181 protein-coding genes, 6 pseudogenes and 2 other annotated features are annotated in these 164014 nt (G+C 34.4%); of the genes and pseudogenes, 40 read left to right on the forward strand and 147 right to left on the reverse strand.

Annotated features, from left to right (window positions below; genetic code table 11):
* Positions 1 to 408 precede the first annotated feature (408 nt).
* From BAU27_RS01095 to BAU27_RS01110, 4 genes are all read right to left on the reverse strand, one after another.
* Positions 409 to 1578: a DEAD/DEAH box helicase gene (locus tag BAU27_RS01095; RefSeq protein ID WP_071745457.1), complete on the reverse strand. Its 1170-nt coding sequence runs from the start codon at positions 1576 to 1578 to the stop codon at positions 409 to 411.
* Positions 1579 to 1597: 19 nt separating this feature from the next.
* Positions 1598 to 2125, reverse strand: a complete 528-nt coding sequence (locus BAU27_RS01100) for a hypothetical protein (protein ID WP_071769898.1) — start codon at positions 2123 to 2125, stop codon at positions 1598 to 1600.
* 90 nt (positions 2126 to 2215) lie between these two features.
* Positions 2216 to 3904 carry a formate--tetrahydrofolate ligase gene (locus BAU27_RS01105; RefSeq protein WP_071769983.1) on the reverse strand — a complete coding sequence of 563 codons (1689 nt, stop codon included), beginning with the start codon at positions 3902 to 3904 and terminating at the stop codon, positions 2216 to 2218.
* A 94-nt stretch (positions 3905 to 3998) separates the two neighbouring features.
* Positions 3999 to 4679 carry a class I SAM-dependent methyltransferase gene (locus BAU27_RS01110; protein ID WP_071769899.1) on the reverse strand — a complete coding sequence of 227 codons (681 nt, stop codon included), beginning with the start codon at positions 4677 to 4679 and terminating at the stop codon, positions 3999 to 4001.
* Between the two features lie 351 nt (positions 4680 to 5030).
* Here BAU27_RS01110 and BAU27_RS01115 point away from each other — a divergent pair, with 351 nt between their 5' ends.
* A complete protein-coding gene (locus tag BAU27_RS01115; RefSeq protein ID WP_001253195.1) occupies positions 5031 to 5369 on the forward strand; it encodes a hypothetical protein in 339 nt (112 codons plus the stop codon).
* Between the two features lie 30 nt (positions 5370 to 5399).
* On the opposite strand, the gene BAU27_RS01120 is transcribed toward BAU27_RS01115, so the two are convergent.
* The 4 genes from BAU27_RS01120 to ytfJ all read right to left on the reverse strand — a co-directional run bounded on the left by BAU27_RS01120 (position 5400) and on the right by ytfJ (position 7416).
* Entirely contained in the window at positions 5400 to 5612 is a 213-nt protein-coding gene (locus BAU27_RS01120) for a hypothetical protein (protein ID WP_000711203.1), read from the reverse strand.
* 69 nt (positions 5613 to 5681) lie between these two features.
* Positions 5682 to 6002 (reverse strand): hypothetical protein, encoded by a 321-nt coding sequence (locus BAU27_RS01125; RefSeq protein WP_071769900.1) that lies wholly within the window; start codon positions 6000 to 6002, stop codon positions 5682 to 5684.
* Between the two features lie 51 nt (positions 6003 to 6053).
* Positions 6054 to 6830, reverse strand: a complete 777-nt coding sequence (locus BAU27_RS01130) for an oxalate:formate antiporter (protein WP_071769901.1) — start codon at positions 6828 to 6830, stop codon at positions 6054 to 6056.
* A 160-nt stretch (positions 6831 to 6990) separates the two neighbouring features.
* Positions 6991 to 7416 (reverse strand): GerW family sporulation protein, encoded by a 426-nt coding sequence (gene ytfJ / locus BAU27_RS01135; RefSeq protein WP_071769902.1) that lies wholly within the window; start codon positions 7414 to 7416, stop codon positions 6991 to 6993.
* A 124-nt stretch (positions 7417 to 7540) separates the two neighbouring features.
* On the opposite strand from ytfJ, the pseudogene BAU27_RS01140 reads away from it, so the two are divergent.
* Positions 7541 to 8253: pseudogene (locus tag BAU27_RS01140) on the forward strand (GNAT family N-acetyltransferase).
* Positions 8254 to 8470: 217 nt separating this feature from the next.
* On the opposite strand, the gene BAU27_RS01145 reads toward BAU27_RS01140, so the two are convergent.
* From BAU27_RS01145 to BAU27_RS01225, 17 genes and pseudogenes are all read right to left on the reverse strand, one after another.
* Complete coding sequence (locus tag BAU27_RS01145; protein ID WP_071769903.1) at positions 8471 to 8662, reverse strand: hypothetical protein; 192 nt, start codon at positions 8660 to 8662, stop codon at positions 8471 to 8473.
* A 139-nt stretch (positions 8663 to 8801) separates the two neighbouring features.
* A pseudogene (locus tag BAU27_RS01150) lies at positions 8802 to 8990 on the reverse strand (hypothetical protein).
* A gap of 50 nt (positions 8991 to 9040) precedes the next feature.
* Entirely contained in the window at positions 9041 to 9289 is a 249-nt protein-coding gene (locus BAU27_RS01155) for a DUF4176 domain-containing protein (RefSeq protein WP_071769904.1), read from the reverse strand.
* A gap of 4 nt (positions 9290 to 9293) precedes the next feature.
* Positions 9294 to 9482: a hypothetical protein gene (locus BAU27_RS01160; RefSeq protein ID WP_000589990.1), complete on the reverse strand. Its 189-nt coding sequence runs from the start codon at positions 9480 to 9482 to the stop codon at positions 9294 to 9296.
* Positions 9483 to 9486: 4 nt separating this feature from the next.
* Positions 9487 to 10373, reverse strand: a pseudogene (locus BAU27_RS01165) (WXG100 family type VII secretion target).
* Positions 10374 to 10653: 280 nt separating this feature from the next.
* Positions 10654 to 10845, reverse strand: a complete 192-nt coding sequence (locus BAU27_RS01170) for a hypothetical protein (RefSeq protein WP_071769905.1) — start codon at positions 10843 to 10845, stop codon at positions 10654 to 10656.
* A gap of 126 nt (positions 10846 to 10971) precedes the next feature.
* Positions 10972 to 11160 (reverse strand): hypothetical protein, encoded by a 189-nt coding sequence (locus BAU27_RS01175; RefSeq protein WP_071745521.1) that lies wholly within the window; start codon positions 11158 to 11160, stop codon positions 10972 to 10974.
* 328 nt (positions 11161 to 11488) lie between these two features.
* On the reverse strand, positions 11489 to 11683 hold the full coding sequence (locus BAU27_RS01180) for a hypothetical protein (RefSeq protein WP_071745466.1): 195 nt from the start codon (positions 11681 to 11683) through the stop codon (positions 11489 to 11491).
* 196 nt (positions 11684 to 11879) lie between these two features.
* Positions 11880 to 12059, reverse strand: coding sequence for a hypothetical protein (locus BAU27_RS01185; protein ID WP_071769906.1), 180 nt, complete (start codon positions 12057 to 12059; stop codon positions 11880 to 11882).
* An 89-nt stretch (positions 12060 to 12148) separates the two neighbouring features.
* Positions 12149 to 12343, reverse strand: a complete 195-nt coding sequence (locus tag BAU27_RS01190) for a hypothetical protein (RefSeq protein ID WP_071745468.1) — start codon at positions 12341 to 12343, stop codon at positions 12149 to 12151.
* Positions 12344 to 12538, reverse strand: coding sequence for a hypothetical protein (locus BAU27_RS01195; RefSeq protein WP_071769907.1), 195 nt, complete (start codon positions 12536 to 12538; stop codon positions 12344 to 12346). It abuts the gene before it with no gap.
* 22 nt (positions 12539 to 12560) lie between these two features.
* Positions 12561 to 12929 carry a cupin domain-containing protein gene (locus BAU27_RS01200; RefSeq protein WP_071769908.1) on the reverse strand — a complete coding sequence of 123 codons (369 nt, stop codon included), beginning with the start codon at positions 12927 to 12929 and terminating at the stop codon, positions 12561 to 12563.
* Between the two features lie 12 nt (positions 12930 to 12941).
* Complete coding sequence (locus BAU27_RS01205; protein ID WP_071745471.1) at positions 12942 to 13427, reverse strand: GNAT family N-acetyltransferase; 486 nt, start codon at positions 13425 to 13427, stop codon at positions 12942 to 12944.
* Complete coding sequence (locus BAU27_RS01210) at positions 13424 to 13984, reverse strand: 2'-5' RNA ligase family protein (protein WP_071769909.1); 561 nt, start codon at positions 13982 to 13984, stop codon at positions 13424 to 13426. Before BAU27_RS01210 ends, BAU27_RS01205 begins: the two co-directional genes overlap by 4 nt.
* 6 nt (positions 13985 to 13990) lie before the next feature.
* Complete coding sequence (locus BAU27_RS01215) at positions 13991 to 14557, reverse strand: GNAT family N-acetyltransferase (RefSeq protein WP_071769910.1); 567 nt, start codon at positions 14555 to 14557, stop codon at positions 13991 to 13993.
* A gap of 251 nt (positions 14558 to 14808) precedes the next feature.
* Positions 14809 to 15921, reverse strand: a complete 1113-nt coding sequence (locus BAU27_RS01220) for a metallophosphoesterase (RefSeq protein ID WP_071769911.1) — start codon at positions 15919 to 15921, stop codon at positions 14809 to 14811.
* A gap of 150 nt (positions 15922 to 16071) precedes the next feature.
* A complete protein-coding gene (locus BAU27_RS01225) occupies positions 16072 to 16494 on the reverse strand; it encodes a GNAT family N-acetyltransferase (protein ID WP_071745475.1) in 423 nt (140 codons plus the stop codon).
* A gap of 132 nt (positions 16495 to 16626) precedes the next feature.
* On the opposite strand from BAU27_RS01225, the gene pdxR reads away from it, so the two are divergent.
* On the forward strand, positions 16627 to 18027 hold the full coding sequence (gene pdxR, locus BAU27_RS01230; RefSeq protein WP_071769912.1) for a MocR-like pyridoxine biosynthesis transcription factor PdxR: 1401 nt from the start codon (positions 16627 to 16629) through the stop codon (positions 18025 to 18027).
* Positions 18028 to 18072: 45 nt separating this feature from the next.
* On the opposite strand, the gene BAU27_RS01235 is transcribed toward pdxR, so the two are convergent.
* Positions 18073 to 18930: a YitT family protein gene (locus tag BAU27_RS01235; RefSeq protein WP_070139185.1), complete on the reverse strand. Its 858-nt coding sequence runs from the start codon at positions 18928 to 18930 to the stop codon at positions 18073 to 18075.
* A gap of 232 nt (positions 18931 to 19162) precedes the next feature.
* Between BAU27_RS01235 and BAU27_RS01240 the strand changes: the two genes are divergently transcribed.
* Genes BAU27_RS01240 through BAU27_RS01250 form a run of 3 tightly spaced genes read left to right on the forward strand, consistent with a single transcriptional unit; the run spans position 19163 to position 21658 of the window.
* Positions 19163 to 20041 (forward strand): phosphotransferase, encoded by an 879-nt coding sequence (locus BAU27_RS01240; RefSeq protein ID WP_071769913.1) that lies wholly within the window; start codon positions 19163 to 19165, stop codon positions 20039 to 20041.
* Positions 20042 to 20064: 23 nt separating this feature from the next.
* On the forward strand, positions 20065 to 20952 hold the full coding sequence (locus tag BAU27_RS01245) for a GNAT family N-acetyltransferase (protein ID WP_071769984.1): 888 nt from the start codon (positions 20065 to 20067) through the stop codon (positions 20950 to 20952).
* The gene (locus tag BAU27_RS01250) at positions 20945 to 21658 is read left to right on the forward strand and encodes a class I SAM-dependent methyltransferase (protein ID WP_071769914.1); all 714 of its coding nucleotides are present in this window, start codon (positions 20945 to 20947) and stop codon (positions 21656 to 21658) included. The genes BAU27_RS01245 and BAU27_RS01250 overlap by 8 nt, the downstream gene beginning before the upstream one ends.
* A gap of 20 nt (positions 21659 to 21678) precedes the next feature.
* Here BAU27_RS01250 and alr read toward each other — a convergent pair whose 3' ends face one another.
* Positions 21679 to 22854, reverse strand: a complete 1176-nt coding sequence (gene alr, locus BAU27_RS01255; RefSeq protein ID WP_071769915.1) for an alanine racemase — start codon at positions 22852 to 22854, stop codon at positions 21679 to 21681.
* Positions 22855 to 23025: 171 nt separating this feature from the next.
* Between alr and BAU27_RS01260 the strand changes: the two genes are divergently transcribed.
* Entirely contained in the window at positions 23026 to 23487 is a 462-nt protein-coding gene (locus tag BAU27_RS01260; RefSeq protein WP_071745480.1) for a DinB family protein, read from the forward strand.
* Here the strand turns inward: BAU27_RS01260 and BAU27_RS01265 are convergent.
* From BAU27_RS01265 to BAU27_RS01295, 7 genes are all read right to left on the reverse strand, one after another.
* On the reverse strand, positions 23456 to 24652 hold the full coding sequence (locus tag BAU27_RS01265; RefSeq protein WP_071769916.1) for an MFS transporter: 1197 nt from the start codon (positions 24650 to 24652) through the stop codon (positions 23456 to 23458). The genes BAU27_RS01260 and BAU27_RS01265 overlap by 32 nt on opposite strands.
* 204 nt (positions 24653 to 24856) lie before the next feature.
* On the reverse strand, positions 24857 to 25402 hold the full coding sequence (locus tag BAU27_RS01270) for a MarR family winged helix-turn-helix transcriptional regulator (RefSeq protein WP_071769917.1): 546 nt from the start codon (positions 25400 to 25402) through the stop codon (positions 24857 to 24859).
* A 147-nt stretch (positions 25403 to 25549) separates the two neighbouring features.
* Complete coding sequence (locus BAU27_RS01275) at positions 25550 to 26326, reverse strand: Cof-type HAD-IIB family hydrolase (protein WP_071745483.1); 777 nt, start codon at positions 26324 to 26326, stop codon at positions 25550 to 25552.
* Positions 26327 to 26332: 6 nt separating this feature from the next.
* Positions 26333 to 26923 (reverse strand): histidine phosphatase family protein, encoded by a 591-nt coding sequence (locus BAU27_RS01280; protein WP_071745484.1) that lies wholly within the window; start codon positions 26921 to 26923, stop codon positions 26333 to 26335.
* Positions 26924 to 27014: 91 nt separating this feature from the next.
* The gene (gene spoIIP / locus BAU27_RS01285) at positions 27015 to 28169 is read right to left on the reverse strand and encodes a stage II sporulation protein P (RefSeq protein WP_071769918.1); all 1155 of its coding nucleotides are present in this window, start codon (positions 28167 to 28169) and stop codon (positions 27015 to 27017) included.
* A 71-nt stretch (positions 28170 to 28240) separates the two neighbouring features.
* A complete protein-coding gene (locus BAU27_RS01290) occupies positions 28241 to 29212 on the reverse strand; it encodes an SPFH domain-containing protein (protein ID WP_071769919.1) in 972 nt (323 codons plus the stop codon).
* A 2-nt stretch (positions 29213 to 29214) separates the two neighbouring features.
* Complete coding sequence (locus BAU27_RS01295; protein WP_000929496.1) at positions 29215 to 29643, reverse strand: NfeD family protein; 429 nt, start codon at positions 29641 to 29643, stop codon at positions 29215 to 29217.
* A gap of 274 nt (positions 29644 to 29917) precedes the next feature.
* On the opposite strand from BAU27_RS01295, the gene BAU27_RS01300 reads away from it, so the two are divergent.
* On the forward strand, positions 29918 to 31135 hold the full coding sequence (locus BAU27_RS01300) for an MFS transporter (protein ID WP_071769920.1): 1218 nt from the start codon (positions 29918 to 29920) through the stop codon (positions 31133 to 31135).
* 49 nt (positions 31136 to 31184) lie between these two features.
* On the opposite strand, the gene BAU27_RS01305 is transcribed toward BAU27_RS01300, so the two are convergent.
* The 5 genes from BAU27_RS01305 to spoIIP (BAU27_RS01325) all read right to left on the reverse strand — a co-directional run bounded on the left by BAU27_RS01305 (position 31185) and on the right by spoIIP (BAU27_RS01325) (position 35978).
* On the reverse strand, positions 31185 to 32660 hold the full coding sequence (locus tag BAU27_RS01305; RefSeq protein ID WP_071769921.1) for an amidase family protein: 1476 nt from the start codon (positions 32658 to 32660) through the stop codon (positions 31185 to 31187).
* 185 nt (positions 32661 to 32845) lie between these two features.
* Positions 32846 to 33292: an NUDIX hydrolase gene (locus BAU27_RS01310; RefSeq protein ID WP_071745499.1), complete on the reverse strand. Its 447-nt coding sequence runs from the start codon at positions 33290 to 33292 to the stop codon at positions 32846 to 32848.
* Between the two features lie 23 nt (positions 33293 to 33315).
* Positions 33316 to 34056, reverse strand: a complete 741-nt coding sequence (locus tag BAU27_RS01315) for a M15 family metallopeptidase (RefSeq protein ID WP_071769922.1) — start codon at positions 34054 to 34056, stop codon at positions 33316 to 33318.
* 11 nt (positions 34057 to 34067) lie between these two features.
* Positions 34068 to 34565 (reverse strand): GNAT family N-acetyltransferase, encoded by a 498-nt coding sequence (locus tag BAU27_RS01320; protein ID WP_071769923.1) that lies wholly within the window; start codon positions 34563 to 34565, stop codon positions 34068 to 34070.
* A 258-nt stretch (positions 34566 to 34823) separates the two neighbouring features.
* On the reverse strand, positions 34824 to 35978 hold the full coding sequence (spoIIP, locus tag BAU27_RS01325; RefSeq protein WP_071769924.1) for a stage II sporulation protein SpoIIP: 1155 nt from the start codon (positions 35976 to 35978) through the stop codon (positions 34824 to 34826).
* A gap of 89 nt (positions 35979 to 36067) precedes the next feature.
* On the opposite strand from spoIIP (BAU27_RS01325), the gene BAU27_RS01330 reads away from it, so the two are divergent.
* A complete protein-coding gene (locus BAU27_RS01330; protein WP_071769925.1) occupies positions 36068 to 36373 on the forward strand; it encodes a hypothetical protein in 306 nt (101 codons plus the stop codon).
* Positions 36374 to 36377: 4 nt separating this feature from the next.
* Entirely contained in the window at positions 36378 to 36683 is a 306-nt protein-coding gene (locus BAU27_RS32685) for a permease (protein ID WP_071769926.1), read from the forward strand.
* Here BAU27_RS32685 and BAU27_RS01340 read toward each other — a convergent pair.
* The 4 genes from BAU27_RS01340 to cbpA form a co-directional block, all read right to left on the reverse strand.
* Positions 36656 to 37222, reverse strand: a complete 567-nt coding sequence (locus BAU27_RS01340) for a DUF1572 domain-containing protein (RefSeq protein WP_071769927.1) — start codon at positions 37220 to 37222, stop codon at positions 36656 to 36658. The genes BAU27_RS32685 and BAU27_RS01340 overlap by 28 nt on opposite strands.
* Positions 37203 to 37532, reverse strand: a complete 330-nt coding sequence (gene csaA, locus BAU27_RS01345; protein WP_071745506.1) for a chaperone CsaA — start codon at positions 37530 to 37532, stop codon at positions 37203 to 37205. The genes BAU27_RS01340 and csaA overlap by 20 nt, the downstream gene beginning before the upstream one ends.
* 67 nt (positions 37533 to 37599) lie before the next feature.
* Complete coding sequence (gene brnQ4, locus BAU27_RS01350) at positions 37600 to 38937, reverse strand: branched-chain amino acid transport system II carrier protein BrnQ4 (RefSeq protein ID WP_412676979.1); 1338 nt, start codon at positions 38935 to 38937, stop codon at positions 37600 to 37602.
* A gap of 441 nt (positions 38938 to 39378) precedes the next feature.
* The gene (cbpA, locus tag BAU27_RS01355; protein ID WP_071769928.1) at positions 39379 to 40026 is read right to left on the reverse strand and encodes a cyclic di-AMP binding protein CbpA; all 648 of its coding nucleotides are present in this window, start codon (positions 40024 to 40026) and stop codon (positions 39379 to 39381) included.
* Positions 40027 to 40358: 332 nt separating this feature from the next.
* Between cbpA and BAU27_RS01360 the strand changes: the two genes are divergently transcribed.
* From BAU27_RS01360 to BAU27_RS01370, 3 genes are all read left to right on the forward strand, one after another.
* A complete protein-coding gene (locus BAU27_RS01360) occupies positions 40359 to 41246 on the forward strand; it encodes a hypothetical protein (protein ID WP_071769929.1) in 888 nt (295 codons plus the stop codon).
* 210 nt (positions 41247 to 41456) lie between these two features.
* Positions 41457 to 42764, forward strand: coding sequence for a hemolysin family protein (locus tag BAU27_RS01365; protein ID WP_071745510.1), 1308 nt, complete (start codon positions 41457 to 41459; stop codon positions 42762 to 42764).
* Position 42765: 1 nt separating this feature from the next.
* Positions 42766 to 43248 carry a DUF456 domain-containing protein gene (locus BAU27_RS01370; protein ID WP_071745511.1) on the forward strand — a complete coding sequence of 161 codons (483 nt, stop codon included), beginning with the start codon at positions 42766 to 42768 and terminating at the stop codon, positions 43246 to 43248.
* A 24-nt stretch (positions 43249 to 43272) separates the two neighbouring features.
* On the opposite strand, the gene BAU27_RS01375 is transcribed toward BAU27_RS01370, so the two are convergent.
* The 4 genes from BAU27_RS01375 to cls form a co-directional block, all read right to left on the reverse strand.
* Positions 43273 to 43893 (reverse strand): NAD(P)-dependent oxidoreductase, encoded by a 621-nt coding sequence (locus BAU27_RS01375; protein WP_071745512.1) that lies wholly within the window; start codon positions 43891 to 43893, stop codon positions 43273 to 43275.
* Positions 43894 to 44153: 260 nt separating this feature from the next.
* A complete protein-coding gene (locus tag BAU27_RS01380) occupies positions 44154 to 44333 on the reverse strand; it encodes a hypothetical protein (protein WP_001045959.1) in 180 nt (59 codons plus the stop codon).
* A gap of 187 nt (positions 44334 to 44520) precedes the next feature.
* Positions 44521 to 44979, reverse strand: coding sequence for a spore coat protein (locus BAU27_RS01385; RefSeq protein ID WP_071769930.1), 459 nt, complete (start codon positions 44977 to 44979; stop codon positions 44521 to 44523).
* Positions 44980 to 45011: 32 nt separating this feature from the next.
* Positions 45012 to 46196: a cardiolipin synthase gene (gene cls / locus BAU27_RS01390; protein WP_071769931.1), complete on the reverse strand. Its 1185-nt coding sequence runs from the start codon at positions 46194 to 46196 to the stop codon at positions 45012 to 45014.
* Between the two features lie 158 nt (positions 46197 to 46354).
* Here cls and BAU27_RS01395 point away from each other — a divergent pair, with 158 nt between their 5' ends.
* Positions 46355 to 46441 (forward strand): YjcZ family sporulation protein, encoded by an 87-nt coding sequence (locus tag BAU27_RS01395; RefSeq protein ID WP_000505094.1) that lies wholly within the window; start codon positions 46355 to 46357, stop codon positions 46439 to 46441.
* A gap of 130 nt (positions 46442 to 46571) precedes the next feature.
* On the opposite strand, the gene BAU27_RS01400 is transcribed toward BAU27_RS01395, so the two are convergent.
* The 8 genes from BAU27_RS01400 to cotH all read right to left on the reverse strand — a co-directional run bounded on the left by BAU27_RS01400 (position 46572) and on the right by cotH (position 54376).
* Positions 46572 to 47078: an acyl-CoA thioesterase gene (locus BAU27_RS01400; RefSeq protein WP_000141174.1), complete on the reverse strand. Its 507-nt coding sequence runs from the start codon at positions 47076 to 47078 to the stop codon at positions 46572 to 46574.
* A gap of 119 nt (positions 47079 to 47197) precedes the next feature.
* Entirely contained in the window at positions 47198 to 48067 is an 870-nt protein-coding gene (locus BAU27_RS01405; RefSeq protein ID WP_071745515.1) for a TIGR03943 family putative permease subunit, read from the reverse strand.
* Positions 48068 to 48070: 3 nt separating this feature from the next.
* On the reverse strand, positions 48071 to 48967 hold the full coding sequence (locus tag BAU27_RS01410; protein ID WP_000418719.1) for a permease: 897 nt from the start codon (positions 48965 to 48967) through the stop codon (positions 48071 to 48073).
* Positions 48968 to 49166: 199 nt separating this feature from the next.
* Positions 49167 to 50108: a magnesium transporter CorA family protein gene (locus BAU27_RS01415; RefSeq protein WP_000932386.1), complete on the reverse strand. Its 942-nt coding sequence runs from the start codon at positions 50106 to 50108 to the stop codon at positions 49167 to 49169.
* A 186-nt stretch (positions 50109 to 50294) separates the two neighbouring features.
* Complete coding sequence (locus BAU27_RS01420; protein WP_071769932.1) at positions 50295 to 51674, reverse strand: putative polysaccharide biosynthesis protein; 1380 nt, start codon at positions 51672 to 51674, stop codon at positions 50295 to 50297.
* Between the two features lie 96 nt (positions 51675 to 51770).
* Positions 51771 to 52373, reverse strand: a complete 603-nt coding sequence (gene uptA, locus BAU27_RS01425) for an undecaprenyl phosphate transporter UptA (protein ID WP_000880692.1) — start codon at positions 52371 to 52373, stop codon at positions 51771 to 51773.
* Positions 52374 to 52567: 194 nt separating this feature from the next.
* Positions 52568 to 53185, reverse strand: a complete 618-nt coding sequence (locus BAU27_RS01430) for an NUDIX hydrolase (RefSeq protein ID WP_071769933.1) — start codon at positions 53183 to 53185, stop codon at positions 52568 to 52570.
* A 114-nt stretch (positions 53186 to 53299) separates the two neighbouring features.
* On the reverse strand, positions 53300 to 54376 hold the full coding sequence (gene cotH / locus BAU27_RS01435) for a spore coat protein CotH (RefSeq protein WP_071769934.1): 1077 nt from the start codon (positions 54374 to 54376) through the stop codon (positions 53300 to 53302).
* Positions 54377 to 54557: 181 nt separating this feature from the next.
* On the opposite strand from cotH, the gene exsB reads away from it, so the two are divergent.
* Positions 54558 to 55172, forward strand: a complete 615-nt coding sequence (gene exsB, locus BAU27_RS01440) for an exosporium protein ExsB (protein WP_071769935.1) — start codon at positions 54558 to 54560, stop codon at positions 55170 to 55172.
* Between the two features lie 46 nt (positions 55173 to 55218).
* Here exsB and BAU27_RS01445 read toward each other — a convergent pair whose 3' ends face one another.
* The 6 genes from BAU27_RS01445 to BAU27_RS01470 all read right to left on the reverse strand — a co-directional run bounded on the left by BAU27_RS01445 (position 55219) and on the right by BAU27_RS01470 (position 60088).
* Entirely contained in the window at positions 55219 to 55830 is a 612-nt protein-coding gene (locus BAU27_RS01445) for a phosphoserine phosphatase 1 (protein ID WP_071769936.1), read from the reverse strand.
* A 13-nt stretch (positions 55831 to 55843) separates the two neighbouring features.
* Positions 55844 to 56389, reverse strand: a complete 546-nt coding sequence (locus BAU27_RS01450) for a short-chain dehydrogenase (RefSeq protein ID WP_071769937.1) — start codon at positions 56387 to 56389, stop codon at positions 55844 to 55846.
* Between the two features lie 12 nt (positions 56390 to 56401).
* Positions 56402 to 56818 (reverse strand): FosBx1 family fosfomycin resistance bacillithiol transferase, encoded by a 417-nt coding sequence (gene fosB, locus BAU27_RS01455; RefSeq protein ID WP_071769938.1) that lies wholly within the window; start codon positions 56816 to 56818, stop codon positions 56402 to 56404.
* A 59-nt stretch (positions 56819 to 56877) separates the two neighbouring features.
* Positions 56878 to 58539 carry a peptide ABC transporter substrate-binding protein gene (locus BAU27_RS01460; RefSeq protein ID WP_071769939.1) on the reverse strand — a complete coding sequence of 554 codons (1662 nt, stop codon included), beginning with the start codon at positions 58537 to 58539 and terminating at the stop codon, positions 56878 to 56880.
* Between the two features lie 84 nt (positions 58540 to 58623).
* Positions 58624 to 59610: a DUF2628 domain-containing protein gene (locus BAU27_RS01465; RefSeq protein ID WP_071769940.1), complete on the reverse strand. Its 987-nt coding sequence runs from the start codon at positions 59608 to 59610 to the stop codon at positions 58624 to 58626.
* 25 nt (positions 59611 to 59635) lie between these two features.
* Positions 59636 to 60088, reverse strand: a complete 453-nt coding sequence (locus BAU27_RS01470; protein WP_000283898.1) for a methylated-DNA--[protein]-cysteine S-methyltransferase — start codon at positions 60086 to 60088, stop codon at positions 59636 to 59638.
* 133 nt (positions 60089 to 60221) lie between these two features.
* On the opposite strand from BAU27_RS01470, the gene namA reads away from it, so the two are divergent.
* Positions 60222 to 61259: an NADPH dehydrogenase NamA gene (namA, locus tag BAU27_RS01475; RefSeq protein WP_071769941.1), complete on the forward strand. Its 1038-nt coding sequence runs from the start codon at positions 60222 to 60224 to the stop codon at positions 61257 to 61259.
* 29 nt (positions 61260 to 61288) lie between these two features.
* Here the strand turns inward: namA and BAU27_RS01480 are convergent, their stop codons facing one another.
* Both BAU27_RS01480 and BAU27_RS31565 read right to left on the reverse strand, forming a co-directional pair.
* Positions 61289 to 61948, reverse strand: a complete 660-nt coding sequence (locus BAU27_RS01480; protein ID WP_071745615.1) for an oxidoreductase — start codon at positions 61946 to 61948, stop codon at positions 61289 to 61291.
* Between the two features lie 116 nt (positions 61949 to 62064).
* Positions 62065 to 62220 carry a hypothetical protein gene (locus tag BAU27_RS31565; protein WP_000540342.1) on the reverse strand — a complete coding sequence of 52 codons (156 nt, stop codon included), beginning with the start codon at positions 62218 to 62220 and terminating at the stop codon, positions 62065 to 62067.
* A 266-nt stretch (positions 62221 to 62486) separates the two neighbouring features.
* Between BAU27_RS31565 and BAU27_RS01490 the strand changes: the two genes are divergently transcribed.
* Positions 62487 to 63437, forward strand: a complete 951-nt coding sequence (locus BAU27_RS01490; RefSeq protein ID WP_016094218.1) for a metal ABC transporter substrate-binding protein — start codon at positions 62487 to 62489, stop codon at positions 63435 to 63437.
* A gap of 138 nt (positions 63438 to 63575) precedes the next feature.
* Positions 63576 to 64046, forward strand: coding sequence for a GNAT family N-acetyltransferase (locus tag BAU27_RS01495; RefSeq protein ID WP_071745616.1), 471 nt, complete (start codon positions 63576 to 63578; stop codon positions 64044 to 64046).
* Between the two features lie 14 nt (positions 64047 to 64060).
* Here BAU27_RS01495 and BAU27_RS01500 read toward each other — a convergent pair whose 3' ends face one another.
* From BAU27_RS01500 to BAU27_RS01510, 3 genes are all read right to left on the reverse strand, one after another.
* The gene (locus tag BAU27_RS01500) at positions 64061 to 64807 is read right to left on the reverse strand and encodes a VOC family protein (protein WP_071769942.1); all 747 of its coding nucleotides are present in this window, start codon (positions 64805 to 64807) and stop codon (positions 64061 to 64063) included.
* 18 nt (positions 64808 to 64825) lie between these two features.
* On the reverse strand, positions 64826 to 65350 hold the full coding sequence (locus tag BAU27_RS01505; RefSeq protein ID WP_071745618.1) for a PadR family transcriptional regulator: 525 nt from the start codon (positions 65348 to 65350) through the stop codon (positions 64826 to 64828).
* Positions 65351 to 65457: 107 nt separating this feature from the next.
* Positions 65458 to 66408: a CobW family GTP-binding protein gene (locus BAU27_RS01510; RefSeq protein ID WP_071745619.1), complete on the reverse strand. Its 951-nt coding sequence runs from the start codon at positions 66406 to 66408 to the stop codon at positions 65458 to 65460.
* A gap of 165 nt (positions 66409 to 66573) precedes the next feature.
* On the opposite strand from BAU27_RS01510, the gene BAU27_RS01515 reads away from it, so the two are divergent.
* The gene (locus BAU27_RS01515) at positions 66574 to 67476 is read left to right on the forward strand and encodes an aldo/keto reductase (RefSeq protein WP_071769943.1); all 903 of its coding nucleotides are present in this window, start codon (positions 66574 to 66576) and stop codon (positions 67474 to 67476) included.
* A 24-nt stretch (positions 67477 to 67500) separates the two neighbouring features.
* Here the strand turns inward: BAU27_RS01515 and BAU27_RS01520 are convergent, their stop codons facing one another.
* Together BAU27_RS01520 and BAU27_RS01525 are read right to left on the reverse strand one after the other, a co-directional pair.
* A complete protein-coding gene (locus BAU27_RS01520) occupies positions 67501 to 68085 on the reverse strand; it encodes a GNAT family N-acetyltransferase (protein ID WP_071769944.1) in 585 nt (194 codons plus the stop codon).
* Between the two features lie 84 nt (positions 68086 to 68169).
* A complete protein-coding gene (locus BAU27_RS01525) occupies positions 68170 to 69633 on the reverse strand; it encodes a flavin monoamine oxidase family protein (protein ID WP_071769945.1) in 1464 nt (487 codons plus the stop codon).
* Positions 69634 to 69810: 177 nt separating this feature from the next.
* Between BAU27_RS01525 and BAU27_RS01530 the strand changes: the two genes are divergently transcribed.
* Together BAU27_RS01530 and BAU27_RS01535 are read left to right on the forward strand one after the other, a co-directional pair.
* Positions 69811 to 70002 (forward strand): DUF3896 family protein, encoded by a 192-nt coding sequence (locus BAU27_RS01530; RefSeq protein WP_071769946.1) that lies wholly within the window; start codon positions 69811 to 69813, stop codon positions 70000 to 70002.
* A 104-nt stretch (positions 70003 to 70106) separates the two neighbouring features.
* Positions 70107 to 71108: an LLM class flavin-dependent oxidoreductase gene (locus BAU27_RS01535; RefSeq protein ID WP_071769947.1), complete on the forward strand. Its 1002-nt coding sequence runs from the start codon at positions 70107 to 70109 to the stop codon at positions 71106 to 71108.
* Positions 71109 to 71161: 53 nt separating this feature from the next.
* On the opposite strand, the gene BAU27_RS01540 is transcribed toward BAU27_RS01535, so the two are convergent.
* From BAU27_RS01540 to BAU27_RS01550, 3 genes are all read right to left on the reverse strand, one after another.
* Positions 71162 to 72103, reverse strand: a complete 942-nt coding sequence (locus BAU27_RS01540) for an alpha/beta hydrolase (protein WP_071745625.1) — start codon at positions 72101 to 72103, stop codon at positions 71162 to 71164.
* Positions 72104 to 72365: 262 nt separating this feature from the next.
* Positions 72366 to 72821 carry a DUF3939 domain-containing protein gene (locus BAU27_RS01545; protein ID WP_071769948.1) on the reverse strand — a complete coding sequence of 152 codons (456 nt, stop codon included), beginning with the start codon at positions 72819 to 72821 and terminating at the stop codon, positions 72366 to 72368.
* Between the two features lie 108 nt (positions 72822 to 72929).
* A complete protein-coding gene (locus tag BAU27_RS01550) occupies positions 72930 to 73373 on the reverse strand; it encodes a Dps family protein (RefSeq protein WP_000105200.1) in 444 nt (147 codons plus the stop codon).
* 242 nt (positions 73374 to 73615) lie between these two features.
* On the opposite strand from BAU27_RS01550, the gene BAU27_RS01555 reads away from it, so the two are divergent.
* A complete protein-coding gene (locus tag BAU27_RS01555; RefSeq protein WP_002075563.1) occupies positions 73616 to 74656 on the forward strand; it encodes a YkvI family membrane protein in 1041 nt (346 codons plus the stop codon).
* A gap of 34 nt (positions 74657 to 74690) precedes the next feature.
* On the opposite strand, the gene BAU27_RS01560 is transcribed toward BAU27_RS01555, so the two are convergent.
* The 5 genes and pseudogenes from BAU27_RS01560 to BAU27_RS01580 all read right to left on the reverse strand — a co-directional run bounded on the left by BAU27_RS01560 (position 74691) and on the right by BAU27_RS01580 (position 79736).
* Positions 74691 to 75059 carry a DUF3979 family protein gene (locus tag BAU27_RS01560; RefSeq protein WP_016129214.1) on the reverse strand — a complete coding sequence of 123 codons (369 nt, stop codon included), beginning with the start codon at positions 75057 to 75059 and terminating at the stop codon, positions 74691 to 74693.
* Between the two features lie 266 nt (positions 75060 to 75325).
* Positions 75326 to 75631: a hypothetical protein gene (locus tag BAU27_RS01565; protein WP_071745627.1), complete on the reverse strand. Its 306-nt coding sequence runs from the start codon at positions 75629 to 75631 to the stop codon at positions 75326 to 75328.
* Positions 75632 to 75817: 186 nt separating this feature from the next.
* A pseudogene (locus BAU27_RS01570) lies at positions 75818 to 77766 on the reverse strand (methyl-accepting chemotaxis protein).
* Between the two features lie 210 nt (positions 77767 to 77976).
* Complete coding sequence (gene rsgA / locus BAU27_RS01575) at positions 77977 to 79026, reverse strand: ribosome small subunit-dependent GTPase A (RefSeq protein WP_071745629.1); 1050 nt, start codon at positions 79024 to 79026, stop codon at positions 77977 to 77979.
* A gap of 182 nt (positions 79027 to 79208) precedes the next feature.
* Positions 79209 to 79736, reverse strand: coding sequence for a DinB family protein (locus tag BAU27_RS01580; protein ID WP_071769949.1), 528 nt, complete (start codon positions 79734 to 79736; stop codon positions 79209 to 79211).
* Between the two features lie 196 nt (positions 79737 to 79932).
* Between BAU27_RS01580 and BAU27_RS01585 the strand changes: the two genes are divergently transcribed.
* Both BAU27_RS01585 and BAU27_RS01590 read left to right on the forward strand, forming a co-directional pair.
* Positions 79933 to 80280, forward strand: coding sequence for a DUF4257 domain-containing protein (locus tag BAU27_RS01585; protein WP_070141977.1), 348 nt, complete (start codon positions 79933 to 79935; stop codon positions 80278 to 80280).
* 84 nt (positions 80281 to 80364) lie between these two features.
* A complete protein-coding gene (locus tag BAU27_RS01590; RefSeq protein WP_071745631.1) occupies positions 80365 to 80589 on the forward strand; it encodes a hypothetical protein in 225 nt (74 codons plus the stop codon).
* A 38-nt stretch (positions 80590 to 80627) separates the two neighbouring features.
* Here BAU27_RS01590 and BAU27_RS01595 read toward each other — a convergent pair whose 3' ends face one another.
* The gene (locus BAU27_RS01595; protein WP_071745632.1) at positions 80628 to 81803 is read right to left on the reverse strand and encodes an MFS transporter; all 1176 of its coding nucleotides are present in this window, start codon (positions 81801 to 81803) and stop codon (positions 80628 to 80630) included.
* A 48-nt stretch (positions 81804 to 81851) separates the two neighbouring features.
* Entirely contained in the window at positions 81852 to 82787 is a 936-nt protein-coding gene (locus tag BAU27_RS01600) for an aldo/keto reductase (RefSeq protein ID WP_071769950.1), read from the reverse strand.
* A gap of 107 nt (positions 82788 to 82894) precedes the next feature.
* Here BAU27_RS01600 and BAU27_RS01605 point away from each other — a divergent pair, with 107 nt between their 5' ends.
* Positions 82895 to 83203: an ArsR/SmtB family transcription factor gene (locus BAU27_RS01605; RefSeq protein ID WP_071769951.1), complete on the forward strand. Its 309-nt coding sequence runs from the start codon at positions 82895 to 82897 to the stop codon at positions 83201 to 83203.
* Between the two features lie 41 nt (positions 83204 to 83244).
* On the opposite strand, the gene BAU27_RS01610 is transcribed toward BAU27_RS01605, so the two are convergent.
* The 3 genes from BAU27_RS01610 to BAU27_RS01620 form a co-directional block, all read right to left on the reverse strand.
* The gene (locus tag BAU27_RS01610; RefSeq protein ID WP_071769952.1) at positions 83245 to 84195 is read right to left on the reverse strand and encodes a serine protease; all 951 of its coding nucleotides are present in this window, start codon (positions 84193 to 84195) and stop codon (positions 83245 to 83247) included.
* 335 nt (positions 84196 to 84530) lie between these two features.
* A complete protein-coding gene (locus BAU27_RS01615) occupies positions 84531 to 84818 on the reverse strand; it encodes an AbrB/MazE/SpoVT family DNA-binding domain-containing protein (RefSeq protein ID WP_000648281.1) in 288 nt (95 codons plus the stop codon).
* Between the two features lie 120 nt (positions 84819 to 84938).
* Positions 84939 to 86819: an FtsX-like permease family protein gene (locus tag BAU27_RS01620; RefSeq protein ID WP_071769953.1), complete on the reverse strand. Its 1881-nt coding sequence runs from the start codon at positions 86817 to 86819 to the stop codon at positions 84939 to 84941.
* A 271-nt stretch (positions 86820 to 87090) separates the two neighbouring features.
* Here BAU27_RS01620 and nadE point away from each other — a divergent pair, with 271 nt between their 5' ends.
* A complete protein-coding gene (gene nadE / locus BAU27_RS01625) occupies positions 87091 to 87909 on the forward strand; it encodes an ammonia-dependent NAD(+) synthetase (protein WP_071769954.1) in 819 nt (272 codons plus the stop codon).
* Positions 87910 to 87952: 43 nt separating this feature from the next.
* Here nadE and BAU27_RS01630 read toward each other — a convergent pair whose 3' ends face one another.
* The 4 genes and pseudogenes from BAU27_RS01630 to BAU27_RS01645 all read right to left on the reverse strand — a co-directional run bounded on the left by BAU27_RS01630 (position 87953) and on the right by BAU27_RS01645 (position 90727).
* Positions 87953 to 88414 (reverse strand): NUDIX hydrolase, encoded by a 462-nt coding sequence (locus tag BAU27_RS01630; RefSeq protein ID WP_071745638.1) that lies wholly within the window; start codon positions 88412 to 88414, stop codon positions 87953 to 87955.
* 29 nt (positions 88415 to 88443) lie between these two features.
* Positions 88444 to 88560: pseudogene (locus tag BAU27_RS01635) on the reverse strand (DUF4083 family protein); the annotation flags it as partial.
* Between the two features lie 108 nt (positions 88561 to 88668).
* Positions 88669 to 89829 (reverse strand): transglutaminase domain-containing protein, encoded by a 1161-nt coding sequence (locus tag BAU27_RS01640; protein WP_071769955.1) that lies wholly within the window; start codon positions 89827 to 89829, stop codon positions 88669 to 88671.
* A 145-nt stretch (positions 89830 to 89974) separates the two neighbouring features.
* Complete coding sequence (locus tag BAU27_RS01645) at positions 89975 to 90727, reverse strand: YwqG family protein (RefSeq protein WP_071745641.1); 753 nt, start codon at positions 90725 to 90727, stop codon at positions 89975 to 89977.
* 224 nt (positions 90728 to 90951) lie between these two features.
* Here BAU27_RS01645 and BAU27_RS01650 point away from each other — a divergent pair, with 224 nt between their 5' ends.
* Together BAU27_RS01650 and BAU27_RS01655 are read left to right on the forward strand one after the other, a co-directional pair.
* Positions 90952 to 91110, forward strand: coding sequence for a YjcZ family sporulation protein (locus tag BAU27_RS01650; RefSeq protein WP_002118476.1), 159 nt, complete (start codon positions 90952 to 90954; stop codon positions 91108 to 91110).
* An 87-nt stretch (positions 91111 to 91197) separates the two neighbouring features.
* Positions 91198 to 92163: a patatin-like phospholipase family protein gene (locus BAU27_RS01655; RefSeq protein WP_071745642.1), complete on the forward strand. Its 966-nt coding sequence runs from the start codon at positions 91198 to 91200 to the stop codon at positions 92161 to 92163.
* Between the two features lie 107 nt (positions 92164 to 92270).
* On the opposite strand, the gene BAU27_RS01660 is transcribed toward BAU27_RS01655, so the two are convergent.
* Positions 92271 to 92438, reverse strand: a complete 168-nt coding sequence (locus BAU27_RS01660) for a DUF3933 family protein (protein ID WP_000816371.1) — start codon at positions 92436 to 92438, stop codon at positions 92271 to 92273.
* Between the two features lie 12 nt (positions 92439 to 92450).
* Positions 92451 to 93896 (reverse strand): aminotransferase-like domain-containing protein, encoded by a 1446-nt coding sequence (locus tag BAU27_RS01665; RefSeq protein ID WP_139254597.1) that lies wholly within the window; start codon positions 93894 to 93896, stop codon positions 92451 to 92453.
* Between the two features lie 118 nt (positions 93897 to 94014).
* Between BAU27_RS01665 and BAU27_RS01670 the strand changes: the two genes are divergently transcribed.
* Positions 94015 to 94632: a LysE/ArgO family amino acid transporter gene (locus tag BAU27_RS01670; protein ID WP_071769957.1), complete on the forward strand. Its 618-nt coding sequence runs from the start codon at positions 94015 to 94017 to the stop codon at positions 94630 to 94632.
* Positions 94633 to 94740: 108 nt separating this feature from the next.
* Here the strand turns inward: BAU27_RS01670 and bcbE are convergent, their stop codons facing one another.
* The 22 genes from bcbE to BAU27_RS01780 form a co-directional block, all read right to left on the reverse strand.
* Positions 94741 to 95994, reverse strand: coding sequence for a bacillibactin exporter BcbE (gene bcbE, locus BAU27_RS01675; RefSeq protein ID WP_083595830.1), 1254 nt, complete (start codon positions 95992 to 95994; stop codon positions 94741 to 94743).
* Between the two features lie 218 nt (positions 95995 to 96212).
* Complete coding sequence (locus tag BAU27_RS01680; RefSeq protein WP_000113539.1) at positions 96213 to 96419, reverse strand: alpha/beta-type small acid-soluble spore protein; 207 nt, start codon at positions 96417 to 96419, stop codon at positions 96213 to 96215.
* 124 nt (positions 96420 to 96543) lie between these two features.
* Entirely contained in the window at positions 96544 to 97386 is an 843-nt protein-coding gene (locus BAU27_RS01685; protein ID WP_071745645.1) for a sugar phosphate isomerase/epimerase family protein, read from the reverse strand.
* A 37-nt stretch (positions 97387 to 97423) separates the two neighbouring features.
* Positions 97424 to 98407: a DUF6005 family protein gene (locus BAU27_RS01690; RefSeq protein WP_071745646.1), complete on the reverse strand. Its 984-nt coding sequence runs from the start codon at positions 98405 to 98407 to the stop codon at positions 97424 to 97426.
* Positions 98408 to 98430: 23 nt separating this feature from the next.
* A complete protein-coding gene (asbD, locus tag BAU27_RS01695) occupies positions 98431 to 98706 on the reverse strand; it encodes a petrobactin biosynthesis protein AsbD (RefSeq protein WP_071745647.1) in 276 nt (91 codons plus the stop codon).
* Positions 98703 to 99941, reverse strand: a complete 1239-nt coding sequence (locus BAU27_RS01700) for an AMP-binding protein (protein ID WP_071769958.1) — start codon at positions 99939 to 99941, stop codon at positions 98703 to 98705. Before BAU27_RS01700 ends, asbD begins: the two co-directional genes overlap by 4 nt.
* Positions 99928 to 101766, reverse strand: coding sequence for an IucA/IucC family protein (locus BAU27_RS01705; protein WP_071769959.1), 1839 nt, complete (start codon positions 101764 to 101766; stop codon positions 99928 to 99930). The genes BAU27_RS01700 and BAU27_RS01705 overlap by 14 nt, the downstream gene beginning before the upstream one ends.
* A gap of 60 nt (positions 101767 to 101826) precedes the next feature.
* Entirely contained in the window at positions 101827 to 103635 is a 1809-nt protein-coding gene (locus BAU27_RS01710) for an IucA/IucC family protein (protein ID WP_071769960.1), read from the reverse strand.
* A gap of 314 nt (positions 103636 to 103949) precedes the next feature.
* A complete protein-coding gene (locus BAU27_RS01715; protein WP_071769961.1) occupies positions 103950 to 104492 on the reverse strand; it encodes a GNAT family N-acetyltransferase in 543 nt (180 codons plus the stop codon).
* An 85-nt stretch (positions 104493 to 104577) separates the two neighbouring features.
* The gene (locus tag BAU27_RS01720) at positions 104578 to 105258 is read right to left on the reverse strand and encodes an MgtC/SapB family protein (protein WP_071745652.1); all 681 of its coding nucleotides are present in this window, start codon (positions 105256 to 105258) and stop codon (positions 104578 to 104580) included.
* 172 nt (positions 105259 to 105430) lie between these two features.
* Positions 105431 to 106087: a YkyA family protein gene (locus tag BAU27_RS01725; protein WP_071745653.1), complete on the reverse strand. Its 657-nt coding sequence runs from the start codon at positions 106085 to 106087 to the stop codon at positions 105431 to 105433.
* A 15-nt stretch (positions 106088 to 106102) separates the two neighbouring features.
* Positions 106103 to 106924: a peptidoglycan-N-acetylglucosamine deacetylase gene (locus BAU27_RS01730; RefSeq protein ID WP_071769962.1), complete on the reverse strand. Its 822-nt coding sequence runs from the start codon at positions 106922 to 106924 to the stop codon at positions 106103 to 106105.
* Positions 106925 to 107027: 103 nt separating this feature from the next.
* Positions 107028 to 108389, reverse strand: a complete 1362-nt coding sequence (locus BAU27_RS01735) for a sensor histidine kinase (protein ID WP_071769963.1) — start codon at positions 108387 to 108389, stop codon at positions 107028 to 107030.
* The gene (locus BAU27_RS01740; RefSeq protein ID WP_071745656.1) at positions 108386 to 109075 is read right to left on the reverse strand and encodes a response regulator transcription factor; all 690 of its coding nucleotides are present in this window, start codon (positions 109073 to 109075) and stop codon (positions 108386 to 108388) included. The genes BAU27_RS01735 and BAU27_RS01740 overlap by 4 nt, the downstream gene beginning before the upstream one ends.
* A gap of 13 nt (positions 109076 to 109088) precedes the next feature.
* Positions 109089 to 110336: a hypothetical protein gene (locus tag BAU27_RS01745; protein WP_071769964.1), complete on the reverse strand. Its 1248-nt coding sequence runs from the start codon at positions 110334 to 110336 to the stop codon at positions 109089 to 109091.
* Between the two features lie 165 nt (positions 110337 to 110501).
* Entirely contained in the window at positions 110502 to 111503 is a 1002-nt protein-coding gene (locus tag BAU27_RS01750; protein ID WP_071769965.1) for an LCP family protein, read from the reverse strand.
* A gap of 349 nt (positions 111504 to 111852) precedes the next feature.
* Positions 111853 to 114156, reverse strand: coding sequence for a glycoside hydrolase (locus BAU27_RS01755; protein WP_071769966.1), 2304 nt, complete (start codon positions 114154 to 114156; stop codon positions 111853 to 111855).
* Between the two features lie 212 nt (positions 114157 to 114368).
* Entirely contained in the window at positions 114369 to 114578 is a 210-nt protein-coding gene (locus tag BAU27_RS01760) for a DUF6366 family protein (protein WP_071745659.1), read from the reverse strand.
* Between the two features lie 116 nt (positions 114579 to 114694).
* Complete coding sequence (gene thrB / locus BAU27_RS01765; RefSeq protein ID WP_071745660.1) at positions 114695 to 115588, reverse strand: homoserine kinase; 894 nt, start codon at positions 115586 to 115588, stop codon at positions 114695 to 114697.
* On the reverse strand, positions 115585 to 116643 hold the full coding sequence (gene thrC, locus BAU27_RS01770; protein WP_071745661.1) for a threonine synthase: 1059 nt from the start codon (positions 116641 to 116643) through the stop codon (positions 115585 to 115587). The genes thrB and thrC overlap by 4 nt, the downstream gene beginning before the upstream one ends.
* Positions 116636 to 117931 (reverse strand): homoserine dehydrogenase, encoded by a 1296-nt coding sequence (locus tag BAU27_RS01775; protein ID WP_071769967.1) that lies wholly within the window; start codon positions 117929 to 117931, stop codon positions 116636 to 116638. Before BAU27_RS01775 ends, thrC begins: the two co-directional genes overlap by 8 nt.
* Before the next feature lie 156 nt (positions 117932 to 118087).
* Positions 118088 to 118324: a binding site (T-box leader), on the reverse strand.
* Between the two features lie 115 nt (positions 118325 to 118439).
* Positions 118440 to 118671 (reverse strand) — a binding site (T-box leader).
* A gap of 234 nt (positions 118672 to 118905) precedes the next feature.
* Complete coding sequence (locus BAU27_RS01780) at positions 118906 to 119544, reverse strand: pyridoxamine 5'-phosphate oxidase family protein (RefSeq protein ID WP_071745663.1); 639 nt, start codon at positions 119542 to 119544, stop codon at positions 118906 to 118908.
* Between the two features lie 81 nt (positions 119545 to 119625).
* Here BAU27_RS01780 and BAU27_RS01785 point away from each other — a divergent pair, with 81 nt between their 5' ends.
* Positions 119626 to 120234 carry an NUDIX hydrolase gene (locus BAU27_RS01785; protein ID WP_071745664.1) on the forward strand — a complete coding sequence of 203 codons (609 nt, stop codon included), beginning with the start codon at positions 119626 to 119628 and terminating at the stop codon, positions 120232 to 120234.
* A 52-nt stretch (positions 120235 to 120286) separates the two neighbouring features.
* Here BAU27_RS01785 and BAU27_RS01790 read toward each other — a convergent pair whose 3' ends face one another.
* The 8 genes from BAU27_RS01790 to BAU27_RS01825 form a co-directional block, all read right to left on the reverse strand.
* Positions 120287 to 120625, reverse strand: coding sequence for an SdpI family protein (locus tag BAU27_RS01790; protein ID WP_071745665.1), 339 nt, complete (start codon positions 120623 to 120625; stop codon positions 120287 to 120289).
* Between the two features lie 72 nt (positions 120626 to 120697).
* On the reverse strand, positions 120698 to 121528 hold the full coding sequence (locus BAU27_RS01795; RefSeq protein ID WP_071769968.1) for a peptidoglycan-N-acetylglucosamine deacetylase: 831 nt from the start codon (positions 121526 to 121528) through the stop codon (positions 120698 to 120700).
* 117 nt (positions 121529 to 121645) lie between these two features.
* Positions 121646 to 122518: an aminoglycoside 6-adenylyltransferase gene (locus tag BAU27_RS01800; protein WP_071769969.1), complete on the reverse strand. Its 873-nt coding sequence runs from the start codon at positions 122516 to 122518 to the stop codon at positions 121646 to 121648.
* Positions 122519 to 122650: 132 nt separating this feature from the next.
* Positions 122651 to 123322 carry an O-methyltransferase gene (locus BAU27_RS01805; protein ID WP_071745668.1) on the reverse strand — a complete coding sequence of 224 codons (672 nt, stop codon included), beginning with the start codon at positions 123320 to 123322 and terminating at the stop codon, positions 122651 to 122653.
* A gap of 147 nt (positions 123323 to 123469) precedes the next feature.
* Entirely contained in the window at positions 123470 to 124189 is a 720-nt protein-coding gene (locus BAU27_RS01810; protein ID WP_002012353.1) for a 3-ketoacyl-ACP reductase, read from the reverse strand.
* Positions 124190 to 124359: 170 nt separating this feature from the next.
* Positions 124360 to 125433: an envelope stress sensor histidine kinase HitS gene (hitS, locus tag BAU27_RS01815; RefSeq protein ID WP_071769970.1), complete on the reverse strand. Its 1074-nt coding sequence runs from the start codon at positions 125431 to 125433 to the stop codon at positions 124360 to 124362.
* A complete protein-coding gene (gene hitR / locus BAU27_RS01820) occupies positions 125430 to 126107 on the reverse strand; it encodes an envelope stress response regulator transcription factor HitR (RefSeq protein ID WP_071769971.1) in 678 nt (225 codons plus the stop codon). The genes hitS and hitR overlap by 4 nt, the downstream gene beginning before the upstream one ends.
* 86 nt (positions 126108 to 126193) lie before the next feature.
* Complete coding sequence (locus BAU27_RS01825; RefSeq protein WP_071745672.1) at positions 126194 to 127954, reverse strand: ABC transporter ATP-binding protein; 1761 nt, start codon at positions 127952 to 127954, stop codon at positions 126194 to 126196.
* Positions 127955 to 128228: 274 nt separating this feature from the next.
* Here BAU27_RS01825 and BAU27_RS01830 point away from each other — a divergent pair, with 274 nt between their 5' ends.
* A complete protein-coding gene (locus BAU27_RS01830; RefSeq protein ID WP_071769972.1) occupies positions 128229 to 128993 on the forward strand; it encodes an alpha/beta fold hydrolase in 765 nt (254 codons plus the stop codon).
* Between the two features lie 101 nt (positions 128994 to 129094).
* Here BAU27_RS01830 and entFM read toward each other — a convergent pair whose 3' ends face one another.
* Positions 129095 to 130390, reverse strand: a complete 1296-nt coding sequence (entFM, locus tag BAU27_RS01835; RefSeq protein WP_071745674.1) for an enterotoxin EntFM — start codon at positions 130388 to 130390, stop codon at positions 129095 to 129097.
* 609 nt (positions 130391 to 130999) lie between these two features.
* On the opposite strand from entFM, the gene BAU27_RS32180 reads away from it, so the two are divergent.
* Positions 131000 to 131170 carry a hypothetical protein gene (locus BAU27_RS32180; protein WP_083595834.1) on the forward strand — a complete coding sequence of 57 codons (171 nt, stop codon included), beginning with the start codon at positions 131000 to 131002 and terminating at the stop codon, positions 131168 to 131170.
* 44 nt (positions 131171 to 131214) lie between these two features.
* Here the strand turns inward: BAU27_RS32180 and BAU27_RS01840 are convergent, their stop codons facing one another.
* Positions 131215 to 131814, reverse strand: coding sequence for a nitroreductase family protein (locus BAU27_RS01840; protein WP_071745675.1), 600 nt, complete (start codon positions 131812 to 131814; stop codon positions 131215 to 131217).
* Between the two features lie 247 nt (positions 131815 to 132061).
* A complete protein-coding gene (locus tag BAU27_RS01845) occupies positions 132062 to 133015 on the reverse strand; it encodes a D-alanyl-D-alanine carboxypeptidase family protein (RefSeq protein WP_071769973.1) in 954 nt (317 codons plus the stop codon).
* A gap of 218 nt (positions 133016 to 133233) precedes the next feature.
* Here BAU27_RS01845 and BAU27_RS01850 point away from each other — a divergent pair, with 218 nt between their 5' ends.
* From BAU27_RS01850 to BAU27_RS01860, 3 genes are all read left to right on the forward strand, one after another.
* The gene (locus tag BAU27_RS01850; RefSeq protein WP_071745677.1) at positions 133234 to 134235 is read left to right on the forward strand and encodes a S66 family peptidase; all 1002 of its coding nucleotides are present in this window, start codon (positions 133234 to 133236) and stop codon (positions 134233 to 134235) included.
* 199 nt (positions 134236 to 134434) lie between these two features.
* Positions 134435 to 134776 (forward strand): EamA family transporter, encoded by a 342-nt coding sequence (locus BAU27_RS01855; RefSeq protein WP_000805129.1) that lies wholly within the window; start codon positions 134435 to 134437, stop codon positions 134774 to 134776.
* Positions 134769 to 135107 (forward strand): EamA family transporter, encoded by a 339-nt coding sequence (locus BAU27_RS01860; protein ID WP_071769974.1) that lies wholly within the window; start codon positions 134769 to 134771, stop codon positions 135105 to 135107. Before BAU27_RS01855 ends, BAU27_RS01860 begins: the two co-directional genes overlap by 8 nt.
* A 35-nt stretch (positions 135108 to 135142) precedes the next feature.
* On the opposite strand, the gene BAU27_RS01865 is transcribed toward BAU27_RS01860, so the two are convergent.
* From BAU27_RS01865 to BAU27_RS01920, 12 genes are all read right to left on the reverse strand, one after another.
* Positions 135143 to 135592 carry a DUF6376 family protein gene (locus BAU27_RS01865; protein WP_071745678.1) on the reverse strand — a complete coding sequence of 150 codons (450 nt, stop codon included), beginning with the start codon at positions 135590 to 135592 and terminating at the stop codon, positions 135143 to 135145.
* A gap of 278 nt (positions 135593 to 135870) precedes the next feature.
* Complete coding sequence (locus tag BAU27_RS01870; RefSeq protein ID WP_071745679.1) at positions 135871 to 136092, reverse strand: hypothetical protein; 222 nt, start codon at positions 136090 to 136092, stop codon at positions 135871 to 135873.
* Positions 136093 to 136279: 187 nt separating this feature from the next.
* Entirely contained in the window at positions 136280 to 138007 is a 1728-nt protein-coding gene (gene cydC, locus BAU27_RS01875; protein WP_071745680.1) for a thiol reductant ABC exporter subunit CydC, read from the reverse strand.
* A complete protein-coding gene (cydD, locus tag BAU27_RS01880; protein WP_071769975.1) occupies positions 138004 to 139725 on the reverse strand; it encodes a thiol reductant ABC exporter subunit CydD in 1722 nt (573 codons plus the stop codon). Before cydD ends, cydC begins: the two co-directional genes overlap by 4 nt.
* The gene (gene cydB / locus BAU27_RS01885; RefSeq protein WP_071745682.1) at positions 139725 to 140741 is read right to left on the reverse strand and encodes a cytochrome d ubiquinol oxidase subunit II; all 1017 of its coding nucleotides are present in this window, start codon (positions 140739 to 140741) and stop codon (positions 139725 to 139727) included. The genes cydD and cydB overlap by 1 nt, the downstream gene beginning before the upstream one ends.
* The gene (gene cydA / locus BAU27_RS01890; protein WP_071745683.1) at positions 140728 to 142131 is read right to left on the reverse strand and encodes a cytochrome ubiquinol oxidase subunit I; all 1404 of its coding nucleotides are present in this window, start codon (positions 142129 to 142131) and stop codon (positions 140728 to 140730) included. The genes cydB and cydA overlap by 14 nt, the downstream gene beginning before the upstream one ends.
* 615 nt (positions 142132 to 142746) lie before the next feature.
* Positions 142747 to 143802, reverse strand: coding sequence for an LLM class flavin-dependent oxidoreductase (locus tag BAU27_RS01895; protein ID WP_071769976.1), 1056 nt, complete (start codon positions 143800 to 143802; stop codon positions 142747 to 142749).
* A 16-nt stretch (positions 143803 to 143818) separates the two neighbouring features.
* Positions 143819 to 144760, reverse strand: a complete 942-nt coding sequence (locus tag BAU27_RS01900; RefSeq protein WP_071769977.1) for a VOC family protein — start codon at positions 144758 to 144760, stop codon at positions 143819 to 143821.
* Positions 144761 to 144812: 52 nt separating this feature from the next.
* Positions 144813 to 145256, reverse strand: coding sequence for a MarR family winged helix-turn-helix transcriptional regulator (locus tag BAU27_RS01905; protein ID WP_001208967.1), 444 nt, complete (start codon positions 145254 to 145256; stop codon positions 144813 to 144815).
* A gap of 101 nt (positions 145257 to 145357) precedes the next feature.
* Entirely contained in the window at positions 145358 to 145681 is a 324-nt protein-coding gene (locus tag BAU27_RS01910) for a carboxymuconolactone decarboxylase family protein (protein ID WP_071745686.1), read from the reverse strand.
* Complete coding sequence (locus BAU27_RS01915; RefSeq protein ID WP_071745687.1) at positions 145678 to 146088, reverse strand: tautomerase family protein; 411 nt, start codon at positions 146086 to 146088, stop codon at positions 145678 to 145680. The genes BAU27_RS01910 and BAU27_RS01915 overlap by 4 nt, the downstream gene beginning before the upstream one ends.
* A 42-nt stretch (positions 146089 to 146130) precedes the next feature.
* A complete protein-coding gene (locus tag BAU27_RS01920) occupies positions 146131 to 146679 on the reverse strand; it encodes a DUF4865 family protein (protein ID WP_071745688.1) in 549 nt (182 codons plus the stop codon).
* A gap of 120 nt (positions 146680 to 146799) precedes the next feature.
* On the opposite strand from BAU27_RS01920, the gene BAU27_RS01925 reads away from it, so the two are divergent.
* Positions 146800 to 147588, forward strand: coding sequence for a LysR family transcriptional regulator (locus BAU27_RS01925; RefSeq protein WP_071769978.1), 789 nt, complete (start codon positions 146800 to 146802; stop codon positions 147586 to 147588).
* Positions 147589 to 147682: 94 nt separating this feature from the next.
* Here BAU27_RS01925 and BAU27_RS01930 read toward each other — a convergent pair whose 3' ends face one another.
* The 7 genes and pseudogenes from BAU27_RS01930 to BAU27_RS01960 all read right to left on the reverse strand — a co-directional run bounded on the left by BAU27_RS01930 (position 147683) and on the right by BAU27_RS01960 (position 155084).
* The gene (locus BAU27_RS01930; protein WP_071769986.1) at positions 147683 to 148636 is read right to left on the reverse strand and encodes a branched-chain amino acid ABC transporter permease; all 954 of its coding nucleotides are present in this window, start codon (positions 148634 to 148636) and stop codon (positions 147683 to 147685) included.
* A 49-nt stretch (positions 148637 to 148685) separates the two neighbouring features.
* On the reverse strand, positions 148686 to 149546 hold the full coding sequence (locus BAU27_RS01935) for a branched-chain amino acid ABC transporter permease (RefSeq protein ID WP_071745690.1): 861 nt from the start codon (positions 149544 to 149546) through the stop codon (positions 148686 to 148688).
* Between the two features lie 22 nt (positions 149547 to 149568).
* Positions 149569 to 150270 carry a branched-chain amino acid ABC transporter ATP-binding protein gene (locus tag BAU27_RS01940; RefSeq protein ID WP_071745691.1) on the reverse strand — a complete coding sequence of 234 codons (702 nt, stop codon included), beginning with the start codon at positions 150268 to 150270 and terminating at the stop codon, positions 149569 to 149571.
* Positions 150248 to 151021, reverse strand: a complete 774-nt coding sequence (locus tag BAU27_RS01945; RefSeq protein ID WP_071745692.1) for an ABC transporter ATP-binding protein — start codon at positions 151019 to 151021, stop codon at positions 150248 to 150250. Before BAU27_RS01945 ends, BAU27_RS01940 begins: the two co-directional genes overlap by 23 nt.
* 89 nt (positions 151022 to 151110) lie before the next feature.
* On the reverse strand, positions 151111 to 152328 hold the full coding sequence (locus BAU27_RS01950; RefSeq protein ID WP_071745693.1) for a substrate-binding domain-containing protein: 1218 nt from the start codon (positions 152326 to 152328) through the stop codon (positions 151111 to 151113).
* 291 nt (positions 152329 to 152619) lie between these two features.
* Positions 152620 to 153537 (reverse strand): CobW family GTP-binding protein, encoded by a 918-nt coding sequence (locus BAU27_RS01955; RefSeq protein WP_071745730.1) that lies wholly within the window; start codon positions 153535 to 153537, stop codon positions 152620 to 152622.
* Positions 153538 to 153647: 110 nt separating this feature from the next.
* A pseudogene (locus tag BAU27_RS01960) lies at positions 153648 to 155084 on the reverse strand (flavin monoamine oxidase family protein).
* Positions 155085 to 155284: 200 nt separating this feature from the next.
* Here BAU27_RS01960 and BAU27_RS01965 point away from each other — a divergent pair.
* On the forward strand, positions 155285 to 156229 hold the full coding sequence (locus BAU27_RS01965; protein WP_000715317.1) for an L-lactate dehydrogenase: 945 nt from the start codon (positions 155285 to 155287) through the stop codon (positions 156227 to 156229).
* 115 nt (positions 156230 to 156344) lie between these two features.
* On the forward strand, positions 156345 to 156629 hold the full coding sequence (locus BAU27_RS01970; RefSeq protein WP_071769979.1) for a YesK family protein: 285 nt from the start codon (positions 156345 to 156347) through the stop codon (positions 156627 to 156629).
* 45 nt (positions 156630 to 156674) lie between these two features.
* On the opposite strand, the gene BAU27_RS01975 is transcribed toward BAU27_RS01970, so the two are convergent.
* From BAU27_RS01975 to BAU27_RS33185, 3 genes are all read right to left on the reverse strand, one after another.
* A complete protein-coding gene (locus BAU27_RS01975) occupies positions 156675 to 157694 on the reverse strand; it encodes an AI-2E family transporter (protein ID WP_071745696.1) in 1020 nt (339 codons plus the stop codon).
* Between the two features lie 49 nt (positions 157695 to 157743).
* Entirely contained in the window at positions 157744 to 157890 is a 147-nt protein-coding gene (locus BAU27_RS32185) for a hypothetical protein (RefSeq protein WP_165616044.1), read from the reverse strand.
* Positions 157891 to 158009: 119 nt separating this feature from the next.
* The gene (locus BAU27_RS33185; RefSeq protein ID WP_071745697.1) at positions 158010 to 158144 is read right to left on the reverse strand and encodes a hypothetical protein; all 135 of its coding nucleotides are present in this window, start codon (positions 158142 to 158144) and stop codon (positions 158010 to 158012) included.
* Positions 158145 to 158328: 184 nt separating this feature from the next.
* Between BAU27_RS33185 and BAU27_RS01985 the strand changes: the two genes are divergently transcribed.
* Positions 158329 to 158748 carry a GNAT family N-acetyltransferase gene (locus BAU27_RS01985; protein ID WP_071745698.1) on the forward strand — a complete coding sequence of 140 codons (420 nt, stop codon included), beginning with the start codon at positions 158329 to 158331 and terminating at the stop codon, positions 158746 to 158748.
* 204 nt (positions 158749 to 158952) lie between these two features.
* Here the strand turns inward: BAU27_RS01985 and BAU27_RS01990 are convergent, their stop codons facing one another.
* From BAU27_RS01990 to BAU27_RS02005, 4 genes are all read right to left on the reverse strand, one after another.
* Positions 158953 to 159555 (reverse strand): nitroreductase family protein, encoded by a 603-nt coding sequence (locus BAU27_RS01990; protein WP_071769980.1) that lies wholly within the window; start codon positions 159553 to 159555, stop codon positions 158953 to 158955.
* Positions 159556 to 159622: 67 nt separating this feature from the next.
* Complete coding sequence (locus BAU27_RS01995; RefSeq protein ID WP_071769981.1) at positions 159623 to 160273, reverse strand: DsbA family oxidoreductase; 651 nt, start codon at positions 160271 to 160273, stop codon at positions 159623 to 159625.
* Between the two features lie 72 nt (positions 160274 to 160345).
* On the reverse strand, positions 160346 to 160777 hold the full coding sequence (locus tag BAU27_RS02000) for an Rrf2 family transcriptional regulator (RefSeq protein ID WP_000704078.1): 432 nt from the start codon (positions 160775 to 160777) through the stop codon (positions 160346 to 160348).
* A 120-nt stretch (positions 160778 to 160897) separates the two neighbouring features.
* Entirely contained in the window at positions 160898 to 161767 is an 870-nt protein-coding gene (locus tag BAU27_RS02005) for a LysR family transcriptional regulator (protein ID WP_071769982.1), read from the reverse strand.
* Between the two features lie 97 nt (positions 161768 to 161864).
* Between BAU27_RS02005 and BAU27_RS02010 the strand changes: the two genes are divergently transcribed.
* On the forward strand, positions 161865 to 162770 hold the full coding sequence (locus BAU27_RS02010; RefSeq protein WP_071745702.1) for a DMT family transporter: 906 nt from the start codon (positions 161865 to 161867) through the stop codon (positions 162768 to 162770).
* 115 nt (positions 162771 to 162885) lie between these two features.
* Here the strand turns inward: BAU27_RS02010 and BAU27_RS02015 are convergent.
* Positions 162886 to 164014 (reverse strand): FAD-dependent monooxygenase (locus BAU27_RS02015; protein WP_071769987.1); only part of this gene is annotated, 1129 nt, incomplete at its 5' end.

The raw sequence follows: 164014 nt of genomic DNA on the forward strand, positions 1-164014 counted from the left end.
TAACATAAGAGAATAGTAACGTGCTTTCACCTTCAAGAATAGTCTAAATCCTTAAGTTGATGGATGTGTGGTGCTACCCCATCGCTATCAAGCTAAGAAAAGCAAATACCCCAAAACATAGACCCTATATCAATAAGTTAATCCACAAAATGGAATACACCATTAATTATACTAATAAATCCTTGCATTGACTTAGATAAAATTTAAGTTAGTAAATAATCTATTTGTATATTTTTAAGTGGAAATATTCAGTTACCTAAAATGAGCATATTAACTCAAATAAAAAAGACGTAACTACAAATAGTTACGTCTTCCCTATTATTTATCTCGTATTAACTGTCCGAAAACGCCAGATTGGTGAGGGCTAATAATCAGTGGGGACCAGCCACCACTGATTAAAGTTTCACATTATCTTGGTTTTTTCTTCCCAGTAAATGCTGGTTTCTTTTTCTTTGGTTCTTGTGGTTTCGATTCTACAAATGTTCCTTTGAACATTTCTTGTTTCGTAAACACGATACCTAATTTTTTCGCAAATTGCAGTAATTTACGTTCTTCTTGTTGTGTTACAAGAGAAACTACTGTTCCTTCTTTACCCATACGTCCAGTACGTCCTGAACGGTGAATATATTGGTCTACAGTGTCAGGTAACTCTAAGTGAATTACATGTGTTAAATCATCAATATCTATTCCACGTGCTGCAATATCAGTAGCAAGTAGAATTTCTAATTTCCCACCGCGGAATGCACGCATCGTTGCTTCACGCTCTTGCTTACTTGCCTCTGCATGAAGAGCTGCTGCTTTCATTTTACGGAATTTCAATTTCTGAGTAATTTCATCTAAACGGAATGGGTCATTTAAGAAAGCAACTGCTTTTACATCGCCCATATGCATAATTCTTCTTACGTAATCATTTTTTTCGCGTCGCTCACAAATGATATACGTATGCTCAACTAAGCTTTTTGACTCTGCACGTGTTACACGTACTAATTGTGGTTCAACTGCTAAATCACGTGCTGCATCTTCTGCCGCTTTTGTCATTGTCGCTGAGAAGAATACTAATTGACGATCGCGCATCGTTGATTTAATTACATCCTGTGCAGCACCCATCATTTTTTGCTTTACAATTTGATCAAACTCATCAAATACAATTGTTTTCACTTCATGCATCTTTAGCTTTTTCATACGAATTAGTTCTAAAATACGTCCTGGTGAACCGACAATTACTCTCGGGTGTTTCTTTAATTTTTCAACTTGGCGCTTAATATCTGCACCACCAATTAAAGATGCACCTGAAATATCAGTTCCTGCTGTAAATTTTTGAACCTCTTCATGAATTTGCATTACCAGTTCACGAGTTGGCGCTAAAATTACAACTTGAGGTTGTTTAATTTCAGGATTAATTTTATGTAAAAGTGGTAATAAGTACGCTAATGTTTTTCCTGTTCCAGTTGGAGATTCAGCAATAACGTCTTGTCCTTCTAAAATAGTTGGAATCGCTTGTTTTTGAATTTCAGTTAATTCTTTAAAACCAGCCTTCTCCCAAGCTTGTTGTAAAAATGGTTGCATATCTTTTATCATTTGTTTTTCTCCTTTATCTCTATTTTTGAAGAAAATGTTGTATTGTTCGCACCGTTTCTATCATGTGTGAAATAACAGCTATTAAATCATCAACATGGTCTTCTGTAATTGCTTTTTGAAATAGAACCTCTACCTTATTATGATATAAAATCGCTTGCTTATTATATTCGTATGAAATTTTCTGCGTAATCATTCGCTCTTTTCCCCATATAGAATGCAATAAGGTTTCAATTTCTTCGCATCCTACCTCTGGTTGTTCCATTTCGAACGAGAATTCAAGCTTCATTTCACAACCTGGTATAAACTGAGGTACTTCTAATATTTCACCTGATAAATTCTTTGCATCAACAGATAGTGAAAATGTCGCCTCTACCATCGTTTTAAATGGTTCTGTTAGTTGAAATGAAATACTATACATACGACTTAATGAAGCAAGGTCCATCACATCTTTTCGATCTGTTACGAGAATATCACCGTGTAAATCGAAATCATAGACAGCTCCTTCCACAATTACCTTTAAATTTTCAAAAGCAGTTGGATCAAACATAATTTCCTCCAAAAAACAGGCGCCTTTCGATGGAAAGGCGCCACTTGATGTATATATAGTTTACAGATAAACGAGATGAATTACAACCTTTTAGAATAAACCTACTGCTTTTCCATCTTCATTTACATCCATTTGCAGCGCAGCTGGCTGTTTCGGAAGACCTGGCATTGTTAACATTGTTCCTGTTAACGCAACAATAAACCCTGCACCGATAGATGGTTTTAATTCACGAATTGTAACGATAAAGTCAGATGGGCGACCTAATTTCGTTGCATCATCAGAAAGAGAGTATTGTGTTTTCGCCATACAAACTGGTAGGTTACTCCAACCTTCTCCTTCATATTGAGCTAATTGCTTACGTGCTTTCGGAGCAAATTCGATATCTTTTGCACCATACACTTTTTGAGCAATTGTACGAATTTTTTCTTCCAATGGTAATTCTAATTCGTAAAGTGGTGCGTAGTTGTTCTCACCTTTTTCGATTTCTTTTAGTACTTTTTCAGCAAGATCAACTCCGCCTTGGCCACCCTTCTCCCAAACTTCTGTTAAGGATACTGCATAGCCACGCTCATTGCACCATTCTTGTAAATATGTAACTTCTGCATCTGTATCTGTAATGAACTTATTAATTGCAATTACGAAAGGCACACCGAAGCTTTGAATTGTTTCAACATGCTTCTGTAAGTTTTCCATACCTTTTGCTAATGCATCTACATTTTCTTCTTTTAATTGATCTTTCGCTACGCCACCATGCATTTTAAGCGCGCGAATAGTCGCAACAATAACAACTGCTTCTGGTTTAATGCCAGCTGCACGAGCTTTAATATCTAAAAACTTCTCTGCGCCTAAATCTGCACCGAATCCAGCTTCTGTAATAACATAATCACCTAATTTTGCTGCCATTGTCGTAGCGATAACACTGTTACAACCGTGAGCGATATTCGCAAATGGTCCGCCATGAATGATAGCTGGTGTATTTTCTAATGTTTGTACTAAGTTCGGTTTTAATGCGTCTTTTAATAATAATGTTAACGCACCTTCTACACCTAAATCTTTAACCGTTACAGGTTGATTTGCAAAATTATAAGCGACAACAATGCGGGATAGACGCGCTTTCAAATCTTGAATATCTGTTGCAAGGCAGAATACGGCCATAATTTCAGATGCTACTGTAATATCAAAACCGTCTTCACGTGGTACACCTTGAACCGGTCCACCAAGGCCAATTACTACATTACGAAGGGCACGATCATTTAAGTCAACACAGCGTTTCCAAATGATTTTACGCGTATCAATTCCAAGTGTGTTTCCTTGTTGGATATGATTATCAATAAACGCCGCTAACGCGTTATTGGCAGTTGTGATCGCATGGATATCTCCAGTAAAGTGAAGGTTAATGTCTTCCATTGGTACAACCTGTGAAAAACCACCACCTGCTGCTCCGCCTTTTAGTCCCATCGTTGGTCCAAGAGATGGTTCGCGAAGTGCAATTACTGTTTTCTTACCAATTTTATTAAAAGCTTGACCTAAACCAACTGTTACTGTTGATTTACCTTCTCCAGCTGGAGTTGGGTTAATCGCTGTTACTAAAACAACTTTACCGTCTTTTTCATCCTGTAAGCGCTTAAAAATATCAAGAGATAACTTACCTTTATAATGCCCGTATGGCTCTAATTCATCTTCTAAAATATTTAAATCAGCTGCAATTTCTTGAATCTTCTTCATACTCGCTTCTTGTGCGATTTCAATATCCGATTTAACTGTTGTAGTAGTTGTCATATACCCTAGTCCCCCTTTAATTGGTTCTGATGATATTGTATCAGTTTTTTGTATTTTCTGCACTTATTTACCTCCTAAAAATTCTTTCGTTTCTTTATACGTTTTTTAACATAAATACCCATAAGAATGTTAATGATTGTTGTAACTCTGTAGGTAGTTGACCTAACATCTTCTCATTTACTCCGCGCTTATACACACCGATGCCATCTACAACTTCAAAACCTTGTTCTTTCGCTAACTGTTCAAATTCCCAAGGCATCATCGTATTACAAACAACGTCTTTGCCGTATAAACGGGGATAACTGTTCTCACGAGGCTTTGCTGTCGGTCCTAAAATCGCAATACATGCATGACCATCTTTCTTTAAAACACGCTTTATTTCATTTAATGCTAATAATGGATTCTCGGTCCATTCTAATGAATTAATTGCCACAATCGCTTCAAATTGTTCATTTTCAAAAGGTAAGGAAGAAAGATCCCCCTTCACAAAAGATAAATTTGGCCCTTCTCCGCGTTCTTTACCTTTTTGAATCATAACTTCCGATAAATCTACTCCAACTGCTTTATAGTTCGCGCGACTTAATTTATATGTACCGTATCCATCACCACAACCAACATCGAGCACTTGAGCTTCTTGCTCCACGTACTGCTCAAAAAATGGAATGATTGTGCTCCTGCTCCCGCTATCCCACATTTCTTGACTATTTTGATTCCAAAACTCTGCATTGTTATCCCATTTTTTCTCTGCCGATTCATGCCAATTAAACTTCGCCATACATTCCCCTACCTTCAGTTATTATCATTCATTTCATTCTACATCATTTTCCAAAATTCCTGTTTTATCTTCATAAGGAGATAAAGTGAAACTTTAATCAGTGGGGGATTTTGTTCGTCCCCCACTGATTATTAGCCCTCACCAATCGGGCTTTTACGGGTAACCCGGCTCTCTTTGCTCCACCCGAATTTTGAGGTGAGAGCCTTACTGCACGGCAAATAGCGGGATGTACAGGATAACAACAGAATCTATTTTCTCCAATTTTTGCTTTACTTGGGTTTAACTCATACTCATGTTCTTTTCCTTATGAAAGATACTATAGATACACCCAATTGAAAGAGAGGGATGTACATGCGAAGAAAGAGAAATCATCATTTTAAAAGTGGTGAAAAAAACGAAGAGTATGCAGCTGAAATATCACCAGCTGGTATTCCGATAAGACATGAGCGCAAAGAAATTGCAAATGAAATAGAAGGTACAAATACCGGGGCAATGATAGGCTATGTCGCATTATTTCTTTCGTTATTCTCCATTGCTTTTTATCCTGTTACACTCGGCTCCCTTGCGATTTTAGTTGGCTTATTAGCTGTCAACTTTGGAGCGAGAACACTTGGATATACCGCAATTGGTTTTGGCAGTTTTTCTGTTTTATTCACTTTACTATATCCGCTTGCTTTATCAGCGTTTTAAAAAAAACACACCAAGTTATACTTGGTGTGTTCATTCATGATATAACATGATATGACCGCATCCACAACAATGCTTGGCTGTAATTTCTTGAAAGACTGGATAATTTTCTTCGTCCCTTTGTTCAATAAACACCTTTTCAAATCGGTACATGTTTGGTGCATATGCCCAATCTTGTTTCGTACGTGCATATAACGTTGAAGAAAAAAACTCCTCACCACCACAAACGATACATTCCTTCTTCATCAATACCCCTCCTATGCTTGTCTTACTTCATCTATATGAACATAAGCATAAAAAAAAGACCTTCTATTACTAGAAAGTCTTCTCTGAAACAAAAAGAAATGTACCAAACATCCCTACTCCGCTATATTCTTTTGTAACACCAGCTTCTGTTTTATACGTTTGCTTTACAGTCATAAAGAAAACACCATTTCGCGCATCAATACTTTCAAACTGTAATTTCTCTTTTTTTCCATCTACATTTTGCGTGCATTCAAAGCTACTCTCGTCGCATTTCAATGCATACTTATCCCCTAAATACAACTTGAAATCTGATTCTTTCGGACAAGTTATAAGTAATATCGCCACGAGAATAATACTTACCATACCCACAATTGTATAATATTTCTTCATTTGTTCTCCTTTCAAAAGACAAGAAAACTTGACTTCATGCGCCAAGTTTTCTTAGTCTACTATCCATTGCCACTCTTGTTCTTTCTTATCAAAAATGAGCCAACCTGTTTCTGTTGCGTCCGCTTTCAATTCATTGATATTATCTAGTACCTCATCCGTACTTTCGAATGATCCTACTACATATACTGGAATTTCAAGACCTCTTCTTGACTCAATTTTCCCCGCTAAATCAATGTATAACCCATCTTCCATTAACGGAACAAGCCCAAGGATAACTTCCTTTGAAATTGCTGGGAAAATTTTTGATTTTTGGAAGAAAGTAAAACGTTTCTTTCCAAACGAACCGAGTTTATATGGAATTACCTTACTTAGCATTCCTACAAAATCACCGATTCTACGGTAGTACACTTTGTTGTACCAACCGTCATCATGTGAAAAATAAACGAATCTATTTTTCAGTAACGGGAAGAACGTTCTTCCAAGTGGTTCTTTTTTGTGAGCCAAATATAATAATTCTGCAATTTCTTTTGGCTCTAACTCATCTAAATCGCTTGCATCATCAAAATCTACCCAACAAAATTCATCAAATTCATCAATCTCTGCTTGAATGAGTTTATGTATGTTTTCTTCCTCGACATATTCAAATAAAGTATGATAATGAAAATCTGTCCACTCAAAATTATGCTTTAAAAGTAATACTTGATGAAGCGGTGAAGGGATGTTACTTGCAAACTCTTTAAACGTAATTCCAGATGTAATAAAACAATGACCCCGACGATTACCATTAATATATATCATATTGTTTACTTGGTCAGATCCTCCAGACAAAGCACCCAGCCACCTTCGTTTTATATGTTTCAATTCTATAGCATATTTTAACATGAAAAATTTTAGAAACATAGAAAAAACTTCAAAAACTATTTACAATTTCATGTGTTTTATTACATACTGATTACAAGAAAAAACGCCTGCTCATAAGCAGGCGTTTTTAAAGGATATCATCTGGGTTTTGAGGGTGATGATTTTCCTCTTTCTTTTCTTCTTTTTGGAACATCGATTGGATTTTATCAATTGTTTGTGGAGCTAATTCAATCATTTTTTCCGCTAAATGTGTCGCATTTTGTAAATGAAGAATATTTACCCCGTCTTTATTCACAACTAGAAATGCTACCGGTGTAATTGAAACTCCACCCGCGCTACCGCCACCAAATGCAGGGTTACTATTCGCTCTTTGTCCATCATTCGTCTGGAAATCAGAACCTCCTGCTCCAAAACCGAACGCTACTTTAGAAACCGTTAACACTACACCACCGTCAGCCGTTTGAACAGGCTCTCCAACAATCGTATTTACATCGACCATTTCCTTCAAATTTTCCATTGCTGCTTTCATTAATCCTTGAATTGGATGATCCACCGTTCATAACCTCCTTTGTCATATCTTTCCTAGTTTTTCCGAAAGTTTGTGAACTAAACATAAAATTTTATATAGATTTCAAAAAATTCAAGTTGCAATATTCAGAAAAAGAGGTAGATTCGTTATGATGCGAAAATTAACAAAGAAAGATCATGAACAAGTACTCACATTTCTAAAAGAAGAAGCAGTCCTTAACTTGTTTATTATTGGAGATATAGAAGCTTTCGGTTATGAAACAGACTTTCAAGAATTATGGGGAGTATTTAATGAGCGTGGAGCATTAAAATCGATTTTATTCCGCTTCCATGATGCATTTATACCGTATAGTAAAGGAGAGTTTATGGTCGCTGACTATGAGGCACTTCTTTCCTCATATAAGCCGCTTAAACTCTCTGGTAAGTCAACTATTGTAGAACGATTTGAAACCGCTCCACGTATAAAACTAGGTGACAAAAATGAAATGTATTTTTGCGAATGTCTAAATGATACCAACTTACCTAGTACGCCTGTCCAAGAAACAATTAAACTTGCCACACTAGATGATGTAGAGCGAATTATGCAATTACGAAGTAACATCGCTGAATTTCCAGTTGCTAATGAATCAGAGAAAATATTAAGACAAGCTCTCGAAACAAATACAGGACGTACATACTATATTGAAGAAGACGGTGCAATCATCGCGGGAATGGATATGCTTCGCTCATATTACAGAAAATGATCCAAGACTTTACGAAAGAAGGCCGAACGTTTTGCTTATTTTATAACAATCCAGCTGCTGGACGAATTTATAAACGACTAGGGTTTAAAGATATTGGGATGTGGACGATGTATCGATAATAATGCATAATACACGCAGAAGAGGCTACTTATAATAGGCAGCCTCTTCTGCGCGTAACTAATATCTATTCACATGTACTCCGCTTGCCGTTACTATATGATATACTATGAATTTACTTGTTAAGGCTTGTTAGTTTCTATAACATAAAAGAACAATTTTAATCTTTTATATTTACAACTGAACCAATTAGGAACGCTTTATCGTTATTCTCTGTTCTTATTTAGATATATTTTTCGACTTGCTACTGGATGTTTCTAATAAATAGGAAATTCCAATACCTACTCCACCAATAATCAGAGCCACAATAACTGTTAAAACCCTTTTTCCCATTGGCTGCGGAAAGAAGAAGGAAGAAAAAAATAACACTGCGGTAAAAATACACATTAAAATGCGCCCTTGTTTAAACATGCTCGATTGCTCCTTTTTTCTTTTTCAGATAAAACTATAAGTATAAAGTTAAAAGAGGCAACCTGTAGGTCACCTCCCAAGTAAAACGATTAGTAATACATGTTACATATTTTCAGCGGTTATTCCATACAATCTATCTCTATTTTATCCTTTTCTTTTTTCGATTTCTAAATATAATCTCTAACGCTACTACTGTCGTGAATCCAACAGTTAGTTGTAAACCTGTAAACAGCAGTTTATCATTTAGAGGAACATCAGGTGCACTCTACAGTAGTACCGGAGGGATAAGTATACCTATGATTACAAGGGTTATCATTATCTTTCCCATTTTGTTTCCCCTTTCGTATTTTTAAAATCTATATGTATTTTCCAACCACTTTACAATTCTACTAATTTCTCACGTAGAACTAATTCACTCTCAGTCATATATCCTCTATGCATTTCCTCTACAATCTTATCATGATTAAAACATAATACTTTTTCATCACCTAGATAGCCCACTGGATAAGGAACACCTACATAATCAAAATCACGTTTATCTGCTGATACAACCATTCTTCCTATAATCATAACAAATTGTTCTATCTCTTCTAGTTTTACAACTGTTCCAATCGATAAAAGTTTCATTTGTTTATTCTCCTTTTCTTTTCTTTTTTATAATGTAGTCTATTAAAGTAAGTCCACCTAACCCGATTGCACCATAAACAAGCATGCCGAATGTATGTACCATCTTTTCTTTTAATGAAAATGGAGCTATTAGCCCTGCAATGATTACAATTACAATTGCTATCATCATTACGATTCTTGCAATTTTTATCATCATACTACTCCTTTGTATTCTTCTCAAATTTAGCAAAAAAACCTCCGCCATGAGCTTTACCAAAGTACGCACCCATCTCTTGACCGAGGTGTATTTTAGCCCCTCCTGTACCAAATCCATATTCTAAACGAACTGTTAAATCATGATCCTTAAAAAATGGGATAAAGTCTGGAATATCAATTTTTTCAAATAAAACTTCATATTTCTGTGTTGTAACTTCCGCTCCTAACTGAAAAGTATACTCATCTATTCCAACAACAGCAGATGCATCTGCAAACTTTTGTGTAACTGTTGCTTTTTCTGCAAAACCGCTATTTATTTCTTTTTCTATTGAGTCTTCAAAAATAGAAGCACCAACTTTAAACCCTACTCCCCCCCTCCTGTAACATCACCTGCCAACGTCTTTCCGTCCATTGGAACACTGGTCTCTAAAGAGCCATTTCCCCCTTTAAAAGTAAGCTTGTTTCCTTTCGGAATTTCATATTCACCTTGTATCAAGGAACCTTCTGCTTTCATTACCACTCGATTTCCTTCTGCTAATTTAAAATCACCTGTTAAAGTTTCGTAATCCCCTTTAAAAGGTTTCCCAGTTAAAATACTAGAAGCCAGCGCAATAGCAACTTCCATGTTATCTACCTGTTCAAATTTATTAGCAGAATCAAGTAGAAACTTCTCAAGCGGCTCTAATATGGTTATAAATTGTGCCATTTTAAATGATGAATCACGGAAATCCGTATTAAATTTCATATAGGTTGAGCCCAACCAATTACTAGAAATCATATCAATATCTCGTTTTAGTCGGTCCTGTGTTGGAGTTGCATTCGTGATAGTTGATCTAATAGTCCATGCCACTTTTCGCAACTGTTCAGGAGTAACTTTTATATCCCCCATAGCCATTCCCCTTTAAATATTTCACCATAGAAAATTAATTTTACAGAATAATATTTTTTATACTCTTAAAAATCCGAAAAATACAACTCCTCAAGAAATACAATTTTAATCCATACTAATAAACGCACAGATAGCTGATAACGAGACGGAGGCAATTCATATTATTCTTTTCCTAGATTATATGTACACAAAGAACAGAGCAACCTGTGTGGGCTACTCTTCCTGAAATCGCTCTTAATGGGAGAAATTATCGTGATAATTTTCCTCTATTGTATTAGTCTTATTTATTATTAAATTTACTATACATCCGTTCGTAAAGCTTATTAGTACCAAGTGCACATGCTCCTAAAATAAGAACACCTATAATAAAGCCAATCTTTTTAGGTAATTCATAAGGAGACATAATAGCGACTACAAGAAATATAACAATTGCAACATATGTAATATATTTTCCGGCCTTAAATGATTGCATATTAATATGTTCCTCTCTTAATCCTCAAATTTAATGGTACTACCTATCCCATAACCATCTCTAACGTATACTCCCGTTTCTTTTCCTAATTAATATCGGATTATCCCTATCCTTTTTCAAACTTTATTATTGTTTAAATTTGTTATGGATTCGTCCTACCACTTTATTCGCTCCCAATGAAATAGCTCCTAAAATTAAAACAAAAATAATAAGAGCAATCTTTTTAGGTAGGCTATATGGCAATAACATAGAAAATATAAGAAGTATCGCGACTGCAACATATGTAATATATTTCCCCATCTTAATTGGATCCATCTCAACTTCCTTCCTTTGTTTTTTCAACTTTTATAAATCTCTCCAAAGTACCTTGCCTGTCTCAGCATCTAATTACACTCTAAAGCCAGATGTACCTAGTCAAACTTCTCCTTTTGCTATCAGATCATGGTCTCCTAAAACTAGCGTGAAATCTAATATAAGAAAAGATTTCATTCAACTTCTTACTTATTAACCAGAACTTCTATTGCTAGTTTGGCTCTCTACATAATCAAAATTACATTTATCTGCCGATTCAAGCATTCTACCAATAATTATAAAGATTGTTTTATTTCGTTTAGTTTCAATACTGCTCCAATCGGAAAAAGTTTCATTTATTCCACTTTTTATGTATCTTTTGATAAACTCGTTCAAATAGAACTGAAGACCCCACAGCTATTACACCAAATAAAAATACTACAAGTACATTTATTAATCTTGTTTTGTTGTCTGCAGGCACCATAAAACTTGCGATGAGTGTTACTATTGTGCCAATAATAATTATAATTCTTCCTTGCTTTAACATTCAATTACTCCTTTTTTCTTTGTCCAAACTACCTTTATAGCCATATTAACAGAATTTGTATTCATCTATATTTAGAACAATGTCAAAAATATCCATTTTACTTCATTTCAATTTATAGAAAAGAAATGCTCCTGTAACTCTACTTCTATAGAAATACTCATCAATCCAAGTTTCATTCATTCATTTATTTATTTATTCATTTATTTATCCTCCTGCTAATATACTCCATTAAAGTAATAGCTCCGACCCCCATTGCCCCCCAAAAAGCCACACTAATTGTATATATTGCCTTTTCCTTAGTTGAATATGGACCCATTAATCCAACAATGATTGCAATTACAACTCCTATAATCATTACAATTTTTGGAATCTTCATCACCTAACTACTCCTTACCCGTCTTCTCAAATTTTACAAATCTACACTCTTAAGCTTTACTACTGTTCCCACTTATAAAAGCTTCATAGTCATTCCCTTTTATCTTTTGTTTTTCCAATAAAGTCCATTAAATAGGTAAATCCAATTGCTAATCCGCCAAAAACAAGTACAAAAAAGAAAGTAAGTATACGATCTCCTAATGACTGCGGAAAAAATAATGAAAGTAATGCAATAATAGGTACTGTTATTAAATATATAGTTCTCATTTGCTTGAAATGTCGCATTTATTTACTCCTTTTTCTATTGAATTTCTCTATAAGATTTATAACAAATGAGTTCCATACTAGAGAAAATCCAGTAAATATAAGAACGGCTAGTGAAATAACAATTTTTTCTTTCCACGTTTCTCCATTTATCATAGCGAGTGTGATTAATAGCGCTGCCGCTGCACATATTACTATTTGCGTAACTTTGCGCATAGTAATCTCCTCCTTACACACCTTAATCATCAAACTTTCCCACTTCTTTCATTAAAACTCCTTTCTCAAGTTCCTCCGACTCAATTACAATTGCCATCAAGCCCTTTTCCGTACTCGTCTCATGAAACTCACCCTTCTCCCAAAACACAGCTTGTCCAGCTTCCACCTTCACTTTTTCTTTATCTACCCCGCATACATAACCTTCGCCGTCCACAATAAGAAGCAGTTGAGATACAACTGCTTCATGATATCCGATAATTCCATTATCTTGTAAATGCATGGCACCGATATGTATATTCCCTTGATGGTTTAATATTTTCGACATTATGAAATTAGATTGAAATACTGATATGTGCTTTCCCACTTTTTCGCTAAAGTCAAATATTTTCATTTCAGCTCCCCCCTATATGTATAAAACCATCCTTACTGTCTGCATCATATGTCCTTCAAAATCCTCTTCAAATTGCTCTAATTCCGCAAAACCTTTCGCTTCATAAAAGCGCTTTCCTTTTTCATTTGCTGCTTCTACATGTATGTACAGTTTTCGGATCCCTTTTAATGCCTTAACCCCTCTTTGTAATAAAGCACTTCCTATCCCTTTTCCTTGCTGACCTGGCAACAAATAAATCGCACCTAATTCTGCTTCGTTTTGCAGTCTAACAGGTGAAAAATTCGCAAATCCAATTACTTCTCCCTCTTCTTCTGCAACGAATAAATGTGTATTTTTAAGACGATATTTCATTTTTTCATCAGAATAGGCTTCATCTAAAAAACTATCTTGAATCTCTCTCGGAATAATTCCTTCGTAAGTATCATGCCAAGCTATTTTTGCTACGTTTTGTACAGCATGAATATCTTCTTGCTTCATTTCTCTAATTACATATGTCATCTCGATGTCTCCATTCTCTTTAAATTATATTCTGCTAATATACTAGAAGAAATGGCAAAACCATCTTCATAATTTGCCTTAATTAATTTTAACTTCTCAATCGAAGCTATTGTAACATCAAATTTTTCATATATATATTCCATTACATTTACAAATTGATTTGAATTTAACCCATTTGCAATCGTGCAATGCGGAATCCATTTTCCCGGAACGTAATAGGACTGTGGATTACCATGAAAAGTTTTGAAATTATCATGATAAGAATGATGAAGTCTTAATAATTCATCATTAATGCTTGGTGCTAGAAAGATCGTTCCGTTAGTAGGAAAAGTTCCAACAGAAGAAAAAGTTACAGCAGCAATGTTCTCTTGAAAAGCTACAAACTCCTCTAATTTCTTCGTATATAAATTAAAATCTAACTCCTTATAATCAGCCAATGTTATATGCGGTTCTACTCCGGCTAGTTCATTTGTTCCAATTATATTCGTTAATTCATTTTGCAATTCTCTAACTTTATTAATAAACACACAATCAAATGTAGCAATAATAGCATACACGCTTCCTCACTCCTTCGTTACACATAACACTTCCCACTCTTCACGAATCATTCCCATTCGAATAGAATCATAGTATGTTCCGTTATAGTATCGGCATTTTCGCATTCTACCTTCTAAGCTCATTCCTATTTTCTCTGCTACTTTCATCATTCTTTCATTGCCAGACCAAGTTGTAAGCCCCACTCTACCAATCTCCATATTTTCAAATAGTAAGTCCCTATATAATGTTAATGCTTCTGTACCGTAGCCACCATTCCAGTATGTTGGATCATAAATAACAATTCCCATCTCCAACCAACGCGTCGGTTTATGCTCCCAATAAAATCCGACTGTCCCTATAATTTGATCGTTATTTTCTATAATTAAATTTGACAGCGGTTCTGCTTGTAAACGAGTTTTCATCTTTTCTTTATAGGACGAGTATCCTTGTATTGAAAACGGAAAATACGGCGCATCCCATTTTTTCCACTCTGGATTTTCTTCTTTAAATATGAGATTCCATAATGTTTTTATATCTGATTCTTCAATTGTACGAATTGTAACTTTGTTTCCCTTTAATATAACGTTTTGCATAATTCCCTCCTACATCCACCACTATTTACTATATATTATTATAATATTTTTTCAGAAAAATCAAAACATAAACCTTCAATCATTTAATAATACTATTACGCCGAGGAATTTCATTCATACTTTTATAAAACTAAAGCAAAATGAAGTTTCCGAAGATAAACTATATAACAAATTAGAAGAAATACGATTTCAACGCCTACGGCAATAAAAAATAGGAGGATAAATCCCTCCTATTTTCAGCTATATATTTTTCACTCCTTTTCATTTTTTTCAAAAAGAATCCCTTTCTCTATCCAGCCTTCTACCCCATCTTTTTTAATTAAATCATACCCTGTACAACTACCATCAATGAGAGAAACAATATCCCCGTTTCTAACGCTTAATTGCGCACAAGAAATATCCGTTTTCACTGTATACTCACCTGATTCAAGTTTCTTTATATACTCGTTTTTCACATGAAGTAGTTCATTTGTTCCGAGTTGTTTACATAGGGTAAAATCTTTCATTCTCTCCACAGGCTCTATGTAATAATGTGGATATGTAACCCCGCCCTGCATTACCGAATTCGCATTAAAATCGGCCAATACTTCATACTGTGAAAAATGATCTACATATGTATAGGAAAATGTATCATTTAAAATATCTCGATGAATAATAAATGCATTTAATTGCCCTGCTTCTTTAATCGCATTACCACCATCAATCGCAATAATCTTTTTCTCCTTATCAATAACTGGATTGTTGGACGGGGCTTCATCAGAATAGTTCACAACAGGCCAATGCCCAACTATTACATACTTATTTGCTTTATGTGATTTATTATAAAACTCCGGCATTGCTATCGCATTTTTTCGTTCTGTTTCTTTCCAATCTTCTCTATCTTCAAGGCCAGCATGTACAAAGATATAATCCTCAGTTTCAATAGCAGTTGGCAATTCTGTTAGCCACTTTATTTCTTTTGAGAAATGGCTCATCAATATATTTTTCACTTCACGAATATTACTTTCTTCATGAACTGTATCGCCCAATTTCCCTAGCCATTCGTTAAAAATTGTATTTTTTCGCGTACATAAATAATTAATTAACGCAGGATGTTCATTTACAAGCGCTTCAATTACAACTTCACAATTCCCTTCAGTTACATAAACATTTGGCTTGCTAACTACTAAATCCATCACATAGTTTACGACGCCAATGCTATCGTTCCCCTTCTCACAAAGGTCTCCATTTATAATTAAATAATCATCATCTTTAAAATTAACTTTATGTAATAATTCCTTTAAAAGATTTAATTCGCCATGAATATCAGATATTACGATAACTCTTACACCTTTTGGGATTAATAGTTTCTGAATTTTTTCCAAGTATAAACTCCCCTAACCTTCTTCTAATTCAATATCATCGTCTCAATTATAAAGAGACTATTCGACAAAATAAGTAATTAACCCTCCTCATTCTTCAATTCTAAATTAAAAGGGGTTCCATATGTTCTCACACATAGTACCCCCTTAATATTATAATTCTTTATAAAAAGAATAGCTTACCTTATCATAGCCTTCTCTTTCATAAAAACGATGTGCATCAATCCTTGGAAACGCTGATGTAAGGACGATAGAACTGCACCCTTTTTCTTCCCCCCATTTTTCTACATATGACAGCAGAACCTTACCATATCCTTTTGATCTGTGAGCTTCTGCAGTTACAAGATCATATACGAAAACATGTTTCTCATTATAGAAATTCGTACAAATTGCTACACCAGCGAGACTAACAACTTCGTCATCTTCATTCTGTAACGAGAGTAGTTTATAATTTTCGTCTTTCATTTTTTGAAATAAAGAACTTGCTTCTTCTCTTGAAAGTTTTGTTCGTAATTGCTGTAATACAGGGAATACATCATGTAAATCAGCTTCTGTTACTACTTCTCTAATATTCATTATGATTCTCTCCTTACTATTTCAAAAGTTTTCTAAATGTTATATCATCATTATAAAAAGTAACTGCCCCTAACTTAAGTGACAGTTCGATTATTTTTTATATGGCCAGTTTTTAAAGGAGAATTTATAAAAATGGATCTTACTATCCCATTGCAATTAGAAAGTAAAACACCAATTTACTTACAAATTTACGAATATATGAAACGAGAAATCTCTCATGGATCACTGCCTGCCGGTACACGCCTTCCTTCTCACAGAAATTTAGCTATGCAACTTAATGTTAGCCGTATTACTGTTGAATCTGCTTATCAACAATTACTGGCTGAGGGTTATGTAGAAAGTAAACCGAAACGTGGGATTTTTGTTGCAGAAGTTGATATTGATGTCATTCAAAATAAACAAAAATTTTTGCCAAACAGCGCAAACAATATAAAAAAAGAACAATATGACTATGATTGTAGCCAAGGGCTTATTGATCAAAAAGCTTTTCCAATTACAAACTGGAAAAGAGCATTACACGAAACTTTATTCCAATATGAAAATGAATTATTTGCTAAAGAAGATCCACAAGGTGAATTCGTTCTACGAGAACATATTTCAAAGTATTTATATCATGCTCGCGGGGTACATTCTACATCTGATCAAATTATTATCGGAGCCGGTACGCAACCTCTTCTTTGGTTACTACTTCAACTGCTTGGTTCAAAAAAAGAATACGGAATCGAAAACCCTGGATTTCATCGTATAACTGCTATGATTCAAAGCTCTGTTCTTCCTGTTCACCCTATACCTCTAGATGATAAAGGGATTCATATTTCAGCTTTACGTGAATCAGGTGCTAATGTAGCATACGTCACTCCATCTCACCAATTTCCACTTGGAATAATTATGCCTTTATCTAGAAGACTCGAACTATTAAAATGGGCGAATGATTGCGGGGGATATATTATTGAAGATGATTACGACGGGGAATTCCGCTATGTAGGGAAACCTATTCCTTCTTTACAAGGACTGGATTCAAATGAACGTGTTATTTATATGGGAACCTTTTCAAAATCCTTTTTACCTTCTTTACGAATGGGATATATCGTTTTACCACCTCATCTTTTAAAAACCTATAAAGAACTTGAAGGTAAATTTAAACAAACTGTTTCCACAATACAGCAACTCGCTTTTGCCACCTTTATTCACAATGGTGATTGGGAGCGTCATTTAAACCGTAGTCGTACGTTATATAAAAGAAAGCATACATTACTAGTTAAATCTATCAAAAATGAAATGGAATCTCGTGTTCAAATACTTGGTGAACAGTCCGGGCTGCATATCGTACTTCACGTTAATAATGGGATGAACGAACAAGAACTTATTCATGCAGCTGCGAAACAACGCATTAAGTTGTACCCTCTCTCCACATACGATTCTGTTCATAATTTAAGGAAGGCATCGTATGTATTACTCGGGTTCGGCAGTATTCCCGAAGATAGTATCGAAACGGTTGTCAAATTACTGAAAATAGTCTGGTTCCCTAACTAAAAAAAACTCCACGTAAGTTATACTTACGTGGAGTTTTTTTAGTTACTATTTTTCTGATACTTGCCCTGATTTCGCTGTCCTTCCTGGACGCTTTACACCAGTTGTTTCTGTTGAATAAGAAGCTTCAATTATAGCACTTGGATCTACAGAGAGAACGAGATCTTTCATTTTCGGATAAATGAAACGGTTTGTAATACAATAAATAATTCTCTGGTGCTCTCCTAAAAAACCACCTTCTCCATGTAGATACGTAACAGACAGTTGTAATTCTTTCATAAGCAGTTCGCCAATTTCTTTATTTTTATTCGAAATAATCATGACGCTCTTCCCTTGATTAATACCGTCTAATATGAAATCTATCATTTTCGTAACAATATAGAAAATTGCTAATGAGAACATCGCTTGCTCAATTGAAAATAAAATAGCAACAAATACAAAAATAACCGCATTTACAGCAAGTAAAAATGTACTGATCGGTACTTTAAAATGCTTGTTCATCCAAACAGCTAACATTTCTGATCCATCAATTGCCCCGCCCATTTTTACAACGATTCCAACACCAACACCAAATAGAACCCCTCCATAAAGTACAATTAATAATTCAGAAGTCGTAATTGCTGGAAATGGTTTTAAATAAATCAATCCGAGTGTTGTAACAACATTTGCATAGGATGTACGGATGAAAAACTTCTTCCCCATTACTTTTGCAGTAAATAGCAAAATCGGGATATTAAGTCCTAAAAACACTCCGTAAAGCGGTAATCCAGCAACTTTATTTGCCATAATAGCAATCGCGGTTACCCCACCGTCTACTAAACCATTAGGCGCTAAAATAAGCTCTAGTGAACCCGCTACAATAATGGAGCCAATTGTTAATAATACGTATTCAAATAATTTTTTCATTCATTACCCCCAAAACTTATATATTTTCTTAGTATTATCATAACTAATTTTTTTCGCAAATACAAAGAAATTGCTTTATATACACACATTTTTCACCTTTTTGGTGATTCTTATGTAGAATCTCAAAATTTAATACACTTTATACAAAAATAATACCCCCCTAATTTTTACCTCTTAATAACATTATGTTATATAATCAATTTAGAGAATTTACAGAAAAAGGAGCTCTTTCATGCTACAACAATTGTTCACTTCACCTATTTTATCTGTTCAAGCTTTGCATCCAGGCTATGTAGACCATGCAAGCGACGTGTTTCTTGTTAAAACAGAAGCTGAAGAAGTTATTGTTCGTTCCTCAAAAATGACTGAAGAGCCCAACAATGATTTTTGGTGGGGATGTAAAAACCTTTTTGGAATTGATCCAAGGAACGTACATCATTTAGAAACAATACACGCATTATTGAAAAAGCATACTACCTTACCCATCCCTACTATTTTGCAAAAACATGTTTTAAATGGGCGAGAGTATGTAATCGTCGAAAAACTAACCGGAAGTACGCTGCAATCATTTATCGGACAACCTGATTCTATTTTATTCAGCCTTGGAAAAGGACTAGCAGAAATTCATTCGTTTCAAGCAGAGTTTATAGGAAACCCATCAAGTACTTTCCACATTCCACTAGAAGAATTTAAGTCTCACATATTAAAAGTCAGTAAAGATCTTGTAAATAGGTTCTATTCCGATAATGTTAGCATCCATAACGCATTTCATACTTTTGAGTCACAACTCTCTTCCTTGCCAGCACCGAAGGAAGCTACACTCGTTTTAATTGATATGGATCCTACTCAGTTTTTATCAGATGGTACAACTATTACCGGCTTAGTAGATACAGAGGCTTTTGCAATTGCTCCACGAGAGTTTGATTTTATCGGCTTAGAATATGTATTTACAGAAAAAGAGGCTCATACTTTTAAAAAAGGTTATGAAACCATTATGCCCATTCCTAGTCTTAAAGAATGTAGACAACCCTATCGATATTTATATCGCTTATTATCTGTTCAGGGTAATGTGGAGTTAGAAAAGTGGTTACGTCATCCATCCTATTTTTAATAACGATTGCGAGGGATTATGAAATGAATATTGAAAAAAAGAAATCTTTAACAACAAACGAAATTCAGCAAATGAAAGATTTAGCTCATATTTGCGGGCAACAAGATAAAATTGATTACTCGTCAGAGTTGCATGTCAACTTTTTAACTGCTCGTAATAAAGATGTGATAAATGATTTTCTATTTTATGATGATACTCAATTAATCGGTGCATTGAGTATGTATGACTTTGAAAGACCGAAAAAACTGGAGTTAATAGGGTTTGTTCATCCGAACTATAGGAAACGACATATAGGCACTACTCTTTTACAAACCGCAATGAAAGAAATACAAGAAAGAGAAGCAGATGAAGCCCTTCTTATAATTAATGGTGACTCTATTTCAGGGAGATCATTTGCAAAACAAATGAACTTGCCTTATTTATATAGTGAGTATGGTATGGAGTTCAAAACAAACGAAGCACAAAAAACAATGAAAAATAATATTAACCTTACCGTTGCATCTTCTGAATTACTTCCTGATCTTATAGAAATCGCTAGTGAAGCTTTTGGAGATTCAGCAGCAAATACGTCCACATGGCTACAAAAAATGATGAAGTCACCTTCTCATCAAGTTCACATTGCTCTTATTAATGAAAAAGCAATTGGAACGATTACCGTTACTGAGCAAGAGCAATCTACTACACTATCAGGATTCGCAGTTCATCCTTCTTATCAAGGTAAAGGGTATGGTAAAGATATTCTTAGTTATATGGTACATACACTTATTACAGATGGAGTTTCAACAATTGAATTAGACGTCGAAACGAAAAATAACAATGCTTTAAAACTATATACACAATGTGGTTTTGAAATTAAAACGAAGCATGACTATTATAATTTAATGAATTTTGAAGAGAATACATATGTCTAAAGAACTAATTTATTCTGATTATGATGTTTTTGCAGACATTTATAATAAACATTGGGGACATTTTGCAGAACACTCCTATCCAGCCTATCATAAATTCGTTTTACAAGATGCCGCTTCCCACTCCCGTATATTAGACCTTTGCTGCGGGACTGGGCACCTTACTAGGAAACTAATTGATAATAATTTTATAGTAACTGGTATAGATGGTTCTGCTCAAATGATTGAACACGCACGTCAAAACGCGCCAGGTGCATCCTTCATCGTCGATGATGCACGCTCATTCAAAGTGGGTGAGCAATTCCACTTTGTCATTTCAGCCGGTGATAGCTTAAATCATATACTTAAATTAGATGAGCTAAAAAACACTTTTCATCATGTTTATTTAGCATTATATGATGGAGGTACATTTGCATTTGATATGAATATGGAGAAAGGTTTTCTTGAAAATTGGAGTGCGTCCTTTCACATTTCAGAACAAAAATATGTCTGTACGATAAACTCTACTTATGACATTGAAAGAAAAAAAGCAGTGATGAACTTTATACTATTTAAGCATGACATAAATGATAATTGGAAAAGAAGTGACTTTTCTTTTGAGGAAGCTTGTTACTCCAATGAAGAAATAATTTCTTCGTTGGAATCTGTAGGATTTAAAAACATTCAATTACATGGTGCAAATAGAACTTTTTTCATTTGTCAAAAATAAAAAAACTGAATCATAACGATTCAGTTTTTTCTTAATATATTTACAACAGCAGTCGTTTCATTATTTTCTTTATAAACACGTGGAATTCTTCTGTCTAACATACATGTAACTTCATAGTTAATTGTACCTAACATATCCGCTATTTCTTCTACTGCGATGTTTTCTTCACCTTGTTTACCGTAGAATACTACTTCGTCCCCAACTTGTACTGGCATTGCTTTTGAAACGTCTAACATGAGCTGATCCATACAAACACGACCAATAACAGGTACTCGAACTCCATTTATTATTGCATGCCCTTTATTAGATAACTGGCGATTATATCCATCAGCATAACCAATCGGTACAGTTGCAATCCATTCCTCACCAGTCGTTACATACGTATTCCCATAACTTACACCGCGATTCTTCTTCGCATGTTTAATATGAGCTATTTTTGATTTTAACGACAACGCAGGCTGTAAAGAAACAACTGAATGATCTACCTCTTTTGAAGGATACATTCCATATATTCCAATACCGACACGAACCATATTTTGAAATGTGTTGCTAAGTTCCATTGATCCTGCACTGTTTGAACTATGAATATATGGAAAATGAATTCCCAATTTTTTTGCTGTATTTACAGCTTTTTCGAATAGACTTGTTTGCATATTCGTATATGCTTTATCAGTTTCATCAGCGGTAGAGTAATGTGTAAACATTCCTACCACTTCCACATACTCCATGCGGTTTAATTCTTCTAAAAATGGTTTCACTTCTTCTTCTTGTAAACCGATACGACTCATTCCTGTATCAATTTTCACTTGAATTTGTGCTTTCTTTTGAAGACGGTTTGCAATTTCATTTATACTTTGTAAATCTTCAATTCTATAAACAGTCATCATAACGTCATATTGAATTGCCTCTTCCACAGCTGCTACTGATGTATAGCCTAAAATTAAAATCGGTACAGTGATTCCAGCTTCTCTTAATTCTATTGCTTCATCTACAAATGCAACTGCAAGTTGGTTTATTCCTGCTTCGATAGCTGATTTGGCAACTTCAACTGCTCCGTGGCCATACCCATTTGCTTTTACAGCAGCCATCATTGCAATATTTTCATCATTCACGCGTTTTTTAAATTCTTTTACATTATGTTTTACAGCATTTAAGTCAACTTCAACAATTGTATCTCTTCCATATTTCAAGCTCATTGGTCTAACTCCTAACTCAATAATTACATTCCATTCTATTTCACGTTTCATATGACCTTTTACAATATAATACTTTTCAATATGCTAGTCAAACTACTAGAATTTTCGGAATTTTGAGTATGATATAATACCCTTAAGAAACTATTATATACGGAGATGAGGAGAATTACAATGTTTGTACAATCTGCGTTGCACCAACTTAAAGTTGCTATTGATAGTTCTATTCATATGCTTAACCACTATACTGAAAACGAATTGAACATAAGACCGATTCAAGCTAAACGTTCCCTATTTGAAATGTATACACATCTTTCACTTATTTGCCATGCGGATTTCCTCATATTAAATGGTATTACGGAAAAAGATTTACATACCTTTTATATAGAACAAACACCAAAAACAATTACTCAAATGCAACAAATGATGATAAAAGGGTACGAACTACTTTCTAAAACTTTCTTATCCTATTCCAATGAAGAGTTAGCGGAAATTATGACTGCTTATTGGGGAATTTCTTATTCTCGATTCGAATGGTTGCTTGAAATCGTTGCACATTTTTATCATCATCGCGGACAAATTCATATTTTATTAGTTGAACATATTAAAGATCCTTGCATTCCTTTATTCGAATAAAAAGAGCGGAAACAAAACCAATAAAGAGTATCAATCCTAATAAAACAAACGTCTGAGCGTAGTCTCCTATTTTCATAAGATAAATAGAAATAATAGGTCCTATACTAGTTCCTAAAAATAAAATAAAAGTATAAATAGAAACTGCTATTCCCCTCGCTCCCCCTCCTAATTGGCCAACAAGAGAAACTAAAGACGGAACAGATATAGCAATACCTATTACAAAGCAGATGCTCATCATTACAAGTAGCGGCAGCTTCGAAATAAAGCCCATTGAACTTAGACCAAAAATAGCCACCAACAATCCGCCCTGAAGAACTCGCCTTACTCCGAACCTCTTTGTTAAACGACCCGCAAGTGGTGACAGCAACATACCAAATAGCCCTGCTAAGCGAAAATAAATAATTTGTTCTGGAGTTAAATTGTAAGTAGGAGAGCTCAAATAATTTCCTAAAACAGTATACATATTAACAAAAGCCATTAATAAAACAAATGCAATCATATAGCTCAATACTAAGCTTTTATGTGTAAAAACTTTACCCATCTGTTTAATTGGTCCAAAAATATCAGTATAGGATTGAGACGTTTCCCCTTTCGGAAGAGAATAATGAACCCATACAGCAGTAATGATATAGACAATACTAAGAAGAAAGAACACCATATGCCATCCAAAATGCTGACTAACAGCCGTACTTATTACTTGCCCTACAATTCCAGCTACTAAAAAGCCAGTACTGACAAACCCAATTGTTGTAACCTTTTTCTCTACTGGAAATATTTCTACAACGTAAGCCAACGCTACTGGAGAAAATGTAGCTGCTGCTATACCCTGTAATCCTCGAAGAATAACAAGCCAGAATAAGCTATCCACGAACCCTAAGAAAAAAGAAACAATCGAGAGTGCAAGCAATCCAATAAAGATCACTTTTTTTCGCCCATATTTATCAGAGATTGCCCCAAATAACAAACAACCTATAGCAAAGCCTACAGAAAATATACTGCCTGTAGCCGCAGATTGCGCTAATGATACCTTAAAAAGGTCTGAAAATAGAGAGGTTAAAGGAATCGTCACATATAGGCTGGACATAACTACCATGCCTGCCCAACATAACACCGCTGTCATTATTGTGTAATTCCTTTCACTATTTACTTCTTTTGATATTTCCATCCTAAAATCTCCCCCTTACAATGATTTTCCCCATCGGTTTAAAACATCTAAAGTAAACTACTCAAAACGACATTCCTTCAACACTTACTTAATTTGTTTACGTTAAAAGACATATCACCACCCCTCATTAAATTAGCTAAACATATAATAAGGTAACCTAATTATATGTTTAAATAAAAAAGTTGACTCACACAATCAACTTCTTTATCTGCCTTCTCCTAATTTCTTCTGCATAGTTACTTGCATTTTATTTAATAGCTTCTCTAAAGTTTGACGCTCTTCTTGACTAAAGTCATCAATTAATGAAGCGCAAGATGACCAAAAAGTCGGTAAAGAATGCGTAACTAGTTCTTTTCCTTTCGGAGTAATTTTCACCTTTAATCTTCTTCGATCTTCAGAATGATTGAATCTTACGATTAACTCTCGTTTCTCCATCCAATCTAATAAGCCAGTGACAGAAGCACGTGTAATCCCTAAGCGGCTCGCAATATCCGAAGGACTCATGTTCACCTCTCCCCCATTCGATTCCATTTCACGCAAAATAAACAACAGTAAAAAATCTAATTTACTTTCTGAAATACCAAGCGGAGCTAAATCTACATCAACAGCATCTAGAACATTATCAGACGTCCATAACATTAACAAACCAAGTTTTGCTGCGATTGGATCCGTATCCGCTGATGCTGTCTTTTTTATTAACTCTGCATAAGGCTCAATCCCTAAAGGAAGAGCATCTTTTTTTGAATCCATTCATTTTCACTCTCCTTTCTTTCATTTAATTAGCTTACCTAACTACTTTTTATTATACTCATTTCCTTCCTTTTATTGCAAGAATATTGTTAGACAAAAAAATCCTGTTTTTAAAACAGGATTTTTCATACTGACTAACTAATATCTCTAAATAATCCCAAACTCTTTTAAAGCAAAAGAAATGCCACCTTCACTTGATTTCTTTGTAACGAAATCTGCTCTTGTTTTTAACTCTTCTCCGCCATTCCCCATCGCAATTCCTAATCCTACATACTGTAACATCTCAATATCATTCCCACCATCTCCGAATGCAATTGCTTCTGACTTACAAATTTTTAGATGTTCCAATACCTTTTGAATTGCAGTTAGCTTCGATACTTTATTATCTTCCAACACATTCATAACGTAACCATGAAAACGTTCAAACGTAAGTGCTGGATATCTTTCAAAGAATTTTTGAGCTTCTGTTTCATCAGCATACAGACATACACAATAAATCTCTTCTGATAAGTTTCTAACTTTGTCAGGATAATGTTCTAAATTTAACGTTTCATTTAATGCTCGTATTACACGTTCGTCTTTTGAGGCAATACCATTCATTACAAATTCTTCTGTAAAATAAGAAACACTATGACCATGTAATTCAGCAAAATTTGAAATATCATGAACAATTTCACTTGAAAGTACCGATTTATGTACAACTTCATCAGCACATTTTATATGTGCACCATTTGCAGAAATAAACGTATTTATGCCCAGCTCTTTAAATTGTGAGCATAAACTATATGGTCTCCCTGTTGTAACAACTACGTGAATTCCTTTATCTATTAACCTTTGTATCGCTTCTTTTGTGCTTTCATGCATACTTCTATCAATCTCGCTTAAAAGAGTACCGTCAACATCAAAAAATACAACTTTGTACATATCCTCTTACATTCCATCTAAATGATTTGTATCATTTATAAAATGAATAGTTTTCTGTTTATCCGTAAGTTCAATCAAACTAATTCCCGTATCTCCCATTTTAAAATAATAGTCCATGCTAATTGGCATTTGGAAAAACGCTCGTAAAATACTATTTATTACACCACCGTGTGCAACAATTGCAATTCGGTCATATGTATTCTCTGTCACGATTTTAGAAAAGATTCCTTCTATTCTCATTCTAAATTCGATAAATGATTCCCCGTTTTCAAAACGATCATGGAGAAATTTTGGCTCTGGATATTTTTTCGCTTCTTCAAAGGATAAACCGGCTTGTACTCCATTATTAAACTCCATTAATTCTTCTTCTAGTTGAATTGGGCATCCAATTTCTTCCGCTAATGTTTCAGCCGTTTCTCGAGCACGTTTTAATGTGCTTGCCCAAATGAAATCTGGCGGGAAATCCGCTTTCACTTTCTGTACAAGTCTTTGTACTTGCTGTCTTCCCTTTTCTGTTAATTCAAAGTCAGCTCGTCCTTCATGTACATTTAAAATGTCGGCTTCTGATTCTCCGTGGCGTATTAGTAGTATTTGCATGTTTCTCCCGCTCCCTCGTTTAATATTCACAAAATTCCATTATATCATATTCTTAACTTTATATAACAAAAAAGGAACGGTTTCCCGTCCCTCACCCATTCACTTTCTCTGCATCATTCCAATAATACTTACTAAATGCTTCCGTTAACACATCAATGGTATTATATAGTTCGTCTAGCGTATTATCCACACCACCCACTTCAATTAACATTGCGTTTTTAGATAAGTCTTGATTATATACACCATTTCCTTCTTTTTTATCCTTAGGGAATATTCCTCTACTTATTCCGTAATAGTTTTCATCTAAATAGCTATTGATCGCCCTTGCAATTTTTTCATTTTCAGCACGCCCTTCGTTTTCCATCCCAATAATAAAATATAATCTTGCATACGATTTCCCGTTAATGACTTTTGTTGTTACCTTCTTTCGCTGATCATCACGATGTATATCAATCGGAAACGCAATTTTACTATTCTGTGCTAATGCTTCTTTTACATATCCATGAGATGCTTTATACGACTGATACCATACCCATTTTTTGCTTGCTAGTAAATCACCCATATTCGTTTTATCATGAATTACTGGAATTCCTTGTCCTTCAAGTTGCTCTTTCATACGTTTCCCTAGTAAAGATACATTTACATCTGGGCTAGATGGATCGGTTGCCCCTGGTAATAATGGAAAGAAGGATTCCCAGCTGTGTGTATGGTAAATATATACTGCACTTTCACCTTTTTGCGTTCCATTCTTTTTTTGCACTGGATTTTTCTTTTCTGCTTCTGTAACTTTATCTTTTGCTACTTCTCGATTTTTCGTTACTTCCTCAATTGGTACACTAGATTCATTAGGAATATTCGTATAGTTTGTCCCTTCCCCAGCTACGATAATGTTAGAATAATATTTTGACATACCGGGTACTTCTTTACCAACAAACGTTCTTAAATCTTTAATTTTTAAATCCGTCGCGATAGAGAATAGTAAACTTCCAACTGAGTCCCGTTTATATTTTTTAAAATAATCATATCCATAGTAATGATTCTCACTTTCTATCATTTGAACAAAACCTTGCATCGATACTTTTCCAAACCACTGATTCGCATAATAAGATTTCATTGTATGTAAAAGTGACGTCACAATCGACGCCATAATAATTACTACTAGTGCATATAAAAAGAGTAATGAAATTAGTTTCTTTCCATGTATACGAGTTGCAAACTTTTTCACTGTATCACCTTCTTTATACATGAATATGTACAAGCTTTATGTAATATACGCACAAAAAAAGAGAAATGGCATCCCATTTCTCCTTCTCACTCTTATTGTTCTTTACCTGTATCATTTGAAGGTAATTTCTTTGCTTGTTTTTCTTTAAAAATTTCCCCAATCGCACCAAGAGTACCAAGTGTTTCAATTGCATTAGATGGAATAAAGACTTTATTTGCTGGCCCTTTCGCAACCTCAATCAATGATTCAAATGATTTATAAGCAAGTACGCGCTCATCTAAATCTGCTGCACGAAGTAACTCAATTCGATTTTGTTCTGCTTTTGCAATTTCATCAATCGCTCTTGCTTCCCCTTGCGCTTCTAATTCTTTTGCTTCTTTTATACCTTCAGCTTCACGAATACGTGCTTCTTTATCCCCTTCAGCCATCAAGATTTTACTTTGTTTTTCACCTTCAGCACGAAGAACCTTATCTTGTTTTGCAGCTTCCGCTTCTAAAATGATCGCACGTTTATTACGTTCTGCTTTCATTTGTTTTTCCATCGATGCTTGCACATCTTTTGGCGGGTTAATATCTACTACTTCAACACGTTCAATACGAACGCCCCATTTTTCTGTTGCTTCGTCAAGCGCTAAGCGAATTTCTGTTGAAATTTTCTCACGACCTGATAATGTTTCATCAAGTTCCATTTTACCAATAATTTGACGCATAGTTGCAGAAGTAATATTGCGAACACCATATTCATAATTAGAAATACCGTATGTCGCAAGTTCTGGTTCAACAATTTGATAGAAAATAATTGTATCAATTTCTACTTGTACATTATCTTTCGTTATTACCTTTTGCGGTGGTACATTCGTTTGTTGAATACGTAGATCATGATATACACGAACGCGATCTACAATCGGGATTAAAATATTTAATCCTGGGTGCATAATGCGCTGAAATTTACCAAACCTTTCAATAACCCCAACTTTTTGCTGTGGGATAATTTTAATCGTCAATGCAACAAATACAACGACAATCAATGCGAAAATAATCGTTAACGTTAATGCTACTACCATATTTATTCACTCTCCTTTTTTACTTGTAAAATAGTACTATGCCTCTTTATAACAACGACTTTTTCTCCAGCATCAATAGGAGTATCCGAAATAGCTGTCCAAGTATCTCCATCCACTTTCACAATACCGTTCACTTCACTTGTAATCGCTTGCATAACAATTCCCTTTTTACCAACAAGTTTATCTACTGTATCAGTAAAACCTTTTGCTTCTCGAAAGTTTTTTGAAATTCTTTTCGTAAAGAAGGTCAATGTTAAACTGACAATCGCACCAGCAACAACTTGTAAAAATAGTGCATCAGGAGCAAACAAAGCAATAAGACCTCCGACAACAGCTCCAATCCCAAGCCAAAGCATGTAAAACGTAATCGACAACATTTCTGCGATAAATAAAATACCTGCTATTATGAACCAAATCACCCATCCGGCCATATGCAACCCTCACTTTCTTTCTCATTTTCTATATGTATATGAAGAAAAGAATGGTTTATCCGCCCTTTCTCATAGAGGGGCGTTTGCTACAAGCTATTATATATATTCGCTGTTACAACAAGCATTAATAAAATACTATATTAATATATTCTTCATTATACATGAAAATTCCTTTCAAAAAATGACAAAAAATTTAATTCTTTCAAAAATATAACCAGCAGATTATAATAATTATAATTAAAAAGCATTATTGATTTGAAAGGTGGTATTTTTATTGGGGAATTGTTCACTGGTTTACTATTTAGGTTCCAAAATATGTATTACCCTTGCTGACATTGTATACGTAATGATTATTACAACTCACATCTATATCACAACTAAATCAGCTACAATTACCGCTCTCTTTCCATTATTACAAGTTATTACAAATCTTATCGCTAACATATCTGCACCACTTATAATGAATTGGCTTCCATCTTATACGTTGCTATATACTCTGCAATGGCTGAAAACAGCTCTTTTGCTATTATTAATGATTTTATTCCCGGTCTTATCCACAAACATTTTAGCTCTATTAACTTTCATTTTTTTCATTTCATTATGTAGTGGGTGGAGTGCTCCATTACTATACAGCATCCTTCCACGCCTAACACCAAAAGAAAAATTGGTAAAAATAAATAGTATCTTTTCCTTTTCAACACAAATTGCACAAGCGACAGCTTATTCATTTACAAGTATTATAGTTCTTCTCATTGGCGCTAATTCTACACTCATGATTAATAACATTTTGATGATTTTTGGATGTGTTGCATTACACTTTTCATTACGTTCCATACATACTGAACGAGTAACAGAGCCTTCCTCTTCAAAAAGCACCGCTTTATTAGAAGGCTGGAAACTATTATTTCATCACCCTTCTTTGCGCACAGTTACACTAATGGACTTAATTGAAACTTTCGCAGGAACAATATGGATTGGTGCTATTACGATGGCATATGTAACGACTATTCTACATAAAGGTGAAGAATGGTGGGGATATATTAATACAAGTTACTATGTCGGTACATTAATTGGTGGTCTAATAGCGTGGAGAATGAGTTCATACATTCAAAACAATTTAATACGCTCCATGGCGTTAGGCTCTCTTATGTTTAGTATCCTTACGTTTCTATATGGTGTTACAAGCAACGCATTTATCGCTATATTTCTTTGCATTCTAATGGGACCATGTTATCAAATTAGAGATATTTCTCAAACAACAGTTCTTCAATCAAGTGTCTCTCCTTCATTATTATCAAAGATGTATACAGCCCATGGTGCACTTCTCTCGACAGCTTCCGGCCTTTCTATGCTTAGCGTCGGCATTATTACTGATGTGTTCGGTGTTCGTACGATTTATATGATCGCTTCTTTTCTTATTTTATGTTCTGCCTGTTTATCTTTTAGCTTATTAAAATATCAGAAGACAGAGAAGAAAGATATTTCATTTTAATCTATAAAGCAAAAAGGACAGGGTTCACCTGTCCTTTTGTATTCTCTATTCATGATAAGTTTGGTATCTTTCTATGTTTTGTCGCTTGTTCAAACGCGTATGCTAGTTTAATTAATATTCCTTCACTAAAAGCAGTACTTGCAATCGTAATTCCAAAAGGTCTCCCGCTTTCCATATATCCCGCAGGCATTGCTATAGATGGATAACCTGCCTTCGCACATATAGTGGATCCTATATAGGATGGAAACAGAATCGCATCAAGTTTATATTTTTCCAAAGCAAAATCAATACCCTGTTCTTGAGAAAAATATACATCTTCTAATCTTGCATTTAAATATTCAGGATTTCTTAACGTGTTAGGAAAATCTATTCTTCTCTCTAATTTAGCTTGTCCATATTTCAAAGCTCTTTCTGCTATATTTTCATTAAACTCTATTAATTCCAACATAGAATGTACTGGAGTGGTAAAAGGTAATTTAGAAAGATAGTTATCTAAGCTATGCTTCAGTTCATAAAGCGGAACTCCCCAGCTCCATTCTCTGTGAAAAGAAGGAATATCAACATTTTCTACTACTGTCGCTCCCTCACTACGTAATACTTGGATCGTTTCCTTAAACAATTTTTCATCGTACTCACCAGATTCGTAATATTCTTTTGGTGCATTGCTAAACACACCAATCTTCGCCCCCTTTAAACCGTTAGCATCGAGGTAAGTTGTATAATCTTGATATGCCATTCCTTCACTTTTATGAGTAGCTACATCCTTCTCATCCACCCCAGTTAGACTCCCTAGCAAAATAGCAGCATCTGTTACTGTTCTAGCAAATGGCCCAGCTGTATCTTGTGAATAAGTGAAAGGAATAATTCCACTGCGACTAATTAACCCAACAGTCGGCTTAATACCTACAACCGAGTTTTGAACAGCTGGGCTCAAAATAGAAGCATCTGTCTCTGTTCCAACGGATAATACAGTAAAGTTAGCGGCAACTGCTATAGCAGACCCTGTACTGGAGCCACCAACGAACATATCATCCTCTCCTGTACCGTAAGGATTAATTGTTTGACCACCTCTTGCACTATATCCGGCCCACATTTCAAAAGACATTGCATTTGCTAGCTCTGTCATATTCGTTTTACCTATTATCACCGCTCCTGCTTCTCGCAATTTTGTAACGAGAAATGCATCTTCACTACTTATATTTTGTTCTAGGGCAATCGTACCTGCACTTGTATGCATGGAATCATTCGTTCCAATATTGTCCTTTAGCAAAACAGGTATACCATGCAATCGTCCCCTTACACCTTTTATCTTTCTTTCATAATCTAACGCTTCTGCAATAAAAATAGCATCCGGGTTTATTTCTAAAATAGAATTAATTTTCGGTCCATCTTGATCATATTGTGCAATTCTATGAAGATAATACATAACTAATTCTTTGGAAGATAACGTTCCTTCTTCCATTGCGGTCTGTATATCATGAATTGTTAATTCTTTTTTTAATACTGTATTAAACTGAATTTCCATTTATATTCTCCTTTATATCCCCTTTTAGTTTTTACGAATACTTCTTACTTTTTCATTTTTTCACCTCAACCTATTCCAAATTAATATCCCTTTAAAAGTTTCAACTTACTTTTTAATACACCTTTAATTTCCCGAAAAATAAAAAGAGTCTGAAACGAATTATCCTTCGCTTCAAACTCTTTTTATTACTGTGCATATACCTCATCTAACAAATGTAAAAACTCTCCCTGTTTTCCTGCTAATTCAGGGCATTTTGCAATATCAATCCATTCGTAGCAAAATACTAAACCTTTGTCTTCCTCACCAGCACTTACTTTATGTTCCCACGTATCTTTCACATCTGTTAATAATGAAATGTGGAAAAAATGACGTTTTTGATATTCCTTTTTTTCTTTCATATAAATAATGTAATCAGAAAGGAAGCGCTCGATACAAAAATGGCGTAGTCCTGACTCTTCTTGCACTTCACGTAAAATTGCTGCCTCTAACGTTTCCCCTTCATCTACTGTCCCACCTGGCACTTGGATACCAGCCTCTCGTATATCACGATGTTTAAAAACGAGTAGTTGCATAACCCCTTCTTTTTCTCTCGTAATATATGCATGTACCTTTTTCTTATATAACATCGTCATCTTAGCCCTCTCCCCTCAATTCATTACTGTGTTACTTCTTCAATCGTCAGTTGGTTTTCATATAAATATGTAGCTTGCGGATTCCCAACATAGCGTACATGCCACGGTTCATAACGATAACCGGTAATCCCTTCTTTCTCTTTCGTATATCGAATAATAAAACCAAACTTATGGGCATTTTCAGAAAGCCACTTACCTTCTTTCGTCTCCCCAAAAACAGTTTCTAACTGAAACTTAGCTGATTGAGATGTAATATCCATAGCTAGTCCTGTTTGATGTTCACTCGTACCAGGGACTGCACTAGACATCGCTGTCTTTGCTTCTCCATCTTGCCTTTTATACATCGTATTTAATGCTTTTTGTCGATCAAAAGATCTAAATCCAGAGACTGCAAAAAGGAAAATCCGCTCATTATTAGCTTGCTTAAACATTTCTTCAAGTGCCAACGCTGCCTCTTTCCTCATCTTTTTCTTCTCTTGATCACCTTCACTAGAGTAACGTACTTTCGGAATAACTAAATCTGGCGGTCTATACCCATCTGGTAATCGCCTATTTTTATTCACAAGTACAAGCATCGAATTTGGATTACTAATGACTGCGATATCTCCATCCATATTAGCAATCGTTTCTTTTGCTTTTGGGAATATATTATTTACATTTACTTCCCGCGCCTCTTGATCCTTGTACATCTTATAATTTATTCCTGCTACTCCAACAATTAGTATCATTGCTACGATACCAAGTAGTACCCATCTTTTTTTCATATAACGACCTCTTATTTTAATAATTTGGCCATTTCATACTCATCGACACCTTTTCCATCGATGATAAGAGCAGATTTTTTGACACCTTCTTGTTCAAATCCAATTTTGCTATATAGTGCCTGAGCTCTTATATTGTGGGCCATTACCGTTAATTCTAAACGCCATACATCATGTAATCTTGCCCACTTCTCTACTTCTTTAAACAAACTCGTTCCAATACCTCGGCCACTATACTCTTGCAAAATACCAATTACAATGCCTGCCACATGTCTCTTTCTTTGAATATTATTTCCATTAACTAAAATAAATCCTACTATTCTCTCTTCTTCAACTGCTACAAATATTGTCGCATATTCATTTTCTATAAAACGGTGGACCATCTTTTCTTGTTGCTCTACTGTAGTTTTTCGTTCTCCTGGTTCGTATAACATAAATTTCGTTTCTTCGTCTAATTGCTTACTTAATTGTAAAAATAATGCTGCATCTTCTACTCTAATCTCCCGAATCACCTTGATCACCCTACCCATTCCATTAGTTAAAAATTTTCCTTATAAAAAGATTTTCTCTACTATTCTGAAAAAACCCTTTCTAAATTCCTTACTATAAATAGACAAATTTCGATATTACTATAATAATAGTTAATTATGTCTATTATGTGACATTTCTTTCTAACCATAACTTATGTCCAAACAAAAAACGTAAGCTTTCCGCTTACGTTTTTCTCACTATTTGCGGGCAGTAAGAATCCCACTGATTAAAGTTTCACTTTATCCATTCACTTTTTCAGCTTGCCAAAAATATTCTCCAAATGCTTTAGCAAGAGCATCTATCGATCTATTTAATTCTTCCTCTGTATTGTCTACGCCACCAACTTCAATTAATATGGCTTGTCCTGATAAGTCCTGATTATAGACTCCATTTCCTGTTTGGAATCCTTTTTGAATTACACCACGGCTCACTCCTGGATATTTCTTATTAATCGTCTCATGTAAAGCCGTTGCTAATTGTAAGTTTTTTTCATAGTTTTTGTTACCTTTCCCGATTACAAAAGCAAGCTTCGCATATGATTTATCTCCAATTATTTTTGTCGTGACATTTTTCCGTGCACTATCACGGTGCAGATCGAAAAAATATTGGAGTTCTTTATTACCAGCCATCGCTTCTTGTACAATTTCTCGTGACAGTTTATAAGAACTATTACTGTTTAACCCTTTACTTATTAACTTTTGACCAACATCAGTTTTATCGTTAGTAGCACCGATCCCTTCACCTTCTAACTGTTCTCGCAATCGATCGCCAACTATTGAAATATTCGTTACAGAACTCGTTGCTTTATTTGGATTAGGATCATTCGTTAAGTTAAGTAACGGCAAATAAGATTCCCAGCTATGTGAATGATAAATAAATGCAACTTGTCTTTTTCCCGTCGTTTGAGATGGTTGTTTCTTCTCTTTATTCGGATCAGGCTTAGGAACATGTCCAACTTCTCCAGTCCGTTCCTTCACTACTTCTTCAAGCGGAACACTCGATTCTATCGGTAAGTTGGAGTAATTTGTTCCTTCACCTGCTATAACGATTTCTGTATCATATTTCCCAAATCCCGGAAGTTCTTTCCCGACAAAACTACGTACATCGTCAAAACGAATATTCGTAGCCATCGAAAAGAGGAATGAAGAAATAGAAAAGTCTTGATTCAAATTCCTGTACTCCTGTGTAAAATAATGATTCTCTTTCCCAATAACGTACATGTAACCATTCATTGATAACTCATTCAACCAGTTATATAAATACGTTGACTTCGTCTCTTTCATGGAAGTTACCATTACACTAATAAGAAAAAAAGTCGCTAATACCGTAGTAATAACAAATAAAATTAATTTGCGCACACTTGTTAATTTCACGTAAAAAAAGCCTCGATTCATACTATCACCCTCTCTATTTCAAGTTATGTACAAGCTCTAGAGAATAGACCGCTTAAATTTCGGCTATATTGTTAATGAGGTGAAATGAATTGAAGCTATTAATAGGAACATTACCAATCGCTCTATCAATTACTTTTTATTTACTTGCTTTACATCCTAAAATTCGTATTGTGCTCCATATTTCTGCGTACCTAGCATTGTATGTACTTGGGACTATAATTTCTATTACTATATATGATGTTTTAATACAAAATTTAGTTTTCATGACAAGCATTCATGGAATTTTACTAAATCCATTTTTTCTACTCGCAGGAGCATATATAGGTATATACGCGTTGTACTTAATTTTGTCTCAAATTATTATGAAACTAATGAATTCCAAAAATGGAGTGTAACGAAATGCAGCCACCATTCATCTGTCATACATGTAAAAAAAGAATAACGAGAAAGAAAGATCTTATTACCTCTACACGGTATTTCCGCTTTTATTTATTTCACAACACTTGTTTCAAAAATCAGCAATTATTTGTCTCACGTTTTATTCCTATAAATACACTCTTTGGTTTCTTTCTTATTACATATGGACTTATTGTAGGTAGCATTCTAATGTTCATGGAGCCATCTATCGTTTGGCTTATTTTTTTGCTTCCTATCTTATATCGATTTCTTTCATATTATTACGTTGAACATTTTTTCTGTAAATAACTAGTAGACTGACCTCTAGGAATGCTTAAACACTCCCATTCATTTTCTTTTAACATTTTACCAATGTAAATAATCTGTCCAATATGTAAAGCATAATGAGAAATCTGCCTTTGGATCGCTTGCATTACAGTGTGTTCTTCTCCGCGAATGTACACTTTCTGCGAAACCTGCTCTGGCGTTAAATTATCCAAAGCTTCAAAAACAAATTCCCACCCTTCTTGCCACGCAGCAAGAGCTTCTTGTTTTGAATTGTAGTCGACTTCAAATTCATCATCTCGATTACGATCTGTTTTTTCACCATCAGACGTTAAAAAATCCGTCCATCTTGAACGCATATTACCATGTAAATGCTTAATAATAATCGCAATACTATTCGTCTCCTCATGAGAAGACCACATTATATGTTCATAAGATAATTGAGAAAGTACTCGTTCTCCTTGGTTTTGTGTTGCTTTGAAATTCGAAATTGCACATTGTAAATATTCTTGTCCGATATCCAAATTAACACCCACTTTCACACTAACTAATTTTCGTTCCATTCGGTAGTTCCATATTAGGCTGAAGTAAAACAACATCGCCAGCTTTAGGAACACCACCCAATACGAGCACTTCCGATTTAAATCCTGCCACACGCTTTGGTGGGAAATTCACAACAGCAACCACTTGTTGACCGATTAAATCTTCTGGGCTGTACCTTTTCGTAATTTGAGCACTGGACTGCTTAACCCCTAGCTCTCCAAAATCAATTTCTAACTTTATTGCAGGAACCCTTGCTTCTTTAAATTCCTCCGCCTTCCTTACCGTCCCAATACGCAAATCCAAATTTAAAAAATCTTCAAAACTAGCCATTTTATCAAACCTCCCACTTACCTACTTAGACAAAATATAAAAATCCCCTTCAAAAAAAGAAAGGTGCCTAGGCACCTTTCTTTTGTAACTCACTTGATTCATTTGATTTATAGAAGAAGAAACCTAGAATCCCGCCAATACATGATGGGATTAACCATCCTATTCCTTCTTTATATAATGGTAACATTTGTAACACGTTAGAAATCGCGTCAATTTTAATATTCGCACTTTCTAAACCGTTAAAGAAACTAATTAACAATGCGCCTAAAATAGCTCCTATATAAATGGTATTACGCTTTCCAATCCATTTATGGAAGTAAGAAAGTACGATTAATACGATTGCAACTGGATAAATGATCATTAACACTGGTAAAGTAACTGCGATTAATTGTGTTAAACCTAGGTTAGATACAATTAAACTAAATACACATACCATTGTTACAATCGTTTTATGCGAAAGTTTCGGGAATAAGTTTGTAAAGAAGCCAGCACAAGCTGATGTTAATCCAACTGAAGTTGTTAAACAAGCAAGTATAATAACAAGTCCTAATAAAATTTTACCACTTGTTCCATATAACTCATTTACAACATTCGTTAAAATAAGCCCACCATTCTCTGATACCCCAAGTGATGTACTTGTTGAACCAAGATAAGCAAGTGATAAGTAGATTAACGTTAAACCAAGTACTGCAATAATACCTGATACTACTGTTATTTTTGCAACTTGACTACTTTCTTTTATTCCTTTAGAGCGGATAACTTGTACAACGACAATTCCAAATACAAGCGCACTAATTGCATCCATCGTTAAATATCCTTGAATAAATCCACCAAAGAAAGCATTCTCTTTGTATGCCGCTAGCGGCGCAGCTGGTTCTCCAATCGGATCAATAATTGCCTTTCCGACTATTACAGCAACAATCAATACTAACAATGGTGTAAGAAATTTCCCGAACCAATCCACTAATTTAGATGGATTTAATGATAAATACCAAGTTATTCCGAAGAAAATTATAGTGAAAAGAAATAGCATGTACCACTCTGAAACCAATGCCTCTGATAGAAACGGCTTCATACCCATTTCAAATGAAACGGCTCCCGTACGCGGAATGGCGAAGAATGGTCCAATCGCTAAATAACTAATTAATGGGAAAATAAACGCAAATATAGGGTGAACTCTAGAAGATAGCGCTTTCAAGTCCCCCTCTACAAACGCGACAGCTGTTACAGCTAATAGGGGTAATCCGACTCCTGTTACAAGGAATCCAATTGTAGCAACCCAAACATTCTCTCCAGCTTGTTGCCCTAAAACTGGTGGGAAAATTAAATTTCCTGCTCCTAAAAATAGTGCAAATAACATTAAACCAATTGCTAATGTATCACCTGGCCTTAAACGTCCCTTCATGCTTTTCATTTGCATAGCACTTTTTCATTGTTTATCTCTATTTTCACAATATGCTATGCATCCTCCTCTCTGCTCAAGCTGATAAAATATGCCCCTTACAAAGCAATGTCTTTCTCCATAATTTCTCCATTCCCCTTATTCTTACTCTAATTATTAATTTTTGATTTTTTTGAATATTCAACTCATTAGAGTGGTATTGCTTGGAATATGGTTGTCAGACCTCTTTGTTTTTATCACACATATAGTAACATATTTGGTTGAAAAATAAAAACATATTTTTAAATAGAATTTTTTGAAAATCAAAATTATCCACATATACTTCCTTTATTTATTCTATTACACAAATATTTTTAAAAATTTAAGATTCATTTACTTTATTATATCTAGATATCTTTATGTGAAAGAAAGTAAAAGCCATCAAAAATAAGATGGCTTTACTTGTTAGTCTATCGTTTCAACTTCACGTGGATTTTTCATCTCTTCAACATACACAACTCTAAATCCATGATCTTCTAAATCTTTTAGCAATGTTTCTAATTCGCTATCTTCAAACTCTTCTCCCAATGTAAACATAATTCTACGTACTAATAAAGCATCATTATCAAAAGTCATTAAACTTTGAATACCAGTGTATTTCTTTAGCACTGTCGATAATTTTTGAATAGCCCCATTATAATCTTGTGTTCCAATCATGACAGAATATTTACTAGAATGGACTCCCCATGCATCTTCTAATAGTTCAAAAACTTTTTTATGAGTTAAAATACCAAGGAAGACCCCTTTTTCATCAACTACTGATAAATAAGGTAGCTTTTTAATTGTAAAAAATACTTTAAAGAAGGAAGAGTCTTCTCTCACGTACCCATCTTTATCGTTCAATAATTGTAATACATTATCTTCAAGCGAACCTTTATATTCTAAAATATCTACTTTGTATACATTTCCTAAAAATTCCTCTTTTTTTTCATCTAAAACTGGTACACAACGATACCCTGTTTTATTTAAGTGCTCTAGCGCTTCCCCTACTGTAATTGAGCCGGAGCAAAATAAAACTTCCCTTTTCGGCACATAATTCCCTTTAATCCTCATAAATAGCCTCCTTATGCTAAAATACTTTCTGTGCCATAACTATATTATATTTTCAGAAAAAAATAAATGATTTATTTTATTTTTCTGAAAATTATTCATTTTTCCGTCATAATTTATTCATTAATCATACACTTGTATCAAGTGAAACTTTAATAAGTGGGGATTTTTCCACCCACTTATTATTAGCCCTCACCAATCGGGCCTTTACGGGATAATCTTGAGCGTAGTACATTCTCTCTAACCTACTTCGAGAAAAATATGTTGTAACTTCATCCGAAAAAGGCTAAAATAAGAATAAGAATTTTCTGAATATTCAAAGAGTAGGTGATTGTATGTCCTTATTGCGCTCACATATATGTAAATTTATAATCGGTGTTTTGATTATTTTTGTCATAAGTCCTATTCCAGCATTATTCATTACACATAATTACTCTTATTTAACTGGATCTGTAAGCATTTTTCATAATTTTGCACATCCTTCTTCCATTTCAATTCCAACAATTGATTGGATGCATGAACCTATCCTTTTCTCAGCAAATCAGCTTATACATGCACAAAATATAATACATACCTCTAATCATTCGTCACCACTGTTCCCCTACATATGGGAAATTTATTTTTTATCGATCGTTCGTTTCACATTCACTCTTGTAATCGGTTTCTTTATAAGTCTAGGAATTGGTCATCTATTTTTAAAAGCACCCAATTCATTAAAAAAGTGCAGTTCTTTATTTCGTTGGATACCATATTCTTTTAGCACTGTGATATTACAATGTTCAGTCCTATTATCACTTCTCTATATCGCGAAATTCATAAAGTTTCCTTTCTTCTCCTCTATTATCATCGTATGTAGCGCTTCCATGATTATCGTTATGCAAGCAATTAAAAAATGGCTACCGTTCTTAAATAATACTAATGAATACGAAATAAAAAATTCATCTTTCCTTGTTGATACGTTATTTATTGCACTTACTTCCAATCATAAATCTATTTTAAGTTCCATTATTCTTTCATTCGTTTTTATGGAATGTATTTTTCACACAAACGGACTATTACAATTTGTCGTTCAATTTGGCGGAAAAGCACCTATAGTTGTTACAATTGGTTTATTACTACTTTATATTCCATATAGCATCTTATCGTTTCTCCAAGCTTTATGGACAACAAACTACTCTAAACAAAATACGTATACTTTAACTAGAAGTATTTCGAAACCATAACATAGAATAACCGTCTACTTAAATTAAATGTAGACGGTTATTCCTATTATATAGAGGACAAAATAACAGCAAATTAAAAAACTACTATTAAAACCTACCATTATTTACCCATTTTCTTTGACTAATCTTTTCATTTGGATTTATTATAAAAGTATAACATAATTGCAGGAGGTGACATCTTTATTCCAAACTTTGGAATAGGGAACACACTTGGACATATTAAATATTTTTCTCATCTTTATACTTATCCTTATTTCTGGTTTTTTCGTTGCATCAGAATTCGCTGTTGTAAAAGTACGAAAAAGTCGAATCGATCAACTTGCCAATGAAGGTAATAAGCAAGCATTAGCTGCAAGAAGCGTCCTATCTAACTTAGATGTTTATTTATCCGCTTGTCAGCTCGGGATTACTATCACTTCTTTAGGTCTTGGTTGGCTTGGTGAACCAACTGTAGAGCATTTATTACGACCACTATTTGAAAGAATCAATATTACTGGAACAATGGCTAACACGCTATCCTTTATTATTGCTTTTAGTGTGATTACTTTTTTCCATGTTGTATTAGGAGAGTTAGTTCCTAAATCTTTTGCAATCCAAAAAGCAGAGGCAATCACTTTAAAGTTTGCAAAACCACTTATTTTATTTGATAAAATTATGTATCCGTTCATTTGGCTTCTCAATAGTGCAGCTATATTTTTCACAAAATTACTCGGTTTAGAGCCTGCGAAAGAAAATGAACTTGCTCATTCTGAAGAAGAACTGCGACTTATTTTAGGGGAAAGTTATAAAAGCGGCGAAATTAATCAAACCGAATATAAGTATGTAAATAATATTTTTGAATTTGATGATCGTGTTGCGAAAGAAATCATGGTTCCTCGTACTGAGATGATCTGCTTATCTACTGAAAATACGTTAGAGGAAAATATGGATATCGTCGCAACCGAAAAGTATACACGTTATCCTATTATTGAAAAAGACAAAGACGACATAATTGGGATGATAAATACGAAAGAAGTATTTCACGATCAAACAAAAAGAATTTATAAACCACTTGAATCGTACATACACCCAGTTTTAACTGTTTTTGAAACAGTTCCTATTCGTAAAACGTTAATACATCTCCAAAAAAACCGTGTTCAAATGGCGATTGTAATGGACGAATATGGTGGCACTGCTGGACTTTTAACGATGGAGGATATTCTTGAAGAAATTATTGGTGAAATTCAAGACGAATTTGATGCAGATGAATCACCAATGATTGAAAAACGCACACCTAAACTTACAGTATTAGATGGAAAAGTACTTATTTCTGAAGTAAATGATATGTTTGGTTTACATATTGATGATAACGATTTAGATACAATTGGGGGATGGCTTCTCTCACAAGCTATTGATTTGAATATTGAAGCTGGCTATTCAGTTGAACATGATGGTTTTCAATTTAAGGCATTAGAACTAGACGGACATCAAATTAAAAAGATTGCTGTACATAAATTAGATTCTATTAAGGAGGTATAAAGTGACTGTATTATTAACCATTAGTATCATCGCTTGTTTCATTGTTTCATTTCTTGCCTTTATTTACCCCATTATTCCTGGCATTCTTGCAGTATGGGCTGGCTATTTCATTTATCATTTTGGTATAAATGGCGGAGAGTTAACAACATCTTTTTGGATCATTCAAGTCATTTTTACGCTTTTCATTTTCGGTGCTGATTTTATTGCAAATGGATATTTCTTAAAAAAATACGGAAGTTCTAAGTGGGGCGAACGTGTCGGCATGATTTCTATCATTGTCGGCTCGTTCTTCTTCCCACCATTTGGTCTTATTATAATACCGTTTTTATCGGTATTTATAACAGAATTAATGCATAAAAAGGCGCCAAAAGACGCCTTTTTAGTCGGAATTGCAACTGTAGTTGGTTTTTTAAGTAGTACAGTAGCAAAAGCAATTCTCCAAATCATTATGATTATTTTCTTTGTATGCTATATCATTTTTTAGCCATCCCTATTTTGGGATGGTTTTTTAATATGAAATACCTACTCTACTTTTCTCATATTTACTTTTATGACATAATCCCCATGTAAAATGAGCTGTATCACCAACAGTGATTTTGGATCCATCTGCCGGCAACATATCTTTTTCCGTTCGATATAAACCAGTTTCATCACCATTTATTAAATGCGTTGGACAAACAACAGTCCAGCAAAGTTTACTATTTTCCAGCGCTACATAGGCAGCTAAATGATCTTCCGCTGCTGTTGTTGTTTTTCTTTTCGATTCATTTGATTGGAAACGATATATACTTGGATTTGTTCGTGCTTGTAAAATGCCAGCAGTTCCTATTGTAACTATCTTCTTTATGCCCTCTTTTTCCATACATTTTATAATAATTGGTAAACTCTTTGCTAACGTTCCATTCCCATCTGTCCCAAGAGTACTAATTACAAAATCGCACCCTTTCACTGCTTCTTTTATCTCATTTTCATTTAATACATTTCCCTCTATAATATGTAACCTTTCATGCTCTATTTCCACTTTACTCAAATCACGAACTAATGCAGTCACTTCATATGAATCATGTAATGCTAACTTCAAAATGTGTGAACCTACTCTACCTGTCGCTCCTAATATACATACTTTCATATACTATCCCCCTCTTCCATTCTTTCTCTCTATTTTTCCGCAAAACTTACAAATATACAACAAAAAAGCTTCCCCATATATGTGAGGAAGCACTATTATCCATTTTCCCCGCTATTTGCGGTCAATAAGACTCCCACCTCAAAATTCGGCGAGTACGAGGGAGTTAGGTAGGACCGGGATCAACTGCCTGTAAAAGCCCGATTAGTGTGGGCTAATAATCAGTCGGGGATGGACACCCCCCCACTGATTAAAGCTTCACTTTATTTCTTTTCTTTTGAATCAGAAGACTTTTCTGTTCCACTTGTTTCTTTATCTTTCTTTTCATCTTGCTGCGAAGTTGTGTCATCCTCTTTCTTTTTATCCTCACCTTTACTACAACCTACCATTAATAAAGAACTTGCAAGTGCCATAGCAGTTAATGACTTAACCCATTTGTTCATTTGCGTTTCCTCCCTTTGATAGAATATGTACAATCCCATATTACTCTTTATTTTTAAAGGAAAGATTTAAAAATAGTAAAGATACAGTAAATTTTTGTAAATATCCCGATAACAAACCCACTCTTTAATCTTCACCCTCTAATTGAACATAAAAAAACTAAGGCGCCTTTCATTCCGCCTTAGCTTTTCACGCGAATTTTTCATTTTCATACACATGTTTAATCTTATATTCCTTCTTCATAACATATTGCCAAACATTATATGCGTAACGGTTCATTTTCACAAAACAATTTTCCAGAAAAGAACGAAACTCCGGGTTCGCAACTTCTACTGCCACTTGAGCAAACTTTAATGCTAATCGTTTCAAATGTGTAATATAACAAATAGCAATCCCAATATCCCCTGTATACTCATTATCTGTTTCCCTATCCATTTCAGTAAATTCCGGCCACATTTGTTTACAAGTTATATGTTGTATATTTTCTCCTTCTTGAAAATTCACTTGTTCATTATATGCTTGTAACATATATGGCAAATGATGCTGCAAAATATCCTTTAATTCTTCATCTCGAACCTTGCTCGTGTATTCTCCAACTTTATATATAAGTGTGTAACTATATGTCATCAATTCTTTCATACAATCCATTAAAGCGCCTCCCTTCCTATTTCATCTCTATACTATAAATATGATGCGATAACATTTGATATTCTTGCTAGAAACCAATCCCATTTACTAATTTTCTCAAAATCTTCTTCAGAAAATCGTTTTGATTTATGAAAATCATCTTTTAATCGACTCCAGACGTCAGCAACGACTGTCTTATCATATATGAAACAGTTAGATTCGTTATTTAAGTAAAAACTTCTATTATCAAAATTTGCTGTACCAATATCAACCATTTCTTCATCGATGATTGTTACTTTCCCATGAAAAAATCCATTTCGATATTGATAAATCTCCGCTCCAGCATCTAACATGTCTTTCAAATAAGGATAGGCAGCCTGTTTTAACAATACGGCATCACTTTTAAATGGGACGAGGATTTTTACATGGACACCACGATTTAATGCATCTTTCAGCCCCTTCACCATTTCTTTACTCGGTACAAAATATGGTGTAGCGATAATTAAAGAATGTTTTGCCTTCTTTAAAAACGCTCCATACTCCTTCCATAAACCTTTTCCATTCGAAAATACGTATTGATATTTTACATTTCCTTTTACAGGTAACTCTTGATGTATAGGAAACTTTTCTCCCGTATCTTCTTGCCAATCTTCCGCAAACTTCCGTTCCATATCAGTAGCTCCATTCCCTTCGATACGTACATGATAATCACGCCACGGACCAAATTTAGGATCCTGTCCAAGATATTCCTTTCCGATATTGAAGCCACCAATGTACGAAACTTTCCCATCTATAGTAACAATGCGTCTATGATTACGTTGATGCAAAGAATAAAATAAGTTTTTTAATTTAGGTTTTTTACTAAATGTGAACTTTACGCCTTTTTCTTTTAATTGATTAATTATCTTTTTCTTAAGTTTATATCCACCAATACGGTCTACTGACAAATTCACATCTACTCCACTAGATGCTTTTTTCTCTAATAACTGTAAGAACTTTTGGCTGACTTCATCTTTTCCTACAATATAAAAATGAATATACACATTCTTTTCTGCACGATTTATATCCTCAAATAAACTTTTATATAACTCATCACCATTCGTATATAATTGAAAATCCCCTAATCGAATTTTTTCTAATTCATATCCACTAGCCATTTTCTTCCCCATTTCCACATCGACGTTCATCCATATGAATACACCTATAAAACAAAATATTACAATCAAAAAGTGCTTCATGGATATGTTCCTTTCTCTAAACACTGTTATTCCTATATCTTTCCTTTTTTTAACATTACCATTCAAAAAATATGTCATTGCATGATATACGTCCATATCAAACCGGAGCTCATCTGCATATTGTATGTTGTATCTTAAAATAAAAGGAGGAAATAACAATGGGCTTCGCACATGGTAATGGATTTGCGCTACTAGTCGTATTATTTATCCTCTTAATTATCGTCGGTGCTGCTTGCTTCTGCTAAGCAGTTATTGTAATACGATATGCGGATGAAAAAACTATAAAAGCGGACACCTATTTTTAGGTGTCCGCTTTTCATTGCAAAAATCCCCTAGCCTATTCCAATAATAGTACCACTGGAAAAGTATATTTCATCAAAAAGTTAACAGTGTAGCTACCTTCTTACTCTCTGCCTTACGAATATGGCGTTGTTCTGCACGTAACACAGCAATTCGATGCAATTCTTTCTCCTCTTCTGTCTCAGGGATAACACGCGGTACAGGAACTGGATTATTCTCCTTACTAAGCGCAACAAAAGTAACGAATGAAGTTGCCGCTACACGTTTTTCACCTGAAATTAAATCTTCCGCTACTACTTTCACAAAAATCTCCATAGAAGTTCTTCCCGTCCAAATTACGAAAGATTCATAACTAACACAATCTGAAGAACGAACTGGATGTAAGAAATCTACCCAATCCATAGACGCTGTGACACATTCCATTCTCGAGTGTCTCGTTGCTGAAATTGAAGCAACCATATCCATCTCCGCCAATATCTTTCCACCAAATAGCGTGTTATGATCATTTAAATCTGTTGGAAATACTCGGCTCGTTTTAAACACTCTTGATTCATTAGCTGTTTTACCCTTTACTTCAGTCATTGTTATCACCCCTTTAATTATTTATCCCAAATATCCCAATATACTCTACATCTCATGAACTACACGTTTAATATTAACAATTTTTAGAACTTTTAGTCCATAAAAAAGAACCGATTTTATCAATCGGCTCCTCTAAATACATATTGTTCTTTCGGCTGTTCAACTTTATTCCATTTCGTTACTTCTAGAACAGGGATATTCGCATGAAACGGCTGATAAAATTCAGTTGAAATTTCTCCTTCCACCTGAATCCAATCATCATTTTTCCACTCTACACCTTCTGGTTTTTTTACTAACATACCATATACACCCGAATCCGCTACGCAATGTATAATACCGAAACGGAATAAGAAGTATTGTTCTTTCTTGGAAGAGTCATCGCGAAAAACAAACCCTTTATAAGACAGGGTTTTACCAGTAAACTCACCAGGATAATTATAAATTGTCTCCATACCCTTGAGGAAATCCTCATCTTTTAATGCAATATTGTCTTTTGTAACAAACTCTTTCTTCCCTTTTTCCATTACACCACGATATCCTTCTTTCCCGTAATAAATACTCGTATCCGGTCTTAAAAATTGTCTTGTCATAAATGGATCTTTGCTTTCCGCTTGTGCAACAGGAAAGTGAAACCCCTTCGCCTTAACAATGTCCGAATCTAATGTTGCAATCGGAAAAAATAATCCTGAAATAATCGGAAAACAGAACAGAGTATAAGAAAACGTTCGTTTCCACCATGTATTTTCATCTTTCGAATGATCATGACCACAATGGCTATGATCACAACTACAATCATGTTTCTCTTTTTCCTTTTGGTGCTCTTTCTGGAAAACGATAATAATTTGTACAATCGTTAAGAAACCTAAAATAATAGCTGCAGTTTTTGATAAATAGGCGTACTTCATATTTATATATTTCGTAATATTACCGGAAATATGAAGCTGTCCAATTAATATTGTAAAACCTAATAATATATATGCTCGAAACATAACCTACCACCCCATCGCATAAATGAGTAGTGAGCTTGCATATACAACAAGTGTAACTGTAACCGTCACGACAATTACAAATTTTGTTTTAAATGTTGCAAGCATCATAAACATATTTTTAATATCCACCATCGGTCCATATACGAGGAACGCGACAAGTGACGCTGTTGAAAATGTACTTTGAAACGAAGAAGCAATAAATGCATCTGCCTCTGAACAAAGTGATAAAATAAAAGCAAGTCCCATCATTACAGCTGATGAAGAAAACGGACCTTGTCCAATAGCAAGCAATGTTGAAGTTTGTACAAACGTTTGAACTGCAGCAGCAATTAACGCTCCTAACACTAAATATTTTCCCATTGAGAAAAATTCCTCAACAGCATGAGTACATACATCCCACATTTTTGTACGTAATGGACGCTTATGATTCACTTCTGGGAAGTGATCATCTCTTAATTGATGCTCTTTAAACATAAATGATAATATAATTCCAACAATAATTGCTACGATAATCGCTACAATAGAACGATACCATACCATGTGCATACTACTTCCAAAAGCAACATATGTAGCAAATAGTACAACTGGATTAATAATCGGTCCAGTTAACATAAATGCAATCCCTGCGTATGGAGGAACACCTTTTCCGATTAGTCGTCTTACAATCGGAACAATTCCACATTCACACCCTGGAAACATCATGCCTAAAAAAGTAGCTAATAAAACAGAAAGAAATCGGTTCTTTGGCATCCATTTTGCCACCATATCTTCTGTCACAAACATTTGAATGAATCCTGAAATAAATACACCAATTAGCACAAACGGAAGTGCTTCGATTAATATTGAGATAAAGATTGTATTCATTTGCAGGAATGCTTTCGGTAATTGAAACAATTCCATGATGTATTTCCTCCAACTTTTCATTAACAATATGTAATTTTAACCCCATTTTATTATTTGAACAAGGGTTATACAGAATTCACACCCTTCATACACATTACATTTTACAATATATATTCTGTTCCAAAATTGAGATTTCATAGCAAAAAAAGCTGATCTAGCGCAGTTTTATAACTATGCTAGATCAGCTTTCCTATCATTAAAAGTAACGTTTCTTCCAAAAAACAAATGCTAAAGTGAAAGATAATGTTACACATATAATAAGTACAATTACAAAACCATGTGCTTCCCCTTCAAACGGAACCTTTACATTCATTCCAAAGAAACTAGAAACCATCGTTGGTAATGATAAAATGATTGTAATTGAAGTCAACAGTTTCATAACACTATTTAAATTGTTAGAAATAACCGAACTAAATGTATTCATCATCCCACTTAAAATGTGACTATATATTTCTGCCATTTCAATAGCCTGCTTATTTTCAATTAATACATCTTCTAATAAATCTTGATCATCTTCATACATTTTCAAAAATGTACTGTTTCGCATTAATTTTTGAATTACAATCTTATTGGCCTTTAATGATGTTGTAAAGTAAACTAAACTTTTTTCAAGACCGAGCAATGTGAAAATTTCTTTATTTTTCATCGACTTATTTAATTGGTGCTCTAAATCGATTGTTTTTCGATTAATTTGCTTTAAGTATCTTAAATAATAAGTAGAAATTGTATATAAGAGCTGAAGTGCGAAGCGCGTCTTTTTAAACGTATAAAATTCTTTAATACGTTGATTAATAAATCTTTCAAAAATTGGATTTTCTTCTAAGCAAATAGTAACAAAACAATCTGGCATTACAATCATACCTATTGGAATCGTGTCATAAATGGAATTTCCTTCTTCATCATGTCTGACTGTCGGAATATCCACGATAATTAAAGTATTATTGTCTTCCTTTTCAATACGAGAGCGTTCTTCATCATCCAAAGGGTCTTTAATGAAATCTAAGTCTACATTTAAAGTTTGTACTAGATACTGAATTTCTTCTTCTGTTGGATGAAGTACATTAATCCAGCAGCCCTTTTGCATTTCCTCAATCTCTTGTAGTTTTCCGTTTCGGTCTGTTAAATAAATATTTAACATACTATCACCCCGATTCTTTTTACATGTAGGAATCTACCTCACTTAAACAACAGTTTTTGAACCGCTATTTTCAGCATATGGAACAAACGATTAAATTTCAATAGAAAAATTATTTTGAAAACGTTTTTTTAAGAAAAATCTTGTAAACATAGAAAAAGACAGAGTGTTCTCTGCCTTTAAAAAAGCTTATGTTGCCTTTATAACATATTTAGAAAGCATCCACAAGTTAAAACCGACTGAAATCGTATAGCCAGCATATGTTGAAATGATAAAACTCACATAATCAAAATACGGTAGCAATACAATATTTAAAACTATCTTTACAATTATTCCGATTACTAATCCTAGCACTGTTTTCTGCTGTTGATTGATTCCTTGTAGCATAGCAGCCGTTACTGTGAAGAGTGAAAATAATATACAAGCAGGAGCATAGTACTGTAAAATGATTCTCCCCATCTCCGGATCATTTCCGGCACCAAATAAAAGAGTATATACTGGCTTAGCTAATACCATCATCCCAATTGCCGCTGGTACTGTAATCCCTACTACTAATACATTCGTCCTCGTAAAATGTTTGTACAGCAATTTTGTATTTCCTGCTGTATAAGCTTTCGTCATTTCCGGTACAAGAGACATACTAAAAGCGGTCGCAACGGAAACTGGAATGAGCACAACCATTTGAACTAAGCCGATAATCGCATTAATCTTTTCTGCTTCTCCTTGCATATATCCGATTTCTATGAGTAGTTTATTAATTGTAAATGTATCAATCGTCTGATACAACGGAATCGCTAAACCGACTACAACAAACGGTATTGAATATGTAAAGAGCTCCCTATATAACGAGAAAAAAGATTTCGTTGTTTGTTGTATACTTGCCATCTCTTTTTTCTTTAAGTGCCTTCTCCTTTTTACATAATACGCACTTAAAACGGTTAATCCACCTATTGCTCCCATAAATGCACCAAACGTTGAAATACCGACCGCTAGCGAAATAGACTCTTTTAAAACATATAAAACGACAAAACTTCCTATTAAAATGGTTAAGACCCGAAAAAATTGCTCAACAACTACACTTAGTGCAGAAGGCCCCATCGATTGAAACCCTTGAAAGAATCCCCTTAATAAACTCATTACTGGTACAAGTATTAGCGCAAAACTTACAATTTGAATGTTATTAGTGACCGCTGTTATACTATTCCCGCTTTGATCATTTCCATCGATTACAAGTTTAGCTAAATGTGGAGCTAATATATATAGTGTAAAACATGAAATAACTCCCATTATGAACATAAAAACGATACCACTCTTTAATACTCTTTTAACCGTATGATAATCATTCAGTTGATCATATTTTGATACCATTTTTGAAACGGCAAGTGGCAATCCCATCGTTGCAATGCTAAGCATAATTGTATAAGGACGGTATGCATACGTATATAATACGTACCCACTCGTACCTACCATTGCTGTAAATGGTATAACATATATGAACCCTAACATTTTAGATATCATCGTTGCCATCGTTAAAAATATCGTTCCACGTAAAAACGGTGATCCTTTCATCACATTCCCCCGCTACGCTTTATTATTACACATTATGGACAACTTCTTTTTTTTAGAACTGAAACAATAAAAAAAGCCAATGAAAAATCATTGACTTTAATGAGTTGTTTTTCTCTTTTTCAAAAGCTTTAAACCGAAGTAAAGAGCAATAAAGAAAACCGCACCTATAATTATGTAATGTGTGTAATCAGATGCATACTCTTTAATATGTCTCCAATTTCCACCAAGCTTTTCTCCTAAGTATATAAAAAGGATTGACCATGGAATAATCGCTACTACTGTATACAGTGTAAAGAGCTTTAACGGCATCTTAGCTAATCCTGCTGGAATAGAGATAGCATGGCGTACAACTGGGATAAAGCGTGCAGAGAATATTACACCTGCCCCGTATCGTTTAAACCAATTTTCTGCAATATCTAGATGATGCTTATTAATAAGTAAATATTTCCCGTATTTTTCAACAACCGGACGCCCTCCGTAGTATCCAAGCCAGTATAAAAAGATTTGCGCTAAAGTACCACCAATTGTTCCAGCGATAACAGCTCCGACAAAACTAATTTTTCCTTCTGCAACTAAAAACCCTGCATATGAAAGAACAATTTCACTCGGGATAATTTCAATCATTAAACCAAGCGCTACTCCAAAGTATCCTAGACTTGCAAAGAATTGCAATAACTGATCTATTATGTTTGCTAACATTTTCTTTTCTATCTCCTTTTTTCTTTACATACCATCCCATTATCACATAAAAATTGGCATCTGCCAATCTAATCATGTGAACCTCTTCACCTAACCTATAGACATTAATGATAACTACACAATGTTCTTTTTTGTTAAAAGAATATGTACAACCTTTCATCAATATACCCTAAAAGGATACTTGATTCATTTAATTAATCAAGTATCCTTTCCTTATTTTGATCTTTCATAAACGCAAACATTTCTTTAATCTGCCATTCGGTATTTCTAGCGATTGATAAATCAGGTATTTCATTTTCACTAAAAAAATCTATATCTTCTGTTTCAATACTTAGCTTTTTTTCTCCGCCAACAATCTCGCAACCTATAAAAACCTTATATATATGGGTTGCTGATGGGGATGGTTGATGTTTTTCTTTATCGAATATTGCTAGTAGCCTAAAATGATCTACTTTATAACCTGTCTCTTCTAATACTTCTTTCGCCGCGACTTCTGTTGGCGTATAACCAATGTCAGCCCATCCACCTGGCAATGCCCATTTCCTATCACTTTTTTCTTTCACAAATAATAGTGTTTCATTTTGAAAAATAACTGCCCGTATATCAACTTTAGGCGTTTGATAGCCTGTCTCACTTGCAAATAAATTCTCTACTATTTCCCAATCTGTGTTTGTGTAATGTGACATCATTGAAACTGAAATGTCCCGTAATTGTTGGAAACGCTCTATATCATATACATCTTTGGAATACATTAAACCAGCTTGTGCTATTGATTGTATTTGTTTGACCCAGTCAATCCATTTAACCGTCATATTTACACAACCCCACTCTTAATCAATTTCATTCTACTAAATATTATTTCACTTTTTTTCTCCATCTTTATTATACAAAAAAAGAGATTGATAATGTTTCAATCTCTTTCAAAATTAATCCAATTCATGTAAGTGGTCTTGTATATACTTTCTTCTTTTATTTATATATTCATAAATCATATGAGCCTCTTGATCAAATGTTTCGATTTTTCCTTTCATATATGGATCTTGTAGTAAATACGGGCGAATCGATTCACACATTCCTTCTACTTTTGGCCTCATAAATGAAACTGTAAATTGTTCTTCTAATATTTCTTCTAAAATACTTCTATATTGCTTTCTAAATACAGGTGTATCTAACAGCCTTGCACTTAACGTGTTATACCCTTGAATGCGAATATATTCATGATTAAGCGGTCTCCCTTGTACATCTCGCCCCCAAGTCGCATCATAATCCCACGGTATCACTTCAAATAAATTTGTTTCATCGTTATGATATAGTGCATAGTTATGAACGAAACCATCAAAGTTTTGCGTAAAAATAACTCCAGCTAACCATCGTAAATATTTATCTACATTTAGAAACTTCCCAATTTCTTTTTCATAATCTTCCCTCGACAAAGTATTCGCTTGAAATACAAAATCACTCAGTTGTTCTTCACTATTTTTATTCGAATGTTTAAATTCATAACCCGCAAAGAGCTCTGTCTTAACATCTTTATCTCGCTCACTCATTAATGAAAAATTCGCATCATCATCTATTGCATAATAAATAGAACCACTCGGTAATCCTCTACTTTTCAAAAAGTTTTCATCGACCGATTCTAACTGTAAATATACCCCTTGAATTTGACCATTAATTTTTATAAATACATGTTGTGACTTTGGTGAAAGTACACCAATATCATGAAAAAAATCTAAAGATAATTTATTTCGTATGAGAGACGGATCCATAAACTCAGAATTCAAATGAAACTCTTTCGCGCCTTGAAATTTTTTCGGTTTATAAAACATAACATGATAAGATTTTTTCTCAAATTCACGAATATGAGCACCACGGTAGACAATATCAATGTCATACTTCTTTTTTCCATATGTTAACTTTGCTGGTACTGGACTATCTGACCAAATGTCTTTTTTCAATTCCACTAAGTACATTGGATGAACAAAAAAATCATATGAAGGCAGCATGTTTTCTCATCCCTTCTCAGTTCTCTTCATTCAATGTATGCACCACGCCTTGTCCATACATCCGCTATCATCCATTTATATAAAATTACACTCTTGTCCTGTTCAGAAAGAAGCCGAATCTCATATCATGTTAAGGAAAAAGAATACCTTTTCAATTTAACACTCGATAAGGAGGATTTCTATGAAACGTGATATTAGAAAAGCTGTTGAAGAAATCAAAAGTGCAGGGATGGAGGATTTCTTACACCAAGATCCAAGTACTTTTGAGTGCGATGATGATAAATTCTCTCATCATCGATGTACAACAGGGTGTAAATGTACAACAGGACGGAAATGTACAACAGGGAATAAATGTACAACAGGGAATAAATGTCCAAGAACAAGATGTACTCGCGTAAAACATTGTACTTTCGTTACAAAATGTACTCATGTAAAAAAATGGACATTTGTTACAAAATGTACTCGTGTACGCGTTCAAAAATGGACGTTCGTTACGAAAGTGACACGTAGAAAAGAATGCGTTTTAGTTACAAAACGTACTCGCAGAAAACATTGTACTTTCGTTACAAAATGCATACGCTTTGAAAAGAAATGTTTCTGGACAAAACGATGTTTCTGTAAAAAATGCGAATTCTTCCCTCACGGACACGGTCGCTCTTGCGATGATTGTGATCATGGTAAAGACTGTCACGATGACGGGCACAAATGGAATGATTGCAAAGATTGCAGACACAAGTTTTCTTCTTGCAAGAATAAAAAATTCGATCACTTCTGGTATAAAAAACGTAATTGCTAGTTTTTTATGTCCACCAAAAAAGGTCGCTTTGCGACCTTTTTTACGTTTACTGAAAATGACTTATATCTGCAAATTGTTTTACTTTACCAAGATCTTCATCAAATTCAATCACACTAAGACTCGCGCTATGCATAAATGGCTCTCCCCATACATGTTCAATTTCAAGACCTGCAAAATGTCCTACAAGTAGTTTCGCTGCTGCAGCATGAGTAACTATTAAAATGTTTTCTCCTTTATGCTTTTCTAAAAGAAAGTGTATCCCTTCAATTACTCTTTTATAAACGGCCGCAAAGTTTTCCCCTGATTTTGACTGAAAAAGATGTGGTTCATTCCAAAATAAATGTACTTCTTCTGGATATTGCATTTCCAAATCAGCAATTGTTTGCCCTTCCCATATCCCCATATTTATTTCATAGAAACGTTCATCTTCTATAATTGGAATATCGCGTTCCCCTTTAATCAATTCAGCAGTATGAAGCGTTCTTTCGCTTGGACTACTATATATGGCATGGAGTGGTAAATCCTTCATACGCTCCCCTAATTGTTTCGCTTGTATCATACCATTCTCTGTTAATGCTGAATTTTTCCGTCCTTGCATCCGCCCTGCTACATTCCATTCTGTCTCACCGTGCCTTGTTACATATACCGTTGTCTTCATTTCCCATGCCTCCTTACCATTTTGGCCGCGATTCCCACGGCTCTACTCTCCCTATAATCCATTCTGTGCTTTTACTTTCAATTCCTTTTATAACTCCGTCAGCAATCTCTTCATGAGTAAGCCATCTTGCATATGTATCTTCTAAAATAAACCCTAATATAATTCTATAATAGCTACATAATGCCCCACCTATTTTTTGTGACTTCGTACGTGATGCACTACTACCTAATATATGAAATAAACTGTACTTTTCCGATGACAATTCAACCTCATTACAAATAAGTCGTAATGCATGCTTAGCACTCGAATGTACCCATGCAACAACTAATGTAATTGGACCATTCTGTTCAATTGTATTTGTAATAGATCGCTTTAGATCATCGTCATTTTGATAATCTAAAGGAAGACATGTTATATTTTCTGGTGCCGAACTCGCTTGCTTAACATTTTCTAATTTCACTTCATCTCGTCCAATAACAGACACACGAAATCCTTGATCACAAAGCCACATAGAAACTTTCTTTAACATTCCTGTTCCACCAATTACAAGTGCATGCAACTTCTTCCCCCCTTAGTAAAATGTCATATGAGGTTTCTCTTCCCTATAATAATTAAGTCGGTCTTGTAACGTCCCTGAATGAAACTCAAATTTATGACCATCTAGATCTTGAAAATATATAGATTCACAATCCCTCACATCTCGTTCTCTACCCTTTAAAATATGAACTTCATTTTCTTCTAATCGCTTTAACAAACAATTAAAATCTTCTTGTTCTACAGTGAATGAAATGTGCGTATAAGATTGATGAATCTCATTTCTTGGAATATGTACCTCTTCATTAAGTGCTACCCACACTCCGCATATATTAAAATATGCAAGCTTTCTTCCTTTAACCAATAATTCTCCTTCTAGTATCTTTTCGTAAAACACAATAGATTTCTCTAAATCTGAAACCGAAAAACAAAGATGATTGATTCCCCTTAACAACTATAGCTCCCCCTTATACAAATAAAAGATGAGCGAAAATTCACTCATCTTTTATTATACTATTTCTTTGTAATATATGCCCATTTATAACTAAAGTCCCCACCAAATGTATGGTTAGCGATACCTTTTACAAATGTCTTCTCTAAATAAGCCGTACTTTGCTGATAAGCAGGTGAGATTGCAGCGTCTTGACCAATTAAGATTTTTTCAGCTTCCGCAAGTGCTTTCCAGCGTGCTGCATCATCTTTTAATAATTCTCCTTTTGATTTTGCTACTAAATCATCATACTTCGGATTAGAATAATCCATTTCATTAAATGAGCTTCCAGTTACAAACATATCAATATAAGTCATTGGATCTGGATAGTCCGGACTCCATGCCGATAATGAGAATTCATATTCAAATTTCTTTTCTAATTCTAGCTTCTGCTTATATGGTTGTTGTTTCAAATTCACTTTAATACCAGGTAAATTTTTCTCTAACTCTTCTTTAATAAAGTCGCCCACTTTTTTACGGCTACCGTTATCATCATTTAGAAACTCTACTGTAATTGTATCTTGGCCAAGTTCTTTCTTCGCTTCTTCCCATAATTTTTTTGCTTTTGCTGCATTATCTTTACTGTCACGGAAATTTTTATTAACAGAACGGAAATCTTTCCCATCTGGCCCTGTCGTAAATTTTTCAGGTACTAAGAAATATGCTGGCATTGATCCGTCATTTAAAATAACATTCGCAATTCCTTTTTTATCATATGCCAAATCAATTGCTTCACGGACTTTTTGGTTTTTAAATGTTGCATTTTTTTGGTTAAAACGCAAGAAATACATGCGTGGATCTAACTTCGTTTTAAATTCATCTGGCTTATTCTTTTTATATTTATCAACAAATTCAGAAGTTAAAATAACTCGATCTGCTTGATCACTATCATATAAATTTACTCCCGTGCTTGTTTCCTTCACAATACTTACATTAATTTCGTCCAACTTTACAGTATCTTTATCCCAATAATTAGGATTTTTCTTCAACTGATAATTTTGTTCATGTTTCCATTGACTCATTGTAAATGGTCCATTATATAATAATTTATCTGCTTCTAATCCGTATTTATCTCCTTGCTCTTTCACATATTTTTCATTTAATGGGAAAAATGTAGGGAACGACGTAAGCTCAAGAAAATAAGGTGCTGGTTGCTCTAATTCTACTACCAACGTTTTATCATCCTTCGCTTTAACACCCAATTGATCTGATGGTAATTCTCCTTTATTTACTTTCTGTGCATTTTTCACATCAAATAAAATGAATGCATATTCTGCCGCTATTGCTTTATCTAATGTACGTTGCCATGCATATACAAAATCTTGTGCTCGAACTGGATCACCATTTGACCATTTCGCATCACGTAATTCAAATGTATATGTCTTTTTATCTTCACTAATCTTCACATCTTTTGCCATGCCTGGTGTTGGTTTATTATCTTTATCTAGACGATATAAACCTTCCATTGCATTTACAAATACACGGAAAGATACAGAATCCGTTGATTTAGATGTATCCATTGAAGGAATTTCAGCTGTTTCTAGCAAATTTAAAACTTGTTTATCTGCCATTCCGTTATTCGATTCTTTCTTCGTTGTCGAAGCCTTCTCACCATTCCCACATCCTGCAACCAATACACTCGTCGTTAACGCAAGTGCAGCAATTGTTGTTGTCTTTCTCTTCATTCTTCCTTCCCCCAATCTATATGTATAAGTTAAATCCTATATAATATATTTTATTATACAAAAAATTCTGATTATTTTAAATATTTATTTTAACAAACATAGAAAAAAGCGGTCGGAAATTTCTTTCCAGCCGCTTTCTTGAATAGCATTTACTTGTAATCCATCCTCTATATCAAATGGATTTTGAACCTTAAATATTTCTTCCATCATCTTCAAAAACTCTTCTTCATTTTTAGATTCACCATTAACCGTAAGTGAGTATGGTTCCACTTCACCCAATTTATAATCGACAACAAATTGAATCGTCACCTTTTGTCTTGGCGTTCCGGCGTTATATCCTTGGAATTCTACTAATTCTAACCCTTCCGTTCCACGATAATATATCCAACCTGAATTTTGAAAATAATTTTCGAAAGATTCACCTATTGAAAAGAAAGGATATTCATAAAGCGAGCTTGTACGAACCTTTTGAATAACGTCTCGATCAGTTGGAAAAAAGAAATGGCTTAAAAGAAGGCTAGCAACTGCTAAAATAGTTACGATTGTTGCTCCCATTTTACTCGTTCCACCACTATCACGGATGAGATAATTTTCAACCGCTTCATCTTTAATTCCCCGTGCTTTTATTCGATATATACGCCTTTCTGCAAATTGATAATATAATCCATTCGCAAAAATCCCCATCCCAAATAGAATAAAAACGAGTAATAAAAACGTAAGAGGCACCATATTAATGATTGGCACTGCTACGTTGAACCCCATAAAATAAGAAAACGCATCACATGCTACTAATAACAGTATAAATAAAGCAGCAGGTAAATAATACTTACGATATCCAAGCCAACCCACATTGAAAATAGCAGCCAAACCATTCCAGCTCCACCTAGCAATTCGCTTGTTTTCAAGCTCCCATTTTCTTTTGTAATACGGATATTGTCTCCCTACATATACTTCTAATTCTTTGTCTATTAACGAGCTACTTTCCCCTTGTTCATTATGCAAATTTCGTTGGCAATTTGCACAATTTAACTGATCATTAGTACAAGGTTGCCCACAATTTATACATTTCAAAACGATCCCTCTTTCCATCCACACTTCATTTTAAAATACCTTCATGCTTCAATAACCACTCTTTCCTCCATAAACCACCCGCATACCCAACAAGCTTTCCACTCTTTCCTATTACACGGTGACATGGAACGATAATTGAAATTGGATTCCGGCTATTTGCTCCTCCTATCGCTCGTACAGCTTTTGTATTGCCGACCTTCTCCGCAATATCTAAATATGAAGCACTTACGCCGTACGGAATAGTATAGAGCGCATCCCATACATTTTTTTGAAATAATGTTCCCTCAGCAGACAACGGAACCGTGAACTCTTTTCTTTTCCCCTTAAAATATTCCTCTAGCTCATTTATACACTGATCTATCATTTCATTTGTACGTTCTTCTTGTCGTTCATCAACAAATATAACAGACGTAATTCCTTTATCATTTGCTGTAATTTCCAGCAAACCTAATTCACTTTCATAATAAGCCTGATACATATGTCATCCTCCAATTCATTTCATATTAGTCATTGTAACACGAATAGACAAAATTTTTCGTATAAGCGTTTTGTTAGGGAAACAAAAAAGAGAATGATACAATGTAAGAAAATTCAATCAAGGAGGCTATTTGATGCATTCCCAACTTTTTTCACCCTATACAATTAAGGACGTTACACTAAAAAACCGTATCGTTATGTCGCCTATGTGCATGTATTCATCAGAAAACGCGGATGGTCAAGTAACTAATTTTCATCTCGTCCATTATGGAACCAGGGCCGCTGGTCAAGTAGGTCTAGTTATGATTGAAGCAACAGCTGTGTTACCTGAAGGACGAATTTCTAACAAAGACCTAGGCATTTGGGATGACATTTTAATTGAAGGCTTACATAAAACGACAACTTTTATACATGATAACGGTGCAAAAGCAGCCATTCAACTCGCTCATGCCGGAAGAAAGGCTGAATTAGAAACAGACGCTTTCGCTCCCTCAGCAGTTCCATTTAGCGACGGAATGAAAATACCAGTAGAAATGAATAAACAGCAAATTAAAGAAACCGTTTCTGCTTTTCAAAAAGCAGCTTTCCGCTCTAAACAAGCGGGATTTGACATTATTGAATTACACGGTGCTCACGGTTATCTTATTAACGAATTTCTTTCTCCACTTTCCAATAAGCGGACTGATGAATACGGGGGCTCACCTGAAAATCGCTATCGTTTCCTACGCGAAATCATTGACTCTGTAAATGAAGTTTGGAACGGACCGTTATTTGTTCGTATTTCGGCAAATGATTATCATCCTGATGGGTTAACGGTTCAAGATTATGTACAGTATACAGGATGGATGAAAGAACAGGGTGTAGATTTAATCGATTGTAGTTCTGGTGCTGTTGTACCGGCACATATTGATGTGTATCCTGGGTATCAAGTACAATATGCTAAACATATTAAGGAACATATTAACATTGCAACAGGCGCAGTAGGATTAATTACAACTGGATCACAAGCAGAGCAAATTTTAAAAACTAACGAGGCAGATTTAATTTTTATCGGACGTGAGTTACTTCGCAATCCATACTTCCCAAGAATAGCCGCCAATGAACTAGGCTTTGAATTACAAGAACCATATCAATACGGGCGAGCACCTGGAAACATTAAAACTAATAAATAAAACCGAGAAGTCATTCTTCTCGGTTTTATTTATTCTATCGTTGTAATTTCATTTGAATTATAAATATGGATACCCGATTCCTCTCGCAATGCCGTTATATACATTCCTTTCGCCACATCTTTAGCTGAAATTGGTTTGTACTTTTTAAAAGCTCCTTTAAATATAAACGGGAGAATACGAGATAATTTCTCGGCCATTCTTTCTCCAAAACGATATTCTTGTCGATTTCCTACTAATAATGAAGGCCTAAAAATGTGTATGCCACCAATAACTAGCTTTTTCAGCTCCTCTTCCATCCTCCCCTTCACTTGCGAGTAAAAGAAGAATGATTTAGGATTCGCTCCCATTGATGAAATAACAAGAAAATTTTGCACGCCTTGTTTTTCAGCTAAGCAAGCAGCTCGCAATGTATATTCATAATCTACTTTTTTAAAATTCGCCTTCGACTTCGCTTTTTTTATCGTTGTCCCTAAACAACTGAATACATCATCTACTGCAAAAAATTCTTTATATTCCTCTAACACTGAAAAATCCACCTGTTTCTGCTGTAATTTCTCATGTTGTAATTGTAATGGTTCCCTTACAAAAATAGTAACCGAATCGTAGTAATCTGAGTCAAGTAATAGTCGCGTTATTTCTTGTCCAACTAACCCACTTGCACCAAGTACTAACGCTGTTCGCTTATTCATATATGTGTATACCTCTTTATTTACTATTCTCCCCTATAGCTATTCGTCGCTAACAGGAGTTTCCATTCTCCTATTTTACCATAAGTAAAGCACTATGCGTACGCATAGTGCTTTACTTACTCTTTTTTCTTTTCTTTTTCTTCCATTGGTAATTTCGTTATTGTTGTAGCATCTCCTAAATTACTTATTAATCTCCTTAAAAAAATTAAAACAAAAGATAATGGCAAAACGACCGCAAGTATTAATAAGATGGCCTCCATGAAGTAACCCAAGCACTCATCCCCTTTTCTCTGCTCCCTCCCAATATATGAAAGTAACATTGTCACATATGCACTAATAATAAAAATTAATACCTTTCTTTTTGACAAATTTATAACAAAACCAAATCGTAATGATTATTATTTATTGCAACTTTCATAAAGATGTATTATACTAGGTTCGCGAACTAAAACGTAATTATTCCGTTTTGCATTAAAACGATATTTTCTTCTTATATTTGGAGAAAATATAATTGTAAAAAAGAAAAGAGGAGAATTATATGCCTAAAAAATTAGCTCTATTTTCATTTATACTTATTTTCACACTCATCTTTGCTGGATGTTCTAACAACAAAGAAGGTGCAGCGAAAAAAGATGGGAAACTTTCTGTTTATACAACCATTTTCCCACTCGCTGACTTTGCCAAAAAAATCGGTGGTGATTATGTAAATGTAGAAACAATTTACCCACCTGGTGCGGATTCTCATACATTTGAACCAAGTCAAAAGCAGACTGTACAAGTTGCGAAAGCCGATTTATTTGTTTATAACGGCGCAGAATTAGAACCCTTTGCCGAAAAAATGGAAAAATCATTAAAAAAAGAAAACGTAAAAATTGTAAATGCATCTAAAGATATCGAACTTCGTGCTTCATCTGAAGAAGAGCAGCACGATCATGGAGACGGTCATAAAGAAGATGAACATCATCATGATAAAGACCCACACGTTTGGATCGATCCTACTCTTGCGATGAAACAAGCAGAAAAAATTAAAAATGCACTTGTAGAATTACAGCCTGAACATAAAAAAGAGTTCGAAAAAAACTTTGCAGCACTACAAACAAAATTTACTGATCTAGATGATCAATTTAAAGCTGTCGTTGCAAATGCAAAAACGAAAGAAATATTAGTTTCACACGCAGCTTATGGCTACTGGGAACAACGATACGGTTTAAAACAAATCCCAATCGCTGGAATTTCAGCATCTGATGAACCATCTCAAAAACAGCTAGCTGACATTACAAAAACAGTAAAAGAGCACGGCCTAAAATATATTTTATTTGAAACATTCTCTACTCCAAAAGTAGCATCAGTGATTCAACAAGAAACTGGCACAAAAATTTTACGTTTAAATCACCTTGCTACTATTTCTGAAGATGATGCTAAGAACAATAAAGATTACTTTACTTTAATGGAAGAAAACGTGAATACTTTAAAAGAAGCAACAAACTAATCAACTATATTTTCTAGGCAGCTGAATATGTCATTCAGCTGCCTTTTTATGTATTTACCCTTGACTTGACCGAAATAACAAGTAAAATTATCCATATTAGCTTTTAAGCTATAATAATTTAGAAGGTGAGTTGGAACTATGAATCTTCACATTTGTGAAGTAACAGCAAATAATTGGCGTTCAGTTGCTGCTTTAGACGTAGCAAAAGACCAGCAGCAATTTATTGAAAGCAATGCGTTTTCTTTAGCAGAATCATTATATGAAGAAAACGGAACGTCAGTAGGCTTATATGACAAAGAAACACTCGTTGGATACGCAATGTACGGTTGGTATTCCCAAAAGCATGAAAGCGTATGGTTAGATCGTTTTATGATTGATCAGCATTTTCAAGGAAAAGGATATGCAAAACGTTTCCTTCGCTTGCTCATTCAATTCTTACAACAAAAATTCGAATGTAAAATAATTTATTTAAGTTTACATCCTGACAACAAACTCGCAATGGGACTTTATGAGTCATTTGGCTTCCGTTTAAACGGGGATATCGATGACGAAGGCCCAGTTGTAGGTGTTGTAATGGAATTACTAATAGATGAAAATACAAGCCTGTGAAAACAGGCTTTTTATTATTTATTTATTAATGTCACATTTTCTATATTTAATTTTTTCTTCCTATGTGCTTCGCTTTTGCAATCTAGTATTATCTCCGTAAAATGCTCATTCGATTGAATTAGATGAATCATTTGATTGTTTAAACGTATTACTATTTCTTCTTCCTCATTTGTAACATCTGAAAATAGACAATTAATAATGTCTCTATCTTCATTTGTTATTTCTCCATATAATTTCACCGTATTTATTCCTGTAATTCCCTGTTCCAAACTATTTGGATACATATATTTCTCCATATATTCTCTGCTCTTTTGATCATCCATTTGTTGTAGAAAGAATTGAAACGGCATCCCCTTCATCGGCTGTATGTATGCATTTTTCCACGGCATAGTTTTCTTAAATAAATTAAAAAACCACTTATATTGTAATGATTCTGGTTTTGTAATTTCAATTCCAGCTTCTATCATTTTTTCATACACTTTATCTATATTTTCAACATCAATTGCCAATCCGATGAGTCCTCTATGGCCAGCATAATATTTCTGAACCCACTCTTGTACCCAACCACCCCCATCTTTTGTTTTTACTCTTACTAATTCTAAATATTCTTTTCCAATCCATATGTTAGATACTTTAAACCCTTTCGTTCCCTTTCCCCATTTTGGAACATATGGAAGCCCGATAGAATGTACATTTTTAATCGTTTCCTTATTTTCTTGCATCTCTTTATTTACATTTATAACAAGATGATCGATTTTCATATTCTTCCCACCACATTTTTATTTTTTTAATAGTTTCTCTAACCTATGAATAAATCGAAGTTGCATCTCACATTGTTCATACATATTTTCGAAAATCAGTTTCACATACGCTGGCGCGTTATCTTTTAGTCTTTCTCCTTTCCTCATCTCTTCATAAGTAGATCGTATTTCACTTTTCTGCTCTTCTAAAGCTTCTAAAATCTCCTCTCTCATACTCTCTTCTTCTGACAGAAATGTTAACGCTGTATATAGATGTTTCGGAAACATAACTGAAGTTTTTTGAAACGACTCTTTTAATAACCTTTTAAATTCTTGACTTCCCTTTTCTGTAATACAATATATCGTTTTCGACCGTTTTCCGGTCATTTCAATTGCTTTAACTTGAATGAAATTTTCATTTTCCATTTTTTTTAATGCGTGATAAATAGAAGCTGGGAAAACTTCCGCCCATTTATTACTTTGCACCATATTTAGCGCCTGCTGTATTTCATAACCAGATAGCGACTCCCTTTTAGTAAGCAATCCAAGAATCATTAAACGCACCTTTTCTCCCCCTACCCTAACAAAATACTAAACGTTTAGTATTTTCAGATTATTTTAATGCAAATTCCAATTTTAGTAAACAAAAAAAGCCTGCAATATACGCAGACTTATTTCACACACTCTTCAAAATGTTCCTGGAACCATTCTTTATTAATATCTTTTCCGATGAAAACTACTTCACTTACTCGCTCTTCGCCCTCTTGCCACTCTCTATCGTACGAAGCAGCAAACAATGTATGTACACCTTGGAATACGATGCGTTTATCTACTCCATCAATCGATAAAATTCCTTTGTAACGATATAAATACTCTCCTAGCTCTTGAACGACAGCTGACATCCACTCATTCAGTTTTTGTAAATCTAACGGCCGCTCTTCACGGAGTACAAACGATTTTACACCTTCTAAATGATTATGTTCTTTATGAGGGTAAATTTGTAACGTATCTTTCGTTTTAAACGTTTGAATTTGTAGTAACGATGGTATATCTACCTCACAGTTAGTCGTCTCGATTAATTTTGCAGTTGGGTTAATTCCTTGCAGTTCATGCAAGAGATTTTCCTTTTCACTTTCTTCAATTAAATCTAATTTATTCACCAGCACTACATCAGCAAATGCAATTTGTTCCTTCGCTTCTAGTCCCTTTTCAAAATGTTTATGTATATGATAACTATCTACTACTGTTACAACGCCGTTAATTTGGTATGCAGATTGAATAACTGGATCTAAAAAGAATGTTTGAATAATCGGACCTGGGTTCGCAAGACCGGTCGTTTCAATTACTAAACCATCAAAATCCATTTCCCCCTCTGCTTTTACATCCAGTAATTGTTTTAAAGCAACGAGTAAATCTTCACGTACAGTACAGCATAAACAGCCATTTGTCATTTCCATAATTTCTTCTTCAACATTCATAATCAATTGATTATCAATACCAATTTGTCCTATTTCATTTACAATCACCGCCAATTTCTTACCGTGATTTTCTGATAAAATACGATTTAATAAAGTCGTTTTCCCTGATCCAAGAAAACCAGTTAATATTGTTACTGGAATCATCCCTTACATCTCCTTATAGCTCTATGTTCCTACATTATAGCATATAGAGAAAATCGTTTTTGTAGCAAAACATATTTATTGTATGTACAACCGGGTAACTATATAATAGTATGTAGCAAGAAAGCCTTTTCAAAAATATTATCATTCATCAAGGGGGTACTTAAAATGGAACGAGTTCAAATGGCCGAAACACTAGAATTTTCTCGTATTATTCAAGGATTTTGGCGTTTAGCAGAATGGAATATGACGAAACAAGAATTACTTTCTTTTATTGAATCTTGTATGGATATGGGGATCACTACTTTTGATCACGCTGATATTTATGGTGGATATACGTGTGAAGAATTGTTTGGAGAAGCGTTACAACTCAAGCCTTCCTTACGCGAAAACATGCAAATTATCACAAAATGTGGAATCGCTCCCCCATCACCGAAATTTCCAGAGCGATATGTTGCTCACTACAACACGAGTGCTGAACATATCATAAAGAGCGCGGAGGATTCATTACAAAACTTACATACAGATTATATTGATGTATTGCTCATTCACCGCCCTGATCCATTTATGGACCCAAATGAAGTGGCCGAAGCGTTCTCACGCTTAAAGCAAGAAGGAAAAGTTCGTCACTTCGGTGTATCTAACTTTTTACCTTCACAGTTTAATATGTTAAGTTCGTATTTAGATTTCCCGCTTATTACGAACCAAATTGAAGTATCTGCGTTGCAACTTGAGCATTTTGAAAAAGGTACGATTGATTTATGCCAAGAAAAACGAATCAATCCAATGATTTGGTCACCTCTTGCTGGTGGAGAAATCTTTACTGGCCAATCAGAACGCGCCTTACGTGTACGTGAAACTTTACAAAAAATTGCTACTGTGCTAGGTGTTGATAGCATCGATACTGTTATGTATGCATGGTTACTTGCTCATCCAGCTAAAATGATGCCAATTGTTGGCTCTGGCAAATTAGATCGAGTAAAAACGGCTGCAATGGCAACAAAAGTTAATTTAGACCGCCAACAATGGTTTACAATTTTCGAGAGCTCTAACGGTCATCCTGTACCATAATATAAAAAAAGAAGAGCTATTTTCTTACAGCTCTTCTTTTTCATATGTATTTCTCGTCATTGCAAATACACACATATCTTTTAATCCATTTCCATCTACCGCAATACTGGCACTTTCTAAAATACCCTCTAATTTAAAGCCTAATTTCTCTGGTATCGCTCTACTCTTCTTATTTAGAGAATCACAACGAATTTCTACGCGGTTTGCTTTTAGTTCAGAAAAAGCGTAATCTGTTATACCTTTCGCAGCCTCTACCATATAGCCCTTTCCACTAAACCTTGAATCAATCCAATACCCGATTTCAAATTGAGGTATATCCCAATTAATACGATGTAATCCGGCAGATGCAATAAATTCACCTGTTTCTTTCGAAAAAACTAGTAATCTCAAATCCTCACGCTGCAAAAATTGAATATATGATTTTCTAATACTCTCTTCTAGTTCTTCCGCTGTTTGCTCTTTTTGTGCAAAAGCCATCCAAGGTTTTAATTCTTGCATTGAAGCTTGAATTGCATCATATACAACTTTACCATCACCTGGTTTCGGCATTCGAATAAATAGCCTTTCAGTATAAAATTCAGAAGGAAAATCAAATAATAACGGATTCACTGTCAACACTCCCTATAATTCTTTTGTATATAATACTATCCATCTCAAGTTATACAGTAAAGAAATTTCTGAATTTTAAACATTTTATTCATTTACCTCTACCGCAACACGAACTCCAGACTCAATCGCACCTTGAATCCATCCGTGATACAGCGTTGTATGATCTCCAGCAAAGTATATTCTCCCCTCAGGTTTTACAATGACTGGCTGTAATTCAGATTCTTGACCAGCTTGAAAAAGAGCAAACCCTCCAAGTGCATATGGATCTAATGTCCAACTTTTTGATATTCCAGACATGAACTCATCATATACTTGACCGCCTAATATTGTTGCTAAGTTGTGTAATGTGTAATAAATACGATCACCCTTCGATAGCCCATCCCATAGTAACGCATCATAAGACCATGTATAGCTTCCTAACATCATAGCAGGTCCTTTCTCTCCAATTCCATGGCTTGGATAATAGGCGTAACGAATTGGCAAATCTGTTATGATTCTTCCGCCTAATTGTCCTTGTTCTTCCCAAAATCGACTTTTAAATTGAATTCCTATTTTCGTCGCAGGCATATAATGCAATTCACGAATTGCTTTCCACTTTTCATGAGATATAGAGTCAAATGGATCTACTTCCACAAAACGCATTGTCGAAAACGGAATTGTAACAATAACTAAATCCCCTGTAATACTACTATATTCAAAAGTTGCCTCGTTTCGATAGAAAGCCGTCACACCGTTATCGTGTTGATGTAGCTTCATTAATTTTTGATTATAAATAATATTCCCTTCTAATTGCGGTAAAAAAGATTTTGGTAATCTATCGTTTCCACCTATTATTTCACACAATCCACTCTCCTCTTGCATAATGTATAAAAAACGTAACGTCTCAACGAATGATCTTTCTAAAAAACCTTCTAAATCTAATAAAACACCAATCATCTCAATCGTTATTGGTGAAAAATACGTATTATATTGATAAGGATGGTACTTTAAAAATTGTCCTGTAGAGTATCTTCCAAAATCCTTTACTACAACATCCCAATTTTTCTCTGGGTTCTTTTTTATAAAATTTATTATGGGCTGTACCGCTAACAATAATAGTTCCTCAGACGTTTTCCCAACTTCATTCATTTCCACAGGATATCTTAAAATACTTGGATCTTTTTCGTATTGTTTTAATGTCGTTTTCCGACCATTTACGTAGATGATATCTGTCTCATTCCTATTAATAAAAGGGCTCACCTGTAACCCAAATTTTCTTATATATGCCATCGTTAACGTGTGCGAATATGGAATTCTCATCGCTCCAACATCTAAATATAATCCGGTATCTTCCATTCTAACTGTCTCTATGCGGCCGCCTACACGATTGTTTGCTTCAAAAATCTTCACTTCATGTCCTGCAGCCTTTAATAAAGATGCCGAAACTAATCCAGCCATGCCTGCCCCTACTACAATAATTTGTTTCGGACGTGTCGTCTTATTCAATCCCTTATTTATAACTTGTAACGTTTCATCCATCTCAGTGTTATACATTAAGTCTTTCTGCACAATTCCACCCCTTACTTCATAAAATGCGCGTTAGTGGTTTAGTGCATTTTATTCATAAATCCCCATAAACATAACACCATTGCAATTTGAATATTCACTAAAAGTACATAAGAGACAGATCTCACATTTCTTTATGCTTCGTATAATATAGCAACTGCAACGAAGGAGTGGTTGAAAATGAAACAGACTTATGATTACCACGCTACAAAAAAACATCTAGAATTAAAGAAACAACACCTATGCAAAAAACTTAGTAATATGAAATTATCTGAAAAAGAGCGTGAACAAATAAAACTTGAGATTGATAACTACGAATATATATTAAACTTAGTCGAAATGAATCATTATGAACGAGGGTTTTCTCGTTAAAAGTGGCTATATTATCATCCTCTTTTTTGTGTGAGCATTTCATTACGCATTTTTCGTAAGTAAATATATAATAGAATGTACATTAAGATTGAGAGGTATATTCTATGATCAAATTAAGTGTATTAGACCAATCACCTATTTCTGATGGCAGCACAGCAACTGAAGCTTTTTCACATACAGTAACACTTGCACAAGAAGTTGAAAAACTAGGATTTACACGTTTTTGGGTATCCGAGCACCATAATTCTGTAAGCCTAGCAGGCTCAAGTCCAGAAATACTCATTTCACATATTGCAGCAAAAACGAATCGTATTAGAGTTGGTTCGGGTGGTGTTATGTTGCCACACTATAGTCCATATAAAGTTGCCGAGAATTTCCGCGTGTTAGAGGCACTTTATCCAAACCGTATTGACCTTGGTGTTGGTAGAGCGCCTGGTGGTATGCCGATAGCAACTCGCGCACTTCAAGAAGGTAAAATGGTCTCACTTGATCAATATCCAGAACAAATTGCAGATGTTGCTATGTACTTACATGATCAAGTACCAGAAAACCATCATTATGCAAATTTAAAGGCTACTCCAGTTATCACAACATCTCCTGAAATGTGGATGCTCGGTTCTAGCGGGGAAAGTGCAATGATTGCCGCAAAGCAAGGCGCTTCTTTTGCATTTGCACAGTTCATTAACGGATACGGTGGCCCTGAAGTAATGAAAGCCTATCAAGAGCAATTCCAACCTTCCTATTTAGGTGATAAACCAAAATCAATCGTCTCTATTTTTGTTATTTGCGGAGAAACAAACGAAGAAGCGGAGAATATAGCATCAAGCCTTGATTTATCGATTTTACTATTAGAACAAGGAAAACGGACTACTGGAACCCCTTCTATCGAAACTGCTCAAAATTATTCGTATAGTGCTTATGACCTATTTCGTATTAAAGAAAATCGTCAACGTATGATCGTCGGCGATCCGTCTTCTGTAAAAGAAAAAATATTAAACTTAAGCAAAGCATACAATACTGAAGAGTTTATGATTGTCACAATCACTCATCAATTTGAAGATAAATTAAACTCTTATCGCCTATTGGCAGACGCTTTTAATTTATAATAACGAAAAGGAGATGCATCACATATGATGCATCCTCCCTTTCTTACTACCAATCAATTGTTTTTGCTTCCTATATATTCAATAGCTTCTTTTAATAACTCATCAAAATTCTCAGGATAATCATGATTTAAGTTAGGCACAACTTTATACTTATGTTCTATATTTTTATCCTTTAATAACTTTACAAATTGCTGTGTACATTCGAAACAATCTTCATCTTGATCCCCACATATTATATATCCTTTTATGCTTTTATCATGTAATATTCCAATCATTTCTTCCCATTCTTCCATTTCCGGGAGCCACGGTGCCACAAAAATAAAACCGTTCACTTCTATTTCACCTTGTAACATGGAATGTAACGCTACTCTTGCCCCAGCAGAAAAGCCACCAATAATAATATTTCCAAATGTTTTATTCACTTTAATCTTATTGTAATGTTCTTTTAACTCTTCTCTTCCTCTTTCGATACTATCCCAAACATATCCATCTGAAAATTGAATTTGGGAAGATTGAGGCAATGCCAGCATAAAACCTTGTTCCATTACAGAGTTCCAATATGGTTCTATTATTTGTATATTTTCTTGATCCCCATGCAGTGTGATTAGTAGATTTTCATTTTGTTTGCTGTATTTATATTTCAGGTCTGCTTGTTCCGATTTCTTTGCTAATTCTTCTCTTTCTTTACATAATTGAACCATTCTATGAAACTCTTCAAATTTATGTAATGGTTTTAAATCATCATCGGAAATTAAATACTCACTTCCGTACCAAAACTCATTTTCTATAATTGCTTTCTTCATTAAATGCAACGCTTCTTCTTCAAGTCCTGCTGCACTTGCTAGCGCATATTTAAAGTTATATATTTGTGCTTCATTACCCACTACACCTTTAGCATGCTCCATTATATAAGAATATGCTTCAAAACTTCCTTTTTTTGCATAACAATCTAGCGTTTCATTTAATAATTGAATATAAGTCATACTATTTTTCATATAGAAATCCCCCGTAACCTTTTATAAAAATTTTTTCTCCAATCTTCCTATCATTCTAGGGTCACGGTATAAGTAGTAAAATTCTACAATTCAACTTAACAATACCTGATTTTCAGAATGATATTTAATAACTAATGTATGTATACGCATAATACACCACTCCTTCCTATCCACTAGTTATAGTATAAAATTAAATAGACTGAAAAATCAATATTTTAAAACAAAAAAAGACAACAATATATTATTGTTGTTCTCATAACATCTACCCGGTATTCTTTTTTTTCTTATCTGGTTTACTTGAAACTAAATAATGCTTTTCTGAAATATATAAATTTCTTTTTAATATACGATTTAAATATGGTCCTAGCTTTATTACACATATGAGGCGATCTTCGCTATCTTCAACAATTGGGAACATTTCTTTTTCTGTTACATATTGATCGACGGCTTTTTGTACGATATCAATTTCTTTAACTAGGTTTAAATTTTCTTCTGTATGCTCAAATACCTCAAGCGTTTCCTTCGTAATAAGAAAAAAATTGGTTGGAAATGCAGGTAAATAGGGCTTTAATAAATCATAATTTACTGTGTAATCATCATTTACTAATACTGTATAAACGATATTAGCATTCGTTTCTAGAAACTTAGCCATCGCTTGTTCTAATTCGTCTTTCGTAATTTCCCGCTCTTCTTTTCCAGTTCTGAAAAAGCGAAACATCGCATCGCCTCCTTTTTACTATATTATAGCATAAAAGGAAACTGAAAAATCATAAAAAACTCTATTGAAAGAATTTTTCAATAGAGTTTTTCTTTAATCCATTTATGTTTATTTTAAGAATGCACTTAACATCCACACATGTTGTTCTAATGTCGTATGAATTGCTAATAGCATATCAGCAGATGTTTCATCACCAGCTTCACCCGCTACTTCCATACCTTCTTTCAATTCTTGAATGAGTGCAGAAAAATCATTTACTAAAGTTTGTACCATTTCTTCTGCAGACTCTTTGCTTGTCCCTTCACTCACAGTAGAAGTTGCTAGATATTCTTTCATTGTCGCTAACGGTTTTCCTTCTAGCGCTAAAATACGTTCCGCTAACTCATCAATGTAAGTCCCTGCTTCATTATAAAACTCTTCAAATTTCTCATGTAATGTAAAGAAGTGTGGTCCTGTCACATACCAGTGATAATTATGCAATTTCACATATAACACATTCCAGTTTGCTACCTGCTTGTTTAATACTTCAACAACATTTGTTTTCGTACTCATACAATCCACTCCTCTTAGCATTTTTATAATTATTATCTTTTAATAACCTAATTACATTTTACCATACATTTCCTACTCTTTTGAATGAACAGCTTATATGTAACAAAGTTTTAACAACCTTAATATTTCCCTAATATCATATAATTCATGTATTCTTTCAGCTACTTCATATGTCTAATTGTCCAAGCTCACACATATGCATAATAGTAAGTCAAGCTCATCATAGAAGAAAGAGGGATAACATGGACAATCAACAATGGCAAGTAGCAAAGAAAGTCGCTGCTACTTATATCGGAACTGTCGTTGGAGCTGGATTTGCTACTGGACGAGAAATTGTTGAATTTTTTACAGTGAACGGATTTTACGGAACCATTGGCATATGTATAAGTGGATTTTTTTTTATTTGGCTCGGCACAAAGATGATGTTGCTTTCATCACAAATAGGGGCATTTTCAGCTCAAGAATTTAACAAATATTTATTTGGGGATGTATTTGGAAATGTCGTAAACACATTACTATTACTCGTATTATTTGGTGTAACAAGCGTTATGTTATCAGGGGCTGGGGCAGTATTTGAAGAACAACTCCGCCTCCCGAGACAACTTGGTATTTTCATCACAGTCATCGCCTGTCTCATTATTGGGAGTCGGGGATTACAAGGTGTTTTTGAAGTAAATACACTTGTCGTACCTATAATGATGATTTTTATTATCGGTCTTGCTATCACAACCTTTATTCATGGTACAACTCCTCTTATTAACACCGTTCCTACAGAAAGTTGGAATATGAAATGGATTACTAGCCCGATTACATATGTTGCATTAAATCTTTCACTCGCCCAAAGTGTTCTCGTCCCATTAGCCAGTGAAGTAAAAGACCGAAAAGCTATTTTGTGGGGGGGGATTTTAGGAGGCGCAGGGCTTTGCTTCATTTTATTATGTAGCCATTTAGCAATATTATCAGTTGAACAATTTTATCAATACAACATCCCGATGGCTGAAGTTGTAAGAAGATTTAATGCCACTTTCCACTTTTTCTTTGTTCTTATTATTTTTGGTGAAGTGTTCACAACATTAGTTGGGAATATTTTCGGAATGACAAAACAAATGCAATCCATTACAGGATGGAAAAGTCATAACATTATTTACTTCATATTACTAATTAGTTATTGCTTTAGTTACATCGGATATAGCCAATTACTTCATATTCTATATCCAATTATCGGTTGGGTAAGCATCATTTTACTACCGATTATCGCTTTTAAACAACTTCAAAAAACATGAAAAAGCATCCGTTTATACGGATACTTTTTCATGTTCATTCACACTCTTCACATACTTCCCAATACGGTCCCATTTCTACTGCAAGATATGGCTTTAATTGCAAACGAATCATTCGACTTGGCATACGTTCTAATACAAATTGAATGCCTTCTTCCTCTTCATCTAACTCAACTTTTGAAATAGCAATTCTTTGCATTGTAGTAATGGGGCTTCCATCTTTATATAAAGTGATTTTCACCTCATCATATTCATTAAAATACAATTCAACATTCATTTGCTTTTTTAACATTTCATCAACAATTTCATAATTATCATTTTGTTCCTGGATTATATATTTCCAGCCGCCTCTATCCAATTCTATCGGAGCAGCTTGGAATAATGTCATCAAATCCTCGTATAGCATAAGATAACCCCTCTCTTACTAAAAAACGATGAGTATTTTATATACCCTTTATCTCTATCACTATCCATGTTTATTGTACCATATTTCACGAATCTTACCGCATTCATTTGCTTTATAAACACATACAAAACATATAGTATTTTTGATTCATTTTCTACTCACTAGTACGTCCCTTTACTTATAACTTATCACTCTCCATATTTCCTTCACACTACTTATAAATCTAAAAATTCCACACAAAAGAAGAGTGATTTTTATCACTCTCCTCAAAAGACTTTTCCTGCGGCTACTAATGCTAATACTATAATTAAACTGGCAAATAATAGCGAGACAATTAAACTAAAAATCGGTAATATTTTCTTTTCATTCTTCTTTGATAATAATCTCAAACTAAGAATGATATTTAATGGGACAAATATAAAATAAAAATATTTAACGATTTGTAATGAACTATTTGAAAGTGTTTTAAATACAAACACTTCAATTACAAAAACAGCAAAGAATAAAATACTTAACCAAAACGAGACATAACTAAGCCAAGAATGCCTTTTCGTTCCCCAATACACTCCCATAATAATCTCCTTTATATGTAATCTATACAATATTCATTATACACAAACTTAACAAATCCCTCTATTTTTCGACAAATATTAATTAAAATAAAGCTTTAATTATTGAATCCCCCCGTTCCCCACAGGCTATTAACTAAAAGGACTGCCTCTAATAGCAGTAATACTATTTGAAGCAGCCCTTTCTATTTACACTTTAAATCTTTCAATTAATACTTGTAACTCTTCAGCCATTTGAGATAGTGTACCCGCCGCAGAACTAATTTCTTCCATAGAAGCTAACTGCTCCTCAGCTGACGCCGCAACACTTTGTGTACTCGTCGCGTTATTTTGTGCTGTCATTGCAATTTGGCCAACTGAAATAGATACTTCATTTGCACCTTTTGACATTCCATTAGCCGTTTCAACCATCGTTTTAATTTGATCAGCAATTTCATTTGTAGATTGTAAAATCTCAGTGAAATTTTGTTTTGTTTCATTTGCAATAACAAGTCCAGATTGAACTTCTTCATTTACATTATTCATAGATTTTACTGTTTTACTCATATCATCTTGTATTTCACAAATTAATTTACTAATTTCACTCGATGATACGCTAGATTGTTCTGCTAATTTTCGTACTTCATCAGCAACAATTGCAAAGCCTCTTCCATGCTCGCCAGCTCTTGCAGCCTCAATTGCTGCATTTAATGCTAGCAGGTTGGTTTGATCTGCAATATTTTGAATTACTTCTAAAATATCACCAATTTGCTTTGATTTATTATTTAATAACTGAATAACTGCATCTGATTTACTGTTTTTCCTACTAGTTTTCCGCCATCTTCTGCTTTTTCACGTGTATGAGCAGAAGCAGTATTAATAGATGATGAACTATTTGCTACATGCTGAATCCCTTCTGTTACACCAAACAGTAACATAGCACCATTTTCTACGCTTGCTGTTTGCGTCGTTGCACCACTTGATATTTCATCCATTGCTGATGTAATTTGTTCAGTCGCTTCACTCGCTTGTCTCACACTTGCTGTTAACTCTTCAGATGCAGCTGCAACATGCCCTGCTGAAGTATTAATTCTTCCGATTAATGTACGTAGTGAATGAGTCATCTCATTAAAACCTTTCGCAAGTTGTCCAATTTCATCATTTGAATGTATTTGAATCATTGGAGTTAAGTCCCCTTCGCTTATTTCTTTAGAAGTGACAACTAATTGTTTTAAAGGTCTGGTAATAGAAAGTGTCACGAAATAAATAAGCACTCCACCTACAACTAATGAAATAAACATTACAATTAACATATTATAAAATACAGGTTGAGCAGCCTCAACTACTTCATTTGAGTACATCGTCCCAGCAATTTTCCAACCTGTTTTTAAGTTTGTGGCAAATACCATTTTCTTGTCACTACCACTATAAGTGTATGAAAAAGTGCCATGGTTATCTTCGTATATTTTCTTTGCCCAAGAATCATCTGCCTTGTCACCTGGTTTTTCTTGAGGGTGAGCAATTATTTTTTTGTTCCCATCTAAAATGAAAGCATAGCCTTTTTTACCAATATTGATTAACTTTGTTGTTTTTAATAAATTATCTAAATTTAAATCTACTGCAACAACACCATTTTTATCTTCAGTTTGTTTTGCGATTGTTACGACAGTATGCCCATTTCCTTGTGCCTTATATGGTTCAGTGACAACAATTCCACCTTGCTTATTCACTGCATCTTTATACCAAGAACGCGCTGTTGGATCATAATCTGTTTCCATTTGTATTTTTGGTTCTTGTACAAATTTTTTATCGTTTCCGGCAACATACACTTGTTCTACATCTTTGTTCAAGCTAATATATTGAGATAATGTTTTTCTTAGTTCATCCTGTTTATCCCCTTGATACATATCAGTATGAATCACTCGTGCAAAATTATTTACATCGTTGAATTTCGCTTCAATCATTTGATTGATTAAATTATCCAATATTTTTATATTATCCTGAGCACTACTCATAATTTGTGATTCAAAATTCTTTTTAGCTGTTTGATACGACATGCCCCCAATAATAGAGACTGCCGCAATTAATATAACAAAAAATGAAATTAATAGCTTTTTTGCTACTTTCATATCTCTAAACCAACTTACTAGTTTACGCATTATAAACCTCCTGCATTTCAATATTAAGCTCTAAAGATTAAATGAGCTAATTTTGAATATATCCCATTCCTTAGTTACTATTTTTATAACTTGTTTTGATGAACACTTTGTAAAGTTTAAACAAATTAATTCCAATTGTCTATATATATGAATAATATTAATATAAAATTTACAAATACAAAAAACCAAAGGAACAAGCCCTTTGGTTTTTTATATTTTTTTATGTTGTTTAGAAATCTTTTTCCATCTATCTCGTTCCGCTCTTGCCAGAGTAATGTTTTGTTTTCTCATAACATATGCCAATTCTCTTTGCAGCTTTTTATAGCTTAGCAAGCGCTCTACAGGTATACTTCCGTTATCTATAGCACTTCGCACTGCACATCCTGGTTCACCGTCATGTTTACAATCTCGAAAGCGGCAAGTATGTGCAAGATCTTCAATATCAGAAAATGTAGTTTGGATTGCCCCGCTTCCTTCCCAAAGCTGAAGTTCTCTCATACCAGGAGTATCAATTACTAAACCACCACTTGGTAATTGGAATAATTCACGGTGAGTTGTCGTATGTCTCCCTTTACTATCTTCTTCACGTATATCTCCGGTTTTTGCTACAACTGTTCCTGTTAATGCATTTAACAAAGTAGATTTCCCTGCACCTGAAGATCCAACTAAGGCAATGGTTTTTCCTGGTGAAACAAATTGTTGCAATGATTCTATTCCGACGTACGCTAAGCTATCAACAACAAATACAGGAACACCGATTGCTACTGCTTCAGTTTCTGCAATTTTTTGTTCCACATCTTCACATAAACTACTCTTCGTTAAAACAATAATAGGCATTGCACCACTCTCATAAGCCAATAGCAAATAACGTTCCATCCTTCTTACGTTGAAATCATGGTTAAGAGCATTTACTAAAAAAAGATAATCCACATTCGTAGCTATAATCTGTTCCTCTGTTCGGTAGCCAGCCTCTTGTCTAGAAAAAGAGCTTCTCCTTGGAAAAATACGATGAATAATTGCCTTTCGCTCTCCTTCTATTTTCTTTATATACACCCAATCACCAACTGCCGGATAATCCCCTTTCGTTAACGCTTCATGACGAAACTTTCCAGACAGTTCCGCTACATATTCACCATCAGTACAAATAATCCGATATATATGCTTATGCTCAAGTAAAATACGTCCTACTTCATAGTTCTCTACAGCTTGTTCCTCAAAAAAAGAATCCCATCCGAACGATTCTAAAATATTTTGATCCAAATTGATATCCTCCCTAGTTTGAACTTAGTGGAAGGATTGTGCGCTCACTTATAGAGTATCGCCCTTTCCGTCCACCTTTGTATTTGGTTTATTATTCATATAAGTTAATTTCGCCATAATACATCACCCCGTTCTAATTTTAATTACTCTCATTATATGGAATATCTTATTAAAAAGCTACCTTATTTAACGTAATTTTCAAACAACTTGTTTTTTAGCATTTTAATTTGGCCGCGATGACTAATTTCATCTTCTAGCACATGAAACCAAAGGTAGTGCTGATTATACGCTACGCCATTAGGCCACTTTCTTTCTGACATTAGCCATTCGTCATCCTGTTCACTCAAACACTTCAGTGTTTCTTCTCGCACTTTTTGCAAAAGTTGTACATAATACTGTATTTCATGACCACGAATCGTTCTCCCCGCTTCTCCTAAATACAGTGCATCTTCCCATACTTCTAATTCTTCTTTTGTGAAGTCACGATTTTGAAATGAAATAAGCTGATGGACTTTTTCTATAGCTGCTATATGCTTTAATAAAGCTCCAATTGAATTTCCACCACTTGGCATAATTAAATCTAATTGCTCAACTGATAGATTTTCTATTTCCTGTAATGTTACCGCCCTCGTATGCTCCAGCATACTTACTAATTCACCTATATTTTTTGTATAACCATCTACACTTCTTACTCGATAATCTATATTCATATCACGCACCCCTTTCTGCATTCATATTATTGTAAAAGTTGTTCATATAATAGACTGAAATATATCGAAATTTTCTGTTATAATTAAATTGAATAAGGAATATACCTAAACAAACTTTCTCAATATGCTTATATGAAATATTAAAAGGAATCAATATGAAAAAATCGAATCTTATTCACTAAAAGGAGTGGATTCGATGGAAATGTATCAATGGCTAACTGCTGTTCTAGTTGGTGGCATTACTGGCTTCGTTTCCCATCTGATCAATAACCAAGGCAAGTTATTGCTTCCACGCCGTTTAAAAACGTTTTTCCACTTTGGGTTTTTAACCGATATATTGACCGGTTGCCTAGCTGCACTTCTTGGACTCGTTTTATTCGATGTCACCACAATAAAAGAAATTATAAAAGTATCTATTGTAACTGCCATTTCAGGTCAAACATTTTTACTTCATCAAGCCTTAGGTGGTGAACAGGCTAAAAACACGCAAATTGGGAAAGCTGATGAGAAAATTCAAGAAATTGACAAACTATTACGACGTTAATCTATACTTTCTTTAAAAATTATTGTTATAATGAAAAATAAATATTTTCTATTGCGTCGTTTGTCAGAAGAAAGGGTGTTTCGTATGACAAAAAAGAAAATAGAAGATTTCTTAACAAACTCCGAAAAAGAGGAACTGCTAGAAAACTATAAATGTTTACGAGAAGCCCGCACAAAAAGCGAAGCTAACCATTTTGGTGAAGCAGTAGACCATCTATTAAATAAAGTAAAAAAGCGAATTATTAAAGATGCAGGCATACATGATGAAAATGCAGCAACTATTCAATCAAAACGAAAAGCACTGTTTTAGACTTATCCCTAAAATAGTGCTTTTCGTTTGCAACACTTTTATGATGCAAGTCCTTTTTTATTTTCTTCAGCGAGCTTTTCACTTTTTCTAAAAAAGAATAACGCAATAATATACAGTAGCGCTGTAAAACATCCTACTAAAACAAAACTATGAGACGTAGCAAATAATACTCCAGCTACTGCCGCTCCAATCATTTGGCCAATGTACATAGAAGCATTAGCAAGAGCAGCTCCTGTTCCTCTTGCTACACTAGACATGTTTTGTAAGCGTCCCATCATCAATACAAACAAAATTCCTGTCACAAAAAATAAAATAAAGAAGAATAATTCAACAAATATAATGTTATTTAAATGAGGAAGTATTACATATAGCACTGCTGTAAATATAATTCCACCATAAAAAGAAATGTTATAACCGATTTTGTTTACAATTCTAGGACCAAAAATATTACCGGTCAAATTTCCTAATCCCAATATAATCATAGCTGTTCCTACTTCATTAACCTGTAAACCGAATTGAACTGCAAGCCATACACCAAAGAATGAGAATGCTGCGAAATTACCAGTTTGAAAAATAAAATATGCCAAATAAGAGAGTGGAACCTTTGAATCTCTAAGTAATTGTTTATAACGCCGTAAGATTGATTGTTTATTATCCTCTGTTTGAACAGGCTTTATTTCTGGTATAAAAACACCAATAGAAATAACAAGTAATGCTGACAGGATGCCAATGACAAAGAATGGCGTTGTATAATGTATCGTTGCTAAATAGGCCCCAATTGGCAGTCCAAGAATTTGAGCGACTGATAATCCCGCTGTTGCAATCCCAATTGCTTTCACAATTTGCTTCTTCTCTATAAGTAGTGGAATAGATGCCCACACTTGCGGAGATACAAACGCTGCACTTACACCTGCTAAAAATCGAAAAATCAGCATCCATAAAAAACTAGGTGCAATTCCGCACAAAAACGTACTAATTGCGAAAAAAATCATACCTAGTATCATTACTTTTTTTCTGTTTAATCCATCTGATATAGGACCAGCGATAAGTACAAATCCAGCGTATCCTAAAGCATATGAGCTTACCATCCACCCTGACAACTCAGTTGAAACATGATACACCTGTTGTAATGTCGGCAAAAGTGGTGAAATTAAGAAAGTATCTGTACCGATCATAAACATTATCGTAAAGAATACAGCTAGCACTCTTTTCATTTAAACCTTCTCCTTTATATAAAAAGAGGGTACTATCCCTCTTTTTAACTAATCTTCTAATATAGATTCAATTTGTTTCATATCCTGTTCATTCAATAAAACGTCCACTGCTCTAACACTTTCTCTTATTTGCGCTGCTCGCTTCCCGCCAGGAATAACAGTATCAATTCCTTCTTTATTTAATAACCATGCTAACGCTAAGTGAGATACTTCAATATTATTTTCTTTAGCTAAGTCTTTTAACTTTTCCACTTTCTTAAAGTTACTCTTATATGTATTTTCTTCAAATAGATTTACACTTTGGCGCCAATCGCCTTCATTCAATTTCAAATCATCTGCATATTTACCGCCTAATATTCCGAAAGCAAGTGGTCCATACGGAATAAATGAAATACCTGCTTCAATACAATACGGCAATAATTCTTCCCCAGCAGTGCGATCTAACATATTGTAAGGCGCTTGTACAACATCTATATCTCCATATCGATTTGCTTTTTTTAATTGTTCTACACTTACATTTGAAATCCCAATTGAACGAATTTTCCCTTCTTCTTTTAAACGGGTAAGCCCTCCAATTGAATCTATGTAACTTGTTTCAGGGTTTGTAAAATGTAAATAATATAAATCAATATAATCTGTCTGTAATCTTCTTAAACTATTTTCCACAGCATTTCTTAAATAGCTTGGTTCATTATTAATATGAACCTCTCCATTTAATAGCGGCTGTATTCCACCTTTTGTAGCAAGTACAAATTCGTGGCGTTTCTCTTTTATTACTTCTCCTACCAATTCCTCTGATCTACCGAAACCGTATGAATCCGCTGTATCAAAAAATGTAATACCTTGCTGAATAGCTTCTTCTATTAATCGCTTTCCTTCTTCCTCATTCACATCAGCGTATAAATTGTGTCCCCCTACTGCATTCGTTCCTAACCCCAACTTAGAAATATTTATTCCTGCCTTTTGCAATTTTGTATACTTCATTTTTTATCCCCCTATATTTCTATTGTTCGAATATAATCGAACAATAGAAATATACCACTTTGTATGTTATAGTGCAAATATCTTAACTTATACAAGCAGGTGAAAAAATGCGTACACTCTATCATCCGAACCGAGAGGAAATTCAATTCTCTTCAGTCTTATATGCACTTAGCGATCAAATCCGTTTACAAATTGTAAATATGTTACTTGAGAAAAATGAGCAATCTTGTGGTTCATTAAACATCCCTATCGCGAAATCAACTTTATCTCATCATTTCAAGGTTTTACGTGAATCAGGTGTTATGTACACACGCCTTGAAGGAACACAACGTTTCATTTCAATTCGTGAAGAAGATTTAAATACTAGATTCCCTGGTTTATTAGATGTTGTAATACATGCGACAGAACCATACTAAAAAAACATCTCATATAAATATGAGATGTTTTTTAGTAATTACTATTCTTTTAATAAATCTATTAATCCATTCCCTTCAGATGTACGTTCATATCCTAAAGGTACAGTCCTTTTTATAAGTTGCGCGTATATTTCCGGCTCTGATAATTTTCTACCGTACTCTCTCTCACACTGCTTAATGAGAAGTGCTAACGCCCCAGCAACATGCGGCGTCGCCATTGAAGTACCACTTAATACTGCATATTTCCCCTCTGGATACGTAGACAGTATTTCATCACCCGGCGCTACTAAATCAATTTCTTGATTTGAATTACTAAAGCATGAAATTTTCCGCTCTAAATTAACAGCACCTACTTCGATTACTTCAGAATAAGCACCTGGAAAATCTAATTCTTCCGTATCATCGTTACAATCCCCATCATTTCCAGCAGCACATACGACAAGTACGTCTTGTTTTACCGCATTTTGAATAGCTTCATGTAACTCTGGTACATCTTGTGGACCACCAAGTGACATTGAAATAATTCTCACTTTCTCTTTATTCGGTCCTCTCCAATTTACAGCATAATGAATGGCCTCAATAATTTGCTCATAACTTCCAGAACCGTCTCCTGCTAATACTTTTAACACTAACATTTTAGCAAGTGGTGCGACTCCTAAAACACCGACACCATTTTCAGTCGCTACAATCGTCCCCGCTACATGAGTACCATGCCCATTATTATCAAGATAAACTTTAGGATCTCCTTCATAATCTTTCGTGAAATTTCTACCACCAATAATACGATCTTTTAAATCCACATGATTTATATCACAACCTGTATCTAAAACGGCAACAACAATGTCTTTCCCTTTCGCGCTCTTTTCCCATACTTGCGGAGCATGAATCAGTTGTACACCTGGTGGAATTTCATTTACTTGTTCAACCACCTTATTGACAGTAAACGGAATTAATTGTATACCTTTTTGTTTATTCGCTGTACTACTATTCATTGTAATCCCTCCTGAAAATGTATTATTTTCATTTCAGACCACCATTGAATACGTTTAAATTTAACATTCGTTTTATTCGTCCCATTTCCCTTCCTCTCAAATATTTCTCAATAAACAAAAGAAAAGGACCCATTAAATGGTCCTTTTCTTTTTCAGTTTTTCAATAGAATAATATAAAGTGAAACTATAATCAGTGGGGGGGTTCATCCCCCACTGATTATTAGCCCTCACCAATCGGGCGTTTACAGGCAGCAGGGCTTCCACCTAACTTCTTTGCTTCAGCCGAGTTTTGAGGTGGGAGTTTTACTGCCCACAAATAGCGGGATAAATTAAGACTAAATCTCACTCTTTTTCAAAAACTGCTCAATTTCTTTTATTACATGTTTTGCGCCTTCTATACTAACAGTAATGTTTCCATTTGCTAATGAAATATTTTGATCTGAAACATCACCTGTTATTTGACAAGCATTGTAAGGTTGATATTTTTGTAAAATAACTTTGTCCTCTTCTACAAAAATTTCAAGTGGTGATTTGATTTGTATTCCTAATACATCTCGTAATTCTTTAGGAATAACTATCCGTCCCAATTCATCTACTTTTCGAATAATTCCTGTTGCTTTCATGTTACTCCCCCCCTTACTCTCTATTATTTTTTTCACCTCGCTATTTTCATTTTATCACTATATATTTGGTAATGCCTTACTCTTTTTAGAAAATATAGTACAAAAGTTAAAAAAACACATTTAACGAATATTCAATCTTTCTTTCAATTGTTTTAAATAACGAGCTCGTATAATGACGAAATACAAAACTTGAATACTTACAAAAATACTTAATACAATCGTATTCTCTTTAAACAGTGAGTACTCAAACATTTGTCCTAACGCAGTTAATGCTACTGCCCCATGTAATGTTGCAACTCCAACTGGAACGAAGAATAAAAGCGCTAAGCGGATTGTGACTACTTTCGATAATTCGCCTCTCGTCAATCCAACTTTTCGAATCATTTCAAATAAACGAGTATCGTCCTCCAAATCAGAAAATAAGCGGAAGTAAAGGAAGCTTCCTGCACAAACAAAAAATACAATACCTATAAAGAAACCTACAAATAAAATGGGTCCTGCAATTTGTAAACTTTGATTTTGATCGTACTCTTCTGCACTAAACGTTGCATGTTCTTGATAAGACTTAATCTGATGTGTAAGCTCTTTACCAACCTCAATTTCATCTTTCGTTCCTTTTGTTTTATACATATAATCTTTTTCTTCTTTAAATCCATCTTGTAATGAATCATATTGATTATTAGAGATTACATAAACATTACCTCTTAATATTTTACTCAATGAAGACGAAGTAACTTTTTTCACTTTTAACTGTTCATTCACATTAGGTAAAGCGATTTCTTTTCTTTCTTTCATCGGTGGTCCAGGTATTTCAACTGACAAAAATAAAGCCTCTTTATTTGATACAGTATTAAATGGTTCTCCTATTAATTTTGCATATTCCTTATAATCCGATTCTTTTATAAAAGTAGCGCTTCTTAACGACTGCTCCTCCGTTTTTTTCGTAGAAACATTTATTTTTGAAGCTTCTATATTATATTTCTTTAATCCTTTGTCAATCATTTGTATATGCTGTATTTCGCTAGTATTTTCTTTCTTAGAGTGGTAATGAAACGCAATTGGTCTGTCCATAATTTCTTTCGTCATTGATGCAAATCCAACCAATGTACCTATTGCTGAAAATGCTACTGTTGAAATAATCGTTACAATAAAGAACATTCTTGCGTTATCTCTCATACGGTACGCTAAATCTGACAAAGTAATAATATTTGTTTGTGTCCAATAGAAACGTTTACTTTTTTTACATAATCGAATAATAAAGACGCTCAACTGCTTGTACAGCAAATACGTACCGATAGTGACTACCGTTGTAACAGGAATCATCATAATAAATACCATTGCACCATGTGACATAAGAGCGCCTACATACCCAACACTAAGCAATACTACTGCTAATATAGAAGAAATAATTGATGCTTTCGGTTCTGGCTTCGCCTCTGCTGATCCTCTAAACAACTTCATAATTTTATTTTTACGAACCATACCGGCACTAAATAAGGAAATGATAATAAATAATATGAAAAACATAATACTCGTTACAACTATCGCTTTCATTGGTATGTAATAGGATAAGGAAATATCTAGTTTTAATATCATTTGGGCTACAAAAATTAGTACTCCTGAAAACAGCATACCTGAAAGAATCCCGAAAATAATTGCCCCTATTCCAATCATGATATTTTCAAAGAAGATAATACGCTTTAATTGATATTTCGTCATTCCAAGCATCATTAATATCCCTAGCTCACGTTTTCTCGTTTTTAAAAACATTCCCATAGAATATAAAATGAAGAAAAATGTAAACAAGTAAATAATAGACTGTGCAAAAGACATACTTACGAATACGTACCGTCCTAATTGTCCAGCACTTAATGCCGGATGAAACGCAAAAAATGAATACACAAAAAAGGCCATAATAGCAAATGCACTACTCAAAAAATATGCTGAATATGTTCGTCTATTTCGCGTTACATTTCGAAATGCAAGTTCTCTAATGTTCATACTACTTCTCCGCCCTTCTACTAACTTTGCTTTTTTATATTAGTAAAATTCGGAAATACCTTCCATCGATTCAAATGACAAAAACCTTACAGTTTTGAAAGGTTTAAAAAAATTGCTTATACAAAACAGTTTATTTATAATAACTTCATTCATATTCATACACGCATCCTATTGTATATTCGTTAGTTTTGCGAAATAATAAAGGATAGAAGTATGTACCAATATACATATAAACTTATTTACCGCTTTAATACGAATAGGAGGAAACATAATGACATTACAAGAACAGATTATGAAAGCATTACATGTTCAGCCTGTAATTGATCCGAAAGCAGAAATCCGTAAACGTGTTGATTTCTTAAAAGATTATGTAAAAAAAACAGGTGCGAAAGGATTTGTACTTGGAATTAGTGGTGGACAAGACTCTACATTAGCTGGACGTTTAGCTCAGCTTGCAGTTGAGGAAATTCGTAATGAAGGTGGGAACGCAACGTTTATCGCTGTACGCCTTCCTTATAAAGTGCAAAAAGATGAAGATGATGCACAATTAGCATTACAATTTATTCAAGCCGATCAATCTGTTGCATTTGATATCGCTTCAACTGTTGATTCCTTCTCAAATCAATATGAAAACTTATTAGGTGAATCATTAACAGATTTCAATAAAGGAAACGTAAAAGCACGCATTCGCATGGTTACACAATACGCAATCGGCGGACAACAAGGACTACTTGTTATCGGAACAGATCACGCTGCAGAAGCTGTAACAGGATTCTTTACAAAATTCGGAGATGGTGGTGCAGACCTATTACCATTAACGGGATTAACGAAACGCCAAGGACGCGCTCTATTACAAGAGCTAAATGCGGACGAGCGACTTTACTTAAAAATGCCAACAGCTGATTTATTAGATGAAAAACCAGGTCAAGCTGATGAAACAGAGTTAAGTATTACGTATGATCAACTAGATGACTATTTAGAAGGTAAAGCAGTTCCAGCTGACGTTGCTGAAAAGATTGAGAAGCGTTACACAGTAAGTGAACATAAGAGACAAGTTCCAGCATCAATGTTTGATGATTGGTGGAAATAGAACATAAAAAAGAAGCTAATCTCTTTTAGCTTCTTTTTTTATGTTAGCGATATACTCCTACTCTTTTCTCCAATAAATCTTGCAAGCAATCTTCATGTTGTTTACAAAATAACGGAGGCATTTTGTCTAACGGGAAAAACTTCAAATCCAACGTTTCATCACCGTCTACTTTTTTCTCTCCTCCGGTAATTGAGCATGAAAAAACTATCACAATTGACTGGGCTCTGTCTCCATTTGGATATGTTTGAAAATATTTTGTATACACCCCGATAAGCTCATTTATTTCTACATCATAACCTGTTTCTTCTTTTATTTCTCGAATCGCAGTTTCTGCGGCAGATTCTCCGATTTCCATTGCACCGCCCGGAAATCCCCAAGCGTTAAAATCACCTCTTTTTTGCAGTAATACTTCTCCATGTTCATTCAACACACAACCACCTGCAAAGTTTAAGAAAACGCAGTCGTGCCCTACTTTTTCACGTAATTCTTTTATATAATTAGCCATGCTCTTCCCCTTTTCATACATCTTCTATCGCTGTTTTGCAATGATATTCTAATAAACAAAGTAAATGATATGAAAAACAAAACGATAAGTCCGATTACTAAACAATTATATATCAATGTAAATATATTATTTTCGAACAAATTCATTCAGCTTTCACATCCTCTATTTCCAATTATTTTATCACACAATTCAAAACAGTCAATATAATGATTATAAAACGCAAAAAGAGCACCTTTTAAAGATGCTCTTTTTCATTAATACGTAAATGTAATTGTCGCTAACGAATAACCTGTCATTGCACTATATGGCGCAACTTGATAAGATACACGCTTTGCACCTTTTGGCCAAGTTATTTCATCTAGTACTTTCTTTATATCTTGCATTGTTCCATCCATTGACTGCTTATATCGTACTTCTACTTTTTCTGGCTTGGAAGCAAATTGTTGCTGTAATTTTTTCTTAAACTCATTGTAATTTTCCGCTCCGTATTGTGCAGACAAGTACTTTAAATTTGTTTCTTTTAACATTTGTTCATATGCAGCAGTTTTTGAACTACCAGCTTTTATTTTGTTTGTTAATTCACCAAAGTAACTTGTAGTTGCTGCTGGATATTTGCTACGATCCCATTCGTGATCTTTACTTAACTGCTCGTCTGACATATTAAAATATGAATATGTCACACGCCCAGCTTTATCCGGAACTGGATCATCGAATGTAGTATCGAGGTGGTACCACTTGTTATCAATGTTCACTAAATTCCATGCGTGAGCTTGTCCATTCCCTGTACCTGTTACAATATGATTTTGAATACCAGCTTCTTTTAGTAACTCATATGTTAACAATGTATACCCTTGGCAAACGGCAGAGCGATTCGCTAACGCTTCATATGCTGTATACGCTTGATAAGACGTATCATAAGATACATGTTTTACAACGTAATCATGAATAGCTTTTACTTTCTCATGTTCATCCATTCCTGGTTGTACAATTGAACCGATAATTGCATTCGCCTGAGACTTTACATACTGTGTTTGCTCTTTTGATTCACGATACTTCACTTGTAATGTAAACGTATAATTCCCTGGCATCCCTTTTATAGAATATTTAGTAGACTCCACATTATATTTTACATACTCATCCGCATCCACAATTTTATTATATTCTTTGTATAATTGGTCCATAACATCTCTAGCATTTCTATCTTTTGTTTTATATGCGATTGTAATATTTTCATCTCGATTATCAATCTGTTTTTTTAATTCTTTTCTGAAATCATTTAACAACTTTGCATCTGATTGTGTTGTCACTGCAGTTGGGTTCGTAGCCGCATACGATACGGATGACGCGTGTAAGCCTCCCATTACTATAGTTGAACAAAGCAGGGTAGCTGTCACATACTTATTTGTCTTTCTCATCTCGTCACTCCTTACATTCTATAACTATACGAAAAAGTATCGTATAGTTTCAGAGTATACAATACTTTTTCGTATAGGTCATATGAGATTATGCATATTTAACATTGTAAAAAGGTTGTTCTTTTTACAAGAACAACCTTTTTCATTAACAAGTTTGTAATACGCAGCATGCATTTTCAAAACGTCGATTTTTTAAGTCTTCATTTCCAATACAGAAATAAAGCATCCCTAAATCTCCCCACATCATATTACAATTTTTAGTATCTGAATCAATTTGGAATAAAAGCGTCATTTGCTGCGGATCTATGTTCATATATTGTCCAGTCTCGTACAATACCTCATCTTGTACAGAGAATGGCTCACCAAACATTTGATGGTTATCGTAGTTGTCTGGAATTAGCTCTTCAAGTAATTGCAAGAAACGATCTGAATCAGCCTCATCTTCAATGAAAAGCTCTGGCAATTTATACGTTAATTCAAATGAAATTGCACATTGGTTAAATTCCCCCTGAACTTCATCTACTCTTCGTAAATGCTCTACAGGGATATCATAATAAAGTACACGCCCGGCCTCGTTTGGATTTACATCTTCTTCAAAATAATTTTCAATACTAAAGAAATATAACATTCCTGCCTTAGGAAGATTGTGCTCCATACCAACATTTTGTAAATCATTTAAATTAAATTGAGCGATAAACTGTAACGGATTTCCTTTATATGTTGGATATTCAAATGAATCCGGTAAATCAGGAACTCCCCCCATTTTCGAACTACCTATCGCAATCATTTCTTGTTGCTTTGGCACAACTTTTACACAAGGAAATACAGTATTAATAAGTTCCTCTTTTAAATGTGACAGTCCATATTTATCAATTAATACTTCAATTTTTTTATCCATAAATTCTCCTTACATTTACATACTTATTTGTATCATAGCACAAAGATTATACTCCATTTATCGTAAAATCAACAAGCCTTCAAAAAAACGGGCTCATCCTTCATACGCGAACAAGTTTAAAAAAGCATAGTATACATTGTTCCTACAAACACGATAGTTCATTATTTCTTCCAGTACATTTTCCCCTCGTTCATTTTTATTTTTAATTTAAGGAGGAATTCCACATGGGTTACGGATATAGTTGCGGTGGCTACGGCGGTGGTTACGGTTACGGCGGTAGTTGCGGTGGTTGTGGTTATGGAGGTTTCGCTTTATTAATCGTTTTATTTATCCTTCTAATCATCATCGGAGCTAGCTGTTGGGGCGGCGGATTCGGCTGCTAGTAAACTTAAAAACTATTGTAAAAAAGCACGTACAATACGTGCTTTTTTGCCATTTTCAAATCTTTTATTCGAAAGGAAGTATGATTGATGAAGATTGATGGTGTTTTTGAAGGAGGCGGTGTACGCGGAATTGCGCATGTAGGGGCAATTTGCGCGTTAGCTGAAAAAGGCTATGAATGGGAGCGTGTAGCTGGAACATCAGCTGGTTCAATTATCGCAGCGCTCCTAGCAGCAGGATACTCTTGTTCAGAGTTAAAAACGATAATAACTGATATTGATTATAATAAATTTACGAAGAAAACCTTTATTGACAGACTCCCGTTTATCGGTAAAGGATTAAGCGCATGGACTACTCTTGGTATTTACTCTAATATTTTTATAGAAGAATGGATTGAAGAATTACTTCGAAAAAAAGGAGTTCACTTATTTACAGATTTACCTGATTTAAATAAGCTTAAAATTATCGCTTCTGATATAAGTAATGGTAAAATGGTTGTCTTCCCCGATGATTTGCCGAACTATGGATTTTTAAATTATCGCTTCTCTATTGCTAAAGCTGTAAGAATGAGTAGTACAATCCCCTTCTTCTTTGAACCCGTGAAATGGAGAACCCCAAAATGGAAGCAACCTTGTTATATGGTTGATGGAGGGATTTTAAGCAATTACCCAATTTGGATTTTCGACTCACCTACCTCTCCTCGCTGGCCGACTTTTGGGTTTCATTTTGTAAAAGATGCGATCCAAGCTGATCCTGCCCACTATAACGAACCTATCTCCATGTTCAAAGGACTATTTAAAACTATGATGCAAGCCCATGATTTACGTCATTTAGACAAGGAATCTAAAGCAAGAACGATTACAATTCCAACGGGATCCATTACAAGTACAAACTTTGAGTTAACAAAGGAAGAAAAAGAGTGGCTTTACAATTCTGGCTATAACGCTGCAAATAAGTTTGTACAATCTTGGAACTTCAGACAATATATTGATGAATATAGAAACGGAAATCAGGACCGAAAAACAAATCGGTATTTCCGGCAACTTGACTCATAATACTATTATTTTTCATATGAGAACACTTAACGCTTTCAAAAAAACAAGCCTAGTAATATCATATATTACTAGGCTTATTTACTTCTTGTATAATTATTATACGTTGCTTAAGGGTAAGTTAACCCTTCAGCTTCCTCAGCAGTAATAACTGTGTATCGATTTCCCGTTCGTAATCCTAACAATTCTGCTTTTTCAATTGCATCCTGCTTCGTCTCCGCATAAGCGGCTAAATATTTATCCCCATCGATAATTTGGCAAATTACATATTGTTTCATTATTTTCTCCTCTTACATTTTCATTAGTTGTGCAAGTTTTTTTATACCTATTTCAATTTCTTCTAACGTTGCGTATGAATATGATAGGCGCAAAAATTGGTTTGCACTTCTATCATACAAAGTACCTGGATTTAATAAAATCTTTTCTTGCAAAGCTTTGTCAAATAAGCTACGGTTTGAAACGGGTACATTCATATGTAACCAAATATAAAAACCACCTGTCGGTTCATACCATGTTGCTATATCATGACAATATTTCTCTAACATTTGTAACATAAAATCTCTGCGCTTTTTCAATTTAATTCTTACAAACTGTAAATGTTCATCATACAATCCATTTGTAAACCATTCCGCTGCAATTTGCTGGGATATAGAACTTGAACCATAATCTGTTTGCATTTTTATGTCTGCCAATCTTTGAATGACTGGCTCAGATCCAACAATCCATCCAATTCTTAATCCTGGACTAATTACTTTAGACATACTCCCTATATGTAGTACAATTCCGTTTTTATCATATGCTTTTAAAGGCTTTGAAACAGGCTCATCAAACCATAAGTCTTGGTACACTGCGTCCTCTATAATAGGCAATCCAATTTCATTACAGATTTCCATCACTTCTATGCGTTTCTTCGCATTCATACTAAAGTTCGTCGGATTATGAAAAGACGGGATTGTATATAAAATAGATGCATTAAATTGCTTCTTATATTTCGTAATATACGATGCATTTAAACCATTCTCATCCATTGGTATTCCAATTAAACGCATTCCTGCTGATTGAAATACATTAAGCGAATATAAATATGATGGTTTTTCTAATAAAATTGACGCTCCTTTCGGAAGAAGCCCCATAGAAATAAGTTGCAGTGCTTGAATTGCCCCTGAAACAATTAAAATAGAGTCAGGAGATACATATACCCCATGCCCTTTTAAGTATTCCGCAATTTTTTCTCTTAAATAAAGATTTCCTTTCGGTTCCTCATACCCAAGTGTAACATTTGATTGTAAAATTTTATTAATAATTTCCTTCATCTTTTTCTCAGGTAAGAGACTCGGCGCGAGCTCACCTGTTCCTAATCGAATTACATTGGGAGTAAATTCAGCTTGATTAATCTCTTGTACAGCAGGAAGATTTGGATAATGAAGCCCTGTTTCCACATAAGACCGCCAGTTAGGAGGGGGTACATATGTGGCAGTACTCTCACTATTATTTATAACAATTGTTCCCTTCCGGCCATTCCCCTCAATATACCCTTTTGCTACTAATTCATCGAAAGCCATTACAATTGTACTTCGATTTACTTCAAACGTATGCGCCAAATCTCTTTGTGAAGGTAATTTAGTTCCAACTGTCCATTCCCCATTAACAATTCTTTCTTTTATATAAGATTCTATTTGTTTATATAATGGAATAGGTGAAAACATATTAGGCTTCCAAACTAACCTTTCCATCATATCACCTCACATTTTTTTGGTTGGTAACCTATCCAACCATATGGATGGATACAAACTTTCTTTTCTTTTATACAATATACACTATCATAATTAATCACATTAAGTAGGAGGTAATATGATGAATGAAGCAATTATTCACGGTATCATCCTTGCATTTGGTCTTATTATTCCATTAGGTGTCCAAAATGTTTTTGTCTTTAACCAAGGTGCTAGCCAACCAAATATTTGGAGAGTAGCCCCTGTAGTATTAACTGCATCTATATGTGATACGTTGCTAATTTTAATTGCTGTACAAGGTGTATCCCTTGTACTCCTTACTTTTTCTTGGTTAACAACTACTCTGTATATGATTGGATTTTTCTTTCTTATGTATATGGGCTGGGTTATTTGGAGAAGCGATCCTTCAAATGATGTAAAACAAGAAAAAAGCATGCCTTTAAAAAATCAAATTATTTTCGCCGCATCGGTTTCATTACTAAATCCACACGCAATTTTAGATACAATTGGTGTAATTGGAACAAACTCTATACAGTACATAGGAAGTGAGAAATGGGCTTTCACTTTGGCAACAATTATAGTTTCTTGGATTTGGTTTATTAGTTTAGCTTTTGCTGGAAAATTTCTAAAAGGATTAGACTCGACAGGAAAAACGATTACAGTATTAAATAAATTTTCAGGACTAATCATATGGGGAGTCGGGCTTTATATGTTAATACAAGTTATTTTCCCTAACTAAATAGCGTAAAACTTTAATCAGTGGGGGTTTCCCCACTGATTATTAGCCCACCAATAGCAGACAAAGAGAACCGCATGTTAATCATATAACACGCAATTCTCTTTCTAATTATGAATTCGGTTCCGATTTCTGTTTTACCATCATTGTATCTTTTGCTGGTTTAATCCAAATGATCGCTATGACGGCACCAATAATGGCGAAGATACTTGTTAAATAAAATATTTCATGATCCGCCCCTTTCATAAAAAAAGAATAAAGGGGTGGTCCAGCTGCTACACCGATAAATCGCATCGAACTATAAAATGACGTAACTGTCCCTCTCTGCTCTTTTTCAATTCCTTGTGTAATCAGAGCATCTAAACATGGTAACGCGATACCAATCCCTATCCCCATAATAACGAGGCAAAGAAGTAACAAATAGATTCCTTTTAGAAATAAAGGTAAAATGACAGATACAGCAGCCAGTAAAAATCCAATATAAATACACTTTTTCATAATATCTTGTTTATCTCCAATTTTTTTACCAGCCATATATGAGCTAAGTGATAGTACAAGCAAAGGAATAGCGAGTACACACCCTTTCCATATACCATGAATGTCGTACTTCGACTCCAGTATAGTTGACAGATAAAAAAGAATTCCGAATAAAATAAGCATAATAATTGCACCTAATATAAAAATGGCAATTAACCATCTCCCCTTTTCTCGAAACGTTGAGATGATAGATTGAATAAATTCTTTCAATGGCGGGACTGCTTCTTCTTGTTTCTTCGCCTTTACTAGCACCAATAATAAAACAATCGATATTACACATAAAACTGGAATTGCCCAAAATGGTAAGAACCATACAATCGCCGCAAGAGCTGATCCTAATATGGGACTTAATACTTTTCCAAATGTATTTGACGTCTCAATGATTCCTAAGCCTGCACTAACCTGTTTTTCATCTTTGTATAAATCACCTACACACGGTATGACGACTGGCATAGCACCAGCAGCACCTATCCCTTGAATTGCTCTTCCGATAAGAATCCAAACGTAAGGGTTATCAACTTTCCATGATACCCATCCCGTTATCGCTCCTCCAATCGCTGCAATTAATAAACTTGGAACCATTACCATCTTTCTACCCCATCTATCTGATAAATAACCAGCAATCGGTATTAGGATAATTGCAATGATAGAATAAATTGTAATAATCATGGATACTTGGAAAGATGAAATATGTAATTTCTTTTCAATGGTTGGCAGGATTGGAATAAGCATTGAATTACCTAACGTCATAACAAGTGGAACTGATGCAAGTGCAATTAAACAACAGTTTTCTTTTTTTAACATGCTGATTTCGGAACCTTTCATCATATATTTCTTACCATATAATAGCCCTGCTGGAAATTATGTTCACATTCCACCAGGGCTATTTCATCTTTACTACATTCCATTTACAACAAAAGAAATTGGATAAAATATAGCATTACTCCTATTCTTTGAATCCTGTTCACAATATATCCATACCAATTAATTGAAAATAAATAAAAAAGAAAGGAAGAATCCTTCCTTTCTCCTATAACCTTCTACATTTAGCGAGTATATCCGCCACCAAGCTGTTGTTCTGCCATCGCTACAAGGCGTTTTGTAATTTCACCGCCTACAGAACCGTTTGCACGTGAAGAAGTATCAGCTCCAAGTTGTACACCGAACTCTTGTGCAATTTCATATTTCATTTGATCTAGAGCTGCTTGTGCTCCATGTGATGCCAATTGATTAGCGTTACGATTTCTAGCCATTACCGATCACCTCCTTATTTATATATAAATTGTGTTAAATTCAAAATTAAATACATGGTAATTTTTGGTTATTTTCAACTATAAAAAAAGAGACTCTAAATAGAGACTCTTTTATCATTTTATATTACGAAGTTACTACCTCTAATGTTCTACCTGTTAATACTTTCATTTCTTCTTTTAATATATCTTTCGCATTGTGTCCAAACCATTCTAGCGAAGCAAAATAATCAGTACCTCTCACTTCCCGGATGATATCATCATAATTTACAATACCTTCAAATAATGGAACCATACCAATACGACTTCCCGCTGCGGCATATACATTATTAGGTTCAAATACATGTAAATAATCCGCTGACGATATATTCTTAAAATGGTAATGTTGTATCCACGGCCTTAGTCGATGAAAACTGTCTATTGGATCTGCACCAGACTCCCATATATGAAGAAAATCAAGGTTTATTTTCAAATTCGGATGATTTACTTCCTCTAATAATTCCAAAGTAGAAGGCAACGTATCCGTTAATGTATTTGGATGTGTTTCTAAAAGTACATACATATTATGCTTAGCAAACAAATCACAAATGTTGCGAATTCGCTTTACGTACTCTTTCCTTTCCTGTTCCGAGAAATCTTCGCTTCCTTTTTGTCCAGCAAACGTACGAATTTTATTCGTTTTAAACCAGTTAGCTAGTATTGAAAGTTGTTCACATTTCTCTATCGTTTTTTCAAAATCTGCCGATAATGATATGTCTAAATAATCACTGATCATCGTAATTTCCAAGTTTTTATCCTTTAAACAATTCAATTCTCGTTCTGTCGTTTCATACTCTTGCATATACAAATTTTGTGCATGAGTCCCCCACAATTCAATTCCTTCAAAACCGTTTTCATATGCAAATTGAACAATATCAGTAAATGAAATTAATTGATGACGAAAGGAAATAGTACATAACGAATATCTCATAGGTTTGAACTCCCTTATTTTAAATTCAGCTAGCTTTTTAATACGCTAAGACAGACTGGTTTGTTTTCATTTCTTTCCATAACAAAAACTGTCTCTCTAATTCAGCCTTAATTTGCAGTTCAATTGCATTCATTTCATCCAGTTTTTCAACAATTGATACTAACATACCTTTATTATTCGTCATTGCCATTTTAATTGCACGATACTGTACATTTGTAAATCCTTGTACAATATCTTCCACTCGATCACACCAATAATCAAATTCTTGCTCTGCATATTGTAACGTTTCACGGAAGTATGCAAAGGCATGCTCATAACTATATTTACGAATCGCAAGTACTGGAATTTGCTTTACTGCTTCTACAAGCCTAGAAAGCTCATACCCATCTTCCTCATTTGCCATTTTTATAATTAAATTTTTCAGCTCCATAGTCAGTTCATTGTCGTCCTTTTTAAATGTTTCAGTGAAATAACTAGCTACCATTTCTTGTGTTGGCTCCCCAATTCCTTCTACATCAATGAAATATCCTCCACCAAATGGGTTGTCTTGAACAGAGTGAAGTACTTTTTCTCTTTCCATATTCCCTTCCCAGCGAAAATCAGGATCTAGCATGAACCATTCTTCTTCTATCTCTGTTTTCGATATCATTAAATAATGCGGAAACGGTTTTTGATGAAATTTATTTTCCCTCTCTGGTAATAGGGACATATCAACCATTACAATTACAAAACGATGTTCAGGCTTATTTTCTACTAATTCTAAAAATGTTTCTACATTACTACTTTTATCTTTTGCATGATCATACCATTCGTTCACTTTAATACCGTACAATTTTTCATACCAAAGTAAGTAATTATCATGGTTAATATTTTCGGAATGATATGAAATAATTCCGCCTTCTGTTATATCAAAATCTCCATCCCATAGTCCAAAATAAAATGGACGAAAATCTATATCACTACGCCTTTTTATAATTTCACAAAAACAACTCACTAAACAGTGCACTTTAATTGAAGTCATACTCTCACCCACTTTCTCCAATGTTAGTTATTCATATTTACTTCTTGTAATGGCTGTAACTCCTCCATAAAATCAAGTAAAGATCCTACAGTAAGAAACGCCTTGGGATCTACCTCATCCTCTGGGACACATAACTTCAAATCCATCTCTATGTATACGATAAGCTGTAACATCATTACCGAATCTATATATAAATCTTGATTTAATCGCATCGTTTCTTCTAGATGCGTTACATTTTTCAGTTCCATTTTTCCTGTCATAATTTTCAATACTGCATCCTTTAACGTTTCACGTCTCATACTGTAACCTCCCCCATCTCTAGTAACTTTCTACTTACTTTTCCAGTTTTATTTTTCGGAATTTCAGTTACACTTTCAATTTCATATGGGACTTTATAAGACGGTAAGCGCTGAATGCACCATTCCCTTATTTGCACTGGATCAATATGAGAGATTACTTTCGCTTTAACAATTTCGCCCATCACAGGATGTTTTCCTCGATATACAATCGCCTCTTGAACACCTTCTAATCGAAGCATCATTTCTTCTACCTCTATAGGAAAGACTTTTAATCCTGAAACGTTAATTACATCATCCATGCGCCCCATAAAATGAAGGCCACGCTCGGATTTATACCCCAAATCTTTCGTAAAAATTTCTTTATCGTTAATCTTTACTACGATTTCTTCAGGCACGTTTTCATCTGAACCTATGCTTATACTCGCATGAGGTAGTGGCTTTCCTAAATCCAAATGACTTTCCATATCATGGCATATACTAATACAACCAGCTTCAGAACAACCATATTGCTGCATCATATACGTTGTCATTTCTTTTAGTTTATAAAACAATGCTTCTGGCAAAGGGGATCCGGATGTCATAATTTTATGAAACTGAAACGTTCCTAACGGAAAACTCCCCATAATATGTAACATAAGTGGTACTGCATATATGATATGTTTTTCTGTATTGCGAACTATATTTAATGCGAATTTAGGGTTTTTATTGGTAATGATTATCGGTTTACTTCCCCTCATAATTGCAGATAACGTACCACATATTAAACCGTATGAATGTGAAACAGGGGCCATAACGATCGGCACTTCATCTACTTCACAGTTTAAAGCTTCATTATACGCAGTAATTTCTGTATCAACTTCCGCCCATGCTCTACGAATCAGTTTCGGTTCTCCCGTGGTTCCTGAGCTATATTGCAATAAAGAAGGCTCTTCTAGTAATGAATTCACTACTTCTAATTTTGTAAAGTCGCTACATTCCCCATATAACAGTCCCGTACACTTTGCACGTCTTGCCATTTCAATAGCCGTATCTTTTGGCGTATCTTCATGTATAAGAAGTACAGATGATTTCTTTTCTTTTAAGAAAAATACAATCGTAATAATATCAAATGGGTCTTTCAAACAAAGTGCAAATCTAGTTTCCTTTGCCTCTTGAAATTGTTCCATCTCCTCGTAAACTTGTAATCTCGATTCAAAATCATTTTTGCTATACTCCTGTTTATTAACGATTAGCATAATTTCCCCCTGTAACAACTGATTTTTGTATTGTAAGTTGCTTTGCTTTATACAATGGATTTGGAACTTCATGAACAAGTGATTCCACATCCAAATATAATCGACGCTTCGTTAATTGCTCGGCATAAAATGTAGGAGTGTATAATTGAATGTTTTCAAATCTATCTTTTAAATGTGGATATTTGCTTAAATGATTTTCAATTTCTTCAACAACCATCATCCAAAAACTTTCTTCTTTCCATTCATATTCATCCGCAAGTACGAAAGCTAATTCTCCTAAATTAAATAAGAAAAGGGCATCTAATACCATTTCTTGCAAACATTCCATACGATCCATTTCAAAGAAATCATTCATTTTTCCATTCGCATACGTTTTATGCATTTTAATAAAATCAGGACATTTTTCAACTTCTTTTAAGAATGGACGATAAAACTCAATCCCTTCATGGAAGTCCTTTAATGCAATACGGACAGGGATCCCTTCTCTATGGACGAAAATCATATTTTGACCGTGGGATTCTAATGCAATTCCATGCTCTATAACAAGATGTAAAACAGGTATTATCGCTTTTCGAATGAGTAATTGCAGCCAATTTTCTATTCCATATTTGTTTAACCATGGATCAATAATTGGTGTCCCATCTTTCTCTTTTGCATATAAGCCGTTAAAGGGAATTGCATCCTCTTGTGTATCCAAATACTCGCAAACGCTTTCACGCCAAATACATCCTAATGAACCATATACAGATTTCTTATTCGTATCATACGTTACACTCGAAAACTCATGTAACAAAATTATGCGCGATTCATCTCGTAAATACGAATCATTGCTTACGACATCATTTAACCAATTCGATATAGCTGGTGCACTCACAACAGAATATGGTTTCAACGTACGGAGCGTTGAAGTGTTGAGTATATTCAGCGATAACTTTACATATGGTTTCTTTGGATTCGTAACATTTCTTAACGTCCTCATAGATTGTTGCGCACAATATTCATCCTCTGATTTTCCTAAATAAATAATAAATTTATCCTGTATATGATCAGCATAATTCGAGATAATGAAATTCTCCCACTGCCATGGATGAACAGGTATAAACACGTACTGTTTTGGATTACATCCCACATTATGAATTCGTTCCAAATACTCTTCTAATTTACGCTCTCCAATCTCCTCTATTAAAATGTTGTCATAAGTCACTTCATTCTTATAACCTACACTTGAGTATTTTTTATGAGCTGCAATCCATATGAGTTTCATTGGCTGCATAAACTCATATCCGTATTGAAAATTGTCACGATATTGAAAACCAATACGTGCTTTATAACTAGGATGATAGGGATGACCATCTATTAAATGACTTTCAAACTCATCATAAGATTTTTGAGTGTATTCTTCCTTATTATCTCTTTCATATTGTGCAATCGTGTCTTTAAATATCGTTTGTTCTAATTCGTGAATAAAAGAATCTAATCTGGCTTGTTCCACGTTAACAACTCGAAAAATTTCTTCCAAAAATTGCGACACAGATTGTATTTCTTGTTGTTCATCTTGGACTCTTACTATTAATGAGTCTAAAGAAATACGACCGAATGTCATCCGCTCTCTTCCATAACATTGGTACGAAACACTTTTGTCTTCTTCATCAAGTCCTTGTATAATAAACAGAATTTGTCCTTCCTTCTCAACACGAACTGGCGTTATAATCCCCTCATAAATTAACGATTCTACTAATTGACGTAACACCCTTCTTCGCACTGAAATGTAATCTTCTGATTCGAGTGCCCTCAATATTTTCGTGTGATACATGTCCACTCTCATAAATCCCTCCACTTTATTACGAAATCCCATTATTTGTATTACGTGAAATTTTAACGCTATTTAGGAACGAACAGCCACTTCTCTAACGAGCGGATTATGTACTTGTACATAAATAGCTTGCTCTAACGGATTACTTAACTCATCGACATCGAAAAATCTCGTTAGCAAATTCGCTTTGCATGCCAACTTATCCTCGTCCAACAATTCTCTTAAAAATGTAGAAGATTCCCGGTTATATGGAAGGAATGATTCGAGTACAGACCTTAATTCAGAAAGTAGAATTTCCTCCTTAATTAACCCTGCTGTACCAAAACCGTTAATAAGTCCAAACATATGATTAAAAATTAAATAGTAACGAAACCTTTCATCTACAATATAATCGTCATATAAATTTCCAGTACGTTCTCCAATACCAGCTAGCTCATTATTAAGTATCTCTTTCATTGAATTACAGAAATAAAACCCTTGATTATCACGGAAATAATATTTTACTGGATAACCATCCTTTAGCTGAACAACGCTATTTTGCTGATGTGCCTCTAATCCAACTCCATACTGTAAATACATCCATACCATCGGCTTTAAAGAAATATTCATATACCGTCTAAACCACTCTAAACTTACCTCTTCACAGCTTCTACTTTCTAAATCTGCTAGGCGATGGATGATATTCGATAAACGATTACGTTCTCCAGGTATAGCGTCTTGAACTAGCCCCGCAATTAATGTAGCGTCATTTGCATGTTCACTATAAAAAGGATTCTCTCGAATAATCACTTCAAATCCAGATTCTTGTGTCCCATAATTTAATGTAATAAAGGCTGGGTCACAAATAAAATCAAAACCTGGAAACCTTTCTCGTACTTCACCAATTGCCGTATTTAACATTTCCTTCCCTTCAAGACCACTCTCAAGTTCTTTCAATTTATTAATACGCATTGAATTCGTTACTTTCACTGGAAATGAAAACTTAAGCATATACTTCGAATCAGGATGATATAGCGTTCTCAGTGATGATGTTGCCATATAATACTTGCCTATAGGACCAACATACTCAAGCAATTCTTGATCTATCCAATCCTGTACGTAAAGTTGGTGTAATAGCCATTCTGCTTGAAGCGGATGAATAGGAATTAATGAATACTCATCTTCCTTACAGTACTTCTCTATAAATTCCTTACTAACTATCTCATCATTACTTAATTCTTCTTTTATAATTGTTGTTGTAGAATCTGATAATAACGATTTTTCATTTACTATACTTTTATGTGCCCGAAAATAATGAAGCTGACATTCTCCTTTTAATTCTGGAGAATACATTGCACTTTTCCAATCCAATATACCCTGTCTACTCTTTGGGGTAGGATGAGTTAAATGCCCAAATAATAAAGACTGCTCCGCTTCTATAAAAGTTGTATGGAAACCATATAATGCAGATGTATCTTCTGTTCTACCTTTTGTAAATTCCTCAATATTTTGGCAACTACGAATGACTCGAAGCATAAGTTCAGCAGGATTCGTACCTTCTCCATAGTTGATAGACATCTCTTTTATTAAAAACGTAATAACTGTAACATAATCTGCTTTTATAACAGTTTTGCACTCTCCAATTTGATAATAAAACTGTCCTCCAAACAAATGGCGATCTGTTGATGATTTATATAAAACTTCTCCATACAAAGTAACGTTCTGTGCTGATAGGCGACAACATAAATATGTGGGGACTGTATCTCTATTTAACGTATTACTGAAGATACTTTCCATTCTTTCATCCTCTGTAATCCATTCTCCACTCCCTGTTTCTCTTAAATAACAGTTTAAAAAGCTTTGTATTGTTGCATGTTCTGCGATTTGTTTCGCATGCTGCATACTGGTCCTCCTCTTTATATTAAAGCTATCGAAATTTTATTTAATAAACAATAATTGATAATGATATTCAATTATGATTCTAATTGAATATCATTATCAATTCAAGGGTATATTTCAGAATTTTTTCATCTGACCAAATTTTTATTATTTTTCAACATATCTTTAATCTCATTAAAAACATGATTAAAAATATCTTCCTTTCAAACTAATTACTTAATATTTTCTGCATTTTTCATTATTATCGATCCAAAACAAGCAAGCAGGTATACTAAACGTATACCTGCTTGCTTGTTTGTTTACATAATATTATTATTTTATATTGAATCCTGTAATTTTTTATATAAAATATTCAAATCTCTCCAGCAATACGCTGTTTCTTCTACCTGTACTCTCTCTAAAAATTTCTTATCAATTTTTTCAGGGTTAAATTTTTCATAAAACGTTTTACAAGAATTATTAGTAACGACCCAAACTAAAAGAGATTGCATATCATTTTTTATACATTCTGATAGCAATGCTTGAAATAACTTTTGGCCTATTTTCAGTCCTTGATACTGTTGTAAAAGGTAAATTGCATATAATTCCCCATCACAATTATATGTACCGCTCCTTTCAACTCCCCCATCAATGAATCCGATTATAGTTCCATTTAATGTCTCTGCTACAAATCTAAATTGATGATTACCTTCTTTTTGAAAAATACTTTCCCACTGTTTTTCTCGTTGTTCATATGTTATATTATCTAAAATTTCATTAGCGAATATCCCTTTATACGTTGTTTTCCAACTATCAGCGTGTACCTTTGCTATACCTAATATATCATCTTTTATCGCTCTTCTAATATGTACCTCCATCATTTTCTCCCCCTTATTTACTCCTCATTATATCAATTTTTTTCCTTAAAAATCCAAATAAAAAAGAGTGAATTCACTTCACTCTTTTTTATCTACTTTCAACTTCAACTGAGACAACACGATCAATCTCTTTTAGAGAACTGTATAACTCAGTTGTATATAAATCTTCTGGAACTAAAATAACCATCTCCAATTGCTGAAACGCTCCACTATCTATATCTTTAATTTTCACTCGTTTCACATGCATACCTAAATTTTTAATTTGCTTAAATATACCATCTAATTCTTGATGCTCTTTTACAGTAATTTTTATAGATAAGTCCTTTTGTCTTAATGAATACGGGCCTGCAATTTTCACAATTTGAGGAAGTACATTAATCGCTAAAATAATTAAAACCATAGCAACCGTCGCTTGTATATAAAATCCTGCTCCAATTGCAATACCTAAAGCTGAAGCAGCCCACACCATAGAAGCTGTCGTTAATCCCGAAATAACGTCATTACTTCTTCGTAAAATGACACCTGCACCAAGAAAACCAATCCCACTAACAATTTGAGCAGCTAGACGCATTGGATCCATATTTGTATGACCCGGTACAGAATAAACATTCACTGATTCAATTGAAACCATTGTAATTAAACAACTCGCTACGGAAATAACCATACTTGTTTTCACACCAAGCGGTTTATTCTTTAGCTGCCTATCTATTCCGATGAATAATCCTAAAAAGAGTGCTAAACCTAATTTGAATAAAAATTCATATGACATATTTCAATCTCCTTACTTTACAATGTTTCCCTTGGAATAATTCACTATAACTCTTTTATGATATCAATTCCAGTCTTTTCTATTCATCCAGCAACAAAAGCCGAAAAAACATTTTTATTACAATGTTTTTTCGGCTTTTTCTATAGTTTTTTATCGAGATTAAGATACTCCTTTATTTCTGTTCTTTAATCTTAATCTGTGCATCTTTGTAAAATGCTAATTTACTGTCATTATACTCTTTTGTATGTTTGTTAAATTGTTCTTTCGCCTTTTGAGCTTCCACATTTAACTCATTAACAGTTTTAACTTTTTCACCAATTTCTTTTAACTTCGTTTCTTTTACTTTTAATTTTTCATACAGCTCTTTTTCATTCGCTAACGCCTTCGTGTAATCCTCATTCATTTTTTGGAATGCTTCATAACGGTTTTTATACGACTCTTCTACTGCTTTAGCTTGTTTTTGTAATTTCTTATCTTCAAGCTTCTCTATATTGCTTTGAACTGATTTCGTCTCCTTCTGAGCTTTCTCTAACAGTTCTTTCTCGTTTTTCAATACTTTCTCACGTTCATTTACATTTGCAGTAGCTTCCTCTATCTTCTTCGTGACTGCTTCATTATGTTCTTTACCCTCTTGTAAAATTTGAGAATATAGTTCTTGCCCTTGCTTTTCTAATTGCTCTAACTTTTTCGTATCATCAGCTAACGATTTTTCTTGTGTCGCTGCTGTTTCAAAAGCCGTATATAAATTTTCTTCTGGTTTTTCACCGAAACAACCTGATAATAATCCTACTGATAATGCTCCAACTACTGCTACTTTTCCATACTTCAACTTCAATTCCTCCAATTACATACGGTTATCGTGCCAGAAATTCACTGGGAAGTGATTCTCTTCATGGTATGCTTCAAATTCATAACCTTTTTCTTTTAGACCCTTTAAAATTGCTGGTACAGCAGCAACTGATTGCGGGTGAATGTCATGCATTAAAATGACCTCTTGCGGTTTTGTTGCACCAGCTAATACATTTTGAGCGATTTGCGCTGCCGCTGCATCAACTGGTACTTTATTGTATTTCCAGTCTAAAGAGTCAATTGTCCAGTCCCACACTTTTAAACCATCCTCAACTACTTTATTTCGGAGACCTTCATTTAAACCAGGCATCGATCCGTATGGAGGACGTGTTAATTTAGGGGCTTTCCCAATAATATTTGCGATTAAGCCTTGATCTTCTTTCATTTCATTAACATACTCGCCATTTTTATATAACTTCGCAAAATTGTGTGTCATACTATGCATTCCAACATAATGTCCTTCTGCATTTTCACGTTTTACTAAATCAGGAAACTGTTTCACATTCGCACCAATTAAAAAGAATGTCGCCTTCGCATCATGCTGTTTTAACATATTCAATAATTCAGCCGTATATTTTCCTGGCCCATCATCAAATGTAAGGTAAGCAACTTTTCTTTCCTGTCCATTAAAACGACTTGGTGCCGTTTTATTCATTTCAACTTTCGGTTGTTCACTTGCAATCTGTATTACATTTTCTTGTTTCGCAACAGCTTTTGCTGGTGAAGTAATTGATTGAAACATAAAATACCCAATAGCTACTGTTGCAATCGCTATTATAACAACTACTACTTGTTTAATTTTAAAAGCCTTTTCCATTCTATCGAATTCCTCTCCCTATTAATCTTATATATAAATCACCCAATATAATTATACATCTATTTATTTTTATTACACTATATAAACATACTTTATGTAAAAATTATAGTGGGAGTGTTATCAAAATTGTTGTTCCTACTCTTTTTCTACTTGTAATACTAAGCGTACCACCATGAAGATCCACCATTTTTTTGACGATAGCTAATCCAATACCTGCGCCTTCAATATGGTTATTAATCTGATAAAATGACTGCTCTATAAATGGTAGATGTTCTTTAGCAATTCCAATACCTTGATCTGTCACCTTAATCACGGCTTTTCCTTCACTTTTGGCCGCTTCAATGTAAATTGTACCTTTTTCATTTGAATATTTAATAGCATTATGAATAATATTTAGAAAAACTTGTTTTAATCTATTTTGATCTCCTACTAGTTCTACTCGTTCTAAATTAGCGACTAGTTGAATCTGTTTCTCTTCTGATTTAGGAGTTAATTGCCAAATCGTCTCTTCTAGTATATCGTACAATTGCACCTTTTGTTTATATAAATTAAAATGATTTGACTGCAATCTTGAAAAATCTAGTAACTCTTCTACTAAATGTATCAATCGGTCTGTTTCACCTGAAATAATTCCCATACCTTGCTTTATTTCTTCATCTGTTAAATGATCTACTGTTTTTAACGTCTCACTCCACCCTTTAATTCCTGTTAAAGGTGTTCGTATTTCATGCGAAATAGAGGCAATAAATTCATTTTTCATTTGCTCAGCTTTTTCTATTTTATCGGCCATATAATTTAAACTATGTGCTAACTCACCTAATTCACCAGGATAATCTTCTTTAATTTGCTCCTTTAATGTACCTTCTGCAATTTGCGAAGAAGCATGAATAATAGATTCGAGAGGTTTCACAAACGAATTCGCCAATCGTCTACTTATTAAAAATACGATACCTGAGATGACAATTCCAACTGAAATAGTAAACATAATAATTTCAATAATCTTTGCATTTACATCCGTTAAAACAGTCATATATTTCAAAACACCGATAGTTTGTCCTTGATGAATAAGTGGACTAAACACTTCTAACTGTTTCACGTTATCTTTCGTAGTAGTAACTTGATGATACATTTTCCCTTCTAGTAAAGAATACGGAATAACTACTTTACCTTCTACCTTTTGTCCACTGGACGACTGTATAATCGTACCGTGACGATCAATCAATTGTAATTCCGTTCCTTCTAATTGGAAACTCTCAATTATTTCTCCGCTATATTCTTGCAATCGAATAAAATATAGTGAATTGTATTCCGAGAAAAAACGTGTACTTGTCTTTGCATGAGATTCAACATATTGCACAATACTATTATAATAATATCGATAAATTGAAACTGAAAATGCTACTTCAAATAATACAAGCATTAGTGTAATGACCGTCATAAAATATAAAGTCACTTTCCGTCTCATCTTATAGTTTCCTTCCACACATATCCTTTTCCCCACACAGTATGGATAAACTCTGGTTCTGACGGATTACATTCTATCTTTTGACGTAACCGTCTCATATTTACATCGACTACTTTCGTCTCGCCTACGTAATTAGTTCCCCAAATCATATTTAAAATTTCATCACGCGAAACCGGCTTCGAAGCCTGATTCATTAAATACTGTAGTATCATGTACTCTGTAGGGGTTAAATCAACTAATTGTCCACCTTTATATAATCTTTCTTCTATGATATTTAACGAAAACGGACCAGACGTGATTGTATTCGTTGTTTCTTCATGTACTTCTATCCTTCTTAATAAAGATTGTATACGTGCAATTAATTCTAATGGACTAAACGGCTTTGCGATATAATCATCTGCACCAATTCCTAGCCCCTGTACTTTATCTTCATCTTGTACACGCGCTGTTAACATAATAATGCCCATTTTTTTATTTTCTTCCCGGATAGCTTTACATACTTGAAAACCATCAATCCCCGGTAACATAACATCAAGTACCGCTACATCAACAGTATGTTCACTTAAAATCTGTAACGCTTCTTCTCCAGTACTAGCTTCTAATACATAAAATCCAGCACGTTTCAAATTTAAGACAATAAAGCTACGGATTGGTATTTCATCTTCTAAAACTAAAATTGCTGACATAATTCCCACCTCCCTACTCTTGTTGATAATCCGCTAGCGGTTTTATATATGCTTTTACTTTTTCAAATTTAGACTGCTTCGGTACTGCATATACGTGAGAAGCCGTTTTAACTGCTGCCTCGTATCCTTTTATTTTGAACCATTCTTTCCGCTTAAAAATATGGACTTCAAGCCATATTTTATTTGTAGTTACATCCATAAATTTTTGAACATCCGATGCTTCTTGCTGAACTGGGACAGTTATTTTTCCAATTAGCTCTTGAGGGATTTTGACAAAATAACCTTTATCTATATTGACATATCTTTCTTCTATCGGTTTAATTCCCTCTTCACTCCACTGTATATAACGTTCAAACATTGTGCTCTCTCCATACGATACCTCTTCCCAACCTTTTGGACGCACAGTACGAACAAATTCAATAATGCCGTCTTCATTAACGTCTTTACTTTCCACAACATAATCATTAAATAAATCTTCTTTCCCGTCTATAGGTAGTCCCTCATAATGATCCTTATCAAATTTCGCTACATATGTTATACCTGAATAAGCCCCCACTCCTGCATCAATTACAACTGCCTTTGACGTGTTAGAAATACGTCCCATTTGTATTCTTTGAATACTATTTATATAAGGATCAAATGTAACTTCTGACATTGTATTAAACTGCTCAATGAGCTCAACTTTCAATTGCTCATCTTTTTTATAAGTAACAAGACTTATATCATTAAGGCCATTTTTATTTAAATCCTCTATAAATAACTTCGTATATTGCCGATTATAAATCTCCTTCATATCATCATTTTCTTCCGAAAAAGCATACATTACATGTTCTAAAGATTCACGACTTACAGAGATTCCAATTAATAACTCCCGCTTCCCGTTCCCTGTAAAATCACCGACTTTAACGATATCTATATCCTCACCATCAAATGTATGAGTGGACTTTAGTTTCCAGCCCTTGCTGCTTTCCGCATAAATAGCTAAATATATACTCCAATCTTCATTTGGTAATTTATAAAAGACGATTGCTTCTTTTTTATTATCTTGTTTAAAATCCATTGACCAAATCATCTGTTTATCTTTATTAGACATTGGAGTAAGCAACCGATAATTAACAGGCAAATCTTTATCTATTTGCTCTCTTAATTCATTAATCCACTTTTCATTTGCAGGAGCTTCCATTAAACTCGTCGGAGCTTCAGATATTTTACATCCAGTCAATATAAAGACGATTCCCATAATGCTTATCCATTTCGGCATATGATATCTTTCCTTACTACAGATTTTAAGTATTTTTTTATACTTTTTGCTTCTCCAATATTCTCATACATATGAGTATAATTTTTCTAAAATAAAAAAATCGTTACAGAAAAGTTACAATTGTATTCCCATAAAAAAAGATTGGCGAAGGCCAATCTTTTTTTACTATTCATTTCGAACTGGCTTTGGTGTTACACCTAAATGCTCATTTAACTTATTCGAAATATCTTTCACATTTTTTTCGTTTGGAATGTAATAATAAATACCGCCAATACGTTTATCAGTACCTTCAATTTGCATTTTTTCCATTTGCAAGTCAGATCCAGCCATATTTTTCGTAATAGCAAGCATGTCATCAAACGTTAAGTTTGTTTTCATATTTTTATCCACTGCATCAAGTAACGAGCCCATTTTGCTAATTGATTGAACAGACATAGCTTTTTTCGCAATTGCTTCAATTACAAGTTGTTGTCTTTGACCACGCATTGCATCACTATCAATTTTACGCGTTCTTGCAAGTGCAAGTGCTTGTTCTCCATTTAAATGTTGGTAACCTTTTTCTAAATGGATCATACCAGCTTGATCTTTACTATCTTGTTCAGTGAAAGTAACTGGTACATCAATATCAATACCACCAATTGAATCGACAATTTGTACGAATGATTCAAAGTTAAACTTCACATAATAATCAACAGGGACATTTAAAAATCTTTCCACCGTATCTCGGGTACTTTCCACGCCACCAAATACGTGAGCATGAGTAATTTTATCTAGTTTTTTTCTAGTTGGAATATAAACACGTGAATCACGTGGAATACTTACTAGCTTAACAGACTTATCATCTTTATTAATTGTTGCTAATAAAAGTGCATCTGTTCGAACCGCTTCGCCATATTGGCTTTTTCTCATTTCACTTCCATCTACACCCATAATTAATATTGAAATATTATCCTTTAAAGGTTCAACTTCTTTATCACGCTTTGATGACTTATCAATTTTTGCATACGCATCACTTACAACAGCTTTTGCTTTGTTATATATAAACGAACCATATCCTACTCCTCCAAAAATAAGTAGGAAAAATGGAATTAAAATGAACCATTTTATTGACTTTCGTTTAGAACGTTTTTTATTGCTTCTCGTGTTTTGTTCTAATTCAGAGCTCATGTTCATTCTCCTCTCTTTCTCTTTTCCTAGTATAATGTATGTCTAGTAATCTTCATATTGAATTTCCTTTCAATCACCTTACATTTTTGTAAGGTTACATCATGAATCCAATATGTATTCCATTTCACATTATACTCTCGTGCTTATTTTTGGCAAGTCACTGTTTATCAACTTCAAAAATTTAACACTTCAAAGCATTCGAATTCACAGATTTACCATTCTGTTATTTAGGTAGTAAGAGCCTCGAATTTTAGTAAGAATAAAGAGTAAAATTTTTCCTGTAAAAGCTCGATTGAAGGCTAATAATCAGTGGGAGATGAACACCCCCACTGATTAAAGTTTCACCTTATTATTTCTCATTTGGTGTGTATATCATTTGCTTCCCATTATTATTAATTAAAGCTGATTTTGCTTGTATTTTCGTTTTTTCTATTTCTACATCTTTATTTGAGAAATTCACAATAATTTTAATATCCTTTCCATATGAAGCAGATTGTACTAGCTTATCTTCTGACAGATATGCAAAGTTCGTCATTTCTTCTTTTACTGCTTTTTCATGAACTTCATTCCAAACTTTCAGATGCTGTGTAATTTCTTTTTTATGCTTATTCCACTCTATTTCATCTAAATGGTACAACGGAGGAACATTATACAATAACTCATATAACATACGATTTCCAACTTCATCTTTCACCTTCAAACTTCCCCATTCCCAATGGTGCGTTGTAATAACGGAATCGTTGTATACTAATTTATATAATGGTACCGAATATACTGGATTTAAATATACTTGTTTATATTCTTCTTTCAACGGTACTTGTTTTGCATATTTTTCGGGAACATTTTGATTTGGTGACCAATATCCACCTACATAATACGGGCTTGTTTTGTTTTTTCTCATATCTTCATCGTCCCATTTAATAACTGGCGTTTCAATTCCATGAGCAAATGCAATCGTACTACTCGCAAAATCATTTCCGCCCTCAGAGCCCACTACCATACCTTTTTCTTGCGCAATATAATCCATTCGTTTTAATCTTGCTTTTAAATCTTGTTCTTGTGTCGTTATATGTTTTGCCGAATAGTCATCATAAATTTCACCTGTCGCATCACAATCGATAAACCATGAATTATATTTAGGACCATTTTGCAATATGTCGTTCATTCGCTCTTTTACACTAGGAAGTGATAGTGTCGGATTTAGTTTTCGCCCTCTACCTAAAAACCCTTGCACCTTTTCTCCATTTTTCTTCGTTACAGTAGCCTCTTCGTATAATGATGGGTCAGTAAAGGAAGCTGTGTTCCAATTTTTATCCCCTTTTTCGTGAATAGAATGATAAGAATCATACGGACCAACTAAATATCCCATTTCCTTAGCTTCTGTAACGAAATTAGGCTGCATATATCCTTGTTCCCAGTTCGGTAGACCAATCCACGCTTTGTCTATTCCTGCTTCTTTCATTTCCTTTATAATATCTGTCCCATCTGCGTTACCCCATTTACTTACTTCTTCAACCGCATCACCAAGTATCGACTTTAATAAATGCTTATTTAAGTTATATAACTCCATCTTCGATAAGTGATCTATGCCTTTCTTTAATAGTGCATTAGCTTCCTGATCGACTTTAGGAAAAATATCCTCTTTATAAAATTCCTTCATGGATAATACTTCGTTTATATAACGTAAAATAACATTTTTTTGATACTTATCAATGAAATCTTGTTTACTTACTTGATCTAATACATTCAGTTCCCCAGGCTCTGAACTATTCTTTTGAATAAGTTCTTTTATATGGCTAAACAGCGGGCTATTTATTTGCTCCCTTAGTTTTGGCCAATTTATATTACTTTCTGATAAACCATTTTGATTCCAAAAATAAAAATGCGCCGCTCCATATAACTTTTCGATTTCTTTATTTTTTCTTGCCTTTTCTTGTAATGTTTTAAATTCACCTTTTTCAACAATATTATCCTTATACAGTTTAGCAATACTGACCGCATCATTATTTGTCACGTATAATTGAAATCCATATGTTTTATTTTTATTTATGCTCGGGAATTCATGTGTAAAATCAAATCCTATTTTCGGATCCGAATGAAATTTCAATTCATTATTAAACATATTGTTTGCAATATATACAATGGAATACTTCGAACCATTTAACGCAAAAAACTTCATAGAAAATGATTCAGCAAATGAATATGCATCATCCTTTAAAAACTTCTTCCAATTCTCATCATTGCTCGGAATTTGCTTACCTTCCCATAACGGAAGTGTATAATTTTCAGCCTCTACTTTCGGCCACGTAAAGCTTTCCGCACCAGTCGATTCCACTTCAATGTTTAAGTGGTCTTTTTTCTTTTCTAAGTTTACTTTTACTTTTTCATCTGGATATTCCCACGATGTACGATCCTTTTCTTTTTTTACATTCGATACCTTCATTTTCGGTAGGGGTTGTGATGCCTGTTCCTTTACACCCTCATGTTCTACAGTTATTGTGAATGTTTCTGGATTTACATCGTAAGTAAAATCTTTATACGTCGCTTTCTTTATTTTAGACTCTTGTACCGCATTATTACCTTTTACATCACAACCGACTAAAGTCGAAAATGACATAGTTGTAAGAAGACATATCGCTATCATTTTTTTCATCCTCTGCACCTCCACCACTGAATATACAGGTGCTTTGTTACAGGAATGTGGCAAAAAATAATAGAGCTAGCATATTGCTAGCTCTATTTGGAGTATTAAAAAAGGTGATATGAACAACTTTAACTCGCTTAGAAGATATGTAATACGATAACTGCTTTTTTCTTTTTCACTAATTATGAAACTAAACAAATCAAAATTTTAACAAACATTCTTTAACTGAAAAAGTAAGTGTATACAAAGTATCCTAAAAGCAGTACTAAGATGATTATCCCTGTACCTTTCCAATTCATCCCCCCTGTCATATCAACAGGACTACCTGATTCCACTCTATTGAGTCCGTCATTTAAAGAACCAGTCGGATTACTTTTTAATTCACTTTGTCTCATACGTTCTCTTTTTTCTTCTGGTGACTCTTTATCCATATAAGCACCTCCAAAATTAATACACTCTTTACTAAATTATACATTATTATCTTTCTTTTATATGCCAATTTAACAGATATTTACAACATAAAGAAAGCTAGCGATGCTAGCTTTCTTTATAATCCAATATGTTCTTCCTTATTTACAGTAATCCCTTTATGGTCGATTTCAAGCTCACATACTTTCATAGCTGTAAATACTCTCGCTAATTGCGCCGCAATTTCTTGTCGCTTCTCATATGGAGTTAATATAAAAATGGACGGTCCCGCACCGCTAAGCGCTGTGCCATATGCTCCGAATTCTTTTGCACATTTACGAATTGACGGTAATAACGGTACAAGTTCTAAACGATACGGCTCGTGAAAATGATCTCTCTCCATCATTTCACCTACAACTTCCCACTTCTTTTGACAAAACGCAGCTACTAATACGTTACTTATCGCACTAGCCTTAACGGCTTCATGAAATGGAAACATCTCTGGTAATACAGATCGACTCTCGTCCGTATTTAGCTCTTCATTCGGAATAAGAGAAATTACGCCTAATTCCTTACTTTCGATCCTTACAACGGAAACATTCTTTCCATCCAGTGCTCCGATTACAGTTCCACCTAATATAGAAGCAGCAACATTATCTGGATGTCCTTCAAAATTTGTTGCAATTTGAACTTTCTGATCACTTGTTAAGTTCAAATTTCCAAGCTGATTCGCAAGCTCTATTCCTGCTACAATTGCTGATGCACTACTTCCTAAACCTCTTGTCAGCGGAATATTACTAGTAACTTCTATTATATAGGGCGATAAAGAAGGACACACTTTACATGCCGTGCTAACAATTAAATTTTTATCATCCGTTGGAATTGAATCTTCAAAGGAATGGATTACTTGCCATTTATCTGCTTCCGCCTTTACCACCACATCTAAATATAATGACAACGCTATTCCTACTGAATCAAATCCAGGTCCGACATTCGCTGTACTAGCAGGGACACGTACTCTCAATGGTATCACGACATAATCACCCCTTTAATATGATCTTTAATTTGCTCTATATCATTTGACACACTTGCAATATCTAATTTATTAGAAGAAATTGCGATATCAGGATCTTTCAAACCATTTCCAGTTAATACCGCAACAACTGTTTCTCCCTTTTTAATTTTTCCAGATTGAACATGTTTGATTACGCCTGCTAATGAAGCATTTGATCCTGGCTCAGCGAAAACCCCTTCAGTTTTTGCTAATAATCTATACGCGTTTAAAATTTCTTCATCTGATACCATATCTATTTCACCATGAGACTGCTCAGCAGCCTCTACTGCATACGACCAACTCGCTGGGTTACCGATACGTATCGCTGTTGCAATCGTTTCAGGTTCTTCAATTACATGTCCTTTTACAATGGCAGCTGCTCCTTCGGCTTCAAAGCCGTGAATTCTTGGTTTTTTATAACCCTTTTCTTTTTCATATTCACAGAATCCTTTCCAGTATGCTGTTATGTTCCCTGCGTTCCCAACAGGAATAGCTAGAACATCTGGTGCATTTTCCAACTGGTCACAAATTTCAAATGCTGCTGTTTTTTGCCCTTCAATTCGGTAAGGATTTACTGAGTTTACTAATGTAATCGGCTCTTCTGCAGCAATATTTCTTACAGCCTTAAGTGCATCATCGAAATTCCCTTCTATTGAAATGATCTCCGCTCCATAAGCAACTGCTTGCGCTAATTTCCCATGCGCAATCTTTCCTTCTGGTATTACGATAATACATTTCATTCCGAGGCGTGCCGCATATGCGGCAGCTGATGCCGATGTATTACCTGTAGATGCACAAATGATGGCCTCTGAACCTTCTTCTTTCGCCTTTGCAACTGCCATTACCATGCCACGGTCTTTAAAAGAACCTGTTGGGTTCGCTCCTTCATATTTTCCGTATAACTGAATCCCTAATTGTTTTGATATATTTAATAATGGAATCAGGGGTGTATTCCCTTCCATTAAGCTGACATCAGGTGTGTTTTCATTCACTGGTAAATAAGAAGCGTACTGTTTTAATAGTCCTTTATACATATTGTTTTTCCTCCTCAATAATGTAGTAACTGTTTATTTCACTTGCGACATCTTCTATCGCTCCTAAAACTTGTTCGAATTGATATTTTGAAGTTTGATGCGTCACAACAACGACTTCTGCATGCTCATGATTTAATGGTAATTGGATTACCTCTTTTAAACTCACAGAATAATTAACGAAACATTCCGTTATTTTACGCAACATTCCAGGTTCATCTCGTAATGAAATACGTAAGAAATATTTCGAAACTACTTCTTCATCTCCTTGTAGTTCATACGGTTCTGGTTCTTTTAACGCACTTTTATTTTTCGGAACTTGATTCATATTTTTAACGATTGAAATGATGTCACTTACTACAGCAGAACCAGTTGGTAACTTCCCAGCTCCCGGTCCGTAAAACATCACTTCTCCTACTGCTTGACCGTGAACATATACCGCATTGAATTCATTATTCACATTCGATAGCGGATGATGCCTTGGTAATAAAGTCGGTTCTACACTTAAGTGAATGGATGATCCTTGTTTTTCGGCTTTACCAATTAGTTTCATAGTAAATCCTAATTTTTCGGCCATCTCTAAATCTTCTTTTTCAACCTTTCGAATACCTCTAACTTGCACATCATCTAAAGAAACATTCATCGAAAAACCTAAGTTTGCAAGAATTGCTACCTTTCTTGCAGCATCTAGTCCATCTACATCCGCTGTCGGATCTGATTCTGCAAACCCTAATTTTTGCGCTTCATGTAAAGCCTCTTCGTAAGACCATCCATTTTGACTCATCTTTGTTAACATGTAATTTGTTGTTCCATTTACAATTCCCATTATTTTTTCAATTTGATCTGAAGCTAGCCCGTCTGATAATCCTCTTAATATCGGAATCCCACCCGCTACACTCGCTTCGTAACATAAGTCACATTCATTTTTATTCGCTAATTGCAAAAGCTCCGCACCGTATACGGCCATTAAATCTTTATTTGCTGTTACGACATGTTTCTTACTTTGCAATGCCTTCACAATATGCTCTCTCGCTTCTTCAATTCCGCCCATTACCTCTACTACAATATCAATATTTGAATCATTTAGAACTTCATCGACATTACTTGTTACTACGATTCCATCGATACAAACATCACGTTCTTTTTCCAAATCACGTACAACGACTGTCTTTACCTTTACTTCATATCCTGTATCAAGAGTAATTTTTTTATAATGTTCTTTCAAAATATGGACAACACCACTTCCGACAGTACCTAATCCTAATACCCCAACATTAATAACGTTATTCATCTTCTAATCTCCCCCTAAATAGTTTAATTGTTACACCTATGAATCACCTTACTCTGCTTTTTAATCATGCAGGTGGTGGTTATTTCCGTACGTACTAAACGCTTCATGTTACCGCACCTCCTTTCAAAGTGATAAAAAAAACACACTCATCCCTAGGAAAGGGACGAATGTGTTTTCGTGGTTCCACCCTTGTTCCAACCTAGACTTACTTACTTTCTTCTAGATTGCTCAAGTTCAGATAACGGCTGATACCGTCAATAATTACTAGATTGCTCGTTCACTATTGAAGTTCAAAGGCGGTAAGATCATTTCTCGTGTTAGGAAGCTCGCAGCCTTTGGCCTCCCTCTCTGTAAACCGTAAAAATGTTCTCATGTCCTTATCGTTACTTTTTCGCTCATGTTTATTTGTTAACTCATTATACTCGCATAAAAAACAAAATCAATACCATTTTTTAATTATTTTAAATTTTCAATCTTAAAAACTATAAAAAAACACACTCATCCCTAGGAAAGGGACGAATGTGTTTTCGTGGTTCCACCCTTGTTCCAACCCAGGCTTATTTCTTTCCAGGTTGCTCAAGTTCAGATAACGGCTGATACCGTCAATAATTACTAGATTACTCTTTCACTATTGAAGTTCAAAGGTGGTAAGATCATTTTTCGTGTTAGGAAGCTCACAGCCTTGTCTTCCCTCTCTGTAAACCGTAAAAATCATCTCGTGTCCTTATCGTTACTTTTTCGTTCATGTCTATTTGTTAACTTATTATAGTTATGAAAATTTTAAAAAGCAAGCCTATTTTTACTCACTATTTTAAAGATAATTTTTCATTATATTTCACAATAACATTTCATAAAGACTCCTCTTATTACGTATCTTACAACTTAACAACTTACAAGCCAGCAGTTCACATATGAAAAGCTCATTCTAAAACGAGAAGATCCCGTTCTCATTGAAACTATATTAATAAAATAATTCAATACAATCTTTTTGTATAACTTTCTTCTAAAGAACGTGCAACGTCCTCTTCTGAAGCATTCACTTTCGCATGCTCCAGTAACATCTTCGCTGCTGAAGGTAACTCTTTTTTATTTAACCACGATTCTGGATCCCACATTTTTGAACGTATAAAAGCTTTTGCACAATGGATATAGCACTCCTCTATCTCAACAACAATTCCAAGTAACGGATTACGTCCATTCGCCTGCATTTCTTTCAAAATTTCTTCATCGTTTGTAATGTATGCTCGGCCGTTTATTCGGAGTGACTCACCGAGACCAGGAATGAAAAAGATTAATCCTACGTGCGGATTCGAAATAATATTTAAAATAGAGTCTATACGACGATTACCCGGCCTTTCTGGGATGATAATTTTATTTTCATTTAATACATATACAAATCCAGGTGCATCTCCTCTCGGCGAAGCATCACACTCTCCTAATTTATTTGCAGTAGATAATACTAGAAAAGGAGATTTAGACAGAAAATCTACACAATGATGATCAAGTGATGAAATAACTTTTTTCAAAGCCCGCTCACTTGGTTGCCCCAATATTTGTCTTAATTCTTCCTCAGTTGAAATTATTGATTTTATTTCCTTATTCTCTATCTCCACTTATAGCCACTCCTTTTTCTTTATTTTCCCAAAATTCAATACAAATATTGTATAATAAAATTTGCAGAAAGGGGAATTAAAATGACAGAGTGGTTAACGATATTTGATTCTGAAAAAAATACACTTGGAAAGAAATTACGTGATGAAGTGCATCGTGACGGTGATTGGCACGAAACATTCCATTGCTGGTTTGTAGAAAAAGATGATGAAGATATGTTTTTATATTTCCAATTACGCTCTAAAAATAAAAAAGAAGCTCCAGGTATATGGGATATTACATCCGCCGGACATATTATGCATGATGAAGATGTGCAAATTGGCGGTCTACGTGAAATTGAGGAAGAATTGGGTCTTTCCTTCCAAACGACTGATTTAACATACAAAGGAATCTATAAAATAGATTATGAAATTTCAAACCTTACTGATCGTGAGTTTTGTCATATGTATTTCCACAATGTAATAAAACCACTTCCATTTGCACCAGGTGAAGAAGTAGACGATGTGATGAAAGTACATGCAACTTCTTTTCTACAACTATTAAAAAGAGATATTTCATCTTTAACGACTAATTCTGTTTTAAACAGTAATCCGATAACAATAACATTTGAAGATATTTATCCTTATAATCTTGAATACTATGAATTTGTTGTAGAACAAGGAAAAGAATTGCTGAAAAATAATAGTTTATAAATAAAATAGGACCCCTGCTTATAATATCCGGGGAGTCCTATTTTATTTATCATCATTGTTCAAGGATCTTCAACCTTTTCTCTACTTGTATAAATAAGCGAATAATTAACAACAGCATAACAATCATAACCGCTATCATTGTATGCGGATATCTAAACAGTATACTAATAACACTTCCGATTAACATCATGATGAAACCATTTTGTTTCATCACTTCTGCACTATACCTATTACCCGCATCCCATAGTTCCTTATTTTTCATAGATCGCTTCGTACGATAACCATATGCCGCATTAATATCCGTTGGTGGATTCTTTTGAAGAATACGTGCGGCAAGTATAAATATAATACCGATCAACATGCTTATTCCTATGTTTACTAGTGCATACATCAATTATATCCACCCCCTAACTTACACCTTCATTATACTATACAATCATTCCAGTTCCAATTATTAACATTTTTATTTTCTCTCTTTCGATGTCTGGAACATGCTTGGAAGTGTTACAAAACGCGCTCCTTTCGTTTTTAACTGCGGAATGATTTTGTCTAGTGCATCGACAGACCCTTGCAAATGTCCACCTGGAGTTGAATGCTGAAGTATGACACTACCTGGAAATGAATTCCCTAACACATTATTTGTAATCGTATCAGCACTTACACCTTTCCAATCAACCGTATCAACACTCCACTGTACAATCATAAAATTTTTCTCAGTTGCCCATTTCAATTGATTTTCAAGTATTTCACCATACGGCGGACGTATAAATTTAGGTGCATAACCAGCTAAACGATTTAATATTTCTTCCGTTTTTATAATTTGATTACGGTACTCATCCTCATTTACTTTCGCTAAATTCGGATGGTTATACGTATGATTACCAATTATATGCCCTTCATTAGCGATACGCTTTACTACATTCGGATACCTTTCTGCATTTTCACCAAGCAGAAAAAAAGTAGCTTTTACATTATGTTGTTTTAACTTATCTAAAATTTTCGGCGTAAATACTAAATCTGGTCCATCATCAAATGTAAGAGCTACTTCCGCTTTATTATATGGACCTGAAAATGCATACGCATATTTTTCAGCCCACGAAAACGGTGTCCATGACCCACGATCCTTTTCTTTCATTTGGACTTCATAATTTTGAGGAACATGTAAAGCGTATGGCAATGAGCTTATATAGTCTCCATAATAAAATGAGTTATATGGCATATAAGCATACGAAACATTTCGCTCTAATCCCCATTGAAATGGAACGAACATCTCTGGTGAATAAAAATAATACATGATAAAAACCTCCCTAAAATTTCATATGTGATTCAGCTGCACTTTGTTAGAGAAATTCTTATTCATGAACAAAAATAAGACTGTCCATAATTAGGACAGTCTTACTACTTTATAAAATTAATATATCGTTGTACTATCTTTCGGAAAAGCTTTCACATGTTTTAAATAGCTCGTCACTTTGTCATCATCATCTTGCGGATATTGATAACCATAAGTGCTAGCAATTTCATTCGCAGCTTCCCTAAATAAATTTCCCATTACAAAGAATGACTCCCATATGTTTTCATATTCAGCATTAGAAAAGGTCCTCTTAAATTGTTGCCATATATCTTTTTCAAAATATTGCTCGAAATGCTTACCAAACTTCCCTGCATTAACTGTAAAGTCTGTTTTCATACCAATATGCCATTCTAGCATTACGATTAACATATCTCGTACTGGCCCTTCAAGCACCCCTTTCGCATAAGAAAGTTCCTCGCGCCACAACCCTTTTCCTACGTTTGTACTGCACCACCAAAATTCATTACAGCAATCTAAAAATTCTTTTTCTGTTGGCTTTTTTATTAAGTAATCTTTATCGCTTGCTGGTGGAAATTCTCCCATACAATTATCTTTATCTAGAAGCAGGTTACTTAAACTATCTTGCCCAACGAATATATCTATCAAATCAACCGGAACTAGTGCTAAATCAATTCGGTTCCCATCCATAAACTGCATTAAATACGGAAACTTCCCGTCTTCATCTGCTGGAAGTAATGACATTTCTTCCGGCATTTGTACAATCATTATCTCTCCAAATCTTTGAATCCAATTATGATTAGACGTAAAAGATTGGATATCTTTTACAACATATATAATATCATAATCTTGAAAACAATCTCTTTTCACATTTGGATTTACACGTGATCCATTCATGATGACTGCTCGAATTCTTTCATCCTCATTTGCTGTATTAATAATTAAGTCTAACATTTCTTTTTCAGTTCTCATCTATTCCTAACCTCCAATTTTTATATAAACTTATATTTTTATGTATGTTGGAGGTCCACGAGCTAGCTGTGTTACACACGATACATGTTATAATTTTTGAAATTTCTTTTTCATCCCTTTTACCTCCTCACATCACTCTTTTACGACTGCCATTATAAATCCATCATACCCTTTACTTCCGACAGTTTGAAGCGCTGTAGCACTTACACGTGGCTCTGCAGCTATCAATTCATAGAAACGACGTATCCCTCGTACACGAGGATCGCTGCTAGTATCGTCAATAACTTCTCCTTCACGTACTACGTTATCCCCAATAATTACGGTACCAGGGCGTGATAGTTTCAGTGCCCATTCAAAATAAGCAGGGTTATTTTGTTTATCTGCATCTATGAAAATAAAATCAAATGGTTCATACTTCTCATTTTCTATTTGCTGTAAAGAATGTAGTGCTAATCCTGTTCGTATTTCAATTTTATCATTCAAATTGGCACGTTCAATATTGCTACGTGCAATTTCGGCATGCTTTTCACTTGCTTCTAATGTAACAATTCGCCCTCCAGATGGCAATGCTCTTGCAAGCCATATCGTGCTATATCCACCTAAAGTACCAATCTCTAAAATGTTACGAGCTCCTTGAATTTGTACTAATAGTTGCAAAAACTTCCCTTGCGTTGGCGATACATCATGTGTTGGCAAATTAGCTGCAGCGTTTACTTGAAGGACTTCTTCTAATGTAGAATCTTTCGGTATTAATACATCACTCATATATTGATCAACAGCCGTCCATTTCTCAATCGTACTCATGTATATACCATCCCCTTAAAGTTTTTAATGCTTTTCTACCATTCACACTTGATTATACCGAAAATTCCGTTTTATATACAAAAAATAAGAAGGAACACCCACTCCATTACAGAATAGATGTCCCTTCTTTGTTGATAAATGTAGACCTTACGGATTAGTAGACCAAAGTCCTGCTGATTTAATAAATGTACGTTTATTTAATTTCAGCTGTGCTACGATAAACTCTGCAATATCTTCTGCTTGCATTACTTTATCAGGATTTCCATCAGTTAACCCTAAATCTACAGCCATATCAGTTGCTACTGTGCTTGGAGTTAAAGCTGTTACACGAATATTATGTTTACGAACTTCCATCGCTAACGATTCTGTTAAACCAAGAACCCCAAATTTAGAAGCACTATATGCACTTGTTACAGGCGCACCTTTTTGTCCTGCTGTAGATGAAATGTTAATAATATCACCAGATTGTTGTTCAATCATGCTTGGTAAAGCGGCGCGAGTTGCATAGTATACACCCATTAAGTTTACTTGAATGATTTTTTCCCAATCTGCAACTTCTAGTTCTAAAAACTTACCGAACTTAGAAATACCAGCGTTATTAATTAAAATATCGATAGATCCTAAACCATTTTTTAAAGTTTCAATTGCAGTCGTTACTTCTTCATATGAAGATACGTCAGCAGTGGCAATAACAGCTTTTACGCCTTCTGCTTCCACTTCTTTCGCAACTGCTTTTAAGTTTTCTTCTGAACGAGCTAAAAGACCTACATTTACGCCCTCTTTCGCTAATGCGATTGCTACAGCGCGACCAATCCCTCTACCTGCTCCTGTAATTAAAGCATTTTTGCCTTGTAATAATTCTGCCAAGTATAACACTCCTTAATCATCTCTGTTGTTTATTATATTAAAATTTTATCTGTGTTTATGTAAAAAGGCAATGATGCACTTTCATGTGCGTAGGTTACCTATAGGTAACTATAGTAGTTATGCATAACATTTTTAAAGAAAAATAGTGTTAGAAGGCTCTCCTCCTAACACTATTTTTCTTCATGATTCGGAATACGCACAATAAATTTTGTACCATTTCCTTCCTCACTCTCGACTTTTATTCCTCCATTATGAAGGTCGAGTACTTTTTTTACAATCGCTAAACCTAAGCCACTCCCTCCATAAGCACGGTTTCGTGAAGAATCAGCTTTATAAAAACGCTCAAAAACATGTTGCTTCTGTTCTTCTGATATACCAATTCCCGTATCATGCATACTTATTTCTACGAACTCCTTATGTTCTTTTAACTGAATCGTAATCGTACCACCACTTGGAGTAAATTTAATACTATTATGAATTAAATTAATCCACACTTGACTCATACTTTCTTGGTCCGCAGTAATTTTCACTTTTTCTAAATCAAGGTCTAACTCAATTTCTTTTTCAGCCCATAGCGGTTCACTATTTAATACAACTTGCTTTAACTGTTGATCTAATCGATAACTCACTCTTTCTGGTGTATACTCTTCTGATTCTAAAAGTGTTAGCTTTAATAGATTTTGACTCAGTTTAGATAATCTCGTTGTTTCAGTTTCAATAATGGTAAGATAATGCTTTCTTTTTTCCTCAGAAAGATTATTATCTTGCAGCGCTCTAGCAAACCCTTTTATAGAAGTTAATGGTGACTGTATTTCATGAGAAACATTCGATACAAATTCCTGGCGCAGTTTCTCCATCGCGTTCAGTTCATCTGTCATATCATTTATACTCTTTACGAGTACACCAATTTCTCCATCATACTTTTCTTCATTTCGTATTTTTACAGAGAAATCTCCTTTTGCAATTTTTTGTATCGGTTCAATAATGGTCCAAATCATCGCCTCTCGCTTCGGTCTCATTAAAATCCCGATTAATGTCCAAATAAGAACAATAAAAACAAAGCCAACCATATCACTAATTAGAAAAGTAATAAAAGGCGATACGTTTATTTCCAGAGCTTTCATTACACTAGACGATACAAAAAAGGCTATAGACCAAATTATAGTAAGAAAAGTAAAGAGTGCTACTATCGCCCCCATTACTTTTAACATCTTCATCTTACTCATTCTTTCTCTTTTTCTCATTTACTTACCTCTATGCGATACCCTAAGCCCCTTATCGTCCTTATACTAAACTTCGATAACTCTTCTTGAAACTTTTCACGCAACCGATTAATATGAACGTCTAGCGTGCGTTCATTCCCTTCAAAATCATATCCCCATACGTCTTCTATTAATTGCTCTCTTGAACAAGTTCTTCCCGCTTTAGATCCTAATGTAAAGAGCAATTCAAATTCTTTTAACGGCAACGTCACCATTTGTTCTCCGGCGTTAACTTCAAATGTTTTACGATTTAACAGTACATTCCCAACTTGAATAGATTGCGATACTGTAATTTGATAACGTTTCAACAATGCCTTCACTCTCACAACTAATTCTAAAGGATCAAATGGTTTTACTAGATAATCATCTGTTCCGAGGTGAAACCCTTTTATCTTTTGAGATGTTTCACCTTTAGCAGTTAACATAAGAATCGGTATATCATAGTATTTTCTTAATTCATAACATAAATCAAATCCATCCATATTTGGCATCATAATATCAAGAATCGCCATATCAACTTTCACTTCTTCTATTCTTCGAAGAGCATCTAATCCATCAACGGCCTCATATGTTTGAAAACCTTCTCTTTCCAAAAATACAGAAACAAGTTCTCTAATGTGCGGATCATCATCTACAATTAATATTTTGGGTATCAAGGAATCATCTCCTTTCTGCTTAACATACTTTTTAGCACTCTAAAATTAACAATCAGTGAAGTTCCCCCTCACTGATTGTTTTCATTCTATAATGCTCCTTCTTTAATTTTCAATTGTTGCATTGCAAATTCACGGTACATGTCATGTGTCCGTAATAACTCATCATGTGAGCCACTTCCTGTAAGATTCCCTTTTTCAATAAAGATAATTTTATCTGCATCTACAACAGTAGAAAGTCTATGCGCAATAACTAAAGTTGTTCTACCTTTCATTAAGTTATTTAACGCCTTCTGAACAACCGATTCGGATTTACTATCAAGACTTGAAGTCGCTTCATCTAACATAAGGATTTGCGGATTTCGTAGTAACGCTCGAGCGATCGCAATTCGTTGTCTTTGCCCTCCAGAAAGCTTCACACCACGCTCTCCAACTTCTGTTGCATATCCGCTTGGTAAATCATGAATAAACGCATCAACATACGCCATCGCTGCCACTTTTTCAATTTCTTCATCCGTCACATCATTCTCAACACCGTAGCAAATATTATCACGAATCGTTCCATCAATTAACGGACTATCTTGTGAAACATAACCAATTTGACGTCGCCATGACTGTAATGAATAGGCCGTAATTGGTTCTTCTCCTAATTTTATTACACCATTAGTCGGCTCATAAAAACGTTCTAATAGCGAGAATAAAGTTGTTTTCCCACTACCACTTGGTCCTACAATCGCTGTTACTTTTCCAGATTCAATCGTGAAATCGATATTTTTCAATACTTTCTCATCTTCGTTATACTCAAAATTCACATTTTCAATAACGATCGACTGCTTTGCATTTGTAACTTCCACACCAGTTTCATGGTCTTCTACTTCATATTCTAAAATCGTATTAATTCTTTCAGTTGCACCAATTGCCTTTTGGAATTGTGTGAAAAACATAGATAATTGACTCATTGGCATTATAATTTGAACTAAATATAAAATAAACGCTACAAGTTCCCCTGTTGTTAATACGCCACTAGAAACTCGCATTCCACCATACCCTACGATAATAACAAGCAACGCCATTAAAACAAACGACATAACTGGTGAAATTAACGCTTGCACTTTTCCTTCTTTCAAACCAAATTGCAATAACTTTTGGATACCTGTATTACCTGTTTCATATTCTCTTTTTTCCGTATTTGAAGATTTCACTAAACGAATTTCTGATAGCACCTGTGTTAACACACTTGTAAAAGAAGCTGTTTCATCTTGAAGTGCTTTTGAAATCTTATACATTTTTCGTCCAAGTGGCACTAAAATTAGTACAGATAATGGAATAACCGTTAAAAGTAATGCTGTCATTTTCCAATCTAAAACAAATAATACAATTAACGATCCAATAATTGAGATACCGCCTGTTAATAAGTTTGACAAATGCTCAGAAATTAATGTTTTCACAACACCTGTATCATTTGTCATACGGCTAATCGTATCGCCTGTTCTATTTTGATCATAATAAGATACTGGTAAAATAAGTACCTTTTTCCACAATCGTTCTCTAAGTCCAGCTACAATTTTTTGTCCAATATAATTCAATAAATAAATTGACAATCCTGCAGCAATTGTTTGCATAATAAAGAATGCGACTAACCCAACAATTTGTCCTGTACTAATTGAGGAAAGCGAAAAATTATCAACTAATCCTTTTGTTAGCATTGGAATAAACAAACTCGCTCCAGTAGAAAGTAAACTCATTAATAATGCAAAAATAAGAATGCCTTTCGGTGGATTTGTATCTTGAATAAGACGTAAAAACTGCCTCCAATTTCCTTTTTTCTTTTCTGTATTCCCAACTTCCATTGTCGTTCATCTCCTCGTTTTCAACAAAACTATGCTTTCTAAAAATAGAATACGATATAAATGTAAACTGAATGTAAACACACTTTTCTATTTTTACAAAATATACATATAAACTCATCTTTACAACAGATATAAATATCTGATATTATTACCTGGTACTTAATATTATTCTATGCAAATGCTAGGCTACGCATAGAATATATATAACGATTTTTCTTAATTAGCCAATTTATAATACTAAATAAATCTCCAGTTACTGAAAGGAGTATCCTTTTTGCAAACAAATAAACATTCTGAAAAGGAAACAATCATTTTTATTCATGGATTAGTTGGAAATCGCCGTGCCTTCAAAAAAGAGCATAAACGATTTTCTGCATCCTACAACATTATAACTTATGACTTATTAGGCCACGGAGATGATAAGGGAGAAGCTATCGACTTTTCAATACAGCGCCTCGTAGATCAATTATTGAATTTGTATGAAAAAGAGGGAATTAAACAGGCTCATATTTGTGCTCTAAGCTATGGCTGTTATATCTCTACGACATTTGCACAAATGCATCCAGAAAAAGTATTGAGCATTTGTCATATTGGTGGACATTATAATAACCCTTCTCGTTTATATAATGTTTTTCAGAATTTTTGGGAAAAACGCGGTGATGAATATTCATCTTGGCTTTCTCAGTATGCTAGTACTATTTTTCCAAGTGGAATACTAAGGGCAAATCCGTTCGCTGTTATTTCACGAAATATTTATTACCGTTTCGGATTACAATTACACTCATCCATTATTGCTGAGTCATTACGACATCGCTTAGAATTCGACTTGAAATCTAAATTAAAAGCACTTCCCCATCCTATATTATGGGTAATGGGAGAACATGATCACCTCTATAAATCTTGTCTATTCGATTTAAAATCTATTCTTCCAAACGTTCTATATAAGGAAATACCTTTAGCAGGACATGCAGCAAACTTATTTCGTCCTAACTATTTCCATGACTTATACGATCGATTTTTAAATGGGAAGTTAAAGTAAAAACTACTACACTTCCAATTTATTTAACTATAAAAAGGCTTCCCAAGTTTCCCCGGAAAGCCTTTTCTTTATACGAAAAGTAGTATATAAACTACTTTTTCTTAGTATGCTTTTGTGTAACCTGTTAGGTGTTTAGCCCAGTAAGAGTTATTAATTGAACTAATTCTTACACCCACACTTTCATTCTCTGCACTAATGAACTGACCGTTTCCTAAGTAAACACCCATGTGAGAAAGACCTGATTTATATGTGTTAGAGAAGTATACTAAATCACCTGGTTGTGGATTGCTAGTTTTTGTTTTAGAGCTCCAGTATCCAGCAACTGTTTGACGAGCGCCTTTATGACCAGTTTGATTTAATACGTAGTGAATGAATCCACTGCAGTCGAAACCAGCAGTAGTTTGACCACCAAATACATATTTTGAACCATTTAAAGATCTAGCGAATCCAGCGATTGAAGATGTATCTCCACCTGTTGGCGCTGTTGGTTTTTGTACTTGGTTTTGTCCTTGGTTCGTACCTTGGTTACCACCAGTAACTACATTGTTCACTCCGCCTTTTACAAACTTAACAAAGTCTGCACTTACGTAACCAGTGCGGCCGTTATGGTTAATTTTATACCAACCATTTTCAGCACCAGTAACGTTTAATACTGTACCATTTGTTACCCCACCAATTACAGGGTTATATGTAGCTGGACCTGTACGTACTTTTAAAGCACCTGTGTTAACAACATATGATCCACCAGTTTGAACTGTAGTAGTATTGTTGTTGTTTGTAGTTGGTTGCTGAGTTTGGTTAGATACAGCTGAACCACCTTTTGTTACGAAGTCTTTACTTACGTATCCAGTTCCACCATTGAAGTTAATTTTAAACCAATCTTGAACTTCACCTACAACTTGAACTGTTTTTCCTTTATTTACAGAACCTAAAACAGTATGAGATGCACTTGGGCCTGTACGTACGTTTAGTGAAGAAACGTTTACTGTGTAAGTACCTGTTCCTTGCTGAACAGTAGTAGTAGTTCCTTTATTGCCACCAGTTGTTACGAAGTCCCCACTTACATAACCTGTTTGACCATTTACACTAACTTTGAACCAACCGTTTTCTTGTCCAATTACTTGAAGTACTTGACCTGCTTTTACTTTAGAAATAACGTTATGTCCTGTACCAGCACCTGAACGTACATTTAATACATCAGCTGTTACTGTGTATTTTAATTCAGAAGTTGTTTCTACCGTTTTTGTTTCAGTTACAGTCGTTTGAGTTTGAGTTTGAGTTTGTCCATTAATTTCTTTTAGCGCATCATTTGAAACTTGTGCATGAGCAGAATCCATTCCAGGAACTGCTACACCTACTACAGATGCTGCTGCTAAACCTGCGATTACTTTTTTCATAAGTTGTCTTTACTTCCTTTCCCTACTATCCTCTTGAGAAAAACTATAAACTTAGTACTTTACAATATTATCAAAGTAAAATATTCATCCAGTTCCATTTTTTAGCAAGAGTTTTATTTTTCACACGTCGTTCATTTTAAACGATTGAAGTGAATTCCGTGTGAACTTCATGTGAACTTTACCATTAAACAGTGTGTTTTTGCAACGATTTTTTCAAATTTATTATGTATTACATCAAGATTTAAATTTTTTTATATTATTTTGATATAGTTTTTACACTTTCTATCTAATATTGAAATTCCATTAATCTAATACATAAACACAATATATTTTTCTAGAAAGTTCTTTTTCATGAGGCACACTCTTATCATGACAAAAAACCTCTTATTTATCAATAGTATAATATTTTAAGAAAATGAATTCTCAATACTATGTATGATTTTAAACAAAGTGATGATTTGTAAGATTTCAAACATGAAATTTCATCCGACTTGAGAGCACTCCCATTTCAAAAACACAATTGATTATTTTGTTTCTCTGCTAAATATGGAATTATTAGGGTTTTGTTGATAGAATATGTATAGTCACATAAAAAGAGGAGTTGCATTTGTGGAAAAAATAATAGACGATCACATAACTAATAATATCGAGCTTTACTATACACTTACTCACTTATTATCTTTTGCAACACTTAAAAAGGTACACGCTATTGAAACAAAGAAAAACGAATTAAAAGAACAGATAAAAACAATACAGCATACAAACTCCTACCATGTATAAAAAGGTGAACAGATTATATCTCTGTTCACCTTCTATTTTTTATTCTATTTGTAAATTTTCACACGAGTTTCTAATGGCTGATATTCTTTATCTCCTGCCGAAACTACCGGTTTACCAAACGGCATTTGCGCAGTTAACTTCCAGTTTTCAGGTACATCCCATTCTTTTCTTACTTCTTCATCAATCAACGGATTATAATGCTGCAATGTAGCACCAAAACCTTCAATCTCTAACGCTGTCCAAATCGCAAATTGCAACATTCCAGAAGATTGCTGAGACCATGTAGGAAAATTATCTTTGTATAGTGCAAAGTTCTCTTGCAAACTTTCTACTACTTTACTATCTTCAAAATACAAAACTGTCCCATAGCCACTTCTAAATGCATTCATTTTCTCTTCCGTAGGTGCAAAATTATTTTCAGGTACAATTTTTCGTAACGTTTCTTTCGTAGCATCCCATAATTTGTCGTGTTGTTCACCTAGTAATACAACAACTCTTGCACTTTGAGAATTAAAAGCCGAAGGTGTATGTTTCACAGCATGATAAATCACTTCTTGAATTCTTTCATCAGAAACTACTTGCTCTTTACTAATCGCGTAAATAGATCTTCTGTCTTCAATTGCTGAGTAAAAATCTTTTGCCATCACAATTCCCTCCAATTTTTATTTGAGGCAATATCATATGTATGAAGCATATAATACCCCTAAACTTATTAATAATAAGTTCTTAACTTAATAATATCAACAAACAAAAACAAACTCAAATGATATCACTTAAGTTTTTACTCCCAATTCGTCAAAGAATAAAAAAAACAGTCTATTGTCACCAACATCAAGGTTCAATAAACTGTCTACTTTATTTTATAACAATCTAATTTACTTCTTTCTTCACCTAATTAAGCAATTGAAATGCATAGGACATTAATTTATTTGTTTCTGTAAAACGTTTTGTTTTACTTTTTGTCCCCATAACAACTGTAATAACGCGATTATCGCCTTGCTTTGCAGTACCTGTAAAACAATACCCTGCGCTATCTGTAAACCCTGTTTTTAAACCGTCTATTCCTTCTATATATAAAGCTTTATTATTTTTGTTTAACATCTCATTTGTGTTTGTAACATTAATATTATTAAATGCTAACTGACTTTGATGTAAGTGAGTCACTTCTAATATCTCCGGGTAGTCTTTTATAAGATGATACGCTAATTTCGCTACGTCAGCTGCTGTCATTTTTGTTTCACTTCCGTCGGGCTCCTGCAATCCGGAAGCATTCGCGAATTTAGCTTTATCTGACATTTCTAACTGCTTTGCTTTTTCGTTCATAAGTTGAACAAAGTTTTTTTCTGTCTTAGCTACATGTTCTGCTAAAGCGACAGCCGAATTATTAGCCGATTCAATCATTAACGCATGATATAAGTCCTTAACAGTTAATGTATCATTTACTTGCATTGGGATTTTTGCACCCTCTGTTTGTGCCGATTTTTCACTTATTTTCACTGGATCTTCCCAGCGGACTTTCCCATTATGTATACTCTCTAAAACGAGATATGCCGTCATCATTTTCGACATACTAGCAGGGGCAACAGCTTCATTTTCATTATTTTGATAAATAACTTCTCCATTACTCGCATCGATAATAATAGCTGCTTTTGCATCAATTTCTGGTGGTATATATTTTGGTGGAACTACTTTTTCAGATAGCCCTGTTTTAGGTAGCTCTGCCACTTGTAAAGGCTGAGTATCTACATTTGTTTCACTCTTTTGAACTCCCTGGAAAAAGAACCAACATATACCCAGAATTACTACTAATAGGATTGTTAATCTTCCCCATTTTAACCACTTCATTCTAAAACTCCTTTAGCAAACCTTTTATACACTCATGTTTAACCATAACAACAATTACTTTATATCGTCAAGGTAAAAAGTATATTTATTCATCTACAGCAATTATTATTTCAACCCCTTTCTCTTTTTCATATGTGTTACACTAAAAATAACGAAATATAAGAATATTCAATAACAAAAAGTTCGAAAACACTATATAATAGAAAGGATTTATACAAATGATACTTCCAAAAGCATTAAAATATGGCGATACAATCGGCATCTACTCTCCCTCTTCACCAGTAACCTATACTTCTCCAAAAAGATTTGAACGAGCAAAATTATACTTACAAAAGAAAGGATTTCGTATTTTAGAAGGCTCACTAACAGGTCAATATGATTATTATCGTTCAGGAAGCATTAAAGATCGTACTGAGGAACTAAATGAATTGATTAGAAACCCAAACGTTTCTTGTATCATGTCAACAATTGGGGGAATGAATTCAAATTCATTATTACCTTATATTGATTATGATTCTTTTAAAAAAAAACCAAAAATAATGATTGGCTATTCAGATGCAACAGCGCTATTACTAGGAATTTATGCAAAAACAGGAATTCCTACATTTTACGGTCCAGCACTCGTTCCTTCTTTTGGTGAATTTGAGCCTTTCGTAGATTGCACGTACAAATATTTTGCGGATACTGTATTAACTGATCAACACCTTCCTTACAACATAAACCAGCCATTATTTTGGTCAGATGAATTTATTAATTGGGAAGAAAAAACGAAAGAAAAAGAACTTCGACCTAACAATTGGATTTCAGTGATCGGTGGAAAAGCTACTGGACGTATTATTGGTGGGAATTTAAACACTATACAAGGTATTTTTGGTAGCCCCTATATGCCACATATTCAAGAAGGTGACATTCTCTTTATTGAAGATAGCTCAAAATTTGCATCTACTATCGAAAGAAGTTTTTCATTACTTAAAATTAACGGCGTTTTTGATAAAGTTTCAGGTATCATCCTTGGAAAACATGAGCAATTCGATGATTGTGGTACAAATCGAAAACCTTACGAAATACTATTAGAAGTATTACAAGATCAAAAAATCCCTTTTTTAGCCGATTTTGATTGTTGTCATACTCATCCAATGATTACTTTACCAATAGGTATTCAAGTAGAGATGGATGCAACAAATAAAACGATACAAATTATAGAACAGTGGAAAATCTAACACTACTACCTCTATTTCAACTCTATAGCTACGTATGACCTTCTATTGTTTTACATTAAAAGACATGATACTATATATTTTGGAATGTGAAGGAATAAACAAAAATCATTTCAATATGCCTTCTATATATAATAAGAAGCTATTGATTATATACATCGAGTTTACATATGTGTATATAAATGTAAAAGAGAGTGAATATATGAAACCAACTATTAAAAACTATGTATTTTTACATGTGGCCTTCTTGATATATTCTATCATTATGGTTTACATGAAATGGGCAGCTCAATTCCCTATTGCATCAATTTCATTTTTTATTGCTTACTTTGGACTTGTTGTACTTTTATTCGGATATGCAATTCTATGGCAACAAGTCATTAAGAATTTTGAAATTTCTAAAGCATATTCACACCGCGGAATTATAATACTGTGGTCTATGCTATGGTCAGTATTCCTATTCGGAGATAAGATACATTGGAATCACATACTTGGTGCAGCTATTATTATCGTCGGGATTGTGGTGGTGACAAAAGATGAATAGTTATATGTTATTATTTATTTTCGGGATAATTTTAGCCAATTACTCACAAATATTATTAAAAAAGGCTACTTTACAACAATACGATTCTAGAATAAAAGAATATGTGAATCCTTATGTTATCATCGGCTACTTTTTATTTGTAATTAACGCCGGATTGAATGTGATCGCTCTAAAAGGCTTGGCATTAAAGCAAGTATCTGCATTAGAATCATTAAGTTATATCATTATATTAATTTTCGGTTGGTACTTCCTAGGGGAGAAAATAACGAAACGAAAAGTCATTGGCAATATTATTATTGTCATTGGTGTAATCGTCTATTGTATACAATAGCAAAAGGATCCGTTTATGATAAACGGATCCTTTTGCTATTGCCCTAAGTTTTGAACCTTATCTTTCAAATCACGAACTTGTTCTATCGTCTGCATAAGCTCGGAGTCTTTAAACTGCTCTACATTCATTTTTCCTTCCTCTATCTTTTGCATAGATGTATCAATTAATGTATTTAACTTTTCATTATATCCGACGATTTGCTGGTGAAGATCCTTCGCTACATCCGGTGGTGTTAATTCATTAAAAGCTGGTATATCTTGTTTAATTTCAGTAAGTTTCGTTTCTAGTTCTTTTCGAGCTTCTCCATCATTAACAGCCTTTTCAGCTAATGCTGGTGCTTCATTTGCAAATGCACTTATTTCATTTACATAGTCTGTCGCTTTTTGAGCATAATCTATAGAGTTCTTCCCTCCCTCTACTAGCGAACATCCCATCAACCCAATTGAAACTACAATTGAAAGTAGCATTGTTTTTGTAAACTTCATTTTGACCTCCTAAATAATTATCATACTTTTATTCATTTATAAACACTTTATTTTCTTCTTATACACCTTATCGCATCATATCTTATTTTTTAATCTTTCTCTTATACATTCTAGAAAAATCATTATTATCCTGTTCAACATGTACTTCGAACAATTTATCATACATTTTTTCATTTTCACCTCGAAACTATCTTCATTTAAATATAAAAACAGACATACTTATTTTAAGTACATCTGTTTTCGAGGTACGTATAACTCTCACTAATTAAAGTTTCTCTTTATCCACTTACATGTCCTATGATCGTTACAATATCTATTTCTATATGTACACTAATAATATCTTCTATAATGTCCGTATATCCTTGGCCTAAAGGTGTTCCATAATGTAATATAATCCCCTTTTTTTCATAAACTGACTTCGGTACAGTAAAAATAAATTTCCTCATATTCCGTTCATCAGCAGGCTCCATAATTAACACAATGCCATCCTCTTCAAACATATAATCACGCCTTCCAACATTCCTTTCACTATGGCTCAGTATTGCCTTGAAAGACTAGGTTTTAAACACCCTTTCTAACAATATATAACCATTCCATGTTCAACTAGCTTATACGCCCTATATGATTTGACCACAAATAAAAAAAACACAAACCTTGAACTGTCAAGAATTTGTGTTTTTCTTCCTTTTATAATTTCACTTTATCGAGCTCATATAGGCTACGATATTTCTCATTTTCTTTCAGTAACTGTTCATGGCTACCTTGCATAGCGATTTGACCACTATCAAGGAAAATAACTTCATCTACATGTTCAATTCCTACAAGGTGATGTGTAATCCAGAGAACAGTCTTTTCTTCTGTTGCAGAAAACATTGTTTCTATTAAGGCTAATTCCGTTTTAGGATCTAAACCGATAGTCGGTTCATCAAGTACAATAATTGGTGTTTCTTGCATAAGGGTTCTTGCAAATGCTACCCTTTGCCTTTCTCCGCCAGAAAACCTCTTTCCCATTTCATGCATTTTTGTTTGTAATCCATCAGGAAGAGATGCAATATGTGAAGCTAGCTGTGCTTTCTCTAAAGCTTTCCATATCTCTTCATCATTAGCCTCTGGTTTACCGATTCGCACATTATTTCCAATTGACGTATCGAACAAATGCGGTTTTTGATTTAATACAGAAATATATTCGGATAAAAGATTCGTATGCGCTTGTTCACCATTCAATAAAACTTGGCCATTTACCGGACTTAACGCCCCTGTTAACAATTTTAGTAAAGTAGATTTCCCTGTCCCACTTCTACCTAAAATAGCAATTTTCTTTCCTGCTTTTATTTGTAACGATATGTCTTTTAATACAGTCTCGTTACTATCTGGGTAACTATACGATATATGATTCAGTTCAATATCTACATGTTTTGGTGCAACGTAATCTTTATCTCCATGCAAATCCATTTCATCATGTAAAACACTATCACTTTCTACACCATTAAGACGATGAGCAGATTCTACATACAATGGGATTCGATCGATGGCATCTGAAATAGGAATAAGCGCATTCGTTACCGATAAAGTCATTAATACGAAGGCCGCGATAACTGTAGGAGCAATTTGTTCCCTTGCCGCTTCATTCCCAGTCCATATAATCATTGAAATAACTACAATACCTACTACTAAATGAATGAGACTGTCTCGAATATGATACCAGCGTTTCACTCTCTTCTCTGTTTTTAACAATTGATCATTTTGCTCTACATACGCATTAATAAATTCATTTTTTCTACCACTCGCCTGCCAATCAGATAACCCAAATACTGCATCTGTCAATTGTTGATACAAACGATTTCTTCCTTGCTTCAAAGCGATATGATTTTGTTTCATTAAAAGCAGTGATACAAAGGGAAGAAGAAAAACGATAATAGCTAACATACAGCCTGCAATGAGTGCGAATACTAAATCAAATGCACCGATAACAAGTACGAAGATGCTATATACAACTAGCGCTAATATACTAGGAAATATTGTTCGTAAATATAGATTCTGTAAATGTTCAATATCCTCAGACAATACACCTAGTACATCACCAGTTTGAAAGCGTGAGCGGAAGAATAACGCCTGTGGTTCTACAATTCTATATAGTTTCGTTCTCATTTTTTCTAATATACGTAGTACAACATCATGCCCAACTAAACGCTCTAAATAATGAAAGACCGCTTGCCCTATACTAAATGCACGCGTTGCAACAATAGGAACATATACAGCCATTACATTTTCTGGTCTGAGAGCAGATTTAGATATTAAATAACCTGAAATAAAAAGCAACATCGCACCCGAACTAACTCCAAGAAGTCCAAGGAAAATAGTCAAAGTCATTCTACCTTTATTTTGCTGTATATAAGGCTTAATCCAGTTACTCATCGCTCTCCCCTCTCTTCGCTATGAAAATGTAATGTCTCATTCGTTAAAAGTTCTTCATATGTTCCGCTTTCTATAATTTTCCCTTTATTTAAAATAAGAATATGATCCATTTGCTTCATCCAATGTAGACGATGTGTTGCAAGAAATACTAACTTTCCTTCAAACAGATGTAACATCGATTGCTTTATTTCAAATTCAGTTTCAATATCAAGATGTGCTGTAGGTTCATCTAATAAAATGATTGGCTTTTTACTTAAAAGTGCACGTGCCATAGCGACACGTTGTTCTTGTCCGCCGCTAAGCATACGCCCACCTTCTCCAATTATTTCATACATCCCATTGGGTAATGATGCAACGAGCGAACGAAGACCTACTTCATTAATAACTCTCTCAACTTCTTCATCAGTTGTATTTGTTTCATAGAAACAAATATTATCTTTTAATGAAAGCGGAAAAATATATGGTTGCTGCGGGATATAAGCAATATTCTTTTGCCAATCTTCACGAGTAGATCCGTCAATTTCAACACCATTTACTAACATCTTCCCAGCCGAAGGAGATAAAAATCCTGCTAATACATCGATTAACGTTGATTTCCCTGCCCCACTTTCACCAATAACGCCTATAGCACCGTTACCTTGCCAAGTAAAATCGATTCCCTCCAACATAGCCTTTTCAGATTCATCATTATTTACTTTTACATCTTTTAATTTCAAGCTACTAGAGGAGTTCCATACTATATCTACATTTGAATCTTTCATTTCTATTCCTTTTTGCTTCTGTAAAATCTCTTCTATTTGCTCGATCGCAAGTTGTCCATCTAATGTAGCATGATAATTCGCTCCAACTTGCTTAATCGGCAGAAAATATTCCGGCGCTAAAATTAAAATTGTAAGAGCTGGTAACAGTATAATCGTCCCATCTATTAACCGTATTCCTAACCCGACTGCTACAAATGCAATTGATAAACTCGTAAAGAAATCTAATGCAAAAGAAGAAAGAAAAGCAACTCGCAAAGTACGCATCGTTGCTTTTCTATATCGTTTACTTACTTTTTCAATCTTTCCTTCGTGCTGTTTACTTTTCCCTAAATACTTTAATGTTTCTAACCCTTTTAATGTATCTACAAAATGATTAGAAAGTACACGATATGTTTCATATTGGCTATCCGCCATTTTCTGCGCTGCTAATCCTAAAAGGATCATAAATATAATCACAATAGGAATCGTTACAACTAAAATGATTCCTGACTTAATGTCCAGTGTAAAAACATATAGAACAATTAGTCCTGGTACGATACTACTTCTAATCATTTTAGGAATTGTCAATTCAATATATGTTTTGAATTTCTCTATACCTTCAATCGATAAAGTAACCAAATGACCAGTTCCATTCGTTTGGACAAATCTCGGCCCTAATGTAAAATACGCTTCTATTAGTTGTTTACGTAATGCCAATCCTGTTTTTTCAGCGAAACGCTCAACCAATATTTGCGATGTTCGCACCAACATTTGGCGTACTGCAAACGTAATCCCAAAATACACAGTTTCATTTAGCACAGCTTGCACTGTTTCTCCATGAAATAAAAATGTGATTGCTCGTGCTAAAAACACTGTCTGTGCAATAATACTACACGCCTCTAAAATGCTAATAAAGGTTAAAGTTACATATAAAACTCGGCTACCAGGATACGACGGAAGTCCTCTTTTTCTTTTCATTAGTACTCCAAATCTTTGTCTGACTTAACAGGTTGTCTAAATACATAGAAACTCCATATTTGACTACCGATAACAAACGGTAAAATAGCAAGAGAAAAATAGCTCATCAGTTTTAATGCATAAGGTCCTGATGCCGCATTATAAATTGTCAAATCATTCGCCGCTCCTAATGAGCTAATCATGACACGCGGGAACATACCGATAAACACACTTGCACTTAGCAAAATGATTGTTAAACTCGTCATAAAGAAAGCCCAACCATCTCTTCTTCTTTTATTTAATAAAGTAGAAACAAATAGCGCTACAAAAGCTCCAATCGGCACCATTAGCCACTCTGAACCATGTGCTGTGAAAATATCTGTTTTCCATAACCCTACACCTGCAAAAATAAGAAGTGTTATTAATGCAAAAGGTGCAATCTTTGTTGCGGCAATACGTGCGCGTTCTCGTAATGTACCTGTTGTACGTATAGTAAGAAATTGCAAACCATGAACAATACATAGAAGAAGAAACATAACTCCTCCAAGTAACGCAAATGGGTGAAGTAATTTCACGAATCCGCCTACCATATTTTTACTTTCATCAATTGGTACACCTACCATGAAGTTTGCAATTGCAACTCCCCAAAGTATAGGAGGGAGCATACTTCCAAGAAACATACCCCAATCCCAGAAACTTTTCCACTTATGATTTTCTATTTTCGCACGGAACTTAAAGGAAACGCCTCTTATAATTAAAGCAAGAAGCATAAACACAAACGGAATATAGAACCCACTAAATAAAGTTGCATACCAGTGCGGAAATGCCGCAAACATAGCACCACCAGCACAAACAAGCCATACTTCATTTGCGTGCCAAAACGGTCCAATTGTATTTAAATATATACGCTTTTCTAAATCGTTCTTTCCTAAAAACCTTGAAACTATTCCTACACCAAAATCGAAACCTTCAAGTACAAAGAATCCAACGAATAAAGTTGAAATAATTAGAAACCATAACTCATTAAGAGATAACATACTCTTCCTCCTTATCAAATGGATCATGGCTTTGATAATCCTTTTTCGCTTTCTTATTCGCATGACCTTTAATGATACGAACGAATAAGTAAATAGAAATTCCTCCGATAATTAAATATAGTGATGTGAATGAAATAAGAGAGAATAATACTTCTCCAAAAGTAACGTTTGGAGATACAGCATCTTCTGTTTTCATAACACCGAAGACAACCCACGGCTGACGTCCCATTTCGGTCATAACCCATCCTACTGTATTACCGATAAACGGTAGTGCAATTGCATATACCATTATTTTTAAATACCAAGGTTTTTCAGTTAAGCGATCTTTTCTTGATAAGAACCAGCCGTACGCTCCTAGAAGAAGCATAAATGTTCCACTCATTACCATCGCTCTAAAACTCCAGAACATAGTATGTACTGGCGGAATATAATCTCCAGGTCCATATTTTTCTTCATATTGTTTTTGAATTTGATTCATCCCTTCTACTTGACCACTAAATTTATCGTATGACAATAGACTTAACATGTAAGGAATTTGAATTTCAAACGAATTTTCTTTCTTCTCTGTATCAATTTTCGCAAATACTGTAAATGGCGCTGGGTCCTCACTCGTATTCCATAACGCTTCAGCTGCGGCCATTTTCATCGGATGTGTCTTAATTAAATTTTGCGCTTGTGCATGACCGAAAAATAATACCAATGCTGTTGAAATTGTTCCAACAACGATAGAAACTCGGAAAGACTTCTTAAACACTTCCGTCTCTTGTTGTTTTGCAATTTTCCATGCACTGACACCAGCAATAAAGAATGCGCCTGTTGCAAGTGCCGCTGTAATTGTATGCGGGAATTGCACCCATAATTGTGGATTTTGAATAATCGCCAAGAAATCATTCATTTGTGCACGCCCATCTGCTGCCATTTCATATCCTACTGGAGCTTGCATAAATGCATTTGCAGTTAAAATCCAAAATGCTGATAACATTGTTCCTATTGAGAGGAGCCAAATACATAAAAGGTGAACTCGCTTCGGAAGTTTATCCTCACCGAATACCCATAAACCTAGGAATGTAGACTCAATGAAAAATGCTAATAAACCTTCAATTGCCAGTGACGGTCCGAAAACATCACCAACAAAACGTGAATATGTTGACCAGTTCATACCAAACTGAAATTCTTGTAAAATACCTGTTACAACACCTACTGCAAAGTTAACAAGGAATATTTGTGTCCAAAACTTTGTCATCTTCTTATAAACTTCTTGTCCCTTTACCACATACAACGTTTGCATTAACGCAATGATAAAAGCTAAACCAATAGATAGCGGAACGAAAAAGTAATGAAAAATCGTTGTAGATGCAAATTGTATTCGTGCCAATTCGAGCGTTTCCATGCTAAATTCACTTCCTTCATAATTTTTTATATCGTAATATTGATTGAATTCACTTCATAACGAACAATTCAATCATTTGGAAATACAAAAAGATAAATTCGTTTATGTACTTTCTGAAAATATAGATTGTCAGTTTTTTAGATAATTACAAAAGAACTTTCTTCATACGATTTACCTTTTCACTATTTCAGTAGTGTTTTATTCGTTAATCGAATTGTATAATATACTTACATAATAAATTCAGGTGATTTTTGACGTATTATTGACAGGATTTTGTCTGAAATATGTCTTTTGTAATTTTTTCGAATTAGATTTCTCACATTTAAAAAACGTGTTTTTCAAACATACAACATACTCTTATATCAATAATATTACGTTTTTCTCTTCATACGCTTGACTTTCCTCTTAAAAAATGTCCTCAAATCAAACCTGGAAATACGCTACATTTTTGTCAAGAGAAAAATGTATTTCTAAAATTCAAATTAAGAATATTGTTATTCACAAATAGAAAAATCCTTTCCTTTTTTAGACTAAAAATTCATTTTTTCGTCATTTTTTCAAACTGAATTAACATAAAAAATACCGAGAGTCAGCTAGACTCCCGGTATTTTTTAATTATTTTGCTATGTGCTTTCTAACAGCCGGCATAATTTCAGTTGCAATTAATTCGATGTTTTTTTCAATCTTATCAAATGGTACACCGCCAAAATCAATCTGCGCCATAAAACGTTGTTGCCCAAATAACTCATGTTGATACAGCATTTTTTCAATAATTTGTTGCGGGCTACCAATCATTAACGCGTCACGATAATCTACTGCATTAGTAAATTGTTGTTTTGGATACCCACCACCACGTAGTGCAAGCATACCAGCATGAATATGGGGATAATATTCACTAAGTGCATCTTGTGAATTTTCTGCTGTATAAAATAAACTTGTTGTTGCAATTGGTAATGTTGCTGGATCAAAGCCACTTTGCTGAGCAGCTTCACGATATGCATCCACCGAAACTTTAAAATTAATAGCTGGGCCACCAAGTGTCGTAAGCATCATTGGTACACCTGCGTGTCCTGCCTTAATTGCACTAGCAGGTGGCCCTCCAACAGCACGCCAAATTGGCATATTGTTATTTTTAGCTCTCGGTATAATTGTCGCATGTTCAAGCGGCGTTCTAAACTGCCCTTTCCATGTTACACTTTCTTCTTTATTTATTTTTAATAAAAGATCCATCTTCTCTTCAAATAGTTCTTCATAATAATTTACATCGTAACCCAGTAAACTATATCCCCCAATACGAGATCCACGACCAGCAACGATTTCCGCACGACCATTAGAAATTAAATCGATTGTAGCAAAATCCTCATATACACGAACCGGATCTGACGTACTTAATACTGTTGCAGAACTCGCGATTTTAATATTTTTCGTAGCTTGTGCAATAGCTCCTAAAATAACTGTATGAGCTTGCGTTGTAAAATGCGCTTGATGACTTTCACCGACAGCAAACACATCAAGTCCAGCTTCATCTGCTAACTTAGCTGCTTCAATTAGTTCCTGAATTCTTTTTTCTGCACTTATTTTCGAACCATTATGCGGATTTAAAATGTGATCTCCAATTGAATATAATCCAAATTCAATTCCTTTACTTACATCAATACGGTATTGTTCCATAGTTGTCCTCTCCCTTTTAATCAAGTGGTATTAATTTCTCTTCAATCTCTTTTCTTCTCTCTTCTAAAAATGGTGGTAAATCCAGCTCTTTTCCTAAATCAGCAACTGCTGAATCTACAGTAAATCCTGGTCCATCCGTCGCAACCTCAAATAAAATTCCATTTGACTCACGGAAATATAAACTTTTAAAATAAAAACGATCGATAATCCCTGTTGATTGGAACCCTTTATTTTTCACAGCTTCATTCCAATAACTCAGTTCTTCATCATTTTTTACACGAATAGCTAAATGATGAATACTTCCTTTTCCAGGTCTTTCACTCTCTCCCTCTTGCTGTTTCACCAAAATTTCCCCAAAAGATTGACCAGCAATAGATTGATAAATCCCCTCATCGTCTGAGCGAGATACTTCTTTATAACTAAACAAGCCTGTTAATGTTTTTGATAATTTATTTAAACTGCGCACTGTCATTTCAACTGTTCCCATGCCTAAAATACGATGCTTCTGCTCTACAGAAGATTCATCCCATGCAGTCCAATATTCAGGCACCTCTTCACCGTTATTATTTAATAGTACTAACCGTAGGCCATCTGGATCTTCAAAGTGCAGTGCGTCTCGGCCGGCGTAAGTTGTAATTTCCCCATGCGCCACCTGAAGCGACTCAAAACGTCTCTTCCAAAATGTAAGGCTTTCTATTGAAGGTACGAGCAAACCTATTTGCGTTATTGCATTTGTGCCACGGATTGTTCTTCCTACATTCGGCATTTCAAAAAATGATAATTCAGTTCCGGCACTCCCTGTTAAATCGCCATAAAACAAATGATACATAAATGGATTATCTTGATTGACCGTCTTTTTCACTCGGCGTAATCCTAAAACATTTCGATAAAAATTATTATTCATTTTCGCATTTTTAGTCACCATAGAAATGTGGTGATGTCCTGGAATTGTATACATAAAACTTCCTCCCCTTTATCACTTGATTAGTCAATTGATTGAGTAAAAAAAATTACTCATTCGGTAATTCTTTTTTTTCACTATGCTTATGAACTTTTGTCATCAACTCGTATAGTATTTTCTGCTCTTCTTCATTTAATACATCATCAAAAAATGATGATTGAAATGCAAGTTGCTCTGGCAATGCTCTTTCTAAAGCCTCTTCCCCTTGCTCTGTAAGACTAATTGTTTTCGTTTTCCAATCTTGTTTTCGTATAATATATCCTTCTTTTTCAAGACGTGTTAACATTCGAGAAATACCGCCTTGTGTAACGGTAACCTTTTCTGCTAACTCCATTTGTGTTAATGGCTGATAAGTCCGTATTTGCAAAAGCACATCAAATTGAGCCGTCGTTAAATCAAAGCGTTTTAAAAACTCATTTGACATTTGATTACTTTGGTTCGTAAATCGTATGAGGCGTAACCATATTAACGATCCTATCGTATTCTCACGCATGTTTTATCACTTCCTAGCGTTGATCTTACTATCACTTTACCACTCAAGTGACAGTAATGCAAGTAGAAATATGTTAAAAATATCTCCCAAAATCATTATTCTTAACTTTCCATTTCATTCATTGCTATATTTAAAGCTGCCACAGCTTTTGGCCAACCAACGTAAAAAGCCATATGTGTTATTAATGCAACTAATTCATTCTCCATCATCCCATTTTGTTTAGCTAGCTTCAGATGAAATGGTAATTGTTCTGTATTACCAAGACTGATTAGTGCCGACAATGTACATAAGCTTCTTTCTCTTAATGTTAAAGCGGCATCCCGCCACACTTCCTCAAATAATATCTCTTCACTATAATGAGAAAATACAGGTGCTATTTCTCTCATTTTCTTTGGAATATAAAATTCAATTGGTTCATTCATCATTTTTCTCCCTTCATTTTTACCAATTGTGCCATCCCTTGACCAAATGACCAGTTTTCAGCAGCTGTCTCATGTAATGTAATAAAAATGTCAGTAACTTTCACATTGGAACATTCTGAAATTTCGAAGGATATAGATTGATACAAACCTTTTTTCTGTTGCACTGTTCTTCCAGGTCCACATGTAATAGAAACATGAATCATATTCTCAGTTCTCATTTCTCCTCTTTCCAACAAATAATATGGATTATAAAAAAATTGATTTCGTTGATAAGGTACAAACATTTGAAAATAATCATTTTCAGGAATGTTAAAATGTTCAATTAATGAAAGATGGATACATTCACCTACCTTTTTCAACTCTTCTTTATTTAATATATTTTCATGATAATAAACGTTCACAAAAGGCATACATTTTCATTCCTTTTTCTTAATTTAGCATTCAACAACATATCATCGTGAAATATGTAAAAGCTCATAAATAGTAACATCGTCCATTACATCTATTTCAGGCTTTTCCTTATAAAAACTGAATTGACTATATCCCCACTTATCCGGATTATAAATTATTACATTTCCTAAACATTTTTCTATGTTTTTCACATTTTCATTTACTTTATTTAATTGCGTCTCAATCAGCGATTTATTTTGAGAAATACTCCCTACATATTCAACAACATATCTACTTTTTCGAAAGTCATCACTTACATTAACAACGAATGGAACACCTATATTTATTTGTTGCCACCCGAACGATTGTAAAATATTATCGTAATACCCTTCAAAGATAAATTTGTTCATCCCTTCATGACCATTCCAAATATATAAAGGTGCATAGCAATTATAGAAATTCCCATCCTTACCTGCCTCAGCAATTAAATAAGCCTTAAAATTCAATCCTTGAAAACCATCTGTTTTATGACTATTCTTTTTTACCCTTTCTCTAATAATCCCCATATCATAATCCTTTGGCAAAATGACTTTATATTGCATTCCAATCATGTTTATCACTCACTTTCGATCTTATATACATAATGATAAACCGATGACTGACTAACGTAAAATAGGTATAAATTATGTTTGGTATCATTTATAATGATACCGTATAAGGGGCTGAAATGAATGGAAATTAATGATCTTATCATATTTAAAACTGTAGCTAACGAAGGCTCTATTAGTAAAGCTGCTAAAGAGCTAGGCTATGTACAACCAAATGTAACGGAGCGAATCAAAAAATTAGAACAAGAGTTAGAAACTCTATTACTACATAGAGATAATAAAGGTGTTTCCCTGTTACCTTCTGGTGACATTTTATTAGACTACACGAATAAAATATTAGCTCTTTTAGAAGAAGCGAAAGATGAAATTAAAACAAGTGCTTCTTCTTATGTAATAGCAACGTCACAATCTATTTTGACTAATTATTTAAGTATGCGTATTAAAGAAAATTTCAGGAATTATCAAATATATATAGAAAGTAGTAGCCATTTACAAAAACTACTACAGCAACAAAAAGTTGATATGGTCATAACTTATGAGGATTATCCCGAAGCAGCGTTTAAAAAAGTATTCACCACTTCAATTTTTGTAGGCTTATTAAAAGCGAAAGAACAGTGTAACATTGACTTTTCAAAAGAACTTTTCTTTGTTAGTAACGATAAAAAGTGCCCTTTTAGAAATATGACAATACAATTTCTAAAAGAAAACAATCTATCCCAGCATCAACTTCAACAGTTAGATTCTTATTCGCTTATTGAAGAGTTTATTGTTGAGGGAAATGGGATAGCTTTTTTACCGATTAGAAATGATAAAATAGTTCCAGTTGAAAATGTTCCAATAGAGAAATTAGCTGTTCATTTTTTTACGAATCAAAACTTTATAAAACATATCCCTGATGAACTATTTGAGTAATAGAATGACTTTGTTTACAAACTTTTCAAACAAATAAAAATCCCTCTTTAACGAATCTACAAGAGGGATTTTTATTTTTTGTACAATTGATTTTTCACACGTTTTGCTCCACTTCTGCACTTTTCTCCTTCTTACTCCTTTTAACATTCTTCAACTGCTTAACCGTTCCAACTAATCCTTTCGGAAAAACTAGTAACACGATAATATACAATAACCCTAAAATAATCGTCCATCTTTCAAAAATCGGATACTCCGTCGCTAGTTCTGATAAATAATATTTTAGTGATTCAATAATCCCAGCTCCTGCAATGGCTCCGATTAACGTTCCAACTCCTCCAATCATTGTCATCAATAATGCATTTAACGTCATTTCGATTGAAAATACATTCGTATTTACAAAACGTAATGTGATGACGAATAAACCACCGCTAATCGCTGCTACTACTCCTGCAACAACACTAGCAATAATTTTATAATGAAGAACTTTATACCCAAGCGCTTCAACACGTTGTTCATTTTGTGAAATTGCCTTTAATACTTTCCCAATAGAAGATTTTGTGAAAAGACGTAACAAAATGAAAATAATGATTAGACATATAAATGTTACATAATAAAAGGTAAAACGATCACGAAATATATCTGGCACACCAAATGTAAATCCATCTCCACCGTGAGTAAGCCCACGCCATTTTTCAGCAAGTACAAAAAATAACTGTGAAATCGCAAGGGTTAACATTGCATAAAAATGACTTTTCAATCGTAAAGAAAGTAAACCGATTATATAACTAACGATTGCCGAAATGATAATTGCCGCTACTATACCTATTAAAAAGTTTGTTATTGATACACCTTGCCGATCAAATAAAAGTGCTACCCCATATGCTCCTATTCCAAAGAACATACAATGACCAAACGATACAATTCCTGTATATCCAAGTAATACATCAAAACTCATTGCAAAAATAGCAAAGATGAAGATTTGAGTGAACAAAATTAACAAGCTCCGTGAATCATTTACGAACGGAAATACACTTAAACAAATGAGCATAAATACTCCGAAGTATACTTTAATTCGATTCGATGTATTGTTCACCATTTCACCCCTTTTCACCAACAAGTCCAGTTGGCTTCACTATTAAGAAAAACAGTAACATTAACATATTGATTGCAAGTGATAAATCTGGAATAAAATAGGCTGTAAAAGCTCCGGCTAATCCGACGATTAAAGAAGCGATAGCTGAACCTTGGACGCTACCTAACCCTCCAATTATTACTACAATGAAAGCTAAAATTGCATATTGCATACCCATTTCTGCGAAAACAACGCCTGAATATGGTGCAAATAAGAATCCACCTAACGCTGCCATTCCTGCTCCTAATAGAAAGACGAACGAAAATATAGCTTTCACGTTAATGCCGAGCGCTTGAACCATCTCCTTATCCATTACACCAGCGCGGATCATAAGACCTATCTTTGTTTTTTTGAGTAGTAGTAGTAGAGCAATGTAAATTAGTATCCCAACTAAAATAACGAATAGCCGGTATTTTATTAATATAACCCCTCCAAATGTATAGCTACCTTGTAACCATATCGGTAACTTTGCACTAATTGGATTCGGTCCCCAAAATATTTTTATGCACTCACTAAGAACGAGCATTCCTCCGAGTGTAACGAGTAGCTGGCGAACATGATTTCCATACACTGGTCTGATAAGAAATCGTTCTAAAATAAAACCAAGCAACATCCCCATAGCAACTGCTCCAACTAACGCTAATACATAACTACCTGTCATATTAAATAACCAAACGCCTGTAAAAGCTCCCCATGCAAATAAACCGCCATGCGCAAAGTTTAAAACGCTCATTAGGCCGAAAATAAGTGAAAGACCTGATGCTAATAAAAAAATAAGCATCCCTGTTGAAACGCCGTTTACAAATAAGTTAATTAACACATCCACGTTCTATCCCCCCGTATCAATGTTAAGAAATACCTAAATATTTATGACATGTTTCTTTATCCTCTCGCAGTTCATTCATAAAACCTTTATGCACAATACGCCCATTATCCATAATGTAAAAATAATCACCGATTTGACTAGCCATCATAAAATTTTGTTCAACAAGTAAAACAGTCGTTTTCTCCTTCATTTTCAAAATTGCTACCATTAATTTTTCTATCATAATTGGTGATAGCCCCTTACTTGGCTCGTCAATAAGCAATAGTCCATCACTATTAATAAACGCTCTTGAAATGGCCAACATTTGTTTTTGTCCCCCGCTTAAAAGCCCACTTTTCTTATTCCAAAACTGCTTTAAATCAGGAAATAGCTCGAGCATCCAATCTATTTTCTCGTCGACTTCTTCTCCTTTTCCTCTCGCAAGTGCGAATGTCTCTTCTACTGTTAAATCATGAAAAATCCCTTGATTTTCTGGTACATACCCTATTCCTTTTCTTGAAATTAAATGTGTAGATAATCCATTTACTTGTGTACTACCATAATAAATCTCACCATTTGCTATCCGATGAAATCCCATAACTGATCGCAACGTTGTTGTTTTTCCCGCCCCGTTTCTTCCAAACAGTACAGTAATCGTCCCTTTCTCAACAGTGAGTGATACCCCTTGTAAAATATGAAACTGATCTAAATACGTCTCTATATTATTCACTTGTAATAGAGCCACTATATAATCCCCCTAAATAAGCACTTTGTACACGCTCATCTTTCATCATTTCTTCTGGTAATCCTTCAGCCAATAACTCGCCATGAAATAAAACAATAAGATGGTCCGACAAACCTAGTACCATATCCATTTTGTGTTCGATGAGTACGATTGTGCTCTCTGGATGCTTTTTAATATTTTCAATCACTTGTAAAATAGCCGGTATCTCTTCAACTGATATACCTGCCGTCGGCTCATCAAGTAGTAACACATCCGTTTTTAAAGCTAATAACATCGCAAGCTCTAACTTTCGTTTTTCTCCATGTGCTAAATCTTTCGCTAATACATGTTCTTTCTCCTGAAGTAATACTGTTTTTAAGAAACGTCTCGCCTCTCCAACTTGTTGCTTAAATTTTGCCGAACTTGGAAAAAAACTATAGTAATCTTGCACGAATGATTGAACACTTAAACGAACATTTTCAAGTACCGTTAACTCTGGGAATATATTTGTAAGTTGAAAAGAACGACCAATTCCTAATCGAGTTCGATCTGAAATTGATAAATTTGTAATCTCTTGTCCTTTAAAATATACTTCACCCTTTGTTGGAGAAATTTGCCCACTTAGTAAGTTAAATAACGTTGTCTTTCCGGCACCGTTCGGTCCAATAATTGAAATGAGCTTTCCCTTTTGTACCGTTAAATTAACATCTTTAATAACATGATGGTCACCAAAAGATACACAAAGATTTTTCGTCTCTAACAAATGTGTCACGAAATTCCTCCCTTTAAAACTTTAAGTATGAAAGAAATACGTATAAAGAGGGTATCCCCTCTTTATACAAAAACAACAGAAAATTCAGTCTATTTATTTTGAACTGGTGGTTCTGTCTCTTTCATCGTTAATTCTCGCTCTAATACTGGCACCGGATAATCAACACCATCTTGCTTTTTCAACGTGATAGAATATAGCGTCTGCATCGCTTGGTGGTCTTTCTCTCTAAACTTCATCTTTCCTTTCGGTGTATCAAATTCCATTCCTTCCATTTTCTTAATCAATGTATCTACATCTGTATCACCTTTTGTTTTCTTTAAAGCTTCTACAATTGAAATTGCCGCTGACATTCCTCCTGCTGTAAATAAATCTGGCACCGCACCATTAAATCGTTTTTTATGTTCTTCCACTAACCAATCATTCACCTTATTTTTCGGGAGTGTATGATAATAAACAGAAAAACCTTGCATTCCTACTAATGCATCCATCGTTTTTAATGCCGGTATATCTGGTGCACCTGTAGAAATTTTAATACCTTGCGCTTCCACATTCATATCTTTTAACTGTTTCCAAGGTGAATTTGCACCTGCCCAAACGATAAATAAATAATCCGGTTTTGAGCTAATGATATTTTGAATATTCGCTGTGAAATCAGTTGAGTTTGTATCCGCATATTGTTCGTTTACAATGTTTGCACCTAATTTCTTTGCTCCAGATTTAAATGCGGCAATTCCTTCACGCCCAAATGCATTATCTGGGGCAAACGTTGCAATCTTTACATCTTTTTTTGCAATTGCTGCTGCTCCTGCAATCGCATCTTGTGAAGAGCTTCTTCCTGTTCTAAAAACATATTTATTCCAGTTCTTCCCGGTTATACTATCGGCAACTGCTGGTTCAACAACCATAATTTTTTCATATTCTTCAGCTAGTGGTAAAACCGCTAACGTATCACTTGAACTAGATGATCCGACTAAAAAATCAACTTTCTCGTCTTCTAATAGCTTCGTAGCTTTTTTAACTGCAACATCTGCTTTCGTTTCCGTATCTTCTACAACAAACTTAATCTTCTTTCCGTCCACTTTTCCTGTTCCACCAGTTGCATAATCTAATCCTAATTCAAACCCGTTCACTGTTTGTTTTCCGTATGATTCTAATGGACCTGTTAACGAAGCAAGAACCCCTACCTTAATTGTTTTTTCATCCTCAGTACTTGTTTTCTTTCCTGAGCAAGCTGCTGTTACTAATAATGACCCTAAAACACAACCAGTAACCACCGTTTTTAGCCATTTACGTTTTTTTATCGACATTGTGATCCTCCCCATACTTTACTTTCTGATAGAATCCAACACGCCAAATTCCCCTGTCCGTAATCATGACTTATAAACTGTAAGGTAGGTAATGGAAAAATCTTGTAGTATCCTCTACATTCGGCACAAATCTATAATCACCTTCCTATTAAATGGAAACGGACATACAATCAATATATATTCCTTTGTTCAAATGAAATTACTGTTTCATTACAGGAATCATCACGAAAAAACTGCAAATAATTAACTTAAGTTAGTAAGTTAATTATTTGCAGCCTACCTAAAAAGCACTTAATTATTTTCTACTTTCTCTAACCCTTCAACCAATTGTTTCTTATCTAGCCCTTCCCCGATTACTACCAAGTTTGTCGGGAAACCAAAATCTTGCTCCAGTAAAGTCGGTACACCAAACGAATATTGGAATAGATGAGGGTATTTATCTCCATGGAATTTCACAAAACCTTTCACTCGATAAATACTATCTGGTAAATTCGAAAGCCATTCATATAATTTGTCTTGATCAATCGATTTCGTAAATTGATACGTCATCGTTTGTATATGTAAATGCTGTTTAACATGAAGTGTCTCGTGTTCCCCAGCACTCACATGTTCAGCTTCTTCTATATCATTTAAAGATATATTACAATATTTTGTTTCAAACAATTTCGCATGACTATTTATTGCTTTCACTTCTTCAAGTACTTTGTTCTTATCTTCTTCTGTTAGTAAATCTGATTTATTAATAAGAAGATGACTACCAAATTTCATTTGCTCATGCAGTAACTGTTGCACATTTGCACTTAATCTACTTCGATTTAGCCATCTTACTGCATCTAAAACGACTACAATTGATTTCACCTCTAAGAAAGGTGCTAAAATTGGTGATACACATGCATCTAACACTTCAATTGGATGTGCGACGCCTGTTGTTTCTATGTAAATTACATCTGGTCTTTCTTGCTGATATAATGAATGTAATTGTATTTCAAGTTCTTCCTTTAACGTACAACAAATACATCCTTTTAGTAATTCTCTTAATACATTCTCTTTACCAATAATATCTGTATCTACTGAGTATTCACCAATTTCATTCATTAAAACAGCAACTTTTCTATTCTTCTTTTTCTCCGCTAATAATAAATTTTGTAATAATGTTGATTTTCCACTACCTAAAAAACCACCTAATATATGAATTTCCACTTTATTCATTTGATCAACCATCCATTTCTTTATTTCAAACGTATTCAAAGCGTAATAATTACGATTTATATTTATCATTTTATTAAAAGAATAACAATTTGTAAATATATCTACTAGCTTCACTTTTCATTTACTTCATGAGCAACTCTAATTCCAGACTCAATCGCTCCCTGCATCCACCCATGTGTCAACGTTGTATGTTCTCCTGCAAAGTGTACGTTTCCAGCAGGCGACGCAATATAAGGAAATAATTCTAGCTCTTGGCCTGGTTCAAAAGCTGTAAATGCTCCGCAAGAATACGTATTCTTACTCCAGCTAAAAGATTCCCCTGTTATAAACTCACTATAGACTACATTCCCATAAATTTGCGCTAAATTTTTCAATGCGTAACAAATACGCTCTCTATGCGGGAGACTATCCCATGTTAATGCCTCATCCGCCCACGTATAACTTGCTATAACAATAGCTGCCCCTGGTGACTGAATGCCATAACTCGGATAATATGTAAAACGTATCGGTAAATCTGTAATAGATTTACCACCACACTGTCCCACTCTTTCCCAAAATCTACTTTTAAACTCTATCGCAATTTTAGTTGCAGCAATATAATTCAATTCACGAATTGCCCGTCTTTTATAATAAGAGAATAAATGATACGGCTGGACTTCTACAAATCGCAAAGCTGAAAATGGAATTGTGACAATAGCGATGTCACCAGTTACTATACATGAATTTAACGTTTGTTCATGTGTTACTTGCAACATCACTTTATTATCTTCTTGTATTATTTTTTCTACTTTATAGGACATAAAAATATTATCCTTTAGCTGTGGCAAAAATGAATTTGGTAATGCGTCCATTCCGCCTGTTATCTCATACTATTTCGTCGTTGAAGTGAAAAAGATCATTTCTCGTAATACTTCAATTAAAGACATTCCCATGTATGCTTCCATATCAAGAAGTACTCCGATCATATCTATTGCCCCATCTGAATAATACTCGGTTAAAAATGAACCGAGCGAATATGTTTTATACTTTTTTTCAATGATAATCCAGTTTTTATTAGGATCTTTTTTAATAAAATTAAGTATTGGCTCTAATATTTCTAACATTAATTCTTCTGCCGTTTTCCCTCTTTCTTTTTCTAAAACTGGATATCCAAGTACACTTGGATCCTTTTCAAACACATCCAATCTCGTTATTTTATTATTCGTATACATTATATCTGAAGAAGTTTTATTAATAAAAAGGTTTAACGGTAGTTTAAATTTACGAATGTAGGCTAAAGTTAAATGATGAGTATCCGGAATACGCATAGGACCTGCGTTAAAATATAATCCTGCGCTAAATGGTTCACGAATCGTATACACCCTACCACCTATTCTGTTATTCGCTTCTATAATCGTTACCTCGTGTCCAGCCTCTTTTAATAAAGATGCTGCAACTAATCCAGACATCCCTGCACCGGCAATTGTAATCCGTTTGGGGGTATTCGTTTTGGCAAGCCCTTCATGAATAATTTGAAGCATTTCTTCCATCGATAATGTCTTCCCCATGCCAATTCCCCTTTTATGAAGGATTTTACTGAATTATATTCGTTTAACAGGATTCCTATGTTTCATTCAAGTAATTGAGCGGATACATTTTCAATTACTTGAATATCTTTTATAAAATGTAATAAAATAGATATGAAACTATAGAAGTAAGACGTATTATCTTACATAATAAAATTAATGAAATTGCGAGGAATTTTGAAATGAAAAAAGGTATTAACCGTGTTGTATTAGTAGGAACAGGAGCAGTTGGATGTAGTTATGCTTACTGCATGATTAACCAAGCAGTTGCTGAAGAATTTGTTTTAGTTGATGTAAATGAAGCAAAAGCAGAAGGAGAAGCAATGGACTTAAGCCATGCCGTACCTTTCGCACCAGCTCCAACAAAGGTTTGGAAAGGTAGCTATGAAGATTGTAAAGATGCAGATCTTGTTGTAATTACTGCTGGGTTACCACAAAAACCAGGTGAAACACGCTTAGACTTAGTTGAGAAAAACGCTAAAATTTTCAAGCAAATTGTTCGTAGCATTATGGATAGCGGATTTGATGGCATCTTCTTAATCGCAACTAACCCTGTTGATATTTTAACTTACGTAACTTGGAAAGAGTCTGGATTGCCAAAAGAACGCGTAATCGGTTCTGGTACAACACTTGATTCTGCTCGTTTCCGCTATATGTTAGGTGAATACTTCGATATTGGACCTCATAACATTCATGCATATATTATTGGAGAGCACGGTGATACAGAACTTCCTGTTTGGAGTCACGTATCAATTGGTATTCAAAAACTAGAAACACTACTTGAAAAAGACAACACATACAACCAAAAAGATTTAGATGAGATTTTCATAAACGTTCGTGATGCAGCTTACCACATTATTGAACGAAAAGGTGCTACATACTACGGCATTGGTATGTCACTTCTGCGTGTAACGAAAGCAATCTTGAACAATGAAAACAGTGTATTAACTGTCTCAGCATATCTTGAAGGTCAATATGGCCAACAAGACGTTTATATCGGAGTCCCTGCTGTTTTAAATCGCGGCGGTGTTCGTGAAATTTTAGAAGTGGAATTAAGTGAAGAAGAAGAATTAAAATTTGATCACTCTGTTCAAGTGTTGAAAGAAACAATGGCTCCTGTTCTTTAATCATATTTTTCAATCAAAAAAGCAATCCAATTTATATTGGATTGCTTTTTTATATTTTTATAGTTCCCCCTCAATTTAAACGATAATATTATCTATAATAGAAAGGAGTGATTTTATGAATGATTCTTGGACAATTCTCCTCCTCTTACTAGCTGTAGCGGCATTAATACTTTTTCTCTTTTTAATCATCCGAACATTATTTCCAACCAAAAAATATGATAAGAATCTCGGATTGATTCTTATTATTTTAAGCTTGTTAGCAATACCGATAAGTATCTTTCTTATAGGAGGATGGGCAGGTATGGGGGTTGGCATAATCGCGGTGTTTATTTTCGCTGCTGTTATTATAGCTTTAATTGCAAATAAATTTATAAAACTACCTCCTCCAAAGAAAAAATAAGAAATAACCGATGTTTTCCCCAAAAGACAACATCGGTTATTTCTATCACTTATTACTTTTAATCGATTTATCATTATTTACGTCAAGTACATCTAATAAAAAGATAAAGATCGGTATCCCGATAATAAGCCCCCATATTCCGAGGAAATGCTCTGAAAAGATGAGAATCATAAATGTATAAAAGACAGGCAAATTCGTTTTTGCAGACATAAATTTTGGATTTAAAAAATAACTTTCAAGAGCATGGATTATTGTAATGAATACTAGTATATATACAACATACATAACTCCACCAACATTATAGGCAATTATACACAGTGGAAACAGGGAAATAATAACTCCAGCAACTGGAATCAAACCGAGTAGAAAGACCATGACAGCTAATACAAGGAGCTGTGGAAATCCTAAAATGACAAGTGCGATTACAGTGAGCACACAATTGACAACCGCAATTAAAAACTGTGCTTCAATCACCTTTCCAAACGATCTTGCAAATCTTTCGCCGAAATATGCAATCTCCTCATAAAAAACCTTTAATTTACTATCTTTAAATTTAGACGTGAATGAAATAATCCGCTCTTTTTCTAATAAGAAAAATAAGCTTAGAATAAGAGACAATAGTATTTGCAAACTTACCTTTCCTATGTTAGCTATTGATTGATAAATGACATCCACACCTTGTTCAATATATTTTGATACTTCCATTTCATTAATTGCTGAAAGTACGTATCTAATCATCTCATTATCAGGTGGATGTTGAAAAAATAATTTAAATTGATAAATTAATTGTGAAATTTGTATCGTTAGTACCGGTAAATACTTATACAATGTTGTGACAATAAAGGTCACTAATATTATATATAAACAAGCAATAACTACCTTCCTATTCACTTTCAACTTCTTTGAAATAAAACGTTGAAACCGATCCATTAAAAATGTCAGTATAAACGTAATTAAAATTAAATTGATCATACTTTTTAATCCATATAATACAAGCGCTAATATTATTAAAACGAGAAACCGTTGAAACCCTCTACTTCGAAAAAAATTTTTCACTTCATTCATTAAGATTTAACCTCCCCCTTCAATGGATGGAAATTGAATATATTACATTTTATGAACTTCTATAGACAATCTTTCTTACTAATTGGGCATAATCCTTTTTTTCTTTTTTAATGTCGGATTTTTCAACTCTATCTTTTATTTTTAGGTGGGTGTGTTCATACGCATATCCTACGTTACCTTTCCCCATTTTTTTCATATTGTTTCCTCCACTCTAAAAATTGTTCTTTAATAGATTTTTCATATTGAAAAAAGAGAGTTATCTATTACTTAACTCTCTCTAGAAAAATGCTAAATGAAACGCTTAATTATTTCAATCTAATCATTTCTTTTTTGCATTTGCTTCGCTAACAATTCCTTCACTTGGTTATACGTTAACCCTGAATTTTCATTTAAACGTTTTACTTCCTCAACGTTAGTACCTACCACTGTATATTTTTTCTCATCACTCATATTTCCACTCCCTTTTTCACCAGATCATTTTTTATATTTCTTCCCTAAACTCTTATAAATTAATACAAATAAGAAAACTGTACTAAATTTAATAAGTAAAGGGAATTCAGTTGCGTAAGAGGAATAGATAAAAAAATGTCGAATTTATTATACTTGTTGAATTTGAGGACTTGGAGGATACATTTTGAAAAAATATGAGTTTAAAAATAACATTCCAACATTGGAAGAGTACAAATATTTGTGCGATTCTGTTGGATGGTCTAATTATATGAATTTTGAAGTAGCGGAAACATCACTGAAGAATTCTATTCACTGCATCACAGTCAAAGATAATGATCAAATTGTGGGTATGGGGAGAATTGTTGGCGATGGAGCTATCTATTTCTATATTCAAGATATAGTGGTTCATCCAGATTATCAGAAAAATGGTGTTGGTAAAGAAATAATGCATATTTTGGTTGAATACTTAAATCGAAATGCCCCGGATAAGGCGTTTGTTGGTTTGTTTTCATCACAAGGTAAAGAATCTTTCTATGAAAAATATGATTTTAAAGATTACTCACCAAACATGACGGGGATGTTTACTGTCATTTCAAAAAAATAAGCATATAGATTATTGATTGTAAGGAAAGACATCGATTCATATGGAGGAAATTGTTCTTGAAGTAACATTCCCAACAATAGAGTTTAAATATTACATACGAAAGGACAGTACATATATGGCTAATATGTACTGTCCTTTCATTTATCTAACCTTTTCATTTTGATAAGTATATAACAGATTCCTTCTCGTTATATATTAAATTTCTTAATAAAATTTCACTACATCTTCAGTAGGTAAGAACGTTCTTTCTCCTGGTTGTTCATTTGGCTCACCAAATGGCATTTGACCTACTAAACTCCACTCTGCTGGAATGTTCCAAGTTTCTTTTACTTCAGCATCTACGATTGGATTGTAATGTTGCAGTGATGCGCCAATTCCTTCAGCAGATAATAGCATCCACACAGTATGTTGTAACATTGCATTACCTTGATGAGACCAGAATGGGAATTGATTTTTATATAATGGTGCATTTTCTTGCATTTTTTCTACAATTGCTTGATCTTCAAAGAATAGAACTGTCCCTACACCTGCATGGAAACCTGTTAGTCTTTCTACAGTCGCCTCAAAGTTTTCTGCTGGTACGCGTGATCTAAGCGTTTCTTTTACGATATTCCAAAACTTTTCATGCTCTCCATCCATTAATACAACCATACGGCCACTTTGCATATTGAATGAAGTTGGTGCATGTAAAGCTGTTTTTAAAACTTCTTCAATTCTTTCTTTTGTAATTGCATCATTTTTTGTTACTTTACGAATTGAACGGCGGTTCACAATTGCTTCTTTTAAATTTGTTGTAGTTGCTGACATTTTAATTCCTCCAAATGTATGTTTTTTTATTTAAACAAATCAATTCGATTCTTTCATGCAAAACGAATTAGCAATATCCATCCGTATTACATTGCATTCCTTCAAATGAATTTGTTTTATCCTTTTCAATTTCTTTATCAATTACTCTTTGTAGTGTTTCTTTACTAGCCAGCCCTTGAATGACTTCATCACCAATCATGACAGTTGGTACCGCCATAATATTCGCTTCATCATATGCATGCTGAATTGCTTCTTGATGTTTTTCTTTATATTTTCGAGTTACTAAAGCATCTTTAAATTCAGCTTCTGGAAGCCCTACTTCTACCGCTAGTTTTGTTAACACATCAATATCTTCAATGTTTTGTTCTTCTTGGAAAAATGCGGTGAATACGCGGTGATGATACTCATTTCCTAGCCCACGTTCTTTCGCAAATTCACATCCTTCAAAAGCTAAATGTGTATATGGATGCGGTGAAACATGTGGCAAGCGCATATCGATTCCTAATTTCTTCGCTGTAGGAAGAATGAAAGCATCCCATGAACCTAACTTTTCTGGCTCATTCCATGGATCTATTTTTGAATATGGACTTGGACGTAATTCAAATGGCATCCATTCAATTTCTACATCTTTTTCTTTCGCTACTTCATCTAATGGACCTTTTGCTAAAAAACAAAATGGACATATAAAATCTGAGTATACTTTCATTTTTACAGTCATAATTTTCACACCTTACCTTTATAGTTGTAATCAAAACAGTTACATTAATAATAAAAAAATATAGATAATATTTTAAGCATTCATTTTCTCTTGTAAAGATTCAAACAACTGCCCCATCGTAATATTTTTCAAAACTTCTTCCATCGCGGATTGTGCTTGAATTAATATAACTTCTAACACCACTTGAATATTCGCGCCAATTGGACAATCTGGATTTGGTTGCTCATGAATATGAAATAGTTTATCCTCTTCCACTACATTTACTGCATGATACACATCTAACAACGTGATTTCATGTAAATCCTTTAATAACCCCGCGCCACCTGGTCCGCGATTTACGTAAACAAATCCAGCTTGTTTCAAGTACGACATTATTTTACGAATGACTACCGGATTTGTATTTACACTTTCGGCCATATAGTCTGAAGTGCAAAGTGAAGATGGATTGTTTTTTAAAATAGATAAAATATGAACAGCTATAGAAAAGCGGCTACTAATTTTCATCGTAATCACCACCCCGATGTAATCATTATAGTTACAACAAAAAGATAAGTCAATCCTTTTCATAGATTTTTTATAAGCAAATTAAAAAGTGTCCCATTATGATATATGAGACACTTCTTTTTATTCTGTAAATAGCGCTTGAAATTCTTCAATAAATAGCTGCACAGCAATTGAAGAATCCTTTAATGATGGAACAGCTAAAGCAATTTCTCTCCATACTTGCGGTTCCAACTCTCTCGTTTGCACATTTTTTGGTAAATTCGTTAAAGATAATTCAGCTAATATTGCAATACCTAATCCTTCTTGAATCATATTTAAAGCTGTAGTAACGGTCGAAATTACATACTCAGCCCGAAGTGGTACGTTGGCTTGTTTAAACATATCAATAATGGGTGGTTCGTATCCGCCCTTACATAATATGATCGGTTCATTCTCTAAATCACTAATTGTAATAGAGTCCTTCTTACAAAGAGGATGATCCTCTCTTAAGATAACAACCATTTTCCCCTTCGTTAATGGGACAATCTCCATATCTTTATTAGGCAAAATAACAATTCCTATATCAACAACCCTCGATACTAACCAATCTTCAACTTCTTTAATCGTCCCTTCACAAAGAACGACTTCTAAGTTCGGATACTTCTCCTTAAAAAGATTTATCATTTTGGGTAAGAAATGCGCAGAAGCACTCGGAAAACTCCCAATTCGAATCGTCCCAACTTCGTGCCCTTTCTCCATCGCAACTTCTTGTTCAATCTTCTCTACACCGTTCAAAATCTCTCTAATATGTACAAGAATTCTGTTTCCTACATCCGTAACGAGTAATCCTTTTCGTTTATCACGTATAAGAATAGTAACTCCTAATTCTGACTCAATACTTGAAATCGCATGACTTACAGCTGGTTGCGTCATATTTAACACCCGAGCAGCCTTCGTAAAACTACCTAACTCAACAGTTTTTATTAATACTTGCAGTTGTGTAATGGTCATAACTAATCACTTATACTCCTTATAAAAAAGATTCATTTTATTTATCACAGTCGATATCATATCATAGTGAGATGAATAACACCAAGGAGGTTTTACAGTGACACAGCTTTCTCGAACTAAGACAGCCATAATCCTTACGTTTCTCGTTTTCATGTGGGGAATCAATTGGCCTTTATCTAAGTTTGCCCTGCATTATACACCACCCGTTTTATTTGCAGGCGTTCGAACTTTAATTGGAGGATTCATTTTACTCCTTTTCGCTTTACCGAAATACAAAGAGTTACATTTAAAAGAAACTTGGCATTTATACGTTATTTCTTCTTTACTTAACATCATTATATTTTACGGACTACAAACTGTCGGACTTCAATACATGCCCGCCGGACTATTCTCCGCAATCGTATTTCTCCAACCTGTCTTACTCGGCATTTTCTCATGGATTTGGCTTGAAGAGGCAATGTATGGCTTGAAAATTTTCGGACTTATTCTTGGATTTATTGGTGTAGGGGTTATTAGCTCTAGTAGTTTAACTGGACATATTTCTATTATCGGTGTTCTACTTGCTTTAGGCTGTGCTATCGGCTGGGCACTCGGCACAGTATTTATTAAGAAAACTGGACACCGCGTTAATGCCATTTGGATGGTAACACTTCAGCTTATTATTGGCGGACTTTGCTTAATCGGATTTGGTTCAGAATTTGAAAGCTGGTCTAACATCGCTTGGAGTATACCATTTGTAAGTGTACTACTATTCATCTCATTCTTTGTTATTGCAATGGGGTGGCTCGCTTACTTCACACTTGTTGGAGCCGGTGAAGCAAGCAAAGTTGGAGCTTATACATTCCTTATCCCTCTTATCGCTATTATTGTAAGTTCAATTTTCTTACATGAGGCAATTACGATTAGCTTATTCATCGGACTTTTATTTATTGTAGTAAGTATTTGTTTTGTAAATATAAAGCCGAAAACACTCGCTGTAGGGCAGCAAGTTGAAATGAAATAAATAGACATAAGAAAGAGCCTACTTTTTGTAGGCTCTTTCTTATGTCTATTTTGTGCACCATCACTTTAAGTACCAACAAAAAGGGAAATCTCTCTTTTTGTTATAACTATCCTTATCAATAATCTTTCAGCTCTATCCCGTTAGCCGCTTTCGCTATCATTTTCGAAATCATCTTAAATTGTACAACCATAATGGTTGGTATACGCAACATTAAGTTGCGAAGAAAGATTTTGAAGTTTGATTTTTCAACCATACTCCCGGCAGCCATTAATCCTATTTTTTGATTTTTCTCAACAAACTTTCTCATTTTTTGTTCATAGGCAATAAATGCACGGGCGAAGTCGCCATCTGCAGCTTTGAGTTCACCAGCTAATACAAAAGCCCCGACAAGCGCCAGGCTAGAGCCTTGACCGGATAAAGGTGATGGGCCATACGCTGCATCACCTACCAATGTAACCCGCCCCTTTGACCAGGTCGGCATGTGAATCTGGCATATCTCGTCAAAATAAAAGTCTGTCGCATCTCTCATGGTCTTGAGTAGATGCGAGGTTTCCCAACCTGTCTGGCCTAAGAAGGCATTTTCTACAAGTTTCTTTTGAGATTCTATATCATAACGGTCGTACTTCAATGCCTCTGATTGGAACAAGAACATCCCCCTTGCTTCGGTATTGTCACGAGCACTATACATACCTACTGTTTTGCCTGGTATCGTATAAAGCAGCTGGTGGTGGTCGAGGTTAAGGTAATTCTCGAGGTTAAAAATTGAGATATAACAGCCAAGGGTACGTTTAAACTGTGCTTCGTCGCCAAAAGTTAAGGTGCGCACATTAGAATGGAGCCCGTCCGCACCGATGACCAGGTCAAATTTCTGTGGCTTGCCATGAATAAATTGAACTTCTACACCAGCTTCAGTCTCATGTATAGCGGTAATCGAATCGCCCCAAATGTATTCAACCGTATCCTTGGTTAAATCGTACAAAATGTTACTAAGATCGTCACGCATGATTTCTATGTCCAGACCCTGCTGGTTCCCCATACTCGCTTCGCTTATTTGACCTTCGAACTTGCCCTTGCTGTTCACGAAATAAACACCAGTCATGTTCGTGTCAGCTGCACGAACTTGATCAAGTATGTCCATCCCCTTAAGCACCGTAATAGCTGCACCACGGATATCAACCCCGTAACCACCCGTGCGCAATGCTGGTGCACGTTCTATTACAGTCACCTCGAATCCGTGGCGTTGA

Origin of the sequence: Bacillus sp. NH11B (assembly GCF_001884205.1) — a bacterium.
In the GTDB taxonomy this organism is placed as follows: domain Bacteria; phylum Bacillota; class Bacilli; order Bacillales; family Bacillaceae_G; genus Bacillus_A; species Bacillus_A proteolyticus.

Bases quoted from the DNA above. Each gene is read 5' to 3' on its own strand.
- BAU27_RS02005 (WP_071769982.1), bottom strand. From the start codon at position 161,767: ATGACCATTACACAACTGCAAGTATTAATAAAAACTGTTGAGTTAGGT.
- BAU27_RS01540 (WP_071745625.1), bottom strand. From the start codon at position 72,103: ATGAAAAATAGTATGACTTATATTCAATTATTAAATGAAACGCTAGAT.
- BAU27_RS01415 (WP_000932386.1), bottom strand. From the start codon at position 50,108: ATGTTAAATATTTATTTAACAGACCGAAACGGAAAACTACAAGAGATT.
- BAU27_RS01910 (WP_071745686.1), bottom strand. From the start codon at position 145,681: ATGATGAATGAACCAATTGAATTTTATATTCCAAAGAAAATGAGAGAA.
- BAU27_RS01595 (WP_071745632.1), bottom strand. From the start codon at position 81,803: ATGAAAAGAGTGCTAGCTGTATTCTTTACGATAATGTTTATGATCGGT.
- BAU27_RS01155 (WP_071769904.1), bottom strand. From the start codon at position 9,289: ATGAAACTTTTATCGATTGGAACAGTTGTAAAACTAGAAGAGATAGAA.
- BAU27_RS01175 (WP_071745521.1), bottom strand. From the start codon at position 11,160: ATGGATCCAATTAAGATGGGGAAATATATTACATATGTTGCAGTCGCG.
- BAU27_RS01100 (WP_071769898.1), bottom strand. From the start codon at position 2,125: ATGTTTGATCCAACTGCTTTTGAAAATTTAAAGGTAATTGTGGAAGGA.
- cydC (WP_071745680.1), bottom strand. From the start codon at position 138,007: ATGAGTAACTGGATTAAGCCTTATATACAGCAAAATAAAGGTAGAATG.
- BAU27_RS01995 (WP_071769981.1), bottom strand. From the start codon at position 160,273: ATGACTGTAAAAATGAAAGTATACTCAGATTTTATATGTCCATTTTGT.
- BAU27_RS01295 (WP_000929496.1), bottom strand. From the start codon at position 29,643: ATGGCCGGATGGGTGATTTGGTTCATAATAGCAGGTATTTTATTTATC.
- BAU27_RS01605 (WP_071769951.1), top strand. From the start codon at position 82,895: ATGCGTACACTCTATCATCCGAACCGAGAGGAAATTCAATTCTCTTCA.
- BAU27_RS01445 (WP_071769936.1), bottom strand. From the start codon at position 55,830: ATGAAGACAACGGTATATGTAACAAGGCACGGTGAGACAGAATGGAAT.
- BAU27_RS01925 (WP_071769978.1), top strand. From the start codon at position 146,800: ATGGAAATTAATGATCTTATCATATTTAAAACTGTAGCTAACGAAGGC.
- bcbE (WP_083595830.1), bottom strand. From the start codon at position 95,994: ATGATGAAAGGTTCCGAAATCAGCATGTTAAAAAAAGAAAACTGTTGT.
- BAU27_RS01560 (WP_016129214.1), bottom strand. From the start codon at position 75,059: ATGCTATACGAGGATTTGATGACATTATTCCAAGCTGCTCCGATAGAA.
- BAU27_RS01620 (WP_071769953.1), bottom strand. From the start codon at position 86,819: ATGAACATTAGAGAACTTGCATTTCGAAATGTAACGCGAAATAGACGA.
- hitS (WP_071769970.1), bottom strand. From the start codon at position 125,433: ATGAGAAAAAGAGAAAGAATGAGTAAGATGAAGATGTTAAAAGTAATG.
- BAU27_RS01195 (WP_071769907.1), bottom strand. From the start codon at position 12,538: ATGCGCAAAGTTACGCAAATAGTAATATGTGCAGCGGCAGCGCTATTA.
- BAU27_RS01790 (WP_071745665.1), bottom strand. From the start codon at position 120,625: ATGTATGCACTAGTAAACATAGGAATAAGCATGTTGATCGGTATTATA.
- BAU27_RS01900 (WP_071769977.1), bottom strand. From the start codon at position 144,760: ATGTATACAATTCCAGGACATCACCACATTTCTATGGTGACTAAAAAT.
- BAU27_RS01360 (WP_071769929.1), top strand. From the start codon at position 40,359: ATGTCCTTATTGCGCTCACATATATGTAAATTTATAATCGGTGTTTTG.
- BAU27_RS01800 (WP_071769969.1), bottom strand. From the start codon at position 122,518: ATGAGAACTGAAAAAGAAATGTTAGACTTAATTATTAATACAGCAAAT.
- BAU27_RS01185 (WP_071769906.1), bottom strand. From the start codon at position 12,059: ATGAAGATTCCAAAAATTGTAATGATTATAGGAGTTGTAATTGCAATC.
- BAU27_RS01470 (WP_000283898.1), bottom strand. From the start codon at position 60,088: ATGTATCAGGCTTATTATGAAAGTGAATTAGGTTTGCTGGAAATTACA.
- BAU27_RS01375 (WP_071745512.1), bottom strand. From the start codon at position 43,893: ATGAAAGTATGTATATTAGGAGCGACAGGTAGAGTAGGTTCACACATT.
- pdxR (WP_071769912.1), top strand. From the start codon at position 16,627: ATGGATCTTACTATCCCATTGCAATTAGAAAGTAAAACACCAATTTAC.
- BAU27_RS01385 (WP_071769930.1), bottom strand. From the start codon at position 44,979: ATGGATTGTATGAAAGAATTGATGACATATAGTTACACACTTATATAT.
- spoIIP (WP_071769924.1), bottom strand. From the start codon at position 35,978: ATGAATCGAGGCTTTTTTTACGTGAAATTAACAAGTGTGCGCAAATTA.
- BAU27_RS01860 (WP_071769974.1), top strand. From the start codon at position 134,769: ATGAATAGTTATATGTTATTATTTATTTTCGGGATAATTTTAGCCAAT.
- BAU27_RS01795 (WP_071769968.1), bottom strand. From the start codon at position 121,528: ATGTATTATTTTTATTCACCAGAGATGTTCGTTCCATTTCAATGGGGA.
- BAU27_RS01145 (WP_071769903.1), bottom strand. From the start codon at position 8,662: ATGTTTAAACAAGGGCGCATTTTAATGTGTATTTTTACCGCAGTGTTA.
- BAU27_RS01340 (WP_071769927.1), bottom strand. From the start codon at position 37,222: ATGGAACGAAAATTAGTTAGTGTGAAAGTGGGTGTTAATTTGGATATC.
- cls (WP_071769931.1), bottom strand. From the start codon at position 46,196: ATGAAGCACTTTTTGATTGTAATATTTTGTTTTATAGGTGTATTCATA.
- BAU27_RS01225 (WP_071745475.1), bottom strand. From the start codon at position 16,494: ATGAATATTAGAGAAGTAGTAACAGAAGCTGATTTACATGATGTATTC.
- BAU27_RS02000 (WP_000704078.1), bottom strand. From the start codon at position 160,777: ATGAAAATTAGTAGCCGCTTTTCTATAGCTGTTCATATTTTATCTATT.
- BAU27_RS01750 (WP_071769965.1), bottom strand. From the start codon at position 111,503: ATGAGCTCTGAATTAGAACAAAACACGAGAAGCAATAAAAAACGTTCT.
- BAU27_RS01950 (WP_071745693.1), bottom strand. From the start codon at position 152,328: ATGTCGATAAAAAAACGTAAATGGCTAAAAACGGTGGTTACTGGTTGT.
- BAU27_RS01740 (WP_071745656.1), bottom strand. From the start codon at position 109,075: ATGTCAGCAATTTTAGTTTTAGAAGATGAAATACCAATCCGTAGCTTT.
- cydD (WP_071769975.1), bottom strand. From the start codon at position 139,725: ATGAAAAGAAAAAGAGGACTTCCGTCGTATCCTGGTAGCCGAGTTTTA.
- BAU27_RS01120 (WP_000711203.1), bottom strand. From the start codon at position 5,612: ATGAAGAAGGAATGTATCGTTTGTGGTGGTGAGGAGTTTTTTTCTTCA.
- cotH (WP_071769934.1), bottom strand. From the start codon at position 54,376: ATGCTGCCTTCATATGATTTTTTTGTTCATCCAATGTACTTAGTGGAA.
- BAU27_RS01655 (WP_071745642.1), top strand. From the start codon at position 91,198: ATGAAGATTGATGGTGTTTTTGAAGGAGGCGGTGTACGCGGAATTGCG.
- cydB (WP_071745682.1), bottom strand. From the start codon at position 140,741: ATGTTATCTCTTAATGAGTTATGGTTTCTAATTATTTCAACTTTATTC.
- BAU27_RS01535 (WP_071769947.1), top strand. From the start codon at position 70,107: ATGATCAAATTAAGTGTATTAGACCAATCACCTATTTCTGATGGCAGC.
- BAU27_RS01530 (WP_071769946.1), top strand. From the start codon at position 69,811: ATGAAACAGACTTATGATTACCACGCTACAAAAAAACATCTAGAATTA.
- BAU27_RS01555 (WP_002075563.1), top strand. From the start codon at position 73,616: ATGGACAATCAACAATGGCAAGTAGCAAAGAAAGTCGCTGCTACTTAT.
- BAU27_RS01845 (WP_071769973.1), bottom strand. From the start codon at position 133,015: ATGAAGTGGTTAAAATGGGGAAGATTAACAATCCTATTAGTAGTAATT.
- cbpA (WP_071769928.1), bottom strand. From the start codon at position 40,026: ATGAGGATTAAAGGGAATTATGTGCCGAAAAGGGAAGTTTTATTTTGC.
- BAU27_RS01515 (WP_071769943.1), top strand. From the start codon at position 66,574: ATGGAACGAGTTCAAATGGCCGAAACACTAGAATTTTCTCGTATTATT.
- BAU27_RS01840 (WP_071745675.1), bottom strand. From the start codon at position 131,814: ATGGCAAAAGATTTTTACTCAGCAATTGAAGACAGAAGATCTATTTAC.
- BAU27_RS01460 (WP_071769939.1), bottom strand. From the start codon at position 58,539: ATGAAGAGAAAGACAACAACAATTGCTGCACTTGCGTTAACGACGAGT.
- BAU27_RS01545 (WP_071769948.1), bottom strand. From the start codon at position 72,821: ATGTTTCGCTTTTTCAGAACTGGAAAAGAAGAGCGGGAAATTACGAAA.
- BAU27_RS01500 (WP_071769942.1), bottom strand. From the start codon at position 64,807: ATGAAAATCGATCATCTTGTTATAAATGTAAATAAAGAGATGCAAGAA.
- BAU27_RS32185 (WP_165616044.1), bottom strand. From the start codon at position 157,890: ATGAAAAAAATGGGGAAAGGTAACGTAGGATATGCGTATGAACACACC.
- BAU27_RS01395 (WP_000505094.1), top strand. From the start codon at position 46,355: ATGGGCTTCGCACATGGTAATGGATTTGCGCTACTAGTCGTATTATTT.
- BAU27_RS01920 (WP_071745688.1), bottom strand. From the start codon at position 146,679: ATGATTGGAATGCAATATAAAGTCATTTTGCCAAAGGATTATGATATG.
- BAU27_RS01685 (WP_071745645.1), bottom strand. From the start codon at position 97,386: ATGAGATATTCGTTATGTACTATTTCCTTTCGTCATCAATTAATTTCA.
- BAU27_RS01280 (WP_071745484.1), bottom strand. From the start codon at position 26,923: ATGCAAATACTACTAATACGCCACGGAGAATCAGAAGCCGACATTTTA.
- BAU27_RS01870 (WP_071745679.1), bottom strand. From the start codon at position 136,092: ATGTTTGAAGAGGATGGCATTGTGTTAATTATGGAGCCTGCTGATGAA.
- BAU27_RS01510 (WP_071745619.1), bottom strand. From the start codon at position 66,408: ATGATTCCAGTAACAATATTAACTGGTTTTCTTGGATCAGGGAAAACG.
- BAU27_RS01215 (WP_071769910.1), bottom strand. From the start codon at position 14,557: ATGCAAAACGTTATATTAAAGGGAAACAAAGTTACAATTCGTACAATT.
- BAU27_RS01310 (WP_071745499.1), bottom strand. From the start codon at position 33,292: ATGACGATGTTATATAAGAAAAAGGTACATGCATATATTACGAGAGAA.
- BAU27_RS01495 (WP_071745616.1), top strand. From the start codon at position 63,576: ATGAATCTTCACATTTGTGAAGTAACAGCAAATAATTGGCGTTCAGTT.
- BAU27_RS01585 (WP_070141977.1), top strand. From the start codon at position 79,933: ATGGAAATGTATCAATGGCTAACTGCTGTTCTAGTTGGTGGCATTACT.
- BAU27_RS01480 (WP_071745615.1), bottom strand. From the start codon at position 61,948: ATGAATAAGCGAACAGCGTTAGTACTTGGTGCAAGTGGGTTAGTTGGA.
- spoIIP (WP_071769918.1), bottom strand. From the start codon at position 28,169: ATGTATAAAGAAGGTGATACAGTGAAAAAGTTTGCAACTCGTATACAT.
- BAU27_RS01190 (WP_071745468.1), bottom strand. From the start codon at position 12,343: ATGCGACATTTCAAGCAAATGAGAACTATATATTTAATAACAGTACCT.
- namA (WP_071769941.1), top strand. From the start codon at position 60,222: ATGCATTCCCAACTTTTTTCACCCTATACAATTAAGGACGTTACACTA.
- BAU27_RS01240 (WP_071769913.1), top strand. From the start codon at position 19,163: ATGCTACAACAATTGTTCACTTCACCTATTTTATCTGTTCAAGCTTTG.
- BAU27_RS01785 (WP_071745664.1), top strand. From the start codon at position 119,626: ATGACAGAGTGGTTAACGATATTTGATTCTGAAAAAAATACACTTGGA.
- BAU27_RS01905 (WP_001208967.1), bottom strand. From the start codon at position 145,256: ATGCGTGAGAATACGATAGGATCGTTAATATGGTTACGCCTCATACGA.
- BAU27_RS01715 (WP_071769961.1), bottom strand. From the start codon at position 104,492: ATGATGGAGGTACATATTAGAAGAGCGATAAAAGATGATATATTAGGT.
- BAU27_RS01955 (WP_071745730.1), bottom strand. From the start codon at position 153,537: ATGAATAAAGTGGAAATTCATATATTAGGTGGTTTTTTAGGTAGTGGA.
- BAU27_RS01275 (WP_071745483.1), bottom strand. From the start codon at position 26,326: ATGTACAAAGTTGTATTTTTTGATGTTGACGGTACTCTTTTAAGCGAG.
- BAU27_RS01160 (WP_000589990.1), bottom strand. From the start codon at position 9,482: ATGATAAAAATTGCAAGAATCGTAATGATGATAGCAATTGTAATTGTA.
- BAU27_RS01640 (WP_071769955.1), bottom strand. From the start codon at position 89,829: ATGAGAAAGACAAATAAGTATGTGACAGCTACCCTGCTTTGTTCAACT.
- BAU27_RS01580 (WP_071769949.1), bottom strand. From the start codon at position 79,736: ATGAATATAGATTATCGAGTAAGAAGTGTAGATGGTTATACAAAAAAT.
- BAU27_RS01895 (WP_071769976.1), bottom strand. From the start codon at position 143,802: ATGGAACAATACCGTATTGATGTAAGTAAAGGAATTGAATTTGGATTA.
- BAU27_RS01915 (WP_071745687.1), bottom strand. From the start codon at position 146,088: ATGCCTTTTGTGAACGTTTATTATCATGAAAATATATTAAATAAAGAA.
- BAU27_RS01550 (WP_000105200.1), bottom strand. From the start codon at position 73,373: ATGAGTACGAAAACAAATGTTGTTGAAGTATTAAACAAGCAGGTAGCA.
- BAU27_RS01565 (WP_071745627.1), bottom strand. From the start codon at position 75,631: ATGGGAGTGTATTGGGGAACGAAAAGGCATTCTTGGCTTAGTTATGTC.
- csaA (WP_071745506.1), bottom strand. From the start codon at position 37,532: ATGGCTAGTTTTGAAGATTTTTTAAATTTGGATTTGCGTATTGGGACG.
- BAU27_RS01855 (WP_000805129.1), top strand. From the start codon at position 134,435: ATGAAACCAACTATTAAAAACTATGTATTTTTACATGTGGCCTTCTTG.
- alr (WP_071769915.1), bottom strand. From the start codon at position 22,854: ATGAGCTTGAAATATGGAAGAGATACAATTGTTGAAGTTGACTTAAAT.
- BAU27_RS01735 (WP_071769963.1), bottom strand. From the start codon at position 108,389: ATGAGACGGAAAGTGACTTTATATTTTATGACGGTCATTACACTAATG.
- BAU27_RS01205 (WP_071745471.1), bottom strand. From the start codon at position 13,427: ATGACATATGTAATTAGAGAAATGAAGCAAGAAGATATTCATGCTGTA.
- BAU27_RS01645 (WP_071745641.1), bottom strand. From the start codon at position 90,727: ATGGATAAAAAAATTGAAGTATTAATTGATAAATATGGACTGTCACAT.
- BAU27_RS01180 (WP_071745466.1), bottom strand. From the start codon at position 11,683: ATGTTAAAGCAAGGAAGAATTATAATTATTATTGGCACAATAGTAACA.
- BAU27_RS01710 (WP_071769960.1), bottom strand. From the start codon at position 103,635: ATGCAGCATGCGAAACAAATCGCAGAACATGCAACAATACAAAGCTTT.
- BAU27_RS01975 (WP_071745696.1), bottom strand. From the start codon at position 157,694: ATGAATGAAGTGAAAAATTTTTTTCGAAGTAGAGGGTTTCAACGGTTT.
- BAU27_RS01760 (WP_071745659.1), bottom strand. From the start codon at position 114,578: ATGGATAAAGAGTCACCAGAAGAAAAAAGAGAACGTATGAGACAAAGT.
- BAU27_RS01850 (WP_071745677.1), top strand. From the start codon at position 133,234: ATGATACTTCCAAAAGCATTAAAATATGGCGATACAATCGGCATCTAC.
- BAU27_RS01260 (WP_071745480.1), top strand. From the start codon at position 23,026: ATGTTTGTACAATCTGCGTTGCACCAACTTAAAGTTGCTATTGATAGT.
- entFM (WP_071745674.1), bottom strand. From the start codon at position 130,390: ATGAAAAAAGTAATCGCAGGTTTAGCAGCAGCATCTGTAGTAGGTGTA.
- BAU27_RS01745 (WP_071769964.1), bottom strand. From the start codon at position 110,336: ATGCCGAAATGGATAAGCATTATGGGAATCGTCTTTATATTGACTGGA.
- BAU27_RS01680 (WP_000113539.1), bottom strand. From the start codon at position 96,419: ATGGCTAGAAATCGTAACGCTAATCAATTGGCATCACATGGAGCACAA.
- BAU27_RS01125 (WP_071769900.1), bottom strand. From the start codon at position 6,002: ATGAAGAAATATTATACAATTGTGGGTATGGTAAGTATTATTCTCGTG.
- exsB (WP_071769935.1), top strand. From the start codon at position 54,558: ATGAAACGTGATATTAGAAAAGCTGTTGAAGAAATCAAAAGTGCAGGG.
- BAU27_RS33185 (WP_071745697.1), bottom strand. From the start codon at position 158,144: ATGAGTGATGAGAAAAAATATACAGTGGTAGGTACTAACGTTGAGGAA.
- BAU27_RS01755 (WP_071769966.1), bottom strand. From the start codon at position 114,156: ATGAAAAAAATGATAGCGATATGTCTTCTTACAACTATGTCATTTTCG.
- BAU27_RS01110 (WP_071769899.1), bottom strand. From the start codon at position 4,679: ATGGCGAAGTTTAATTGGCATGAATCGGCAGAGAAAAAATGGGATAAC.
- BAU27_RS01720 (WP_071745652.1), bottom strand. From the start codon at position 105,258: ATGTCATATGAATTTTTATTCAAATTAGGTTTAGCACTCTTTTTAGGA.
- BAU27_RS01400 (WP_000141174.1), bottom strand. From the start codon at position 47,078: ATGACTGAAGTAAAGGGTAAAACAGCTAATGAATCAAGAGTGTTTAAA.
- BAU27_RS01290 (WP_071769919.1), bottom strand. From the start codon at position 29,212: ATGGTAGTAGCATTAACGTTAACGATTATTTTCGCATTGATTGTCGTT.
- BAU27_RS01705 (WP_071769959.1), bottom strand. From the start codon at position 101,766: ATGAGAGTGGACATGTATCACACGAAAATATTGAGGGCACTCGAATCA.
- BAU27_RS01805 (WP_071745668.1), bottom strand. From the start codon at position 123,322: ATGAGTACGATTGAGAAATGGACGGCTGTTGATCAATATATGAGTGAT.
- nadE (WP_071769954.1), top strand. From the start codon at position 87,091: ATGACATTACAAGAACAGATTATGAAAGCATTACATGTTCAGCCTGTA.
- BAU27_RS01660 (WP_000816371.1), bottom strand. From the start codon at position 92,438: ATGAAACAATATGTAATTTGCCAAATTATCGATGGGGATAAATATTTA.
- BAU27_RS01245 (WP_071769984.1), top strand. From the start codon at position 20,065: ATGAATATTGAAAAAAAGAAATCTTTAACAACAAACGAAATTCAGCAA.
- BAU27_RS01990 (WP_071769980.1), bottom strand. From the start codon at position 159,555: ATGTCAGCAACTACAACAAATTTAAAAGAAGCAATTGTGAACCGCCGT.
- BAU27_RS01200 (WP_071769908.1), bottom strand. From the start codon at position 12,929: ATGAAAATATTTGACTTTAGCGAAAAAGTGGGAAAGCACATATCAGTA.
- BAU27_RS01305 (WP_071769921.1), bottom strand. From the start codon at position 32,660: ATGGAAATTCAGTTTAATACAGTATTAAAAAAAGAATTAACAATTCAT.
- asbD (WP_071745647.1), bottom strand. From the start codon at position 98,706: ATGAGACGTGAAACGTTAAAGGATGCAGTATTGAAAATTATGACAGGA.
- BAU27_RS01420 (WP_071769932.1), bottom strand. From the start codon at position 51,674: ATGAAAGGATCACCGTTTTTACGTGGAACGATATTTTTAACGATGGCA.
- BAU27_RS01315 (WP_071769922.1), bottom strand. From the start codon at position 34,056: ATGAAAAAAAGATGGGTACTACTTGGTATCGTAGCAATGATACTAATT.
- BAU27_RS01615 (WP_000648281.1), bottom strand. From the start codon at position 84,818: ATGAAAGCAACAGGAATTATTCGAAAAGTAGATGAATTGGGACGGATA.
- BAU27_RS01170 (WP_071769905.1), bottom strand. From the start codon at position 10,845: ATGCAATCATTTAAGGCCGGAAAATATATTACATATGTTGCAATTGTT.
- BAU27_RS01650 (WP_002118476.1), top strand. From the start codon at position 90,952: ATGGGTTACGGATATAGTTGCGGTGGCTACGGCGGTGGTTACGGTTAC.
- BAU27_RS32685 (WP_071769926.1), top strand. From the start codon at position 36,378: ATGCAGCCACCATTCATCTGTCATACATGTAAAAAAAGAATAACGAGA.
- BAU27_RS01405 (WP_071745515.1), bottom strand. From the start codon at position 48,067: ATGTTTCGAGCATATATATTATTAGGTTTTACAATATTAATTGGACAG.
- uptA (WP_000880692.1), bottom strand. From the start codon at position 52,373: ATGTTAGCAAACATAATAGATCAGTTATTGCAATTCTTTGCAAGTCTA.
- BAU27_RS01600 (WP_071769950.1), bottom strand. From the start codon at position 82,787: ATGAAGTATACAAAATTGCAAAAGGCAGGAATAAATATTTCTAAGTTG.
- BAU27_RS01270 (WP_071769917.1), bottom strand. From the start codon at position 25,402: ATGGATTCAAAAAAAGATGCTCTTCCTTTAGGGATTGAGCCTTATGCA.
- BAU27_RS01115 (WP_001253195.1), top strand. From the start codon at position 5,031: ATGCGAAGAAAGAGAAATCATCATTTTAAAAGTGGTGAAAAAAACGAA.
- BAU27_RS01590 (WP_071745631.1), top strand. From the start codon at position 80,365: ATGACAAAAAAGAAAATAGAAGATTTCTTAACAAACTCCGAAAAAGAG.
- BAU27_RS01730 (WP_071769962.1), bottom strand. From the start codon at position 106,924: ATGGAAAAGGCTTTTAAAATTAAACAAGTAGTAGTTGTTATAATAGCG.
- BAU27_RS01965 (WP_000715317.1), top strand. From the start codon at position 155,285: ATGAAAAAAGGTATTAACCGTGTTGTATTAGTAGGAACAGGAGCAGTT.
- thrC (WP_071745661.1), bottom strand. From the start codon at position 116,643: ATGTATAAAGGACTATTAAAACAGTACGCTTCTTATTTACCAGTGAAT.
- cydA (WP_071745683.1), bottom strand. From the start codon at position 142,131: ATGGAAACGCTCGAATTGGCACGAATACAATTTGCATCTACAACGATT.
- BAU27_RS01235 (WP_070139185.1), bottom strand. From the start codon at position 18,930: ATGAAAAAATTATTTGAATACGTATTATTAACAATTGGCTCCATTATT.
- BAU27_RS01250 (WP_071769914.1), top strand. From the start codon at position 20,945: ATGTCTAAAGAACTAATTTATTCTGATTATGATGTTTTTGCAGACATT.
- BAU27_RS01670 (WP_071769957.1), top strand. From the start codon at position 94,015: ATGAATGAAGCAATTATTCACGGTATCATCCTTGCATTTGGTCTTATT.
- BAU27_RS01825 (WP_071745672.1), bottom strand. From the start codon at position 127,954: ATGGAAGTTGGGAATACAGAAAAGAAAAAAGGAAATTGGAGGCAGTTT.
- BAU27_RS01970 (WP_071769979.1), top strand. From the start codon at position 156,345: ATGAATGATTCTTGGACAATTCTCCTCCTCTTACTAGCTGTAGCGGCA.
- BAU27_RS01430 (WP_071769933.1), bottom strand. From the start codon at position 53,185: ATGACGGTTAAATGGATTGACTGGGTCAAACAAATACAATCAATAGCA.
- BAU27_RS01105 (WP_071769983.1), bottom strand. From the start codon at position 3,904: ATGACAACTACTACAACAGTTAAATCGGATATTGAAATCGCACAAGAA.
- BAU27_RS01700 (WP_071769958.1), bottom strand. From the start codon at position 99,941: ATGCTAATCGTTAATAAACAGGAGTATAGCAAAAATGATTTTGAATCG.
- BAU27_RS01630 (WP_071745638.1), bottom strand. From the start codon at position 88,414: ATGGCTAATTATATAAAAGAATTACGTGAAAAAGTAGGGCACGACTGC.
- BAU27_RS01095 (WP_071745457.1), bottom strand. From the start codon at position 1,578: ATGATAAAAGATATGCAACCATTTTTACAACAAGCTTGGGAGAAGGCT.
- BAU27_RS01665 (WP_139254597.1), bottom strand. From the start codon at position 93,896: ATGATGGAAAGGTTAGTTTGGAAGCCTAATATGTTTTCACCTATTCCA.
- BAU27_RS01865 (WP_071745678.1), bottom strand. From the start codon at position 135,592: ATGAAGTTTACAAAAACAATGCTACTTTCAATTGTAGTTTCAATTGGG.
- BAU27_RS01610 (WP_071769952.1), bottom strand. From the start codon at position 84,195: ATGAATAGTAGTACAGCGAATAAACAAAAAGGTATACAATTAATTCCG.
- BAU27_RS01930 (WP_071769986.1), bottom strand. From the start codon at position 148,636: ATGCTCATTTGTTTAAGTGTATTTCCGTTCGTAAATGATTCACGGAGC.
- BAU27_RS01690 (WP_071745646.1), bottom strand. From the start codon at position 98,407: ATGACTTCAATTAAAGTGCACTGTTTAGTGAGTTGTTTTTGTGAAATT.
- BAU27_RS01490 (WP_016094218.1), top strand. From the start codon at position 62,487: ATGCCTAAAAAATTAGCTCTATTTTCATTTATACTTATTTTCACACTC.
- brnQ4 (WP_412676979.1), bottom strand. From the start codon at position 38,937: ATGAAGGGACGTTTAAGGCCAGGTGATACATTAGCAATTGGTTTAATG.
- BAU27_RS01380 (WP_001045959.1), bottom strand. From the start codon at position 44,333: ATGAACAAATGGGTTAAGTCATTAACTGCTATGGCACTTGCAAGTTCT.
- BAU27_RS01775 (WP_071769967.1), bottom strand. From the start codon at position 117,931: ATGAATAACGTTATTAATGTTGGGGTATTAGGATTAGGTACTGTCGGA.
- BAU27_RS01265 (WP_071769916.1), bottom strand. From the start codon at position 24,652: ATGGAAATATCAAAAGAAGTAAATAGTGAAAGGAATTACACAATAATG.
- BAU27_RS01410 (WP_000418719.1), bottom strand. From the start codon at position 48,967: ATGGAATTGTTTCAATTACCGAAAGCATTCCTGCAAATGAATACAATC.